This is a genomic window from Pseudomonas sp. 11/12A, from assembly GCF_000800055.1.
In the GTDB taxonomy this organism is placed as follows: domain Bacteria; phylum Pseudomonadota; class Gammaproteobacteria; order Pseudomonadales; family Pseudomonadaceae; genus Aquipseudomonas; species Aquipseudomonas mohnii.
This window is the reverse complement of record NZ_JUGV01000001.1, coordinates 4127512-4358197: the sequence shown is the minus strand read 5'-3', so window position 1 is coordinate 4358197 and position 230686 is coordinate 4127512. Positions and strand designations below refer to the sequence as shown.

The window sequence follows — 230686 nt, the reverse complement described above, 5'->3', positions numbered from 1 at the left end:
CCTCAGTTATGGCGGCAGTTCGTTGGTGATCTGCTGTGCCTGTCTCGGCTTGTTGCTGCGCATCGAGTGGGAGAGTCGAACCCACCTGGGCAGCGAGGAGATGGAGTTCCATGAGAGCGACTTCGCCGAGGAGCCGAACCATGGGCGCTAACGTCTTGATCATGGCCGGCGGCACCGGTGGCCACGTGTTCCCGGCGCTGGCCTGTGCGCGTGAGTTTCAGTCTCGCGGTTACACCGTGCACTGGCTCGGTACGCCGCGTGGCATTGAAAACGATCTGGTCCCGGCGGCCGGCATCGAGCTGCATCGGATCAATGCCAGCGGCCTGCGCGGCAAGGGCAAGTTGTCGCTGCTCAAGGCGCCGTTCATGTTGCTCAAGTCGGTCTGGCAGGCACGAGCGATCATTCGCCGGTTGCGGCCGGTCTGTGTCGTCGGTTTTGGCGGCTTTGTGACCGGTCCCGGGGGCGTTGCCGCCAAGTTGGCCGGTGTTCCGGTGATCGTTCACGAGCAGAACGCCGTGGCAGGTACCGCCAATCGGTTGCTGGTGCCGTTGGCCGCCCGGGTCTGTGAAGCCTTCCCCGACACCTTTACCCTGTCGGGCAGCCGTCGGACCACCGGTAACCCGGTGCGCCCCGAGCTGTTCCTCGAAACACCGCGACCAGCCCTGGCCGGTCGCAAGGCGCGTTTGCTGATCCTGGGCGGAAGCCTGGGCGCAGAACCGTTGAACAAGTTGCTGCCTGAAGCCCTGTCGCAAGTCGCCATCGACTTGCGACCGGAAGTGTTCCATCAGGCTGGCAAAAACCACGATGAAGTGACTGCAGAGCGCTATCGCGCGGCTGGCGTCGAGGCGCAAGTGCAGCCCTTTATCAAAGACATGGCCCAAGCCTATGGCTGGGCCGACCTGGTGGTGTGCCGCGCAGGTGCGCTGACCATCAGTGAACTGGCCGCCGCCGGTCTGCCCTCGATGCTGGTGCCTTTGCCCCACGCGATCGACGATCACCAGACCCGCAACGCCGATTATTTGGCCCGTGAAGGTGCAGCCTTCCTGATGCCGCAAAGAACGACTGGCGCAGCGGATCTTGCCGCGCGCCTGACAGAGGTCCTGATGCAACCACAACGACTCAACGATATGGCTACTGCGGCCCGCCGCCTGGCCAAACCCGATGCCACCCGTAACGTGGTCGATACCTGTCTGGAGGTGGCCCATGGTTGAGAATCAGAAAGCCATGCCACAACCGGAAATGCGCCGCATCCGTCGCATCCACTTCGTCGGGATCGGCGGCGTGGGCATGTGCGGGATCGCCGAAGTGTTGTTGAACCTGGGCTATGAAGTGTCCGGTTCCGACCTGAAGGCATCGCCAGTCACTGAGCGTCTGGAATCGTTTGGCGCGCATATTTTCATCGGCCATCGCGCCGAAAACGCGGCCACCGCCGATGTGCTGGTGGTGTCGAGTGCCGTGAACACGTCCAACCCGGAAGTCGCCACCGCGCTGGAGCGCCGCATTCCAGTGGTGCCTCGTGCAGAAATGCTGGCTGAACTGATGCGCTATCGCCACGGCATCGCCGTCGCCGGTACTCACGGCAAAACCACCACCACCAGCCTGATCGCTTCGGTGTTCGCGGCCGGTGGCCTGGACCCGACGTTCGTGATCGGTGGCCGTCTGAATGCCGCGGGCACCAATGCCCAGCTCGGCACCAGCCGTTACCTGATCGCCGAAGCCGACGAGAGCGACGCGAGTTTCCTGCACTTGCAGCCGCTGGTGGCCGTGGTCACCAACATCGACGCCGACCACATGGCGACCTACGACGGTGACTTCAACAAACTGAAGAAAACCTTCGTCGAGTTCCTTCACAACCTGCCGTTCTACGGTTTGGCGGTGGTGTGCCTGGACGATCCGGTGGTGCGTGAAATCCTGCCGCTGGTCAAACGTCCTACCGTCACCTACGGCTTCGGCGATGACTGCGATGTACGCGCTATCAACGTGCGCCAGCAAGGCATGCAGACTTTCTTCACCGTGCTGCGCCCCGATCGCGAGCCGCTGGATGTCTCGGTCAACATGCCGGGCAACCACAACGTGCTGAACGCGCTGGCCACCATCTGCATCGCCACCGACGAAGGTGTCAGCGATGAAGCCATCGTCCAGGGGCTGTCCGGGTTCCAGGGCGTTGGCCGGCGCTTCCAGGTCTACGGCGAACTGCCGGTAGAGGGCGGCAACGTGATGCTGGTGGACGACTACGGTCACCACCCGACCGAAGTCGCGGCGGTCATCAAGGCGGTACGCGGTGGCTGGCCGGAGCGTCGTCTGGTGATGGTTTACCAGCCGCACCGCTACAGCCGCACACGCGACCTGTACGACGATTTCGTCAATGTACTGGCCGACGCCAATGTGCTGCTGCTGATGGAAGTCTATCCGGCGGGCGAAGAGCCAATCCCGGGTGCCGACAGCCGCAAGCTGTGCAACAGCATCCGCCAGCGCGGCCAGCTCGACCCGATCTACATCGATCGCGGCGTGGACCTCGCGCCAATCGTCAAGCCGCTGCTGCGCGCCGGCGACATTCTGTTGTGCCAGGGTGCCGGTGACATCGGTGGCCTTGCACCAAAACTGTTGAAGAGTGAGTTGTTCGCTGGCGCCGTCGCGGCGTCGGTCGAGGGGAAGTTGAAATGACTGCTGCTTACGCCAACCTCGTCTCCACCGTCGAGCCGAAAGATTTCGGCCGGGTCGCCGTGCTGTTCGGTGGCAAGAGTGCCGAGCGCGAAGTGTCCCTGAAGTCGGGCAACGCCGTTCTCGATGCGCTGCAAAGTGCGGGTGTGGACGCGTTCGGTCTCGACGTGGGCGATGACCTTCTGCAGCGACTGATGAGCGAAAAAATCGATCGCGCCTTCATCATCCTCCACGGTCGTGGCGGTGAAGACGGCAGCATGCAAGGCCTGCTCGAATGCCTGGGCATTCCGTACACCGGCAGTGGCATCCTTGCTTCGGCACTGGCCATGGACAAGCTGCGCACCAAGCAGGTCTGGCACAGCCTGGGCATTCCGACGCCACGTCACGCGGTACTGAGCAGCGAGGCCGATTGTATTTCGGCGGCGACGGAACTGGGCTTCCCTTTGATCGTCAAACCGGCCCATGAAGGTTCAAGTATCGGGATGGCCAAAGTGACTTCCACGTCCGAGTTGATCGACGCCTGGAAAGCGGCCAGTACCTACGATTCGCAAGTGTTGGTCGAGCAATGGATTCAAGGTCCCGAGTTCACCATCGCCACCCTGCGTGACCAGGTGTTGCCACCGATTGCCCTGGGCACGACGCACAGTTTCTACGACTACGACGCCAAGTACATCGCCAACGATACCCAGTACCGCATTCCGTGCGGTCTGGACAGCGCCAAGGAAAAGGAACTCATGGACCTCACGGCGAAAGCCTGTGAGGCCCTGGGTATCGCCGGTTGGGGCAGGGCGGACGTGATGCAGGACGCCGAAGGGCAGTTCTGGTTCCTGGAGGTCAACACTGCACCGGGCATGACCGATCACAGTCTGGTTCCGATGGCGGCCCGTGCCGCCGGTCTGGATTTCCAGCAACTGGTTCTGGCCATCCTGGCTGCGAGCGTTGCCGGCAACACGGCTGGCAACCAAGAGTCGACGCGAGGTTAAGACCATGCAAGGCGCACAGCTAAGACATCAGCCACCCGCTCCCGGCCGCAAGCCGGTGCCGCGGGGTGCCAGCCGAATGGTGGCCAAAGAGCCGATGTCCGCGCGCCTGCCGAAAGCCAATTTTGGTTTTCTCAAAGCCTTGTTCTGGCCGGTGCTGCTGGTCGCATTGGGTTTCGGGACTTACGAAGGCGCGCAGCGTTTGTTGCCGTACGCCGACCGGCCGATCACCAAGATCAACGTGCAGGGCGACTTGAGCTACATCAGCCAGCAAGCCGTGCAGCAGCGGATCGCCCCGTACGTGGCGTCGAGCTTCTTCACCATCGACCTGGCGAGCATGCGCACCGAGCTGGAACAAATGCCATGGATTGCCCACGCCGAAGTGCGTCGGGTGTGGCCGGATCAAGTGGTGATCCGCCTGGAAGAGCAACTGCCGGTGGCCCGCTGGGGCGACGAATCGCTGTTGAACAACCAGGGTCAGGCGTTCACTCCGCGCGAGTTGGCGAACTACGAACACTTGCCTCAGCTGTTTGGTCCACAACGGGCTCAACAGCAAGTGATGCAGCAATACCAGGTGTTGAGCCAGATGCTCAGGCCGCTGGGTTTTTCGATTGCACGCCTGGAGCTGCGTGAACGTGGCAGCTGGTTCCTGACCACCGGCCCCGGCAGTTCGGGCCCCGGTATCGAACTGTTGCTGGGACGCGGCAACCTGGTGGAAAAGATGCGCCGCTTCATTGCCATCTATGACAAGACGCTCAAAGAACAGATTACGAACATTGCGCGCATCGATCTGCGCTATGCCAACGGCCTCGCTGTTGGCTGGCGGGAACCTGTAGCGCCCACGACAGCCCAACCCGCTGTCGCGAAGAATTAAGAAGAGGCAGGACCCATGGCAAACGTGCAAAGCGGCAAAATGATCGTCGGTCTCGATATCGGCACCTCCAAGGTGGTGGCGCTGGTAGGCGAGGTTGCGGACGACGGCACGCTGGAAATCGTCGGGATCGGTACCCATCCGTCCCGTGGCCTGAAGAAAGGCGTGGTGGTGAACATCGAGTCCACCGTGCAGTCGATCCAGCGCGCGATCGAAGAAGCACAGCTGATGGCGGGCTGCCGCATTCATTCGGCCTTCGTCGGTGTGGCGGGCAATCATATCCGCAGCCTGAACTCCCACGGCATCGTGGCGATTCGTGATCGCGAAGTCAGCTCCGCCGACCTCGAGCGCGTACTCGACGCTGCCCAGGCCGTGGCGATCCCGGCTGACCAGCGTGTGCTGCACACCCTGCCGCAGGATTACGTGATCGACAACCAGGAAGGCGTCCGCGAGCCGTTGGGCATGTCCGGCGTGCGTCTGGAAGCCAAGGTTCATGTGGTCACCTGCGCCGTCAACGCCGCACAGAACATTGAAAAGTGCGTGCGCCGCTGCGGTCTGGAAATCGACGACATCATTCTCGAGCAACTGGCTTCCGCCTATTCGGTACTGACCGACGACGAGAAAGAACTGGGCGTGTGCCTGGTCGACATCGGCGGCGGCACCACCGACATCGCCATTTTTACCGAAGGCGCGATCCGCCATACCGCCGTGATCCCGATTGCGGGCGATCAGGTGACCAACGACATCGCCATGGCGTTGCGCACTCCGACCCAGTACGCCGAAGAAATCAAGATCCGCTACGCCTGCGCCCTGGCCAAACTGGCTGGCGCCGGTGAAACCATCAAGGTGCCAAGCGTTGGCGACCGTCCACCTCGCGAGCTGTCCCGTCAGGCCCTAGCCGAAGTGGTCGAGCCGCGTTACGACGAACTGTTCACGCTGATCCAGGCCGAACTGCGTCGCAGTGGCTACGAAGACCTTATCCCGGCCGGCATCGTGCTGACCGGTGGTACGTCGAAAATGGAAGGCGCCACCGAACTGGCCGAGGAAATCTTCCACATGCCGGTGCGCCTGGGCGTGCCCCATGGCGTGAAAGGCCTGGATGACGTGGTTCGCAACCCGATCTATTCCACCGGCGTTGGCCTGTTGATGTACGGCCTGCAGAAGCAATCCGACGGCATTTCGTTCTCGGGCATTGGCAGTCGCGACAGCTACAGCAACGAAGAACCGAAAGGCGCCTTGCTCGATCGCATCAAGAGCTGGGTCCAGGGCAATTTCTAAAAGCAGCTTCAAGCCACAAGCTTCAAGCGGCAAGAGCAGAGCAAAGTGGTAAAGCGGCAGGCAGCAAAAGCAGTAGGCGAAAAAACTAGAGAACGTAAAGGAGAGGGAAAATGTTCGAACTCGTAGACAACATCCCCGCAAGCCCGGTTATTAAAGTTATCGGTGTTGGCGGTGGCGGCGGCAACGCCGTGAATCACATGGTCAAGAGCAACATTGAAGGCGTTGAGTTCATCTGCGCCAACACTGATGCCCAGGCGCTGAAAAGCATTGGCGCGCGGACCATCCTTCAACTGGGTACCGGCGTGACCAAGGGTCTGGGCGCTGGCGCCAACCCAGAAGTAGGTCGTCAGGCCGCTCTCGAAGATCGTGAGCGCATTGCCGAAGTCCTGCAGGGCACCAACATGGTGTTCATCACCACTGGCATGGGCGGCGGTACCGGTACCGGTGCTGCGCCGATCATTGCTGAAGTGGCCAAGGAAATGGGGATCCTCACCGTTGCGGTGGTGACCCGTCCGTTCCCGTTCGAAGGTCGCAAGCGCATGCAGATCGCCGATGAAGGCATCCGTCTGCTTTCCGAAAGCGTCGACTCGTTGATCACCATTCCCAACGAGAAGCTGCTGACCATCCTCGGTAAAGACGCCAGCCTGCTGTCGGCTTTCGCCAAGGCTGACGATGTACTGGCCGGTGCCGTTCGCGGTATCTCCGACATCATCAAGCGTCCGGGCATGATCAACGTCGACTTCGCCGACGTACGTACCGTAATGAGCGAAATGGGCATGGCGATGATGGGCACTGGCTGCGCCAGCGGTCCGAACCGTGCGCGTGAGGCGACTGAAGCCGCCATTCGCAACCCGTTGCTCGAAGACGTGAACCTGCAAGGTGCACGCGGCATCCTGGTGAACATCACCGCCGGTCCTGACCTGTCCCTGGGTGAGTACTCCGACGTGGGTAGCATCATCGAAGCCTTCGCTTCCGAGCACGCAATGGTCAAGGTCGGTACCGTTATCGATCCGGACATGCGCGACGAGTTGCACGTGACTGTGGTTGCCACTGGTCTGGGCGCAAAAATCGAGAAGCCTGTGAAGGTTATCGACAATACCGTTCACACCTCGATGGCTTCGCAGCCACAACAGCAAGCTCCTGCTCGTCAGGAAGCTCCAGCGGTGAACTACCGTGACCTGGACCGTCCGACCGTCATGCGCAACCAGGCTCAGGCCGGTGCTGCGACTGCCGCGAAGATGAATCCGCAAGATGATCTGGACTACCTGGATATCCCGGCATTCCTGCGTCGTCAGGCCGATTGATGAAATGTATCAGGGCTATGAAGGTGATTGGTGTTCAGCAAAGGCGCGGTCTGCTATCATCGCCAGCCTTTGTTGATACCAGTTCGCAATTTGCGCTGAAGCGGCCCAAGCCATGATTAAACAACGCACACTGAAAAATATTATCCGTGCCACAGGTGTAGGTCTGCACTCCGGGGAGAAGGTCTATCTGACCCTCAAGCCTGCGCCTGTCGACACCGGCATCGTGTTTGTTCGTGCCGACCTGGACCCTGCGGTGCAGATCCCTGCCCGCGCGGAAAACGTTGGTGAAACCACGATGTCGACCACCTTGGTCAACGGTGACACCAAAGTGGATACGGTGGAGCACTTGCTCTCGGCCATGGCTGGCCTGGGCATCGATAACGCCTACGTCGAGCTCTCCGCGTCCGAAGTCCCGATCATGGATGGTAGCGCTGGACCCTTCGTATTTCTGATTCAGTCGGCTGGCCTGGAAGAACAGGACGCCGCCAAGAAGTTCATCCGTATCCTGCGGGAAGTGACAGTGGAAGACGGCGACAAGCGCGCCACTTTCGTCCCTTTCGAAGGCTTCAAGGTGAGCTTCGAGATCGATTTTGATCACCCGGTTTTCCGTGACCGCACACAAAGTGCAAGCGTGGATTTTTCCAGCACTTCGTTCGTAAAAGAAGTCAGCCGCGCCCGTACCTTTGGTTTCATGAGTGACATCGAGTACCTGCGCAAGCACAACCTCGCACTCGGCGGCAGCGTTGAAAACGCTATTGTGGTCGACGCGGATGGTGTACTGAACGAAGACGGCCTTCGCTATGAAGACGAATTCGTGAAGCACAAGATCCTCGATGCAATTGGTGACCTCTACCTGTTGGGCAATAGCCTGATTGGTGAGTTCAAGGGCTTCAAGTCCGGGCATGCATTGAACAACCAGCTTCTGCGCAAGTTGATTGAGCAGACAGATGCTTGGGAAGTCGTGACTTTCGAAGACGCCAGCACTGCACCGATCTCTTACATGCGTCCTGTTGCGGCCGTGTAAGTAAAAAATCTCTCTAGTTTTTTGAAGGCCACCTTTGGGTGGCCTTTTTTTATGCCCACAGGTTTTGCATGGCCTGGAAGAGCAAAGCCACCATCAGTCAGTCGCCACCACCCGGTTGCGCCCACCTTCCTTGGCCTGATACAACGCTTTGTCCGCCGCAAACAACAGCTGCTCCAGCGTCATCTCGCTCGCAGCCGTCCAGGTGCTGATGCCGATGCTCACGGTCATCGTCACCTCTGCGCCCTCGACCTTGGGCATCTGCTCTACCGCCGCACGAATATGCTCGGCAATCTGCCGCGCACCGGCAACGTTAGTGTCGGCGAGGATCACCGAGAACTCTTCGCCACCATAACGCGCCACCAGATCCGCCGGGCGCCGCACGTTCGAAACGACGACCTTGGCCAGCTCGCGCAATGCCTGATCCCCGGCCTGATGCCCATGCCGATCATTGAATGCCTTGAAGTGATCCGCGTCGATCATCATCACCGACAACGGTTCGCCCGAACGTTGGGCGCGGAACCACTCGTGGCGCAGGGTTTGATCGAGCATCCGCCGATTGGCCACGCCGGTCAGGCCATCGGTGGTGGCCAGTTGCGCCAGTTCTTTCTCGGCCTGTCGGCGCAGACGCAGTTCCCGGCAGAGCAACCAGGTCAGCCAGAGCAGGCTGATGCACAGTGCAAGGGTCGCCAGGCTGACCACGATTGCAGTGCGTCTCCATGACGCAAACACCTCATTGCTGGACTGCGCGACGATGACGATCAATGGCAAGTCGCCAACCTTGGAGAATGTGTACAAGCGTTCATCATGGGTGAGGCTTGAGATGCCGGTGAAACTGCCATCGCCTTCTCTGACAATGCGCTGGAAGTTGGGGCGATTACTGAAATCCTTGCCGACCAGTTCGTCCATCAGACGTGGCTCCTGGGCCAGAAGAATCCCGTCCTTGCTGATCAGATTCACCGAACTGTTACGCCCGATGTTCAGGCTGCTGAACAATTGGTCGAAGTAGCTCAGGCGCATTGCCGCTTCAGCGACGCCGAGGAATTCGCCCTGTTCGCCGCTGAGCCGGCGGCTGAAACTGATGCGCCACTCATGCCCGGCATGTCGGGAGCGGAAGGGGCGGCTGATGAACATCCCCAGGTCCGGGTTGTTGACGTGGGATTGAAAGTATTCGCGGTCGGCATAATTGCCATTGCGTGGCTGCACTGATGCGGAGTCCGCGATCACATTTGCCTGCGCATCAAGCAACAGAATGTCGCCCTTGTAGGGCACGGCAGTGGAGCGGTCGAACAAGGCCAAATGACGTATGGTTGGAGAAACCGCCTTGAGGTCGTCGCGGCGGGATGCAGCGATCAGGCCTTGCAATGTCAGATCATAGAGTTCGACGTTGCGCAGTACATCTGCATCGATCAACTGCACGATATTGGAGGCAGCACGCGTGGCGGATTCTTGTGCATTGCCGCGTTCACGGATCAGCAAGAAGGCGACAATGCTCAATATCGCCGTTACCAGCAACAAACTGCTGATCACCAAAAACCACTCAGACTGTATTGACCGGGTCGGTGATTGAGATGGCGTACTGCTCACACTCATGGTTCTGACTTCTGCTAAGGGGCCATTTTGAAGTTTTTCGAGAGTAAGGCAGAGTCTCAGAAACCGGTGACATTCAGAGCGACTATATAAATCCCAGACAAAAAAAAGGCCAGCAAAACGTGCTGGCCTTTTGCTCGTTGACGCTTAAAAGACAATGACGAACATTGAAATTCAAACTCGAACCTTCGATGGCCGGCGCATCGTCCTGTAGGCAATAGTCGCCATCGTTGCAGTGACTGTAATGAATGACGGATTGAAACCGAATGGGAAATGCACGCGCAGCCAAGCGCCCTGGTCCAGGTTGAACGTTAGTGTTTTTGCGGTGGGAGACGTCGCTTACAGAAGAAATCGAGCGTGTCGTTTAAACAACGCGACGAAAAAAAGCCGCTGATAGCAGCGGCTTTGAAGACAACTTTTCAAAGGGAAGAGCCGATGAAAAGCGTCGAGGGAAAGAGGTGTGGCGCGCAGCAATCAGCTGTCTTTCCGGGCTTCAGGCTGGGTCTTGGAACTCGCTGCTTGAGGGGCCTGGTTGGCTTTCTGGGCTTTCGCGGTCATTTCGCCCTGATGCTCTTCAAACGCTGCGGCGCGTGCGGAATTCTGTGCGACGAAGGCGTGCGACTCTTCAGCCATGGCGAACGGAGACACGAACAAAGAGGACAAAACGAAAGCGCTGGCAATACCCATACTGTTGGACATCTTTAAAACCTTCTTGCTTGGCAAGTGCTATTTAGTGCGGGCAAAGATAAGGATCTTGAGCGCCGAGAAACAGACCTGATTCAAGAAAGGACTATTGCGTATTAAGCAATAGTTCGTGTTCCTGAAGGCAACAGGACTTTGTGGCGAAGGAGCTTGTCGGAACGCCGCCCGGAGCAAGCTCGCTCGCCACAGGGATAGGGTCAGACAGGCAGGTGAATCCCGAAGGTATTCATCCCATGGTCGCTGCGCACGAACACATCGCCGCCATGCATCAGGGCAATCGCCTTGACGATCGCCAACCCCAACCCATGGTTATTGCCGCTGTTGCTGCGCGAAGCATCGACGCGGTAGAAGCGCTCGAACAAACGCGGCAAGTGCTCGCTGGCGATGGGCGAGCCGGGGTTGGCCACGCCAATGCTGACCAGATGCTCTTCGGCCTCGATCATTACCTGAATGACCTGCCCGGGCGCGGTGTGCTGCACGGCGTTGCTCAACAGGTTGATCAACGCCCGGCGCAGATGCGCGATCTCGATTCGCACCTGCGCATCGCCGCTGACCTGCACCTGAACCTGGGCATCCTCGAGAATGAAATCCAGGTATTCCAGGGTCGTCGCCACTTCGTCCGCCAATGAGGTGGAGGTCAATTTGGTCGCCTTGCTGCCTTGGTCGGCGCTGGCGAGGAACAGCATGTCGTTGATGATCGAACGCAGTCGCTCCAGCTCTTCGAGATTCGATTGCAGCACCTCGAAATAATGCTCGGCCGAACGTCCGCGGGTCAGGGCGACCTGGGTCTGGCCGATCAGGTTGGTCAGGGGCGAGCGCAGTTCGTGGGCGACGTCGGCATTGAATGACTCAAGGCGCGAGTAGGCCTGCTCGACCCGTTCCAGCGTGGAATTGAACGAGTTGACGAACTGATTCAACTCCGGTGGCAATGACGACATCTGCAGACGCCCCGAGCGCAATGGCGGAGCCAGACGCTGGGCCTCCTGGGACAGCTTGATCAAGGGTTTGAGACCGATCCGCGCCACCCAATAACCCAGCGCCGACGCCAGCAGCACCCCGATAATCGCCAGGCTGACCAAGGCGATCAGCAAGTGGTGTTGGGTCTGGAGAAAGGTTTCGGTGTCGATGCCGATCATGAAGCGCAGTGGCGGGCGTTGGTCCTTGGCCGGGAACTCACTGACCAGCACTTTCAGTGGATAAGGCTGATCCGGCAGTTGCAGGTCGCGCATGCCCAGCGGCCCTTCGGCGAAAGCGCGGATTTGCGGAGTGAGGTTGCCGTATTCGTAGTGCGGATCGCCACTGGTGATCCAGAAGCTGATGCGTTTGTCCTCTTCGCCGAGCAGCTTGAGCTTGTTGTTGATCTTTACCCAGTGCTCGGGCGTGCCATAGCGGCCGACGGTGGATTCGAGCACGCTGTAGCGCGCATCCAGTTCGGCCTCGGGCAACAGTCCCAAGCCTTTATCCACCTGCTGGTACAGCGCCCAGCCGATCAGCAGGAACACCAATAGCGCCACCAGCGTGAACATGCCGCTCAGGCGCAGGGCAATCGAATTACTGGACACCCCGGCTCTCCAGCACATAACCCATGCCACGAATGGTGTGCAGCAGTTTCTCTTCGAACGGCCCGTCGAGCTTGGCCCGCAGGCGTTTGATCGCGACTTCGACGACGTTGGCGTCGCTGTCGAAATTGATGTCCCAGACCATCTCGGCAATCGCCGTTTTCGAGAGGATTTCCCCTTGCCGGCGGGCCAGCACGCTGAGCAGCGAGAACTCCTTGGCGGTCAGGTCCAGGCGTGTACCGGCGCGGGTGGCTTTGCGGCTGATCAAATCTATCCACAGGTCGGCGATGCTCACTTGCACCGGTTCATGGCCACCGCTGCGCCGGGTGAGCGCTTGCAGGCGCGCCACCAGTTCAAGGAAGGAAAACGGCTTGCCGAGGTAATCATCGGCACCGTCGCGCAGGCCTTTGATCCGGTCTTCGACACGCTCCCGGGCGGTGAGCATGATCACCGGGGTTTGCTTGCGCGCACGCAGGGCGCGCAGTACGCCGAAGCCATCGAGGCCCGGCAGCATCACGTCGAGGACGATCACCGCGTAGTCGCTTTCCAGCGCCAGGTGCAGGCCTTCCACGCCATCGCGCGCCAGGTCCACGGTGTAACCCTGTTCCGTCAGGCCGCGGTGCAGATAATCTGCGGTTTTTTCCTCGTCTTCGATAATCAGAACGCGCATGACCCCGCCTCAGTCTGTGGTTGCCAGCGCCGGTGTGGGCGGAGGCGCTGGTGAGAGAGAGTGCCTATGAAATAAACGCTCCAGCCATAAGTATATGACCGGCGTGGTGAACAGCGTCAGCGCCTGGCTCACCAGCAAACCGCCAACCACCGCGATCCCCAGGGGTTGGCGCAGTTCGGCGCCGGTGCCGTAGCCGAGCATCAGCGGCAAGGCGCCGAGCAGGGCCGCGAGGGTGGTCATGATGATCGGCCGGAACCGCGTGATGCAGGCCTGGAAGATCGCTTCTTCCGGTGGCAAGCCACCTTTGCGCTGCGCGTCGAGGGCGAAGTCGATCATCAGGATGCCATTCTTCTTCACGATACCGATCAGCAGCACCAGGCCGATCAGCGCCATGATCGAAAAGTCCTGGCCGCAAATCCACAGCATGATCACCGCGCCAAGACCTGCCGATGGCAGGGTCGAGATGATCGTCAGCGGATGCACGAAGCTTTCATAGAGCACACCGAGAATGATGTACACCGCCACCAGCGCCGCCAGGATCAGCCACGGCTGGCTGGCCAGCGAACTCTGGAATGCCTGGGCCGCGCCCTGGAAATTGCCGCTGATGGCCACCGGCATGCCGATGTCGAGCTTGGCCTGGTTGAGCATGATCACCGCATCGCCCAACGCCACTCCGGGCGCCAGGTTGAACGACAGGTTGGCCGCCGGGAACATCCCGTCATGGGCGATGGACAGCGGGCCGATGGTCGGCGCATCGAATTTCGCCAGGGCCGACAACGGCACCATCTCGCCGCTCAGCGGGGAGCGCAGGTAGAAGTAGTTGAGGCTTTCCGCCTTGCCACGTTGCTGGGTGTCCAGTTCCAGGATTACGTTGTACTGGTTGATCTGGGTCTGGAATTCGTTGATCTGGCGCTGGCCGAAGGCGTCGTACAGTGCCTCGTCGACATCGCTGGCGGTCAGGCCGAAACGTGCCGCCGCGCTGCGGTCGATCGTGATATGGGTGATGCTGCCGCCCAGTTGCAGGTCGTTGGACACATCGCGGAATGCCGGGTTGCCACGCAGTTTTTCCGTCAGGCGCTGGGTCCAGGTGCTCAGGACCGCGCCATCGTTGCTCTTGAGCACGTATTGGTACTGGGCGCGGCTCGGGCCGGAACTGAGGTTGATGTCCTGGCCGGCGCGCAGGTACAGCACGATGCCCGGCACTTTCATCAGTTGCGGGCGAATCCGGTCGATGAACTGACTGGCCGAAACATCGCGATCACTGCGTTTTTTCAGGGAAATCCAGAAACGGCCGTTGGCGATGGTCTGGTTGCTGCCCGACACCCCGACCGAGTGGGAAAAGGCCGCGACCGCTGGGTCTGCCGCGACGATTTCAGCCATCGCCAAGTGTTTTTTCACCATGTCGCTGTAGGAGATATCCGCAGCCGCCTCGGTGGTGCCGAGGACGAAGCCGGTGTCCTGCACCGGGAAGAAACCTTTGGGTATAAAAATGTACCCGGCAATCGCCAGTCCGAGGGACAGGCCGAACACCCCGATCATCAATTTCTGATGCGCCAGGGCGCGGCGCAGGCCTTTTTCATAGAGGGCCAGCAAACGATCACCGAAGGTCGGTGTGCTGTGGGCATGATGCACGGGGGCACGCATGAACAGCGCGGCCAGGGTCGGGGCCAATGTCAGTGACACCACCACCGAAATCATGATGGTCGAGGTGGCGGTCAACGCGAACTCCTTGAACAGTCGCCCGACCACGCCGCCCATGAACAACAGGGGAATGAACGCCGCCACCAGCGAGAAACTGATCGACACCACGGTGAAACCGATCTCGCCGGCGCCTTTGATCGCCGCTTCGCGCATGCCGTCGCCAGCCTCCAGGTGGCGGTGAATGTTCTCCACCACCACGATCGCATCGTCGACCACAAATCCCACGGCCACTACGATGGCCACCAGCGTCAGGTTGTTCAGGCTGAAGCCCATGACGTACATCAGGGCAAAACTGGCCGTCAGCGAAACCCCGAGCACCGCCGACACAATCATCGTCGCCGACCATTGGCGCAGGAACAGCGCCATCACGGCGACCACCAGCAGGATGGCGATCAGCAGGGTGACCTCCACTTCATGCAACGAGGCGCGAATGGTCTGGGTGCGGTCGACCAGCACTTTGACCTGCACCGACGCCGGCAACATGGCTTCGAGGGCGGGCAATGCGGCCTGGATGCGATCCACGGTCTCGACGATGTTGGCGCCCGGTTGCCGGGAAATCACCAGGTTCACGCCGGGTTTGTCCCCGGCCCAGGCCTGTACGTAAGCATCTTCCGAACCGTTGACGACGTTGGCGACATCCTTCAGGTGAACCGGGGCACCGTCCTTGTAGGAAACGATGAGCTGGCTGTATTCCTCGGGGTGAAACAACTGGTCGTTGGTGGACAGTGTCGAAATGCTCGACTCGCCGTACAGGGCGCCTTTGGCCAGGTTGAGGCTGGTTTGCTGGATCGCCAGGCGAATGTCCGCCAGCGTCAGACCGATGGCGGCGAGCTTGTCGGCCGATGCCTGGACGCGAATCGCCGGGCGTTGCTGACCGGTGATGTTGATTTGGCCTACGCCGTCGATCTGGCTGATCTGACGCGAGAGCAGGGTTTCCACCAGGTCGCTGAGTTCAGTGCCGGGCATCTGGGTCGAATTGACGCTGAGGATCAGTACCGGGCTGTCGGCCGGGTTGACCTTGCGCCAGGTCGGCAGGGTCGGCATGTCCTTGGGCAGTTTGCCGGCGGCGGTGTTGATCGCGGCCTGGACCTCTTGAGCGGCGGTATCGATGCTTTTATCGAGGGTGAATTGCAGGGTCAGGTTGGTCGAGCCCAGGGCACTGCTCGAGGTCATCTGGGTCACGCCGGGGATGGCGCTGAATTGCACTTCAAGTGGCGTGGCCACCGACGACGCCATGGTTTCCGGACTGGCGCCCGGCAATTGCGCCGCCACCTGGATGGTCGGGAACTCTGCTTCCGGCAGTGGCGCGATGGGCAGTCGAGGGAAGGCGATCACGCCGAGCAGGATCAGAGCAAACGTCAGCAGGATGGTCGCGACGGGATGATCGATGCACCAGGCCGAAACCGAACCGTGGCCCTTCATGGTTTCGACTCCGATTGGACCACTTGCGGCGGCTCAGTCAGGACCTGCACGGTCGAGCCGGGCTTGAGTCGCGACTGACCGTCGCTGACCAGCAGATCGCCCGGCTTGACGCCTTTGATGATGTCCTGGCCGCTGCCTTGGGACACCATCTGCACGTTAACGGTTTCGACCTTGTCGCCGTTCACCCGGTAAACGAAATGCTGGTCAAGGCCACGCTGTACGACGGTGGGTGGAACCACCAGGGCATCTTTATCCAGCGCTGTCTGAATCTTTACCGTCACCAGCAGGCCCGGCCAGAGCTTCTGCGCGGGGTTGCTGAATTCAGCCTTGGCGCGAATGGTCCCAGTGTTGGCATTGATCTGGTTGTCGATCAGGGTCAGATGGCCTTCACCCAGCAGGTTGCCGGTTTCACCCTCGGTGTCGGCACCGATGTAGGCCTTCACCTGGGCGCGCTCCGGATCGCCGATCAAGCCTTGCAGGGTCGGCAGCATTTGTTGCGGCAGGGAGAACTCCACGGCGATCGGGTCGATCTGGGTCACCGTAAACAGCCCTTGAGCGTCGGCCATGCGCAGGAAGTTGCCTTCGTCCACCGTGCGAATCCCGACGCGGCCGGTGACCGGGGAGCGAATCTGCGTGTAGGACAGTTGCACTTGCGCCGCATCGATCGAGGCCTGGTTGCCCTGGGCAGTGGCCTTGAGCTGGTTGACCAGCGCCTGTTGCTGGTCGTAGGTCTGTTTGGAGACGCCGTCGTCGACGCTCAGCAGTTTGTAGCGCTTGAGGTTGACCTGCGCCACTTGCAGTTGCGCCTGGCTCTCACCCAGTTGCGCCCTGGCCTGATCGAGGCTGGCGCGGATCGAGCGGTCGTCGATGGTGGCCAGCAGGTCGCCCTTGTTCACCAGTTGGCCTTCCTTGACCAGCAGTTTGGTGAGAATACCGTCGATTTGAGGGCGCACCACTACGCTGTGCAGGGACAGGACCGAGCCGATACCGGTGACGTAGCGGGGAACGTCTTTTTGGATGACGCTGACGACGCGTACGGGGATGGCGGTGGGGGCGGCGAGTCTGGTCTTGGCGGGTTGGTTGGCATACCACAGGCCCAGCGCTGCCAGGACGATCAGGAGGGCGACGATCAGGGCGGGTTTTTGCTGGATTCGCATGCGAGTGGTGCACCAGGGCTGGTGGTCGGTAGGTCGTTACTTCCTTTATAAACCTGTTTGACGGTCAGGAAGGTGACTGCTAACTGACGGCGCTGTCAGTTTGGTGTGACCTCGGCGGCCCTGCTCGCGATGAAAGCCCGGGCAACGCGGGCCTTCAGACAGCCCGTGTCATCGTTGACGTCCATCGCGAGCAGGCTCGCTCCTACAGGAGCTCTAGCTGCCGGTATCGTCGTTGCACCCCAGCCTGCCGCAGTTCGATGTAGCGCGAAGGCGGCCTGACAGCCGACCATTCACTTGCGCTGTACTCAATCCACTGTAGGAGCGAGCCTGCTCGCGATGAAAGCCCGGGCAACGCGGGCCTTCAGACAGCCCGCGTCATCGTTGACGTCCATCGCGAGCAGGCTCGCTCCTACAGGAGCTCTAGCTGCCGGTATCGTCGTTGCACCCCAGCCTGCCGCAGTTCGATGTAGCGCGAAGGTGGCCTGACAGCCGACCATTCACTTGCGCTGTACTCAATCCACTGTAGGAGCGAGCCTGCTCGCGATGAAAGCCCGGGCAACGCGGGCCTTCAGACAGCCCGTGTCATCGTTGACGTCCATCGCGAGCAGGCTCGCTCCTACAGGAGCTCTAGCTGCCGGTATCGTCGTTGCACCCCAGCCTGCCGCAGTTCGATGTAGCGCGAAGGCGGCCTGACAGCCGACCATTCACTTGCGCTGTACTCAATCCACTGTAGGAGCGAGCCTGCTCGCGATGAAAGTCCGGGCAACACGGGCATTCAGACAGCCTGCGTCATCGTTGACATCCATCGTCGGAACGCCGCCCGGAGCGAGCGAGTTCCTACACGTGGTCTTGGTCGAACGCGGAATAGGGTTACGCAGCCCATTCCCCCGTGGCGGCATTGTGTGTCCCTGGCAGGCTCAGTTCGCCATTCGCGCCCCGGCCATGCTCCCGCTCATTTCATAAGCCGCCAGTTCGACTTGGTGTGCCGCCAACAACTCCGGCAGCGATCCGCGCAAATACTCGACCCAGGTCTTGATCTTTGCATCCAGGTATTGCCGCGACGGGTAGATGGCGTACAGGTTCAGCTCCTGGGAGCGGTATTTGGGCATCACGCGTACCAGAGTGCCGTTGCGCAGGCCGTCGATCGCTGCGTACAGCGGCAGCACGCCGACGCCCATGCCGCTGGTAATCGCGCTTTTCATGGCGTCGGCGGAGTTCACCAGAAACGGAGAGCTATTGATGGTGACCATTTCCTGGCCGTCCGGGCCGTCGAAGGCCCATTTTTCCAGGGGGATCACCGGGCTCACCAGGCGCAGGCAGGCGTGGTTGAGCAGGTCACTGGGTTTTTGCGCGCAACCGTTGGCTTTGACGTAGGCCGGGGAGGCGCAAACGATACTGAAGGTGATGCCCAGGCGTTGGGAGACGAAACCCGAGTCCGGCAGTTCGCTGGCCAGGACGATGGACACGTCGTAGCCTTCGTCGAGCAGGTCCGGTACGCGGTTGGCCATGGTCAGGTCGAAGGTCACGTCCGGGTGGGTCTTGCGGTAGCGGGCAATGGCGTCGATCACGAAGTGCTGACCGATGCCGGTCATGGTGTGCACCTTCAGTTGCCCGGCCGGGCGCGCGTGGGCGTCGCTGGCCTCTGCTTCGGCTTCTTCGACGTAGGCCAGGATCTGTTCGCAGCGCAGCAGGTAACGCTTGCCGGCTTCGGTGAGGGCGATGCGGCGGGTCGTGCGGTTGAGAAGACGGGTTTGCAGGTGGGCTTCCAGGTTGGAGACCGCGCGCGAGACGTTAGCCGTGGTGGTGTCCAGTTGTACCGCGGCGGCGGTGAAGCTTCCCGCTTCGGCCACGTAACTGAAGGCGCGCATGTTTTGCAATGTGTCCATGGGGTGCTCTCGGGTTCGATGGCAAATTGTGACATGAAGTTTCAGGATTTGAGACCCCGACCAAGGGATTATCGCGTTAACGGTAACAAAGATTCACAGGAATTCCGGCTTATCGCGACCAATGCTCATCCATAGAATTGTATGGACCGTAGGAGCTGGCTTGCTGGCGCATGCGTCGCTGCTGTCATCCCGATGTTCCAGGGTGTCTGCATCGCCAGCAGCCGGCTCCTGTCAGATCTCGTTACCTCCTCTATTTCAGGAAATCGCAGCAGTGCCGCGTCGCATTAGCAGAGCGCTTCAACCGCTCAGTGTTTTGGCTTTAACCCTGGCAATCAGCGGCTGCATCGGAACCGGAGGTATTGCCCCGCAGGGCAAGGCGCTGGAGGCCGACTCACTGGTCACCGACGAAGCCATCCAAAGCGCCGCTCAGGATGCGCATTGGCCCACCGCACAGTGGTGGCAGGCGTATGGCGACCCGCAACTGAATCGCTGGATCGACCTCGCCGTGCAAGGCAGTCCGACCATGGCCATGGCCGCCGCGAGGGTGCGTCAGGCCAAATCCATGGCCGGCCTCGCCGAGTCTGCCGAATCGCTGCAGATCAATGGCGAATCGACCCTCAAGCGCCACAATTGGCCGACCGATCAGTTCTATGGCCCCGGCAACCTGGCCAACACCACCACCTGGGACAACAACGCCGCATTGGGTTTCAGCTACGCACTCGACCTCTGGGGCCGTGAAAGCAATGCCACCGAGCGCGCCGTGGACATGGCCCACATGACCGTCGCCGAAGCGCGCCAGGCCCAGCTCGAACTGCAGAACAACATCGTGCGCGTCTATATCGAACTCTCGCTGCATTACGCGCAGCGGGACATTGTCGAAGCCACATTGAAGCAGCAAGAGCAGATCCTCGAGCTGGCGCAAAAGCGCTTGAACGGCGGAATCGGCACCCATTTCGAAGTCAGCCAGGCCGAAACGCCACTGCCGGAAACCCATCGTCAGATCGATGCGCTGGACGAAGAAATCGCCCTGAGCCGCAATCAATTGGCCGCGCTCGCCGGTAAAGGTCCTGGCGAGGGCGCGCAGTTACAGCGACCGACGCTGTCGTTGGGCGCAGCGCTGAAGTTGCCGTCATCGTTGCCGGCGCAGTTGCTCGGTCAACGCCCGGACGTGGTCGCCAGTCGTTGGCAGGTGGCGGCGCAGGCGCGCGGTATCGATGTTGCCCATGCCGGTTTCTATCCCAACGTCGATCTGGTCGGCAGCCTCGGCTACATGGCGACTGGCGGTGGCGCGCTGGAGTTTTTGACCGGCAAGAAACTCAACTACAGCGTCGGCCCGGCGATTTCCTTGCCGATCTTTGACGGCGGGCGATTGCGCGCGGAGCTGGGTGAAGCCTCGGCCGGTTATGATATCGCCGTGGCGAAGTACAACCAGACCCTGGTCAATGCGCTGAAGAACATCTCCGACCAGTTGATCCGCCGGGAGTCCATGGACAAGCAGCAAATGTTTGCCGCCGAGTCGGTGGCGACCGCGCAGAAGACTTACGACATCGCAATGGTCGCTTATCAACGCGGGCTCACCGATTACCTCAACGTGCTCAATGCCCAGACCCTGTTGTTCAAACAGCAGCAAGTGCAGCAACAGGTTCAGGCGGCGCGACTGAGTGCTCATGCCGAGTTGGTGACGGCGTTGGGCGGTGGGCTGGGGGCCGGTAACGATGTGCCCAAGGACAGTCAGACAGCCGCGCCGAAAACGCCGAGACTGCTGAGATGACCCGGATGCATCAGGCAAGGCCATCTTTGTGGCGAGGGAGCTTGCTCCCGCTTGAGTGCGCAGCACTCACAAAATCAGCAAAGACTGCCAGCGTTTTGGGGCTGCTTTGCAGCCCGGCGCAAGCAAGCTCGCTCGCCACAGGGTTTCAATTGTTTCCAGACTTTCCTAAGTGAGCAGGACTCCATGACTCCCTTGCCCGCACCTCTGCGCTGGCTGTATTCCCTGGAATGGCGCCGGGGGTTCTTCGACTGGGCACGCAGCGACGGCGTGACCTGGGTCTATATTTTCAAGGTGTTGATCGCCGCATTCCTGACCCTGTGGCTGGCCATGCGACTGGAGTTGCCGCAGCCGCGCACCGCGATGATCACGGTGTTCATCGTCATGCAGCCGCAGAGCGGTCATGTGTTCGCCAAGAGTTTTTATCGGTTCCTTGGCACCCTGGCCGGGTCGTCGGTGATGGTCGCGTTGATCGCCCTGTTTGCGCAGAACACCGAACTGTTCCTCGGTTCGTTGGCGATCTGGGTCGGTATCTGCACGGCCGGCGCGGCCCGTTATCGTAATTTTCGCGCCTACGGTTTCGTATTGGCCGGTTACACCGCGGCGATGGTCGGTTTGCCCGCGCTGGCCCATCCGGACGGTGCCTTCATGGCGGCGGTCTGGCGGGTGCTGGAGATCTCCCTGGGGATCCTCTGTTCGACCCTGGTCAGCGCCGCGATCCTGCCGCAATCGTCCGGTGCCGCCATGCGCAACGCCCTTTACCAGCGTTTCGGCGTGTTCGCCTTGTTCGTCACCGACGGTTTGCGTGGGCGCAGTCAGCGCGAAGCGTTCGAGGCCGGCAACGTGCGTTTCATCGCCGAGGCCGTGGGCCTGGAGGGGCTGCGTAGCGTCACCATGTTCGAAGACCCGCACATGCGCCGCCGCAACGGCCGGCTCAGTCGCTTGAACAGCGAGTTCATGGGCATCACCACCCGCTTCAACGCCTTGCACCAGTTGTTGGAACGCCTGCGCAGCAGTGCAGCGGATCAAGTGGTGGCCGCGATCAAGCCGGGGTTGATTGATCTGGCCGAATTGCTCGACGGCTTTAGCGGCCGCGCCCTGACCAACGCCGATGCGGCGCGTCTGGTGAAGGCTCTGAGCGCTTATAAGGAAGGGCTTCCGGCGCGGGTACGCAGCCTTCGGGCGCTTTTCCAGGAGAGTCAGCCAAGCGACGCCGAGCAACTGGATTTCCACACGGCGTATGAACTGCTCTATCGCTTCGTCGATGACCTGCACAGTTATGCACAGACCCACGCGTCGCTGGCCGATCACAGCCACGAACGGGAGCGCTGGGACGAGCCGTTCATGCCGCAGACCAGTTGGCTGGTATCGGCAGCCTCAGGGATTCGTGCTGCCTTCATTCTGGTGGTGCTGGGCAGCTATTGGGTCGCCACGGCGTGGCCGAGCGGGGCGACCATGACCTTGATCGCCGCCGCCACCGTCGGCCTTTCCGCCGCCACACCGAACCCCAAGCGCATGTCATTCCAAATGGCTTGCGGCACCTTCCTCGGGGCGCTGATCGGCTTCGTCGAGATGTTTTTCATTTTTCCGCGGATCGACGGGTTTCCGTTGCTCTGTGTGATGCTCGCCCCGGTGATCGTGCTGGGGTCGTTCCTCACCTCGCGGCCGCAGTACGTCGGGGTAGGGCTGGGATTGCTGATCTTCTTCAGTACCGGTTCGGTGCCGGACAATCTCACGGTCTACAACCCGTACACCTTCATCAACGACTACATCGCCATGGTGCTGGGCATGCTGGTGTGCGCGGCGGCGGGGGCGATCATTCTGCCGCCCAACAGCCGTTGGTTGTGGCGTCGACTGGAGCAGGATCTGCGGGGTCAGGTGGTGTATGCCATCAGCGGCAAACTCAAGGGCCTGGCCTCGCGTTTCGAAAGCCGCACCCGCGACCTGGTGCACCAGGCCTATGGCTTCGCGGCGGGGCAGCCGCAGGTCCAGCGAAACCTGTTGCGCTGGATGTTCGTGGTGCTGGAGGTGGGGCACGCGATCATCGAACTGCGCAAGGAACAAGCCGTCCTGCCGGTGCATCCCGCCTATGCCGAATCCCAGCCGTGGCGCCAGTCGATCCGTGTGATGGGGCGTTCGCTGGTGCGGCTGTTTCTGCAACCCGGCCAGAGCAATCTGGAGCGTGCGTTGATCGCGGTCGACCATGCGATCAGTCGCGTGCAAGCCACCGACGAACCCTTCGCTCCGCACTTCGACACCTCGGCGTTGCGCCGGGTCAAGAGCTACCTGCACTTCATCCGCACCTCGCTGCTGGACCCGCAATCACCGCTCGCCGGCTACAACCATGCCACCGCCAAGCCCCAAGGACTTGAACATGCCTCGTGAAATCGCCTTCCACGGCGTGTACATGCCGACCATGACCCTGATGTTTTTGATCGCGGCGGCGCTGGCCTGGGCGCTGGACCGCTTCTTGTCCGGGTTCGACCTGTACCGTTTTTTCTGGCACCCGGCGTTGCTGCGCCTGAGTCTGTTTACCTGTCTGTTCGGCGCCCTGGCGCTGACTGTCTACCGTTGAGAACACCTTGATGAAAAAGCTATTCAGCCTGCTTGCAACCCTGCTGGTACTGGCCCTGGCGATATGGATCGGCCGGACCCTCTGGGTGCATTACATGGAGACGCCATGGACCCGCGACGGTCGGGTGCGCGCCGACATCATCAACGTCGCCGCCGACGTCACCGGCGAGGTGGTGGACGTGCCGGTGCGTGACAACCAGTTGGTGAAGAAGGGTGACCTGCTGATGCTGATCGACCCCGAGCACTACCGCCTCGCGGTCAAGCAGGCGCAGTCGCTGGTGGCTTCGCGCAAGGCCACGTGGGAGATGCGCAAGGTCAACGCCCATCGCCGGGCCGATATGGACAACCTGGTGATCTCCAGGGAAAACCGCGACGACGCCAGCAACCTCGCCGACTCGGCCCTGGCCGATTACCAGCAGGCCCAGGCGCAACTGGAAGCCGCGGAACTGAACCTCAAACGCACCGAAGTCCGCGCCGCCGTTGACGGTTATGTGACCAACCTCAACGTGCATCGCGGCGACTACGCGCGCATCGGCGAGGCGAAAATGGCCGTGGTCGACATGAACTCGTTCTGGGTCTATGGCTTCTTCGAAGAAACCAAACTGCCCCATGTGCGCGTGGGCGATAAGGCCGACATGCAACTGATGAGCGGCGAAGTGCTCAAGGGCCATGTGGAAAGCATCTCGCGCGGTATCTACGACCGCGACAACCCGGAAAGCCGTGAGTTGATCGCCGACGTGAACCCGACCTTCAACTGGGTGCGCCTGGCGCAACGGGTGCCGGTGCGGATTCACATCGACGAAGTACCGGAAGGCGTGCTGTTGGCGGCGGGGATTACTTGTACGGTGGTGGTGAAGCCATTGTAGGAGCGAGCTTGCTCGCGATGGAATCAAGGGCGCCGCGTTTATCCAGAAAGAACGCGTTATCGTTGACCTTCATCGCGAGCAAGCTCGCTCCTACAGTTGATTGTCGTCGAGTCCGGGATCAGCCCTGGCTAAACGTCTCGTGCAAATGCCGCCACAGCACCTTGCCGTCCGCCTGTTTCTCGAACACCACGGTCGAGCGGCGATCCGAATGCAGCCCCGTCGCATCGGTCTGCTGCTCGCGGTAACTGACGGTGGCGCCACCGTCATGCAGCGCAATGCCGCGAAATTCGCTCAACTCGATACGAAAACCCAGCTTCTTGCCGCCGGCCAGCATGAACAACTCGTTCAGCGCGGCAAAGTCCAGCACTCGTCCCAATGGCGAAACCATGGAGAATTGCGGCGAAAAGCGGGTCAGCAGCTGTTCAAGTTCGCGCCCATCGCGTTCTTCGGCCAACCATTGTTCGATGGCGACGTGGGCCTGGATAACTTCTTCGAAGTATTCGGTGTAGTCGGTCATGGTGTTTCCTCAAAATCTGCTTGGCCTGTTCTGACGCCATCGCGGGCAAGCCTCGCTCCCACAGGTCCTGCGCAAATCCTGCAGGAGCGAGGCTTGCCCGCGAAGAACGATAACCCGGTCTCAGAGCTGCCCGCGCAATCCGAACCGCTTCATCAAGCCTGATTCCAGCAGGCCCTTGGGTAACAGTCCGGCCATCAACGGCAATGCCCGGCTGCCATTGCCCAGGCGTAACAGTCGTGGCGGCTTGCCTTGCTGCACAGCCTTGAGCACTCCGGCGGCAAATTCGCTGGCGGGTGTCGGATTGTCCTGGGAGGCCCTGGCCCGGGCGCGGATACCTTCGCGCAATGGAAACCACGGCGATTGCTCACTGATCAGTTGTTCGGCTTCGTGGCCCGCATTCTTGGCGAAACTCGACGCGATGGCGCCCGGCTGAACCTCCATGACCCGCACGCCAAACGGCGCCAGTTCCATGCGCAAGGCATCGCTCAAGGCATGCACCGCCGCTTTCGAAGCACAGTAGGCGCCGGCGAATGGCGTCACCAACACGCCGGAGACGCTGCCGATGTTCAGCACCAGGCCTTTGGCCCGGCGCAACACCGGGAACAGTGCGCGGGTCACGCCGACAATGGCGAACACATTGGTTTCGAACTGACGCTGCATCGCCGGCACACCGCCGTCGAGCAGCGGCCCCATGGCGCCATAACCGGCGTTGTTGATCAGCACGTCGAGGCCACCGTGTTGCTGGTTGATGCGCTCGCTCAACTGTTCGAGCGCCTGGCCATCGTTGACGTCCAGTTGCACGGCGGTGAAACCGGCGGCGGTCAGGGCTGCCACGTCTTCAGGCTTGCGGGCGCTGGCCCAGACTGTGTAGCCGGCAGCCTTGAACACATCGGCCAGGGCGCGGCCGATGCCGCTGGAACATCCGGTAATCAACGCAACGGGCATGGCGCGGTCCTTGTGCAAAAAAGTGGGGGGAAGGCTCAGTCGGAGAAACTACCCTGCAAGCGCTCGGCGCGAAATTCCAGGGTTTCCGGGCGGTAGCCGGGGCGCAACGGCGGCAGCGGCAGACAGTCTTCCCAGTTGCCACCGGCCTGCAATTCGCCCGGGCCACGGTAGCGTGGGGCGGTGTACTGGTTGTCAGCAAGGTTGACCGTGTCGCCCGGCGCGTAGGCCGCGACGCGCCAGCGCAGTTCGGTCAGCGGCACGTCGTTGCCATTGTTCAGGGTCAATTGCAGCGGCCGGTCGGCGGGGCAGTGTTGCGGTGCGTAGCTGATGCGCAATTCAAGACGCTCCAGTTGCTTGAGTTCGCGATGGTCCATCCAGATCACCCACGTGGCGACAATACCCAGGCCCACGGCGGCGGCCATGGAAACGGGCAGCGCTTTGGCCGGATAGCGCAGTAGCAGGATCAGCCAGGTGATGACGAGCAGGACACCGATGAACATGACGCGCAAACCTCGGAAGCAGAGATGAGCATCCTACCTAAGCGTAGGTGAGGTTGGCGATGGGCAGGATTTTGGCGGTGGGTGTCATAGCCTCATCGTCGGAACGCCGCCCGGAGCCGGCTCGCTCCTACAGGTCTTGCGTTAGCTTTGTATCCCGGGGTTGCGTGAAGAACCAAAAAAGCCCCAGCCCAACCCGCTGCGGATGGGGAACGCAGCGGACGGGGCGGGGGCTTTCAGTTTTTCCGAGGGTTACTGCGCGATGGTCTTCACCGACACGCCACGCTCGATCGGGGTGGAGCGACCGTAGATATCTTCAAACCGCTCGATATCGTCTTCGCCCAGATAACTGCCCGATTGCACTTCGATGATCTCCAGTGGAATCTTGCCCGGGTTGCGCAAACGGTGAACCGAGGCAATCGGAATGTAGGTCGACTGGTTCTCGGTGAGCAGGAACACGTTCTCGTCGCAGGTCACTTCAGCGGTGCCACTGACCACGATCCAGTGCTCGGCGCGGTGGTGGTGCATTTGCAGTGACAGGCACGCACCCGGCTTGACCGAGATGTGCTTGACCTGGAAGCGACCGCCCATGTCCACCGAGTCGTAGGAGCCCCACGGACGATAGACCTCGCAGTGGTTCTGGGTTTCGCTGCGACCCTGTTCGTTGAGGGTGTTGACCATCTGCTTCACGCCTTGGACCTTGTCCTTGTGGGCGATCATCATGGCGTCCTTGGTTTCGACGACCACGATGTTTTCCAGGCCGATCACCGACACCAGTTTGCCGTTGCCGTGGATCATGCAGTTGCGGCTGTCCTGGATGACTACATCGCCTTTGGTGACGTTGCCGTTGGCGTCTTTTTCGTTCACTTCCCACAACGACGACCAGCAGCCGACATCGCTCCAGCCTGCGGTCAACGGTACGACGCAGGCGCGCTGGGTTTTTTCCATCACCGAGTAGTCGATGGAGTTGTCCGGGCAGCAGGCGAAGGTAGCGGCGTCGATGTCGACAGTGTCGGCATCCTGCTCGCTGCGTTCCAGGGTCAGCAGGCAGGTGTCGTAGATGTCCGGATCGTGCTTTTTCAGTTCTTCGAGGAAACGGCTGGCGCGGAACAGGAACATGCCGCTGTTCCAGAAATAACCGCCGGACTGGACAAACTCGGTGGCGCGTTTCACGTCGGGTTTTTCGACGAAGTGCGAGACGCGGCTGACACCTTCGGGCAGCAGCGAGTCGTTGGTCGACTTGATGTAGCCGTAACCGGTTTCCGGTTTGGTGGCCGGCACGCCGAACAGCACCATTTCGCCGTTTTCGGCGGCGACCGTGGCCAGCGCCAGGGCGCGTTGCAGGGCTTTCTGGTCTTCCAGCACGTGGTCGGCGGGCAGCACCAGCATCAACTCGTCGCGGCCTTCATTGACCAGCATCATCGCGGTCAGGGCCACGGCCGGTGCAGTGTTGCGACCGAACGGTTCCATCAGGATGCGCTGGGTTTCCAGTTTGCGCGCGGTCAGTTGCTCGTTGACGATGAAACGGTGGTCCTTGTTGCAGACCACGATCGGCGTGTCCATGCCTTCGAACACCAGGCGCTCCAGGGTTTGCTGGAACAGCGTGTGCTCCCCGGTCAGGGCCAGGAACTGTTTCGGGAATTGCTTACGGGAAAGCGGCCAAAGACGTGAGCCGCTACCACCTGACAAGATCACCGGAATCATGTTGTTACTCCTTTTAAATGCAGTTGGGAGCTGCAAGCTGCAAGCGGCAAGTTAGATGCACTTCTCTTGCAGCTTGTGGCTTGTAGCTGATAGCTCGCGCGTTAGCGCGTCGAAACCGGGCGTTTCACCCAGACTGGCGACAGGCTGCTGCCGTTGCCGGTGACGTACAGCACCGCAGCCTCACCGCGTTCCAGGGCGACCGGTTTCACGTCGCCGACTTTGGTGGCGCCGTCATACAGCGCCAGGCTGACTTTCACCGGGTTGATTTCACGTTCGCCACGACCTTTGGGCGCAACGTTGGGCACCACATCGGTCTTGCCGTCGGCGGTCTTCAGGGTCAGTGCCTTGTCGCTGAGGTTCTGCACCCGTACCAGGGATTTCTGCTTGTTCTTGAACGGCGGCTCTTCGATCAGTTGCGGTGCGCCACTGGCGTTGTTGACCAGGGTGTAATAGTGATCGCCGGCCAGTTTCACCGGCAGTGTCTGGCTACCGACCTTGGCGCTGTAGTCACCGCCCGGCATGAAGCTGAAGTCACTGCTGGACAGTGGTGCGACATCGCTCAGGCTGGTGCTGCCGACGGTGGAGCTGACTTCGGCGTTGCTGGCGTTGTAGATCCGTACGAAGGTCGAGCCTTTCGGTGCGGTCGGGCCGTAGAGTGCGGCGTCGCCACCGGCGAAGGCGTGCATCGACAGAACGCTCATGCCAGCAACCAGTGCGAAGGTCTTGGCGAGACGGCGAGGAGTAGTCGTGAAAGTCATGGAAGTACCTCTCTCTTTCAGTTTTGCGCCCGGTCGGGCGTCTCGGATTTAGTGTTGATTGCTACGTTTTGTTGGCGCGCGCCGGCTTGTTTAAGCTCTGCGACCCACTGCGGGTCGGCGTCACCGATTTCGTTATTCACAGGCAGATATCGTTCGGGAAATTCCCAGATCAGCACTTGTGGCGGGCTGTTCTTGAAAGCGTCGCTTTTGAGGTAGCTGAGCATCGGCAGGATCGGGCCGTGGCCGTCCTCGGCGTAATTGACCACGTCGCTGCGCAATGCTTGTTTCAGCGCGCCCACGAAGTTCCAGTTGGGGTTGGCGCTGTAGCTGGTACCGATCAGTGCCACCGGCACTTCGGTGTTGGCGAACAGGGCATCGTCACTGGCCGGCGGGTCGCCGGCCGCCACGGTGTTGCGTTTCTGCAAAGGCTCTTGCGCCGGCATCAGGTTTTCGAACAGCGGGTCCAGCGGCAGGAACAGACGCAGGTCGCCCTTGTGCGTGACTTTCTCCGCAGGCTCGGTGACGAAGTTCTGCGGTTCGCCGCTCAGCGGGAACTTGTCGGCAATGGTCCTGGCCAGCTTGTTCGCCGCGATTTCGGCGCCTTCCGGGGTCCAGTGGGTGTCGGTGCGCAGGAACACTTGCTTGCCGTCACGTTTGGCCGCTAGCAGCGGGCCCAACAAGTCAGGTGCCGGAATCCGGTCGGCCGCCAGGCGCTGGTGGAAGTCCTTGTAGAGGTTGCTATGGATGCTCGCCGGTTTCACCTCACCGAGGTGTTCCGGGTAGAGGCGCACCTTGGCTGGCACCACTGCCATTACCAGTTGCACGCCTTTGGCTTTCAGGGTCTGGCGCACACCTTCGACCAGCGCGTAGTTGCCTTGCAGGTTCAGCTCTTCGTTGACGATCGGGTGGAATTCTTCATCGCTGTACAGCCACTGGTCGCGACCGAGCACCACGCCCGGACGACCTTCGTTGAACAGCTTGAAGTCCAGCGCCGCCCAGAGGTTGGTGCCCAGGCGCTTGATCGGAAACTCGTCGTCGTAGTGCGTCTCTACCGCCTTGGTCCAGCGACCGTTCAGCACGGTGGCGTCGGCGTTGGTGCTGAAGCCGAAGAAGCTGCGCGTGGACCACAGGCCCAGGGCCAACAGGGTCACCAGGAACAGGGCGATGTAGAAGATGCGTAATGAGCGGGTCATGGTCAGATCCCTCAGAACTGGAAGTAAAGGAACGGCGAGAAGCTTTGTGCCGAGAGTTTGAGAATCGAGGCGATGAACAGCAGCAGCACCAGGGCGCGCATCACGTAGCGCGACCAGTCGGCGGTCCAGTAGGCCGGTTGCACCTGGGCTTCAACCCCGACGGTGTAGCCAGGCTGATGGATGCTCGCCGGGTTATCCCCAGGCGCGGCCTTGATCAGGCCCGGTTCGGCGGCGGCCGGACCGTCGCTGTCGACGTTCACCACAGGCTTGGTCTTCACAGGCGGCTGGTTGGTGTAGAAGTCGCGCAGGCCGAAGAACGCCAGGGTCACATACGCCACGATCAGCGTTGCCACTTGCAGGCCGGTGAGGCTGGCCTGGTTGAGTTCCGACAGCGACCAGTCGCCGAAGCTGAACATCGCGCCGTACATCCGGCCGGCGACGTGCAGGTTTTCCGCGCGGAAAATCACCCAGCCCATCACCACCAGCAGGAAAGTCAGTGCCCAGCGGATCGGGTTGAAACGGCGTGGCGAAGTGTTCAGGCCAATGGCTTTTTCAATCGCCAGCCACATGCCGTGCCACGCGCCCCAGACGATGTAGGTGATGTTCGCGCCGTGCCACAGACCACCGAGCAGCATGGTCAGGAACAGGTTGCGATAGGTCATCAAAGTGCCTTTTCGGTTGCCGCCCAGGGTGATGTACAGGTAGTCGCGCAGCCAGGTCGACAGGCTGATGTGCCAGCGCCGCCAGAACTCGGTGATCGACTGGCTGACGTAAGGCTGCTTGAAGTTTTCCATGAAGCGGAAACCCATCATCAAGCCCAGGCCGATGGCCATGTCGCTGTAGCCGGAGAAGTCGAAATACAGTTGCGCGGTGTAGGCCAGCGCGCCGAGCCAGGCATCACCCGTGGTCGGGTTTTGCAAGGCGAAGCAATGGTCGGCCACCACCGCGAGGGTGTCGGCGATAAACACCTTCTTGATGAAACCCTGCATGAACCGCGTGCAGCCCTCGGAGAACTTGTCGAGGGTGTGGGTGCGGTTGTTGAACTGGTCGGCCAGGTCACGGAAGCGCAACACGGGGCCGGCGATCAGGTGCGGGAAGATCGCCACGAATGCCGCGAAGTCGATCAGATTGCGGGTCGCCGGCGTGTCGCCACGGTAGACGTCGATGATGTAGCTGATGGACTCGAAGATGTAGAACGAAATCCCGATCGGCAACAGCACGTGGGTCAGGATGAACGGCTCCAGGCCCACCGACGACATCATCGCGTTGATGCTGTCGACGCCGAAGTTGGCGTATTTGAAGTAGCCGAGGATGCACAGGTCAACGGCCACGCCGAGCAGCAGCCAGCGCTGCGCCGGTTGGGTCCGCACGCCGGCGGCGCCGACTTTCAGGCCGATCCAGTAGTTCCACAGGGTGACCGCGGCGAACAGTGCCAGGAAGTCCACCCGCCACCAGGCGTAGAACACGTAGCTGGCGATCAGCAGCAGCAAGTTGCGATAGCGTTGCCCGCTCAGGTAGTACAAGCCGAGAAAGATCGGCAAGAACAAAAACAGGAACACGTTGGACGAAAAAACCATCCCGATCTCTCCTTGTTTAACCACAGTCAAGGGCCGCAGCCCCCCCAAACCCCCCCACCAAAAACCGGGGGGCGTAACACACAAAAACTCAAACTCGACACCGACCCTGTGGGAGCGGGCTTGCCCGCGATTGCAATCTGACATTCAACATTGATGTCGACTGACCCACCGCTATCGCGGGCAAGCCCGCTCCCACAGGGTTATATGTTTGCCTAAGAACCTTTGCCTTTCTCATTGGCCGGGTCATAGACCCTGGTCAGGTCGCCGCCGAGGCGGAAGGTCTTGAACGGCTGCATCCCGTGCTTTTTCTCCAGCACGTCCGGCGCACAGGTGTAGAGGGTGCAGAACGGTTCGAGCCAGGCGAATTTCATGTCCTCTTTCAAGTCGGTCATGTCCTGTTCCTTGCCGTTCTTTTTCTCGAACGCGTCCGGGTCTTTCACACCGGCGAGTACGCGATCAGCCAGGCGTTTGAGCGCGCCGTTGTTTTCCTGGCGCAAATCCACACCGTTGACCTGGGCGAAACTGGCGATCATCGCCAGCGGTGGCAGGGCGTAGTTGTGGTAAGCCAGCGCCCGTTGCTGGCGCTTGAGTTCGTTGGGCAGGAAGCCGTCGGCGTCGACCTGGTTGGCGCCGACCTTGTATTCCTTGACCGCCCAATCGAACAGGTCGCGGCGGTTGGTGGCGATGGAGGTGGCCATCACCGACCAGGCGGCCCAGTACGAGTGGTTGTTGGTTTTGTCCAGCGGCAGGTTGTCCCAGTCGCTGACCACCTGATCGGCCATCTTGCTGAACCAGGCTTCGATCAGCTGCGACTCCTGCTGATGGCTGGCCAGCGGATGGGAGTCGGAAAACTTCAGGCGAATGTACGCGGACGCCATGCTGCCCAGCGCCCATTTGCGCATCGACTTGCCGGTATGGTTGAAGTCCTTGGACATCAACGCATCGGCCTTGGCCCAGGCCGTCAGCCAGTTGAGTGTGCATTCCAGTTGTTCCGGACGACCGTCACGCATGAACTGCATCACCCGTTTGCTGGTGCCGCGCTCCAGTTTGGTGATGTCGGCGGTGCTGTCGCGGAACGCTTTTTCCGATTGCACGTTCAACGTGGCGCGGGCCTTGTCCGAACCTTCGTACTTGCTGCGAAATTGCAGCGAACCGGTGTACGGCGTCGGCATCGCTTCGCAGCCTTCGCCCTTGTCGCCGGTCTTGAGTTTTTCGATCGGTGCGAAATAGCCCTGGGGCGGGCGCAATGGCGCCGCAGCCTGAGTAGCACCGGCGAACATCGCCAGGCTCAAAAGCGTGGGTGCCAACAGGCTTTTCAGTTTCGGATTTCGCATGGCAGACCTCATTGCCCGGCCTGAGCGGTACGTTGCTCAGCGCTCGGGAATACGTTGCGTTTGCAGATTTTCGCTTCGACTTTTTGTGGCGCGGCATCCGTTTTTTCAGGACCCTGGATTTCGACGGCCAGCAGATTCTGCGAGGCCCAGTCTTCGTCCGTGCGCAACTCGAAGGCGAAGCGCCCGTCAGTGTCGGAGGTTTCCGGTTTGTCGATCTTGATGTCCTCGTGGCGCCCGTTCATGTACCAGAGGGTGGCTTGCAAGGTTTTCACCGAGGTGTCGGCGAAGCGGATGTCGACCTGGTGACTGCTGTTTTGCAGGTTCAGGTTTTTGCTGTTGACCATCAATTCGTTCTTGCCCGGCTTCAGGGTGGTGCTGCCGGACATCTGTGCTTCCTTGCCTTCGCAACCGTTGTCCAGCAGCGCCATCATCTGGCGGTAGATGGTTTCCTGGTCGAGGCGATAGAGCGGCGAGAATTCCCAGATGAGAATTTTCGGCGGGTTCTTCTGGAATTCTTCGCTGCCCAGGTACTGCAGCATCGAACCTTCCAGGCCGCCGCCGGGGAACGCCACGTTGAGAATGTCGGCGCCGATGGCCTCTTCGAGGAAACCGGCGAAGTTGTAGTTCTTGCCGCTGTGGCTGGTGCCGACCAGGGTGATCTCCGGGTTGCCGGAGTCGCCGAACAGATCGCCATCGCCTGCTTCGCCCTTCGGCTCGGTGGTGAATTGATCCATGTACTGGATCGCGTAGCTGGTGCCACAGAGTTGACCCGCCATGTTGTGCAATGTTCCGGTCTTGCCCATGCGACCCGACTTGTGGGTCTCGAACTCACGCTTGGGAATGTCCGCGTACTCGGGCAATTGCTTGATTTTCTCGGCGACGATTTTTGCCGTGCGCTGGGCACCGTACGGCGTCCAGTGCTGGTCGCCACGGAAGTAGAAGTCGTGGGCGGGCAGGGTGTCTGGCAACGACTCGTTGGTCAGCGGCGACAGGTCCGGCACTACGTAACCCATGGCGGCGAAACGGCCGAGCATGGTCTTGTAGTTTTTCAGTGCCTTGTCGAAGTCGAAGCTGGCTTTTTCCGCCGGGTTCAACTTGTTGCGGTTCACCAGGCCACGGGTCGGCTGGTAGACGACCACCAGTTCCACGCCTTTGCTCTTGAACGCGTCGTGCAGTTGCTTCATGCGTTTGTAGCCGGCAGGCGTGGTGTCGAATTCGGTGCGCAGGTCTTCCTGGGTACGGAACAACCAGTCGCCCTGGGCCTGGACCAGCGTGGTGAAGTTCTGCTGATAGCGTGTGGTGTAGTTCTTCGCGTCGTGGGCCGCCGGGCACAGGCTGCAGCACGGCTCGGCGGTGAAAACGGGCGCCTTGACGTCGTCGGCACGGGCACCGCTGGCGGCCGCCATCATCCCGAGTGTCAGGCCCGACAGGCTGAGTAATTTGATCAAGTGTGGGTGCATAAAATTATCCTCAGTCCTGCATTTCGGTCTGGCGTTCGACAGGGTCGATCAGCACGGCTTTCTGCTGGCGCACCAGCAGGTCGAGAATTTCATCCTGGCGCTCGCCGAGAATCCCCGAGAAGCTGATGCCGCTGGATTTGGTCGGTGCGAGCATGGACACGCGGTACAGCTCGACGCTCAGCGGCGAGTCGATGGACAGCGGCCCGCTGCCATTGGCCGCCAGTTCACCGCCGACCACGATCAGCGACACCTGGGCGTCGAACGGGTCGAGCTTGATGTCGCGGTCGGTGTTGGTCAGGTCCTTGATGTGGCCGTAGACACCGGTCAGGCCGTTGGCCATGGCGATGTTTTCGTAGAGGCGGATGTTCACGCTGTTACGAATGCGGATGCCGTGGCGCCGGTTGCTGATCACCTTGTTGCCCCACAACAGGTTGTCGGCACTCTCGTAGAGGGTGATGCCGTCGGTGTGGTTCTGGTAGATCTCGTTGTGGGCGATCAGGTTGTTCACGCTGTTGCGGTCGATCACCAGCCCCGAGAGGTGGTTGTCGTAGCTGCGGTTATTGAAGATGAAGCTGTCGTTGACCTCACGGGAAATAATGATCCCGTGCTTCTTCTTGGTCCCGTACACCGTGTTGTCGGCGATGATCAGGCCGTGTGAACGGTCGTGCGGGTCGATGCCGTAGACGATGTTGTCTTTGTAGGTGTTGCCCTTGACCACGAAGTCGCGGGTTTCGTAGCAGTAGAAGCCGTACCACATGTCCGAGAACTCGGAGCCGACGATCCAGCCGGTCGGTTCAGGGCGCTTGAGCACCTTGGCCATGTTCGGCGTGTACTGGGAAATACTCACGCCGTAGGACTTACTGTTGGCATAACCGAAACTGGCGATCTTGCTGTTGGCGATGTAGGTCTCGGTGCCGCCCCAGGACAGCAGGAACGGACGGAATTCCTTCGGCGAAGCGAACGTCGCCGGGCCGTTGTCCTTCTCGCGCCAGCCGGTGATTTTGGTATCACGCACGAACAACTGGCCGTCGTTGACCAGGAACGAGCCGGCCTCCTGGGACAGGCGCAGTTCCCGGGTCTGCTTGTCGATTTCCAGAATGCCGTGGCGACCGACCACGATCGGCAGCTTGGCGAGGAACACGCCCGGCGCGGTTTCGATGACGTACTTGGGCAGCTTTTTCGCCACGTCCTTGAGGTTCATGTAGCCGTCGTCGACGAAGATCGCCTGGGGGATGCCGTGCTGACGCACCACCCATTCGGCCATCTTGTTGTCGCCGCCGATGAAGTCCTTCAGGGCGTCTTCCTGCATCATCCGGCGCACGCTGATCTTGCCGGCCTTGCTGCGCACGATTTTCGCGGCGATGGCTTCGGCGGTGTAGCCGGAGATGTCCGGCAATTTCGGTGTGGCCAGTTCCAGCGGCGCGGTCGGTGCGCTGCTGACGGTGTAGGTCTTGGCTTGTTGCAGTTCCTTGGCCATGGTGACCGGTTTGGCTGCCGGCTCCACACTGGCCGACTCTGCATTGGCGAACCCAGTCGCACTGGCCAGCAGCAAAGCGCCGGCCAACAAGCTGATCGAGCCTTTTCGGGCTTGATGATTCATCTGGGGAACTCCCTTCGCGGTGTGCATCAGAAGCGCCAGATCACGTCGATGAACGCGCGGTGCATGTAGGAGTCCACCTGGCTGCCGTAGGCATCGCCGGGCTTGAACACGCCGCCACGGAAACGCACCAGGGCCGATGGCTCGTCGATCTTCTGGCTCAGCGCTGCTGGTAACAGGCCTTGCTTGAAGTACTTGGTGACCACCAGGTCCATTTCCTGACCCATGTCTTTCTCGCCATCGTTCAGCGGCAGGGAGGTGGTGGAGAGCACGGCGCCGGTGACGTCGTCGGTGTTGTCCTGCACCGCATCAATGCCGTTGCTGCCGACCGGCTTGTTGCCGTCGACACGCCAGAACTTGTGGTAGATCAGGCTGGCGTCGTACTCGTCGTTGAGCATCCACGAACCGAACAGTGTGGCGGTTTGCAGGTTGTTCATTTCGCCACGGAAGGCCTCGCCGAAACGGTGGACCCGCGAGCGTGTGCCGGTGTAGTTCGAGCGGTTGCTTTCCAGGCCGTTCTGTTCGTAATCGGCGCTGGCCCGGGCATAGGCCGCACCGACTTGCCATTGCGGATCGAGGCGCAGACGCACACCCAGATCGGTGGCCCAGCCGCTGACATCGCCGCTTTGCTTGGCTTGCGCGGGCGCGGTGCCATCGGCGTTCAGCGGGTTGACCGTATCGCGGTCGCCGCTCATGCCGGTGACGCTGCCCCAGTAATTGACCGTGTTGGTGTTGCGCCAGTTGTAAGCGTCGCTGTTGGCCTGCAGGCCGATCCAGCTGATGTCGCCGTTCTGTTTTTTGTCCAGCGAATCGCTGGGAACACCCGGTTGCGCATAGTCGAGCTTGCCGTCGTCGTGGGTGTGATGACCGCGAATGCCGACCCATTGACCCGGTGTCCACTGGTACTCGGCCTCGGCGTAAGCGTGCAGGCGATCCTTGTCCTTGGGCGCCAGCTCTTTCAAGTCGGTGCGGTACTCGCTGAAGCGTTCGGCGACACCGGCGTTGGCGCGCAGCAGGGTGGTGTCGAAGGTCCAGTTCACGGCTTCGATGTTGGTGTCGCGCCACTGTCCGTCGTCATTGTGCAGGCGCTGGCGCCCGACTTTCAGGATCTCGCCGGGGTAGGGCGTGAAGCCGCTGTAGCCGACCCAGAACTCGCGCATCGCCAGGTAGTTTTTCTTGGTCACGCGATCATTGTTGCTCGTGTTTTCGGTGCCTTCGGACTGTTGCAGGGTGTCGGTTTCGATGATGTCGGTGGACGTCACGGCCTGACCCATGGCGTAGGCGCTCCAGGCGCCGCTTTCGCCATAGACCCATGGACGCAGGTCGAGACCGACACCGTTGACGTCGCCGCCGGGCTGGGTGCCGAGGTCACGGTCGTCTTCGGACTGGCCGGTGATTTTCACGTCGAGGCCGAAGTTCTTGGTTTCGGTGATCGCCGCCAGTGTCGGGCAGGACCAGATCAACGCGAATGTCAGGCCAATACCGGCCTTGACGAATGGATTCAACTTCATAGGGATTCCTCGCCGTCTTCTTGCAGGGCGTGCAGTTGCAGCGTGTTCTGGCTCAAGGCACCGCGAGTCGCCTGTTCCTGTTTCAACAGACGCTGGGCCTCTTTGATCTGCGCAGGCGGCAGTTGGGCTTCGAGTGTTTGCGCAAGCTCGGTGGCTTGCGGGGTGTTCTGGACCTTGGCCAATTGGCTGAAGACATAGGCATTGAGCGGGTCAGGCTTGGTGCCCTTGCCCTGGGAAAACAATTGGGCGATGGCGAAGTCGGCGCTGTTCTGGCCGTTGCGGGCCGCGGTCAGCAGATGGTCGAGGGCCTTTTGCGGATAGACCTTGCCCAGGTAGCCACGGCGATAGATCTGGCCGAGGTAATAATCGGCGGCGACTTCGCGGCCGACGGCTTTCTGGAAGTGTTCTTCGGCGACCTTGGCGTCGACCGGAACCATCTTGCCTTCGTAGTAGAGCTTGCCCAGCAACAGTTCGGCGCGCGGCTGGTCGGCGGCGCGGCCGTTGTCCAGGTACTTCATCATCTGGTCGACGTCGCCCAGTTCCGGGAAGTCGTAGAGCAGTTGCGCCAGGGTGACCCACGATGCCGGGTAACCCGGAGCGATGGGCTCGAGCAGCGACTGCGCGGTTTTTTCATCGGGCGTGCCGAGGGTCGAATCCGCCAGCACACGGGCAACGCTGTCGACCCGTTGCGCGGAAACCGTGCCGCGAGCGTGAGCGGCTTGCAGCTGCTTGATCAGTTCGGCCTGTTGCTCGGGCTTGGCCTGTTTCTGATAGACCGTGGCCAGCTCGACGTAGCAGATGTCGGTGGTGTTCAACGCGGCTTTGCAGATCGTTGCCACTTCGTCCAGGTGCTGGTCGTAAGTGCCCTGTGTGCGATAGAGCAGCACCTGCGCCAGACCCGCTTCCGGTTTGCCTTCGGCGCGCCATTGGCTGATCTGCTGCTGGGCATTGATGTTCGGGAAGCTGTGCGGGTATTGCAGGTACAGCATGGCCAACGGGATCAGGGTATTGCCTTCGCCATTGGCGGCGGCTTTTTTCAACAGGCCTTCGGCTTCGTGTTGCTCGGCTTCGGTGGACCCTGGCTTGGCCACCAGCAAACGGCCCAGGCGTGCTTGCGCTCGCGGCGAAACGCTGGCCGCCGCGCGGTAGGTCGCTTCGGCCTGTTTCATCTGCGCCGGGTCACGGCTGTCGACCTGAATGTCAGCCAGGCCGACTTGAGCCTCGCTGTAGCCCAGGTCGGCCAGTTGCTGGTAGTTCGCCGCCGCGGTGGCGGTATCGCCACGCTTGAGCGCTTCGTTGGCCAGGCGCTGGTCGGGCAGGCCGGCGCAACCGGCGAGGCTGACGGCCAGTGCCAGCGAGCACACCATCAATCCCGTGTGGGAGCTGGCTTGCCAGCGATCAGCCGGGGTCGCGCTCGACCGACTCGGTGTTTCAGGAAAACCGGGTTGATCCCATCGCTGGCAAGCCAGCTCCCACAGGCTTCGTGGTGTTTTCAGGAGACTGATAATGGTCACAGGCATGTCCTCGGCTTAAAGACCAGCGGCCATGGCTTTGTCGATCAGCCAGTTCAGGTTCGGGCCACGGTCGCTGCTCACTTCCACCGGGCGGCCGGCGAGGGTGGTGTCCAGGGCTTCGTCCGGCTGGATCAGGACGCGAATGTCGGACGACAGGTCGGCGCTTTTCAGGCTGGTGCTGCTGACGATCTTGCCTGTGCGGGATTTGTCTTCGCCGGCGATCTGGAAGCGCACCGCAGTGCCTGGCAGCACGTCGCTGAACTGGCGATAGGAGAAGCGCGCTTCAACGTTGGCTTCGCTGTTGCGCGGCACCAGTTGGAAGATCACATCGCCTTTGCTGGCGTACTGACCGTTGGCGACCATTTGCTGGGCCACGGTGCAATCGCACGGCGAAGTGAGGGTGCCGGTCATTTGCTTGCCGAACAGCTCTTCGACCTTGGCCGGTGTCAGTTGATCGTCTTCCAGATGACCCTTGAGCACGTCGAGCATGCTGGTGCTGAAGGTCGCCAGCGGCGCGCCTTTGGCGGCCACGCCATCGGGTTTCAACAGGCTCTGCACGGTGCCGTCGCGGGGCATGGTGATGCTCACGCCCGGCACGCTGACCAGGCCGGCCTGGGCGTGGCTGACGAAATACATGCCGTACACCGACTTGAAGATGAAGCCGAACGCAGCCAGGCCGACGACGAAAATCCCCAGGCTGAAGGTCACGGCTTTCATGCGTCCGAACGCGGTCATGCCATGGCCGCCGTCCTTGACTTTGCGGGCCTTGGTGAAGTTGTCACGCTGCAGCGTCGCCAGCACTTCGCCGATGCTGACGATGTCGCCGGCCAGGTGCGAGGTGATCAGGTGACGCAGGGTCGAGATGTCTTGTTGTTCCAGGTTCTGGAACTGGCAACCGGCGCGACCGCTCTGGCGATCGAAGGAGCGAACCTGCAACTCGACGTCCATGGCCAGGCCGAGGTTGTCGATCACGAATTGCAGGCGCGCCTTGTACACGTCGCCGATCTTCAGCGGCAACTGGCCGGCATTGAAGGCCAGGCCACCGGCGGAGAGGTCGAGCACGCGTGCTTCGACCGGCGTGCGGTCGGGCCCGAAGAAGCGCAGCTTGGCCGGGATTTTCACTCGGGCGTGTTGGCGCTGGGCTTCGGATTCATGCACTACGTTGGCGTTGACGGCGGTATTCATAGGGGCGGTTTCCTGGTTAATTCAATAAGGGGGCGGTCAGACCATCATCAGCAGCACGGCGACGAAAATGCTGCCGGCGGAGAAGGTCATGGTCCGAGACGACCAGGTGTTGAACCAACGTTGAAAGCTGGCGAGATCACGGGTCAGAGAAGTGGGCTGGCGAGTCCAGGACTGTTGGTCGAGGCGGAAGAACACGTAGATCTTCACCAGCGCGCCGACGATCTGGTTGTAATAGAGAATCGCCGGGTACGCCGGGCCGATCCGGTGACCGGAGCAGGACAGCAACAGGGTCAGGATCAGGCGGGTGATACCGATCCACAGCAGGTAAACCAGGATGAACGCGGTGCCGTACTTGAAGCTGGCGATGATCGCCACGGTCAAGCCCAGCAGGGAGGTCCACATCGACACGCGCTGATCGAACAGCACCACCGACGTGAAGAGACCGAGGCGCTTGACCCCCAGGCCCAGGGCACGCGAGTTCTGCCGCAGGTTGTTGCCGTACCAGCGGAACATCAGCTTGCGGCTGGCCTTGATGAAGCTCTTCTCGGGCGGGTGCTCCACGGTGTGGATCGCGGCGTCCGGCACGTAGAAGGTGTCGTAGCCCAGGCGCATCAGGCTGAACCAGCTCGACTTGTCGTCCCCGGTGAGGAACTTGAAACGACCCAGGCGCCAGTGTTGCAGCGAGTCGCTTTCCACGTCGGCGATGAAGTCCGGGTTGGTCACGACGCTGGCGCGGAACACCGACATGCGGCCGGTCATGGTCAGCACGCGCTTGGACAGGGCCATCGAGCACATGTTGATGTGGCGCTGGGCGAAACGCAGCTTGTGCCATTCGCTCATGATGTAGCCGCCGCGCACTTCGCAGAACTCATTGGTGGTCAGGCCGCCAACGTTGCCGAACAGCTGGAACCACGGCACGGTCTTGAGCACCACGCCCTCGGCGAGCACGGTGTCGCCATCGATCACGGCGACCACGGCGCGGTCATCCGGAAGGTGACGGGAGATGGCGCGGAAGCCGTAGGCCAGGCCGTCACGCTTGCCGGTGCCGGGAATGCGCACGAAATCGAGCTTGACCCGGGCCGGTGGATTCATCCGGTTCCACAGGCTTTTCACCAGCAGCTCATCGGACATTTCCACGATGGAGCAGACCACGGTGGTCGGCAGGCCGCAGTCGATGGCTTCACGAATCACCGAGCTGTAGACCTGCGCGGTGGTCAGGGCGTCGATGCGGAAACTGGTGACCATCAGAAATACATGGGACGGGTCTGCCGCTTTACCCAGCTTGCGCACTTTGCGCCGCAGGTGCGGGTAGACCACGTACAGAAACAGCATGCCGCGCAGAAAGTGCGTGGCCCCCATCGAGTAGCGCCAGATGCCGACGATACCGATCAGGAAAATGAAGTCCTTCGACTCGGAGTCGAACGTGGACACAGGCAACGCCATGGCGATGCCCATCAATAAACTCAGATAAAACAGCCAACCGGCGGCCTGGAGTAGGCCGTGCTTTAGCCTGTGCATAATCGGAATCCTAAAGTCAGTTGAAAGCTTCAAGCCTCAAGCAGCAAGTGAGGAGCGCTTAACTTGCCGCTAGAAGCTTGTCGCTTATTGCTGCTTTACCAGCAGATCCCTTCGGTGCGGCCGCTGACGCTGGTGGCCTTGGACATGAAGCCGACCAGGTCGATCACCTGCTTGCCGTGAGGAACGTTCTGCACCAGGGCGCGGAATTTCTCGTCGCGGTTGCCGAGGATGATCACGTCGGAGTTGTTGATCACGTCGTCGAAGTCGGCGTTGAGCAAGGACGAGACGTGAGGGATCTTCGACTCGATGTAGTCCTTGTTCGCGCCATGGACACGGGCGTATTCGACGTTGCTGTCGTAGATCTTCAGGTCGAAACCTTTGCCGATCAGCATTTCCGCCAGGTCCACCAGCGGACTCTCGCGCAGGTCGTCGGTACCGGCCTTGAAGCTCAGTCCCAGCAGGGCGACTTTGCGTTTGTCGTGGCTTTCAACGATGTCGAAGGCGTTTTGCACCTGGGACTCGTTACTGCGCATCAACGAGTTGAGCAGCGGCGCTTCCACATCCAGCGAGCTGGCGCGGTAGGTCAGGGCGCGAACGTCCTTGGGCAGGCAGGAGCCGCCGAACGCAAAGCCCGGGCGCATGTAGTACTGGGACAGGTTCAGGGTCTTGTCCTGGCAGACCACGTCCATCACTTCGCGGCCGTCGACGCCGACGGCCTTGGCGATGTTGCCGATCTCGTTGGCGAAGGTCACCTTGGTGGCGTGCCAGACGTTGCAGGTGTACTTGATCATCTCGGCGACGGCGATGTCCTTGCGGATGATCGGCGCGTCGAGCTCTTCGTACAGCGATTGCAGAACGTCGCCCGAGGCCTTGTCGAATTCGCCGATGACGGTCATTGGCGGCTGGTCGTAGTCGGCGATGGCGGTGCTTTCGCGCAGGAACTCAGGGTTAACGGCGACACCGAAATCGACACCGGCCTTCTTGCCGGAGCAATCTTCGAGAATCGGGATGACCACGTTGGCCACGGTGCCTGGCAGCACGGTGCTGCGGACCACGATGGTGTGGCGGGTGCTCTTGTCGCGCAGGACAAAACCGATTTCGCGGCACACCGCTTCGATGTAGTTCAGTTCCAGATCGCCGTTCTTCTTGCTCGGCGTGCCGACGCAGATCATCGACAGGTCGGTGTCACGAATCGCCTCGGCGAAGTTGGTCGTGCCACGCAGACGACCCGTCTGGATACCTTGCGCCAGAAGTTCGCCCAGGCCCGGTTCAACGATCGGCGATTTACCGGCATTGATCATATCGATCTTGTCCTTGGCAACATCGACGCCGACAACGTCATGGCCCCGTGCAGACAGGCATCCGGCACAGACTGCGCCGACATAACCCAAACCAAATATGCTGATGCGCATCGCAATTACCTCTCTATTATCAAGCCTGTATTCATCAAGCCATTAGATGGCTGGAGTTAAGGGTGTTTCAGCGGTCATAGTGCATTCGCAAGTGCGGCTTACAGGCGCAACAATGCCGTGTTCTGGCATATGAATGACGAGTGTCTAAATAAGTGCACTCAAGATGTGCGCAATCGGGCCTTATTGTTATGACGTGCCCTGTTATGCAGCCAATCCACTATTCAGAGGATGTCCGTGCAATCGTCTTGCGCGCTCGATACCAGGCCATGAGCCCGTAAATCAAGCGCTTGGGTGCTCCATTGAGCACGCTTATAGGGGCGCTGCCATGGCCTTGTAGGGGATAGTCATAAAACGTTATCTCCTGTCCGTTGTGTATTGCCCAAATCAGGGATTATTCAGCACAAGTTGATGTGGCAACTTTGCTACATGGATCTCTGTTCTGCGTAAGTTATCTCGTACAAGCATTGTGAGAATCGTTACCGGTGGTATGAGCGGTGCATTCGGACATAGTTCCGACCCGCTGATCATGAATTCTGAAATTTCTTGAAATATTGAGAAAGATGGCACTGCTTTCATATTGATAGCACTTGCCGTTTGGCCCTTTATATATAGGCGATTTATTGGGGGGGATAGTTTTTTGCCACTACCGATAAAAAATTTCAGTGCCACTACTGAAAAAAATCATCAAAGTCGAGTGAAACTAAAGTTATAAATCGGCGTGATGTATTTTTGGCGCCATGAAAATGGCGAATGTGGCGGGAGAATTGTGGGGGCTCAATGGGGGCGCATGACGGATCTGAGCGTCATGCGCCACCCCGGCGTTTCAGTCTGGAGCGTGATCGCGCAGGAACACCAGATTGTCCGGTTTAGACTGCTCGGCGCTGTAGCGATAGCCCTGCACGTCGAACTGTTTGAGGGCGGCCGGGTCGTTGATGCGTTCTTCGATCACGAAGCGACTCATCATGCCGCGGGCCTTTTTCGCATAGAAGCTGATGATTTTGTACTGACCGTTCTTCAGGTCCTTGAACTCGGTGTTGATAATGCGCGCCTTCAGGGCGTTGCGCTTGACCGCCGAGAAGTACTCGTTGGAGGCCAGGTTCAGCAGCACGTCATCACCCTGGTCGGCCAGGGCTTCGTTCAACCATTCGCTGATCCGCGTGCCCCAGAACGCATACAGATCCTTGCCACGGGCATTGGCCAGCTTGGTACCCATTTCCAGGCGGTACGGTTGCATCAGGTCCAGCGGGCGCAGCAAGCCATACAGGCCGGAAAGCATGCGCAAGTGTTGCTGGGCGTAATCGAAATCGGCTTCGCTGAAGGTTTGTGCATTGAGGCCGGTATAAACGTCGCCCTTGAACGCCAGCAAGGCCTGTTTGGCGTTTTCAGGGGTGAACGCGGGCGTCCAGCTGCCGAAACGCGCGGCGTTGAGCCCGCCGATCTTGTCGGAGACATGCATCAACTCGCTGATCTGCGCCGGTGTCAGTTCGCGCAATTGCAGGATCAGTTCCTGGGAATGGTCCAGGTATTGCGGCTGGGTAAAGCGCTGGGTCGCCGGCGGTGTTTCGTAATCGAGGGTCTTGGCGGGTGAAATCACCATCAGCATGAAGTCGTCTCCTTTAATCGTGGGGGCGATTCTAGGGGGTTGTCCTGGTTGACTCCAGCTATCAAGGCCATAGGTGATGATCGGTGGCGTTGCACAAGGCCCTGTGTGCGAGCCTGCTGCGGGAGTTGTGACTGGATCGGCTATAGTGCCGCGCGGGTTTTGTTATGGAGACATCCCATTGCGCATCGTTTTTCTTTTTTCGGCCTGGCTCTTGAGCTTCGGGGCCATGGCGGCGCCGGGTGATGTGGCGACCCTTGATCGCAGCATCTGGCCTGAACAACTCGGCAACCCGACGCTGTTCGACGTCGCGTCACGCGCGGAAATCCTGATGTTTGGCCGGGTGCTACTGGCCAGCGAAGCCCTGGACGAACCTGCACTGGCGCAGCGCCTGGGCTTGCGCACGGTCAACCTGGCGTCGATCAATCATGTTCGCCAGCGCCTATGGCTGCGTCTGTTGAGCAGCTACAACTTCGCCCAGCAGAGCTGCGACCAGGATGCGTCTTTCTGTTTCCTGGTCGAGGACATGCCCACCCTGCGCGAGCAAGCCGCCAAGTTCCAGATCAGCGAGGACAGCTACTACATCAAGTGGGCCGAACCGAGTCGCCTGTTTCATTCCCAGTACCTGGACGAGCAATTGCGCAAGGCCGCGCTGTTTCCGCAAACCAGTAGCGAAGTCGATCGTTTCGGCGACTTTGAGCGCAATGGCGACGAGATGCACGACCGGCTGTTTCTGCTCACCTTCGACAGTGCCGCCAATGCCATGCCGGACAACACGGACTGGGTCACCGAGTACCTGCGCAAGTCGAACATGAGCGGCACGTTCTTCGTCCTTGGCAAGGATATCCAGACGCGTCTGGCCGAGCGTTCGGTGGCGAGCCTGCAATCGACCTACTCGATGCAGTGTGTCGGCGTACAGGGTTGGGAGTTCCGCTCCCACAGCCATTGGCAGGACTGGCAGGATTCGGTGCGGCGCAGCGCCGAGCTGGTCAAAAGCAAACTGCCGGAGAATTACGTGCCGCTGTTTCGCCCGCCCGATGGCCAGCGCCGTTCCGACGCGCAAGGTTTCTTCAAGTCTCAGGGGTTGCGGGTGGCGTTATGGGACATCGATGCCCAGGACGGCGCCGGCAAGCTCAAGGCCAGCCAGAGCGCGCAACGGGTGCTGACCCTGATGCTGCTGTGGCGTCATGGCGTGATCAATTTCAATGTGAAACAGGATGGGGTGAAAACGGCGATGCCCTGGCTGATTACGCAAACGGCGCAAAGCGGGATCGGTTGGGAAGACTGCCAGAACGGGTTCCAGTGAAAAGCCGGAGCGCGTTTCGCCGGGAAGGGCGAAAGCCCGTAAACATTGGGCGAAGGGCGATTTTGGGAAGGATTTCGATGCAGGCGGACTTCCGACTTTAACGGGGTGATGGCAGTCCGCCAAGTGCTATTGGTCATTCTGAAAAATAAACTTCAAAAAAACGTCAAAGTGCTTTTTTCTGTCATGTGTTTTGGAGTATTACGAAGACAGACCGCCGAAACCTGCAACACAGGTGGCGTCTTCCAAGACCCGTTTGTTTGCAGTCACTTGGATCTCCGCAGGTGAGATTCGGCGGCCACTTCGAGGCGCGGCACCGCCAAGGTATTGCGTCGACTGGCTCCCACAAAGGTGACCGAGTATGGATGATCACGGACGTAGCTCTTCTTCCAACCAGCCAATCCTTTATGTACTCGATACCAATGTATTGATTCACGATCCAAACGCGCTCCTCAATTTCGAAGAACACCACGTCGCCATCCCGATGACCGTGCTGGAAGAGCTCGACAAGCTCAAGAGCGGGCATCACAGCGTCGCGGCCGAATGCCGCCAGGCCATTCGCCTGATCGACAAGACCCTGGGCGATGCCTCCCCCGAGGACGTTGAACAGGGTGTGCCAATCCAGCGGGGCAAGAGCGGGCCGAAGGGCTTGCTGTCAATTCTGATGAGCAAGCGTGCCGAGCCGAACCTGATTCTGCCCGAGCATCTGAACGACAACAAAATCATCAACCAACTGATCGACCTGCACGCGCGCGATCCGAAACTGCCCGTGGTGCTGGTCACCAAAGACATCAACATGCGCCTCAAGGCCCGCGCGTGCGGGATCGCGGCCGAGGACTACAGCACCGACCAACTGGTTGACGACGTATCGCTGCTGCCCAATGGTTATCACAACATGACCGGTTCCTTCTGGGACCGTGTGAGCAAGGTCGAAACCCGTCAGGACCATGGCCGCACCTGGCATCAGGTGCAACTGATCGACAACTTGCCGGCCGTGCACATCAACGAGTTCATCATCGATGAGCAGGGCTTTGTCGGCTGGATCAAGGAGATCGAAGAAGACAAGCTACTGATTCTGGACCTGCACCAGGAACCCCTGCTGCACCAGGAAGCCTGGGGCCTGAAGCCACGGGACATCTATCAGAGCCTGGCGCTCTACGCCTTGCTGGATCCGGACATCCACCTGGTCAACCTGTCCGGTGCGGCCGGCTCCGGTAAAACCATCCTGGCACTGGCGGCGGCGATCGAGCAGACCATGGTCAGCAAGCGCTACCGGCGGATCATTGCCACTCGTAGCGTGCAGGGCCTGGACCAGGAGATCGGCTTCCTGCCCGGTACCGAAGCGGAAAAAATGGAGCCATGGCTGGGCGCCATCACCGACAACCTCGAAGCCTTGCACATGGATGACGAAAGCACCCATGGCAGCGTCGATTACATCCTCAGCAAAGTGCCGTTGCAGTTCAAATCCCTCAACTACATCCGGGGCCGCAGCTTCCAGCAGAGTCTGATCCTGATCGACGAGTGCCAGAACCTCACGCCGCACCAGATGAAAACCATCATCACCCGTGCCGGCGCCGGTTCCAAAGTGGTGTGCCTGGGTAACCTGGCGCAGATCGACACCCCCTACCTGTCCGCGACCAGCTCCGGGCTGACCTACCTGACGGAACGCTTCAAGGACTTCCCGAACGGGGTGCACATCACCCTGCAAGGAGTGCCACGTTCGATCCTGGCTGAATACGCAGAGTCTCACCTCTAGCTGCAAGCTTTAAGCTGCAAGCCGCAAGTTTCAAGCGAACCAAGTGAACTTCACTTGCCGCTTGTAGCTTGCGGCGTTCCGCTGCTTAAATACTCCCTTCCCGAACCTACAACCGGACTGCGCTTTTCACTTGCCGCTTGTAGCTTGCCGCTTGCAGCTGCCTCAAGGAGGCCTCGTGCTGACTCATCTCGATTCCCAAGGTCGCGCCAACATGGTCGACGTCACCGAAAAAGCCGTGACGTTCCGTGAGGCGACGGCCCAAGCGCTGGTGCGCATGCTGCCCGAAACCCTGCAGATGATCGTCAGCGGCGGTCACCCCAAGGGTGATGTCTTCGCTGTGGCGCGCATTGCCGGCATTCAAGCAGCGAAGAAAACCAGCGACCTGATTCCTCTGTGCCACCCGCTGATGCTGACTGGCGTGAAAGTCGAGCTCAGTGCCGAGGGCGAGGACAGTGTGCGTATCGTGGCGCGTTGCAAACTGTCCGGGCAGACCGGTGTCGAGATGGAAGCCCTGACCGCCGCCAGTGTGGCAGCGCTGACCATCTACGACATGTGCAAGGCCGTCGATCGCGGCATGACCATCGAAAGCGTGCGTCTGCTGGAAAAAGTCGGCGGCAAGAGCGGGCATTTCCAGGCGGATCAGCCATGAACATCACGGTGAAATTTTTTGCCCGTTATCGCGAAGCGATTGGCGTGGACTCGGTACAGGTTAAGGGTGATTTCGCCACTGTCGACGACGTGCGGGCATGGCTGGCGCAGCGCGACGGCGCCGAGGTGCTGAGCGAGCAGAACCTGATGTGCGCGCGCAACGAAGACCTCTGCCAGCTCGACGAGCCGGTGAGCGAGGGCGACGAAGTGGCGTTTTTTCCGACCGTGACCGGGGGCTGATCCATGGCGATTCGCGTGCAGTCCACGGCGTTCGATCCGGGAGCCGAAGTCAACGCCATGCACGATGCCAATGTCGGCGTCGGCGCGGTGGTGAGTTTTGTCGGCTACGTGCGCGACTTCAATGACGGGCTCGACGTGGCCGGAATGTTCCTCGAGCACTATCCGGGCATGACCGAAAAAGCCCTCGCCAAGATTGCCAGCGAGGCCGAGCAGCGCTGGCCGCTGCTCAAGCTGGACGTGCTGCATCGCATTGGCGCGCTGGAGCCGGGCGAGCCCATCGTTTTTGTCGGCGCCGCCAGTGCGCACCGTCAGGCCGCGTTCGACGCCTGTGCCTTTGTCATGGACTACCTGAAAACCCGCGCACCGTTCTGGAAGAAAGAAAACACCAGCGACGGCCCGCGTTGGGTCGAAGGGCGCGACAGCGATCATGCGGCAGCGGATCGCTGGAAGCAGTAAGTTCTGCGGCGTTTCCAAGTAAGCCATCGCGAGCAGGCTCGCTCCGACATTGCAACTGCAAACACAGACCCACTGTGGGGGCGAGCCTGCTCGCGATGAAGTCATCCGCACCACCAACACGTTTACTGACTCCCCTCCCGACCACCGGCCGATACGGGCTGCATTTGTCTGATTGACGGATAATACGTAAAAGTCCAGTATGGAATTATAAGTACAAAAAAGGCATTCCCCGTTTCAGCTCTTTCTTCTGTCTTGCCAAACCAACAACAACCCGCGAGAGAACGAACATGAAGAAGTTTCCCCTCATCACCGGTCTGGCCCTGAGCCTGTTGGCGTGCAGTAGCGTGTTTGCCGCCGAGAAAACCTTGCGCATCGGTATCGAGGCCGCTTACCCGCCGTTCGCTTCCAAAACCGATCAAGGCGAAATCGTCGGTTTCGACTACGACATCGGGAATGCTCTGTGCGCCCAGATGAAGGTCAAGTGTGTGTGGGTTGAAGGTGAGTTCGATGGTCTGATTCCTTCCCTGAAAGTGAAGAAGATCGACATGGCGCTGTCGTCCATGACCATCAACGACGACCGCAAGAAGTCGGTGGATTTCACCCACAAGTACTACTTCACTTCATCGCGCCTGGTGATGAAGGAAGGCGCGGTGGTGGATGACCAGTACGCCAGCCTCAAAGGCAAGACGGTCGGCGTGCAGCGTGCCACCACCACGGACCGTTATGCCACCGAGGTGTTCGAGCCCAAAGGCATCACCGTCAAGCGTTACGGCAACAACGAAGAAATCTACATGGACCTGGCGGCCGGTCGCCTCGACGCCATTTTTGCCGACACCATTCCGCTCAATGACTTCCTGTCGATGCCGCGCGGTAAGGGCTACGCATTTGTCGGACCTGAGTTGAAGGACCCTAAATACGTCGGCGAGGGCGCCGGGATTGCCGTGCGCAAGGGTAATGCCGAGTTGGTCAGCGAACTGAACACCGCCATCGACGGCATTCGCGCCAATGGCGAATACCAGAAGATTTCCGATAAGTACTTCAAGTCCGACATTTACGGCGACTGATCTACCGCCATCGCCAGCAGGCTAGCTCCCACAGGTTTTGTGTACGCCGCAAATCCCCTGTAGGAGCCAGCCTGCTGGCGATGGGGCCAGACCAATCAACACAGCCGCTAGGCTTTCAATTCCTTCAAATGCTTGTACACCGTCGCCCGTCCCATGTTCAGCACATTGGCCACATAGTTCGAAGCGCTTTTGCCTTTGAACGCCCCTTCGGCGTGCAGTGCCAGCACCAGCTCGCGTTTGTGGTCGCGGGTCAGCAGGTTCAGGCTCAGTTGCCGCTCGCGCAGCCAATTGTGCAGGAAGGTGTTGATGCGCTCCTGCCAGTCATCGCGAAACAGTGAGTCCGGTTGCGGAATCAGTTTGTTCGGCGACAGAAACAGGTCCAGCGCCGCCTTGGCGTTTTCAAACAGCGAAATATTCAGATTGATGCACAGCACCGCCATAGGATGTCCGTCGCGGTCGCGCAGGACGGTGCTCAAACTGCGAATTTTCTGACCATCCCAGTTGAGCTTTTCATACGGTCCGATATTTCGTTCGCTGACATCGTCGCTGAGCATGTCTTCGAGCGCCGAGTCGTCGCCTATCTCCCTTTTCGACAGGTTGTTGGCGATGTAGTCGACCTTCTGCGTGCGCAAGTCGTGCAGCACCACTTCGGCGTGGGGAAAGAACAACGTGGCGATGGCGTCGGCAATCGCCCGGAAGTTATCCAGGGCGGCGTCGTTCAGGGCCGGGTCTTTTTCGGGGGCGTTCATCACATGGGGCTCCGGGCAGCTTCAGCGCCCCGAAAAACGGGGCTCTGAAAGTGTGCCGCAATCGTGTCGGCGCGTCACCTGAGGGTGAGGATCAGCCCAGGCGGGCAGGGGAGAGCATGGCGGCGTTCAGGCCGAAGCGCGTGAGTGGCTCGGGCAGGGCCTCACCGCGCACCAGGGCGGCGCTGGCCTGGCCCATGGCGGGCGAGGTCTGGATGCCATAGCCGCCTTGTGCCGCCACCCAGAACAGGCCTGGCACCTGAGGGTCGAAACCGGACAACAGGTCGCCGTCACTGACGAAGCTGCGCAGGCCGGCCCAGGTGCGGGTCGGACGGCGGATGGTCAGGGTCGTGGCTTCTTCGATCTGATAAATACCCATGGCGATGTCCAGCTCTTCAGGCTGCACATCGTGCGGTTCTACCGGATCGGCGTTGGCCGGTGAGCCGAGGAACATCCCGGCATCGGGTTTCATGTAGAAGGATTCGTCGAGGCTGACCAGCATGGGCCAGTGATGAATGTCCACGCCCTCGGGGCCGGCGAAAATGAAGGCCGCACGCCGCTTGGGTTGCAGGCCCAGGGGTTTGGCGCCGGCCAGTTCACCGATCTTGTCGGCCCAGGCGCCAGCGGCGTTGATGATGACCGGCGCGCTGAAGGTGCCGGCGTGGGTCTGCACCTGCCACACGCCTTCGGCATCTCGGCTCAGGCCCAGTACTTCGCAGTCTGTATGGACTTCGCCGCTGTGGCGGCGGATGCCGCGCAGATAGCCCTGGTGCAGCGCGTCGGTGTCGATGTCGCTGGCGGTCGGGTCGTAGATCGCACCGTGGACTTTTTCCTGGCGCAGGATCGGCAGCCGGGCGCAGGCCTCTTCCGCGCTGAGCAATTGCATCTCGGGCACCGTGGCCTTGGCGCTCAGGTATTGATTGTTCAGTTCGACCGGGTCACCGGTGAAGTCCACGGTCATTTCGCCGCGCGGGGTGAGCAGCGGGTGCTCGCAGAAGCCGGTCGGTGGCGTGTCGAAAAACGCGCGGCTGGCCTGGGTCAACGCGCGAACCTGCGGTGTGCCATAAGCGGCGCTGTACAGCGCCGCCGAGCGACCGGTGGAGTGATAGGCCGGATGGGATTCGCGTTCGAGCACGACCACGCGCCCGTGCTGCGACAGCCAGAAACCGGTGGAAGCGCCGGCAATCCCGCCGCCGATGATGATGAAATCTGCGTGGCTCATGAACGTCTCCTGTTATCGGTCATCCCTGTAGGAGCCGGCTTGCTGGCGATCGCATCGCCGCGGTGTATTGATGGACCGTGGCGTCTGCATCGCTGGCAAGCCAGCTCCCACAGGGTGGGGTGTTAGGGTTGTAGGCGGTAGATGGCATTGGCCAGCGCGATGTCTTCCAGGCCCAGGCCGATCGAGCGGAAGAACACATGGCGATGGTAGTCAGGGCGCTGCACCTTCTCGCTCAGCAGATCCGCCAGGTCGCCGACAATCGCATCGTTATTCCAGCCATGTTGTTCGCCGGCAATCAGCATCTCACCGGCCGAGCCGGGGGTGGTCAGACGATAGTCACAGAATACCTGCATGTCATTGAGGCTTTGCGGCGGCACTTCGTGGGCGCGTGGGGCGTTGGTGCTGATGGAGGTGATCAACGCCGGTTTGCGCAGGCTGGACGGGTCGATCACCGGGCCGGCGGATGAGGTGCAGAGCATGATCACCTCCGCGTCGACAATAGCGGCTTCGCGGTTGTCAACGATGGTCAGGCGTGGCTCGATGCTTTTCAGCAGGGCCACGGTTTCAACGTCGTCGCTCAGGTTTGGCGAGTACAGGCTGATGCTCTGCCAGTCGCGCAGGCTCTTCACGTAGCGCAAATGCGCCTGGGCGACCTTGCCGCTGCCGATGATTGCCAGGCGAGTCGCTTTGAGTGGTGCAAGTGCATCGACCGCCACGGCGGTCGTCGCGGCGGTGCGCGCCGTGGTCAGTTCGCCCGCATCGCACAACAACAGCGGCTGACCGGTCTGCATCGACATCAGCAAGGTCCAGGCGGTCACCAGCGGACCTTGTTCGCGCACGATGTACGGCGACGTCTTGACCCCGTAAACGCCTTCTTTGGCCAGCACACCCAGATAGTTGATGAAGTCGCCGGCGCCATGGGGAAACTCCACCAGTTGCTGCGCCGGTTGCACCGCCTGGCCGGTGGCGAGGTCGCGGAACAGGTTGCGCATGATCTGCGGTACGTCGACCTGGGCCAGCCACTCACGGGCCTGCGGTTGGGTGATCACATGGGGGCTGTTGGTCATGGTGGCTCCGGGTATCGGGATAAACTAATTTGTCCATTATGGACATTTAAATATCGTGAGCAAGCACCTGTTGAAAAAAGCCGGGCGAAAAAAAGGCGCAGTCCGTTTCCGGCTGCGCCTCTTTCTACGCGTCGTCCGTTACGGACGCTTGCGCTCAACCGCACGCAGCAGGTGCGTCGGTGGCGTTTCACAGCTGATCTTGCGACCCAGCTTCTCTTCGATGGACGGTAGCTGGTAGGAGTCGTCTTCACCGGCAAAACTGATGGAGACGCCGTCGGCACCAGCACGACCGGTACGCCCGATGCGGTGCACGTAGTCGTCCGGGACTTCCGGCAGGGTGAAGTTGATCACGTGGCTGATGCCGTCAATGTGGATGCCGCGCCCGGCCACGTCCGTGGCGACCAAGACACGGATCTTGCCTTCGCGGAAACCTTCCAGGGTCTTGATGCGCTTGAGCTGCGGCACGTCGCCGGACAGCTGCGCCGCATTGATGCCATCACGCACCAGGCGTTCTTCGATGCGCCGCACTTCATCCTTGCGGTTGGCGAACACGATCACCCGCTCCCAGCCGTTATCGTTGACCAGGTTGTAGAGCAGTTTGTACTTGTCGGCAGCGGCGACCGCGTAGATGTGCTGCTCGACGTTTTCGTTGGCGACGTTGGTGATTTCGATTTCGACAATGGCCGGGTCGGTGGTCCACTGCTTGGCGAGGTTCATCACGTCTTCGGTGAAGGTCGCGGAGAACAGCAACGTCTGACGCTCGCTCTTGGGCGGGGTCTGGCGAATGATCTGGCGCACTTGCGGGATGAAACCCATGTCGAGCATGCGGTCGGCTTCGTCCAGCACCATGACTTCGACCATGTCCAGGTGCACGTCGCCGCGCTGGTTGAAGTCCAGCAGGCGGCCCGGCGTGGCGACGAGGATGTCGCAGTGACGGGCCTCGAGGTGCTTGAGCTGCTTGTCGAAGTCCATGCCTCCGACGAAGGTCATGACGTTGAGGCCGGTGTATTTGGTCAGGTCGGCGGCGTCCTTGGCGATCTGCACCACCAGCTCGCGGGTCGGCGCGATGATCAGTGCCCGTGGCTCACCCATGTAGCGCTCTTTCGGCGGCGGGGTTTGCAGCAGCTGGGTGATGATCGAGATCAGGAACGCAGCGGTTTTGCCGGTGCCGGTCTGGGCGCGGCCGATGGCGTCTTTGCCCGCGAGGGTGAAGCCCAGCACCTGTGCCTGGATTGGCGTGCAATACGGGAAGCCCAGGTCCTGGATGGCGTGCATCAGTTCCGGGGCAAGTTTGAAATCGTGGAAGCGGGTTTTGCCTTCCTGCGGCTCGACGACGAAATCTTCGAGTTTCCACGGGATCACCGGGGCCTTTGGCTTCGGTTCGCGGCGTGGTTTGGCGGGTTTCGGTGTTTCGTTGCGAGGTTGTTCGGACGTGATTGGCGCCGCAGGTTCGACGGCCGGAGCGGGCTTGGGCTCGTGTTTCGGTGCCGCTACGGTAGCGGCCCGACCAGACGGATGACCGTCGGCGCGGTGGCTGGGCGTTTGAGACGGAGCGCTGGGGACTGGCGCGAGTTGCTCAGTCTCGCTTTTACCGAACATTTTCTTGAGTGCTTTGAGCACGGTCATCTCATCAATTGGTTAAGGAATGTACGCCGGCCAGTGTAATGCAAGAATCGGGCGCGGCGTAGTGGGATGGATCAAAGGGTGTTTTTAAACATTCGGTTTAACGCAAGCGCTCGGCGAGCCAGGCGCCTATGTCGCGAATTTCCTCGGGTAACACTTCGTGACCCATTGGGTATTCCTGCCATGTCACGGTGACACCACGCTGTTTCAGATGCTCGTAGGCGGTCCGGCCCATCGAGTTTTGCACGACATCGTCGTACTGACCGTGCAGCGACAGCACCGGAATGCGCTGCTGGCTGGCGGACAGTTCCAGGGCGTCGCTGAACGTCGGTGCATAGGTCGAGAGGGCAAGTACGCCGCCCAATGCTCCCTGCCATTTCAGGAACGCGGTGTGCAGTACCACGGCACCGCCCTGGGAAAAACCGGCCAGAAAAATCCGCGAGGCGTCTATTCCGGCTGCTCGTTGCACATCGATCAGCTGGATGACCCGTTGTGCCGACTCCTCCAGTTGTTCACGGTTGATCGCGCGCGCCGGACTCATGGCCAATATGTCGTACCAGCTCGGCATCTTGTAACCACCATTGATAGTGACAGCACAGGTGGGCGCCTGGGGGAGTACGAAGCGGGTGGTCAGCAAGGTTTCTTGCAGCGCTTCGGCGACCGGCAGGAAGTCGTAGCGATCGGCGCCAAGGCCGTGCAGCCAGATGACGCAGGCGTCTGCGGGCTTGACGGGTTCTAGAATCAAGGGCTCGGTCATGGCTGCTCCAATGTTGTGCATGCGCGCTCATTAAGTGCGAGGTCTGAGTGCGCGTCCGGTTGATCAGTTAAGTAGATGTCGCAAGGTTACAAGTTTTGCTCTTGACCTGCGCCTGAAACGATTTTGCAAGCGGTGTGGTACGGGGTTTGCTATGCACATGCTCGTACGAAAGATCCTACGCCTGTCGGTAACACTATCAGTGTACCGCTGACCGTGGGAGAGCAAAAAAATCCGGTGATGGATGTTCGCCAGTGGCCGCTACGGGCTTCGCGAACGTGAAGGGCTACAGCCCGTTCGGCCGATTGGTGAGAAGTGAGTTGTCCCTGATGTGGATTTTCTCCTACTAGACTCATAGCTACGGTCCTACGTCGCTTGACCCTAAAAAAAGCCAACAAGGGTCAACAATGCCTCAAAAGGGTGCGATTGGACCACGCTCCGACACAACAAGAGCAAAACTGGAGGTTTGAATGAAGATGTTGAAATCCACCCTGGCAGTCGTGACTGCAGCCGCAGTACTCGGTGTCAGTGGGTTCGCTCAGGCGGGCGCGACCCTGGATGCAGTGCAGAAGAAAGGTTTCGTACAGTGCGGCGTCAGCGATGGCCTGCCTGGTTTCTCGGTTCCAGACTCCACCGGCAAGATCGTGGGTATCGATGCGGACTACTGCCGCGCGGTGGCTGCTGCTGTCTTCGGCGACGCGACCAAGGTCAAGTTCAGTCAGTTGAACGCCAAGGAGCGCTTCACCGCGCTGCAGTCCGGCGAAATCGACATCCTGTCGCGCAACACCACCATGACCAGTTCCCGTGACGCAGGCATGGGTCTGAAATTCCCCGGCTTCATCACTTACTACGACGGCATCGGTTTCCTGGTTAACAACAAGCTGGGCGTCAAGAGCGCCAAAGAGCTGGACGGCGCGACCATCTGCATCCAGGCAGGTACCACCACCGAGCTGAACGTTTCCGACTACTTCCGTGGCAACAACCTGAAGTACACCCCGATCACGTTCGACACCTCCGACGAAAGCGCCAAGTCGCTGGAATCCGGTCGTTGCGACGTACTGACGTCCGACAAGTCCCAGCTGTTTGCCCAGCGCAGCAAGCTGGCCTCGTCGAAGGACTACGTGGTTCTGCCGGAAACCATCTCCAAGGAGCCATTGGGCCCTGTCGTGCGTAACGGCGACGACGAGTGGCTGGCCATCGTGCGCTGGACTGGCTACGCCATGCTCAACGCTGAAGAAGCCGGCATCACTTCGAAGAACGTCGAAGCTGAAGCCAAGTCCACCAAGAACCCGGACGTTGCCCGTCTGCTGGGTACCGACGGTGAATACGGCAAAGACCTGAAAGTGAAAAAGGACTGGGTCGTCCAGATCGTCAAGCAAGTCGGCAACTACGGCGAAGTGTTCGAGAAAAACCTCGGCAAGAGCACTCCGCTGGAAATCGACCGCGGGCTGAACGCCTTGTGGAACGCTGGCGGCATTCAATACGCACCACCAGTGCGCTGATGGTTCTATCACCCGGTGGGCCAACCACCGGGTGATGTTCTGTTCCATTATTTGCGGGGCACTTCATGCAAAATTCAATCGGCGCACCAAAGCAGAGGCTCAGCCTCAGCGATCCGAAAGTGCGTGCGTGGCTATTCCAGATCATCACCATTGTCGCGGTGGTCTCGATGGGCTGGTATCTGTTCGATAACACACAGACCAACCTTCAGCACCGGGGCATTACCTCGGGCTTCAGCTTTCTGGAGCGCAGTGCCGGGTTCGGCATCGCTCAACACCTGATCGACTACACCGAATCGGACTCATACGCCCGGGTGTTTGTCATCGGCCTGCTCAACACCCTGTTGGTGACCTTCATTGGCGTGATCCTGGCGACGATCCTCGGTTTCATCGTCGGTGTGGCGCGGTTGTCGAAGAACTGGATCATCGCCAAGCTGGCGACGGTGTATGTGGAAGTCTTCCGTAACATTCCGCCGCTGCTGCAGATCCTGTTCTGGTACTTCGCGGTGTTCCTGACCATGCCGGGGCCGCGTAACAGTCATAACTTCGGCGACACCTTCTTCGTCAGCAGCCGTGGCCTGAACATGCCGGCCGCGCTGATGGCCGATGGTTTCTGGGCGTTTGTCGCCAGCGTCGTGGTGGCCATCGTCGCCATCGTGCTGATGTGCCGCTGGGCCAACAAACGCTTCGAAGCCACTGGTGTGCCATTCCACAAGTTCTGGACCGGCCTGGCGCTGTTACTGGTGATTCCGGCGCTGTGTGCGCTGATCTTTGGCGCGCCGCTGCATTGGGAAATGCCGAAGCTGCAAGGCTTCAACTTCGTCGGTGGCTGGGTGCTGATCCCGGAACTGCTGGCCTTGACCCTGGCCCTGACGGTGTACACCGCGGCGTTCATCGCCGAGATCGTGCGCTCGGGCATCAAGTCGGTCAGCCACGGCCAGACCGAAGCGGCGCATTCGCTCGGCCTGCGCAACGGCCCGACCCTGCGCAAGGTGATCATCCCGCAAGCCCTGCGCGTGATCATTCCGCCGTTGACCAGCCAATACCTGAACCTGGCGAAGAACTCATCGCTGGCGGCCGGTATCGGTTACCCGGAAATGGTCTCGCTGTTTGCCGGTACGGTGCTGAACCAGACCGGGCAGGCGATCGAAGTGATTGCGATCACCATGAGCGTGTACCTGGCGATCAGTATCAGCATTTCCCTGCTGATGAACTGGTACAACAAGCGCATTGCGCTGATCGAGCGGTAAGGAAAAGCGCATGAGTACTCATACTTTCAAACCCGACATGCCACCTCCGAGCAGCAGCATCGGTGTGGTGGCGTGGATGCGCGCGAACATGTTCTCCAGCTGGCTCAACACCCTGCTGACCCTGTTTGCGTTCTACCTGATCTACCTGGTGGTGCCGCCGATCCTGCATTGGGCGATCCTCGACGCCAACTGGGTCGGCACCACTCGCGCCGACTGCACGAAGGAGGGCGCCTGCTGGGTGTTCATCCAGCAGCGCTTCGGCCAGTTCATGTACGGCTACTACCCGCCGGAACTGCGCTGGCGCGTGGACCTGACGGTGTGGCTGGCCGTCATCGGTGTGGCACCGCTGTTCATCTCGCGCTTTCACCGTAAAGCAGTGTATGGCCTGAGCTTCCTGGTGCTGTACCCGATCACTGCCTACTTCCTGTTGCATGGTGGTCTCTTCGGCCTGACCAACGTGGCGACCAGCCAATGGGGCGGCTTGATGCTGACCCTGGTGATCGCCACTGTCGGTATTGCCGGTGCGTTGCCGCTGGGGATTGTCCTGGCTCTGGGCCGTCGTTCGAACATGCCGGCGATTCGTGTGGTCTGCGTGACCTTCATTGAATTCTGGCGCGGCGTGCCGTTGATCACGGTGCTGTTCATGTCCTCGGTGATGCTGCCGTTGTTCCTGCCCGAGGGCATGAACTTCGACAAACTGCTGCGGGCCCTGATCGGTGTGATCCTGTTCCAGTCGGCCTACGTGGCTGAAGTGGTGCGCGGTGGTCTGCAAGCGATTCCCAAGGGGCAGTACGAAGCCGCCGCGGCGATGGGCCTGGGATACTGGCGCAGCATGGGCCTGGTGATTCTGCCGCAAGCCCTGAAGCTGGTGATTCCCGGCATCGTCAACACGTTCATTGCCCTGTTCAAGGACACCAGCCTGGTGATCATCATCGGCCTGTTCGACTTGCTCAACAGCGTCAAACAAGCCGCCGCCGACCCGAAATGGCTGGGCATGGCCACCGAAGGCTACGTGTTCGCAGCCCTGGTGTTCTGGATTTTCTGTTTTGGTATGTCCCGCTACTCCATGCATTTGGAACGTAAGCTCGACACTGGCCACAAGCGTTAGGAGTTCTTTTATGAGCGAAGCAATCAAACAGCCTGTGAGCCCTGAAGGCATTATTCAGATGCAGGGCGTGAACAAGTGGTACGGCCAGTTTCACGTACTCAAGGACATCAACCTCAACGTCAAGCAGGGCGAGCGTATTGTCCTGTGCGGTCCGTCGGGTTCCGGCAAGTCCACCACCATCCGCTGCCTCAACCGTCTGGAAGAACACCAGCAGGGCCGCATCGTGGTCGATGGCGTGGAGTTGACCAACGACCTCAAGCAGATCGAAGCGATCCGTCGTGAAGTCGGCATGGTGTTCCAGCACTTCAACCTGTTTCCGCACCTGACCATCCTGCAAAACTGCACCCTGGCACCGATGTGGGTGCGCAAGATGCCGAAACGCAAGGCCGAGGAAATTGCCATGCACTACCTGGAGCGCGTACGCATTCCGGAGCAGGCGCATAAATTCCCGGGGCAACTGTCCGGCGGCCAGCAGCAGCGTGTGGCGATTGCCCGTGCGCTGTGCATGAAACCGAAAATCATGTTGTTCGACGAACCGACTTCGGCACTCGATCCCGAGATGGTGAAAGAGGTGCTGGACACCATGATCGGCCTGGCCGAAGACGGCATGACCATGCTCTGCGTAACCCACGAAATGGGCTTCGCCCGCACCGTGGCCAACCGCGTGATCTTCATGGACAAGGGCGAAATCGTCGAACAGGCTGCGCCGAACGACTTTTTCGACAACCCACAGAACGACCGCACCAAGCTGTTCCTGAGCCAGATCCTGCATTGATTGGTCAGTGACTGTCGCAAAGAGCCCCGCCGATTGATCGGTGGGGCTTTTTTATGGGTGCGGGTCAGTCTGCGGTTTTGCCGCGTTCCAGTGCCAATTGCACTGCTCGGAGGGCATTGAGGCGACCATGACCGTAGTAATGACTGTGGCCGTTTTGATCGTATTGACCTAGGGGGCCGTCGTCGGCGTGGCTGATTTTGTCGCAGCAATCGGCGAGGAGGTGTCTAACCTGCTCGCGGTCCAGTGCCGGGTTGACCCCTAGTACCAGAGCTGCGACGCCCGCGGCTCCAGGACAGGCACTGGAAGTGCCGCTGAACAATTCGGTATAGGCAGCATTGATCGGGTCGGCAAACCTGCCGCTCAGATCCGTGGTTCGAATGCCTCGGGTCTGGGGGATTGAGGTGGCGGGTTTGAACTTTGGATCCGGGTGTGGCTGGTCCCCGCTGGGAAAACAGCACCACAGTGCTTGACCGTAGTCACTGTAGGCACTGCGACGATTTTGATCATTGCAGGCACCTACAGCAATAACCATGGGATGGCTGGCATAGCCATCGTTGTCCACACTCTCGTTGCCGTTGCCGGCGCCAAAAAAGATGACGCAGCCTTTACCTTGGCGGCCTTTGGTCGCGGCGTACTCTATGGCCAGGCGGGTGCTCGCGGCCAGCGGAAACGCCTGAGAGTGCCTCGCGTCGGTAGGGTCAGCCCAATGTCCTTCCGGCGGCCCCCAACTGCAGGAAATGATATCGGCCCCTTGGTCCGCGGCCCAGAAAAACGCGTCTGCTTCGGCCCTGGCGCCTAGTGGCTTGGTCAGTTTCAACGGCATGAGACTGGCTCGAGGGGCCACGCCGCTGGCGCCGGCTTCACCATTGGCGCATGCAACACCGGCGGCTGCAGTACCGTGGCGCTCAAGAGGGTTTTTCGGCCGAGGGCCTTGACGGGCGTTAAGGCGGTCAAAGTTTTTTGCTCCGATGATTTTTCCGGTACCGGCGAACTCAGGGTGGTCGATATCAAAGGCATCGTCGATGATCGCTATCACGATGCCTTCACCCTGGGCCAAGACATGGGCTGCCTCGACATTGGCGCTGGCATCGACCTGCGCTTGATAGGTGACGGTGGTTTTCTTCAGGTGCCATTGGTTGTCATGAATCGCTCGGCGTTGCCCCGGACGCAGTATTTCCGGGTGGCAGTAGTCGACTTCCTGACGTTCGAGCAATTGAAGTGTGAATGAGCAGACTTCAGTGCCGCGACAATGCGCGTGATGGACGAAGAAGGCATTGGTGGCGTAGGGAACCTGCTGTTTGATGGTCAGACCCAACTCATCGAGGATAACCAGGCACTCTGTCGGAGCGAGCCGATCGACGAATTTCAGGAAGATGTTTTCGGTGTAGAAAACAGGTTCTTGGGTATGAGGATCGACCAGGGCGCTGCCGGCGAAGCGCACGTCTGGTAACTCGCGTAGTAACGCCTTGCATTGGGGGATATCTGAATTGTCCGGCAGTTTGAATAGCTGAACGTCGGCGTCCTCTATGTGAAGTACCAACTCACTGTTGGCCAATGCCTGTCGAGCTTTTTCGCAGCGTAACGTCTCATCAAGCTTCCTCCCGGCCTGACTGCGTACAACGAGCAGTTGCCGATTCTTTTCCAGTAAATAACGGCGGCTGTTCTTTTTGCCAAAAATGACTTCTTCCATCGGCTGCTCCCATTCCCTTTAGACATTCGAGCGAAAGTGCCCGCGTTCAAAGTCCGAAAGTCTGATGGTCTGTCTCATTTTTGGATGTCAGCTCTTTCGTGTGGCATCGGTGGGAAATCACTATCAGTCACTAGGAATCGACTGCCTTAAAGTGGCTTCAGGCCTCAGGGTGGGACGCGATAGTAGTGGCTTGCCCGATTGGGCGAGGCTGACTAACATGTCGGTAAATTCATCCTATGATTGGATGAAAGGGCGAATCCAATGTCTGAAATTTCTCCATTAGTTAAACGATCCCTGGTCGATCAGGCCCTCGATCAGTTGCGCCTGCGCATCAACGAGGGTGCTTGGGTGGTGGGCCAGCGCTTGCCTACCGAGCCCGAGTTGTCCGCCGAGCTGGGCATCAGCCGCAACACCGTACGTGAAGCCATGCGTGTGCTGGCGTTTTCCGGGCTGATCGAGATCCGCCAGGGCGACGGCAGTTATTTGCGGGCGGTGGCCGATCCACTGGACACGCTCAAGGCGTTGTCCCGTTGCTCCCTTGAGCAGGCCCGGGAAACCCGGCACATCCTCGAAGTCGAGGCCATCGGCCTGGCGGCCTTGCGTCGTACCGATGAAGACCTGTTGGCGTTACGCGAGGCGCTGGGGGTGAGCGGCCGTCACTATCACGGCGATCTCGATACCTACATCGCCTGCGATCTGGTGTTCCACCGCCGTCTGGTCGACGCCGCGCACAACCCGACCCTCAGCGAGTTGTATCGCTATTTCTCCAGCGTGGTCGGCGCTCAGCTACGGCATTGCCTGAACATCACACCGCGCCGACAGGAAGTGTTCGACCTGCACATCGCGTTGCTCGATGCGGTCGAGCAACGCGATCCGGAGCGAGCCAAAGCCCTGTCGAGGCAGTTGATCAATGAACCTTGAAACCGAGAACACCATGACCAGCGATCCAGGCAACACCGCTCAACCCAAACGCATGGCGGAGCTGGAAGAGCTGCTGATCGATGCCGAAGCCGATGATGAGCAAGTCCAGCAGACTCACCCGGTATTGCGCCGGCCATGGCTGTTGCTGCTGGGCCTGATTCTGGTCGCGTTGAACCTGCGTCCGGCACTGTCGAGCATGGCGCCGATGCTCAGCGACGTGTCGAAAAGTCTCGGGTTGTCGGCGGCCCAGGCCGGTTTGCTGACCACCTTGCCGGTCCTGTGCCTGGGTCTGTTCGCGCCGCTGGCTCCGCTGCTGGCGCGACGTTTTGGCGCCGAGCGGGTGGTGCTGGGCATCCTCCTGACCCTGGCCGGGGGGATCATTCTGCGCAGCTCCTTTGGCGAGATCGGCCTCTTTGCCGGCAGCGTGCTGGCCGGTGCCAGCATCGGTGTGATTGGCGTGCTGCTGCCGGGTATCGTCAAGCGTGACTTCGCCAAACAGGCCGGGACCATGACCGGCGTCTACACCATGGCCCTGTGTCTGGGCGCAGCCATGGCCGCAGGTTCCACGGTGCCGCTGAGCGAGCATTTCGACAAGAGCTGGGCACTGGGCCTCGGTTTCTGGGTGATCCCGGCACTGGTTGCCGCCGTGTTCTGGTTACCGCAAGTCGGCCAGAAACACGGTGCGCACAACGTCGCCTATCGCGTTCGCGGACTGCTGCGTGACCCGTTGGCCTGGCAAGTGACCTTGTACATGGGCCTGCAATCGTCCCTGGCCTACATCGTGTTCGGCTGGTTGCCGTCGATCCTGATCGGGCGCGGCCTGACACCGACCCAGGCCGGTCTGGTGCTGTCGGGTTCGGTGATCGTGCAGCTGGTCAGCTCGCTGGCCGCACCGTGGCTGGCCACGCGCGGCAAGGATCAGCGCATGGCGATCGTGATCGTCATGGCCTTGACCCTCGGCGGTTTGTTCGGTTGCCTGTACGCGCCGATCGAAGGCTTGTGGGGCTGGGCGATCGTGTTGGGGCTGGGGCAGGGCGCCACGTTCAGCCTGGCATTGACCTTGATCGTGCTGCGCTCGCGGGACTCCCATGTGGCGGCGAACCTGTCGAGCATGGCCCAGGGATTCGGCTACACCCTGGCCTCCATGGGACCGTTCGCGGTGGGCATCGTGCATGACTGGACCGGCGGCTGGTCTGCCGTGGGCTGGATCTTCGGGGTCATCGGCCTGGGTGCGATCTTTGCCGGCCTGGGGGCCGGTCGTGCGCTGTATGTGCAGGTGGAAAGCGAAAAAGTCTGAATCGGGCACTGAATCACGCCCTTTGACGCCGGGAGTGATTCAGTGTCAGGGGCTTAGAGGTAGGTCAATTCAAATGTCGCGGAACCGTCTATTTTGATTTCGTCGGTCAAGGTCAGGCTGTTGGCTGGAGCGATGTAAGTATCGACGTCCAGATCCATCGTGAGGTTTTGTACGGGGCTCGGGATGTGTCTGCCGCCCGGTACACCGGTACCTACCGATGTGTACTCCCCTTTGCCCATAAGGTGCGCGGGTTCCCACCATGGACGGGGCGCGGAGATATCAGTTGAGCGTATAGGCTTTATGGTTGAGCCGTCTGCCGTGGCGCTTATGATTCTGGCCCCGAAGATTCCAATCTTTTCACCCGTGTCGGTAAATCCCAGGCCGAAGTAGTTGTCGGCCAAAGATGAGCTGGCATTGTTATCGATGCCATACAGGGCTACCGCGATGGGAGCGCTGCAGGTCACGCTTAATTGCAACGGATGGCTTCCCACCAGGGTGTTGCTGTCCGGGTTGAGATCTTTCGCGGAAATCTTGCCGTTATCGATGACGCCGCCATTGGACAGGCTCGGTGTGCACGCCTGTGGCGTGATGAGGCCAGTGACCGTCAGGTCGGTACTCGAAGCCGCGAGGGCGGCGGGCGCTACGCTGATCAGTGCGCTGGCGGAAAGTGCCGCGAGATACTTCTTCATATTGGCTGATGCTTCTTTTCAGTGGTTGTTTGCCATTCCCTTTGCCAAAGGCGCGAGGATGGCGGTGTGAGCTGAACCACTCGCCCAGACGCCGCGAGTGGTTCAGCGTCGGGGGTGTTAGAGGTAAGTCATTTCAAAGGTCACGGCACCGTCCATGACCACTTCGTCGGTCAGGGTCAGGCTGTCGGCGCGGGCGATGTTGGTGTTGACCTCGAAATCCATGGTCAGGTCTTTCACAAACAGCGGGATGCTTACGTCAGTGGTGGAACCGACTGACAGGAGGTATCCGGGGCTTGTTACCCAGGTTGCCTTCCAGGTGTTACCCACGTCGTCGGAATCGATGGCCTGTGCCGCCACGCCGTCTGCCACGGCGTTTTTGACATTGACTCGAACCCAGCCCAGCTTCTCGCCCGCGCTGGTCAAGCCCAGGCCGAACCAGCTTGTCAAAGCGGCCGTACCGGCCTGGTGATCCACGGGTTTCAATGCAAACTGAGTCGGTCCATCACATGACACCGACAATTGCAGTGGATGGGTGCCGACCAACGTCTCGCGCACTTGATCGAGATCCTTCGCCGAGATCTTGCCGTTATCCACGACACCGCCGTTGGACAGGGTCGGTGTGCAGGCAGCCGGGGTGATGACACCGGTGACCGTCAGGTCGGTTGACGACGCGAGGGCATAAGGTGCAACGCTGACCAGAGCGGCAGTCGACAGGGCGATGAAATACTGTTTCATTTTTTTCCTTTTCGCTGGTTGATTCCTCGATTCGCCCAAGGCGCTCCATTGCGCCCCGGGGTCAACAAGGTGGGTTGGGTGTTACAGGTAAATAATTTCGATCGTTCCCGAGCCGTCGAGCTGGACGGCGGTGCTCAGGTCCAGGCTTGAGGCGGGCGCAATGACGGCCTCGACGGTGACGCCGGTTGTCAGGTTCTGAATTGCAACCGGGCCTGCGGTGCTGCCAGCGATGTCGGTAAAGCCCAGGTAGCTTTTCTGGCCGATGGGTATCGGGCGTGAACTGGCCGTGCTCCAGGCTGTGCCTGTGGTGGTCGAGTCGGTTCGGTACAGGCGAGCGAAGCTGTCGGCGCTGGCGTCGGCCGGATCGACGTTCAACGAATACAGGCCGATCTTGTTGCCACGGTTATCGAAGGCCAGACCGTAGTAGATTTCGCTGTTGACCGTCGCCGAGCCTGCGCGGTTGTCGTGCATCACCAGGGCAAAGTGGGTCGGAGCATCACAGCCGACCCGCAGCGTCAGGGTCTTGGGGGGCAGGCGAGTGTCCAGGTCGGTATTCAGATCGCTCATGGACAACCTGCCAAAGTCGACCAGGCCGGCATTGGACAGCACCGGTTCGCAAGCCCCCGGCGCGAAGCGGGCGCGCAGGATGGCTTCCCGGGATCGGCCTGCCGCGACTGCGTCGAATACACCCGTGGTTTCCCAGTTGACGGCGTCACGCACCCGCATCGCTTGTTCCTGAGCCCGGGCGGTCACCTCGATCTGCGCGGAGAAACTCCGACCCTGGACCGCTGTACCGGCGCGTACTGGCGCGATGCCGTGTTCCGGGCGCCAGGTCAGGGTCGATGCAGTTTCCACCGGTGACTGGCCGACAGTGGAAATCAGTCCCAAATCGACCGATTGCCCATCGAGTACGCCATCGCGTACACGCATTTCATAGCTGCCGTGCTCCGCGAAGTGATAGCGCTCGGCGGACGTCGCCATGGCGCGGTAGAACAGGCTCATGTCGGTGGGTTGCGCACAACTCAGGTTCAGGCTCAGACGTCGTTCACCCAAGGTGAGTACCGGTGTTGTATCGACGCGTATCGCACGGTTCATCAAGCCGTAGTCGAGCACGGGCTGGCTGAGGCTGAGCTGACAGTCATCCGGCAGCGCCCAGGCGTGGGATGAGAAGGCACCCAGCGTCAGGGGGGCGAGGACTGGCAGCAAGTAACGGGACAGGCTCATCAAATGATCCTCAGAGGGCTCGGCACTGGGCCGCGGCGGTTTCGTAGTACGCCTCGGCGTCGGCTTTGGCCGGCAGCTCGAAATCGAGTCGGCAGCGCTCAAGCCCCGGCGCGGTTATCCACAGCGGGCGTGAGTCGAGCACATTGGGTAAAAACACTTGGCCGACGTCCTGGACCAGCGTCACGAACTCGCCGTCCTCGGTACTCACCGTCGCGCCTCGGGGCAGTGGTGCGCCATGGCTCGTGGTGACCTTGAGCAAGGCGCGGCGGGTCATCGTGACCCCGAACTCGACGCGGTCGACCGCACCACGACCGGCCGATATCACGGCCATGCCGTTGTTGATATCGATGTTGCGCGGTAGCGAACGGGTATCGATTTCCACCGCACTGCGGCCATAGGCAGCGACCTGCGGGACCACCGCCTGACCTTGACTGTCGGTCCAGACCGGACCGCTGGGGGTGCTGACCTTGATGGCGTCCATCTCACCGACCGACAGCAGGGCGAAGGTGTCGCGCACCGGATAAGGCGACAGCGTCAAGCCACCGCCATGCAATACGGCACCGCCACGGGCGCCGGCCTGATAGCTCGAGCGCTCGGCATCGGAACGGGTGTAACTCAGGTCCAGTTGGCTGTATCGCGGCAGCAGCGAGGCGCCGACAGTGGACTGCACCTGCTTGTCGCGGGTGTCGTGTTCGATGCCGATCCGATAGCCAAATCGGTCGTTGAGCCGTTCGTTCAGGCCGACACCGCTGCGGTACTCGCCAGCGGCACTGCGCACCCAGGTTCGCGCCCGGCGATTTTCGCCCAAGGGAATACTGAGATTCAGGTAAACACTGTCACCACCGCGTCCCGCCCCGCTGAGTTGCCATTCAGCATTTGCCGAAACGGATACCCCGCCGATGCTGGTGCCCCATGACGCCAGGGCACGATGGCTGCTTTGACCATCGAATGAAGACGAGCGACTCATGCCGCCGCCGAAGGCACCAAGGGTCGGGTGTGACCAGGCCAGCGCGACGCTTTGCCGATCGCGGTAACGGGACTTTCCGTTGTCTGACGAGAGGCTGAAGACAGCATCCTCCAGTTCGCGGTAACCGAACGTGCGGTAGGTGCTGCCGGCATTGATCGACCATTGGTCATCGAATCGATGGGATGCGCTCAGGTCGCCCTGCCATCCGCGGGAGGGCGCGCGTCCACCGGCGTCTGTCCGCAAAAGGCTGGCTTGAATCTGTGTCGCGGTCGAGGGCAACAGGCCGAGACTGAAACCTGTCGCCCGATAATCAGCGGCGGTTGTCATGCCCGCGCTGAACTGCAATTGAGGATCCAGCGCACCGCTCCAGCCACCGCTGATCACCCATGGATTGTCATCCTGCGTATCACTTGTACTGCGTACCTGGCCGGCTGCCAGCGAGAAGCCGGGCGCGGGCAGGCCGATGCCGAGCATGGCGGCCGGCACGGTAAAGCTGCGCTCACTGCCGTCCGCCTCTTTGACCGTGACTTCCACGTCGGAGCGATGGTTGAGCCGACGCACGTCATTCAATGAAAACGGACCGGCGGGCACCACCGTCGAATGAATCAGCGAACCGTTCTGCCTGACTTCGATCTGCGCCTGGCTGTGCGCAATGCCTTCGATCGCCGCGTTCTGGCCTTCGACCCTCAGTGCCTGCTCGGTCATGACTTGCACACCGGTGATCTGCGTACCGGCGAGCACCGGGTTATAGAGACTGATCTGTCCGGCCTGCAGCACCGCTTGCTGACTGGCGAAGGTGCGCTGGGCATAGGCCGCCAAATGGCTGGTGCGCGACACGTCATCCTGCCGGGTCTGTAACTGGCGACTGCGCACGATCCAGTCGCCGGCGTTGAAGCCCAGTTCGGTATTGGCCGACATGTAACGGCTCGATTGATCACCGGAGTGGCTGTGCAGGCTGCTGACGTCGTAATTGAGCAGACCGGCGAAGCCACCGGTCTGGTAGCCGGTAACGTCCCGAGTTGTCGGGCGGATCGAGTCAGTGGGCACGATCAATGACAGGCCCAGGCTGGCGGGGTCCGGGTCGATCACGGTTTGCGGCCAGGCACCGAGAAAATCGTGACAAGCCTGATCGTCCTGCGTACGGGCAGGAACCCTGAGGTTTGCTGTGTCGAGCAGGGTCTGGTCAAAGCACACGTCACCCTGGCGATTGAACGCGGCATCCACCCGCCCACGGCGCTGACCGTTGACCGTGAGCGTGACCGGATGCCGGCCCGCGGTGAAGCGAGGCGCTTGTAGCAGCAGCGTCGCGAGTGCCGGGTCGATGCCGCGTTGCTCCAACGTTCTCGTGTCGAACGAGGTCAGCAGCGACGAGTCGGCCATGACGTCGGCGCCGACGTCGGTCAGCACCAGTGCATTGGCCAACCCCAGCGCCACACAGGCTCGGGATCGCGGAAGGCGAGCGTTCGCCACCCGAATCGCGGGCATGGCTTCGCCATCACGGTAGGTCGATACAGTGTTCATGGGGGTCACTTGTCTTATGCCAGCGTGCTGGTCGATACGCTGTGGTTCAGGCTCTGTCTCTCGTCAGCGCCCACGTTTCTTCGGGGCGCTGGGGGGATGCGTTTCAGGATTCGACGGGTGCGTCGTAGTGCGCCACCGCAAAACCGTAGACGGTGGCGGGCAGGAAGCGCACCTGCGTCGCGGTTGTGGCCATTGCCGGCACACTGATGCTCTCGCCGGGCAGCACATAGGTTCGCGGTAACAAAGCACCGCTCCTGGATGGCAACAATTGCAGCTCTTGCGCCAGGCGCACCACATAAGGCGTTTCGTTGCGCACGGTCAGTTGGCCGTCCCGTAGCGACCATTGCAGGTCGGTCCACGGCGTGCGATTGGGCGCCAGGCCCTTGGGGTGCAGAATCAATGGCAGGTTCTGGCGCACGGTCACCCCGACGCGGGCATGCCCGGCGTCGGCGGCAGGTCTGCCCTGGGGGATGCCTTCAAAGATCACGCGCTTCAAGCGTTGAGTGAGCAAGGGCTTTTCCGATTGCAGGATGAAGCGCACCAATTGGGTTTTCGACGCCTCGACGCGGGACAGCGGTGGGGTCACGAACACCAGGGATTCCTTGTCCTGCTCGATGTCTTCAATGGTGACGTGCAGCAACGCCAGGCTGGCGTCGGTATTGGTCACGGAAACCGAAGCCTCGCCATCGGCCTCGTTGACGATCACCACCGAGGTGTTCGGGACCATGCCATCGGCTTGCGCCTGGGTGGCCAGCAACAGAACGAGCGCGCCGATACCGCTGTGAATCAAGGGGCGCGCGAAGGTAAAAAACATCGTCATGACGTGTCTCGTTGATAGGTTCGAGAAAAAGCCGATGGCACCGCTCGGATGGCAGCTTGCAGATGACAACAGGGCCAAGGGTGCAAGGGGCATCAGGGCATTTCGGAAATGGGGGGGCTCACCGATTGAGGTGCCATTTAAGCGGCTGGTATCAGTTTCTTGAATGCAACAAGTACGAAAGCTTCTGTCCTGTGTGTAGATAAGTGTTGCGAGCAGCGCCGTGCCATTGGCCGCAACGGTCGTTGGCGTGCAGGCACATAGTCAAAAGAGCAGGGACGTATCAATGGGTTCTTCAGGAGGAACGGGCAACGGTGTGGATCAACCGTTGCCCGGACGATTCGACGTTACAGGTATTTGAGTTCCAAGGTGGCTGAGCCGTCGATCAGCACTTCGTCAGTCAGGGTCAGATCACTGCCCCTGGCAATTTGAGTGGTTACCTGAAGATCCAGGGTCAGGTCTTTCACCTGGAGCGGCGTACTGGTGTCACCCATGGCACCGACAGCCCAAAGGTTGTAGACCTCCCAGTGATCCTTGACCCAGGTTTTTCCGCCGTCCTCCGACACAATAGCCTGTGCGTCGACTCCGTCCGCGTTCACATTCAACGCATCAACGAAGAACGAGCCCAGCTTCTCGCCTGCATTGGTCAAGCCCAGTCCAAACCTACTGCTCGTGTTCCAGGCGGTACCGGCCCGATGATCGATTGGAGAAAAGTAGAACTGAACCGGTGCATCGCAGTTCACGGTCATTTGCAGCGTTTGCTTGGGCAAACTAGTGGGGTTGTCCGGTCGGAGGTCTTTCGCGGAAATTTTGCCATGATCAACAATGCCGCCTCCGGACAGGTTTGGTGTGCACGCGCTTGGGGTGATGACGCCAGTGACGGTCAAGTCGGTGCTGGCGGCAAAGGCGGGCGAAGCTGCCGTCAGGAGTAATGCAGTACAGAGTGCGCTTAATGTCTTGTTCATGTGATAGCTCTTGGTTTTACCGGCAAATGGGGGGCAGCGATTGAGGTGCAATTTAGGCGGGTGTGGTCAGCGATTTGAATGCAACAAATACGAAAAGCGATTGCTCTGTGTATGAGAAATTTTATTGGGCGATGACGATGCACCGATCGCTGGTAGCTCACTGCTGTAGGTTTTTGCGTTGTGCGATGTGTGAATAATCTGAATGTTCGTAGGGTAAAAAACACTGGCCCTTGAAACGTTGACTAAGCCAGTTTTCGGCTTTTGGCGAGGCATTGTGGGAGGGAGAAAACGGCGTTAATTTCCGCGCCCTTTAATCACAAGCAGGAGACCTCCCACAATGCGAGTCGTAATTGCTGACGACCACTGCGTCGTCCGCATCGGGTTGCGGATGTTGATCAATGCCACCAGGCGATGCGTAGTCGTTGCAGAGGCTGAGGGTACCGATAGCCTGATGCGCATTCTTTCGAGCACACCGTGCGATCTGTTGATCACCGACTTCTCCATGCCGGGAGGGCGGCAGGCCGATGGTTTGAAAATGTTGAGTACGATTCGGCGCGACTATCCGGCATTGCCGGTCATTGTGCTGACGATGTTTACCAGCGTCGCCACGGCGAGGGCGGCGCTGGCTCAGGGGGTACGGGCCATCGTTGCCAAATCCGCCGCGGAGACCGAACTGCCCCTGGGGATCAACGCGGTGGGTGGGGGGCGACGCTACATCAGCGAGTCGTTGCGAATACTGCTGGCTGACACGGGCAGTCAGATGAGCGAGTTGCCGTTGTCGGCCAAAGAGCACGAGGTGGTGCGGATGCTGGCCAGTGGCATGACCGTCAGCGAAATCGCCAATCACTTCCAGCGCAGTGTGTCGACCATCAGTAAACAAAAAAACATGGCCATGCACCGCTTGGGTATTTCCACGGATGTCGAACTTTTTTCCTACGCCCGCGACAGCGGAATGTCGACCTAGGCGCTCAGCGTACGAGCTGTCCCGGTATTCTCGTGGCGAATGCCCATAGTGTTCGGCACATTTGCAGATTATTGTGCAGGCCATCTTTCGATCATATTTCGCAACAACAGGGAGCCTGCCCATGAGTGATATCCACAGCGCATTGATCACCCGGTTCTACCAGGCCTTCCAGCGTCTGGATGCCGAGGCCATGGCTGCCTGCTATACCGATGACGTGGTGTTCAGTGATCCGGCGTTTGGTGAGCTTCACGGCCGCGATGCCAGCGATATGTGGCGCATGCTGACGACCCGGGCCAAGGATTTCTCCCTGAGTTTCGATAACGTCCGCGCCGATGAGCGCACGGGCGCTGCTCATTGGGTGGCGACCTATCTGTTCAGTCAGACCGGCAACATCGTGGTTAATGACATCCAGGCGCGATTCGTTTTCCGTGACGGCAAGATTTGCGAGCATCACGACAGCTTCGATCTGTGGAAGTGGTCGCGTCAGGCGCTGGGTTTCAAAGGCCTGCTGCTCGGTTGGACGCCGTTGGTGAGCAACGCTGTTCGTGCTCAGGCCTTGAAGGGTTTGAAGGCATTCCAGGCCAGCCGCTGATAAGATCGCGGCTTGTCCCCTTCAAGCACTGATCGTTAAGTGAACGCCCCCAGCGAAAGCCCTGTCGACGCCGCCACTGCGGTGAGCAAACCCTGGTTCGTCTATCTCGTGCGCGCGGCCAATGGTTCGCTCTACTGCGGGATCAGCGACGATCCCGTGCGCCGATTTGCCAAGCATCAAAGCGGCAAAGGGGCACGCTTCTTTCTTTCCAGCCCGGCCATGGCACTGGTCTACACCGAAGCCTGTCGTGATAAAAGCGAAGCGCTGCGGCAGGAGCGCCTGATCAAGAAGCTCAAGAAAAGCGCCAAGGAATGCCTGGTGGCCAGCGCGAACGCCGGCTTATCACTCTGACTGATCAGTTCCCATCAGGCAGATCTGTAGGCCGCTAACCGATTGCGCGCTAAGCTGCGAATTCCTATTCGTGCGGCGGAGCCGAGCATGTCCGAGTTGATCCTGCATCATTACCCGACGTCCCCATTTGCCGAAAAGGCGCGTTTGCTGCTGGGCTTCAAGGGATTGTCCTGGCGCTCGGTGAAGATCTCACCGGTGATGCCCAAACCCGACCTGACCGCGTTGACCGGTGGCTATCGCAAGACCCCGGTGCTGCAAATCGGCGCGGATATTTATTGCGACACTTCGTTGATCGCCCGTCGTCTGGAGCAGGAAAAAGCCCTGCCGGCGTTCTTCCCGGAAGGCCAGGAAATGATCACCGCCAGCTTCGCCAGCTGGGCCGATTCGGTGGTGTTCCAGCATGCGGTCAGCCTGGTGTTCCAGCCGGAATCGATGGCGGTGCGCTTCGGCAATTTGTCGCCAGAAGCGATCAAGGCCTTTATCGCCGACCGCGCCGGGCTGTTCAGCGGCGGCAGCGCCACGCGCCTGTCGGCGGAGCAGGCCAGGCATCAGTGGCCGACGATCATGTCGCGGCTGGAACAACAGCTGCAGCGCGAGGAGGGGGATTACCTGTTCGGCGAACCGTCGATTGCCGACTTCGCCCTGGCGCATTCGTTATGGTTTCTCAAGGCGACGCCCGTGACGTCTCCGCTTGTGGATAACTATCCGGCGGTGGCCGCATGGCATGCCCGTGTGTTGGGGTTCGGCCATGGCGCCTCGAACGAGATGACCGCCGAAGAGGCGTTGCAAGTGGCGCGGGCTTCCACGCCGGCCGCATTGCCGGACGAGCAGTTCGATGAACCGAATGGTTTCAAGGCGGGCCAGCCGGTGGTGATCGCAGCAACCGACTATGGCGTCGATCCGGTGGCGGGTGAGTTGTTGTTTGCCGGCCGAGAGGAATTGATTCTTCGTCGCGAAGACGAGCGTGGCGGTCTGGTGCATGTGCACTTTCCGCGGTTCGGTTTCCGGATCGAAGCGGCCTGACAGTCCCTGCAGGAGCGCGCTTGCTCGCTCCTGCAGGGTTACTTCAATGCGGCCAGAATGGCATCCGGGTCATATTTGCGAATCAGCGTTCCGTTCACATCGATGATCGGAATCCCGCCGCCGCCCAGCGCTTCATAGTCCTTGCGCGCCACAGCATCCTTTTCGATATCGAATTCCTTGTACGGAATGTTCCTTTGATCGAGAAAGCGCCGGGTCTGTTTGCAGTAGCCGCACCAGTCAGTGCTGTAGATCACGACATTGGCTTTGAGCTGCATCTGCTCGGACACCAACCGGGTCGGATCCATCAGGCGCTCGATCTTGCCCCAGTTCTGGTAGACCACGACCACCAGCAGGATCAGCAGGCATTTCTTCAACACCCTGCCCAGCATCAGTTGCGTCGCTTGAGCTGGTCGGTGAGCGAAGTGGGCAGGCCCTTGATGATCAGCGTACCGGCCTCTTCGTCATACTCGATCTTCGAGCCCAGCAAGTGCGCCTCGAAACTGATCGAAAGGCCTTCGGCGCGACCGGTGAAGCGGCGGAACTGGTTCAGGGTGCGTTTATCGGCCGGGATTTCCGGCGACAGGCCGTAATCCTTGTTGCGAATGTGGTCGTAGAAAGCTTTAGGGCGTTCTTCGTCGATCAGCTCCGACAACTCTTCCAGGCCCATGGGCTCGCCCAGTTTGGCCTGGCTGCTGGCGTAATCCACCAGGGTCTTGGTTTTTTCGCGGGCGGAGTCTTCTGGCAGGTCTTCGCTTTCGACGAAGTCACTGAACGCCTTGAGCAGCGTGCGGGTTTCGCCCGGCCCGTCGACGCCTTCCTGGCAGCCGATGAAGTCGCGGAAATACTCCGAAACCTTTTTGCCGTTCTTGCCTTTGATGAACGAAATGTACTGCTTGGACTGCTTGTTGTTCTGCCACTCGGAAACGTTGATCCGCGCCGCCAGATGCAATTGGCCCAGGTCCAGGTGACGGGACGGGGTCACGTCCAGTTGATCGGTCACTGCGACGCCTTCGCTGTGGTGCAGCAGGGCAATGGCCAGATAGTCGGTCATGCCTTGCTGGTAGTGCGCGAACAATACGTGGCCGCCGACCGAGAGGTTGGATTCCTCCATCAGTTTTTGCAGGTGTTCCACCGCCACGCGGCTGAACGCCGTGAAGTCCCTGCCGCCATCGAGGTATTCCTTCAGCCAGCCGCTGAAAGGAAAGGCCCCGGACTCCGGATGAAACAGCCCCCAGGCTTTGCCCTGTTTGGCGTTATAGCTTTCATTGAGGTCGGCGAGCATGTTCTCGATGGCTGCGGACTCGGCCAGTTCCGATTCGCGAGCGTGGAGAACTGCAGGTGTGCCGTCGGGTTTTTTGTCGATCAGGTGGACGATGCAATGACGGATCGGCATGGGTTTCTCGGCTGATTGAAGAGAGGAGGGCGTGCTCCCCCGAAAAAGCGCTCAGTGTACCGCAACCACTGGTTTTGGCGCGGTGCGAAGGTCAATTCCAGGGTGGCTGGCGGCACATATGCGATTTTTTCCCGTTTTAGAGCAATAAAGCTGACCAAATGGGTAGCTGGAGGCGGATATTTCCCCGTCTCTGTGCTAGTTTTGCCCCGTCTTACGCGACGTCACTGCGTTAAGCGTGCATTCAGCATTTGTCAGGTCGAACCAAACCCTGATTTCGGTATCTATAACCCCGATCCCGTGGTTATTTGGCCGAGGGTGCCAGATCCAGAAGATCGGGCTCGATGGCTGACACTGCACTCTGCAATCCATATGAATTTGATAGGGAAGGAACACTAAATGGCTCTTACTAAAGACCAACTGATCGCCGACATCGCTGAAGCTATCGACGCGCCAAAAACCACCGCGCGTAACGCTCTGGACCAACTGGGCCAAATCGTTGCCGATCAGCTGGAAAACGGCGGCGAAATCACTCTGCCAGGTATCGGCAAGCTGAAAGTGACTGAGCGTCCTGCCCGTACTGGCCGTAACCCTTCGACTGGCGCTGCCATCGAAATCGCTGCCAAGAAAGTGATCAAGCTGGTTGTGGCCAAAGGCCTGACCGACGCTGTCAACAAGTAAGACTTGTTAAAAGAACCGTGCGCCGGAGCAATCCGGGCACGGTTTTTTTGTGCCCGCCAGAATGATCTGCGCAAGGTAGATCTATGTAACACTTTGTTTATTTCTCTGAAGTACGTTTTATCCCCGGACATTTAATGTTTCTGGTAATGAATTTATGGACTTGTTGGTTAAGCGTCGCTTCAGTTTTTTCAGTGTGAGTTAAATAAGTCAGTTTTCTTGGTCTATGAAGTGAACTTTCCTACGGAACTGATAGTTGAGTGTGTGCCGTAGATCGGTAGTATCGATCGGGTTTCGCGCTTGGCTTTGCGTAAAAGCTAAAAACTAAATTCTGGTTGTTAGTTACAGGGACGTTCTATGAAACTTAAACAGTTGGTGATGTGCATTTCGATTCTGTTGTCTGGCCATGCCTGGGCAGATGTCACGGAATACTGCCCAAGCCCTTCAGACATCAGGGAATTGGCCCCGGGTATTTACAAAGCGCCCACGGCCAGCGGCGATGGCGAATGGTACGGTGTGTCTCAAGGCGGCCAGGGGCCGGTGGGTGAATTCGAATTGGCGATATTCATGCCTCACAAGGATGTCGAGGAGGGGACCGTCATCGGTGAGGTCCAGCGCTGTGGTTATAGGCTGCAGAAAGGCGGCGCGGTGGACATGAAGTTCAAAAGGGAAGGGACCGTCGCGAGTATTGATACCGGCGGATCGTGGGAAGAGTGGAATTCACGGTATTACTGCGATAACAAAGAAGTGCGCGGCTGTACATTCAAAGAGATCGTCAGGCCAGCGAAGCGCTGATGCTGTAAGCAAGTAAGGCTTGTTAAAAAGACCGTGCGCCGGAGTCGTTCGGGCACGGTTTTTTTTGTCCTCGACAACGACTTGCGCCAAGGCAAGTCGCAGCGATGTTCGGTTACTCCGTTGAAGCCTTGGCCCAGCGTGCCTGACGCCAGGCCTGTTGCTGCGCCTTGGTCTGGAACGTCCAGGCGACGAAGCGGCTCTGCTTCTGCCCCTGGGACATTTCCACCACCTGGCTTTCCAGCACGCCAGCCTTTTTCAGGGTTGTCTGGATCGCCGGCAGGTTCGAGGCTTTCGACACCAATGTGCTGAACCACAACACCTGTTGCCCCACCTGCGCGCTTTCGCTGATCAATTGCGTGACAAATCGTGCTTCGCCACCCTCACACCACAACTCTGCCGCCTGACCGCCAAAATTCAGCACCGGCAGTTTGCGCTTCGGATCGGCCTTGCCCAGCGCACGCCATTTACGCGTGCTGCCTCGGGTCGCTTCCTCCAGAGACGCGTGGAACGGCGGGTTGCACATAGTCAGGTCAAAACGCTCGGCGCTTTCGAGCAGGCCCAGCAGGATCTGTTTCGGGTTGCTCTGCTGACGGATCTGAATGGCTTTGTTCAAGCCGTTGGACTGAATGATGGCTTTGGCGGCGGCGATGGCGGTGGCGTCGATCTCCGAGCCGAGGAACTGCCAGCGGTAATCGCTGTGACCAATCAGCGGATACACGCAGTTGGCGCCCATGCCGATATCCAGCACCTTCACTGCCGCGCCACGCGGGATCACGCCATCATTGCCACTGGCCAGCAGATCGGCCAGAAAGTGCACGTAATCCGCACGTCCCGGCACTGGCGGGCACAGATAGTCGGCTGGAATGTCCCAATGGGCGATGCCGTAGAACGACTTGAGCAGTGCCCGATTGAACACGCGCACCGCATCCGGGCTGGCGAAGTCGATGCTTTCCTTGCCGTATGGGTTGGTGATCACGAACTGCTTCAATTCCGGCGTGGTTTTGATCAGCGCCGGGAAGTCATAGCGACCCTGGTGGCGATTGCGCGGATGCAGGCTGGCCTTCTCGCGTGGCTCGACGGCTTTGGCTGCCTTGGTCGGATCAGGCTTTTGGCGCGCAGGTTTGGGGGTGCGGGGGGTGGTCATGGGGGTGGTCGATTCGGGCGTGGCTATAAGTGGCGGGTATTGTCCCACATCCGGCCGTTGTGAGCTCAACTGTGCGGGTCACCGCAAGCCCGCTGTGGGAGCGAGCTTGCTCGCGATAGCGGTCTGTCAGCGATATCAAAGGTGAATGTGATGCACTCATCGCGAGCAAGCTTGCCCACAGCGATTTTTTGGGTGTTTGGGAGAAAGGGGCGGCATAAAAAAGGGAGGCCACCCGGGCCTCCCTGTTTTATTGCGATTTGCCGTTACAGACTGGCAATCCGCGCGTGTTGCTCCGCCAGCTTGCCCAGAGCCTGTTCGGCTTCTGCCAGTTTGGCGCGTTCTTTCTCGATGACTTCAGCCGGTGCCTTGTCGACGAAGCCGGCGTTGGACAGCTTGCCGCCAACCCGTTGCACTTCGCCTTGCAGGCGCTGGATTTCCTTGTCCAGACGCGCCAGTTCCGCACCTTTGTCGATCAGGCCGGCCATCGGTACCAGCACTTCCATCTCGCCGACCAGCGCGGTCGCCGACAGTGGCGCTTCTTCGCCGGCAGCCAGAACGGTGATCGATTCGAGACGTGCCAGTTTCTTCAGCAACGCTTCGTTTTCAGTGAGACGACGCTGATCCTCGGCGCTGACGTTCTTCAGGAACAGCGGCAGCGGTTTGCCCGGGCCGATGTTCATTTCGCCACGGATGTTACGCGTGCCGAGCATCAGGCCCTTGAGCCATTCGATGTCATCTTCGGCGGCCTGATCGATGCGTGTTTCATTGGCCACCGGCCAAGGTTGCAGCATGATCGTCTTGCCTTCGATGCCGGCCAGCGGCGCAATGCGCTGCCAGATTTCCTCGGTGATGAACGGCATGAACGGATGGGCCAGGCGCAGGGCCACTTCCAGTACGCGAACCAGGGTGCGACGGGTGCCGCGCTGACGTTCAACCGGGGCGTTCTCGTCCCACAGCACAGGCTTGGACAGTTCCAGGTACCAGTCGCAGTACTGGTTCCAGATGAACTCGTATAGCGCTTGCGCCGCGAGGTCGAAGCGGAACTGATCCAGTTGGCGGGTCACTTCGGCTTCGGTGCGTTGCAGCTGCGAAATGATCCAGCGATCGGCCAGGGACAGTTCGTAGGCTTCGCCGTTCTGGCCGCAGTCTTCGCCCTTGTCCAGCACGTAGCGCGCGGCGTTCCAGATCTTGTTGCAGAAGTTGCGGTAGCCTTCGACGCGGCCCATGTCGAACTTGATGTCGCGACCGGTGGACGCCAGCGAGCAGAAGGTGAAACGCAGGGCGTCGGTGCCATAGCTGGCGATGCCCTCGGCAAACTCTTCGCGGGTTTGCTTCTCGATCTTCTTCGCCAGTTTTGGCTGCATCATGCCGGAGGTGCGCTTGCTGACCAGCTCTTCCAGCTCGATACCGTCGATGATGTCCAGCGGGTCAAGGACGTTGCCCTTGGACTTGGACATCTTCTGGCCCTGGCCATCACGCACCAGACCGTGCACATAAACAGTCTTGAACGGAACCTGTGGCGTGCCGTCCTCGTTCTTGATCAGGTGCATCGTCAGCATGATCATCCGGGCAACCCAGAAGAAAATGATGTCGAAGCCGGTGACCAGCACGTCGGTGGAGTGGAACTTCTTCAGGAATTCGGTTTGCTCAGGCCAGCCGAGTGTCGAGAACGTCCACAGGCCGGAACTGAACCAGGTGTCGAGAACGTCGTTGTCCTGTTGCAGTGCAACATCCGGACCGAGGTGGTGCTTGGCGCGCACTTCGGCTTCGTCGCGGCCAACGTAAACCTTGCCCGACTCGTCGTACCAGGCCGGAATCCGGTGGCCCCACCACAGCTGACGGCTGATGCACCAATCCTGAATGTCACGCATCCAGGAGAAGTACATGTTTTCGTACTGCTTGGGCACGAACTGGATGCGGCCGTCTTCGACGGCGGCAATGGCAGGCTCGGCCAAAGGCTTGGTGGATACGTACCACTGGTCGGTCAGCCACGGCTCGATGATGGTGCCGGAGCGGTCGCCTTTCGGGACTTTCAGGGCGTGATCGTCAACGCTGACCAGCAGGCCCGCGGCTTCGAACGCGGCCACGATCTGCTTGCGGGCTTCGAAACGGTCGAGACCGGCGTATTCGGCCGGGATCTTGCCGTCGATGCTTTCGTTCAGCGTGCCGTCGAGGTTGAACACCTGGGCGGCTGGCAGGACGCTGGCATTTTTGTCGAAGATGTTCAGCAGCGGCAGGTTGTGACGCTTGCCGACTTCGTAGTCGTTGAAATCGTGGGCCGGGGTGATTTTCACGCAGCCGGTGCCGAATTCAGGGTCGCAGTAATCGTCGGCGATGATCGGGATGCGGCGGCCAACCAGCGGCAGCTCGACGTATTTGCCGATCAAGGCTTTGTAGCGTTCGTCGTTCGGGTTAACGGCCACGGCGGCGTCGCCGAGCATGGTTTCCGGACGAGTCGTCGCGACGATCAGGTAGTCGTTGCCTTCAGCGGTCTTGGCGCCGTCGGCCAGCGGGTATTTCAGGTTCCACAGGAAACCCTTCTCGTCGTGGTTTTCCACTTCAAGGTCGGAAATCGCCGTGTGCAGCTTTGTGTCCCAGTTGACCAGGCGCTTGCCGCGATAGATCAGGCCGTCTTCATGCAGGCGTACGAAGGCTTCTTTGACCGCTTCCGACAGGCCATCGTCCATGGTGAAGCGTTCGCGGCTCCAGTCGACGGATGAGCCGAGGCGGCGGATCTGGCGGCTGATGTTGCCGCCGGACTGATCCTTCCATTCCCAGACTTTCTCAAGGAATTTGTCACGGCCCAAATCGTGACGATTCTGGCCCTGGGCTTCGAGTTGACGCTCCACCAGCATCTGCGTGGCGATACCGGCGTGGTCGGTGCCCGGCTGCCACAGGGTGTTGCGACCCTGCATGCGGCGGAAACGGATCAGGGCGTCCATGATCGCGTTGTTGAAGCCGTGACCCATGTGCAGGCTGCCGGTGACGTTCGGCGGCGGGATCATGATGGTGTAGGACTCGCCCGCGCCTTGCGGGGCGAAGTAATTCTCTGACTCCCAGGTGTTGTACCAGGAAGTTTCAATGGCGTGCGGCTGGTAGGTCTTATCCATGCGCGGCGGGACCCTATTGGCATTTATTCAGGAAAAGCCGAAGAGTATAGCGGGGATATACTGTTACGCGTAGAGCGAGGTGCCAGCGGAAGGGGGAAAATTGGGGGATGTGTATTGCCAGAGTGGGCGCCATCGCTGGCCAGCCAGCTCCCACAAGGGCCGGTGTCGATCACAATAGAGTGGTACGACACTGAGCCTGTGGGCGCTGGCTGGCCGGCGATAGCGGTTTGTCAGTCGATACGATTCAAATCGTTATTGCGCGTTTCTTTCAGGCACAGCACTGCAATCAAGCTCAACACCGCAGCCCCGGACACGTATCCACCGACATAGCTCAAACCGCCCATCGCCACCAGTTTCTGCGCGAAGAACGGCGCGGCCGAAGCCCCGACAATGCCGCCCAGGTTGTAGGCCGCGGAGGCGCCGGTATAGCGCACGTGGGTTGGAAACAGTTCCGGCAGCAGCGCGCCCATCGGCGCAAAGGTCACGCCCATCAGAAACAGTTCGATGCACAGGAACAGCGCTACGCCCCAGGTCGAACCCTGGGTGAGCAGAGGCTCCATCAAGAACCCGGACAGAATGGCCAGCACGCCACCGATGATCAGCACCGGTTTGCGCCCGAAGCGGTCACTGGCCCAGGCCGAGAGCGGTGTGGCGGCGGCCATGAACAGTACGGCGAAGCACAGCAGGCCGAGGAAGGTTTCGCGGCTGTAGCCGAGTGTCGCCACACCATAACTGAGCGAAAACACGGTCGAGATATAAAACAGCGCGTAGCACACCACCATCGAGCCGGCGCCCAACAAAACCGGCACCCAGTATTGGCTGAACAGCTCGATCAGCGGGATCTTCACCCGTTCCTGGCGCGCCACGGCGTTGGCGAACACCGGTGTTTCATGGAGCTTGAGGCGCACATACAGCCCGACCATCACCAGCACGGCGCTGAGCAGAAACGGAATTCGCCAGCCCCAGGAGCGGAACTGTTCGTCGTCCAGGCCCATGGCCAGCGTCAGAAACAGGCCGTTCGCCGCCAGAAACCCGATGGAAGGGCCGAGTTGCGGAAACATGCCGAACCACGCGCGTTTGCCTTTGGGCGCGTTTTCCGTGGCCAGCAAGGCCGCGCCGCCCCATTCGCCGCCCAGCCCCAAGCCTTGGCCGAAGCGCAACACGCAGAGCAGGATCGGCGCCCAGGCCCCGATGCTGTCGTAACCTGGCAGCACGCCGATCAGCGTGGTGCACACCCCCATCAAGAGCAGGGAAGCCACCAGAGTGGACTTTCGGCCGATACGGTCGCCGAAGTGACCAAACAGCGCCGAACCCAGGGGGCGGGCAAGGAATGCGATGCCGAATGTGAGGAAGGCCGAAAGCATCTGCGCCGTGCCGGATGTTTGCGGAAAGAATACCGGGCCGATCACCAGCGCGGCTGCGGTGGCATAGACGTAGAAATCGTAGAACTCGATGGCGGTGCCGATGAAACTCGCCGTGGCCACGCGGGTGGCGGAGTTCGTCGGTTGCGCGGGTGTGGAATCGCTGTAAGTCGTGCTGGTCGTCATGCGGTTATCCCTGACAGTCATGTGCCCCAGTGGAGCGAATTATTATGGTTGATACCCAGGGATGTGGGTTTGGAGCAGGGTGCGGGTAGCACGGGTGTAGCGAGGCTTGGGTAAGCGGCTCGATTATAGGAAGGTGGCTAACGATCTAACAAGTGGCCTGGTTTTCGCAGTTTTTTGTGGGGAAGTTGCGCTGAATCCTAGATAACCACCGGCATCGGGGTAGTCTGCCAGATCAGTACCCGAGTCACCCGATTGTCCTCGGTTTCGAGAATTTCCAGTCGGTACCGACCGATCTTCAGGCATACCGCGCTCTCGGGAATCGTTTCCAGCGCTTCGGTCACCAGGCCGTTCAAGGTCTTCGGGCCATCGCTTGGCAGGTGCCAGCCAAGGCTCTTGTTCAGTTCGCGAATTGACGCTGCGCCGTCGATCACCAAGCGGCCATCGGCCTGGGGGTGGATGTGCGGGTTGTTCAGGCTTTGCTGGCTTTCGAACTCGCCGACGATTTCTTCGAGAATATCTTCCAGGGTCACGATGCCGAGCACTTCGCCGTACTCGTCGACCACCATGCCCAGACGGCGTTGCTGTTTGTGGAAATTCAGCAGTTGCAGTTGCAAGGGAGTGCTTTCAGGCACGAAGTACGGTTCGCGACTGGCAGCCAGCAGCGCTTCCAGGGTCAGGCTCGCGTCGGGTAGCAGGTGGCCGATTTGCCGGGTGTTGAGTACGGCTTCGACCTGATTGATATCACTGTGGAACACCGGCAGGCGGGTGCGCTTGTTGTGGCGCAGTTGCTCGATGATTTCTTCGATCGGATCGTCGAGGTTGATCCCGTCGACTTCACTGCGCGGCACCAGAATGTCGTTGACCGTGATGTTGTCCAGCGCATGGATGCCAGGCAGCGAGTGCGGGCGGCAGATGGCGGGTTCGCGATCGTCGTACTGGGCTTTCGGTGGTTCGTCTTCGCTTTGTTGCACCACTTTGGCTTTGCGCTCGAGCGGTCTCAGCAGCAATTGGCTGGTGGCGTTGAGCAGCCAGGCTGCCGGGTAGATGATCTTCAGCGGAATGCGCAGCAGGTTGTTGCCCAGGGCCAGAATTGCATCCGGATGGCGGGTGGCGAGGGCGCGTGGCAGGTAGTCGGCGAACACCAGCAAGATGGCGCTCGCGCCGAGGCACGCGACCCACGGCCCCTTTTCGGCCCAGGTGAAAAGGGCCAGCAATGTACAGATGACCACCACCAGCGTGCGACACAGGGTGTTGCACAAGATCAGGCTGTTGAGCGGAAAGCTCAGCCTGGTCAGCGGTTTGTCGCTTGAACGTGAGGCGATGCGCTTGGCCAGTACGTGCTGGTGAGCGGCTTCAATGGCGGTGAACAGCCCCGACCATAAAATCAACAGGGCCACTACTGCGAGCATCGGCCCTATGGGCAAGTCGTCCATTTATGCCGCCCGTCAGATGTGCAGGATGTATTCACGAACCAGCTTGCTGCCGAAATACGCCAGCATCAGCAGGCAGAAACCGGCAAGGGTCCAGCGAATGGCCTTGTGTCCGCGCCAGCCGAGGCGATTACGGCCCCAGAGCAGTACGCTGAAGACGATCCAGGCCAGGCAGGCCAGCAAGGTTTTGTGCACCAGATGCTGGGCGAACAGGTTTTCGACGAACAGCCAGCCCGAGATCAGCGACAGGGACAGCAGGGTCCAGCCGGCCCAGAGAAAGCCGAACAGCAGGCTTTCCATGGTTTGCAGCGGCGGGAAGTTCTTGATCAGCCCCGACGGGTGTTTGTGCTTGAGTTGATGGTCCTGAATCAGCAACAGCAAGGCCTGGAACACCGCAATGGTAAACATGCCGTAGGCGAGGATCGACAGCAGGATGTGAGCGAGGATGCCCGGTGCTTCGTCAATGATCTGCACGGTACCGGCGGGCGCAAACTGTGCCAGAAGCGCCGTCGCGGCCCCCAGTGGGAACAACAGCACCAGCAGGTTTTCCACCGGTATGCGTGAGCAGGCGAGCAGGGTCAGGGCTATGACGGCCGCGGCAATCAGGCTGGCGGCGCTGAAAAAGTCCAGCCCCAGGCCGATTGGCGTCAGCAGGTGAGTGACCAGGCTGGCGCCATGGGCCAGTACCGCCAGCACGCCGAGCGTGACGAGCAGCCGTTTGTTCGCCTTGGCGCCGTTGGCCAGGCGAGTGCCCTGATAGAAAGTCGCAGCGGCATACAAGCAGGCGGCGGCGAGAGTGGTTAGCAAGCTGGGTGACAAAGGGAGCATAAGTCCTGTTAGGCAAGCCCGAAAGCCGATGAGTTTGGCATAGAACCCACACAGCACGAAAGTGCGAGGTGTCCGCCAGACGCAGTCTTCGCTATAATCCGCGACCTGCCCACGCCGCAGGCTCGCCGAGTACACGTTTTAGTCCGGTACGGGCCGCCACTATCCCGGTCTACACAGGGCCTGAAAGGATCGCGCAATGTTTGAAAACTTAACCGACCGTCTCTCGCAGACGCTGCGCCATGTCACCGGCAAGGCCAAGCTGACCGAGGACAACATCAAAGACACCCTGCGTGAAGTGCGCATGGCGTTGCTCGAAGCCGACGTCGCCTTGCCGGTGGTCAAAGACTTCGTCAACTCGGTCAAGGAACGCGCTGTCGGTACCGAGGTGTCGCGCAGCCTGACGCCGGGCCAGGCCTTCGTGAAAATCGTCCAGGCCGAACTCGAAAGCTTGATGGGCGCAGCCAACGAAGACCTGAACCTGAGCGCCGTTCCGCCTGCCGTGATCCTGATGGCCGGTTTGCAGGGCGCTGGTAAAACCACCACCGCCGGCAAGCTCGCGCGCTTCCTTAAAGAGCGCAAGAAGAAGTCGGTCATGGTCGTGTCCGCTGACGTATACCGTCCAGCGGCGATCAAACAGCTGGAAATGCTCGCGGGCGAAGTCGGCGTTACCTTCTTTCCTTCCGACCTGAGCCAGAAGCCGGTCGCGATCGCGCAAGCAGCTATTAAAGAAGCGAAACTCAAATTCATCGATGTGGTGATCGTCGATACCGCCGGTCGCCTGCACATCGATGAAGAGATGATGGGCGAGATCAAGGCGCTGCATGCTGCGATCAACCCGGTCGAGACCCTGTTCGTGGTCGACGCCATGACCGGCCAGGATGCCGCCAACACGGCCAAGGCCTTCGGTGATGCGTTGCCGTTGACCGGTGTGATCCTGACCAAGGTCGACGGTGACGCCCGTGGCGGTGCAGCCCTTTCGGTGCGCGCCATCACCGGCAAGCCGATCAAGTTCATCGGTATGGGCGAGAAGAGCGAAGCGCTCGATCCGTTCCACCCTGAGCGTATCGCCTCGCGGATCCTCGGCATGGGTGACGTGCTCAGCCTGATCGAACAGGCAGAGGCGACCCTCGACAAGGACAAGGCCGACAAGCTGGCCAAGAAGCTGAAGAAGGGCAAGGGTTTCGACCTCGAAGACTTCCGTGATCAGCTGCAACAGATGAAAAACATGGGCGGCCTCGGCGGCCTCATGGACAAGCTGCCGAACATGGGCGGCGTGAACCTGGCGCAGATGGGCAACGCCCAGAGCGCGGCAGAGAAGCAATTCAAACAGATGGAAGCCATCATCAACTCCATGACCCCGGCCGAGCGCCGTGACCCTGAGCTGATCAGCGGTTCGCGCAAGCGTCGTATCGCCATGGGTTCCGGCACGCAAGTGCAGGACATCGGTCGCTTGATCAAGCAGCACAAGCAGATGCAGAAGATGATGAAGAAATTCTCGGCGAAAGGCGGGATGGCCAAAATGATGCGCGGCATGGGCGGTATGTTGCCCGGCGGCGGCATGCCGAAAATGTAAAGAATCCGCGCCGGTCGTCGCACCGGCGCAGACCCCGCAAGGACGCGGGATCTCCAGCAAACCCGCATTTGGCGGGAGCTGACCGGCCGTTTTTAACGACGGCTCTATGGCAGATCTGAATGGCACTTTGATAGGTGCCGGAAAAAGGCATTTGCAAAAGTCCGGATATTCCTTAGAATATGCGGCCTTTCGGGCACCCATGCCCGCTGTGCATTTAGATTTGCAGCACCGACTACAGGAACGATGTTCACATGCTAACAATCCGTCTTGCCCTTGGCGGCTCCAAAAAGCGCCCGTTTTACCACTTGACCGTAACCGACAGCCGCAACCCGCGCGACGGTTCGCACAAGGAACAGGTTGGTTTCTTCAACCCGGTTGCTCGTGGTCAAGAAGTCCGTCTGTCCGTGAACCAAGAGCGCGTAGCCTACTGGCTGAGCGTTGGTGCACAACCTTCTGAGCGCGTTGCTCAGTTGTTGAAGGAATCTGCTAAGGCTGCGGCCTGAGCAATATGAACGCGACGCCAGCTGTTGCTGATGATTTGATCGTTATCGGCAAGATTTACTCGGTTCACGGCGTTCGCGGCGAAGTGAAGGTGTACTCCTTTACTGATCCGATTAAGAACCTGCTGGATTACAAAACCTGGACGCTCAAGCGTGACGGCAATGTAAAGCAGGTAGAGCTGGTCAGCGGACGCGGGAACGACAAGTTCCTGGTCGCAAAGCTCAAGGGTCTCGATGATCGTGAAGAAGCTCGTCTTCTGGCCGGTTATGAGATCTGCGTGCCGCGCAACCTGTTCCCTGAACTGACCGACGGCGAGTACTACTGGTACCAGCTGGAAGGTCTCAAGGTTATCGACACCCTCGGACAACTGTTCGGGAAGATCGATCACCTGCTCGAGACCGGCTCGAATGATGTAATGGTGGTCAAGCCTTGCGCTGGCAGCCTGGATGATCGCGAACGCCTGTTGCCCTATACCGAGCAATGCGTGTTGGCCGTCGACCTGGCCGCGGGCGAGATGAAGGTGGATTGGGACGCGGATTTCTAAGCGTGGCTAACTTGCGCGTAGAAGTGATCAGTTTGTTTCCCGAGATGTTCTCCGCCATCAGCGAGTACGGCATCACCAGTCGTGCGGTGAAACAGGGGCTCTTGCAGCTCACCTGTTGGAATCCGCGAGACTACACGACGGATCGACATCACACTGTGGATGATCGCCCATTTGGCGGTGGTCCGGGCATGGTGATGAAGATCAAGCCCCTGGAAGACGCTCTGGTTCAAGCCAAAGCCGCCGCCGGGGAGGGCGCGAAGGTGATTTACCTGTCGCCCCAAGGCCGTCAACTGACTCAGTCGGCGGTACGCGAGTTGGCGAATCTGGATGCATTGATCCTGATTGCCGGCCGCTATGAAGGCATTGACGAGCGGTTTATTGAAGCTCATGTCGATGAAGAGTGGTCGATTGGCGACTATGTACTGTCTGGCGGTGAGCTGCCGGCGATGGTCCTGATCGATGCGGTTACACGACTGCTGCCTGGAGCTTTAGGGCATGCGGACTCCGCCGAGGAAGATTCCTTTACGGATGGTTTGCTGGATTGCCCGCACTACACCCGACCGGAGGTGTATGCGGATCAGCGTGTTCCCGACGTATTGCTAAGTGGCAATCACGCGCACATCCGGCGTTGGCGTTTACAGCAGTCCCTTGGTCGGACCTATGAACGACGCGCCGATCTTCTGGAAAGCCGCTCGCTTTCTGGAGAAGAGAAGAAGCTGCTCGAGGAATATATCCGCGAGCGGGACGATAGTTAACAACGTATCGATGGTAGATCCGACGATTTACCTTAGGAGCACAGCATGACTAACAAAATCATCCTTGCACTCGAAGCAGAGCAGATGACCAAAGAGATCCCTACCTTTGCCCCGGGCGACACCATTGTCGTTCAGGTGAAAGTGAAGGAAGGCGACCGTTCGCGTCTGCAAGCGTTCGAAGGCGTTGTTATCGCCAAGCGTAACCGCGGCGTAAACAGTGCATTCACCGTTCGTAAAATCTCCAACGGTGTTGGCGTAGAGCGTACTTTCCAGACCTACAGCCCGCAAATCGACAGCATGGCCGTTAAGCGTCGCGGTGACGTACGTAAAGCCAAGCTGTACTACCTGCGTGACCTGTCCGGTAAAGCAGCTCGCATCAAGGAAAAACTGGCTTAAGTCCAGCTTCCGATGCAGAAAAAAAGCAGCCTACGGGCTGCTTTTTTGTTGCCTGTGATTTAGCGACGCTTGAGCAAATCCCCGTGCTGTCGAGCCTGCCCTGCCTCGGGCTGAATCAACGTCAGCAGAGTCCATTCGACTGTCCGGTTGCAACAGAACCTTGCGCGATGCGCGCGCAGGCGCAGTGGTGCAAAACGGGACCGGCCAGAATGCCAACACAATCTGCTGCCCACTCATTCAAGCTCCCTGTTTCGTGCAGTGGCTGGCTATGAAAGACTAGCGACCGTTTCTACCGTCCTCCTGAATTTTTACGCGCCGTTTCAAGGCCGTGTGTTTTGAGTGCCCATGCCTGCCATCGAACATCCATTGATTGACCAGTTCCTCGACGCACTATGGTTGGAGAAGGGGCTTTCCGATAACACCCGCGATGCCTATCGCAGTGATCTGGCCCTGTTCAACGGCTGGTTGCAGGAAAAGGGGCTGGAGTTGGTCAGCGCCGGACGCGAGTTGATCCTCGATCATTTGGCCTGGCGTGTGGAGCAAAACTACAAACCCCGTTCAACCGCACGATTTCTCTCCGGAGTGCGTGGCTTCTATCGCTATTTGCTGCGGGAAAAGCTGATCGCTGTTGACCCGACACTCCGCATCGATATGCCGCAGCTCGGCAGGCCGCTGCCCAAATCCTTGTCGGAGGCCGATGTAGAAGCACTGTTGAAGGCGCCTGATTTGAGCGAAGCCATCGGACAGCGCGACCGCGCCATGCTGGAAGTGCTTTATGCCTGCGGCCTTCGGGTAACGGAACTGATCAGCCTGACGCTGGAGCAGGTCAATCTGCGCCAGGGCGTCTTGCGAGTGATGGGCAAAGGCAGCAAGGAGCGACTGGTACCGATGGGAGAGGAGGCGATTGTCTGGGTCGAGCGCTACATGCGCGATGGGCGTGGCGAGCTGCTTGGCGGGCGTCCCAGCGATGTCTTGTTCCCCAGTCAGCGCGGCGAGCAGATGACCCGCCAGACGTTCTGGCATCGGATCAAGCATCAGGCGAAAGTCGCGGGAATCGGCAAGTCGCTGTCGCCGCACACATTGCGACATGCTTTCGCCACGCACTTGCTCAACCACGGTGCCGACCTTCGGGTGGTGCAGATGCTGCTGGGGCACAGCGATTTGTCGACCACCCAGATCTATACCCATGTTGCCCGGGCGCGGTTGCAGGACTTGCACGCCAAGCACCACCCTAGAGGCTAATGAAAGTCCTGTGGGAGCGAGCTGGCTCGCGATGAGGCCTGAACTCCAACATTAATGGCGCCTGACTGACCGCTATCGCGAGCCAGCTCGCTCCCACATAAAGCAGTCGTCAAAGCCTTGCATCACCGGGAGTCGGACACCGTTGCCTTATGTGGTAGGCTTTGTCGGTTTGCACGATGGGCGGTTATGACCCGGTGTTTCGGCACGGGCGTTCTGATCGTCCCATTTGTCCGCCTTCAGGAGTTCTCATGCGTCTGACCCAGATTTTCGCTGCCGCCGCCATTGCGTTGGTCAGCACCTTTGCCGTCGCCGATGACGCGGCCGACAAAGCCATCCGTAAAAGCCTGGAAAACCTCCAGCTCGAAGTGCCGGTAGAAAGCATCACCGCCAGCCCGCTGCCGGGCCTGTACGAAGTCAAATTGAAGGGCAGCCGCGTGCTGTATGCCAGTGCCGATGGCCAGTACGTGGTTCAGGGCTACCTGTTCCAGCTCAAGGATGGCAAACCGGTCAACCTGACCGAGAAGACCGAGCGCCTGGGCATCTCCAAGTTGATTAATGAGATTCCGGTCGCTGAAACCGTGGTTTACCCGGCCATTGGCGAAACCAAGTCGCACATCACCGTGTTCACCGACACGACCTGCCCGTACTGTCACAAACTGCACGCAGAAGTGCCTGAGCTGAACAAGCGCGGCATCGAGGTGCGTTATGTTGCGTTCCCGCGCCAGGGCCTGGGCTCGCCGGGTGACGAACAGTTGCAAGCGGTTTGGTGCTCGAAAGACAAGAAAGCGGCCATGGACAAGATGGTCGACGGCAAGGAAATCAAGGCCGCCAAGTGCGATAACCCGGTTTCCAAACAGTTCGCCCTCGGCCAGTCGATTGGTGTGAACGGCACGCCGGCCATCGTTTTGGCCGACGGTCAGGTCATTCCGGGCTACCAGCCTGCGCCACAAGTCGCCAAACTGGCGTTGGGCGCGAAGTAAATTCGCATCGTCACGGTCAGCCATTGACGATCATGGTCCGGCAGCAGCATTGGCCGGGCCATCAATAGAGAGCCGCGAGCATGCGGTTGTTTTCACGGCCGGCCTTGAGTCGGCCGTTTTATGGGGAGTTCACAGTGAAACCGGTCAAAGTAGGCATCTGTGGGTTAGGAACCGTCGGTGGCGGTACCTTCAACGTACTTCAGCGCAACGCCGAGGAAATTGCTCGTCGTGCCGGGCGTGGAATCGAAGTGGCACAAATTGCCATGCGCACGCCAAAGCCTCAGTTCCAAACGACCGGTATTGCGATTACCAACGATGTCTTCGAAGTGGCCACGAACCCTGAGATCGACATCGTTATAGAGCTGATGGGCGGCTACACCGTTGCCCGTGAGCTGGTACTCAAGGCCATCGAGAATGGCAAGCATGTGGTCACCGCGAACAAGGCGCTTATCGCCGTTCACGGTAACGAAATTTTCGCCAAGGCTCGCGAAAAGGGCGTGATCGTTGCGTTCGAAGCGGCCGTGGCGGGTGGCATCCCGGTGATCAAGGCGATTCGCGAAGGCCTGTCGGCCAACCGTATCAACTGGGTGGCCGGGATCATCAACGGCACCGGTAACTTTATCCTGACCGAGATGCGCGAAAAGGGTCGCACCTTCGAAGACGTGCTGGCCGAGGCGCAAGCTCTGGGTTATGCCGAAGCGGATCCGACCTTCGACGTTGAAGGCATCGACGCGGCGCACAAGCTGACGATCCTGGCGTCCATCGCCTTCGGTATCCCGCTGCAATTCGACAAGGCCTACACCGAAGGCATCACCAAGCTGACCACCGCTGACGTGAACTATGCCGAAGCGCTGGGCTATCGCATCAAGCACCTGGGCGTGGCGCGCAGCACCGCGGCCGGTATTGAGCTGCGCGTACACCCGACGCTGATCCCGGCCGATCGGTTGATCGCCAACGTCAACGGCGTGATGAACGCGGTCATGGTCAACGGTGATGCTGCCGGCTCGACCCTGTTCTACGGTGCCGGCGCCGGCATGGAACCGACGGCTTCGTCGGTCATTGCCGACCTGGTGGATGTCGTTCGCGCCATGACTTCCGATCCGGAAAACCGCGTGCCGCACCTGGCCTTCCAGCCGGATTCGCTGTCGGCGCACCCGATCCTGCCGATCGAAGCCTGCGAAAGCGCCTACTACCTGCGCATTCAGGCCAAGGACCATCCGGGCGTGCTGGCGCAAGTCGCGAGCATCCTGTCGGAACGCGGTATCAACATCGAATCGATCATGCAGAAGGAAGTCGAAGAACACGACGGCCTGGTGCCGATGATCCTGCTGACCCACCGTGTGCTGGAGCAGCACATCAACGACGCGATCACCGCCCTGGAAGCCTTGGCTGGCGTTGTGGGTCCTGTCGTACGGATCCGCGTCGAACATCTGAACTAACAGCAGCTGCAAGCCACAAGCCGCAAGCTGCAAGCAAGAGCCAATCCGCTTTTGACTTGCAGCTCGAAGCTTGAAGCTGAAGCTCCAAACCAAAGGTTTGCCCTTATGCGCTACATCAGTACCCGCGGCCAGGCACCGGCCCTGAATTTCGAAGACGTCCTGCTGGCCGGTCTGGCCACCGATGGCGGTCTGTACGTCCCGGAAAACCTGCCACGTTTCACCCAGGAAGAGATCGCTTCCTGGGCCGGCCTGCCCTATCACGAGCTGGCGTTCCGGGTCATGCGCCCGTTCGTCACCGGCAGCATTCCGGACGCCGATTTCAAAAAGATTCTTGAAGAGACCTACGGCGTATTTGCCCACAGCGCCGTTGCACCGCTGCGTCAGTTGAATGGCAATGAGTGGGTGCTGGAGCTGTTCCACGGCCCTACCCTGGCGTTCAAGGACTTCGCCCTGCAACTGCTCGGCCGCCTGCTCGACTACGTGCTGGAAAAGCGTGGCGAGCGCGTGGTGATCGTCGGTGCGACTTCCGGTGATACCGGTTCGGCCGCCATCGAAGGCTGCAAGCACTGCGAAAACGTCGATATCTTCATCCTGCACCCGCACAATCGCGTATCGGAAGTGCAGCGTCGGCAGATGACCACCATCTTCGGCGAGAACATCCACAACATCGCGATCGAAGGCAACTTCGATGACTGCCAGGAAATGGTCAAGGCGAGCTTCGCCGACCAGGGCTTCCTCAAGGGCACTCGCCTGGTGGCCGTGAACTCGATCAACTGGGCGCGGATCATGGCCCAGATCGTTTACTACTTCTACGCGGCGCTTCAATTGGGTGGCCCGGCGCGTTCGGTGTCGTTCTCGGTCCCGACCGGCAACTTCGGCGACATTTTTGCCGGCTACCTGGCGCGCAACATGGGCCTGCCGATCAACCAGTTGATCGTCGCCACCAACCGCAACGACATCCTGCACCGCTTCATGAGCGGCAATCAGTACGTCAAGGAAACCCTGCACGCCACCCTGTCGCCTTCCATGGACATCATGGTGTCCTCGAACTTCGAGCGACTGCTGTTCGACCTGCACGGTCGCAACGGCGCGGCGATCGCCGGGTTGATGGACAGCTTCAAGCAAGGTGGCGGTTTCAGCGTCGAGCAGGAGCGCTGGACCGAAGCACGCAAACTGTTCGATTCGCTGGCAGTGGATGATGCACAAACCTGCGAAACCATCGCCGAAGTCTATGAGCAGACCGGTGAAGTGCTGGATCCGCACACCGCCATCGGCGTGAAGGCCGCGCGGGAATGCCGTCGTAGCCTGGATATTCCAATGGTGATCCTGGGCACCGCCCACCCGGTCAAATTCCCGGACGCCGTGGAAAAAGCCGGTGTAGGAAAAGCACTCGAACTCCCCGCACATCTTTCTGATTTGTTTGAGCGAGATGAGCGGTGCACCGTGTTGCCGAATGACTTGAAAGCCGTACAGGCCTTTGTCAGTCAGCATGGCAACCGTGGCAAGCCTTTGTAACGGCAAAAGCTGTCACAAATTGAAGCCCGTCTCCTGACGGGCTTTCTTGTTTCTGCATGCCACACTTGCCGGGAAGAGTCGCCCATGAAGGACGGGCGAGCTGATCATCAAGGAAGTGGCAATGCTGTTTTTCAGAAGGTCAAGGTCAGTCCCATGCTGGCTGTTGTTGCTCGGCGCCCTGGTTTTCTCCCAATGGGGGCTGGCCTCACATTCGGTGGCTCCTGAGCCCGTGAAGACGATCAGGCTGGACGCTCAAGAGCTGAAATGGATTACCGAGCATCCGCGCGTCATCGTCGCATCACTGGAGTACCCGCTGTACCTGTTCAAGGATGAGCATGGCCATTGGAGTGGCTTGAACAGGGATTTGCTTGATCGCATCAGTGCCATGACCGGTTTGCAGTTTGTTCATGCCGAGTCCTTTTCGATCGATCAGATGCTGGGAAGTCTGGAGAGGGGGGCTGCGGACATGAGCACCACGCTCTCGATGAATGATGAGCGCAAAGCGTTTCTGGACTTCAGCTATGCGTTTGGTGGTGCTGGCTGGGTGTTCGTCGGTCGGGCCGGGGAGCCACCAGTGCAATCGCTGCACCAGTTGGCAAAAAGAGTGTTGGTGTTGCCGACCCGCCACGCCCTGGAGGCATTGATTCGGCGCGAATATCCAGCCATTGAGCTGCGCTCTGTCAAGACCAGCGCCGAGGCCCGCGCCTGGGTCGAAAGCGGGCTGGCCCATGCAACTATCGAAAACGAGATCGGCGCTCAGCTTTTTCCCTCGGGATTGCTTCAGGCGGGCCATATCGTCGAGGGCAAGTGGGACCCGGACTACCTGGCAGTGCGTCAAGGTCAGCCGCAGTTGCTGAGCATCCTCAACAAGGCGCTTGAGGCGTTTCCTCCCGCCGAATTACGTGCCATTCGCCAGAAATGGTTCAATGGGATAACACCAACGCCAGTACGCACCGTCGGTCAACGGATTGCCGAGTGGGGCTGCTGGGGAGTCGTTATCGCCGGCCTCTTCGGGCTGCTGTCCTTACTCTGGAATCGCCGGTTGGCAGCGTTGGTCCAGCAACGGGCACAGGCTGAGAAAAGCCTCAGTGATCAGCTCGCGTTCCAGCACGCGTTGATTGACGCCATGCCTGATCCGATTTTCGTCCGGGATCTGCAAGGGCGTTTGATCATGTGCAATAAAAGCTATGAGGAGAGGTTGTCGACCCGTTTCGATCAAATGCAGGGCCGCCAACTGATTGAACTCGATGTGTTGCCCAAAGCGACCGCTGAACTGCTGCATACCGAGTTCATGGCTCAACTGGCGACTCGCAAGTCGCACTTCAGTGAGCGGCAATTGCTGTTCATGAATGGCCTCAGGGACATCTATCAATGGACGGTGCCGTTTTACAGTTCGGACGGCCAACTGCGAGGTTTGCTCGGGGGCTGGACTGATATCGACCAGCGCATCCGACGGGCGTGATGCGCTTGTTTTTTCTCTGTCATCTTTGGCATGCATGCTCTATCGACGGGAGGCGCAGCGTCCCGCCAACCGGTTTTCAGAACTTTCTTCTCGGGCCAGCGGTCATTTACTGTAGAGATGCCCCAGGCACTTTGTTTCGGACTATTGAGTGGTGATCGAGATGGAAAGTATCAGTCTCTTGCTCGGTGAGGCTCTGAGCCCGTACCAGGTGACACTGACCCCGTCGGGTATTCATGGTGAATGCCGGGTGTCATTGACGAATACGATGGGGGCGGTTGTGGTCGAACGCGAGTTCAACCAGGCCCAATTGAGTGATAGGCGTCTGCTCACGGATGTGGTCGACGGTTTGCATCGCGATGTGCTGATTGCGGAAGGACGGCTGGAGCCCTGTGTCATTGCGGCATTGCGCCATGCAGCTCAAGACAAGTTGCTGGCCCGCCGGAATTGAAAGTGTTTTTTGTGGGAACCTTCCTGCGCCCGGATCAGTCAGATCTTTTAACAGCAGGATCAAGCATTGTGCTCCGGTGCTTGTAGCTTGCTGCCACTGGTCTATAGGTAGGCCACGTTTAACCCCGAGTCGTCTCCCCACTTCTCGGGGTTTCTTTTTGCCGGGTGGTTTTCAGTGCCCGGCCTGCTGCTCAAAAAATACCTTGGACGCCTGCAGATACTCGCTGCGACTTTCCGGGTCGAGCCAGGCGGCGTAGGCCTCGCTCAGGTCATCGCGAGGCAGGTTATGCAGTAGTTGATTGATCTCGATGATCGCCTGTCGGCCTTGGGGCGTGTCGGTACAGCCGATGTAGCCGGACAGGTACTTGCCGGTGCCGCGAATCGGATAGAACTGCAATTCATCCTCGTCGATCCCTTGTCGCTGAGCCTGGTAGCGAATCTCCGGTCGGTAGCCCAGCAACAGGTGCAGGCGCCCCAGGCGTTGCATCTGAAGCAGGCTACCCAGCGCGTCATTACCGTAGTGCAGTGTCAGTGCTTGAGGGGGGGCTTGTTTGAGCAGTGCATCGATAAACTCGCCGTAGTTGCGTTCGGCAATAATCCCCAGCGTTACGCTGCCCTTGGCCAGCAGGGCCGCCAGATCCACCTCTCCATCCTTGATGAAAGGCGTCAACACCTCCCGATCGCCACGGCGCACGGCCAAGCCATTGCTCATGGCGCGGAAGACCGGAACGGAAAACGCGATCCAGTTATCGCGCTCCTTGCTCCAATTCAGCGCTGCATCGCACGTGAGCGCCGATTCACGGAGCATTTGCAGTCCGCGGGCACGATTGACTTTCTTTACGCTGTGCTGGTACTGGGGCATGCCGGCGATTAGCTGCCGCAACAGCTGATCGATGACTCCCTGATTCTTGTCCGGTCCTTCGAAAATAAACAGTGGCGGTAGGTCCCGCTTCAGCCAGACCAGGGATTCCCCGGCTTGTGCCAGCATCGGCAACAAGGTCAGTCCGCTGATCAGCCACATGCTCACCAACGCAAACAACACCCGCCTGTTGAGTGGCAGGCAGTGCTTGATTGACCGCGCCAGCAGACGCTTCAGCTCAGATGGCTCCGTCTTTGCGCAGTTGTGCGATCTGCGACGCGTCATAGCCAAGTTCCTGGAGTACCTGTGCGTTATGCTCACCCAGTTGCGGCCCGACCCATTCACATTCACCGGGTGTCTCTGAGAGTTTCGGCACAATCCCCGGCATCTTGAAGCCTTTGCCATCAGGAAGTTTGGCCTGCAGGAACATTTCCCGCGCAAGGTATTGCGGGTCGCTGAACATGTCTTCGGCGCTGAAGATGCGGCTGGCCGGCACATCGGCCTGTTTCAAGCGCTCAATGACTGTGTCCAGCGGCAACGAGTTGACCCAGCGATCAATCACCCCGTAGATCTCGTCGCGGCGGCTGTCGCGTCCGTCGTTGCTGGCCAGGGCCGGGTCATTGGCCAAGTCTTCGCGACCGATGATCATCATGAAGCGTTTGAAGATCGCATCGCCATTGGCGCCGATCTGCACATGTTTGCCGTCGGCGCTGGTGTGGATCGAGGAGGGGGTAATACCGGGCATGATGTTGCCGGTGCGTTCGCGAATAAAGCCGAAAACATCAAATTCCGGGACCATGCTTTCCATCATGGCGAAAATCGCTTCATACAGCGCCACATCCACCACTTGCCCCTGGCCGCCATTGACCTCGCGGTGACGCAGGGCCATCAGCGCGCCGATCACGCCCCAGAGCGCGGCGATCGAATCACCGATGGAGATCCCGGTACGCACCGGTGGCCGGTCTTCGAACCCGGTGATGTAACGCAGGCCCCCCATGGATTCGCCCACCGCTCCAAACCCCGGCTGATCCTTCATCGGGCCGGTCTGGCCAAAGCCCGAGAGTCGCACCATGACCAGTTTCGGGTTCAGCGCGTGCAAGACGTCCCAGCCCAGCCCCAGTTTTTCCAGCACGCCGGGGCGGAAGTTTTCGATCAGGATGTCCGCTTCACTGAGCAGCTTTTTCAGAATCGCCAGGCCATCCGGATGCTTGAGGTTCAGCGTCAGGGATTTTTTGTTGCGCGCCTGAACGAACCACCACAGCGAAGTCCCTTCGTACAACTTGCGCCACTTGCGCAGCGGATCGCCACCGTCCGGGGACTCGATCTTGACCACGTCGGCACCGAATTCAGCGCAGATGCGCGAGGCAAACGGACCGGCAATCAGAGTGCCCAATTCGATGACTTTCAGACCTGAGAGCGGTTTGGCGGTGAGCGGCATACTAAATCCTGTAGGACAAAAGACTGAGCGAATACAGACTTTTAACATAGCCGACTGTCAGGCGCTCAAGGTAGATCGCCTTCTATTCGTTGATTGCCTGCCGCATCGGTTAGACTTGCCGACTTTCCTCGTATCAAGAAGCCCGTTCATGGCCCAGCCGTCCACGACTTACAAGTTTGAACTGAACCTCACCGACCTTGACCGCAGCGTTTACGAGAGCGTCAAGCAGACCATCGCCCGTCACCCTTCGGAAACCGAAGAGCGTATGACCGTGCGCCTGCTGGCCTATGCCCTCTGGTACAACGAGCAGCTGTCCTTTGGCCGTGGTCTTTCAGAAGTGGATGAACCGGCCTTGTGGGAAAAAAGCCTGGATGACCGTGTCCTGCACTGGATCGAAGTCGGCCAACCGGATGCCGAGCGCCTGACCTGGTGCTCGCGTCGTACCGAACGCACCAGCCTGCTGGCCTACGGCAGCCTGCGCGTCTGGGAAGGCAAGGTGATCCCGGCGATCAAAAACCTGAAAAACGTCAACATCGCCGCAGTGCCCCAGGAAGTGCTGGAAACCCTGGCCAAGGACATGCCTCGCGTTATCAAGTGGGACGTGATGATCAGTGAAGGGACGATTTTCGTCACTGACGACCGTGGTCAGCATGAAGTCCAGTTGCAGTGGCTGGCCGGCGAACGCGGCTGATCGTTCGCCGCTGGACCGCGTCATGCGCCTTTATCCCACGTACTGAAGAGAAGCTCCTGTCACCCCATGCGCATTGAATCTCGCCTGTTGCCCGACCCCTTGCCATTGCTGGGTGATATTCCACCTCTGCTGACCCGACTCTACGCCGCGCGGGGCGTGCAATCCGCAGTCGAACTGGACAAGAGTCTGGCGCGGCTGATTCCGTTCCAGCAGCTCAAGGGCATTGATGCTGCCGTGGACCTGCTGGTGACCGCGCTCGAACAGCGGCAACGGATTCTGATCGTCGGCGATTTCGACGCCGATGGCGCGACGGCCAGTACCGTGGGCACGCTGGGCCTGCGTTTGCTGGGCGCGGCCCATGTCGATTACCTGGTGCCCAACCGTTTTGACTACGGTTACGGCCTGACGCCGGAGATCGTTGCCGTGGCGCTGGAGCGTCAGCCACAGCTGTTGATCACCGTGGACAATGGCATCTCCAGCGTCGAAGGCGTGGCGGCGGCGAAAAAGGCCGGCCTCAAGGTGCTGGTCACCGACCACCACTTGCCCGGTGATGAATTGCCCCAGGCCGATGCCATCGTCAATCCGAACCAGCCAGGTTGTGAGTTCCCGAGCAAGGCGCTGGCCGGCGTTGGTGTGATTTTCTATGTGCTGATGGCCTTGCGCGCGCGCTTGCGCAGCCTGGGCTGGTACGAGAACAAGCCACAGCCGAACATCGGCGAATTGCTCGACCTCGTGGCGTTGGGCAGCGTGGCTGACGTGGTGCCGCTGGATGCCAACAACCGGATTCTGGTGCACCAGGGCCTCGAGCGGATTCGCGCCGGACGTGCGCGGCCGGGCATCAAGGCGATTCTCGAAGTGGCCAAGCGTGAGCCGGCGCGCATCACCTCCACCGATCTGGGATTCATTGTCGGCCCGCGCCTGAACGCAGCGGGGCGCCTGGATGACATGAGCCTGGGCATCGAATGCCTGCTGACCGAAGATGCGGCGCTGGCCCGCGAGATGGCCGCTCAGCTGGACGGCATGAACCAGGACCGCAAATCCATCGAGCAGGGCATGCAGCGTGAAGCGCTGGCCCAGCTCAAGGATTTGCCGGTGGATTCCATGCCGTTTGGTCTGTGTCTGTTCGATCCCGAGTGGCATCAGGGGGTCATCGGCATCCTCGCATCGCGCATGAAGGAGCGCTATTTCCGTCCGACCATTGCCTTTGCCGATGCGGGAGACGGTCTGCTCAAGGGCTCGGGGCGTTCGGTCCAGGGCTTCCATATCCGCGATGCCCTGAGCGTGGTGGCGGCGCAGCATCCGGACCTGATCAGCAAATATGGTGGCCATGCCATGGCCGCCGGTCTGACGCTGCCGGAAGCGAATTTTCCGCTGTTCGCCGAAGCCTTTGACGCCGAGGTACGCAGGCAATTGCGCGAAGAAGACCTGACCGGGCGTCTGCTGTCGGACGGCACCCTGGCGGTCGAGGAGTTTCACCTGGAACTGGCCCGCGCGCTGCGCCATGCCGGTCCCTGGGGGCAGCACTTTCCGGAGCCGCTGTTTCATGGGGTTTTCCAGTTGGTCGAGCAGCGCGTCGTCGGCGAACGGCACCTCAAAGTGGTACTGAGGAGCGAATGTGGCTCGGTGAAACTGGATGGCATTGCCTTTGGTATCGACCGCGATATCTGGCCGAATCCGACCATCAAGTGGGTGGAGCTGGCCTACAAGCTCGACGTCAACGAGTTCCGCGGCAACGAGACCGTTCAACTGATGATTGCCCACATCGAACCGCGATAGCTTTTGTGGCGAGGGAGCAAGCTCCCTCGCTACATGGACTGTGCTGTGTGCGGATTGTCTGTTTCATTCCTGAACCTCCCCCATCCCCCATTGTCGACTAGGCTCTAAGCACTGCTTGATAATCCTTGTGACGTCTTGTCGAATTTTTTGCCCGCGGGGGCGGGTGCTGCACTTGTTTCCTGTCACTCGTCGACTTTTCAAACAGAACCCTGGAGCCTGACCACTGATTCGAGAGGTGCCCCATGAGTCTGCTGCTTGAACCCTATACCCTTCGTCAACTGACCCTGCTCAACCGCATTGCGGTATCACCGATGTGCCAGTATTCCAGTGTGGATGGCCTGGCCAATGACTGGCACTTGGTCCACCTCGGCAGCCGCGCCATCGGCGGGGCCGGACTGATATTCACCGAAGCCACGGCGGTCACGGCCGACGGGCGCATCACCGCGCAAGACCTTGGTTTGTGGAACGATGAGCAAATCGAGCCGCTGCAACGCATCACCCGCTTCATTGCTGCCCAAGGCGCCGTTGCGGGTATCCAGTTGGCGCACGCAGGGCGAAAGGCCAGCACCTATCGGCCGTGGCTGGGCAAGCATGGCAGCGTCAAGATCGAAGAGGGCGGCTGGCTTCCGGTCGGCCCGTCACCGATCGCGTTCGACCCCCAGCACACTCAGCCCAGGCAGCTTGATGACGGCGAAATCGCCAACGTCATTCAGGCCTTCGTCGATTCGGCCAAGCGCGCGCTGATCGCCGGTTTCAAAGTGGTCGAGGTGCATGCGGCCCATGGTTATCTGTTGCACCAGTTTCTTTCGCCTTTGAGTAATCAACGGCGCGATCAGTACGGCGGCTCATTCGAAAATCGCATCCGCCTGGTGCTGCAAGTCACCGAAGCGGTGCGCGCGGTGTGGCCCGAAGAGTTGCCGCTGTTTGTCCGGGTTTCGGCCACTGACTGGGTGGAAGACGGCTGGAATCCCGATGAAACCGTCGAGCTGGCGCGGCGGCTCAAGGCGCTGGGTGTGGACCTGATCGATGTTTCGTCCGGCGGCACGGCGGCGAATGCGGAAATTCCCACTGGGCCTGGTTATCAGACCCGCTTCGCCGAGCGGGTTCGCAAGGAATCGGAAATCGCGACTGGCACCGTAGGAATGATCACCGAGCCGGCTCAGGCCGAACACATTCTGCGCACCTGTCAGGCGGATATCATTTTCCTGGCCCGCGAGTTGTTGCGTGATCCTTACTGGCCGCTGCACGCGGATGACGATCTCGGCGGACGCAAAGCCATCTGGCCGGCGCAATACCAGCGGGCGACGCACCGTGATCAGCCCATCCATGAATCAGATTTGCGGGATATATGAGACAGCGCCTCTTGTAGGAGCGAGCCTGCTCGCGATGGACGTCAACGATAACGCGCTCTGCCGGATACCCCGCGTTGCCCTGGCGTTTTTCGCGAGCATGCTCGCTCCTACAGTATCAAGCGGTGCAATCAGGCTGCTTCGATCTTGCTGCGGTGCTGCTCGACCTTGTTCAGGTAATCCTTGAGCTTGTCCTGTTCCGCGGCCGTGGTGAACAACCCGAGCTTGCTGCGGCGCCACAGGATGTCGTGTGCGGTGGTGGCCCACTCTTCACTGCACAGGTAATCGACTTCGCGGGTGTAGAGGCCGCCACCGATGTGTTCGCCCATGTCGTTGAGGTTCTGTACGCCTTCGAGCAGGCGCCAGGTACGGCTGCCGTAGGTGGTCGCCCAGCGGCGCGAAATTTCTGTCGGGACCCAGTCGAACTTGTCGCGAATCAACGCGCTCAGCGCTTGCGGGGTGGTCATGTCTTCGCCGCCCGGCAAGGTCGCGTTGGCGGTCCAGCTCGGCTTCATCTGCGCAAAGTGCGGCGCCAGTAGCGCCAGCGCCGATTCGGCCAGTTTGCGGTAGGTGGTCAGCTTGCCACCGAATACCGACAACAACGGTGCTTCTTCGCCACTGCCCGACAACGCCAGGGTGTAATCGCGGGTGACGGCCGACGGGTTGTCGGATTCGTCGTTGCACAGCGGACGCACGCCGGAATAGCTGTGCAGGATGTCATCGCGGCTGATTTGCTTTTTGAAGTGAGCATTGACCACTTTGAGCAGGTAATCGGTTTCGCCTTCAGTGATCGCCACCTTTGCCGGATCACCCGTGTATTCGCGGTCGGTGGTGCCGATCAGGGTGAAATGGTTCAGGTAAGGAATGGTGAACACGATGCGCTGATCTTCGTTTTGCAGAATGTGCGCGTGCTCGCCTTCGTACAGCTTCGGCACGATCAGGTGGCTGCCCTGGATCAGGCGGATGCCGTAGGGCGATTCCATCTTCAGGTCGTCGCGGATGAACTTGGCGACCCATGGGCCAGCGGCATTCACCAGCGCCTTGGCACGGATCGAAAACAGACTGCCATCGGCGCGCTCCAGATGCAGGTGCCACAGGCCTTTGGTGCGACGAGCGCTGACGCAACGGGTCTGGGTATGGACATGGGCACCTTGCTCCCGGGCGGCCATGGCATTGAGCACCACCAGCCGGGCATCGTCGACCCAGCAGTCGGAGTATTCGAAGCCCTTGGTGATTTCACTTTTCAGTGCGCTATTGGGACCGAACTTCAGGCTTTTCGAACCGGCGAGTTTTTCCCGTTTGCCAAGATGGTCGTACAGGAACAGGCCGGCACGAATCATCCAGGCGGGTCGCAGGTGCGGGCGATGCGGCAGCACGAAGCGCATTGGCTTGACGATGTGCGGAGCCTTGGCCAGCAGCACCTCGCGCTCGGCCAGGGCTTCGCGCACCAGACGGAATTCGTAGTGTTCGAGATAACGCAGGCCGCCATGGATCAGCTTGCTGCTGGCCGACGAGGTATGGCTGGCCAAATCATCCTTTTCGCAAAGGAACACCGACAGACCGCGACCGGCGGCATCCGCTGCGATCCCCACGCCATTGATCCCGCCACCAATGACGGCAATATCGTAGACCTCGGCAAGAGGGGGCGTGGGCAAGATAGAAGTGGGCATCGGCTCGGGCCTCGGGATTCTTTGATGTTCTGTATTTGAAATCGAACATAAATGTTCATTTGCGAAAATACTAGCCCATAAAGACGCACGCAGCCAGTCAGATTTGATTGAAAAAACTCATCGAATGGCGATGAAAGGAAAATTTACGAACATTGAGAGTGTAAGCGGACGGCTTTGGTGGCGAGGGAGCTTGCTCCCGTCGCTTTTGTGGCGAGTTCAGTGGGTCTAAATGAACTCAATTGGAGAGGGGCCGCTTCGCAGCCCAGCGGGAGCAAGCTCCCTCGCCACGGGGGATGTGCTTAAACGACTTCCAGTCTGACTTTGTGCTGGCTCAAAAGCTGCGCCAGCGCAGGGGAAGGCTGCTGATCCGTGACCAGACAATCAACCAGGCTGATCGGCCCCAGGCGAATCATGGCGTTGCGCCCGAACTTACTGGAGTCAGCGGCCAGAATCACTTGTCGGGCATTGGCGATGATCGCCTGGGAAACCCGCACTTCCTGATAATCGAAATCCAGCAGGCTGCCGTCTTCATCGATGCCGCTGATGCCAACCAGGGCGAAATCGACCTTGAACTGGTTGATGAAATCGACACTGGCCTGACCGACCACGCCACCGTCACGTCGCACATTGCCCCCGGTCAGCAGGACATCGAAGTCGTCCTTGGCGCTGAGCATCGATGCCACATGCAGGTTGTTGGTGATGATTTTGAGATGGCTGTGGTTGAGCAGCGCCCGGGCAATCGATTCGGTGGTCGTGCCGATATTGATGAACAGCGAGGCGTGATCGGGGATCTGTGCGGCGATGGCTTCGCCGATACGCTGTTTCTCGTCGCGCATCTGATCGGCGCGCATGGCGTAGGCGGTGTTTTCGACGCTGGAGTCGTAGGCTGCGCCGCCGTGGTAGCGGCGCAACAAATTGGCTTCCGCCAGCTGATTGATATCGCGGCGAATGGTCTGCGGTGTAACAACGAACAGCGTGGCCATTTCCTCGATACTGACGTACCCGCGTTCGCGGACCAGTTCGAGAATTTGCTGCTGACGGGGAGGCAGATTCATGGGGCGTCCTTTGGGCTGCCGAGCAAAATTTGCCCATGATGCCGCAGGAATCTCCTCCCGACCAGTTACTCGCGGATACAGTCCTCAGCCTGGCTTATTCAGCCCCTTCGTGCGGCTCCCAATCGCGGGTGCGGCTGACGGCTTTTTTCCAGCCGGCGTAGAGTTTTTCCTTCGCCGCTTCGTCCAGCGCCGGTTCGAACTTGCGTTCAATAACCGCCTTGCCGCGCAGTTCTTCCAGGCTGCCCCAGAAGCCGCAGGCCAAGCCTGCCAGGTACGCGGCACCCAGTGCGGTGGTCTCGCGCATTTGCGGGCGCTCTACCTGCGTGCCGAGGATGTCGGCCTGGAACTGCATGAGGAAGTTGTTCGCCACGGCGCCGCCGTCCACGCGCAGGGCCTTGAGGCGTTCGCCGGCGTCTTGCTGCATGGCGTCGAGTACGTCGCGGGTCTGGTAGGCAATCGACTCCAGTGCTGCACGAATGATGTGATCCACACGGACGCCGCGGGTCAGGCCGAACAATGCGCCACGGGCGTAGGGGTCCCAGTACGGCGCGCCCAGTCCGGTGAACGCCGGTACCAGGTACACGCCGTTACTGTCCTTGACCTTGTTGGCGAAGTATTCGGTGTCGTGGGCGTCGTTGATGATTTTCAGCTCATCGCGCAACCACTGGACGGTGGAGCCGCCATTGAACACGGCGCCTTCCAGGGCGTAGGCCACTTCACCGCGCGGACCGCACGCGATGGTGGTGAGCATGCCGTGTCTGGACTTCACGGCTTTGTCGCCGGTGTTCATCAGCAGGAAGCAGCCGGTGCCGTAGGTGTTCTTGGCCTGACCTGCTTCAACGCACATCTGGCCGAACAGCGCCGCTTGCTGGTCGCCGGCGATCCCGCCGATGGCGATGCCGCTTTTGGTATGGCCGTAGATCTGCGACGACGATTTCACCTGGGGCAGCATTTCCCGCGGGATGTCCAGCACCTCCAGCATCTTCGCGTCCCACTCCAGGGTGTGGATGTTGAAGAGCATGGTGCGCGAGGCATTGGTGTAGTCGGTGACGTGGACCTTGCCGCCGGTAAATTTCCAGATCAGCCAGCTGTCGACGGTGCCGAACAACAACTCGCCGTTGCGCGCGCGTTCACGGCTGCCTTCGACGTGATCAAGGATCCACTTGAGCTTGGTGCCGGAGAAATAGGGGTCGGTCACCAGACCCGTGGTCTCGCTGATGTATTGCTCGTGGCCATCACGCTTGAGCTGCTGGCAGATCTCGGTGCTGCGGCGGCACTGCCAGACGATTGCGTTATAAATCGGTCGACCGGTGTTCTTGTCCCAGACCACGGTGGTTTCACGTTGGTTGGTGATGCCGATGGCTGCGACCTGATCGTGATGCAGGCCGGCCTGAGCCAGGGCCTCGACCATCACGGCGCTTTGGGTGGCGAAGATTTCCATCGGGTCGTGTTCGACCCAGCCCGCTTGCGGGTAATGCTGGGCGAATTCGCGCTGTGCGGTGCAGACCACGTTGGCGTCACGGTCGAAGATGATCGCGCGGGAGCTGGTCGTACCCTGATCGAGGGCAATGATGTAGTTCTTATTCTGTGTGTCGGTCATGTCGATTGCCTTGGACGAAATAAGGGAATGAGGTCTGGCGCGCGATTGAATGGGCAGAATCACGTGCCAACGGTATCAAGAAATTCTTGGTTTGCCGTCAATGGCCGGTGCTGTGTCCTTTGTAGCAGGTGCGACGCTGGGCAGATGGCGGGCAATAACGCCGCGATAGGCTGCGGCGCCGAGGCAGGCCCCGATAATCGGTGCGAAAACCGGAACCAGGAAGTACGGGATATCACGCCCGCCGGTGAAAGAAATGTCACCCCAGCCAGCGAAGAACGTCATCAATTTAGGGCCGAAATCACGGGCGGGGTTCATGGCGAAACCGGTCAGCGGTCCCATCGAACTGCCGATCACCGCGATCAGCAAACCAATCAGGATTGGCGCCAGCGGTCCGTTCGGCAGGCCATTGTTGTCGTCCGTCAGGGACATGATCACGCCCATCAAAATGGCGGTGATGATCACCTCGACCAGAAAGGCCTGTGAGGTGGACAGGCTCGGATTGGGAAAGGTGGAGAACACCGACGCCAATTCAAGGCTGGCTTTAGTGCCGCGAACCATATGATGAGTTTGTTCGAAATCGAAGAATAGATTGCTGTATAGCGTGTAAACCAACAAGGCGCCACAAAAGGCACCCGCCACTTGGGCCAGGATGTAAAACGGCAGTTTGCGCTTTTCGAAGTCGGCGAAAATGCTCAGTGCGATGCTGACGGCAGGGTTGAGATGAGCGCCGGAAACTCCGGCGGTCAAGTAAATCGCCATGCTTACACCGATCCCCCAGATGATGCTGATTTCCCACAGACCAAAGCTGGCGCCCGCGACTTTGAGGGCGGCGACGCAACCCGTACCAAAAAAGATCAGCAGCGCAGTGCCCAGGAATTCGGCCATGCACTGGCTCGAGAGTGATGGTTGTTGTAAAGCGGTTGTCATCGAAACCTCATTTTTTATTGTCTGGCGCTTTTTTTTCATCATGATCAAAGCGCGTTTTTCACCGGGTCAGGATCCCCATCCAGTGCCCGGTTTGTGGCTAGGTGCTGCGGTAGGACATTTTGTGCAGTTTCAAAAACGAAAAAATATAGACAAGAAACACTGCTGTCAAAGGTCGAAAGTGAACCATCAGTCAGAATGCAACTATTCGTCGCATGAATGACCTATTGATTGAATGGACGGAAGGGCACGCCATAGAGCCTTTTGTTAACCAATGTCCTAGAATCCCGCCCAATATTTTCTACTGCCGCCAAGTCTGGAGCTGTCATGACCCCCGCATTGGATTTGTTGAAAAAAGTTCGGGCCGAACACCGAGTACACAGCTATGAGCATGACCCGAAGGCCGCTTCCTATGGGCTGGAGGCGGCGGAGAAACTCGGGCTCGACCCTGCGCAGGTGTTCAAGACCTTGCTGGCAGCCAGTGAGAAAGGAGAGTTGCTGGTCGCGGTAGTGCCGGTTGCGGGCACCTTGGACTTGAAGGCCCTGGCTCACGCGGCCGGGGTGAAAAAGGTCGAAATGGCCGACCCGGCGGCGGCGCAGCGTTCAACCGGTTATCTGTTGGGTGGGATCAGCCCGTTGGGGCAGAAGAAGCGCTTGCGCACGTTTATCGATAATTCGGCTCAGCCTTTTGCGAGCATTTTTGTCAGCGCAGGTCGACGCGGTCTGGAAGTTGAATTGGCCCCTGCCGTGCTCGCCGAACACACCCAGGCGACGTTCGCTGACATCGGGCGTGCCTGAGCCGCTGTATGGCGAAAATTAGCCTGCACTGTCACTGGTGCAGCGTTTTCGGCCGCTGCATGCTCAAGGGCAAAACACAAGGAGACGGTTATGCAGCTTGAGTTTCACCAGGTCGATGCGTTCAGTGATCGGCCATTTGGCGGCAACCCGGCAATGGTTTACCGGCTCGATGCCTGGCTCGCCGATGAATTGATGCAGAAAATCGCCGCGGAGCACAATCTCGCTGAAACGGCTTTCGTGGTGCGTGAAGGGCAGGGTTGGCACATCCGCTGGTTCACTCCGACCACCGAGGTTCCATTGTGCGGTCATGCAACGCTGGCCAGCGCTTATGTATTGTTTGAAATCTATAAAGAGCCGGTCGAGCGTCTGGACTTCACCTGTCAATCCGGTCCGCTGAGTGTGAGCCGCGACGGTGGGCGCCTGTGGCTGGACTTTCCGGCGATCGTTCCTTCGGAAATAGGTGTGAGCCTGGATGTCGAGCGCGCCCTGGGCGTGGAAGCCATCGATGTGCTGGGTTCGAATGAGCTGTTCGTGGTGCTGGGGTCCGAGCAGGCGGTGCTCGACTGCAAGCCTGACATGGTTGCCCTGGCGAAGCTGCCCTGGCTGGGGGCGATCGTGACCGCCCGGGGCACTCAGCACGATTTCGTGTCGCGCTATTTCGCTCCGGCCATTGGCATCAATGAAGATCCTGTGACCGGGTCGACCCATTGCTGCCTGATTCCGTACTGGTCGGCGCGGTTGGGCAAGTCGAACCTGACGGCTTATCAATGTTCGGCGCGGGGCGGAGAGTTGTTCTGCCGATTGGAGGGGGAGCGGGTGAAGATCGGTGGGAATGCGACGCTGGTGGCGAGCGGAACGTTGAGGCTGGGTTAAACCGATTCCTTTGTGGGAACGAGCTTGCTCGCTCCCACAGGGATTGTGTTTCTCAGTGAGTAGCGCTGTACCGCCGGACACCGGATTCGACGACCGGAATCTGTGCCGCCGTGCTGCCGTAAGCCTGGAACAGCACCAGGTGTTCCGCCGCAACCCGAATGCCCACCTCCACACCCGCCTGATGATCGACATGGCTGGGGAAGATCGACTCCAGTTGCGCGCCCGTCGCCAGTTGCAGGCGATACAAGGTCGATGCGCCAAGGAACGTCTTGCCAACGATCCGCGCCTTCAGCGCGCTGTCCGGGGCATAGACGATATCGTCCGGACGCAACAACACATCCACTGCACCACCGACTGGCAAAGTGTAGGCACGGTTGCCGCGCAACACGCCCAATTCGGTCTGCACCGACTCAGGACTGCTCAGTTGGCCACGAATGAAGTAACCCTGGCCGATGAAGCTGGCCACAAAGGGTGTCAGCGGTTCGTGATAGAGGTTGTAGGGCGTATCCCACTGCTCCAGCCGACCTTCCTTGAACACGCCAACGTGATCACTGACGGCGAATGCTTCTTCCTGATCGTGGGTCACCAGAATCGCACTGGTGCCGCGGGCCTTGAGGATGTCACGAACCTCATGGCTGAGCTTGCGGCGCAATTCACCATCGAGATTGGAAAACGGTTCGTCGAGCAGTAGCAGCTGCGGCTCCGGCGCCAGGGCGCGGGCCAGGGCGACACGTTGCTGTTGGCCACCGGAAAGCTCATGGGGGAAGCGCTTGCCGAGGTTTTTCAGGTTGACCAGTTCCAGCAGCTCTTCGGTGACGCGATCCTTTTGCGGGTGCTTGCGGATCCCGAAGGCAATGTTGTCGGCCACGCTCAAATGGGGAAACAGCGCGTAGTCCTGAAACACCATTCCGATGCGGCGCTTCTCCGGTGCAAGGGTGAAGCCTGCACTGGAAATCGTTTCGCCCGCGAGCTGGATGTCACCTTCGTGCACCGGTTCGAAACCGGCAATCGCACGCAGGGTGGTGGTCTTGCCGCAGCCCGAAGAGCCGAGCAGGCAACCGATGTCGCCCGCATTCAAATGCAGGTTGAGGTTCTGCACGACCCGCTGGTCTTGATAGCCGCAGGCGAGGTTGCGCAGGTTAAGCAGGAGTGGCTGACTCATGCGTGGTGGTACGAAGGCGGAACGAGAAATTCGAGCAGGGCCTTTTGCGCGTGAAGACGGTTTTCAGCCTGGTCCCACGCGACCGAGCGCGGGTCGTCGAGCAGATCCACACTGATTTCTTCGCCCCGGTGCGCGGGCAGGCAGTGCATGAACAGAACGTCGGGGGCAGCCAGGTCAAGCAGGGCACGATTGACCTGGTATGGCGCGAACAGCTCTAGACGCTTGGCGGTTTCCTCTTCCTGGCCCATGGAGGTCCAGACATCGGTGCTCACCAGATGCGCGCCGCGTACGGCATCTTTCGGATCACGCACGATGGTTACCCGATCGCCGGCCTGGGCCAGAAACTCCGGGTTCGGCTCGTAGCCTTCCGGGCAGGCGACGCGCAACTGGAAGTCGAACTGGATCGCCGCTTCTATATAGCTGTTGCACATGTTGTTGCCGTCACCGATCCAGGCCACGGTCTTGCCCTGGATGGCGCCGCGGTGTTCGAGGAAGGTCTGCATGTCGGCCAGCAACTGGCACGGGTGCAAATCGTCGGACAGGCCGTTGATCAGCGGCACGCGCGAATTGGCGGCGAATTGGGTCAGGGTGCTGTGGGAAAACGTGCGGATCATCACCGCATCGAGCATGCTCGACATGACGATGGCAGCATCACTGATCGGCTCGCCACGGCCCAGTTGGGTGTCGCGTGGCGACAGGAAGATCGCCTGGCCACCGAGCTGGATCATGCCGGCTTCGAAGGAAATGCGGGTGCGGGTCGAGGATTTTTCGAAAATCATCCCGAGCACGCGATTTTTCAGGGGCTCGAACAGTACGCCGCGGTTACGCAGGTCCTTGAGCTCAACGCCTCGACGGATCACGCTGACCAGCTCTTCGGGCGTGCAATCCATCAGGGAGAGAAAGTGCCTTGCGCTCATCATTGACTACCTTTTTGCTACAAACCGCAGATGCTCAAAGCCTTGTTTAACGGAACAACGGGCGAGACCTGCGGCGTAAGCCGCACGGGGCGACGAAATAAGGGAAGGCGCGATCTTATAATTAAATGTCGCGTCTTACCAATAGGGCTACGGTTTTTAGGGGATTTCAGAGGGGCTACGGGTTCACCGCAGTAGCGCTTTTGAAGCCTGTTTCCTGACAGTAGCCGGGTCTTTGTACACCGGCCCCGCTCAGCTTGGCAATCGAGCGAGGCGTTGGCGGTGTTTTGTGGTCGGTTTTCTGACCTGTTGTTTGCAGGCTTCGTGCACAGCGCTGCCAATTTGAAACATTTGCTAACGCAAGGTGCTGGGGTATAAATAAATCACGAGTGATGCAGGAAGCCTTGGGATGGAATCAAAAGAACAGCAGTTGATGGAATTGCTCGGCCTGACGGCCCGCTCCCTGACTCACCTGACCGCCTCGATGACCTCGATGTCCTTCGAACTCTTGCGAAGTGACGACAAAGTGACCCGGGAAGCCGCGCGACGCATGATCGACCGCATGGTTACCATCAGCGCCGGGCTGGACGAGCATTGGCGCCTGATCGGCGAACTGACCGGAGTGCAGGCAGCCCACGAACCGATCGAAACCCTCCAGCAGCTTCAGTCGCAGGTGCCGCCCGGGCTGCCATCGAGCTGATCGGCAGCCGCCATCGGTTGGCCTGATGGCCACCAATTCACAAGACGAACGTCGCTGGCGCGCTGGCGGGGCAGGCGCCATAGTTTTGTTCCCGCGGCCGACATTGCCCGCCCAGAACAAGACAGAGACTGGCCATGACCAAGACTCTCCATCACCGTGCGTGCCACCTGTGTGAAGCCATCTGCGGCCTGACCATCGAAACCACCGAGCTCGAAGGCCGTGTGCAGATCACCTCGATCAAGGGCGATCCGCTGGATACGTTCAGCCGTGGGCATATCTGCCCCAAGGCTGTCGCCCTGCAGGACATTCAGAACGACCCGGACCGCCTGCATCAACCCATGTTACGCGTGGGCAGCGAATGGCAGCCCATCGAGTGGCAGGACGCTTTCAACCTTGTGGCCGAACGCCTGGCGGCGATTCAGGAGCGTCATGGGCAAAACGCGGTGGCGGTCTATCAAGGCAACCCCAGCGTGCACAACTATGGACTGATGACCCACAGCAATTACTTCCTCGGTCTGTTGAAAACCCGCAACCGGTTTTCCGCGACGTCGGTCGATCAATTGCCCCATCACCTGACCAGTCATTTGATGTATGGCCACGGTCTGTTGCTGCCGATCCCGGACATCGATCACACCGACTTCATGCTGATCCTCGGCGGCAATCCGCTGGCGTCCAACGGCAGCATCATGACCGTACCGGATGTGGAAAAACGCCTGAAGGCGATCCAGGCCCGGGGCGGCAAAGTGGTGGTGGTCGACCCGCGCCGCAGCGAAACGGCGGCGATCGCCGACCAGCATCTGTTCGTGCGCCCAGGTGGCGATGCAGCCTTGCTGTTCGGCTTGCTCAATACCTTGTTTGCCGAGGGCTTGACCCGCGACAGTCATCTGCCCGTGGAGGGGCTGGAGGATGTGCGCGAGGCTGTCGCCGCTTTCACCGCCGAGGCCATGAGCCCGTTGTGCGCGGTGCCGGCCGAGCAGATCCGCCAGTTGGCGCGGGACTTCGCCGCAGCGCCAAGCGCGGTTTGCTACGGCCGCATGGGCGTCTCGACCCAAGCGTTCGGCACGCTGTGCCACTGGGTTGTGCAGTTGATCAATCTGGTCACCGGTAACCTCGATCGCGTCGGGGGCGCGATGTGCACTGAGCCGGCGGTGGACCTGGTGGCCTCCACATCGGGTGGACACTTCAATCTGTGGCAGAGCCGTGTGTCGGGGCGCCCAGAATATGCTGGCGAGTTGCCCGTGTCGGCGCTGGCCGAGGAGATGCTGACCGAGGGAGAAGGGCAGGTCCGTGCGCTGATCACCGTGGCGGGCAATCCGGTATTGTCCACGCCCAATGGCCGACAACTGGAACAGGCGCTGGACGGGCTGGAGTTCATGGTCAGCGTCGATTTGTACATCAATGAAACCACTCGATATGCCGACCTGATCCTGCCATCCACCTCGGCGCTGGAAAATGACCACTACGACACCACGTTCAATATGTTTGCGGTGCGTAACGTCAGTCGTTTCAATCGCGCAATCCTGGCCAAGCCCGAAGGCGCGCTGCATGACTGGGAGATTTTCGTCGGGCTGGCCAAGGCCTTCGCCGCGAAAACCGGCAAGGAGTTGAAACCGACCATGGCGCCGGCGCAGATGATCGATCGCGGTTTGCGCATGGGGTCGTATGGCGATGCCTCGGAACACAAACTGTCTTTGGCAACGCTGTTCGATCATCCCCATGGGGTCGATCTTGGGGCGCTGAAACCCAATCTGGCGCCACGTCTGAAAACCGCCAACCAGAGTGTACAGGCCGCTCCCGCAGTGATCCTCGCCGACCTGGCGCGCTTTGCGGCACTGCAGGCACCGGCCGCCGATGAATTGTTGATGATTGGTCGTCGGCATGTGCGCAGCAACAATTCGTGGATGCACAACTATCACCGTCTGGTGAAGGGCAAGCCGCGTCATCAGTTGCTGATGCATCCGGATGACCTGGCCAGTCGCGGCTTGAACGACGGGCAGCGGGTGCGGGTCAGCTCCCGGGTCGGCACGATCGAAGTTGAAGTGCTTGGCAGCCTGGATATGATGAAAGGTGTGGTCAGCCTTCCGCACGGTTGGGGCCATGCGCGACCCGGTGTGCAAATGACCATTGCCAGCGGCCAGCCAGGCTCCAGCGCCAACGACCTGACGGATGAGTGTCAACTCGATGAGTTGTCGGGCAATGCGGCGTTGAACGGTGTTCCGGTGACCGTGGCGGCGGCCTGATCGTATCTGACGGAGAGACCGAGCAGGGTGCTCGGCTTTCCGTTACAATGCGCCACCGTGCCGACCCATGAGTCGGAAAGTTCAGCCGAGGTGCTCCATGGATATCATCGAAACGATTAAAGAGCAGATTGCCAACAACACCATTCTGCTTTACATGAAAGGCTCGCCGAATGCCCCGCAGTGTGGCTTCTCCGCGAAAGCCGCGCAGGCCGTGATGGCGTGTGGTGAAAAGTTTGCGTACGTGGACATCCTGCAAAACCCGGAAATCCGCGCCAACCTGCCAAAATACGCCAACTGGCCAACCTTCCCGCAACTGTGGGTGGCGGGTGAGCTGGTTGGCGGTAGCGACATCATGACCGAGATGTCCGCTGATGGTTCGCTGCAGGCGCTGATCAAGGACGCTGCTGCCAAGGCTGCTGCTCAGAAGACCGAAGCCTGATTCGCTTCCTGTAGGAGCGAGCCCGCTCGCGATGGGCTAAAGAGCGCTGTGGGGAACCAGGTTCCCCGCGTTATCGTTAACGACCATCGCAAGCAAGCTCAGCTCCTGCAAGAGCAAGTACAAAAAAGCCCCGCCTCCTTGAAAGAGAGCGGGGCTTTTTATTGCATCGAGATCAATGGCGTAGAACTTACTCGTCGTCGCCCATCTGCGATTGCAGGTAGTTCTCGATACCAATCTTGTCGATCAGGCCAAGTTGAGTTTCCAGCCAGTCGATATGTTCTTCTTCCGACTCAAGGATATCTTCAAGCAGTTCACGGCTGCCGAAGTCACCCACTGTTTCGCAATGAGCAATGGCCACCTTGAGGTCGGCATGACCGGTGCGTTCGATGCGCAGGTCGCACTCAAGCATTTCCTTGGTGTGTTCGCCGATGTGCAGCTTGCCCAGGTCCTGAACGTTCGGCAGGCCCTCCAGGAACAGGATGCGCTTGATCAGCTTGTCCGCGTGCTTCATCTCGTCAATGGATTCGTCGTACTCGTGCTTGCCGAGTTTGTTCAGGCCCCAATCCTCATACATGCGTGCATGCAGAAAGTACTGATTGATCGCGACCAGCTCATTGCCAAGGATTTTGTTGAGATGCTGGATGACTGTTACGTCGCCTTTCATGATGGGGTCCTGCCCTTTATTAGCTATCAATAAGTCGGAGTTTGAGCTGCACACTTAATAGTGTCAAACCTAAGTTATTGAAACTTATATGAAAATTAATAGGAATAAGAATGTTTGTGTTCCGCGTCTGGAACATAAGCGATTGATTTGCGGGCATAAAAAAACCGGACAGGCGTCCGGTTTTTTGAAATACGGTAATTATGCTGCTGTAAATTCTGCTGGAAAAGGAATCGCTGCCTGGGCCGTTTGCAGTTTCGTCAGGGTCTCACGTACCACTTCCTTGGCGAGGCAGGCACATTTGCCGCATTGACCGGCAACGCCGGTAGCCTGGCGGACTTCCTTGTAGCTGCAGCATCCTTCATAGATCGCATCGCGGATTTGGCCGTCGGTGACGCCAGTGCAGAGGCAAACATACATAAGTGAAGACCGTCGCTTGTTTATGCTCGAATGCCGTGGATCTTAATGTTAACGAGAATGATTGTCAAAGTGCTTTATGAGCGCTTTTCCCGGTACTGACGAACGGTTGCTTCCACGACGGGTGAAACGAAATCCGGCCTGGCGTTTTCAGGCATCGAGGGAAAAACCGTTGAGGACAGGTCAAACACGCAGTGTATGATGGTCGGTCTTTCCGAAACGGGTTTGTGTCACAGGGCTGTCGCCTGAGGGTGGCAGGCTGGCACCAACCTTGTTTTTACGTTTCTACACCAGGAGATATCCAATGAGCGTACTCGTAGGCAAACAAGCCCCTGACTTCACCGTACCGGCCGTACTCGGCAATGGCGAAATCGTTGACAGCTTCACCCTGTCTTCGGCCATCAAAGGCAAATACGGCCTGGTGTTCTTCTACCCGCTGGACTTCACCTTCGTTTGCCCGTCCGAGCTGATCGCTCTGGACCACCGCCTGGCTGACTTCAAGGCGCGCAACGTGGAAGTGGTTGCTGTGTCGATCGACTCGCACTTCACCCACAACGCATGGCGCAACACCCCGGTGAACAACGGCGGTATTGGCCAGGTGGGTTACACCATGGCTGCCGACATCAAGCAGGAAATCATGAAGGCCTACGACGTTCAGTCCGCTGACGGCGTTGCTTTCCGTGGCGCGTTCCTGATCGACGACAAAGGCGTTGTTCGCTCGCAGATCGTCAACGACCTGCCACTGGGCCGTAACATGGAAGAGCTGATCCGTCTGGTCGACGCTCTGCAATTCCACGAAGAGCACGGCGAAGTTTGCCCTGCCAACTGGAAAAAAGGCGACAAAGGCATGAACGCTTCGCCAGAAGGCGTTGCGGCTTACCTGACTGAGCACGCTGCTGCGCTGTAAGGCACGTTCCAGGTACAAAAAAACCGGCCTTCGAGGCCGGTTTTTTTATGGGTGTTTTTTATGCTCTCTGTTGGAGCGAGCCTGCTAGCGATGAACGCTGGATACCGCAGAGAGCCAGATCCCCCGCGTTATCGTTGACCACTATCGCGAGCAGGCTCGCTCCTACAGGTCAATCGTCGAAATCTTCCCAGCCGCCCATCTGTTTCCAGCGGTTGACGATGCCGCAGAACAGCTCGGCCGTCTTCTCGGTGTCGTAGCGAGCCGAGTGAGCCTCGCGACCATCGAAGTCGATATCGGCTGCCTGACAGGCCTTGGCCAGCACGGTTTGGCCGTAAGCCAGACCGGCCAGGGTCGCGGTATCGAAACTGGAGAACGGGTGAAACGGATTGCGCTTCATGTCCAGGCGCGCAACCGCGGCGTTGAGGAAGCCCAAGTCGAAGCTGCTGTTGTGCCCGACCAGGATCGCCCGTTTGCATCCATTGGCCTTGAGGGCCTTGCGTACGCCACGGAAGATGTCGTTCAGGGCTGTTTCTTCACTCACGGCCATGCGCAACGGGTGATCGAGCTTGATCCCGGTGAATTCCAGGGCGGCGGCTTCGATGTTCGCGCCTTCGAACGGCTCGACACGGAAGAAGTAGGTGTGATCCGGGTACACAAACCCCTTTTCATCCATGGCGATGGTGGTCGCGGCAATTTCCAGCAGGGCGTCGGTGGCCGAGTTGAAACCACCGGTTTCTACGTCGACGACAACGGGCAGGTAACCACGAAACCTGGCAGCCATTGGATGACGGGGACCGCCTCCGCCGCCATGACCTTCCTGTTCGTCGTCGAAATGCTCTTCACTCACGCGTGTTCCTCCAGCAGGCGCCAGCGCAGTTTTTCACCGGCGCGCAGCGGGATAACGGTCAGCTCGCCAAACGGCAGGCTGGTGGGGGCGGTCCATTCTTCGCGGACCAGGGTGATGCGATCGGTGTTCGCCGGCAGGCCATAGAAACGCGGGCCGTTGAGGCTGGCGAAGGCTTCCAGCTTGTCCAGCGCATTGCGCTGTTCGAAGGCTTCGGCATACAACTCGATCGCGGCATAGGCGGTGTAGCAGCCAGCGCAGCCACAAGCGGCTTCTTTGGCATGCTGGGCGTGGGGCGCCGAGTCTGTGCCGAGGAAGAACTTCTCGCTGCCGCTGGTGGCGGCGTCGAGCAGGGCTTCCTGGTGCGTATTGCGCTTGAGGATCGGCAGGCAGTAGAAGTGCGGACGAATCCCGCCCACCAGCATGTGGTTGCGGTTGTATAGCAGGTGATGCGCTGTGATGGTCGCGCCCACGTTGGCCGAAGCCGAGTTGACGAACTGCACGGCGTCGGTGGTCGTGATGTGTTCGAACACCACTTTCAGGGTCGGGAAACGCTCGACCACACGGCGCATGTGCTCATCGATGAAGATTTTTTCGCGGTCGAATACATCGACATCGCCACGGGTGACTTCGCCGTGGATCAACAAGGGCATTCCGACTTCGGCCATGGCCTCCAGTGCGGGAAAGATCTTGTCGATGCTGGTGACGCCAGAGTCCGAGTTGGTGGTCGCGCCGGCCGGGTACAGCTTGGCGGCGTGGACGAAACCGCAGGCCTTGGCCTCGCGAATTTCTTCAGGCTGGGTGCGGTCGGTCAGGTACAGGACCATCAGCGGTTCGAAATGGCTGCCGGCCGGGCGAGCAGCGAGAATCCGCTGGCGATAGCCGTCGGCCTCAGCCGCATTACGGACCGGCGGAACCAGGTTGGGCATGATGATGGCGCGACCAAAGGTGCGCGCAACATCCGCAACGGTATTGGTCAACACGGCACCATCGCGAAGATGAATGTGCCAGTCGTCGGGACGCAGCAGGGTCAGGCGGTCGGACATGAGGGGATTCCAGGCGGGTCAAACTGAGGGGAATGCTACCGGAAAAGACTCTTGCAGGCACTCGCTATCAAGTTTTACGGGAAGCTTCCGATATCCAACAGGTATGCCGTAAACATATGTGTGTCGGTCTTTTTGTTGTAGAAGCCAGTGGAGCCTCCCGTGCGCCAGCGTTATTTAGCCTTGCTCAGTGTGTTTGCCAGCCTTCCTGCGATGGCGCTCACTTTCCAGACCCGACTGGAGAGCATCGAGTGGACGGTCGAAGGTGACAAGTTCGAATGCAGACTGACCCAGCCGATCACTGATTTTGGCTCGGGACAATTCGTGCGCCGTGCTGGCGAGCAGGCGACGTTTCGTCTGAATGCCTACAACGCCATGATGGGGGGCGGGTCGGCCACCTTGCTGGCGGCGGCGGCGCCGTGGCAACCGGGGCGGGGCGATATCAACCTGGGTTCGGTGAGAATCGGCAGCGGCAATGTGCTGTTCAACAGTTCGCAGGTGCAGGCGGGGCGATTGATCAGTGGCCTGATGGACGGACGCAGCCCTGTGATCCGGCATTCTTCGGGGGATGGGCGTGTGTCGGAAGTGCGGTTGCTTCCGGTCAAGTTCAGCAAGGCGTTTGCCGACTATCAGGGTTGCGTGGCGAAGTTGTTGCCGCAGAACTTCGAGCAGGTGAAACAATCCGAAGTCGGTTTCCCTGGTGGCGGTATCGACCTGGATGCGGCGGCGAAAGCCAAGCTGCAGGTGATGCTGGAGTACATGAAGGCCGATCCGACGGTCAATCACATCGAGCTCGACGGTCATTCCGACAACAGCGGCAACCGCCTGACCAACCGTGACCTGTCACGGCGCCGGGCCCTGGCGGTCATGGAATTCTTCAAGGCCAATGGCATTCAGGAATCGCAGGTCACCATGCGCTTCCACGGTGAGCGTTACCCACTGGCACCCAATACAAACAATGCCAATCGGGCCAAGAACCGTCGGGTCGCCGTTCGCCTGGAACGCGGAGCTCCGCCAGAGCAGGTGGCCCCGCAAGCCACGAAGCCATCCACATCGGCGACCTCCTGACTCGCCGGTCATCGTCGCGCTCTCAACATAATCTGTCGCTTCGTCGTCATAAGCTGTCGCGCCTCTGTAAATTATCCTGCATGAGCGGTAGACTTCCCGGCTTTCCGTAGAACCCCGTGGAGTGATGGCATGGCGGACGTAAACAAGGTCGTTCTGGCGTATTCCGGCGGCCTGGACACTTCGGTGATCCTCAAGTGGCTGCAGGATACTTATAACTGTGAAGTGGTGACCTTCACCGCTGACCTGGGTCAGGGCGAAGAGGTCGAACCGGCACGCGCCAAGGCTCAGGCCATGGGCGTGAAAGAGATCTACATCGACGACTTGCGCGAAGAGTTCGTGCGCGATTTCGTTTTCCCGATGTTCCGCGCCAACACCGTTTACGAAGGCGAGTACCTGCTGGGTACTTCCATCGCTCGTCCGTTGATCGCCAAACGCCTGATCGAAATCGCCAACGAAACCGGCGCAGACGCCATTTCCCACGGCGCTACCGGCAAGGGCAACGACCAGGTTCGTTTCGAACTGGGCGCCTATGCCTTGAAACCAGGTGTGAAAGTGATTGCCCCTTGGCGCGAGTGGGACCTGCTGTCCCGCGAGAAGCTGATGGACTACGCCGAGAAGCATGCAATCCCGATCGAGCGTCACGGCAAGAAGAAATCCCCGTACTCGATGGATGCCAACCTGCTGCACATCTCCTATGAAGGCGGCGTGCTGGAAGACACCTGGACCGAGCACGAAGAAGACATGTGGCGTTGGACCGTCTCCCCGGAGAAGGCGCCTGACAAGCCGCAGTATCTGGAATTGACCTACCGCAACGGCGACATCGTCGCACTGGACGGCGTCGAAATGACCCCGGCTACCGTGCTGGCGACGTTGAACCGTATCGGTGGCGAACACGGCATCGGCCGTCTGGACATCGTCGAGAACCGTTACGTGGGCATGAAGTCCCGTGGCTGCTACGAGACACCTGGCGGCACCATCATGCTGCGCGCCCACCGTGCGATCGAATCGATCACCCTGGACCGCGAAGTGGCTCACCTCAAGGACGAGTTGATGCCGAAGTACGCCAGCCTGATCTACACCGGCTACTGGTGGAGCCCAGAGCGTCTGATGCTGCAGCAGATGATCGACGCTTCCCAGGCTCACGTGAATGGCGTTGTGCGCCTGAAGCTGTACAAGGGCAATGTGATCGTGACCGGTCGCAAGTCCGACGAGTCGTTGTTCGACGCCAACATCGCGACCTTCGAGGAAGATGGCGGCGCCTACAATCAGGCCGACGCGGCAGGTTTCATCAAGCTCAACGCATTGCGCATGCGCATTGCTGCGAACAAGGGCCGGAAGCTTTTCTGAGACCTTTGAGCGGGTAAGGAACTTGTGGCCTCGTCATCGACGAGGCCACAAGCCCGAAATAGTGTTTATCTGGTCCTTCGACATCGCGATTTTCTTGTCACCCTCTTTATCTACAATCTGTCTCCCTCTGATATTTCCCGCACGTCTCTGATATCGATTGGCCGCTATGGTCAATGACCGTCACCTCATGTGTGTTCAAATTGTAAGCAGCGCAACATGTGGCGCTATGGCGCTTGCGCGTCAGCTTGGAATGTTTGATTGCACAGTTTTTCAGTATGGCCTCCGATTCTGCGCAGGTGAGAAACAAAATCACGTGTGCCTGCCTGTCCCGTGGCCTCTCGATATTCTCCAATAAAGCGCTGAACTCGATTTTTTTGCTCAGGCAGCGTGCATCAATGATGCATAACTCCTTGAGCAGCGCGGTCATTCGGATGTGATGTTCAACCGAGGGCAGATCCTGCAAGCCTGGGTCTACGAGCGAGGCCTGAGCGGCGCAGGGGGGCGAAGCGGATCGCCCGGCATCCACTGGCTTATGCCGTTCAGTATGTTCGCTTGACGTCGTTGAGTGGCTGTTTTCCGGATGCTTGGGCTTGTCCAGCACTTTTATGAAGTGCTTTCCCTTGTCAAAATCCGAAGGCGCATACAGCGAGCGATAATTAAAGTTGAGTGTGACGAAGAATAGAAGCAGTAAATAAAAGGGGAAGCTGATCAGGAACCATATGTATATTTCTCTTTCCTTATTGTCCAGAAAGGGTAGAGAAATCGCTGCGGATGTTTCAGAAAGTGTTGCGAATATCGCGATAACGGTCATGGGGTTGGTGATTCTTTTTTTGAGTTTTGTCATGTCTTTCACTCATATTTAATTTGTCTTTTCTCGGTGGGTTAATAGATATTTTAGTTTGGTGTTGTTAATGATTTGGATTTGTATAGGAAGTATATCCATTTTAATGTGTGTGAGCGTTGTGTTGATTTAATTTGGCTTGGCTGGAAGTGGGTTTTAAATTGTGTCTTTGTAATGATTGTTTGTCAGGTTTTCTTCGCTGTAAGAGTAAGTGGATACGTGGTGTGTGATATTTCTGGTATGAATATAAGTGCGGAAAATATCGGTTACTTTTTGGCCGTGGTTGAGTGGGCTGTATCAGCCAGACTGCGATGGCTCCGATTTTTTGCTCAACTTTTTTGTCGTAAATTGATACGAAAAACCGTTGAGAATTGAATTGTCTTCCCGTGGGTTTCGTTTTCGATGCCTTGCTGAGACGGTTTTTTTGTAAGACTAATCCGCGATATTTGTAGGGAATGTCTCTCGGTGTAGGTGGCTGGGGGGGGCGGCATGCCATGGGTGAAACGACTAGGCTATTGTGCGGGCTCTAAAAATTCGAACAGCGAAATTGGACTGCCCATGAATAAAGTGCTGATCGTGGATGATCACCCCGTCATTCGTCTTGCGGTACGTATGCTGATGGAACGTCATGGCTACGAAGTCATTGCAGAAACAGATAATGGCGTGGATGCATTGCAACTTGCGCGTGAACATATGCCGGACATTGTCATTCTGGATATTGGAATACCGAAACTGGACGGGTTGGAAGTCATTGCCCGCCTGTCATCCACTGCGATGCCAATGAAAGTGTTGATATTGACGTCCCAGGCGCCTGGTCATTTTTCCATGCGTTGCATGCAGTCCGGGGCCGCCGGGTATGTCTGCAAGCAGCAGGACCTCACTGAGTTGCTCAGTGCAATAAAGGCCGTTTTGTCCGGTTACAGCTACTTTCCCAATCAGGCCTTGCATACCGTACGCGCTAGTTTGGGTAACGCCAGTGAAGCCGATATGGTGGATCGTCTGTCAGGGCGGGAAATGATGGTCTTGCAACAGTTGGCCAAGGGCAAGACTAACAAGGAGATTGCCGATGGGATGTTCCTTAGCAACAAAACCGTTAGTACTTACAAGACTCGCCTGCTGTTGAAACTCAATGCGCGCTCTCTGGTGGACCTGATTGAATTGGCCCAGCGCAACGGGCTGGTGTGATTGCATCAGCATTTGACGCGCAGCGATGGGCGGCATTTACCGGGCAGCCAAAGTAAAAAGCCTCCGTTTCGGGAGGCTTTTAGGTGTCATAAGTCAAAGTCGTAATCGGCCAATTGCTTTTGCAGTCGGCGCTCCTCCAGCAGATTGTCGATGGTACGGCGTTTGCTCAGGTTGGTTTTCGCCACTTCAACCACAGGTTCAGCGTCATCGGCCTCAATGGGGGTAAAGTCGTCTTCTACGTCCAATTGCTCTTTGCCAGTGCTCATTTAGTTACTCCAGGCTAAGACTGCCTTTGGGGCTCCTTATATCGACAATCTCCCGGCGGGTAAAAAAGATTTTTTCAATCGATATATCAATAAATCCAATAGTGCCTCAATCGTCGGAGGTCTTGTGCTTGTATTCGCACAGGTCTTCGATGCGACAACTGCCGCAGCGGGGCTTGCGAGCCAGGCAAACATAGCGCCCGTGAAGGATCAGCCAGTGATGGGAATCGAGCAGGTATTGCTTGGGCACGAATTTCATCAGTTTTTTCTCGACCTCGACCACATTCTTGCCCGGCGCAATGCCGGTGCGGTTGCTGACTCGGAAAATATGGGTGTCCACAGCCATGGTCAGTTGGCGGAATGCTGTGTTGAGCACCACGTTGGCGGTCTTGCGGCCAACACCGGGCAGCGCTTCCAGTTCCTCTCGGGTCTGCGGCACTTCGCCAGCATGGCGCTCCACCAGCAGGCGACAGGTTTCGATCACGTTCTTTGCTTTGCTGTTGTACAGGCCGATGGTCTTGATGTATTCCGACAGTCCGTCGACGCCCAGGGCATATATCGCCGCCGGCGTATTGGCGACCGGGAACAGTTTCGCCGTGGCCTTGTTGACGCCGACATCGGTCGATTGCGCCGAGAGAATCACAGCGATCAGTAATTCAAACGGTGAGGAATAGGCCAGTTCGGTCTTCGGTTCCGGGTTGTCTTCATGCAGCCTGCGGAAAATTTCCAGACGTTTTGCGGCATTCATGGGCAGTGAGTTTCCTCGAAGACGTTCAATTTAAGGTGTGGGGCGGTGCCAGATTTGCCAGAGGGCAATCAGCAATCCCAGCAGAATGAATCCGCCAGGGGCCAGCGTGGTCAGGCGCAAGCCACCATCGGTGGTTAAGATCCAGCCTTCCCAATGCGCTGGCGAGGCATTCGTCAGCCATGACAGGTGGCTGCCGAAGGTCCCGCGGCCAATGAGTTCCCGGAGCAGCCCCAGGCCCACCATCAATGCGCCGAACAAGCCATACAACCGCAGGCGAGCCGGCCAGGTTCTCTGGAAAAATCCAGTGCAGTCCAACACCACGCATTGCAAGGCAACCAGCCCGGCATAAATGCCCAAGTCCTGATGCCATTGCAGCGACCAGAGTTGGGCGCCGAGTTCCGCGCAACTGGTCAATGTGGCGGCGAGCAGCACGTTTGCCAGCAAGTGCGTCGCCGGGAGCAGTCGAGGCCGCAATGCATTCATGCACAGAGCGAAAACGCTGGTCACCATGATGAACGTCAGCGTGAAGCCCGCAGCGGTCATCAGCGAGCCGGTAGCGCCGATCAACGGTGCAAGCATCAGCGAGTTTTGCACAAGGAATGATTTATTCATGGGAAGGACTCCCGAACAGTGCTTGCCGGTGCTCATCGCAATAGCGCAGAGCGTCATGGGTGGCGTTGATCACCGCTCTTGATGTGATGGTCGCGCCCGCGATCTGATCGAATTGCCCCTGATCCTTTTTCAGCGCCCAGCCATTGTCGCCAGGATCGGTCCGAGACTTGCCGGAAAACATCTGAAGCCAGACATTCGGCCAATCGGCGATCCGTGCTCCAAGCCCCGGGGTTTCGGATTGCTTCAGGGTTTTGACCCCCACCAACCGGCCATTGGCATCGACGGCGATCAGCAAGTCGATGGCGCCGGCATAACCCAGGGTCTGACTGCGCAGCAACACGGCATAGGGCTGGCCGGACTTGCTTGCCAGGTAACCACCCAGCAGAGTGCTGTTGGTCAAGGCTGTGACGTCGAGTGCGAGCGGCTGTTCCAGTGGCTGATTGTCGTAGCTGTCCGGCGGCAACAGGTCAAGCAGGTTACGACTGTCGATCAGGTGCTGTTGGGCGGCAATGCGGGAGGCGCTGGTGTGTTGCACGAAGTACGTCGAGCCAATGCCAAGACCTGCCATGACCACAAGGATCGCAACGCTCGATGCTCGGCTCATGGCGAAATCCGTTCCTGCCTGGACGCGACAAACCGCTCCAGCGCCGGTACACACAGGTTCATTAACAGGACGGCGAACGCCACGCCGTCGGGATAGCCACCCCAGGTGCGAATCAGATAGGTCAACAGTCCGACACCCGCGCCGAACAGCAATCGTGCGCCGGGGCTTTTCGCACCGGACACCGGTTCCGTCACGATGAAAAATGCCCCCAGCATGCTGGCGCCGCTGAGCAGATGAAACAGCGGCGAACCATGGGAGTCGGAGCCCGAACCGTTCCAGCACAACAAGCTGATCAGGAACAGGCTGGCGAGCATGCCGACTGGCGCGTGCCAACTGAACAGGCGCTGTTGCAGCAGAAATGCGCCGCCCGCCAGAAACGCCAGATTCACCCATTCCACACCTCGACCACCGAATTGGCCAAAGGCAGGATGAGTGGCGAACAGTTCATCCATGGTCAGGCTTTTGTTGATCCTTAAGCCATCCAGCGCCGTGGCCTGGACCCAGGCATCCGGCAACTGACCAAAACCGAAAACTTGCTGGAGTCCGCCCATCAGGTCCATGCCGTGGGAGGATGGCCAGTGCGTCATTTGTTGCGGAAACGTCACCAGCACCAGGGCAAAGCCAAGCATCGCCGGATTGAACGGATTTTTGCCCACGCCCCCATACAAGTGCTTGCCCAACAGCATGGCAGACGCGGCGGCACTGACCGTCAACCACCAAGGGCAGTAAGGCGGCAGGGCCAGGGCCAGCAATGTCGCGCTGACCAGTGCACTGCCGTCGCTCAGGGTCGGCTGGAGTGACCGCTTGCGCAACTTCAACACCGCCGCTTCAGCGGCCAAAGCGCTCACCGCCGCCAGAACCAGGTTGATCAAGACCCCCCAGCCGTACAGCCAGAACAACGTGAGCATGCCCGGCAACGTAGCCAGGAGTACCCGCTGCATGGCCTGCTGAAGGCGCTCGTCGACCGCGTCAAGGGGTGACATGGGCATCCACCTGACGCTCGGCTTCCTGCAGGCGAGCAAGGGCCTTTTTCATCTGTTCGGCGGGGGTGTCGGCGCGACGTTCGAGTTTGCTGACGTCAGCGCGGGCATAGGCCAGTTCGGTCTTCAGTTGCCGAAGCTGGCTGTCGATCGGACGCTTTTCCACGCGCGTCAGGTCTGGCAAGGGTTGTTCACTGAGCGCTTCGGCGGCATGCAAGGCTTGCTCGGCCTCTCTGAGCGCGCGTTCCAGGGTTTCGATCTGTTCAGCGGGCGCATGATGGGTCTGAGCCTTCTTGAGTTCGGCGCGGCGCATGGCCAACTGGATCTTGGCCCGTTTCAGATCGGCATCTTTTACTGGCGCAACGGCGGGCGCGGGCGCAGCCGTGCTTTCCAGCAGCGCCAAGGCCTGCTCGGCCGCTTCGAACTGCTGCTGCAGGACCACCAACTGCGATTGCTGCTCGAAGGTCGGCGGATGGCCGAAGGCCTTGAGCGATTTGTTCAATTGCGCCCGACTCATCGCCAGATCGATCTTGGCTTTCTTCAGTGCTGCATCGGCAGTGGCGGCCTTTTGCGCGCGGACGCGTTCAAGGGCGGCCTGCACCGGGTCGAGCGTCGTTGCGCTGGGTTGGGCGGCACGTTGCGCCCGGGCCTGTCGTTCGGCCGCCTTCAGTTCTTCTTCACGTTGCAAGCGGGCGTTGCGTTGCTCGAAACGGCGCCGCGCCCGATTGCGTTTGGCCGTGCGGGCGCGTTGCTCTTCAAGGCTAAATGCCAGGCCGCCGACAATCGGCAGCACTGTGGAGATCGGCAACGGATGCATTTCAATGCAGTCGACCGGGCAGGGGGCCACGCAGAGGTCGCAGCCGGTGCACTCATCGATGATGACCGTGTGCATCAGTTTGGCCGCGCCGACGATGGCGTCTACCGGGCAGGCCTGGATGCATTTGGTGCAACCAATACATTCGGCCTCGCGGATATAGGCGATCTGCGCCGGAGCCGAGCCACGGCTGGTGTCCAGTTCCAGCACCGGTACGAGCAGCAGTTCGGCCAGGGCATTGATGGTTTCGCTGCCGCCCGGCGGGCACTTGTTGATGGGCTCGCCGCTGGCGATACCTTCGGCGTAGGGCTTGCATCCGGGATGGCCGCACTTGCCGCATTGAGTCTGTGGCAAGAGGGCGTCGATGCGTTGAATCAGACTCATGTTTTGATCAGTCCGCTGAATCCGAGAAAAGCCACTGCGATCAGTCCGGCGCTGATCAGGTCGATCGGCAGGCCGCGGAAGGGCAGCGGAATATCGTTATCGAGTGTGCGTTGGCGCAGGTCTTGAAACAGGCTCAGCACCAGCCAGAAACCCAGCCCGGCACCCAGGCTCAGGGCGATGGCGTGAAAGAGCCCTTGGTCATCCTCGGCGTTGAGCAGCGCTACGCCAAGTACGCCCGCGTTGCCCAGCAGCAACAACCAGAGCCCCTCGAAGGAGAGTGTCGGGAATATCCGCTCCAGCAACGTCAGCAACGGAGCGATCAACAACACGCTCAATGGCAGAAACACAAACAGCCGCAGTGATGCCATGTCCAACGGCACCAGCAACCCGTGGTAAAGCGCATGACCAAGGGTGCCGACAATCAACATCAGGCACGTGGTCGCGAGGCCAAGTGCATGGACCTGCTGGCGCTTGCTGCCTAGCAGCGGATCGACACCCAGCGGCCAGTGCAACACGAGGTTGTTGATCAGGGCTGCACTGATAAGCGTAAGAAGCGTTTCGGTCATGATCGTGCCGGCTAGAACGGGGCTTTTTAACGGGAGCGGTCTAAAAAGCTTAGGCATTATCCGGCAAGGGCGGAGGGTGGGCCAGACATGAAAATCCCACAGACGCGCCAGGCACGACTGTGGGATCGGTTTGCCGCAGTAACCTTACTTGATCCGCTGACCAGGCTTGGCGCCGCTGTCAGGGCTGAGCAGGTAGATTTCTTCGCCACCAGGGCCGGCCGCCATCACCATGCCTTCGGAGATGCCAAACTTCATTTTGCGGGGCTTGAGGTTGGCGATCATCATGGTCAGCCGTCCATCGAGCTTGGACGGGTCCGGGTAAGCGCTCTTGATGCCGGAGAACACGTTGCGTTGCTCGTCACCGATGTCGAGGGTCAGGCGCAACAGCTTGTCGGCCCCTTCCACGTGTTCTGCCTTGACGATCAGGGCAACGCGCAGGTCGACCGCCGCAAAGGTGTCGAACTCGATTTCCGGTGACAGCGGATCCTTGGCCAACTCGCCGTTACCGGTCGTGGCGGCTGCGCCGGTGTCGGTCTGGCTGGCTGTCAGGTCTTCTTTCGATGCATCGGTCATGGCTTGTACTTTGACCGGGTCGATCCGAGTCATCAGCGGCTTGAACTCGTTCAGCTGATGGTTGGCGAGCAAGGTCGCATGGTCGTTCCAGGTCAACGGGGCCACGTTGAGGAACGCCTCGGCATCGGCGGCCAGCAGTGGCAACACCGGTTTGAGGAAGATCACCAGTTGGCGGAACAGGTTGACGCCGGTGGCGCAGATAGCTTGCACCTCGTCTTGCTTGCCTTCCTGTTTGTTCAGCGACCACGGTGCCTTGTCAGCGATCCAGGCGTTGGCGCGGTCGGCCAGGCCCATGATTTCGCGCATGGCGCGGGCGAAGTCGCGGGCTTCATAGGCGTCGGCGATGCCTGGCGCGGCGGCCAGGAACGCTTCGGTCAGTTCCGGCGCGGCGTTGGTGTCGACCATCACGCCGGCGTTGCCTTTGTGGATGAAACCGGCGCAACGGCTGGCGATGTTGACGACTTTGCCCACCAGGTCGGAGTTGACCTTTTGCACGAAGTCTTCGAGGTTCAGGTCCAGGTCATCGACGCCACGGCTCAGTTTGGCCGCGTAGTAGTAACGCAGGTATTCCGGCGACAGGTGATCCAGGTAGGTCCGGGCCTTGATGAAGGTGCCGCGGGACTTGGACATTTTCTGGCCGTTGACGGTCAGGTAGCCGTGCACATTGATGCCGGTCGGCTTGCGGTAGCCCGCACCTTCAAGCATCGCGGGCCAGAACAGGGCGTGGAAGTTGACGATGTCCTTGCCGATGAAGTGGTACAGCTCGGCGGTGGAGTCCTTGCCCCAGAACGCGTCGAAGTCCAGCTCCGGCGTACGGCTGCACAGGTTCTTGAAGCTCGCCATGTAGCCGATCGGCGCGTCCAGCCAGACGTAGAAGTATTTGCCCGGCTCGTCGGGGATCTCGAAACCGAAGTACGGCGCATCGCGGGAGATGTCCCACTGTTGCAGGCCCGCGTCCAGCCATTCGGCGATCTTGTTGGCGACGGCGTCTTGAAGGGGCCCGCTGCGGGTCCAGGTTTGCAGCATTTCCTGGAAGTCCGGCAGCTTGAAGAAGAAGTGCTGGGAATCCTTGAGCACCGGAGTGGCGCCGGAAATTGCCGACTTCGGATCTTTCAGGTCGGTCGGTGCGTAGGTCGCGCCGCATTTTTCGCAATTATCGCCGTACTGGTCTTCGGTGCCGCATTTTGGGCAGGTGCCCTTGATGAAGCGGTCGGCCAGGAACATTTTCTTTTCCGGGTCGAAATACTGGGTGATCGAGCGAGTGGCGATGTGCCCGGCATCACGCAGCTTCAGATAGATCTGGCTCGACAGCTCACGGTTTTCTTCGGCGTGAGTGGAGTGGAAATTATCGAAGTTGACCAGGAAGTCGGCAAAGTCGGCGCTGTGTTCAGCCTGGACGTTGGCGATCAGTTGTTCCGGGGTGATGCCTTCCTTTTCCGCGCGCAGCATGATCGCCGAACCGTGGGCGTCGTCGGCGCAGACATAAATGCATTGGTTGCCGCGGTGCTTCTGGAAGCGCACCCACATATCGGTCTGGATGTACTCCAGCATATGGCCAAGGTGAATCGAACCATTGGCATAGGGCAGGGCGCTGGTGACGAGAATCTTGCGTGGCTCGGACATGGGGCTCGGCTACTTGATGAAACGGAGGTCGGCCACTATAAAGCGCCGGCGCATATTTTTCACCCCATGGCTCAGGGGAGTTGTTTTGCAAGCCCCTCGCCGCAGGAAATTTTCCAGCCTCGCCACAAATCTGTGTCCGGCGTAGGATACCCGCCTGATTTTCCAAGTCTCGTTATCGGAGTTGCCCATGAGCGCCGTCAATCGCGCAGCGGTGGAAGCCGTCCTTCGCCAGTACACCGACCCTTATCTGAACCAGGACCCGGTCAGCGCCGGATGCGTGCGCAGCGTCGATATTGCGGGCGACCGCGTCAACGTCCAGCTTGAGCTGGGCTACGCCGCCGGTCTGTTCAAGAGTGGCTGGGCGCAACTGTTGCAGATGGCTATCGAAGGCCTGGACGGCGTGACGACCGCGCGTGTCGAGATCACCAGCGTCATAGCCGCGCACAAGGCTCAGGCTCAGATTCCGGGCCTGGCCAACGTCAAGAATGTGGTGGCCGTGGCCTCCGGCAAGGGGGGCGTGGGCAAATCCACCACCGCCGCCAACCTGGCATTGGCCCTGGCTCGCGAAGGGGCCAAGGTGGGCATTCTGGATGCGGACATTTACGGCCCAAGCCAGGGCATCATGTTCGGCATCGCTGAAGGCACCCGGCCGCAGATCAAGGATCAGAAGTGGTTCGTGCCGATCCAGTCCCATGGCGTCGAAGTGATGTCCATGGCGTTCCTGACCGATGACAACACGCCGATGGTCTGGCGCGGGCCGATGGTCTCCGGTGCCTTGTTGCAACTGGTGACACAGACCGCGTGGGGCGACCTGGATTACCTGGTCATCGACATGCCGCCAGGCACCGGTGACATCCAGCTGACCCTCGCGCAGAAAGTCCCTGTGGCCGGTGCGGTGATCGTCACCACGCCACAAGACCTGGCCTTGCTCGACGCGCGCAAGGGCGTGGAAATGTTCCGCAAAGTGAACATTCCGGTGCTCGGCGTGGTGGAAAACATGGCCGTGCACATCTGCTCCAACTGCGGACATGCCGAGCATCTGTTCGGTGAGGGCGGTGGTGTGAAGCTGGCCAACCAGTATGGGGTGGAGCTACTGGCCTCGCTGCCGCTGGCAATGGCCATCCGCGAACAGGCCGACGGTGGAAAGCCAACGGTGATCGCCGAGCCGGACAGCCCGATTGCGCTGGTCTACCAGGAGCTCGCCCGTCATGTCGGCGCGAGGATCGTGTTGCAGGAAGCCGCGACCCCGGCGATGCCGAACATCACTGTCAGCGACGATTGATGATTTGAAGCACGATCCCCTGTAGGAGCGAGCCTGCTCGCGATGGTGTGTCATTCGACACAGTGGTGTCTGACCCACCATCGCGAGCAGGCTCGCTCCTACCGTTGTTTTGCGGTGGCGTTAAATGCGCAACCCGCCATCCATTTCCAGAATCCGGCCGGTGTAATAGTCATTTTCGAAGATGTACGCCGCCGAATGGGCGATCTCTTCCGGTTTGCCCATGCGCTTGAGCGGAATCCCGGAGGTCATTTTCTCCAGTGCTTCAGGTTTCATGCCCAGGGTCATTTCGGTTTCGATGAAACCCGGTGCAATGCCGGCCACACGAATGCCGTAGCGCGCCAGTTCCTTGGCCCAGGTCACGGTCGCCGCCGCAACGCCGGCCTTGGCGGCGGAGTAGTTGGTCTGACCGACGTTGCCGGCGCGGGAAATCGACGAGATATTGATGATCGCGCCGCTGTTCTTCAGCTCGACCATTTTCGCCGCGACTTCACGGGTGCACAGGAACACGCCGGTCAGGTTGACGTCGATGACCGACTGCCATTGGGCCAGGCTCATCTTGGTCATTTCACCGTCCTTGACCTTGAGCAGCAGGCCGTCACGCAGGATCCCGGCGTTATTGATCAGGCCATGGATCGCGCCGAAGTCTTCGGCGACCTGGGCCACCATGTGGGTCACTTGCTCTTCGTTGGCGACGTTGCACAGGTAGGCACGGGCCTCGACACCCTTGGCCTTGCAGGCCGCAACGGCGTCGTCGAGCTTTTCCTGGTTCAGATCGACCAGCGCCAGTTTCGCACCCTTGCCGGCGAAATACTCGGCCATGGAACGGCCTAAACCCTGGCAACCGCCAGTGATAATGATTACTTTGTCAGTGAGTTGCATTCGCATGCCCCGGTAGCAGGTCTAGAGTGGTTTCGTTGGCGAGAGCCTCTCGATCGGCGCCTGGCGTGGCCCGGCTGCACATGAGAGCTGCCCTGTTGGCGATCTGGTACTTTCGCTAGGCGCCCGTCCGTTTTTATGACGGATTCTATATAAGGAGTCATAAATTGAGCGTTGAAGCTGCCAAGCATGCCCGAGAATTGCTGCTCAAGGAATACCGCGGGGTACTCTCCACGCATTCCAAGGCAATGCCCGGTTTTCCGTTCGGCTCCGTGGTTCCGTACTGTCTGGACGCCCAGGGCTGGCCGCTGATCCTGATCAGCCGTATCGCCCAACACACCCATAACCTGCAAAAAGATCCGAAATGTTCGCTCTTTGTCGGAGAACGCGGGGCCGAAGACGTGCAAGCAGTGGGGCGCCTGACTTACCTGGCCGAGGCGCAACAGCTCGAGGACGAGGCAGATATCGAAGCAGCCGCTGAGCGTTACTATCGCTACTTCCCGGAATCGCAGAACTATCATCAGGCCCATGATTTCGATTTCTGGGTGCTCAAGCCTGTGCGCCATCGTTATATCGGCGGTTTTGGCGCCATTCACTGGGTCAACGAACTGACCCTGGCCAATCCTTTTGCCGGCAGGGCCGAAGTGAGCATGGTCGAACACATGAATGCCGATCACGCCAAGGCCATCGCCCATTACGTCGATCTGGCGGGATTACCGAAAACCTCACCGGCGCAGATGGTCGGTATCGATAGCGAAGGCATGCACCTGCGCATTGGCCAGGGGCTTCACTGGTTGCCGTTCCAAGTGCCATGTAATACTCCGACACAAGTTCGCGAAGCCTTGGTTTTCCTGGCTCATGCAGAACAATGGCCGAAAAATGAAGTGGCTGACGCTTGAATTCACGAAACGGCGACGTCATCTAGGGATTACTGGCAAGGCATTCTTGCGTTGAGGAACCATTTGATGCGCCCTTTTTTGTTGCTCTTTGTACTGCTCCCAGTGTTGGAGTTGTTCGTATTCGTCAAGGTGGCCGGGGCAATCGGTTTTTTCCCGGCCCTGCTACTGATCATTCTCGGCTCGATGCTCGGCGTGTTCGTGCTGCGGATCGCCGGTCTGGCAACCGCATTGCGTGCCCGTGAAAGCCTGAATCGTGGGGAGCTGCCCGCCCAGACCATGCTCGAAGGCCTGATGTTGGCCCTGGCGGGCGGTCTGTTGATCCTGCCGGGTTTCGTCACCGACGTACTGGGCCTGATCATGCTGCTGCCCGTCTCCCGTCGTCTGCTCGCCAATCAAATGCGCCAGCGCGCCGAGGAGCAAGCGATCCGCCAACGTGCGTTCGCCGATGACCTTCAGTCCCGCGGCGGTCCTGCACCTCGCGAACCGCTGGGCCGGGAGCCCAATGTGATCGAGGGCGAGTTCGAGCATCGCGATACCAAGTAACGCCCATATCGACACGGCACCTTCGGGTGCCGTGTTCGTTTGCGGCGCATCGAGATGAATTTTTTTCGATCCCCGCTCTTGTAATAAGCTTATGCGCCCTTATGTAACGGTCACCGCAAGGTTTCTGGCGAACATGCCAGACAGACTTCCGCGGTTCGCTCGACGAACCGCACCCGGCACCGCCGGACTTTGTTAAACCCGCCGGGACTACACCGGCCGATGAAAACCACAATTAGGAGAGATCGACAATGAAGCTTCGTCCTCTGCATGACCGCGTCGTCATCCGTCGCAGCGAAGAAGAAAAGAAAACCGCTGGCGGTATCGTCCTGCCAGGCTCGGCTGCTGAAAAAGCCAACAGCGGCGAAATCCTCGCTGTAGGCACCGGCCGCGTACTGGACAACGGTGAAGTGCGTGCACTGGCCGTGAAAGTGGGCGACAAGGTTGTGTTCGGTCCGTACTCCGGCAGCAACACCGTGAAAGTCGACGGCGAAGACCTGCTGGTAATGAGCGAGAACGAGATCCTCGCTGTTATCGAAGGCTGATTCCCCGCTCATTTTCCCGCTACTACAAAGTATTTAAGGAATATCGATCATGGCTGCTAAAGAAGTTAAATTCGGCGATTCCGCCCGCAAGAAAATGCTGACCGGTGTCAACGTCCTGGCTGACGCGGTAAAAGCGACCCTGGGCCCGAAAGGCCGTAACGTGATCATCGAGAAGAGCTTCGGCGCTCCGACCATCACCAAGGATGGCGTTTCCGTAGCCAAAGAAATCGAACTGAAAGACCGTTTCGAAAACATGGGCGCGCAGCTGGTCAAAGACGTTGCCTCCCGTGCCAACGATGACGCGGGCGACGGCACCACCACCGCTACCGTTCTGGCTCAATCGATCGTCAACGAAGGCCTGAAAGCCGTCGCTGCCGGCATGAACCCGATGGACCTGAAACGCGGTATCGACAAAGCGACCATCGCGATCGTCAAAGAACTGAAAGGCCTGTCCAAGCCATGCGCTGACACCAAGGCAATCGCTCAGGTCGGCACCATCTCCGCCAACTCCGACAGCTCCATCGGCGACATCATTGCCGAAGCCATGGAAAAAGTCGGTAAAGAAGGCGTGATCACCGTTGAAGAAGGCTCGGGCCTGGAAAACGAACTGTCGGTTGTAGAAGGCATGCAGTTCGACCGTGGCTACCTGTCCCCGTACTTCGTCAACAAGCCGGAAACCATGACTGCCGAACTCGACGGTCCGCTGATCCTGCTGGTCGACAAGAAAATCTCGAACATCCGCGAAATGCTGCCAGTGCTGGAAGCCGTTGCCAAAGCCGGCCGCCCACTGCTGATCGTGGCCGAAGACGTTGAAGGCGAAGCCCTGGCGACTCTGGTTGTGAACAACATGCGTGGCATCGTTAAAGTCGCAGCCGTCAAGGCTCCAGGCTTCGGCGACCGTCGCAAGGCCATGCTGCAGGACATCGCTGTTCTGACCGGCGGTACCGTGATCTCCGAAGAGATCGGTCTGAGCCTGGAAAGCACTACCCTGGAGCACCTGGGCAACGCCAAGCGCGTCACCCTGTCCAAGGAAAACACCATCATCGTTGACGGTGCTGGCGTACAAGGCGACATCGAAGCACGCATCACCCAGATCCGTGCCCAGGTTGCTGAAACTTCCTCGGACTACGACCGTGAAAAACTGCAAGAGCGTCTGGCCAAGCTGTCCGGCGGCGTAGCAGTGATCAAGGTTGGCGCTGGCTCCGAAGTCGAAATGAAAGAGAAGAAAGCCCGCGTTGAAGACGCCCTGCACGCTACCCGCGCAGCCGTTGAAGAAGGCGTGGTACCTGGCGGCGGCGTGGCACTGGTTCGTGCCCTGCAAGCCATCAGCGAGCTGAAAGGCGACAACGATGACCAGAACGTTGGCATCCAGTTGCTGCGTCGCGCTGTAGAAGCGCCACTGCGTCAGATCGTTGCCAACTCCGGTGACGAGCCAAGCGTTGTGGTCGACAAGGTCAAGCAAGGCTCGGGTAACTTCGGTTACAACGCTGCGACCGGCGAATACGGCGACATGATCGAAATGGGCATCCTGGACCCGGCCAAAGTGACCCGTTCGGCTCTGCAAGCGGCTTCGTCGATTGCCAGCCTGATGATCACTACCGAAGCCATGATCGCCGAGATCAAGGACGACGCACCAGCTGGCGGCGGCATGCCAGACATGGGCGGCATGGGTGGCATGGGCGGCATGATGTAAGCCAGCCTTACCCCGTACGAAAAAACCCCGCCTGCGAAAGCAGGCGGGGTTTTTTATTGGCTTCACGTTGGCGACTCGATAGACCGCGTCGCTACCACCGCGGGCTGGCCGCGCTTGTACAGGTGCAGAGTAATCCGGCGTGGGCGCGCGGCGTGTCTGCGATGGCGTCGTTTCAGGCGCCGACAGGTTCTGTGTTTGCCTCGCGTTGCGCCTTCATCGCCGGCCGATAAAGAATGCAGTAATACGACCCCAAACTGATCAGCCAGCAGAAAACCGCCGTCCATACGTTGTGCGAGAAAAAGTGCGCACCCTGCATCATCCGGCCAAGGGAAAACACCGTGCCCAGGGTGAAGGCGAAGACAAACGCGGCACGCGCCATGCGCGGCCGACGGTCGCGCAGTACGAAGAACAGGGCAAACAGTGTGAACCCGGTCGCGGCATGACCGCCGGGCCAGCATCGACCCGGTTTATTGGTGTGCGGGCGAGGGCTCAACAATTCGCTGTAGGTTTCGTGGCCGCCGAACTGCTCAAGACTCCACGGACATTGCACCGCCGTCACCGCTTTCATCGGGGTGACAAACGAGGTCGCCAAACCAAGGGACAGCACCAGGCAACCCAGCTCCCGTTTGAACGGCTTGAGTTTGGCCATGAAGAACGAGCCAATGAAACCGAGGATGGCGAAAACCGAAAACGCGATGACCACTTGCTTGGCGCGGTCATGCAGGATGTTTTCCAGGAAGTAACTGTGCTTGCCGATGAATTCACCGGCTACCGGGTCGTAGAACAGCCTGGCGAGATCCATGTCCAGGGACGTCAGTTCCAGCAATACAAGAGTGATCGCCGCAATGGCGGGAACGCCCAGGCACACCCAGAAATTAAGCGGGCGAGAGGCAGGTCGGACAACGGTTGATGACATGATGGATCCTGAGCAATTGAAAAAGCCCCGGGGCATCAGCCCGGGGCTTTTTGGTTAACGTTCGCCGACTTGACCGGTGCCCTCCATGGGCGCTTTCCAGTCAAGCAGCTGGTGCTTGTAGCCATAACTGGCGGTTTGGTAATAGGTGATTGCCCGGGTGATCAGCGGGTCGGTGGCAGTGGCCCTGGACTCGCGACTCTCGGTCAATGCTTCATCGTGACGCCGCAGGCCCTGACGGGGACTCAGAATGGCCAGGTCCTTGCCGTCGAACAGGCCCAAATGCTGATAATTGCCAACCACTACGCGCGGCGGCAGAGGATTGTCCTGCAGCAGGTTGCGACCAAAGAACGTCGACACATAATCCAGATTCAGCAGCCCCATCAGCGTGGGGGCCAGGTCGATCTGGCTGGCCAGCTGTGCTGTCTCACGGGCTTCAATCAGCTTGGGCGCATAGATGAACAACGGAATCTGATAGTTGCTGATCGGCAAGTCCTCCTTGCCTGCGCTGCCGGCGGTATGGTCGGCGACGAAGATAAAGATTGTATTGTCGAACCAGGGTTTTTTGCGAGCCTGATCGAGGAACTCGCCAATGGCGTAGTCGGTGTATTTAACCGCGCCATCGCGCCCGTTACCGGATTTGATATCGATCCGATCGTCTGGATAGGTATAAGGGCGATGGTTGGACGTCGTCATCAATTGCAGCAGGAACGGCTGTTGCTTTGCGTGATCCGCGTCCGCCAGCTTGAGCGTTTGTCTGTAGAGATCTTCGTCGGCCATGCCCCAGGCGTTCTTGAAGTGGATCTCCGATTCATCGACGCTGCTCTGGTCCACGATCCGGTAGCCATTGCCACCGAAGAAGGCGTTCATGTTGTCGAAGTAACCGCGTCCGCCGTATACAAATACGCTGTCATAGCCCACGGCTTTGAGTTGCTGACCGAGGCTGGCAAAACCGCTTTCGCGACCCACACGCTTGACGATCGAACGTCCCGGTGTTGGCGGGATCGCCAGGGTGATGGCCTCCAGGCCGCGATCGGTGCGGGTGCCGGTGGCGTAGAAATTGTTGAAGTACAGGCTCTGTTTACGCAAGGCATCGAGGTTCGGGGTCAGATGACGCTCGTCACCGTTGCTGCCCATGTACTTGGCACTGAAGCTTTCGATGGTGACCAATATGATGTTGGGCTTGCGCGGCGTGCCAGGATTGTCGATGACCCGACGAATGTCTTGTGGATCCTCACCGATGAAGCGGGCGCCGGGTTCGCTCAACTCGGCGCGAATCTGTTGCGCGACAATGGCAGGAGGGCGGGTGGCGTAGAACTGTTGGTAATCCAGTTCATTATTGCGAAAGGCTGCGAAGAACTGATAAGGGCCATTGCTCGCCAGTTCGTTTTGATAGGCGTTGCCACCCTGGGCACGCGGCGCATCCTGGTTGAGCAGTTGTGCGCTCAGACCAGCGACGATCAACAAGCCCAGCGCATTGGCCAGGCGGGTGCGCAGCGGCGGCAACGGTGCGTTCATCGCAGCATTGAAGGGCTTGCGCAATGCGAAGCTCAAGGCAATGGCCAGTACGGCGAGGATGCTCAGCAATGTGCCAATCGGATAGGACTCGAGCAGGTTGTTAAGCACCTCGTCGGAGTACACCAGGTAGTCGACGGCAATGAAGTTGAAGCGCACGCCGAACTCATCCCAGAACAGCCATTCGGCCACCGAGGTAAACAACATGGCGAACAGACTGACGGTCAACAGTCCCTGAAGAAACCAGCGATGGCCACGGCGGCGCCACAATGCTGGCGGGCAGAGCAGTAAATACAACCCCATCGGCAGCACGGCATAGGCAATGAAACCAAGGTCGTAAAGCAGTCCGACACCGAAAACCGAAAGGAAACCACTACCGGCCTCATCAAGGTGAGTCAGCAGCAAAACCATTCGGGTCAGGAAAAAAATGGCCAGCCAAGTGCCGGCAATCAGCTGTAGAAAACGCATGGGCGCCGTCTTTAAAACATCCATTGGCATCATTCCTTATAAGCAATCAGGACCATGCTACTTCAAGAGCGGTCGCGGGCTTGTGAACGGAGGGTGAAAAACTCGTTAATTGGCTGCTTTGGTCGCCTAAGCCGACTCTGCACCCCGCGGCCCTAGCCGTGAGCAGCACTTGGCCTTAAGCTGCGCGGGCCAAGACGGCCGTTACTGTATACGGAGGAGATGCCGATGCGAATTTTATTGGTTGAAGACAACCGCGATATCCTCGCCAATCTGGCTGATTACCTGGGACTCAAGGGTTACACCGTGGATTGTGCGCAGGACGGTTTGTCGGGCCTGCACCTGGCGGCCACCGAACATTACGACTTGATCGTGCTCGACATCATGCTGCCCGGTATTGACGGCTATACCTTGTGCAAACGCCTTCGCGAAGACGCCCGACGCGATACGCCGGTGATCATGCTCACCGCCCGCGATCAACTGGATGACCGGCTGCAAGGCTTCAAGTCCGGTGCCGATGATTACCTGATCAAGCCCTTTGCCCTGTCGGAACTGGCCGCGCGGATCGAGGCGGTCATGCGCCGTACCCAGGGTGGCGGTCGCCGCACCTTGCAGGTCGGCGACTTGAGCTACGACCTCGATACCCTGGAAGTCACCCGCGCAGGTCGCTTGCTCAAGCTCAACCCGGTGGGCCTGAAGTTGCTGGCCGTGCTGATGCAGAAAAGCCCTCATGTGCTGCGTCGGGAAATTCTCGAAGAAGCGCTGTGGGGCGATGACTGCCCAGACAGTGACAGCCTGCGCAGCCACGTTCATCAATTGCGTCAAGTGATCGACAAGCCTTTCGCGAAACCGTTACTGCAGACTGTGCACGGCGTGGGTTACCGCTTGGCCGAGGGCCGTGATGGAGTTTAAGCAGAGCCTTTCCCAGCGCATCATCATTGCCTTCGCGTTGATGAGCGCATTGGTGGCGGGCGCCTTCGCCATGGGCATTATCGCCACCGTGCACCTGGTGGAAGAAAAGCTTATTTCGGCAGGTCTGGGTGGCGACCTGCAACGCCTGTTACTGATGGACAACGTCGAGGAGTGGAGCCATCGCCCTGAACCGGACCAGTTGTTCTATTTCAGTGGCGGGCATGGAGACTTCGAGCTGCCCAAGGATTTGCGACACCTGGACGCGGGATTTCATGAAGTGTTCCGCGAGAATCTGTCCTACCACGCGATGGTCGAAATAGTTGACGGACGGCGCTATGTGCTGTTGCAGGACCAGAGCGACTTCGAAGAGCGCGAGCGGGTCCTGTTTGCCGTGGTGCTGGTGGGCTTCGTGCTCAGCCTGGCGCTGGCGGTTTTTCTCGGCTGGGTGCTGGCGCGCAAGGTAATGGCTCCGGTGGTTCGGTTGGCCCGCCAGGTGCGTCATCGTGACCAGTTGCTCGGGCTGGCGCCACCTCTGGCGCCTGATTATGCCGCCGATGAAGTGGGCGAGCTGGCCGTGGCTTTCGACGCCACCCTCGGACGCTTGCGTCAGGCATTGTCCCGGGAGCGACTGTTTACCAGTGACGTCAGCCACGAACTGCGCACGCCTTTGATGGTGCTGGCCAGTTCCTGCGAATTGCTGTTGGAAAACCCGGGGATCGATCAGCGCGGCCGCGCTCAGGTCGAGCGAATCGCTCGTGCCTGTGAGGAGATGCGCGAGCTGGTTCAGACCTTCTTGATGCTGGCCCGCGCTCAACGCGAAGACGCCAGTATGGCGCCGCAGCAATCCGTTCGTCAGGTGGCCGATGGGCTACTGAATCTTTGGCGAGAGCCGATCGAGGCGAAAGGACTGAGGTTGATCTTCGAACCCGGTAGCTCGCAATCCACCTCTTATAACGCGACCCTGCTGCACGCGGTGATGGGCAACCTGCTGCGTAACGCGCTTCATTACACTGAGCATGGATTCATCCGCTTGACCCTCACGGGCAATGGGTTCCTGGTCGAAGACAGTGGAGTGGGCATCCCCGAAGAAAAGCGCGAAGCGATGTTCGAACCTTTCGTCCGTGGTACCGAAAAACGCGGTGAGGGGTTGGGCCTTGGGCTGTCATTGGTACAACGAATTTGTGAAAACCAGGGCTGGAGCGTCAGCCTGACAACCATGGAACCCAACGGTTGTCGTTTTGAAGTGCAGCTGTATACATCCAATGTGAACTGATTAGCCTGAAGTCGGGCAATTCTTGCCCCTGTCACAGCTTTGTAAAATCTTGAAAAAGTTTTGGCTTGTACATAACTTTTTTTTCACAAAGGCGTAACCTGACACTGACAATTCGCTGCCTAAGGTGGTCGGTATCAGAAGCTCAGGAGACTTTGATGATGGCAGATGGCCCGATCAAACTGGATTTTTCCGAAAAGTACGACGACCAACACGCCCAACGGTACCTGCGCAAGCACAAGGACGGACTTGGCCGCCGGCTGTCCCACTGGCGGGATGAACAATTGGCGCGTAAAGCACTGGCGCTGGTTGGTGAGCCGGGGCTGGTCCTTGATTTACCGTGCGGCGCGGGGCGTTTCTGGCCGTTGCTGGCAGAAAAGCCCAATCGCGTGATCATCGGCGCCGATAACTCCGAGTCCATGTTGAAGATTGCGACGCAGGCGCAACCGGCCGATGTGGTGAAGCGGGTGCAAACCCTGCATACATCTGCATTCGACATCGCTTTGCCTGATAACGCCGTCGACAGCATTTTCTGCATGCGGTTGCTCCATCACATCGGTGAAGCCGAGCATCGACTGACCATCTTGCGTGAATTCGAACGCGTCACCCGTGACAGTGTGATTCTTTCATTGTGGGTGGACGGCAATTTCAAAGCCTGGAAACGCAAGCGCGCGGAGAAAAGCCGCGGGCAGGAAGGTTACCAAAACCGATTTGTATTACCGTCAGCTACAGTAGAAAAAGAATTTGAACAGGCGGGTTTCCGCATTCAGGAACAACTGGACTTTTTACCGCTCTATGCGATGTGGCGGGTCTACGTATTACGCAAGAGGTAATTGAATGGCAGTGCAATGTGCAGCAGAAACGGAAGTCGCTCCCCAGGACCGCTTCGACTATTTCTGGAACCAGCGTGGTGAATGGGTAGAAGAACCCAACGTCCGTCGCGGTGGTGAAAGCGGTGTGCAACGGGTCGTGGGCAGCGATGGTCAGTTGCTGTACGTCAAACGGCAGACCGGGCATATCCATCGCACTTGGTTGCACCCTTTTGGTCGGCCGACAGTGTTGCGCGAGCGCGATGCGCTCATCGGTGTTCGTGAACTCGGCGTTCGTGTTCCTGAAATCATTTTCTGCGGCGCACAGCGCGATCCTGTGCACAAATGGCGCGCGCTGCTGGTTACCAAATCACTGGACGGTTTTGAAGAAATCGAACAATGGTACGCAGGCGGTGGCCGTGAGCGTTACGGCGAGGCGGTGCATGATCGCGTGCTCAAGGATCTGGCCGAGAACCTGGCCCGTATGCACAAAGGCCGCTGGCAGCACAGCTGTATCTATATCAAGCATGTGTTCGTACGCGTGACAGGCGAGGGGGATGCAGCCAAGGTCGAGGTCGCCCTCATTGACCTGGAGAAATGCCGCCAACGCCTCAGCGCCCAGCGCGCGGCGATCCATGACATGAAGCAGTTGCGCCGCCATTCGTCGTTCAACGCGACGGACTGGAGCAAACTCGTCTACTTTTACAACACGGCGTTTGGCAGCGCTATCAAAGGTTTATAGCAATGAAACTCGAAGTCGCGCGAGGTTTGTTTCTGGCAGGGGCCTTGGCGGTTGCTTCACTGGCGGTGGCGGCCTGGGAGGAGCCCCGCACGCAAGTTCTCAGTTCAGCGCACGGTGACGCGCACTGCCCATTGCCACGGGTCGCCAAGGCGTCCGTAGCAACCCAGCCCGATCATGATTTGTTGTTGTTTATGTTCGGGCTCACTCAAGGATTGAAACCGCAAAGTTGAACAGAATGAAGCCCAAATAAAAGGCCTCGCTAATGCGAGGCCTTTTTTTGTGCCTGATTGCTCAACGCTCACTGACACTGAGCGATCGGTATTATTCAAGGTTTGTCGGGTTTAGCCAGCAGTGTGTATACGCAGGGCAATACAAACAATGTGAACAGCGTCCCGATCGACATTCCCGTTGCGATGACGGTACCGATATCAAAGCGGCTAACGGCACCGGCCCCCGTGGCGATGATCAATGGCACCATGCCGAAGACCATGGCAGCGGTCGTCATCAACACCGGGCGCAGACGAATGGCTGCGGCTTCCTCTACGGCCTCGCGTGGCGTCAGGCCTTTTTCCTTGCGCAACTGGTTGGCGAACTCGACGATCAGGATCCCGTGCTTGCTGATCAGACCGATCAATGTCACCAGGCCGACCTGGGTGTAGATGTTCATGCTCGACCAGCCAAGGAACAGCGGAAGCAACGCGCCACAGATCGACAGCGGCACGGTGACCAGAATCACCAGCGGGTCGCGGAAGCTTTCGAACTGAGCGGCCAGCACCAGGAAAATGATGGCCAGTGCCAAGGCAAAGGTGACCCACAGCGCACTGCCTTCCTGCACGTATTGCCGCGATGCGCCGGCATAGTCGACGGCAAATCCCGCCGGGGCTTCTTCCCGGGCGATCTGGCGTACGGCATCGATGGCCTCGCCCATGCTGACCAGCGGCACCCCGGAAAGAATGGCCGAATTGAGTTGCTGGAACTGGTTCAATTGCCGAGGCCGCGCCCGGTCAGACACAGAGATCAGTGTCGACAGGGCCAGCAGCTCGCCCTTACTGTTCTTGACGTAGTAATGGTTCAGCCAGTCAGGGTTATCACGGAAGGGGCGTTCGACCTGGGCAATGACTTTGTAACTACGACCCTCGATGGTGAACCGGTTGATTTCCGCCTCACCCAGCAAGGTGGCCAGTGTGCCGCCGAGGTCCTGCATCGATACGCCCATCTGGGCCGCCTTGGCACGATCGATATCCACGACGACCTCCGGCTTGTCGAAGGCCAGGTCGACATCGACGAAAGCGAACTTGCCGGACTCCATCGCTCGCTTTTTCACCCGGTCCATCACTTGCAGCAGCAACTCGTAATCGCTGGCGGTGTTGATGACAAACTGGAAGGGCAGGCCCTCGCCAGTGCCTGGGAGGGACGGCAGGTTGAATCCGAAAACCTGCAGTCCGGCAATGCCCGCCAGTTTCGCCTGAACCTCGGGCAAAATTTGCATCTGGGTACGGCTACGCTCGTTCCATGGTTTGAGCAGGAAGCCGCCGACTCCCGATTGCACACCGTTGAAACCGTTGATCTGGAACGAAGAGTAGTACTCGGGAAACGCCTTGAAGATCGTGATGAACTCGTCGGTATAAGCGCTCAGGTAATCAAGGTTGGTCGGTTGCGGGGCGTTGGCCAGCATGAAAATGATGCCCTGGTCTTCATCCGGAGCCAGTTCCGATTTGGTGAACTTGATCAGCACCGGAATCAGGCACAGCACGATCACGGCGAACACCAGCACTACGGGGCGGGTGTTGAGCGTGCCATGCAGCATTTTTTGATAGCGGCGCTTCAGGCCTTCGAAAATCAGATCCAGACGATGGGCCAGGCCACTGGGGTTTTCGTCGTGGCGCAGCAGGAAGGCGCACATCATCGGTGACAGCGTCAGGGCGACGATGCCGGAAATGACCACCGCGCCGGCCAGGGTCAGGGCGAACTCCTTGAACAATGCTCCGGTGAGACCGGTCAGGAAGCCGATCGGCGCATACACCGCCGCCAGGGTAATGGTCATCGAGACCACCGGCATGGCGATCTCCCGGGCGCCCTCGATGGCCGCGTCGAGCGGCGTCTTGCCTTCCTCGATATGACGGTGAATGTTTTCCACCACAACGATGGCGTCGTCCACCACCAGGCCGATGGCCAATACCATGGCCAGCAAGGTCAGCAAGTTGATCGAGTACCCCATCATCTGCATGAAGAACATGACGCCGATCATCGACAGCGGGATGGTGACGACCGGGATCACCACGGTACGCAGCGCGCCGAGGAACAGGAACACGACCACGATCACGATGAGCACGGCTTCGAACAGGGTTTTGATCACCTCATTGATTGAGGCCTGAATGAACAGTGTGGCGTCGTAGGCAATTTCACCCTTGAGGTTGGGGGGCAGTTGGGCTTCCAGGTCCGGCATGATCTTGCGCACTTCCTTGATCACGTCGAGCGGGTTGGCGCCGGGTGTCGCCTTGATGCCGATGTACACCGAGGGCGTACCACCGAAAGAGCTGATGCTGTCGTAGTTTTCCGCGCCCATCTCGACCCGCGCCACATCCCGCAACAGCACACGGCTGTCGCCTTCGACCTTGAGCGGGATCGCGGCGAATGCCTCGGCGGATTTGAGTTCGGTGTTGGCGTTGATGCTGGTGACCACGTACTCGCCTTTCACTTCACCGGCGGCGGAGAGAAAGTTGTACTTGCGCACGGCTTCGGTCACGTCGCTGGCGCTCAGACCGTAACCGGCGAGCTTCAGCGGGTCCAGCCACAGGCGCATGGCGAATACCTGGTTGCCGAGTATCTCCGCTTCGGCCATGCCCGGCAGGGTCGCCAGCTTCGGCTGGATGACCCGCGACAGATAGTCGGTAATCTGCGGGTTGCTCAGCTCCTTGCTATAGAAACTGATGTACATCAAGGCCGAGGCGTCAGCCGCCTCCTTGCTCAGGACCGGGTCTTCGGCATCCTGGGGCAAGCGGTTCTTGACCTCATTGGCCTTGGCCAGCAGTTCGGTGAACAGGCGATCGCTGTTCGAGCCGATGCGCGCGTAAATCGAGACCACCGAGAAGTTCTGGCGACTGACCGACGTCATGTAGTCGATGCCCTCGGCGCTGGCCAGGCTCTGTTGCATCGGTTGGGTGATGTAGCCCTGGATTGTCTCGGCGTTAGCCCCTGGATAGGCCGTGGTGACGGTAATCAGGGCATTTTCCATTTGTGGGTACTGGCGCAGCGGCAGCTTGCTCCAGGCCTGAAAGCCCAGCAGTACGATCAACAGGCTGACCACGGTGGCGAGCACCGGGCGGCGGATGAACGGATCGGTAAAAGCCATGGGGGTTCCTTGATCAGTCAGCGCGCGGCTGACTGTTCTTCTCGGCTAGGGTCTTGTCGTCGCTGATAGCGATGTGCGCACCGTTGTCCAGTTTGATCTGGCCGGCCGTTACCACTTTTTCGCCGTTCTGCACGCCTTTGGTAATCATCACCAGCCCGTCGCGGCGCTCACCGGTTTCGATGAAACGCCGTTCGGCGATCAGGATCGGCTGGCCCTTGTCGTCTTTTTCCAGGCTGCCGTCTTCGGCCTTTTTCTCTGCCACGACATAAAGCGAATTGCCATAGAGCGTGTAGGTAATCGCACTTTCCGGTACGACGATGCGCGACTGCGGGTCAGGCAGCATCACCTGCAGACTGGCGAACATCCCGGGCAGCAACTTGCCGTTCGGGTTGGCCAGGGTCGCGCGGACTTGCATGTTGCGCGTGCTGTTCTCCAGTTTAGGGTTGATCGCACTGATCGTGCCGGGGAAGGTCTGGCCCGGGTAGGCCGCGACAATGACTTCAACCGGCTGGCCGATGGCGATTTTCGGCACGGACTGCTCGGGCACGAAAAAATCGACATACAGGCTGCTGAGGTCCTGCAAGGTGGCGATCATGGTGCCGCTGGCCAGATAGTCGCCGACGTCGACCTGACGAATGCCGATGGTTCCGCTGAACGGTGCCACGATGCTTTTCTTGCCGAGCGCAGCCTTGAGCTGATTGACCGACGCCTTGCTCTTTTTCAGGACTGCCGAGAGTCGATCGAACTCGCCTTTGGAAATGGCCTGGCTGCCCACCAGTTGGCTGCCGCGACCATAATCGAGTTGGGCCAGCCCGAGGTCAGCCTGGGCGGTTTCGAGCAGGGCGCTTTCCACCGCGCTGTCGAGTCGCAGCAGGGGTTGGCCGGCCTTGACCTTCTGCCCTGACTCGAACTGCAAATCGACGACAGTGCCGTCGGTCTCGAGGCTCAGGTCCACGCCCTGTAATGCCTTGAGTGTGCCGACGGTCGGCAGCCGGGCCTGCCATGGCTGTTCGGTGGCCGTGGCCACGGCGACACTGATCGGCGGTTTTGGCGCAGCAAAGCCTTGGATCATCGTGTAGATGGAGAAGGCTTTGTAACCGGCCAGGGCCAGCACGACCAACAGAACAACACCCAACATGATCAGCATGCGGCGACGCAGCATATTTCCAGTTCCTTGGAGAAAATCAGGTGAGACAGTGGCGCACATTACCGCGAGTGGGAGCGTGAATCCAACTGCCACTTTTTCCAGGCGAGCGCAAAACCGGTGGGAGTCGAGCTTGCTCGCGATAGCGGTGCGTCAGTCACTGCAATGGGGAATGCGCAGCCGCCATTGCGAACATGCTCGGCTCCTGCAAAGGCAGGGCGTGTTCAAATCAGATGCAGATGGTTGTCCCAGAGCCCGGCAGGCAGATCCAGCGGTTTTGCAACCAGGTCTGTCTGGCGGCAATCGTAGTACCGGCATCGACCCTGGCCCGAGGTCACGACAAAACCATCGGCCACCGCACCGACCCCTGCGCAATCGGGCAGAGGTGCGTCCAGGCGCACTTCGCCGCTGTCCAGGTCCCAGATGAAAAAGCGGTTGCCCCTTGGCGCAGTCAAGGCCACCAGCCGCAAATCACTGTGCACCGCAACGCTGGCGGTGTAATGCCCCATGGCCTGCAGTTGATGCTCAGGCACCGGGAACGCCACGAACGGCTGGCCCGGACGCTTGATCGCCAGCAGCTCCGAGGACTCGTGGGCAGGCCCCATGAATTGCTGGCCGGCAACGATGGTGCCGTCGCTGGCAATCCCCAGGTGACGCACACTGTTCATTGGCTGGGCCAGGGTTTCCTTGCTCAGCAGGGTGCCGTCGCGTTGCATCAGGACCAGGCTGGGCTCCATGGCGTCGAGGTTCATGTCGACGCGACTTTCGGCCTCGGTACGAATTCCGCCGTTGGCCACCACCAGGGTTTCACCGTCGGGCATCCACGACACCTGATGCGGGCCCAGGCCATGGGTGGATATCTCGCCGGTATGCACCAGCCGCTCGCCTTCGAACTGATACACACCGAGCAAACCGCGACCGGGATCGGTCGTGTCGTTTTCGGTGGCGTAGAGCCAGTCGCCACTCTTGTGAATCACGGCGTGACCGTAGAAGTGCCGGTTCGGCTGCGATGCCACCGTTTGCAGCAGCGTGCCATCACGCAAGTCGATCAGGTAGCTCTCGGTGCCCGGACGCCGGGCGACGAACAGCGCCATCGGCAGCGTCGGGTGATTGATGATGTCGTGGCAGCGCTGGCCAACCTGGGTGGCAAACACCCGGGTGCCATCGAGCCGATAACCGACGGCGTAGTGCTTGCCATCGGTATCGTCCCGTGCCGACAGCAGCAGCGGGCTTTTGTCCTTTTGCTTGAACAGCGTCCAGCCGCCCAGTGTCACTGCTCCCAGCAGCAAACTACCCAAAGTCAGAGCCTGACGTCGCAGCATGGCACTCACCCTCATCAGTCACCGTCGTTGGCGTTGAAGCCCAGTTGGATGCCCAGCGCCTTGGCCAGCTCGCCTTCGTGCAGGCGGTGGACGGTGTTGAGGCTGTCATAGAGATCGTTGAGTTGCTGGCGACCGGTATCGTCAGCGAGCATTTCGGTCAGCGAACGCTGGGTGCTGGCGAACAGTTTCAGCGACGCGGCGTAGGCAGCGTCGATCTTGTCGGCCAACGGCTTTTGCTCGCCCGGCAGCAGGCTACGCAGACCTTTGTTATCGACACCTTCCCAAACGGTCTTGGCGGCGGCAAGGCTGGCTTCGAGGCCGGTCAGGGAAGACTGGCTACGCCATGCATCCGCCTGGAAGGGTTGCGGAACGCCTTTGCTCTGGCGGCCCATCGGCGTGCCGAGCTTTTTCTTCAAGGTGTCGATGGCGGTGACTTGTACTCGCAGCAGGTCGGCAATGGCTTCGTGGGAGTCTGCATAGCGCTGGTTCGGGAATTTGCTCATCTGCGCGAGCATGCCGTCGGTGTTGTTCCAGCTCTTGAGAATTTCTTCGGCCAGTTGCTTCTGACGCTCGCCAATCGCGATCAGCAGCGGGCAGTACCTGGCTTTCTGTGCCGGGTCGGCCACGTCCGGTTTGCTGTCGAACAGAATGTATTCGTAGGCCGACAAACCTTGCACCACGACGCTGGACTTGGCCAGGTCGGCGGCGTCGATCTGTGGCTGTGCAGTGACCAGTTGCTCGACCTGACGGCCGACCAGGTTTTTCTTGTCCGGCCAGAATTGCACTTGCCACGAACGGTTGCCCTCGGCCAAAGGGCCGATCAACAGCGGTTGCAGTTCGGCCCAGGCTTTTTGTGCGTGCAGGAAGTCGGCGCGGGCGGTGTCCAGGGACTCCTTGCCTTCGCAGTAGGCGAGGGCGCTGACGGCCAGTTGCCGGTCCGCTTCGACCCAGCGGGTATAGGTCGGCAGGATCACCGATTTGGCGATGGCTGCCGAGGTGACGGCCTGCGGGTCCTGTGGCGAACAAGCGCCGAGGGCTAGCGCGGCAAGGCTGGTGAACAACAATTTGGGACGGAACATGTCGGGCTCCCGCTGGAAGAATGCGTATTAAAGAGAATTCAGAAACGCCAGCAACGCCGCGCGCTGCTCGGCATTGAACGTCAAAACCTGTTGCTGCGCCGCCTTGGCTTCGCCGCCATGCCAGAGCACGGCTTCAAGCAGATTGCGGGCACGGCCGTCGTGCAGGAACTGGGTGTGGCCACTGACCGCTTGCGTCAGGCCGATGCCCCATAACGGCGGCGTGCGCCAGTCGCGGCCACCGGCCTGGAACTCACTGCGGTTGTCGGCCAGGCCGTCGCCCATGTCATGCAGCAAAAGATCGCTGTAGGGGCGAATCACCTGATTGGCCAGCTCAGGTTCTGCGGCGTTTGCGGCGGTGGTGTATTTCGGTGTGTGGCACGACTGGCAACCGGCCTGGAAAAACAGGTTCTTGCCCGCCAGCACTTCTGGCGCGCTGACATCGCGGCGGGCCGGTACGGCAAGGTTGCGGGTGTAGAACAGCACCAGGCGCAGGATGTTGTCGCTGACTTCCGGCTCGCCATCGGGGCCATTGCCACTGGGCGCCTGTTTGCAGGCCGTTTGCGTGTCGGTGCAGTCATCAAAGGGCCTAAGGCTGGTCGTGAGGCCCATGTCCCCGGAAAACGCGTGAACGTTCTGCTGGTTGAGATTCGGCTGCCCGGCCTTCCAGCCGAACCGCCCGAGGACGGTTTTCTGTTGCGCGTCATCCCATACCCGGTTCGGGCGTCCGGCGATGCCCTTGTTGTCCCTGGCCTGAGCGGCGGCGTTGGCCAGGATGGCGTCTTCGGGAATCGCTTCCAGCAAGCCCAGGCCAATCATCGGCGGCGCGACGCGGGCCGAGAATCGGGTGTCAGGGTGCATTGGGCCGTAACCCAGTTGAGTGATGCTCAGGCTCGGTTTTCGCAACTCGATTTCGGTACCGTCCTTGAAGCGAACCGGCACTGGCGTGTAATCGACACGCACCTTGCCTTCCGGGGTAACGCCGGGAACGGCCATGTCCTGGAACTGCCCGCCATAGACCGGTTCCGGCACGACACCCTGCTGTTCGATGACTTTGGCGTAGGCCGGGGCATCGGGAATCGACAGGCGTACCAGCATCGACACGGCATTCGGCGCCTCGGGCCCCGGCGGGTGGCCGCGGCCGTCCTTGATGTGGCAACCCTGGCAGGCATTGGTGTTGAACAACGGGCCAAGGCCATCGCGGGCGGTGGTGGTGGACGGGGCAATCACCCAGGGGCTGCGGAAGAAACTGTTGCCGACACTGAAGTCCACGCGCCGCGAGGGTGGCAGGTTGGCGGAGGGCAAGGAGAAGGCGTTCTGATCGGTCTTGCGTACGGTTGCGCTGCCCCCCGAGCGGGCTTCACCGGGTTCGGCCTTGGTAAAACGCGGGGCGTCATCGCAGGCACTCAGGCCCAGGGCCAGAAACAGTGCGAACAAGCGAAGAGGCAACGGGGGCATCAGACATCCTGCGAGACGAGCAAAACAAGGGCGCAAAGTCTAACAGGGGATGGGAATTTGAATAAGAGGAATTATCGTTTACTTGATTTGGAGCAGAAATTATCCGGTAAACACAATCCCCTGTCGCAGTGGTGGTCTGGCGGGCATGAAAAAGGCGACCCGCAGGTCGCCTTCCTGTGCAGCCAGCGTTGATCAGAACTCGTGATCAGCGTTGTCCGGGTTCAGGTCGTTGATACCCAGTTTGCCAGCGGCGGTCTCGATCGAACCGGTCTGTTTGACCAGGGATGCAATGGCGTCACGGACGATCTGGTTGCCTGCGGTGTTGCCGGCTGCGATCAACTGGTCGTAGTGCTCGCCCTTGTTGGCGTGATCAACCATGATCTGGATCTTGGCTTCGGTCGCGGCCAGGTCGGCTTTCAGCGCGGCGTCGGCGGCCGGGTCGGCCTTGGCCACCAGGGACGACAGGCTGGCACCGGTCATTTTGCTGCCGTCGGCGCGGGTGTACTCGCCCAGGTACACGTTACGAATACCTTTGGCATCGTAGAAGTGCGAGTTGTGGGTGTTGTCGCTGAAGCAGTCCTGCTCGTCTTCAGGGGAGTTGGCTTCCAGGGAAACCTTCATGCGCTCGCCCGCCAGTTCGCCCAGGGACAGGCTGCCCATGCCGAACAGCATTTTGCGCAGGCCGGTTTCAGCCGGTTCCGCTTCCAGGGTGGCGCGGTAGTTGTCGGCCACGTTCGGCTTCCAGTTACCGACCATTTCTTCCAGGTCGCTGACCAGCAGTTGGGTCACGGCTTTCAGGTAAGCGCGACGACGATCGTTGTGGCCGCCAGTGGCGCCGGCACCTTCCAGGTAGTCCGAGGCAGGACGATTGCCGGCGCCAGGGCCGGTACCGTTCAGATCCTGGCCCCAGAGCAGGAATTCGATGGCGTGGTAGCCAGTGGCGACGTTCGCCTCGGAACCGCCCAGCTCGTTCAGGCTGGCGAGTTTTTCCGGGGTGATGTCTTTCACGTCGACCTTGTCTTCACCGATCTGAACTTCAGCGTTGGCGATGATGTTGGCGGTGGCGCCAGGGTTACCCAGTGCGTGCTCGTAGGATTTGTCGACGTAGTCGATCAGGCCTTCGTCCAGTGGCCAGGCGTTCACCTGACCTTCCCAGTCGTCGATGATGGTATTGCCGAAGCGGAACACTTCGCTCTGCAGATAAGGAACGCGGGCAGCGACCCAGGCGGCCTTGGCCGCTTTCAGGGTGTCGGCGTTCGGCTTGGCGAGGAAGGCGTCGATGGCGGTTTGCAGGGTTTTCGCGGTGGATTCGGCATCGCTGTAAACAGCGAAAACCATGTCGGCGTAGTGCGCGACAACGGCTTTGGCGGCGGCTTCATCGACTTTGCCGGCAGCAGTCGGGGCAGCGGCAGTGCTGGCGGTCGGCGCAGGGGCGGCCGTCTTTTCCTTGTCTTTGCCCTCACCGCAACCGGCGAGGGAAATTGCGATGGCCAACAGACTGGCGGTAGCCAGAGGCATACGAATCATGGCGAACATCCTGCTTCGAAAGGGAGGTGGTATGGCGCGGCGGGCGCGCAAAACTGCGACATAATGCAAATCTTTCGCATTATGTGTAAAGACTGTTCTTGAAAATATTTCTTATTCGCACAAGGGCGCAATCCACCCTGCAGGAGCGAGGCGCGACGGATACCCGATCACAAAATAGCGGCGTTGCTGCGCTGGGCTTGCTTCAAGTAAGCGCCCAACTCGCGCGCCGGCAGTGGCTTGCTGTAGAAGTAGCCCTGACCTTCGTGGCAGCCTTCGGAGATGATGTACGTTTCCTGTTCGGCAGTTTCCACGCCTTCGGCGATCACCTGCATGCCCAGGCTCTTGCCCAATTGGATGATGGCGCGAACGATGGTTGCATCGTCGTCGTCATCGAGCAGGTCCTGAACGAAGCTCTTGTCGATCTTGATCTTGTCCAGAGGCAGGCTTTTCAGGTAGCTCAGCGATGAATAACCGGTTCCGAAGTCATCGATGGCAATCAGCGCGCCGGAACGACGCAGGCTGAGCAGGTGCTGGGCGGCGGTGCTGATGTCTTCCATCAGGCCGGTTTCGGTGACTTCCAGTTCCAGACTGCGCGGTGGCAGGCGGTACATCTGCAGCAGGTTGTTGACCACCCGCGGCAGCTCGGCGTGGTGCAATTGCACCGTGGACAGGTTCACCGCCATGCGTAAGTCGCTGAAGCCCTGGTCATGCCACTCGCGCAGCTGCTTGCAGGCCTGATCCAGCACCCACTCGCCGATGGCGATGATGGTGCCGTTCTGCTCGGCCAGTGGGATGAACAAGTCTGGCGGAACCAGTCCGTGCTCGGGATGTTGCCAGCGGATCAACGCCTCGACGCCCACCACGCGATGATCGCGGTAGCTGATTTGCGGTTGATAGACGAGGTAGAACTGGTCGCGGACCAAGGCGTCGCGCAGGTCTTTCTCCAGTTCGCGACGGCGACGCATTTCAGTGTCGACGCTGGCGATATAGAACTGATAGCGGTTACGCGATCGAGTCTTGGCCAGGGTCATGGTCTGCTCGGCTTTTTGCAGCAGCTTCTCGGTACTGTCTCCGTCCTCCGGGAACAGGGTGATACCGATAGTGGCCCGCAGGCGAATTTCCTGATGATCGAGGGCAAACGTCGCTTCCAGGTCATCGAGAATGCTTTGCGCCAGTTCAGCGGCTTCGTAGGGTTGTTCGATATCGGCCTGAACCAGGGCGAACTGGTCACCACCCAGACGGGCCAGGGCGCCCAGGCGACCACTGTGCCCGCGCAGGCGATCGGCCAGGGCCAGCAGCAACTGGTCGCCGGTCTGGTAGCTGAACTGCTCGTTGATACCCTTGAAGTCATCGAGACCGACGCAAAGCACGGCGACCCGGCGCTGCAATTTACCGGCGTCGACGAGGATCTTGTCCAGCTGTGTTTGCAATTGCTGGCGATTCGGCAGGCCAGTGAGGAAATCATATTGAGCCATGCGCAGCAGGCTGTTTTCCGCTTCGTGGCGCAGATGGGTGTTGCGCTCGATGGACTCCAGCAACTGGTTGGCGGTGTTGATCCAGATACCCAGCTCGTTTTTCTCGTGGCCCTTGAGTTGAGGAATCTTGTGTTCGCTGGGACGGTCCGGATTGATTTCGGTCAGGTGCTCGATAATCCGCGACAGGGGTTTGGTCAGCAGCCAGTGATAAACCAGGTAGAGCACCAATCCCATCGCCAGGGCGCGCAACACACCCGAAATGAAAATGATCACCGAACTGACGATAAAGCCTTGCCCATAGGTGGCGGTGTCGAGGGTGATGCTCAGGTCGCCGTAATACTCGCTGTAAGGGCCGCGACCCACCAGTTGGGTGGTGAAGGTGCGTTCCTTGCCCAGGATCAGATCAGTCAGCCAACGACTTTTGGAATGCTGCAACTCACGGGATTTTTGCGCGAGCATGGCTTCATTGGGATGACCAATGGAGGCTTGGCGCACAGCGTCGTCCTGAAACAGGCCTTCGATGACCTGCATGCCCATTTCCCGGTCCAGGCTGTAGACGGCCTGGGTCGAAGGGTCGCGGAACATATCGAGGATGCGTTCGGCATCATTGGCGACGGCCTGGCGTGTTTTATAGGCATCGAAAACGATCTGTGCGCAGCTCAAGACTACGCCGACGACCAATGCCGACAGGAGCACGACCCGGAGCAACTTCACCGACAAGCTGTTCTTGAGTTCCAGCTTCAAAGGGCTATTCCTTGTTCCGTGCGGGTAGCATCAAGTTGCCATGAGTATTGGCAATCCCGTGATCGCAGTCAAAGGGACAATCATCTGTAGGGGCTTTTTCCTGCAGTTTGGCCAATAGGTTGTTGACTGGATTAATTGTGCGATTAGTACTGTGTCGGTTGTCGAGTCCTTCAACTTGAGGGGATGTATAGATATTTTCCTTCTTAATTGATGTTAGCCGGCTGTAGCGTGGGGGCAAGAGGCTGAAGGAGGGTTCGTCGAGGGGACAGGGTCTGGTTTGATTGGATTGCGCGATGCGTCTGCAGGCGTCAGGTTTGCCCGCGAAGGCGGCCAGCCAGCTGACGATGACTGATCGACTCAACCCATCACGTAAAAAAAACCCGGCTGGAAGGCCGGGTTTTTTTGACGGGTATCGAGCTTAAGCGGTGAAGGTTTTGCCTTCGAACTGCTCAGCTACGAATTTCCAGTTGACCAGGTTCCAGAACGCTTCGACGTACTTCGGACGCAGGTTGCGGTAGTCGATGTAGTAAGCGTGCTCCCAGACGTCGCAGGTCAGCAGCGGGGTGTCGCCGTTGGTCAGCGGGTTGCCGGCGCCGATGGTGCTGGCCAGGGCCAGGGAACCGTCAGCCTTTTTCACCAGCCAGCCCCAACCGGAACCGAAGGTGCCGATGGACGTCTTGCTGAACTCTTCCTTGAACTTGTCGAACGAACCGAAAGCAGCGTTGATGGCTTCAGCCAGGGCGCCGGTTGGTTGACCGCCGGCGTTTGGTGCCAGGCAGTTCCAGTAGAAAGTGTGGTTCCAGACCTGAGCGGCGTTGTTGAAGATACCGCCCGAGGAAGACTTGACGATTTCTTCCAGGGTCTTGCCTTCGAACTCGGTGCCTGGCACCAGGTTGTTCAGGTTCACGACGTAGGTGTTGTGGTGCTTGTCGTGGTGATATTCCAGAGTTTCCTTGGAAATGTGCGGCTGCAGTGCATCGTGTGCGTAAGGCAGTGGCGGCAATTCGAAAGCCATGGTGGATCTCCTAATCAGGTCAGGTGCGGTGAGCGCAAGGCCGATCACGGGCGGCCAGACTAGCGCCGGGGAGTTTGTACTCTTTGCGGCGCAGGTCTCGGATCATAGCACCGGGGGTGCGGCATAACCACGCAACAACTGTGTGGAATAGAGGTTCCAGAGCCTTTTGGAATAAATCAGCCGGCGGTGATCAATTGCAACGCTACCGCAAACATCATGACGGCCACCAACAGGTCGAGGATGCGCCAGGTACTGGGGCGAGCCAGCCAGGGCGCCAGCCATGCCGCGCCGAGCGCCAGGGTGAAAAACCACAGCAACGAAGCACTGGCCGCGCCCACCACATAAGCGCCGGGCTCTGTCTGCTGGGCTCCGAGGGAGCCGATCAGCAACACGGTATCCAGGTAGACGTGCGGGTTGAGCAGGGTCACCGCCAGCGCGCTGAGCATGACTGCCCGCAATGAGCGCACGGTCTGGTTTTCACCCTGTTGCAGGCTTTGTTTCGAGCACGCCCGGCGCAACGCCTGGGTGCCGTACCACAACAGAAACGCGGCACCACCCCAACGGGCGATGGCCAGCAAGGTCGGGTTTTGCGCCAGTACGGTCGCCAGGCCGAAAACGCCGGCGGCCACCAATAATGCATCGCAGGCCACGCAGAACGCCGCCACCGGGAGGTGGTGTTCACGACGCAGGCTCTGGGCCAGCACAAACGCATTCTGGGTACCGATCGCCATGATCAGTCCGAAGGCCACCAGCAGGCCGTTCACATAGCTTTGCCACATAATGATTACTCCGCGTTGGCTGCCAGATCGCGCAGCACTTGCATGGCGCGTTCGGCATCGGCCTGGCCGACAAACAAATGATCGTGGTAATAGCCGGCGATCACGTTGCAACTGATGCCGGACTGGCCCAGTGCCGTGGCGAACGCGGCGGTCAGACCGACAGCTTCGAGGGCCGAGTGCACGTTCAAGGTGATCCAGGCCGCGACGTAGTCGAAACTGAAGCCCGCCTGTTCGGCGTGGCGGCGTTCGAGAATCACGGTCAGGCCTTCCTGCTCGCGGAAGCTGCCGATGATGTCCAGGCCCGCCGGCCATTGGCCGTCACGCAAGGTGCAGAACACGTACTCGCCGGCATTGAGTTGTGGGCTCATGCTGCGCAGCAGTGTTGCCAATGAAGTTTCGCCAGCCATGTGGGTGTTCCTTGTTCAAGCGTTCTTGCTGGCCATTCTCCCGTGTCAGGCTGTATAAGAAAAACCAATCTTGCTGATCGCTCATTAGGAAAACTGATGTTCGACTATAAATTGCTGTCTGCCCTCGCCGCTGTGGTCGAGCAAGCCGGGTTCGAGCGTGCCGCCCAGGTCTTGGGTTTGTCGCAGTCGGCGATCTCTCAACGCATCAAATTGCTTGAAGCGCGGGTCGGCCAACCGGTGTTGGTCCGGGGCACACCGCCGACGCCCACGGAAATTGGCCGGCGTTTGCTCAACCATGTGCAGCAGGTGCGTTTGCTTGAGCGGGATTTGCAGACGCTGGTGCCGGCGCTGGACGAAGAAGGCCTGCCCGAACGCCTGCGTATCGCTTTGAATGCTGACAGCCTGGCCACCTGGTGGGCGCAGGCCGTGGGGGATTTTTGCGCGGAACAACATCTGTTGATGGATCTGGTGGTCGAAGACCAGACCGTGGGCCTTAAACGCATGCGTGCAGGTGAAGTGGCTGCATGCCTCTGTGCCAGCGAGCGGCCGGTGGCGGGCGCCCGCAGTGTGTTGCTGGGGGCGATGCGCTACCGCGCGTTGGCCAGTCCGGTCTTCATTGCCCGGCATTTCCCCCAGGGCGTGCGCGCCGATCAGTTGGCCCGGACGCCGGCGCTGGTGTTTGGCCCGGATGATTTCCTGCAGCATCGATACCTGGCGTCTCTCGGCGTCGATGGTGGGTTCGAACACCATTTATGCCCGTCCTCTGAAGGTTTTATTCGCCTCACCGAAGCGGGCCTCGGCTGGGGACTGGTGCCCGAATTGCAGGTTCGCGAACAACTGGAACGCGGTGCGTTGCTGGAGCTTTTGCCAGATAAACCGATCGACGTGCCGCTGTACTGGCATCATTGGCGCAATGGCGGTCAATTGCTGGGGCTTCTTACCGATCAATTGGTGCGCGCGTCGAAGCAATGGCTGGTGCCGTTGGAGCAGCAATAAGCGTCAAGCTGCAAGCTGCAAGTGAAGTGCTTGCGCATCGTTTTTAACTTGCGGCTTGAGGCTTGAAGCTCGCAACTGCATTTTGTTGGAGCAATACATGAAGATTCTGGTCACCGGCGCAAGCGGTTTCATCGGCGGACGCTTTGCGCGTTTTGCCCTGGAGCAGGGCCTGGATGTGCGGGTCAACGGTCGCCGGGCCGAAGGTGTGGAGCATCTGGTGCGGCGCGGCGCCGAGTTCATCCAGGGCGATTTGAGTGATCCTGAACTGACGCGTGACCTGTGTTCCGACGTCGAGGCCGTGGTGCATTGCGCCGGCGCCGTCGGTTTGTGGGGACGTTATCAGGACTTTCACCAAGGTAACGTCCAGGTCACCGAAAACGTCGTCGAAGCCTGCCTGAAACAGCGGGTCCGGCGCCTGGTGCATTTGTCGTCGCCATCGATTTATTTCGATGGTCGCGATCACCTGGGGTTGACCGAAGAGCAGGTGCCCAAACGCTTCAAGCATCCTTACGCCGCGACCAAATACCTGGCCGAGCAAAAAGTCTTCGGTGCCCAGGAATTCGGCCTCGAGACCCTGGCCCTGCGTCCGCGCTTCGTTACCGGTGCTGGTGACATGAGCATTTTCCCGCGCCTGCTGAACATGCAGCGCAAGGGGCGCCTGGCAATTATCGGCAACGGCCTGAACAAGGTCGATTTCACCAGCATGCAGAACCTCAACGAAGCGTTGCTCAGCAGTTTGCTGACCAGCGGGTCCGCCCTGGGCAAGGCCTACAACATCAGCAACGGGACGCCGATTCCATTGTGGGATGTGGTTAATTACGTCATGCGTAAAATGGAAGTCCCACAAGTAACGCGCTACCGTTCCTACGGTCTGGCCTACACCGTCGCAGCGCTCAATGAGGGTGTGTGCAAGTTGTGGCCGGGGCGTCCCGAACCGACCCTGTCGCGGTTGGGCATGCAGGTCATGAACAAAAATTTCACCCTGGACATCAGCCGCGCCCGGCATTATCTGGATTACGACCCCAAGGTCAGTCTGTGGACGGCGCTGGATGAGTTCTGCGGCTGGTGGAAGGCTCAGGATATTCGCTGAGCAGCGAGGCACTGAACCGGGCCGTGGGGTGAAGGTCAATCGGTGCGGCGTGAAGGTTATACTCGCCGCATCCAGCTATCACCGCGTTTCACAAAGGTTGACTCAATGTCCATGCGTAACGATGCCAATGATGACTTCGACGATGTACCGAGCCTGCGCGCCGACAGCCTCGACGACGATGATTTTCCGGTCACCACTCGCACCTCCGTGCACTCTCGACCCGCGCCGGCTGTAAAGGTCAAGGGTCCGAGCACCGGGCCGTTGTGGGCATTGGTCGGGGCTTTGCTCTTTGCGTTCGCGGGCTTGGCCTGGTGGAGCTTTCAGCAGATTTCGCTGATGGAGCAGCAATTGGTGGCCACCCAGGAAAGCTTCGCCCGGATCAGTGAGGAAGCGGCGGGGCGCCTGCAGGATATTTCCGGCAAGGTGGTGGCCAGTCAGACCAACGTCACCAGCGACAGCGAAGCCCTGAAGCTGCAAATCAAACAGCTGGAAAGCAAGCTGCAGGATCAGAGTCAGCAACAACAAGGCGTCGCGGGCCAGACCTCGGATCTCGACAAGCGCCTGGCGCAGATGACGGCACAAACCACCGATCTGGATAAGCGTCTGGCGCAAATCAGCGCGCAGAGCAATGAGCACCAAACCGCCAATACGCAATTGCAGGCTCAGGTCAAAGTCTTGATCAGCGACGTGGCCGCGTTGAAGAGTGCCCCGGCAGACACGGAAAAATTCGATGCACAGCTGAAAAGCCTCGGCGCCGACATCACCGCATTGAAGAAACAAGGCAATCCGAGCGCCGCCATCGAGCGATTGGAGCAGGAGATCGTGGTGCTCAAAAGCGAACAGGACAATCGCCCGACGCCTGTCCAAGGCTCGACCAACACTGCCGAATTCGATGCGTTCCGCAGCCAGGTCACTCGCAATATCAATACCCTTCAGGCACAGATCCAGAACCTGCAGCAGCAACTGCGCGCCCGCCAGTAATAGACCTGCACATGAACACTTGTGGCCGGGTGGCAAAGCCGCCCCAAGCCGTTCACTACGGATCCTGAATATTCGTACATGGCCCCAACCCGTCTACGCTCTTGAAACACGATCAAGAACGAGGGATGCGCAATGGGGTTTCTGCACAAATTGGCCTTGCTGGGCAGCATGCTTTTGCTGTGCCTGGGCCAGGCTCAAGCCGCCGACACCGAAAAAGCTGACAGTCAGGCCGCCATCGCCTTACTGGAAAAAGCCCTGGCCTATTACCACGAGAATGGCGACAAGGCCTTCGCGGCGTTCAGCCGACAGGGCGAGTTTGTCGACAAGGACCGTTATGTCTTTGTACTGGATACCAAGGGTGTGATGCTCGCCAGCGGCGGGCCATCCTCGGCGCTGATCGGCCGGGACGTATCGGAAACCCTCGGGCCGGATTTGCAGAAAACCTTCAAGGACGCCCTGAAAGTGCCGGAGGGCAATGGCATCCAGCAGGCGGAATACCGCTGGCAGAACTGGGCCGACGGCAAAATCGAACGCAAGCACGTCTACTACCAGCGTGTCGGCCAGCGGATTCTGGCGGTCGGGTATTACCTGCCACGGGCGTCAGCGGAACAGGCCATGGCACTGCTGAACAAAGCCGCGGCCGATCTGGCCAAGGACGAGAAGGGCACCCTGAGCGCCATCAATTCCCTCAAGGGCGGTTATTTGCAGGATGACCTGTATGTGTTTGTCGTCGACCTGAATACCCGGCGTTACATCGCCCACGGCACCAACCTGCGCTTGATCAACACCGATTTCAGCAAAATCAGCGACCCTGAAGGCAAGCCGGTGGGCGAGCCAATGCTGGCGCTCATGGCCGGGCAGGATTACGGCGAATACGACTATCGCTGGAAAAACCCGGTCACCGGCAAGGTCGAGGACAAGCATGCCTACCTGAAGAAAGTCGGGCATTTTCTGGTGGCTGTGGGGTATTACAGCCCTTGAAGATATTGTGACTGTCATGGCGCCATCGTCGGAACGCCGCCCGGAGCTTGCTCGCGATAGCGGGCGACTCGGTCCATCTACCGAACCTTGTCTTCCCGCCCACGCAACACCATGTTCGGCATGGCAATCGCCGCCGCCAGCCCCAGCAGCGACACCGCAGCGCTGACCATCAATAGATGCCGGAAAGTGAGCAGCAGTTCGGCCCGCAGAGCGTTTTGTGTATCCCCCGCTGCAGCATTCAAGCCGTCCAGCAGCACATTCCCCGAATGACCTTCGGCGATCAGCGACGAGCCGGCCAGGTGCGCGAAACTCGAATCCTGCAGCAACGCCAGCAGCAACGCCGACATCACAGAAACGCCCACCGCGCCACCCAGCGACCGGAACAGGTTGGTGGTGCTGGTGGCGACGCCTATGTCGCGTTGTTCCACTGAGTTCTGTGTGCCCACCAGTGACGTCGGGAACTGCATCCCCCCGGCGATGCCACTGAGTAACATGAACAGGCTGCTGAGCAAAAACGCCTGGGGCGGGCTGAATGCCATGCCGAGAATCGAGATCGGCATCAGCACGGCGCCGGTCAGGATCATCGGTTTGTAGCGTCCGGTCACAGACGTACGGCGGCCGGCGAAATAGGCACCGATCGGCATACCCATGGCCAGCGGCAGCAGATGCAGGGCCGCGCTGTCGGCCCCGGCCCCGGTCACGCTCTGAAAGCGCAGCGGCATCAGCACGATCAACGAGATCGCCTGGAAACTGGTGAAGAAAATCGTGCACCAGCACAGAACCGCATTGCGATTGGCGAACAGATGCATGGGCAGCAACGGTTCCTGTGCCCGTCGTTCACAGGCCACGAACAAGCCCAGCACGAACACGGCGCAACCGAGCAGGGCCAGCACCTCCACGCTGCGCCATGAATGTCCCTGGCCAACCAGGGTAATGCCCAGCAGCAACGCCGTCAGCCCGATGATCATCAGCAGGGTGCCGAGGTAATCGATGACTGGCTTGCGTTGCGGTATCGGCAAGCCCACCAGGGTGCGATTGGCCACCAGCCAGGCACCCAGGCCCAGCGGCAAGTTGATCAAGAACACCCAGCGCCAGGACAGGTATTCAGTCATGTAGCCACCCAGCACCGGACCGGCCACGCTGGCCACGGCGTACATGCTGCTGAAATAACCCTGATAGCGACCGCGCTCCCGTGGCGGCACGATGTCGCCGATGATCGCCTGGCTGACCGAGATCATGCCGCCGGCACCGACGCCTTGAAAAATCCGCGCCAGCACCAGTTGTTCCATGCTCTGGGCCATGCCGCAGAACAACGACGCCAGGGTGAACAGGCCCATACCGAACAGCATCAACTTGCGACGCCCGTACAAGTCGCCGAGTTTGCCGTAGATCGGCACCGCGACCGTCATCGCCACCATGTACCCGGAAATCACCCAGGCCAGCAGACTGACGTCCTTGAATTGCGCGGAAATGGCCGGCATCGACACGGCGACGATGGTTTGGTCCAGGGCGCCGAGGAAAATTGCCAGCATCAGGGCGATCAATACGCTGCGGATAGCCGGCTTGGGCGTTTCAGGCTGTTTGAGATTGGTCACGAAGAAAACCTGCGGGCAGTGATAACCCGCCAGTGGCAAGGCGAGCGGGGGGTGCTCGCCAGTTTAAATCGATAGCAGGCTATTCGATAGCCCTCGACTGCCGCGCCACGCCATGGAAGCCATCGCCCCCCGGCGACCTGACGAGCGGCCATCAGGTCGTGGATGACCTCGGTCTGGCCTTGGATCATCAGTTTTTCCGCCAGTCAGGGCGTGCAGATCGATACGCACCTGGCGTCCATCGAGGGCCTGTTCGAAGCCACCGTGGACCCATCCGTCGGCGTCCATGCGCTGACCCACGCCGGCCTGGCGCAACAGCTCTACCATGCCTTTTTCAAGGACCCGGCGCGGATTCGGCCAAGCACATAGTCCGGGCTCTGACGTTCGAGAACGAGGGGATTGATGCCGGCGTTGTGCAGCCATTGACCGAGCAGCAGACCGGAAAGACCGGTGCCAATGATGGCAACTTGGGTTTCAGGGCTTCATTGTTTTTATGGCTCCCACGCAGCACACGACCAGGGTCGCTGAGCGAGTTTTATGGATCGAGTGCTTGCATTTTTCACTTGCGAGTCTGTCAATTGAGGGTGAAAACTGAGCCGATATGTGTGCATTCTGCCAATCGGTGCGATTATCGTCCGTCATCTATTTCGAGGCCTGGATTGAAGTGATGAACAAGCCTGACCTGCCTTCGATTCCGGTGTTCAAGCTCTACGGTGAAAGCCTGAACTGGCCAACCCCGGACTTGCTGCACTGTGAAACCATTTCCAAACGCAGTCGCGAACATCAATGGGAAATCAAACCCCATCGCCACCCGGATCTATGCCAGTTGCTCTTCGTGTTCAAAGGTCAGGCAGAGCTTGAAATCGAAGGCAAACGTACGCAACTGAGCGAGCCGGCGATCCTGGTCCTGCCGCCGTTATCCGTGCATGGCTATCGTTTTTCCGAAGATGTCGAAGGGTTCGTCGTCACCCTCGCCGCGCCGTTGATCGCCCACCTGCAGGCGCAATTGGGGCATTCGGGGAATGCGCTGGCCCAGGCCGAGAGCTACCCGGCGGGTGAAAACAGCGAGTACCTCAACAGCTTGTTTTCGGCGTTGCAAGCCGAATACACGGGGCACCAACCGGCGCGGGAAATGCTGATGCATTCGCTGGTCAGCGTGATCATGGTATGGGTCAGCCGTCAGGTGATTCAGCGTCGTTCAGCCTCGCAGCGGCCGCAACGTGCGCGGGAGTACCTCAACGGGTTCATCCAACTGGTGGAAGAGACTTATCGCCAGCATGTCAAAGTCGAGGATCTGGCCCATCGGCTGGGGATTTCCGTGTCCCACCTCAATGGCACCTGTCGGGAGCTGGCCGGTCAGCCGGCGTTGCAGATCATGCACGAACGCCAATTGCTGGAGGCCAAGCGCTTGCTGACCTACACAAGCATGACCATTTACGAAATGTCCGACGTGTTGGGGTTCTCGGATCCGACCAACTTCACACGCCTGTTCCGACGCAGGGTAGGGATCTCGCCCAAGGCCTTCCGCGACCGCTTGAAGGCCGATCAGGGCAATGAGGCCTGATCCCCTTTGTCAACGGAGGGCATTGAGGGTCGCGTTGTGTGGAATGCACTGCTCGAAGTTGCAACTGGCGTATTCACGGGGCAGGTTGCGTAACTGCTCGACCCGCCAGGCCGCAACGCCATAGAGCCCGAGCGTGACCGCGCAGGTAATGAAAATGGCGAGGTATCTTCTTGTTCTGATGTTCATGGCATTGACCTCTGAACGAATACCTTCCGGTATTACTTTGAGCATAGGTCAGTGCCAGTGAGTTGCCAGTGATGCCACGAACGTTGATGGCCCCTGTGGGAGCTGGCTTGCCAGCGATTGCGGATTGTCAGCCAGCATCAATGTCGACGGTGACGACGCCTTCGCGGGCAAGCCAACTCCCATAGGGAACGGAGGCTACAGGCCGATATCCCACACCGGTTCTTCGGGGAACCTCACCACCAGAAAATCCAGCAGGCTGCGCAATGCCGCCGGCATGTGCTTGCGCGAGGCGTACACCGCATACACGTTCATCTGTCGTGGTTCGGCCCTTGGCAACAGGCGGACCAGCTCACCGCTGTGAATGTGCACGCCCGCCTGATAAGTCGGCAGCATCGCCACTCCGGCACCGGCCATCGCCGCCCGCATGAGCGTGCTGGCTTCGTTGGCGCTGATGTTGCCCTGCACGGGCACCGAGACGTCTTCGCCCTCCTGTTCGAAATGCCACAGGCTTTTGCCGAAGTAGGAATGGGTCAGGCAATTGTGCTGGCTCAAATCCTCGACCCGCTGCGGCGACGGGTGCTCGCGCAGGTAAGCAGGAGAGGCGCAGATCACCGAGCGGCAGACGGTCAGTCGGCGGGCGATCAGGTTGGGGTCCAGGTCATTGCTGGTGCGAATCGCCAGATCGATGCGCTCATCGACCAGGTTCACCGTGCGATCAAGCATCTGCATGTCGATGCTCACGCCGGGGTAGCGCTTGACGTACGCCGCCATGGCATCGGCCAGTTGCGCCTGACCGAATGAAGTACTGACGCTGACTCGCAGCAGGCCGCGCGGTGCCTCGTCCGGTTCGCTGACGGCGGCTTGCATGTCGCTGGACAAGTCGAGCATTTGTCGGCAGCGCGGCAGGATTTCGCTGCCGGCCGCGGTCAGGCTCAACTTGCGTGTGGTGCGGTGCATCAAGCGCGCGCCGACCCAGTCTTCCAGCTCGGCCAGATACCGGGAAACCACCGGCCGGGAAAGCTCCAGATGATCGGCGGCGGCCGACTGGCTACCGAGGTCGACCACCGTAACGAACACCCGCATTGCTTGTAGACGATCCATGATTTGCCCGATTTCAGAAACAAACTATGTTCCAGCATCGCATTTTTTGTACTGAACCAGGCAACTAAGCTCTGTTCCCTGTAGGAGCGAGCTTGCTCGCCCCTGCAAGGGACCACCACAGCCATTGGATACGGAGCAACAGATGATCGGTTTCACCACTCTCAAACGCGTTTTGCTGGCGACCACCGCTCTCGGATTCGCCGCTCACGCCGCTGCGTCGACATTGACCCTGGATGTCTACAACCCCGGCGAAAAGGCCATTTTTCCGGTGACATCGGTACTGGTCAGCGGTGAGAAAGAGGCCATTCTGGTGGACGCCCAATTCGGCAAGTCCCAGGCCGAACAGGTGGTGGAAAAAATCCGCGCCAGCGGCAAGCAACTGACCACCATCTACATCAGTCACGGCGACCCGGACTATTACTTCGGCCTCGACACCCTGACCGCTGCATTCCCCAACGCCAAGGTGCTCGCTTCCCGGCCGACCGTTGATCACATCAAGCACACCGTCGACGGCAAGCTGGCGTTCTGGGGTCCGAAAATGGGCGCCGACGTACCGGCTAAAACCATCGTGCCGGATGTGCTGAAGGGCGACAGCCTGATGCTCGAAGGGCAGAAACTGCAGGTGGTCGGTCTTGAGGGCAAGCAACCGGATCGCAGCTTCGTGTGGATTCCATCGATCAAGGCCGTGGTCGGTGGCGTGGTCGTGGCAGAAAACATTCACCTGTGGATGGCTGACACCCAAACCCCGCAGTCCCATGTCGATTGGTTGACTACGCTGCACTCGATCGAAACCCTGAAACCGAAAACCGTCATCCCGGGTCATTACCTCGGTGACAGCGCCCGCTCACTGGCGGCGGTGCAATTCACCGCCGATTACATCAAGGCCTTCGACGAGGAAACCGCCAGGGCCAAGGATGCGGCCGCACTGATCGCCGCGATGAAAAAACGCTTCCCGACACTGGGTGACGAAAGCTCCCTGGAGTTGAGCGCCAAGGTCGCCAAGGGCGAAATGAAGTGGGGTGAATGAGTTTTTGTGTCCACCGCATGACCTGTGGCGAGGGAACAAGCTCCCTCGCCACAAAAGCATCGTTGTCGCTACAGATACACCTCAAGCCAACTGGAGAACGTCATGAGCAAAATCGCAATCATCGGTGCCACCGGTCGTGCCGGTAGCCAGCTATTGGAAGAAGCCCTGCGCCGTGGTCACAGTGTCACCGCCATCGCCCGCGATACCTCGAAGATCGGCCAGCGTACCGGCGTGGTCAGCCAGAATGTCGATGCCCTCGACAGTGCTGCGTTGCAAGCCGCAGTGGCGGGTCATGACCTGGTGATCAGCGCCGCGCATTTCGCCACGCTGCCGGCCAGTGCCGTCATCGGACCGGTGAAAAAGGCCGGGGTCAATCGCCTGTTGGTGGTGGGCGGTGCCGGGTCTTTGTTGTTGCCGGATGGCACCCGGGTGATCGATAGCCCAGGCTTCCCGGCCGAGTACAAGGCAGAAGCCGGGGCGGGTGCCGAGTTTCTGGAAAACCTGCGTCAGGAACGGGATCTGGACTGGACCTTTTTGTCGCCGTCGGCAGAGTTTGTCGAAGGTCAACGCACGGGAAAATTCCGGATCGGCAAGGATGATTTGCTGGTGAGCAGCGAAGGGCGCAGCTGGATCACGTTCGCTGACTTTGCCATCGCAATGCTGGATGAAGTGGAAGCGCCGAAGCACATTCGCCAGCGGTTTACCGTCGGGTATTGAACTGACTGTCTCTGTGGGAGCGAGCAAGCTCACTCCCACAGGGGTATCACGCAAGGACTCCTGGCTTTCAGCGACTCTGCGCTTGCTCCACCAACCACCCCGTCAGCTCGCGTAATTTCGCCGAAGGTCCGGGTTTTTCGGGGGAAACCAGGTAATACGCCAAGCCTGTCTTTACGATCAGATCGAAAGGCATGACCAGCCGCCCGGCGCTCAGGTCATCACCAATCAGCGACCAGTCGCCGATCGCTACACCGGTGCCCTGTGACGCCATCGACATCGCCAGGTCCAGCGTTTCGAAATGCTGACCCTTGCTCACATTACTCAAGCGAACATCCGCCGAGGCCAGCCAGGCCTTCCAGTCCCGTTCATCCCGGGTCGGGTGCAGCAGCATGTGCTGTTCCAGATCCTTCGGCGTGTGCAACGGCACCGGGCCTTCGAGCAATGGCTTGGAGCACACCGGTGTCAGTCGTTCTTCGAACAGGCGTTGCGACACCAGCGAAGCCTCCGGCGGCGCGCCATACATCACGGCCGCGTCGAATTGCTCGCGATGGAAATCCACGCCGTGCTTGACCGTGGTGGTCAGTTCGACCGGCACGTCCGGGCGTTCTTTCTGCCACTGCAACAGCCGTGGCAACAGCCAGCGCATGACGCAGGTCGGGGCCTTGAGTCGCAGGGTTTCGCGCTTCTCGCCGATCTGCTCCACCGCTTCATCGATCAGGCCGAAAATCTGCCGGACACGTGGCAGCCATTCCCGTCCTTCGGCGGTGAGGTCGAGGCCGCGGGCCTGGCGGATGAACAGTTCATAACCCAGGTGATCCTCCAGCCCGGCAATCTGCCGGCTCACTGCGCCCTGAGTGATGTGCAGTTGCTCGGCGGCCCGGGTGAAGTTGCAGCACTGCGCGGTAATCAAAAATGTGTACAGCGCCGGCAGGGGAGGCAGTCGTTTCATTCGGATCCAAGGTATGACGTGAGGACATGGCTAGTATGATTTTTTATCCATTGTTGCGGCTATGTGTCGCCCGTTCCAATGAGGCCATCCCTGGACCTGCGAATCCATCATAAACACTGCGCAGGCCCGGCGTCTCAATCGAATAAAAAGGGCAATGACATGGCGACGTGTGGCGAAGTACTGGTCAAGTTACTCGAAGGTTATGGGGTGGAGCAGGTGTTCGGCATCCCCGGGGTTCATACCGTGGAGCTGTATCGCGGGCTGGCCCGTTCGAGCATCAACCACGTCACGCCGCGTCACGAACAGGGCGCCGGTTTCATGGCCGACGGCTATGCCCGCACCCGCGGCAAACCGGGCGTGTGCTTCATCATCACCGGCCCCGGCATGACCAACATCACCACCGCGATGGGCCAGGCCTATGCCGACTCGATCCCGATGCTGGTGATCTCCAGTGTGCAATCGCGCAACCAGTTGGGCGGCGGTCGCGGCAAGCTGCATGAGCTGCCGAACCAGAGCGCATTGTGCGCCGGTGTCGCGGCGTTCTCCCACACCCTGATGTCGGCCTCGGAATTGCCAGGTGTTCTGGCCCGGGCGTTTGCGCTGTTCCAGGCCGGCCGTCCGCGCCCGGTGCACATTGAAATTCCGCTGGATGTTCTGGTGGAAGAAGCCGACGACCTGCTCACCAGCGTCCCGGTGAACATCGACCGCGCCGGGGCCTCGCCGACTGCGGTGTCGCGCATGACCGAACTGCTGGCGGGCGCCAAGCGTCCGCTGATTCTCGCCGGTGGCGGCGCCATCGACGCCGCCGCCGAGCTGACTGAACTGGCTGAGCTGCTGGACGCGCCCGTCGCCCTGACCATTAATGCCAAGGGCATGCTGGAATCCGGTCACCCGCTGCTGATCGGTTCGACCCAAAGCCTGGTCGCCACTCGCGCGCTGGTTGCCGAGGCCGATGTCGTACTGGCCATCGGAACTGAATTGGCCGAGACCGACTACGACGTTACCTTCGCCGGTGGCTTCGACATTCCCGGCAAGCTGCTGCGTGTTGACATCGACCCGGACCAGACCGTGCGCAACTACCCGCCGCACATGGCCCTTGTGTCCGACTCGCGCAACGCCGCGCAAGCCCTGTTGAGCGCGCTGTCGTACAAGTCCCTGGCCGAGCGCCGCAACGACTGGGGCCAGGTGCGTGCCGCCCGCCTGCGCGAAGAACTGGCGGCCTCTTGGGATGCGCCGACCCTGGCCCAGACCCGTTTCCTCGAAACCGTTTTGCACGAATTGCCGAACGCGGTGTTCGTCGGCGATTCGACCCAACCGGTGTACACCGGCAACCTGACGTTCAACCCGCAGCGCCCGCGTCGCTGGTTCAACTCGTCCACCGGCTACGGCACCCTCGGTTACGCCTTGCCGGCGGCGATTGGCGCCTGGTTGGGCGGCAGTATCGAAGGTGGCGCACGTCCGCCGGTGGTGTGCCTGATCGGTGACGGTGGCCTGCAATTCACCCTGCCGGAACTGGCCAGCGCCGTTGAAGCGCGCACGCCGGTGATCGTGCTGCTGTGGAATAACCAGGGCTACGAAGAGATCAAGAAATACATGGTCAACCGCGCCATCGAGCCGGTCGGCGTGGACATCTACACCCCGGACTTTATCGCGGTGGCCAAGGCCCTGGGCTGTGCCGCCGAAGCAGTCAGCGGCGTCGAGCAACTGCGTGGCGCCTTGCGCGCAGCCTCGGACCGCCAAGGCCCGACCCTGATCGAAATCGATCAGACTGCCTGGACCAAGGCGGTGTCGAAATGAGCGTTGCCTTGACGTTACCCACCACGCTGGACGGCCTGTTCATCAACGGCCAATGGTCCGCCAGCAGCGAACACCTGCGGGTGATCAACCCGGCAACCGAAGCCCTGTTGACCACGGTGAAGGGCGGTGACGAGCGCGCTGTCGAACAAGCCGTCAGCGCCGCGACCAGGGCTTTCGCCGATTGGTCGAAAACCACCGGTGCCGAGCGCGGCGCGATCCTGCGCAAAATCGCCGCCGGCGTGCAGGCCGGTCGTGAGCACTTGATGCATTTGCAGTCCCTCAACAACGGCAAGCCACAGTTCGAAGCGGCCATCGACGTCGATGACGTGATCGCCACGTTCGAGTATTACGCCGGTCTGGCCGAGGGCCTCGACGCAAAACAGGACAGCGCCGTTGAACTGCCGAGCGAAGATTTCCGCGCTCGTCTGCGCCGCGAACCTTGCGGCGTGGTCGGCCTGATCGTGCCGTGGAATTTCCCGATGGTCACCACGGCCTGGAAACTGGCCCCGGCCCTGGCTGCCGGTTGCTGCGTGGTGCTCAAGCCTTCGGAAGTGACGCCTTTGCCGGAGCTGGAACTGGCGGCAATCATTGCCGAAGCCGGCTTGCCCGCCGGTGTGTTCAACCTGGTGTGCGGCACGGGGCTGGCGGTTGGCGCGCCGCTGTCGGCGGACCCGCGCATCGCCAAGGTGTCGTTTACTGGCAGTAACGCGGTAGGCGTACAGGTCATGCAACGCGCGGCAGAAACCGTCAAAGGCGTGAGCCTGGAACTGGGCGGCAAATCCTCGTTGCTGGTGCTGGCCGATGCCGATCTCGACCTGGCCGTGGAAGTCGCCTGTGGCGGCGGTTTCTTCAACGCCGGGCAAATGTGCTCGGCCACCAGCCGCGTGCTGGTCGCCGACGAACTGGCCGATGAATTCCTGATTCGATTGAAGAACCGTGCCGAAGCGATTCGCGTGGCAGACCCGTTCGATCCGAACGTGGAAATGGGCGCGCTGGTCAATCAAGCGCAATACCAGCGCGTGCTCGGCCACATCGACCGCGGTTTGAGTACCGGTGCCAAGCTGATTTGCGGCGGCAATCGCCCGGCGGATCTGCCGCGCGGATATTTTTTGCAGCCGACAATCTTCACCGAAGTGCCCCTCGACAGTGCGCTGTGGTGTGAAGAGATATTCGGCCCGGTGATTTGCGTGCGCAGCTTTGCCAGCGAAGCCGAAGCGATTGCCCTGGCCAATGACAGTCAGTTCGGTCTTGTCGCCAGTGTGGTGACGCGCAATGCCGAGACGGCGGATCGCGTCGCCAACGCTTTGCAAGCGGGGCTTGTGTGGATCAACGCGCCACAGGTGATCTTCCCGCAGACCGCCTGGGGTGGCTACAAACAGAGCAGCATCGGTCGTGAATTGGGCCCGTGGGGCTTGCAGGCTTTCCAGGAAATCAAGCACGTGATTCGAGCCGTCTGACGACGATTATTGTGGGAGCGAGCCTGCTCGCGATGGACGTCAAGGATGACGCGGAGCGCCTGAGTTTACGCGCCGCCCGCGCACCTATCGCGAGCAAGCTCGCTCCTGCATGAGGCATGTGCTGGCGTCATGGCTTCAATGAGTTTTTATCGATAGTCAGCGGTTTTACACAACCTCAGGATGAACTCACTGGTTCAACCAACCCCCCGAAAATAGAGGGGAAAACGCTGATCCAGTCGCGCGGATGCAATAGCTTCGACCTGCCTTATACCTAAAAAAACAAAGGGAGTCCGTAATGGGCGAGCATGATCTGAACAGACGTCAATTCATCAAGACCGTGGGCGTAGCCTCGGTTGCTGCGGCGGCCATGAGCCTGCCGTTCGTCAAGGCCAATGCCAGTGATACCCGTTTCCAGGGCAAGACCCTGCGTCTGTTGACCTGGTCCGACGACACAGGCCTGGCCGCACTGCGCAACATCGCCGCGACGTTCGAGGACAAATACGGCGTCAATGTCATCGCTGACCGCACCGGCAGTACCTCGGAAATGGTCGCCAAACTCAAGGCCGGCGGTGATCGTCCGCAATACGACATCATCACCCTGGCAGGCGTCGGCGCCGAAGGTCTGGCCGCTGCCAACCTGCTGGAAAAACCCGACCTCAACCGCATTCCCAACATTGTCGATGTACCGGAAAAGTATCGCACCGGCGCCAATGGCCACGGTATCGGTTACCTGCTCTGGTGCAATAGCCTGGTCTACAGCACTCGCACGCAGAAGGAAGCTCCGGACAGCTACGCCGCCCTGTGGGATGCCGAGCTGGCACCGAACATCTTCCTGCCGCCGCCGAACTGGACCGAGGCCATGGACCTGATCATCATCGCCGCCAAACTGGCCGGTGGTGACGAACACAACATCGAGCCGGGCTTCAAGAAACTCGCCGAGCTCAAGGACCGTGTGGTGACCCTGGGTGAAAACCCGAACCAGATCGCCGAACTGTTCCGCACCGGTTCGCTGGACATGGGGGGCCTGTACGCGCCGGCGTTTTTCCCGAAACAGATCCGCGATCCGAACTACGGCCTGGGCGCCACCTTCGGCATGAAGGAAGGTTTCTACACCGACCTGATGCTTTCGGTGATGCCAAAGAATCGTCCGGGCGACACCGACCTGGCCTACGCCTTCATCAACCATTCTCTGGACCCGCTGGTACAGGGCAAGATGGCCGAAGACATCTACAACGGCCCGGTCAACGCCAAGGCGATCATCTCCGCCGAAGCGCGCAAGAGCCCGTACATCCTTACGCCGGAGCAGATTGCCGAGAAGGCGATCATGCACGACAACGCCTTCCTGGCCACCGTGCATGACCAATGGATTCGTCGTTACACGGAAATCTTTTCTTCCTGATCTGTAGGAGCGAGCTTGCTCCGGGCGGCGTTCCGACGAAGGACGCATGGTCGACACGGGCTGTCTGATGCTCCGCGTTATCGTTAACGTCCATCGCGAGCTCGCTCCTACAGGGGATCGGGGTTGATACCCCGCTTCCGTGTGCCACTGATCTTCCATTGACGAGACCTTTGCTATGGAACACCAACCTCTGACCCATCCGGTGAGTGCCGCTCCCGCGCGCACTGATCGGGGTGTTTCGCCGACGACGCGTGCCTGGCTGTTTCTTTCGCCGTCGATGCTGTTTCTGGGCGTACTGATTGCCGCCAGCCTGTTGGTCCTGCGCATGAGCGTGGGCACCAAGGGCGCGGAATGGAGCGGGTTCAGCCTGGCCAGCTACGCGCAATTGCTGGAACCCTACTACCTCAAATCCCTGCTGCTGACCCTGCGCCTGGCGCTGATCAGTGCGGTGATCGCGGTCGTGCTGGCGATCCCGGTGGCTTACACCATGTCGCGCCTGACCTCGCCGTTCGTGCGCCGGATTTTCCTCGCGGCGGTGCTGCTGCCCTTGCTGGTCAACCTGCTGCTGCAAAGCTACGGCTGGCTGGTCATTCTCGGCCCGGGCGGGATGCTCAACCAGACGTTGATGGGCCTGGGCCTGATCAAGCGTCCGATCATGCTGCTCTACAACCAGAACGGCGTGTTGATGGGCCTGGTGCAAACCGCCTTCCCGCTGGCCGTGCTGCCGATCGCCAGCGCCATGCGCGGCGTTGCCCGCAGTTACGAAGAGGCCGCCGCCACCCTTGGCGCCAGTCGTTTTCAAGTGTTCCGCCAAGTGGTGTTGCCGATGAGCCTGCCGGGGATCATCACCGGTGCGACCCTGGTGTTTGCCTATAACGCCAGCAGCTTCGTGGTGCCGCTGCTGCTCGGTGGCCGTCGCGTGCCGATGCTGGCGGTGATGGTGCATGACCAGATCGCGCCGCTGATGAACTGGCCCGCCGCGTCCGCTGCCGGTGTGGTGCTGATCGTCACCACGCTCGCGATCATGACGCTGTCCGAATACATCACTGGCCGTCGTCGGCGCATGCTGGAGGCTTCGCAATGAGTACCCTGATCAAAAAGCGCCAGTCGCTGTTGCCGGGAGAGACCGGCAAGTTCGCAGGCATACTGTCCGGCTTCATCCTGTTGCTGGCGGTGTTGCCGATCCTGACCATGATCGTCATGTCCTTCAGTGGCGCGTCGAACCTCGACTTCCCGCCGAGCAGCTACAGCCTGCAATGGTACAAGGCCGCCTGGCACACCTTCGTTTCGCCGGACGCCAGCGACGTGCTGAGCCTGGGCAAAGCCATGACCACCAGCCTGATGGTGGCGTGTCTGACCATGGTCTTCGCGACGCTGATCGCGGTGCCGGCGGCGTACGCACTGACCCGTTGCGAATTCCGCGGCAAAGCCGTGGCGCTGCAATTGATGTCGCTGCCGCTGGTGTTCCCGATGGTGGTGTTGGGCCTGGCGTTGCTGCTGGTGTTCGACAGCCTGCCGTTCCAGATGACCACCTCGCGCCTGGTGATTGCCCACGTGATCCTGGCGTTGCCGTTCGTGGTGAAGAACTGCACCGCCGCCATGCTCTCCATCGGCAGCGAAGTCGAAGAGGCTGCGCAAATGCTTGGCGCTTCTCCGCTGCGGGCGATCGTCGATGTGGTGGTGCCGTTGATGAAGTCGGGGATTCTGGCGGGCATGCTGCTGGCGTTCATCGTCTCGTTCAACGAATTCACCGTGACCTATTTCCTCTACACCATCGACGTCATGACCGTGCCGATCTGGATGTACAGCCGCACCGTGTCTTCGCTCGACCCAACCGTATTTTCGTTTGCCGTGCTGATCGTGCTGATCGACTTCGTCCTCATCTGGGCGCTGGAGAAGCTGGTTGGCGAGGGTGGCGTTTCGTTCTAGCTCCTGCCTGGAGGTGCCTGCGCTCGATCATGCTGCGTTAAAAGTCAGCTCAGAATGCTCATTGACTAAAGTCAACTCCGCTTCTTCGCAGACTTTTGCCTTGCCTGATCATCGCTCGGCGACCTCCAGCCAGAACCCCTGATTTCTTGAGGTGATTTATGTCTGGTCTGATTCTGGAAAACGTCGAGAAACATTACGGCTCGGCCTGCGCGGTAAAAGATGTAAACCTGCATTTGCCCGAGGGCAAGCTGGTGTGTTTCCTCGGCCCGTCGGGTTGCGGCAAAACCACGTTGCTGCGGATGATCGCCGGTCTTGAAACCCTGACCGGCGGTGAGATTCGCCTGGACGGCGAAGACATCGGCCAAACCCCGGCGCACTTGCGCAATTTCGGCATGGTGTTCCAGTCCCTGGCCCTGTTCCCGCACATGACGGTGGGGGAGAACATTGCTTACCCGCTGAAACTGCGTGGGGTCAGCAAGGCTGACCAGCAGGCGCGGGTGGTGGAGTTGCTGGAATTGATCCAGCTGCAACAGATGATTGATCGCCCGGTGGCCAAACTCTCCGGCGGGCAGCGTCAGCGCGTGGCGATTGCCCGGGCGATTGCCAGTCACCCGAAAATCCTTTTGCTCGACGAACCGCTGTCGGCACTGGATGCCAAGCTGCGCGAGTCGATGCAGGTGGAGATCCGTCAGCTGCAACAACGCCTGAACATCACCACCATCATGGTGACTCATGACCAGCGTGAGGCCATGACCATGGCGGATATTGTCGTCGTGCTGGGTGAGCATCGGGTGCAGCAGGTCGGTACGCCGATCGAAATCTACCGGCACCCGGCCAACGAATTCGTCGCGGACTTTATCGGTTCGGGCAACATCTTCCCGGCCACGGCGCTGGGCAACGGCAAGATCAGTCTGCCGGGCGGCGATGCGCTGCAAGTGCCGATCTGCAGCAGCATTGTGGTCGGTGAAAAAGTGAAGATGCTGATTCGCCCTGAAGACCTGCAACTGTCGGCGCCGCAGGCGACGGCGGGCAATCGGTTGTTGGGCAAGGTGACGTTCGTACGGGATATCGGCGCGACCATCGAAACCACGGTCGAGTGTTCCGGGGTGACGTTCACGGCGCTGAGCACGCCGTGTCAGGGCTTTGGCTTGAGCGTCGGGCATCCGGTGTCGGTGACCCTTCCTGCCGAGGCGTGCAGGGTATTGGGAGCCTGATCCGGATTGGATCTTGGCCTCTCTGGCCCCATCGCGAGCAAGCTGGCTCGCGATGGGGCCGGTACTCACTGCACAAATCCTGGCTAAACGCTCAACCGCAACCGCGCCAGATCCCGCAACGGCGGCGCGCCGAACAAACGGCTGTACTCGCGGCTAAACTGCGAAGGGCTTTCATACCCGACCCGATATCCCGCCGCCGAAGCTTCCAGTCCTTCGGCCAGCATCAAGCGTCGCGCCTCCTGCAACCGCAGTTGTTTCTGGTACTGCAGCGGGCTCATCGCCGTCATCGCCTTGAAACGATGATGCAGCGTCGACACGCTCAGGTTCACTTCCTTCGCCAGATCATCGATGCGCAGCGGCTGTTCATAGTTGCTGTTGAGCCATTTGATCGCCTGGCTGATGCGATGGCTCTGGCTGTTGGCGATGGCGATTTCGTACAACCGGTGGCCCTGTTTGCTGCGCAGCAACCGATAGAGAATTTCCCGGCGAATCAGTGGCGCGAGCATGGCGATGTCTTTCGGCGTGTCGAGCAACCGTGCCAGTCGCAGCACTGCATCGAGCATCGCGCTGTCGAGCCGTTCGACATACAGCCCGCGCCCGGTCGGCCGGGTGGGCACGCCAAGCGGACCCGCGTCGGCGATCAAGGCGGTGATTTCCGCCGGGTCGATGTCCAGCCGCAATGCCAGGATCGGTTCCTGCGACGTGACATTCACAACCCGGCCGCTCAGTGGCATCGAGACGGAGACGACCAGGTAATTGAGCGGGTCGTAATTGAAGAACTCATCGGCGAGCCGAACTTCCTTGCGCCCCTGGGCCATGATGCACAGTGCCGGTTGCGCCAGCACCGGGGCGAAGTCATGGTTTTGACTGTGGCGCGACATGAGCAGCGAGTCGACAGCGGTGGCATAACTGCCATCTTCGGCGGTGTTGCGACGAATGATCGCCGCCAGTTCCGCGCGCTGTTTCTCCATGTCGGCGTCCAGCGGGGCTTGAAAGTGATCGAGCGACGACATGCGAGGCATCCTCGGCAAGGTTGGGTTGACGGGCAGAGCATAAGTTTGTGCAAGTCACGGCGGTAGACACATCCTGCCGGATGCTTGCCTGATTCTGCATGGGAGTTGCTTTTTACCCCGACAAGACCGGACAGAGACGGCAAAACTTGCTTGAAACTCGCAGGGCAGAACCGTGACAGTGTTTTACACATTGTTACAGCCAGTCCATGCACTCTCGCAGGATTGTGCAACGTCCCGGCAGAAATCGACTAACGAGCCACGCGCGCCAACCCTTAACCTTTGATCCTGTCGCAGCCCGTCCCTGGCTGCCACACGACTCCCTGGGAGGGTTGAACATGTCTAAGCAGATCCCCGTCAGTCATATGGCCTTTGTTCGAGCCCGCGCCGGACGTTCGCAGGAGCTGGGTGTGCGCTTGAGCGCATTGATCGAGCCGTCTCGCGCCGCGCCAGGCTGCCTGAGCTTTGCCTTGCAGCATTCGCAATGTGACCCCGAGTTGTGGCTGGTCTCCGGTTTCTGGACTAACCAGCAGGCGATGACCGCGTACTTCAGCACCCCGGCCATGGAGATTTTCGCCGAGCTGATCCAGGAACTGGTGGTCAATAGCCTGGATTTTCACACCTTCAGGGATGTGTCGGCGGCGCAGGCCCTCCGCCAGTCCGGGGCTGCGGTACACAAACTGGCTGGTTGAGGGTTTAATGGCACTATTCTCAACCAGACAGGATGCGCGACATGGCACGCAAAGCCTTTGAAACCTTCGAAGCAGTATCGGCGGTCGTTCCCCGTGAAGGCGGGTATTACGCCGCAATCGCCACTAAAACCATCGGTGGCTCGGGGGCGCCTCGCTTCAATAAGCTGCTGGAAGAGCAGACGTTCAAGACCGCCAAAGAAGCGGACGAAGCGGCCGCTCTGCAGTTGACCCACCTCAAGGGTGTCAGCGAAGACGGCGCCCTGATCTGGTAACTACCTGACCGCCCCCGGGCGATACATCTTGAACAAGGCCTCAGGCCCCAACTGGAAGTAGTCCGCCGGTCCGCCGCCGCGCAGAATCGGCTCTGCCGCGGCGGTGTCGTATACACCGTCCTTCAAGAGTTTCCTGGCGATATGCACGGCGACCACTTCGCCCAGAATCAGCCAGCTCGGCACCACATTCCCGTCTGCCCGCTGCAACTGAATGATCTGCGTGACCTTGCACTCGAAGGACACCGGGCTTTCGGCCACCCGTGGCACTGAAATGACTTTCGAGGCAACGGTGGTCAGCCCGGACAGTTCGAATTCATTCACCTCTGGGCCAACCATGGCGCAGCTCTGGTTCATCTGTTCGGCCAATGGCCGGGTCGCCAGGTTCCACGCGAACTCACCGGTCTGTTCGATATTATTCAGGCTGTCTTTGCGCCCGATGCTGGAAAAACCAATGATCGGCGGAATGTAATTGAAGGCCGTGAAAAAGCTGTAAGGCGCCAGATTCAAATGGCCATCGGCATCCTGGGAGGAAATCCAGCCAATAGGGCGTGGGCCGACGATTGCGTTGAACGGATCGTGGGGCAGGCCATGGCCGTTGGCAGGTTCGTAATAGTGGATATCGTCGGGCATCGGGTAAACCTGGGTTTTTCGAGAGAGGGTCATATTGCTGGCGACGATGACTAATTTCCAGTCAATCGCAAGGGTAGGGGGCTTCTATGGGGACCCACAGGTTTTGTGCGGTTGTCATTTTTACTGTTCTCCAGAAATGACTAAGCCCGGCCGAAGCCGGGCTGTGGTGCCGCGATTGCGGATCAGCTGATGGAAGCGCCGCCCGTGCGGTCGTAGCCGTCTTCGGCGACGGTGGCGCCGCCTGTGCGGTCGTAGCCGTCTTCGGCAACGGTGGCGCCGCCTGTGCGGTCGTAGCCGTCTTCGGCAACGGTGGCGCCGCCCGTGCGGTCGTAGCCGTCTTCGGCAACGGTGGCAGAACCGGTGCGGTCATAGCCATCAGCGGCAACGGTGGCCGAGCCAGTGCGGTCATAGCCGTCTGCTGCAACGGCGGAGCCGGTACGGTCAAAACCGTCGGCGGCGAAGGTGTTGGCGGTCAGTACGGTGAGGGCCAGGGCGAGGAACAGTTTGGTTTTCATCTTCATTTCTCCAGATTCGTTGGCGGTTGTGTCTTGGGCATGGGTTTCATGCTACGCCAATTAAACTGATTAAAAAGCGCAAATAAATGCTAAAAACAATCGATTAAATAGATGTTAAGGCTCGCAGATATTTTTGCTTTCAACGTCTGAGTGAGCGCATCAGCGTTTATCGATCAGGCAGGTTCAGGGTGGTGGCTGAGCATTAACTCGTGATTAATCCGGCTCTCACGGGGGTGAAGGTTTTTTCATGCCATGCCAAACAAAAAAAGGGGCAGACCCATGACGGTCTGCCCCTTTTGATGGTGACGCGGCTGGAGTTAGTCCGTGACGATCCGCGAATGTTTGCGGGTGTCTTTCATGGTGATGTACACCAGCAGCGATACGGCAATACAGGCAGTGACATACCAGTAGTATCCGGTCTCCATGCCGATGCTCTTGAACCACAGTGCGATGTATTCAGCGGTGCCACCGAAAATCGACACGGTCAGCGCGTAGGGCAGGCCAACACCCAGGGCGCGGATTTCGGTCGGGAACAGTTCGGCTTTGACCACCGCGTTGATCGAGGTGTAGCCGCTGACAATGATCAGCGCCGCCATGATCAGGAAGAACGCGCCCCACCAGGTCTGGATGGTGTGCAGGGTGGTGAGGATCGGCACGGTGAACAGGGTGCCCAGGATGCCGAAGGCGATCAGGATCGGCCGACGACCGATTTTATCCGACAGGCCGCCGATGATCGGTTGCAGGCACATGAACAGGAACAGCGTGGCGGCGGAAATGGTGGTGGAGTCGGAAATGCTCATGCCGACGGTGTTCACCAGGTATTTCTGCATGTACGTGGTGTAGGTGTAGAACGCCAGGGTGCCACCCATGGTCAGGCCGACCACGGTCATCAGTTCCTTTGGATGACGCAGCAAGGTGCGCATCGCGCTTTCCTTGGCCTTTTCCTTCTTGGTGAACGATTCGGTTTCTTCCATGCCGCGACGCAGGTACAGCGCGACGATGGCGCAGAGTGCGCCGATGGCGAACGGAATGCGCCAGCCCCAGGCGTACAGCTCCTCGGTGGTCAGCAATTGTTGCAATACGATCAACACGGCCAACGCGATGAGCTGGCCGGAGATCAGGGTCACGTACTGGAAACTGGAGTAGAAACCGCGGCGTTCCTTGGTCGCCATCTCACTCAGGTAAGTGGCCGAGGTGCCGTACTCGCCACCGACCGACAGGCCCTGTAGCAAGCGGGCGAACACCAGCAGGATCGGCGCGCCGATGCCAATGATTTCATAGCCCGGGCTCAGGGCGATCAGCAGCGAGCCAAAGCACATCAGGTACACCGAGGCCATCAGGGCCTTTTTGCGCCCGACCTTGTCGGCATACAGGCCCATCAGCCAGCCACCGATCGGGCGCATCAGGAAGCCCACGGCGAAGATTGCAGCGGTGTTCAGCAGTTGTGCGGTGGTGTCGCCTTTCGGGAAAAAGGTCTTGGCGAAGTACAGGGAGAAAGCGGCGTAGACGTACCAGTCATACCACTCGACCATGTTGCCGACCGAGCCGCTGAAGATCGACTTGATACGGCTGGAGGTGGTGCGTTCTCTTGTCGGCACGGCAGCCGACCCACGGGGCAGGGTATTGGAGTTATCCATTGAAGGATCCTTCGTCTAATTATTGTTTGTGGAGCGCGCGTTAACGCAGCCTGCGGGGGCTATAGCAGGAGGTGTGCCAACGGGGAGAGGGCCGGTTTAGAGGGGTTTTGCCGAGCTGATGAGCGGAAAACCGCTCATGAAAAACTGGGCGTGAGCGAAATATTGCTCATGGAGTCATGGTTGATGTTGCCTGGACCAGCCCCTTCGCGGGCAAGCCCGCTCCTACAATGACCGAGCTGACACCGGCCCCCTGTGGGAGCGGGCTTGCCCGCGAAGAGGCCATGAAAGGCGCTGGAGCATTCAGTTTTCTTGCAGGAACATCTCTCGATTCAGGCCATGACGCTGCATCTTTTCGTTGAACGTACGGCGTGGCAGTTGCAGCTCTTCAAGCACGGCCTTGACGTCACCCTTGTGTCGGGTCAGCGCCGCGCGCAAGCACTGCGCCTCAAAGGCTTCCTGCTGGGCCGCCAGTGACTGCCCAGGGTCGATGCCCGCAGGCACAGGCTCGCCAAGCCCCAGCACCTGACGCTCGGCGACATTCGCCAGTTCACGCACATTGCCTGGCCAGTCGTGGCTCAGCAGGTGGCTCAACTGCGGGCCGCTCAGCGGCGCGAAGGTGCGCCCGAGGCGTTCGGCGGCATGGCGGGCGAACGATTCGTACAACAACGGAATGTCTTCGCGGCGATCGCGTAACGGCGGCAGACGCAGTTCGGCGACGTTCAAACGATAAGCCAGGTCCTCGCGAAAACGCCCGGCCCGTGCTTCGTCGAGCAAGTCCGGCTTGGTCGCGGCAATGATCCGTAGATCCACGCGGATACTCTGGTTCGAGCCCAGGCGTTCCAGTTTCTGTTCCTGCAACACGCGCAGCAGCTTCACCTGCTGTGCCAAGGGCATGCTTTCAATCTCATCGAGAAACAGCGTGCCGCCGTCGGCGTATTCGAGTTTGCCGATGCGTTTGCCCTGGGCGCCGGTAAACGCACCGCTCTCATGACCGAACAGTTCGGCTTCAAACAGTTGCTCGGGGATGGCTGCGCAGTTCAACGCCACAAAAGGTTTATCCGCCCGCGGGCCGAAGTCGTGCAGGCAGCGGGCAACCAGTTCCTTGCCGCTGCCGGTTTCGCCACGGATCAGCACATTGACCGGCAATGCAGCCAGCTCCAGCACCTGACGGCGCAAGGTCTGCAAGCCACGGGATACGCCCAGCAGCGTGGCATCGAGTTTGGCGCGGTTGTCCGCCTGTTCATGCAGGGCACGGTTCTCCAGCACCAGCCGGCGCTTGTCCAGCGCGCGGCGCAGGCTGCCGAGCAGGGCTTCGGGGCTGAAGGGTTTCTCCAGAAAGTCGTAGGCCCCGTCGCGCATCGCATCCACGGCCATCGGCACGTCGCCGTGACCGGTCAGCAGGATCACCGGCAGTTCGGCATCACGCTGCTGCACTTCGGCCAACAGTTCCAGGCCGCTCATGCCGGGCATGCGCACATCGCTGAGAATCACCCCGGCAAAGTGTTTCGGCAACTGCGCCAGGCACTCGTCCGCACGGCTGAACAACTGCACATCGAAACCGGACAGGCTCAACCATTGTTCGACGGCGCTGCGGATGCTGCTTTCGTCGTCGACCACCATCACGGAATTCAGCATGAGCCATGGGCCTCCAGGTCGATGGGCAGGGTGAGGGAGAACACGGCGCCGTTGTCGCGATTGCCGGCCGTCAGGCGCCCGCCCGACTCGTGAGCGATTGCAAAGGAAACCGCCAGTCCGATGCCCAGTCCATCGCCGACCGGTTTGGTGGTGAAGAACGGGTCGAACACTTTGGCCAGGTTCTCTTCGGCAATGCCGCCACCGTTATCAATGACGCTCAGGCGCCACAATTGTTCATCGGCTTCGAGACGGATTTCCAGGCGCTTGCAGGGTTTGTCCTGCATTGCGTCCAGGGCATTGCGCAGCAGGTTGATCAGCACTTGTTCCAGACGAATCGCATCGCCGCGCACCCAGGCCGGACGCGTCAGATGCAACACCGTGCTGACTTGCTCATCGCGCAATCGGGTGTCGAGCAGTTGCATTGACTGATCCACCACGGTGGCCAGATCCAGGCGTTCGCGCAAGCCACCGGGACTTTTGCGGGCGAAGGTTTTCAGGTGTCCGGTGAGCGCCGCCATGCGCGTGAGCATCTCGTCCAGCGGTTTGAGCGCTTTGTAGGCGTCGTCGACGCGGCCGTGGTCGAGCAGCAACCGCAGCGTGGCCAGCTGCATGCGCTGGGCAGTCAACGGCTGATTGATCTCATGGGCGAGGGCGGCGGACATCTGCCCGAGGGCCGCGAGTTTGGCCGATTGCACCAGGCCTTCCTGGGCGGTGCGCAAGTCGCGGGTGCGCTCTTCCACCAACTGTTCAAGCTCCTCGCGGCTGCGCTGGCGCATTTTCGCCAGACGCCAGCGCTGGTTGAGGAACAGCAGCAGAAACACCAGGGTCAGCCAAAGGCCGGCAGCGGCGAGTGCGGCGTTGCGACTATCTTCGAACGCGACCTGCGGGCGACGTAGCAGGTGCAGCGTCCAGCCTTCGGCGGGAAGCGGAAGGGACTCCCATAGGTAATCAGACTTACCGTCCGGGCCATCGACCCGTGCCAGCTCGCTGTTTTCGTCAAAACGGCGCAGCGATTGATAATCAAGCGGTGTCAGTGGCTGCTTGTCGTATTGGCGGGTGGCCTTGAGTTCGGTGTGATCCCTGTCATTGAGCGGTTTCAAAAGCCGATAGCGCCAGCCCGGCTGGTTGGCGATGAAGATGATCCCACGGGCATCGCTGACCAGCAGTGTGTCGCTGCCCTGACGCCACTCCCGTTCCAGTTCCGGAAATTCCAGTTTGACCACCATCGCGCCGAGAAACTGCCCGTCGTCATCGCTGACGGCGCTGGACAGGAAGTAACCCGGTATCCCACTGGTCACGCCCACGGCATAAAAACGCCCGGTGCCCTGGGTACGGGTCTGACTGAAGTAAGGGCGGAAGCCGTAGTTGTGGCCGACGTAGCTGCTGGGCAGGCGCCAGTTACTCGCCGCCACGGCCAAGCCGGTGCGATCAAGCAATTCCAGGGTCGAGGACTCGGCGGCGCCGTTGATTTTTTCCAGCTTGCGGTTCAGCACGTCCTGTTGCTCGGGGCTTACCGGGCCATTGAGTGCTCCGCGTAATTGCGGGTCCAATGCCAGCACGGAGGGCAGGGCACGGTAACGCTCGATCAGGGTATGCAGCGACGTGGCGTACAGCGCCAATTGCTGATTGGCCCGGGCCGCGTCTTCGACCATGGACTGGCGTACGGTGTGGCGCATCGCCAGGGTGGCGGCGATGGCGGCACCGGCGATGATCACCAGGGTGTAGAGCGCCAGGCGCAAGGGGCGAGATAACTCGAACATGCTGGGTATGACACACAGGTACAGAGGGCGCGCACCATAACATGCGGCGCTTGACCCTTGTAGGAGCGAGCTTGCTCGCGATGGTCGTCAACGATAACGCGGGGCAACAGACAAACCGTGTTGTCCATGCGTCCATCGCGAGCAGGCTCGCTCGTAAAGGGGGACGCATCTGGCAATAAAAAAGGCGACAGGGTTAGCCCTGTCGCCTTTTTCAGTGGTCAGTCGAAATACTTACTGCACTTCCACCGCCAGGCTGTCACTGATCTTTTTCTGCCAGATGGCAGGACCGGTGATGTGTACCGACTCGCCGTTGCTGTCGACTGCAACAGTGACCGGCATGTCTTTCACGTCGAACTCGTAGATCGCTTCCATGCCCAGTTCGGCGAAAGCCACCACGCGGGATTTCTTGATGGCTTGCGCCACCAGGTAAGCCGCGCCGCCGACAGCCATCAGGTAAACGGCCTTGTAGTCCTTGATCGCCTCGATGGCGGTCGGGCCGCGCTCGGATTTGCCGATCATGCCCAGCAGGCCGGTTTGCTCGAGGATCTGACGGGTGAACTTGTCCATCCGCGTCGCGGTGGTCGGGCCAGCCGGGCCAACCACTTCTTCACGGACCGGATCGACCGGGCCGACGTAGTAGATGAAGCGGCCCTTGAGGTCGACCGGCAGGGTTTCACCCTTGTTCAGCATCTCGACCATGCGCTTGTGCGCGGCGTCGCGACCGGTGAGCATCTTGCCGTTGAGCAGGATGGTTTCGCCCGGCTTCCAGCTCTGCACTTCTTCCGGGGTCAGGGTGTCGAGGTTCACGCGGCGGGCCGAAGGACCTGCTTCCCAGACGATTTCCGGGTAGGCGTCCAGCGGTGGCGCTTCCAGGGACGCCGGGCCGGAGCCGTCGAGCACGAAGTGTGCGTGGCGGGTGGCGGCGCAGTTCGGGATCATGCACACCGGCAACGAAGCGGCGTGAGTCGGGTAATCCATGATCTTCACGTCGAGCACGGTGGTCAGGCCGCCCAGGCCCTGGGCGCCGATGCCCAACTGGTTGACCTTCTCGAACAGTTCCAGACGCATTTCTTCGATGCGGTTCTGTGGGCCACGGGCCTTCAGTTCGTGGATGTCGATGGATTCCATCAACACTTCCTTGGCCATCACCGCGGCTTTCTCGGCGGTGCCGCCGATGCCGATGCCGAGCATACCCGGTGGGCACCAGCCGGCGCCCATGGTCGGAACGGTCTTGAGCACCCAGTCGACGATCGAGTCGGACGGGTTGAGCATGGCCATTTTCGATTTGTTCTCGGAACCGCCGCCCTTGGCCGCCACGTCCACTTCCACGGTGTTACCCGGAACGATGGAGTAGTGGATAACGGCCGGGGTGTTGTCCTTGGTGTTCTTGCGAGCGCCTGCCGGGTCGGCAAGGATCGAGGCACGCAGGACGTTTTCCGGCAGGTTGTAGGCGCGACGCACGCCTTCGTTGATCATGTCGTCCAGGCCCATGGTGGCGCCATCCCAACGCACGTCCATGCCCACGCGGACAAACACGGTCACGATGCCGGTGTCCTGGCAGATCGGACGATGGCCGGTGGCGCACATGCGCGAGTTGATCAGGATTTGAGCGATGGAGTCACGGGCTGCCGGCGATTCTTCACGCAGGTAGGCCTCGTGCATCGCCTGGATGAAATCCACGGGGTGGTAGTAGGAAATGAACTGCAGGGCGTCGGCAACGCTCTGAATCAGGTCGTCTTGCTTGATCACGGTCATGAGTCGCGCTCCTCTAAAAGACGGGAACATTCAATAAGGTGCTTGCAGCTTGGGTGCATCGGTCGGTTGCAAGCACCTTTCAAGGCACGCCGGGCATGCTGGCGCGACGCTAAAAAGGCGCGGCAGTATAACGCGCCTCGGTTCCGTAAACACCCGCCGGTAATCAATCGTTGGTCGCATACAGGCTGCAGCAAGTTTGAAACGGGCAGATAAAGGCATATTGCTTTTGTGGCGAGGGAGCCTGCTCCCGTAGAGCCGCGTGTATTCCTGTTATCCACCCTTGAAAATAGGATGGTCATTTATTGGCCACGCCACTAAAGTGACATACGGTCTGTAGAGTAGGACGCTCTGTCAGTCTCCTTTCATTCGGTGAGTCAACGATTGACCCATAACGCCATCCAGCGACTGTTGCTCAAGCGTTTCGCCCTTGCGGCCGGCACCTATGCCCTGGCATTGGTATTGCTGTGGCTGGCGTTTTTTACCGGGCACTATGAAGAGTCGCTCTCCGGCGTTGCCATTGGCAGCGCACTGGTGGTCATCAGTCAGGCGACGCTGTTTGCACTGTTCTATTCGGGCCTCAACCTGCGCTTTGCCGACCCCAGCCTGACCGAGGCCCAAGTCTTGCTGGGGCTGGGGTGGCAGACCTGGCTGATCGCACACCTGGGGGATGCCCGTGGGGCGTTTCTGGTTTTTTACGTACTGATTCTGCTGTTCGGGCTGTTCCATCTGTCCCGTCGCTCATTTGTGCGTTGTGCCTCGCTGGTGTTTTTCAGTTTCAGCGCGATCACGCTGTGGGAGGGTTACCACTTCCAGTTGCCTGACCCGGCATTGGCGGCGTTGCAGGTGTGCGTGCTGTTGATCGTGCTGGTGTGGCTGGTGCTCTATGCCGGTTATGTCCAGGCTTCGCGACACCGCATGCGTCAGCGGCGATTTGCCTTGCAGGCGCACCAGGACACGCTGCGCGGGATGATGCGTCAGCTCGAGGACCTGGTGGCCACTGATGAGTTGACCGGGTTGTTCAATCGTCGGCATTTCCTGCGCCTGGCCTCCCGCGAGTTGAACGCCATGGAGGTGGGTGTCGTGCATGGCCTGGCACTGATCGACCTCGACCATTTCAAACGCATCAACGATCTGCACGGCCACGCCGCAGGCGACCAGGTGTTGCAAGCCTTTGCCGGCGTGGCCTCGGCCTGTCTGCGCGAGGGTGATGTCCTGGCCCGTTATGGCGGCGAGGAGTTCGTGGTGCTGCTGCCCGATTGCGATCCCGAGAGCTTGACCTCCTGTTGCGAGCGGCTGCGCATCGCCTTTACCGATGTCGAGTTGATTGGATTGAATGTGCGCAACCTCAGCCTGTCCGCCGGCATGACCCTGCTGGAACTCGGTGATGATCTCGACGATGCCTTGCAGCGCGCCGACCAGGCGCTTTATCGCGCCAAGCGCGACGGCCGCAACCGTTGCGCGGCGGCCTGGGAAAACGTCGATGCCTGAATTACGTGTTGGCGACCGTCTATGGTCGGTGGCGGCGGGCAGTAATCTGCTGGATGCCCTGAATCAGAACGGCGTGCCGGTGCCCTATAGCTGTCGCGCCGGCAGTTGCCATGCCTGTCTGGTGCAATGTGTGCAAGGCCTGCCGAGCGACAGCCGTCCCGATGCATTGAGCGCCGAGCAGCGTCAGCAAGGCTGGCGCCTGGCCTGTCAGTGCCAGGTGATCGAGGACCTGCAGGTGCACACCTTCGACCCGCAGCGGGATGGCCAGCCGGCCGAGGTCGCCGCCGTCGATTGGCTGAGCGCCAGCGTGTTGCGTTTGCGCCTGACCCCGCAGCGGCCATTGCGCTACAGCGCCGGCCAGCATCTGGTGTTGTGGGCGGGCAATGTGGCGCGGCCTTACTCCCTCGCCAGCCTGCCGCAAGATGACCGTTTTCTGGAGTTTCACCTCGATTGTCGACAGCCCGGGCAATTCAGCGATGCGGCGCGTCAACTGAAGATCGGCGACGGGATCCGTCTCGGCGAGTTGCGTGGCGGGGCCTTGCATTACGACCCGGACTGGCACGAGCGCCCGCTGTGGCTGATGGCTGCGGGCACCGGATTGGGGCCGCTGTTCGGTGTGTTGCGCGAAGCGTTGCGCCAGGATCACCAGGGTGCGATTCGTGTCATTCACCTGGCCCATGATGCCAATGAGCATTATCTGGCCAAACCCCTGCAAGCCCTGGCGGCGAACCGGTCGAACCTGAGTATCGAGCTGTGGACCGCGGCCGAGTTGCCGGCGGCTTTGGCGCAACTGCGGCTTGTTTCCCGGCAAACCCAGGCCTTACTCTGCGGAGCCCCCGACAGCATCGACGCCTTTGCCCGACGCCTGTACCTGGCGGGATTGCCGCGCAATCAACTGCTGGCCGACGTCTTCCTGCCCCGTGGTTGAGCGCTGATCTTTCAGACGCGAGACCTGCCATGACCGATGCCATCCAAGTTGAACGCGAACGGGGCCTGCTGACCCTGCGGCTGAATCGTCCCGACAAGAAAAACGCCCTGACCCGCGCCATGTACAGCCACTTGGCCGAAGCGCTGAAACTGGCCGACCACGACCCTGAAATCCATGCCGTACTGATCACGGGTTCCAGTGAGTGCTTCACCGCCGGCAACGACATCGCCGATTTCATCCAGCAACCGCCGAGCGGCCTCGACAGCCCGGTGTTCCAGTTCATGCTCAACCTGCTTGAATGCCGCAAGCCGGTGATCGCAGCGGTGGCGGGTGCGGCGGTGGGCATTGGTACGACCCTGTTGCTGCATTGTGATCTGGTGTACGTCAGCCGCGATGCGCGTTTGCGCATGCCATTCGTCAACCTTGGGTTGTGCCCGGAATTCGGTTCCAGCCTGATCCTGCCGCGCTTGCTCGGGCAGGCCAGGGCGGCGGAGTTGCTGTTGCTCGGTGAGGGTTTCAGCGGTGAACAAGCTGCCGTATGGGGCATTGCCTGCGAAGCCTTGGGCAGTGGCGAAGAGACGTTGGCCAAGGCACGGGAAATGGCGCTGCGTTTTGAGTCGCTGCCGCCGGAAGCGGTGCGTATCAGCAAGCAATTGATGAGGGCGCCGGATCGGGAGATGTTGCGCAAGGTCATAGAAGAAGAGGGTGCGTTGTTTACCCAGCGGCTGCGTTCGCCGGAAGCGATGGCGGCTTTGGCAGGGTTTATCAACCGGCATTGAACTTGCGGTGTCAGGGCCGGCCCCATCGCGGGCAAGCCCGCTCCCACAGGATTTTGTGTTCGGCACAGGTTATGTGAACGACACCGGCTACTGTGGGAGCGGGCTTGCCCGCGAAGAGGCCGGATCAGACAACACACCTGTCGAATCAGAAAAAAAAAGCCCCGCCATTCACATGGCGGGGCTTTCGTTTTTCAGCGCTCGGTCACTCAGACCATCGGGTCGCCAACGTGCAGGATTTTCATGCCGTTGGTGCCACCGGTGGTGTGGTAGCTGTCGCCTTTGGTCAGGATGACCCAGTCGCCTTTCACCACGATGCCGCGCTTGACCAGCTCGTCGATCGCCTTCTGGCTGACTTCGTTCGGCGCCAGCGAAGCCGGATCGAACGGAATGGTGTACACGCCACGGAACAGCGCCGCGCGAGCCTGGGCTTCACGGTGCGGGGTGAACGCGTAGATCGGCACCGAGGAACGGATGCGCGACATGATCAGCGGGGTGTAGCCACTTTCGGTCAGGGCGATGATCGCCTTCACGCCCGGGAAGTGGTTGGCGGTGTACATGGTCGCCAGGGCAATGCTCTCGTCGCAACGCGTGAATTCCTTGCCGATGCGGTGGCTGGACGTCTTGCTGGTCGGGTGCTTTTCGGCGCCGACACAGATGCGTGCCATGGCCTGCACGGCCTCCAGCGGATACAGACCGGCGGCACTTTCCGCAGAAAGCATCACGGCGTCGGTGTAGTCGAGCACGGCGTTCGCCACGTCGGACACTTCAGCACGGGTCGGCATCGGGTTCTGGATCATCGACTCCATCATCTGGGTCGCCACGATCACGGCCTTGTTGTGGCGGCGTGCATGCAGAATGATTTTCTTCTGGATGCCCACCAGCTCGGCGTCGCCGATTTCCACGCCCAGGTCACCACGGGCCACCATCACGGCGTCGGATGCCTTGATCAGGCCATCGAGGGTTTCGTCGTCGGCCACGGCTTCGGCGCGTTCGATCTTCGCCACCAGCCAGGCGGTGCCGCCAGCTTCGTCGCGCAGTTGACGGGCGTATTCCATGTCGGCAGCGTCACGCGGGAACGATACGGCGAGGTAGTCGACCTGCATTTCGGCGGCGAGCTTGATGTCAGCCTTGTCTTTTTCGGTCAGGGCCGGTGCGGTCAGGCCACCACCGCGACGGTTGATGCCTTTGTGGTCCGACAGCGGACCGCCGATGGTCACGGTGCAGTGCAGTTCGGTGGCGGTGGCGGTATCGACACGCATCACGACGCGACCGTCGTCGAGCAGCAGCTCGTCGCCCACGCCGCAGTCCTTGACCAGATCCGGGTAATCGATGCCGACCACTTGCTGGTTGCCTTCGGTCAGCGGATGGCTGGTGGAGAAGGTGAATTGATCACCGATCTTCAGCTCGATGCGCTTGTTGGCGAATTTGGCGATACGGATTTTCGGGCCTTGCAGGTCACCCAGCAGGGCCACGAAGCGGCCATGCTTGGCAGCGAGATCACGCACCAGCTTGGCGCGAGCCTTATGCTCGTCGGGGGTGCCGTGGGAGAAGTTCAGACGGGCGACGTCCAGGCCAGCCAGAATCAGCTGTTCGAGAACTTCCGGCGAGTTACTGGCCGGGCCAAGGGTGGCAACGATTTTGGTACGACGGACGGACATGCAAAGACTCCTGAGTTCAAGCGCTGAGTGAGGCTACTATGGTCCGAAGTTGTAGTCATTGTTCGTAAGCACTACTTATTGCTTTCTTTATTGAACCTGGCAACTTTGCGCCCGGCGGCCTGAAGATTTCCGCTCGCGGGTCGATACAGCGTTCAAGACAGGAGATCCCCCATGCGATTCATGCTCATTGCCGCCCTTGCCCTCAGCGCCACGGGTTGCGTTCGTTTTGCGATGAACCATCATTTGAACAATGCCTATAGCGCCTATGACCGGGGTAATTGCGAGCAGGTGATGCTTGAGTTGTCCAAGGTCGAGCGTGATAGTCGGGCGCGACCTTACGTGTGGCCGGAAGTCTCGATGATGCGCGGTCAGTGCCTGGAACGGCAGAAGATGTTTATCGATGCGGCTCAGACTTACCAATTCATTATCGCGACCTATCCGCAGAGCGAGTACGCCTACCGCGCCCGCGCTCGCCTGGAAACCCTGCAGAGCCTGGGCCACTACCCGACTCGCAGTGCGGCGGTGGTGCGCCCGACCCGGTTCTGATGTCAGTGGTCATCTGATGGCTGGCCTACCGGCGGTGGTGAGCTATAGTCGATTAGACCGGTTTTAGAGCCTGGCCTCTAAACCGAGGTAACACCTGTGATCGGCAGAGGTAAGCGGCAGCGGTTTTCGGCGACTGTCGCACCGGGATCGGGGAGAGCGGGCCGACCGTGGCTGTCAAACCACACCAGGCAGGTCTGTTCCGAAGCATTAGTGCGGCCCTGCTTAAGGGCCTTGCATAGCGAATTCAGCATGTTCACTGACCGCCGGATCGAGCGGCATCAACTGCCGTATTTTCTGAGAGTGTTCAACAGCATCACCGACAAACCCATTGGCTTTCTGGGCAATGTGTCCGAGGACGGGCTGATGCTGATCAGTCAGTTGCCCCTGATGATCGGCGCGGACTTCGATTTGCGCCTGAAGATCCCCGCCAGCGATGGTTGCCAGCAGGTCATCGACCTGCGGGCGTGTTGCCTGTGGTGCCACGAAGACGCAACCCCTCAGCACTATGACGCCGGGTTCAGCTTGCAACGGCCGCCGCCGGAGTATGGGCAACTGGTAGAGGCGTTGAAGCAGTACTTCAGTTTTCATACGTTGCCGGCTTCGGCGTGAGAGGCAAATGATCACAGGCTGACTACCCTCAGCGTGTGTGCTTCCGTTGAAGCATCCCTGGCTTGTCAAATGCACGCTATTGAGCGGCACCGCTTACAAGAGCCCAGCGTGTTTGGTCATGGGCGTGAGATTGTTGCGAGGAAGGTCGTTGCTCTCCAGGGCACAGTCTAACGTCAATGAACCTGGCATTAATATTTCTGGTTTGGAAATAAAAAGTCATATTGATTATTCCATTTGTGTCTTCATAACTGTCAGTTCTGACAGTAGTAAATGAATAGGCGATTGAGTTATTTTTTCTGGGCAGTCTATTAGTGTCTTTGTGGAGGTGGCAGATGAATGGTAAAGCTGATAAAGAAAATCTTGTGGTGAAATACGTGCTGGCTGATGACTTTAAAGATGGTTCATTTGTAGAGCGCGGTGAAGGTGAAGAGCTTTTCGATAGTTTTTGGGAAGGTGTGGAGGTTTTAACTTATCATCATCGGCATTTAAGAGTTCCGGAGTTGACGGGTCAGGTGGAGTATCAATATAAATTTGATAGTGGCCGAGTGTATGTGCGGACATTGAGGTACTTTTTGACCAGTCGGCCGAGTAATAGGTATTGGTATCGCGCCAATATTGATGTGCAACTTGAAAGTTACGGCTCACAGCGTGTGAACTCACCCGACACGATGAGCCAAAACGCGCAGTGGCATACCTATAACGTGGGCCTGAACGTCGTTCATGACCCCGTGTTCAGAGCGGGTTTTAAAATTCGAATCGAGTATGACGGAACTGATAATGGCGTGGGTGAGCGCGATAGTTGGGGGAATGTAGTTGATTTGATTCCGCGATAAGTAAAACACCTTTAACTTCTTCGTGCTGAGTCGTCGTGCTGTCTGTTTTGTTAGTGGTCGTGCTAAACCTCTAAACGCGTCAGTGTGAAATGGCTTCTGGTCGAGGGGCGGCAGTACTTCAAAGTGTTTGATGGATTTCTTCTTGTTATTGATTTTGAAAATGCTGCCGTCAGTTTTTATTGGGGGGAGGGTTGGTGTTGTCGTTTTGTATGGGGTTGTCTTTTTTAGGTGGGTGTTGCAAATGGGCGGTTGAATTTTACATTGCGCAATTAGATGTTTTTTTTTTTTGGGGGGGCGTTCGTTGTTGGTAAGGCGATTTATGTTTTTTGGAACGGGAATGTTTGATTGCGCCTGATGCCACCCCCCCCTACAACGTACCGTTTTTTTTCCAGTTCAGATAACGCGTTAACAAGTCCACACCCAATTCCCGGGGCAAGACATTTATTGCTGATATCCCATGAGCGTCCAGTTTCTCGTGGAGTTTGGTCCGTGCATTGAGGTAATCCATCGCTCCGCAGTAGGCCAGTGCCTCGGACAAGGTTTGCACGGGGGTTTGGCGAATGCGGTCGAGTACGTCTTCCCTCATGCTGGCGACGATCACTTGATGCTGTTTGCCCATTCGCTTGACGGCCGTGAGCAGTTCCTCATCATCTTCATCGCGCAGATTGGTCATCAACACCACCAGCGCTCGACGTTTTTGTCGGGCCAAAAGTTGGGTGATGGCGGTTTGATAGTCAGCGCTATGTTGACTGCTGTGCAGGTCGTAGACCGTATTGAGCAAAACGTTGAGTTGCCCGGTGCCTTTGACTGGGGCGAGGTAGCGAGCTTGCTCGCTCGCAAAGGTGCTGAATCCCACCGCGTCGCCCTGGCGTAGTGCGACGTAACTCAGCAGCAGGCAGGCATTGAGCGCATGGTCGAAATGCGACAGCTCGCCGTCCTGACTGCGCATGCGGCGTCCGCAATCGAGCAGGAAGATTATCTGCTGGTCACGCTCGTCCTGATACTCCCGGGCAATCGGCGTGCGTTGGCGGGCGGTGGCCTTCCAGTCGATTTGCCGCAGGCTGTCGCCCTCGCGAAATTCGCGCAATTGATGAAACTCCTGCCCCTGGCCACGCCGTTGGTGTTGGCGTACGCCGAGCTGGCTGAGCCAGTTATCCACAGCCAGTAACCGGCCGCCGTAGAGGCGGGCGAAATCCGGATAGACACGGGTCTGGTCCGCAACGGTCAGCAGGCGTTTGTCGGACCACAAGCCCAATGGGCCAGGCAGGCTGACTTCGCAGTGTTCGAAGCTGAAGTGACCACGTTTGAGCGGGCGCAGACGATAGCCGATCAGGCTGCGTTGGCCGGGCTGAAGCTCCACCGTCAGGGGCAGGTTTTCAACGTTCAGCCCATCCGGTACGTGGTCGAAGAGCTGGACGTTCAGTGATTGGGAAAAATCATGCTCGACCTCCAGGTTGGCTTCGCTCCATCGACCCAGCGCCAGACTGCCGGACAGGCGTCGGGTAACCCTCGGGGATGGCAGGCGTTTGATCAGCACGATGTCCAGAGCAGCCAATACCAGCAACGCCAGCAGCAACGCCCAGTTGATTCGTAGCAGGCTCGGTGCAACGTCGATTCCCAATGCCCGCGCAGTGCCCAGCACGATGCCGACGGCCAGCAGCAAGGCGAGCCAGAGCAGCAGCAGGCGGGTCGGTTTCACAGGCGTGGCGCCGGTACTTGATCGAGCAATTGCCGTAGCACGTGATCGACCTCCAGCCCTTCGATGTCCAGCTCTGGCGAGATGCGCACCCGATGGCGCAGCACGGCCAGCGCGCAGCCCTTGATGTCGTCCGGAATCACGAACTCGCCACCGCGCAACAGGGCCCGCGCCCTGGCGCAACGCACCAGGGCTATGGAGGCTCTGGGCCCGGCGCCGAGTGTCAGTCCCGGCCAGCCGCGGGTGGTACGGGCCAGACGCACGGCGTAGTCGAGCACCTGATCGTCCAGGGGCAGTTCGCTGGCGATACGTTGCAGGACCAGCACGTCTTTGGCCTGCAGGAGGGTGCGCAATGGTTGCACGTCGAGCATGTCGGCGCGGGTAGAGCGGCAGACTTGACGCACCATGTCCAGCTCCTGCCCGGCGTCCGGGTAGTCCATGCGCACCTTGAGCATGAAGCGATCCAGCTCGGCTTCCGGCAGTGGATAAGTGCCTTCCTGTTCGATGGGGTTCTGTGTGGCGAGCACCATGAAGGGCTGCGCGATCGGCAGGGCGCGACCTTCCAGGGTGACTTGCCGCTCCTGCATGGCTTCGAGCAAGGCGGCCTGGGTTTTCGCCGGGGCACGGTTGATCTCGTCGGCCAGTAACAGGTGGGTGAACAGCGGGCCTTTGCGCAGTTTGAATTGCTCGGTTTGCAGGTCGTACACCGCATGCCCGGTGACATCGCTGGGCATCAGGTCCGGGGTGAACTGAATACGGGCGAATTCACCGCCGAAGCAACGCGCCAGCGCGCGTACCAGCAAAGTCTTGCCCAGCCCCGGCACGCCTTCGAGCAATACGTGGCCGCCGGCAATCAGTGCGGTGAGAACGTCGTCGATCACGCTGCCCTGGCCGATCACGACTTTTTGCAGCTCGTTGCGTATCGCTTGGGCCAGTTGGCTGGCGCGCAGGCGTTGCTGCTCGGCATGGCCAGGTGCGCCGGGCTCGATCTGTTCACTCGTCACGACTTGCGCAGCGCTGGTGACTGTCACCTGTGGTTTATCTTCCATAAATCAGTCACTTACCTAATCTGGTTTTTTCATTTTTTGACGTGCATAACCTGTGATTGGCTGCCAATCTGCAAGATTGCAAGTCCAGAGTGACCTCTCGTTTTGAGTTGTCTGAAGTGGAGGTTAGGCCATCACGGGCGCTACATCGCGAATCCGCTCAGGAAGTTATATACGCGCTTGGTCGCTCTTGTCGGGATCGAGGGGCGGGTGCGGAATGTTTCAAGGCATTTGCGCCCCTGCCACCGCCACATGAATCATGTACAGCGAAGTGTTCGCGGTAATGAATAACCGATTGCGCCGTGGCCCGCCAAACGTCAGGTTGGCGACTTTCTCCGGCAGCAGGATCTTGCCCAGCAATGTGCCACACGGCGCCAAACACTGAATTCCGTCCCCGGCGCTGGTCCAGATATTGCCCTGCACGTCGACCCGTAGCCCATCGGGAATCCCCGGCTCAATCTGCGCCAGCACCCGCGAAGCGCCAAGCCGGCAATTGTCCAGCACCGTCAGGGCGCGAATGTGGTGCGGCGCATCAGGGTCGTGGGTGCGCGCCGAATCGGCGACGTAGAGGGTGCTGCCGTCCGGCGAAAAAGCCAGGCCATTGGGCTGCACAAAGTCGTCGGCGACACAGCTCAACTCGCCGCTACGCGGGTCAATGCGGTAGACATTGCGACTCGCCTGCTCAGGGTCAGCCTTAAAGCCCTCGTAGTCGCTGAGGATTCCGTAGGTCGGGTCGGTGAACCAGATGCCGCCATCGCGATGCACCACTACATCGTTCGGCGAATTAAGGCGTCGTCCTTCAAAGCGCTCGGCCAGCACAGTGATCGAGCCATCCGGCTCGGTGCGGGTCACGCGGCGGGTGCCGTGCTCACAGGTGATCAAGCGCCCCTGCACATCTCGGGTGTTGCCGTTGGCGAAGTTCGAGGCGTGGCGATAGACCGAGACGCCCTGCTCCGGGGTCCAGCGCAAGATGCGCTGGTTCGGAATGTCGCTCCAGAGCAGGTAGCCGCCATCGTTGAACCACACCGGACCTTCGGCCCAGCGGCATTGGTCGTACAGCCGCTCCAACTGGGTGTTGGGCAACGTCAGCGCGCGAAAGCGCGGGTCGAGGTATTCGTAAACAGGTTCGGACATGTCAGTACCCAAGATTCAAGCGGAGCGAGCCGATCTGCGGCCGCTGACGGCGGTAATCACCGCGATGATGATTAACCCTGTGAGGATCATCCGTACCCCGGCGCTGGTGCCGAAGGTGTTGAGCATGCTCACCAGCAAATACAGAAACAGCGATGCGCCCCAGATCCCTGGCACGTTGGAAAAGCCCCCTGCCACCGAGGTGCCGCCGATCACCACCACGGCAATCGAGGCCAACAGGTATTCATCGCCCATGCTCAAGGACGCGCCGCCGGAGAAGCCCGCCAGCAGCAATCCGCACAAGGAGGCCAGCAACGCGCTGAGCACATAGGTGGCAAATCGCACACGCCCGATACGGCCACCCGCCAGTTCGGCGGCTCGCGGGTTCTGGCCGATGGCGATGACCCAACGCCCGTAAAGCGTGCGGTTGAGCACCACCGCCATCAGCACCGCGAGCACGACAACGCTGATCGCCAGGTACGGCACGCCCCACAGGTTGCCGGTGCAGAACTGATAGAAAATTTCCGGCGGTTGCACCCGCACGCTACGGCCGTAAGCGATGGCCATCGACTGCAACAGGAAACTGGCGGACAGGGTGGCGATGATCGGCGGAATGCGCAGCAAGCGAATCAACGCGTAATTGCTACAGCCCACCAACAGACCGCTGCAGAACACGCCCAGCACACCGAGCCAAATCAGCCCCGGATCGCCGTTCATCAACTTCATGCCGATGGCGCCGCTCAAGGCGATATTGGCCGGGATCGACAGGTCGATATTGCCGGGACCGGTTGTGATGACGAACATCTGGCCGATGCCGACGATGACGAAAAACGCCGAGAAACTCAGGGCGCCCGACAGCAGCGAACCAGCGCCCGCTCCACCGGTAAAGGCGATGGTCGCCAGCCAGATCAGCAATGCCGCCAAAAACGACCATAACCAGGGTTTGCGCGTCAGCGTGGACAACGAAGCACGAGGGTTCATAGGGGCCGGGTCTCCAGGCGATTGACGGCGGCACGCAGGGCCAGCACCAGAATCAGGATTGCGCCCTGGGCACCGATCTGCCAGTCAGGGGAAATGCGCATGAATGACAACAACGAGCCGGCCAGCACCAGGGTCAAGGCGCCCAGTACCGCGCCAATCGGTGACACCCGACCGCCGACAAATTCGCCGCCACCGAGGATCACCCCGGCAATCGACAGCAAGGTGTAGCGCAGGGCGATGGTGGCGTCCGCCGAGGTGGTCAGGCCCACCAGGAACAATCCGGCCAACACGCCGAAACTGCCGGCCAGGGCATAGAGCGAGACCTTGATGCGCAGCAGCGACCAACCGGCCTTGGCCACCGCCAGCGGGTTGCCGCCCGCCCCGCGCAACACCACGCCGAGGGGCGAACGCATGAGGAAGGCATGCACCAGCAATGCCAGTACGATGCAGACGATGATTGCGAACGGCAGCCAGGGTGTCTTGATCCGCACCAGGCTTTGCAGCCAGTGTGGCGCGCTGCCGCCGGGCGCGGGTAGCAGCAACACGGCACCGCCCATCCAGATAAACGACATGCCCAACGTCACTACGATCGACGGCAAATTGCGGGTATGGATCAACGCCCCAATCAGCGCGTACACCGCGATACAGGCTAGCAATGCGAGGCAGCCGAGCAGCGGATGCTCGTTGAGCAACGTGGCCGCGACGCAGGCAACGAAACTGATGAAACTGCCCAGGGACAGGTCCAGGTCATTGACCGTGATGATCAGCATCTGCGCGATGGTTGCCAAGGCAATCGGCACCGCGAGGTTGAGCATCAGGTTCATGCCCATGTAGCTTATGGCCCGTGGCTGAATGATGAAAATCGCCACCAGCAGCAACGCCAGCGACAAGCCAGGCAAGGCGCTGCGTAGTAGCCGCGCACGATTGATCTGCGGTTTTTTCAGCGCTTGCGCGCTCAAGGAAAGGGATGGGTTCATGCCAGTTGTTCCTCGAAGGAGCAACGCAAGATCTGCTCCTCGCTCAATTCGTTGCGGGGTAGATCCAACACCACCTGACCGTCGCGAAACACATAGATGTGATCGCAGTAGTCGAGCTCTTCCAGTTCGGTGGTGTACCAGATAAAGGTCCGGCCTTTGGCGGCCTCTTGGGCGATGATCGAATACACCTCGCGTTTGGTGCCCACATCGACGCCGCGCATGGGGTCATCCATCAGGATCAGGTCATTACGCGAGGCCAAGGCTCGGGCGAACAGGGCCTTTTGCTGGTTTCCGCCGGACAATGAAAGAATCGGGTTGTCCATGTCCGGCGTACGAATGCCCATGCGGGCCTGCCATTGCCCGGCCATGGCGCGCTCGGCTTGTGGATCGATCAAGGCGCCGCGCTTGAGGTCCGCCAGGGAACTGATGGTGATGTTTTCGGCAATCGACCACAGCGGGAAAACGCCGTCGGTCTGCCGATCACCGGCCACCAGCGCCGCCCCCTGGCCGCGGGTGATGCGTTGGCGCAACACTTGAATCAGCAGTTGGCTCTGACCATGCCCGGCCAGGCCCGCCAGACCGACGATTTCACCGGTATGGGCCTTGACCGTCTGGCCATCGACCTGGCGCGCCGGCCGCTGTTCGACCACTGCGGCCTTGCCTTCACGACGGGAGACAAACGCCTGCTGCTGTACTGCCTCCTTGGCCGCGCTGCCCATGCATTCCACCAGCGAGACGTGACTGAAATCCCCCGCTGGGCGAATCTCCACGATGCGGCCATCGCGCATCACCGCAATGCGGTCGCAGGTGGCGAGCATCTCACCGAGGATATGGCTGATCAGCACCACGCTGCCACCACCCGCCACGAAGCGCCGGACGAACCCCAGCAACTGCTCGGCCACCCGGGCGTCCAGCGAAGAGGTGGGCTCGTCGAGAATCACCAGTTCCAGGCGCTCATCCACTTGGACAAAAGCACGGGCAATCTCAACCATCTGCCGCTTGCCAATCGGCAGCTCGGCGACGATGTCGTCGGCGGCAATACCATGGCCGGGAAAAATCTCATCAAGGCTGGCGTCGATCAGCGCCTTGGCTTGTCGGCGCCAACCCCAGCCACGAATCGCTGGCGACATCAGCCGCAGGTTCTCGGCAACGCTCAGGTTCGGGCACAAAGACAGTTCCTGAAACACGCAGCGAATGCCGTGCTGGCGGGCCATCTGCACGTTGTAACTGCTGCGCACTTCATGCCTGGCCAGGTGCAACACGCCGCAATCGGCACTCAGGGTACCGGCCAGCACCTGCATCAGGGTGGATTTACCGGCGCCGTTGTGACCGATCAGGCCCAGGCATTCACCCTGGTGAATACTCAGATTGACCTCGCTCAGCGCACGCACCGCGCCGAACGACTTGCCAGTGCCCGTAAAGGTCACCAACGCAGGGTAGGGGAAAGTCATAACAGCCTCCTCGACAATGCCACGCCGCTCAGCCAAACACCGCGACGCGATGTGCGTTGGTTATTGGGCGGATGAGGTTTTCAGGCCCGCGACGTCTTCGATGCTGTAGACCTGACTGACAATCCCGCCCTTCTCAACGCCCTTGAGGGAGGATTCCAGGGTGTCCTGGGTCACGCTGAGCGCTGGCGAGAGCAAGTCGTGGGGCAGTTCTTTGCCATCCAGCAGTTGTTGGGCGACGTAGAACGCCAGGCTGGAAATGCTCGGTGCGCTGGAGATGGAGAAGGACTGGTAACCATTGGCGTCTTTCTGTTTCTTCCACCACGACAGCTCTTCTTCGCGGTTGCCGAACATGATGGTCGGGATCGGTCGCCCCGCCGCGGTAAACGCCTGGGCCACGCCGTAACCATCATCACCCTGGGCCACCACCGCGTCGATTTTCGGCAAGCTGGGCAGCACCCCGGCCACCGCTTTTTGCGCGGCGGTCTGGGACCAGTTGCCATTCACCGAGCCGACCAGTTTGAGCTTGGGATGCTTCTGCGCGCCGGCCACAATTCCGGAGTGAATCAGTTCATCCACAGAGACCCCGGCCAGGCCGCGCACCTCCAGCACGTTGGCACCGTCGGGGTAACGCTCGGCCAGATAGTCCATCTGGGCGATGCCGCTTTGCTTGAAGTCCATGGAGATGCGGTAGGCGCAAGGCTCGGTGACCACGCCGTCAAAGGAAACGACGATGATGCCTGCGTCACACGCCTGCTTCACCGCGCCGTTGAGGGCGGTGGGCGATGCAGCATCAATGACGATGGCGTTGTAACCCTGCAGGATCAGGTTCTGGATTTGCGCCGCTTGTTCCGTGGCTTGGTTCTCACCCGTGGTGAACGAATCGGCACCGGCGATCAACCCGTCCTTGACGGCTTTTTCCGTGGTTTGTTGCCAACTGGCAAGCATGCCCTGACGCCAGGAGTTACCCGCATAGTTGTTGGACAAGGCAATCGTTTTATCGGAGGTATCGGCCAGAGCGGCAAAGCTTGGCAGCAGAATCAGTGCACTGGACAGCAGCGCACAGCGCAATGGTTGGAATTTCATAGTGTGACCCTTGTTATTGTTGTGGGCTTTCGGCAGCAGGAGAACAACTGACCGGTGTTACTACGCATTCGGGGCCAGTCTGCACCCCCTGAGCAGGCGGTGTCTGTGGCTATAGGTGCAGACTTTCGGCGGATACACGCATGATGGGTGCGGGATCCCGCACAAAACCCGCGCGACACCGCAAACCTTCACTCGCCCGCCTGCTTGGCGTGGTGGACACACCGCACACGGCGTATGGTGAGCCGGACAAAATCAGAGCCGAAACCATCGTGCTACGACCACACATTCAGGCCGAAGAAGTGCTCAAACACTTTCTCGGCATCTCCAGGGCCCTGGCTGGCTTGCTGGACTTCCAGTCGATGATCAATGCGGTCTCCGAGCAGATCCGCTTCATCCTGCCCCACGATCACCTCGACGTGAGCCTGTTGCTGCTCAATGCCGAAAACCATCTGCATACTGCCTACGAGGCCGGTGTTCATACCTCATGGAGCGGTTTTGCCAAGCAGCCGTTGCCAGTGTCGCAAAGCCCATTGCGCATTTTGTTGCTGGGGGAAGCGCCATTCATCCTCAGTGATGACGCGATGAATGACCCGCGTTTTCAGTTTCCCGGTGCGTTCAACCGGCCGATTTTCGATGCCCAACTGCGCAGTCGATTGCATGTGCCGTTGCGGGTGCGAAACGAAGTGATCGGCGCCTTGAGCTGCTCCATGCACTCGGCCAATTACTACACCCTGGACGATGTGTACCATGCCCAACACGTCGCCGACCTGCTCGCCTCTTATCTATACGCCCTGCGCCAGACCGACCAGGCCAAGGAACTGGCCATCGCCCAGGCCCAGACCCGCGCCCGGGAAGAAGGCTTGCGCCTCGGGGCCTTGCGCCTGACCGAAGAGCTGGAAAACGAACGCCAGCGCATCGGCATGGACTTGCACGACCAGACCCTGGCCGACATGACCCGCCTGCATCGACGCCTCGCCCGCCTGCAACTGCAAGATAGCCTGAGCGGCGAGACATTGCGTCCCATCAGCCAGGCCTTGCAGGAGAGCATGCAAGAGCTGCGCTCTATCATTGATGCGGTCAAACCCACGGTGCTGCAGCTGTTCGGTTTCGAAGAAGGCCTGGAGGACTTGCTCCTGCGCAGCGTGCGCAATAGCGGGCTGGAAATTGCCACGCACCTGCGCGACAACACCTTCGGCCAAGCCAATCGCCTGGCCGAGCCGCAAAAAATCGCTTTGTTCCGCATCATTCAGGAAGCGGTCAACAATGCGATCAAACACGCTTCGCCGGACTCGATTGCCATCGACATCAGCCGCTCGCGGCGCCATCTGAACCTGACGATCATCGACGATGGCCTGGGCCTTGATTGCAGCAATCGCCTGGATACCGGCGGCATCAAAAACATGCAGATCCGCGCCCAGTTGCTGGGTGCCAAGGTGCAAATCGACCGTGGCGAACAGGGCAAGGGCACACGGGTGTGCATAAGGTTGCCCCTGGACGAATACCACCTGACTAGCGATCCGGAGATTTGATGGACGTTCTGTTAATAGAAGACGATCCGGTGCACCGCGCCTTCCTCAAAGAAGTCATAGAAGCCGCCATGCCCGAATGCTCGCGCCTGCTGGAGGCCGACGACGGCCAGATCGGCGAGCGTCTGGCCCACGAGCATCAAGTGGCGTGTGTGGTGATGGACCTGCAAATGCCCAGGCGAACGGGCGTCGAGGCGGCCAAGACGATCTGGAAGGAGCGTCCCGAGACCTCGATTCTGTTCTGGTCCAACTATGCCGATGAAGCCTATGTACGCGGCATTGCGCGCATCGTTCCGCAAGGGGCGGCCTACGGCTACATCCTCAAGACCGCGTCCGAAGAACGCCTGCGCCTGGCGCTGCGCAGCCTGTTCATCGAGCAGCAATGCGTGATCGACCGCGAGATTCGCGGCGTCCAGCAAAAGGCCCAGGACCAGTCGCTGGGCCTTACCGATGCGGAATACGAAGTGCTGCAAGACATCGCCTTGGGGCTGACCGACCGCACCATCGCCAACCGCCGCAGCCTGTCGTTGCGCAGCGTGCAGAACCGCTTGCAGCAGCTGTACGAAAAGCTTGGTATCTATCAACCGCCCCAAACCGGCGAACGCAGTTCGGCCTTCAACCTCCGGGCCCGCGCGGTGAACATTGCCCTATTGCGCAAACTGCTCAATCGCACCGCTCTGGAACAGGCCGAAGCAGAACTGCAGGAATGGCTAAAGGATCCGTTGCATGACTATTTCAATGTGTAAGTGAGGTGAGGGGAGCACCACACTTCATGATCGTTGCAATGATCCATAGTCGCTGCTCCAGGTACTTCTTCTGCTGCCCTCTGCGCTAATCAGAAACCCAATCACTTTGTCTGCTCTGGCCAGTTAAAGCATTGAATAGACCCTAAAGCACCTGAGCTTCCACGTGTCTGTTTCTATTTGCACGGGAGTCCAGCGCTTTTCAGGTGGCAGATCATAAGGCGTTCCTCAGGGTTTGCAGCTGAGCGACCAGGCGGCTGAATTCGCCACTGGAAAGCCGTTGCTTCGGTCGCGGGCTCATGGCCTGGCTAATAGCGTGTGTGGGTTGGCCGGTCAGGCGTGCGAGCACCTGCCATTGTTCGGTGACGCCGAGTTGTTCATAACCCGGGTGGCGCCGTCGCATACGACGCAGGATGTCCTGCTGCAAGGCTTCCAAAAGACGGCCCTGACCGCTGCGGCGCAGCATGAAATCGGCACTGGCGTGCAAGTGCTCCTGCCATTGGCGACGAGCCTTCGCCGCCGGCTTCAGTAGCGGGCCGTGGCGCACGCCGACGTGCCAGAAACCCAGGCCGATCAGGGCGATCAGGGCAACCAGCGCCTGGGGGAAATAACGCAACAACAAGGTCCACAGGCTGTCGTGATCGGTGTTGAACAGCAGGGTCACGTCCGTGTCCGCAGTCAGGTACCAGAGCAGCCAGGCGTTGTCGTATTGCTCGATAGCGGGGGTTTTCCACAGGTCGGCGTCGGTCACCACAACGATCGAGCCCAGCCCATGGTTGAGCTGCATCATGTGCGTGGCCCTGGCGCTGTTGGCCCAGGACTGGGCGAGATTGTTCGGGTCTTCGAGATGGAACGCGGTGTCGAAGCTGGCGTAGGCCGGCGCGTGTTCGTTTTCCAGATAGAGCTTGGTGAGTGTGGGATAGGGGTCATCGCTGATGACGGGCGGTGGGTCCTTGAGGTCTTTGCTCAAGGATTGGTGCAACTGGACCCGGTCCAGCAACAGATCGTTGCTTTGCCCGGTTTTCTCATCCCACAGCGACTGAGCGACGAACAACAGGCGCCCGCCGGCCCGGGTCCAGCTCATCAGCTGGTCAATTTGCCGGGGTGTCATGTTGTAGCGGTCGCCGAGCAACAGCAGGCTATGGTGACGTGGCTCCAGGCTGGGCAGGACATCGAAGCGGTTGGCATGGCTGACGTTCAGGCCCTGTTTGCGCAGGAAATGTTCGGCGGCCAGGTAGGGATTGGCCTGGGCTTCGGGCGAGGGTCCGTGGTCGATTTCCGCCGGATAGGGTATTGCCTTGAGGTACAGATAAATACTCAGTGCGCCCAGCAACATGGCAATGACTAAGCCAACCATTAGCCAGGCACGCCGGATCAATGGACTGCCTCCGGGCCGAACAAGCTGCGCCAGCCATCGCACAATTGCTGTCGCACATGTGCCGGTGGCGGTCGATGACCGTAGGCCATGTTCTGCCAGTGTCCGGTGAGGTTTCTGCTGTAAGCCGACAGGGCCGGTTGTTGTAATTGTTCGACACGCTCCAGAACTTGACCTTCGGTGTCGGCAGCTTTCAGCGCGATGTTGAAGTCGTGCAGCAAGTGGCTGAGCAGCGCGCGATAGAGCAATCCCAGCGCTTCCCGGGGGTGGGTCTGCCAGAGGTTTTCGGCGCTGGCGGCGATGTCGTGGGGGAGCGTGTCAGGACTCAGGTCCAGGCCGAAAGCCTGCTGCGGTAACGGTCGCGCGGCTTTTTCGCGCGGCCTCGGGCGACGGCTGAAGAAAGCCTGCAACCCGTCACGATAACGCCAGATCAACCCGCCGATGGCCGCCATCACCGTCCCCCACAACACGACTTCGATCAGCGTGGCCAATGCACTGAAGCGCTGGCTGTCAAACAGCTTCAACAGCGCTTTGAGCCACTCGGGAGTGCGGTCGTCGCTCTGGCTTTCGCGGGTCGCTTGCGCCTCGCCAAAGCGATAACGGGTCACGGTTTCTCTGTTCTTGAAGGGCGGCTGCTCGAGGATTGCCTTGATGCTGTCGCGGGACGCCTGGCTGGTCAGTGGTTGTTCCAGCAAACGCGGGCTGTCAGGTGTCATGGCCGACTCGGCTGCCCAGGCGTGCTGCGCGTTCGGCATCGACAGCATTATCGTCAGGAGCAACGCAGCCGATGCACCGTTCAAACGCTTGCGGAGCTGGCGGAATACCCGTTCGATGTCCCAGGCTTCCAGCACGGTGCGCCGGTTCAGGTACAGGCTGAAACCGCAGGCAACGTAGATGGGCTCCCAAACGATCAGCACCAGGACATAGAAGGCATTGGTCAGGTGTTCCAGCCATTGCCAATCCTGAGTGCCGGCAGCAATCAGCGACTGCCAGTTCCAGTCGAGTGCAACCTGTTGTGGCAAGAGCAGGTAGAACAGCACCATCATGCCGATCCACAGCGCTGTTTCCAGATGCGCACCTATTACCGTCAGCCACCGCGCCGCGGCGGCGTCGCGCTGTAACAACACCTGTATGCGCTGCTGTCGCGCCTCTGCGCCCAGGCCTTCGAGCTGCACCACTGGCAATAGAAAACTGCGGCTCAGGCTCAGTCTTCGCCAGGTCAGGCTGGCCAGCAATTGGGGCTGGAGCAGTCGCGGCCATTGGAAAAGTGCCTGTTTCAGTGTGGGCGTTTCACCGAACATGGCTTTGGACAGAATGAACAGCGGCAGGCGTTCGAAGGCCGGTTTCAGCCACCAGAAAAGGAATATCGCGAGAGACGGCGATGTCCAGAAGACAGCGCTGAACAGCACGAAAACCGGCAAGGTGACGATGGCCCAACTGGTCATCAGCAGGCGCCGGTGGCGTTGGCTCAACAACACGCCGAGGTCCATGGCTTCCCAGGTCGGACGCGGACGGATCACCACGCTGGCGTCACTCAGGCGCATGGCGGCTCCGTCCGGCAAACAGCAAATACACCGCCATCAACATCCATAGCGCCGCACCGACCAGGTATTTGATCAGGGGCGAGGGCGCCGTCATCGACGACCAGTAGGCTTCGATAAAAGCCGCAACCAGCAGAAACAGCATGACCCCGCAAATCAGTAACACGCTCTTGCGCGCCGCTACCAGCAAGGCCTCCCCACGGGGCTGGCGCCCAGGTGCAATCAATGCCCAGCCCAGTTGCAGGCCGGCGGCTCCGGCCAGGGCGATGGCCGTCAGTTCGAAGGCACCATGGCCGATCACGAATGACCAGAAGGTTTGCCCAAAGCCAATCCGGGTCAGATGCCCGGCTACCGCACCGATCATCAGGCCGTTGAAAATCAGGAAGAATGCGCTGCCCAGGCCAAACAGCAAACCGCTGGCGAAGGTCTGAAAGGCGATCCCGATGTTGTGCATGATGTAGTAACCGAACATCGCCCAGTCATCACTGGCCGCGCGTTCCGCCAAGCGCCCCAGGTGACCGGCGTCAGGATCGTACATGCTCTGTATCTCACTCACCTGTTCGGCTGGAATCAGGCTGTAGATCAGTTCCGGGTACAGGTACACCAATAGCGCGAAGCCGATCAGACTGCCAAAAAACATCAGGCAGGCAGCCAGCACGAAACGCCATTGCTCGCGCACCAGCCGAGGGAAGTCCGCCAGGATGAAACTCAACACACGGGGGCCGAGTCGGCTGCGGTGGCGATAAAGCTGTTGATGCCCGCGCAGTGCTTGTTGCTGCAACGAGTCGATGAGAAAACTGCTGTAGCCACGCTCCCGTGCCAATGCCAGGTGCTGGCAGAGTCGGCGATAATCGCTTGGGAAGTTTTCGACGCCGACGGCGTTCTTGTCCCCCTCCAGTCTGTCCAGCGTATGGGAAAACTGCTCCCATTCGGCCATGTGCCGATGTTCGAAAAGACTTTGCTTCATGCCGACCCCAACAAACCACGGGCGATGCCGTTGAGCTCGGCCACCGCCTGTGGCGGCCGAATCTGCAGTGGTTGGGCGAGGATGGACGCGAGTTCGTTGACCCTGGCGGCAGAGAGTTCACTCTGGCGCTCGGCGAAGCCGATGATGGCCCTTTGCTCGGTCAGTGTCAGGGGAAATGCAGGGCGGCGGGGTTCGGCGGGCGGCAGCTGCGGCCGGCTCAGTGGTTGTTCGCGGTAGATGACCAGGGTGCCGGCGGCAATGTCACCGAGGCGTTTGAATCCGGGATGTTGCAAGCAACTGATGGCACCGAGGAAGTAACCGAACGGCAACAGGTCGACAAATCGCAACAGGTTACGCAGCAACGATGCCGACCAGCCAATGGGGGTGCCGTCGTCCTGCACCACGCGCAGGCCCATCCACTGTTTGCCCGGTGAACGTCCCTGGTTGAGGACTTCGAACAGCACCATATACCACCAGCTCACCGCGAAGATCAGCAGTGAGCCCAGTCCGGCGCCCAGTTTTCCGAGCATCGCCAAAACAATCAACAGCGAGCCGAGGATCAACCCGCGCAGCATCAGGTCGATGGTGAACGCCAGCGCACGGACCATCAGCCCGGCCGGGCGCAATGGCAAATCGATGCCTTCCGGCGTTTCGACTTGATACCGCGTATCCAGTGGCAGGGACAGCGTTGCTTTCCTTGGCAGTGCTGTAGTCTCGAGCATGGGCTACCTGATGATGTGGCCTGATCGGGATGGACTGTCCTACGGATGCTAGCAGCCTCGCCGGGGAATACGACACAACATGTACTGCACGTTAAACAAACAGAGATGATTCAATGACAAGTTTGCTGGCCGGGGCGGGATATGAACGCCTAGACTTCGCCGATCTTCAGTTCAGGAATAGCCCGTGACCTCCATCTTCTGGTACGACTATGAAACGACGGGCATCAACCCCCGTTGCGATCGCCCACTGCAAATGGCGGGACTGCGTACCGACTTCGATCTCAATGAAATAGACGAGCCGGTCAATCTCTATTGTCAGCCCAGTGACGACATCCTGCCGCATCCGGCGGCCTGCGCGATCACCGGCATAACCCCGGGTCAATTGGCCGAGCACGGCCTGAGTGAAGCTGACTTCATGACCCGGGTGCATGCCCAACTCGCGGCGCCCGGTACTTGCGGTGCGGGTTACAACACCTTGCGTTTCGACGACGAAATGACTCGATACAGCCTCTATCGCAACTTTTTCGACCCGTACGCGCGGGAGTGGCAGGGGGGTAACAGTCGCTGGGATCTGATCGATGTGGTGCGCGCGGCCTATGCCTTGCGCCCCGATGGCATCGTCTGGCCGATGGATGAAGAAGGCCGGGTGACGCTCAAGCTCGAACGTTTGACCGCCGCCAATGGCATCGACCATGGCAACGCCCACGAAGCGCTGTCGGACGTTCGCGCCACCATCGCGCTGGCGCGGCTGATCCGGGAAAAGCAACCGAAGCTGTATGACTGGCTGTTTAATCTGCGCAGTAAGCAAAAGGTGTTGGATCAGATTCGATTGCTGCAGCCGATGGTGCATGTCTCCGGGCGCTTTTCCGCGGCGCGCAATTACGTCGGTGTGGTGTTGCCGCTGGCCTGGCACCCGCGTAACAAGAACGCCTTGATCGTCTGCGATCTGCAGCTGGATCCTCAGGGTCTGCTCGACCTGGACGCCGAGACATTGCGACAGCGGTTGTATACCCGTCGCGAAGATCTGGCCGAAGGTGAGTTGCCGGTTCCACTCAAGCTCATTCACATCAATAAATGCCCGGTGGTGGCGCCGATGTCGGTACTTCGCCCGGAAGATCAGCAGCGGCTGGGGCTGGATATGGCGCTTTATCAGCAGCGTGCACTGCGGCTAAACGATGCGCAAAAAGTTTGGCAGGATAAAGTTTCGGCGATATACGCCCGCGAGGATTTCTCCGCGAGTCAGGACCCGGAACAACAGTTATACGACGGTTTTATCGGTGATCGCGATCGACGCCTGTGCGAACAAGTGCGAATGGCCGATCCGGCACAATTAGCGCAAGCGCAATGGCCGTTCGATGATGAGCGTTTGCCGGAATTATTGTTTCGATATCGCGCACGTAACTTTCCCGATACGTTGAATTTCGACGAGCAAGAACGCTGGCGATTATTCTGTCAGAAACGTTTGTCAGTGCCTGAGTGGGGCGCGCCCAATACCCTGGAAAGTTTCGTACAGACCGCAGCCCAACTGAATGTTACTGCGACACCGTTTCAAAAATCGGTGCTGAATGAATGGCAAGAATATGTCCAGGGGTTGCGTAAACGTTTGAGTCTTTGAAAACGAAAATCCCCGAAGCCTGAACTCCGGGCATAAAAAAACGCCAGCGTATGCTGGCGTTCTTTTTTCGCAGTTCATTTCGCGACAAGCACCGCGGCTTAGCCCAGCAGGGTAGCCCAGCCTTCGACCACGTCACCGCCCCACTTGGCTTTCCACTCTTTCAGAGTCTTGTGGTTGCCACCTTTGGTTTCGATGACTTCGCCGTTGTGCGGGTTTTTGTATTGTTTAACTTTGCGAGCACGCTTGGTGCCGGTAGTTTTTACTGCACCGCCGCGTGGCGCTTTGGTTTTGGATTCTGGATCCAGCAACGCGATGATGTCGCGCAGGGACTTGGAGTATTCGCCCATCAGGGTGCGCAGTTTGCCTTCGAATTCCAGCTCGGTTTGCAGTTTGTCGTCTTGGGACAGGTTCTTCAAACGGGCTTGCAGCTCTTTGATAGCTTCTTCGGTGGCACGATATTCGTTGATCAGGGACATGATGACTACCTTATGCAGGTCATAGGATGGCAGGGAACAGTGCCGCAATAATAGTCAGGGTGTTTCATCAAGTAAACATTAAAGGGAGTTTTATTTAATTTAGTAGCGATGAAATTCGCCGCACAATGGAGGTGCGGTTAAATAGTGCGATACACCGGCGCGGATATTCACAATTGTATGCTTGTAGATGTTTAACTACGTTGCTGTTACCGCCGGCTGCCGACGGCGGCAACGGTCCTGTCGCTGACGCTCGGGCAAGGTGCTGCGTCATCAATACTGCAGTTTTGCTGCGCAATCGTTAGAATGCCCGCCTTTGCGAAGTTCTGGAGTTTCCCCTCATGCGCACTTTTCGGCTGGTGATTTCTTGCCCGGACCGCGTCGGCATCGTTGCCAAAGTCAGTAATTTTCTGGCGTCCCATAATGGCTGGATCACTGAAGCGAGTCATCACTCGGACAATCTCAGTGGCTGGTTCTTCATGCGTCACGAAATTCGTGCCGACTCGCTGCCTTTCGGTATCGAAGCCTTGCGCGAAGCCTTTGCGCCGATTGCCGAAGAATTCTCGATGGACTGGCGCATCACCGATACCGAGCAGAAGAAGCGCGTGGTCCTGATGGCCAGCCGCGAGTCCCATTGCCTGGCCGATTTGCTGCATCGCTGGCACAGCGACGAACTGGACTGTGAAATCGCCTGTGTGATTTCCAACCACGACGACCTGCGCAGCATGGTCGAATGGCACGGCATTCCTTACTACCACGTGCCGGTCAATCCACAGGACAAGGAGCCGGCGTTCGCCGAAGTCTCGCGCCTGGTCAAACAGCACGATGCCGAAGTGGTCGTACTGGCCCGCTACATGCAGATCCTGCCGCCGGAACTGTGCCGCGAATATGCGCACAAGGTCATCAACATTCACCACAGCTTCCTGCCATCGTTCGTCGGTGCCAAGCCTTACCACCAGGCTTCCCTGCGTGGTGTGAAACTGATCGGTGCGACCTGCCACTATGTGACCGAAGAGCTGGACGCCGGGCCGATCATCGAGCAGGACGTGGTGCGCGTCAGCCACAGCGACAGCATCGAAGACATGGTGCGTTTCGGTCGTGACGTCGAGAAAATGGTGCTGGCCCGCGGTCTGCGTTATCACCTGGAAGACCGGGTGCTGGTGCACGGCAATAAAACCGTGGTGTTCTGACCGTCGCCACACGACACGGTTGAAATTCGGAGGGCCTGGGCGTTCAATCGCTTCAGGCCCTTCGCCGTTTCTACACTGAGGATATGTCTATGGCCGATCCACTGGATAAAGCCACTTCCAGGGCACCCGCCACGCTGGGGGAAGGCTGTTTGAGTCGTTATGACCCGGATGACATGAGCCCGGAGGACGGCACGGAGTTTCCCGGCGCGGCCCAATTGTGGGAGCAATTGCAGGAGCCGCCCGAAAAACCGCCTAAGCCTGCTTGAAGTTCATCAGCTTCTTGAGCAAGGGTCGGCCAAGCATCAATAGAAATACCGGGCCACCCACCACCAGATAGAAGTAGTAAGTCACCGCCCGCCAGATCAGGATCGCCGCTGCTGCCGTGGATTTCCCCACCATGGGCGCCAACAGCGCCGCCGACGTCAATTCCGCCGCCCCCGCGCCCCCCGGCAACAGACTGAATTGCCCTGCACTCAATGACAGCATCTGGATCAGAAAACTCCAGGCCCACTGCAAGTCCGCGCCGAGCCCGCGCAGTGCCAGGTACAACACGCTGTAACGCAAGACCCAATGCAGGCAGGTCAGGGCAAACACCGTGATCAATGTCTGAAAGGGCAGCTTCAGGGTGTCGGTAAAGGCTGCAAGGAAATGCAGGAGCTTGCGGGCCCAGCGAACCCGGGTGCTGGCTTTGACATTGAGACGAGCCAGCAATCGGCCGGTCAGGCGAATCAGCCCGCGATGATAGCGAGCCACGACGATGCAACTGATCAATCCGCCGAACATCGAGATCGCGCTGACGGTCAGCAACCATTCCATGCGCTGGCTCAAGTGCTGGAACAAGGCATAAATCAGAATCCCGCTCAGCGCGCAGAGAAAGAATAGCAAGTCACTGAGCTGGTCCATGGCGAACACCGCGCTGCCTCTCGCTGGCCGCACGCCGTTGCGAGCCAGCAGCGCCATGATCGTCAGTGGCCCGCCGCTGCCGCCCGGCGTGGCGCAGTAGGCAAATTCGGCGGCCATCACCACCCCGAGGCTTTTGACCGGGCTCACCTTATCGCGTTGATCTCCCAGCAACAGGCGCAAACGCAGCGTATTGATCAGCCAGCACAACAGGATCATGCCGAACATGATCAACAATTCGCTCAACGGAAAACTCTGCAATCGCGACCAGGTCTCGCTTCCGCCCAATAGCCAAGGGATCAGCACCGCCGCGAGCAGGCCGAGGAACAGCAGAAAGCCGCGACTCATGCGGCACGACCCATGCGCTCGCAGTGTCGTGCCAGCCAGGCTGCCTTGGTCATCGGTACTCGACCCTCGGCGATCAGGCGCTTGAGGGTTTGCAGCCAGTAGCTTCGCGAGAACTCATGGCGCATGTCCACCGGGTGCAGGCCGAGTCGAATAACCGGTGCTTGTCGCCAGCGTTGTTCGCGTTGATCACTGACCAGCTTCGATATTCCCCGGCGCCAGGCACTGCGCGCACTCCAGACCAGTCCCGGGGCATCGATGACGGCAAAATCCGGCAGTCGATAGAGGTGTTGCGGGTCGCTGGTGTAACTCAGCGGCAATTGACCCAGTGCCTGGCGCGTCCCTTCGCTCATCAGCCACGCGGGAGCGACGAAGCCATGCAGTGGCCAACGGTAACGCTGAAACATTTCGATGCCGGCGTGCAGACGGGTGAGGGCCGCTTCCCGGGTCAGGCTGTAGAACTCGCCTTCGTGGGTGTAGACGCGGCGCATGAACCAGTCTCGGGGATTGCTCATCACAGGTCCGTCGTCGCAATGGAAATAACCGTGCAACGCCAGCTCATCACCGCGAGCGAGTCTTCCGCTGAGCAGGCGACGGAATCCCTGATGTGCCTCCAGCTCATAGTGTTTGTGGAAGTTCGGCACCACCAGCCAGGTCATCGGCACGTTGCCCAATGCATCGACGGCTTCGACAAAGGGCTGATAATCGGCCCAGGTGTGTGGTGCGACGTCGTGCAGCACCAACAACAGGCTGGGCGGTGCGATGGGCTCAGCCATTGGCCACCTGCGGCCATTGGCTGCCGAGCACGGCGTGATAGTGACCGAGCAGGCTATTGACCACGGTGTCCCAAGAGTAATGTCGTTCGACATGGCGCCGCGCTTGTTGGCCAAGGGCGGCGCAGCCCTGATTGAACAGTTCGTGCACCGCATTGGCCATCGCTTGCGGATCGTTGGGCGTACAGAGCAAGCCGCATTGACGGGTGACAATTTCCTCAAAGGCCCCGGCCGCCGCGGCCACCACCGGAATTCCGCTGGCCATGGCTTCGAGGATCACCAGGCCAAAGGTCTCCTGATCACCGGCATGCAGCAGCGCATCGGCACTGGCCATCAGGCGGGCGACTTGCGCGGGGGGGCAGAATTCGTCGACGACAGTGACATTATCCGGCACCGCAGCCGGCATCGAAGAGCCCACCAGCAGCAAGTGAAAGCGCCGGCCCAGGCGCTTCATGCACTCAAGCAGCACAGGCAGGTTTTTTTCTTTGGAACCGCGCCCGGCAAAGATCAGCAGATGGGTGTTTTCATCAATGCCCAGTTCGGCTCGCACCCCCGGATCACGGGCGTCGGGGTGGAAGGTCTGCAAGTCGACGCCCAAAGGCTGCACGAAAACGTTCTTCACCCCCAGGCCTGTCAGTTTGTCAGCCATGACCCGACTGGGCGCCAGCACTCGGTCGAAATTGCCGTAGAGCTTCCTGACATAAGCCTCGATGTTGGGGGTGACCCAATTGCCCATCCGGTTGCTGATCAGCAGCGGCAGGTCCGAGTGGTAAAAACCAATGACCGGCACGTCCAGTTGCCGTCGGGCATCCAGGGCGGCCCAGGCGGTGAGGTAAGGGTCGCCAACCTCGATCAGGTCCGGTTGCAAATCGTGCAGGACATTGCGCCAGGGCGCGAGACGGAGAGGGAAACGATAACCCTTGCCGAAGGGCAGGGCGGGCGCTGGAACGGTGTAAATGCCATCACGCTCGCTAAAAGAGGCGCCAGGGATCAACAAACTGTGGCGGATACCCGGCCGGTTGCACAGGCGACGGTGTTTGGCATCCAGATAAGTGCGCACGCCACCGCTGGCGGGGGCGTAGAACATGGTTATGTCAGCGATGTGCACGATCAACATCCCTCCGGTCCGTTGCTCTCCCTTGGTTGACCTTAATGAAGAATAGTTGTTCGGTTGCGGATTTGTGGGCGAGGGCAGAGGTTACGGCGATGTTGTGGCGAGGGAGGTTGCTCCCTCGCCACAGGGGGGGATCAGACGCTAGATTCGGAAACTGCCAACCAGGTGCTGCAGTCGCGCCGCCTGCTGTTCCAGATCGGCACAGGCACGCAAGGTCGCTTGCAGGTTTTCCACACCTTCTTGATTGAGGGTGTTGATTTCGGTGATGTCGACGTTGATCGACTCGACCACGGCCGTTTGCTCTTCGGTCGCCGTGGCCACCGACTGGTTCATGCCGTCGATTTCGCCGATGCGCTGGGTCACGCTGCTCAGGCGTTCGCCCGCCAGGTTGGCGATTTCCACGCTGTCCTGGCTGTGGCGCTGGCTGTCGCTCATGGTACTGACGGATTCGCGCGCGCCGACTTGCAGCTCCTCGATCATGGTCTGTACCTGTTGCGCCGACTCCTGGGTACGGTGCGCCAGGTTGCGAACTTCGTCGGCGACCACGGCAAACCCGCGTCCGGCTTCACCCGCTCGTGCGGCTTCGATGGCGGCGTTGAGGGCCAGCAGGTTGGTTTGCTGGGAGATGCTGGTGATCACTTCGAGAATCTGCCCGATGTTCACGGTTTTGCTGTTGAGCGACTCGATGTTACTGCTGGAGGCGCTGAGCATGCTCGATAGCTGATTCATCGCGGCAATGCTGCGATCGACCACGTGCTGGCCGTCTTCGGCCAGGCTGCGGGCATCGCTCGCCTGGGTCGATGCTTGCGCGGCGTTGCGGGCGATCTCCTGGGCGGCGGCGCCGAGCTGATTGATGGCTGCCGCCACACTGTTGGTGCGTGAAGCCTGCTGGTCGGAGTTGTACATCGAGGAGTTCGAGGCCGCGACGACCCGCAACGCGACTTCGTTGACCTGCCCGCTGGCCGAACACACTTCGCGGATCGAACCGTGAATGCGCTCCACAAAACGGTTGAAAGCGGTGCCAAGGATGCCGAACTCATCGTGGCTCACAATGGTCAGGCGTTTGGTCAGGTCACCTTCGCCGTCGGCAATATCGGCCATGGCGCGAGTCATGACGTGCAACGGCTGGATCAGGATGCGGATCAGCATGCCCAACAGGGCGATGATGATCACCACGGCAATGACGGTGGCAACGACTGCCGAGGCGCGGAACTCGCTGAGCGTGGAAAAGGCTTTGTCCTTGTCCACGGATAAACCGATGTACCAGTTCACCGACGATAACCCTTTGATCGGGGTGAAGGTCATGATGCGGGTTTTGCCATCGACCTGGATTTCGCTCAGGTCGCTGCTGATGGCAGGCGTGTCCTGCGGGTAAACATCCTTGAGCGATTTCATCACCATCGATTTGTCGGGGTGGACCAGGATCTTGCCGTCCGAGCTGACCAGAAAGGCGTAGCCCATGCCGCCGAAGTCCAGCGCGTTAAGCGTGTCGGCGATCACTTGCAAACTCAAGTCGCCGCCGACGACACCGATGTTTTGTCCGTCCCTGATCACACTGTCGACGATGGAAATCACCAGTTGGCCAGAGGCCAGATCAATATACGGTTCAGTCAATGCAGGGCCGTTCGCGCTTTGCGCACTCTTGTACCAGGGGCGAGCGCGCGGGTCATAGCCATCGGGCATCTTGCTGTCCGGACGGATCATGAAAGAACCATCCTTGTTGCCCAGATAGGCGCCCATGAACGTCGACGTCACGGCTTTTTGCACAAGCAGATTGGAAACGTTGGCGGTATCAGGGTTCAGTGCGGCGGTTTGCGACAGGTTTTCGATCAACAAGCTGCGACCGGCCAGCCAGGTCTGGATGTTGTTGGCAGTGACTCTGCCCATCTCCTGCAGATTATTGCCCAGATCCCTTCGAATGGCGTTGCGCTGTAAGTAGTCGTTGTACAGCGTGAATGAGGCGAAGGCAGTAATGACGACGAGCGCGGCGGCAAGCAGGATTTTATGGCTGAAACGCAGATTTTTGTTCATGACTTAGAGGTCCGCTAAGGTCTTAATGTACAGCGCGTGCTTTTATAAAGAGACGCAAAATGTGCAAGGTTCAAAGCAAGTGATATTTCCGCCGCTCCTTAGAGAAATGTCCTAACAGATTGTGTCTGTGTGCTTTGTAGTTATTTCTATCGGCCGTGTAGGACCAAAGATTAACCATGGGTGACCAAATGTCTGAGTCATTGCAAATCGTTATCGGCGCCGATCCCGCGGGGCAGCCGATCACCCAGGCCATGCGCCTGGCCAATCGCCACGGTTTGATCGCGGGTGCCACCGGGACAGGCAAGACCGTTACCTTGCAACGCATGGCCGAAGCCTTCAGTGACGCCGGTGTAGCGGTATTCGCCGCCGATATCAAAGGCGACCTGTGCGGTCTGGGCGCCGCCGGCAATCCCCAGGGCAAAATCGCCGAGCGGATCGCCGGCATGCCCTGGCTGAACCACAAGCCTCAGGCTTATCCGGTAACGCTGTGGGATGTTCACGGTCAGTCCGGTCATCCATTGCGCACGACCTTGAGCGAAATGGGGCCGCTGTTGTTGGGAAGTTTGCTCGAATTGACGGATAGCCAGCAGTCGGCGCTGTACGCCGCCTTCAAGGTCGCGGACCGCGAAGGCCTGTTGCTGCTGGACCTGAAAGACTTGAAGGCGCTGCTCAATCACCTCAAGGACAATCCGGCGTTGCTCGGCGACGACGCGGCGTTGATGACCACCGGGTCCAGTCAGGCGCTGTTGCGGCGCCTGGCGATCCTGGAACAGCAGGGCGCCGAAGCGCTGTTCGGCGAACCGGCGCTGCAACTCGAAGATATTCTGCAACCGGGTGCCGATGGGCGCGGACGTATTCATTTGCTCGATGCCAGTCGTCTGGTTCATGAAGCGCCGAAGGTTTATGCGACATTCCTGTTGTGGCTGTTGGCTGAATTGTTCGAGCAGTTGCCGGAGCGCGGCGATGCGGATAAACCGCTGCTGGCGCTGTTCTTCGACGAGGCACACCTGTTGTTCGCCGGTACGCCCAAGGCATTGCAGGATCGTCTGGAACAAGTGGTGCGGCTGATTCGCTCGAAAGGTGTCGGCGTGTATTTCGTCACCCAATCGCCGGGTGACCTGCCGGATGACGTACTGGCGCAGTTGGGTTTGCGCATCCAGCACGGCTTGCGCGCATTCACCGCCAAGGAGCAGAAATCCTTGCGGGCGGTGGCCGAGGGCTTCCGGCCGAACCCGGCGTTCGATGCCCTGTCGGTGCTGACCGAGCTCGGGATCGGCGAGGCGCTGGTCGGCACCTTGCAGGACAAGGGCACGCCGGAAATGGTCCAGCGGGTGCTGGTGGCACCACCGCAATCGCGGATCGGGCCGCTGAGTGAAGCCGAGCGTGCGGCATTGATTGCCAGCTCGCCATTGCAGGGGCGATATGACAAACCCATCGATCGCGAATCGGCTTATGAAGTGTTGATGGGGCGCAAAGGCCTGGCGCCTGAAGCTGTACCCGGCAAGCCGGCTCCGCAGGAGCCAAGCTTCACCGAACAGGCCGGCGAATTCCTCGGCACGGCGGCAGGGCAGGCGCTGAAGTCGGCGATGCGCCAGGCGGCGAACCAGTTGGGACGGCAACTGGTGCGCGGGTTGATGGGATCATTATTAGGCGGCAGCAAACGCCGCTGATTTGAGTCAGCGCGTAAAAACGGTGGGAGCGGGCTCGCTCCCACATTGGTTTTTTATCAACCCTTGGGCCTGGCGTGCGCCGCCAATCGTTCCAGCGCGGCCCGCAGGTTCGGGTCGCTGATGCCGTCGGCTGTCGCCTGAATGGTGGCGGCGGCATCGTTGGACAAATCCATGGTATGCCCGGCGGCACCTTGCTGAACGGTAGGCGGCTGCACCTTGAACAGGATTCGCGTGAGGTTGGTGAACTCGTCGAACATCTGCAATTGCCGCTGCAGGCGCTTTTGTTGATAACGCAGTCGAGTGGCCCAATGACCGTCGGTGACAATCAGCAACAAACTGCCTTCGCGCCACGACGCTACATGACAATGCTCGCGGGCGGCCGGTTGCAGTTGGCTTTCCAGCAGCCGCTGCAGATGTCCAAGGCGTTGAGCGTGGCCGAGAATGGCCTTGAGCGGTTTGGCTTCGCGAAGCAGGACGGCGGGTGCTCTGGCCGTAAGAGGGCGAAATGCCATGATCAGACACCTGAAGTAACAGAGCCGCCATGGTAGCAGAAAGCACCGGATGCACCTGCCCCATTGCTTTTATGCGGGGTTTGCCCATTAAATCAACAAGTAACTTCTGTCGCCTATGGCTTGAAGTTCAGCCATTTGCCCCTATTTTAAGTGAGCCCCGTCACAGCGCTGTGCCAGCATCGTGGAATAACGCCACTTTCCTCACCATCGTTTCCGGGTAGAATGCTCGTTCGCATGCGGCCATGAGGGCTGCACGGGCGACTCACGGGGCCGCCCTCCATCCCTTTAGTGTGGAAGATCCTGCCGATATGTTTGCGCCTTTGTTAAAGAAACTTTTTGGAAGCAAGAACGAGCGTGAAGTCAAACGCATGCTCAAGACGGTGCAACTCGTCAATGCCTTCGAAGAGCAAATGGTGGCCCTTTCGGACGATCAATTGCGTGCCAAGACAGATGAGTTCAAGGCCCGCATCGCCAAAGGGGAAACCCTCGACAAGCTGCTGCCAGAAGCCTTTGCGGTCGCCCGCGAAGCCGGTAAGCGCGTCATGGGTATGCGCCACTTCGATGTCCAGCTGATCGGCGGCATGACCTTGCATGAAGGCAAGATCGCCGAGATGCGTACCGGTGAAGGCAAGACCCTGGTGGCGACACTGGGCGTTTACCTCAACGCATTGTCCGGCAAGGGCGTGCACGTTGTGACGGTGAACGACTACCTGGCTCGCCGCGACGCCAACTGGATGCGCCCGCTTTATGAATTCCTCGGCCTGACGGTCGGCGTGGTCACGCCGTTCCAGCCGCCGGAAGAGAAGCGCGCCGCCTACGCCGCCGACATTACCTACGGCACCAACAACGAATTCGGTTTCGATTACCTGCGCGACAACATGGCGTTCAGCATGGAAGAAAAATTCCAGCGCGAACTCAACTTTGCCGTGATCGACGAAGTCGACTCCATCCTCATCGACGAAGCCCGTACGCCGCTGATCATTTCCGGTCAGGCCGAGGACAGCTCCAGGCTGTACATCGAAATCAACAAGTTGATCCCGCAGCTGGAGTTGCATGTCGAGGAAGTCGAAGGCGAAGTCACCAAGGCCGGTCACTACACCGTTGACGAGAAGACCCGCCAGGTAGAGCTCAACGAAGCCGGTCACCAGTACGTCGAAGAAACCCTCACCCGCATCGGCCTTCTGGCTGAAGGCGAGAGCCTGTACTCGGCGCACAACCTGAGCCTGTTGACTCACGTGTATGCCGGTCTGCGTGCGCACAAACTGTTCCATCGCAACATCGAATACATCGTGCAGGATGGCCAGGTTGTCCTGGTCGACGAACACACCGGTCGTACCATGCCGGGCCGTCGTTTGTCCGAGGGCCTGCACCAGGCCATCGAAGCCAAGGAAAACCTCAACATTCAGGCCGAAAGCCAGACCCTGGCATCGACCACGTTCCAGAACTACTTCCGTCTGTACAGCAAACTGTCCGGCATGACCGGTACGGCCGACACCGAAGCGTTCGAATTCCACCAGATCTATGGCCTCCAGGTCATGGTCATTCCACCGAACAAGCCGTTGGCCCGTAAGGATTACAACGACCTGGTGTTCCTGACCGCCGACGAGAAATACGCGGCAATCGTCGCCGATATCAAGGAAAGCATGGCTGCCGGTCGTCCGGTGCTGGTGGGTACCGCGACCATCGAAACGTCCGAGCACATGTCTAGCCTGCTCGTGAAGGAAGGCATCGAACACAAGGTTCTGAACGCCAAGTTCCACGAAAAAGAAGCCGAGATCATCGCCCAGGCCGGTCGCCCAGGCGCATTGACCATCGCCACCAACATGGCCGGTCGTGGTACCGACATCCTGTTGGGCGGCAACTGGGAAGTGGAAGTGGCTTCGCTGGAAGACCCGACCCCTGAGCAGATTGCCCAGATCAAGGCCGACTGGCAGAAGCGTCACCAGCAAGTGCTCGAGTCGGGCGGTTTGCAGGTGATCGCGTCCGAGCGCCACGAATCGCGCCGTATCGACAACCAGTTGCGTGGTCGTGCCGGTCGTCAGGGTGATGCCGGTTCCAGCCGTTTCTACCTGTCTCTGGAAGACAGCCTGATGCGCATCTTCGCCTCTGACCGGGTGAAAAACTTCATGAAAGCCCTGGGCATGCAGCCTGGCGAAGCGATCGAGCACCGCATGGTGACCAACGCCATCGAAAAGGCGCAGCGTAAGGTTGAAGGTCGCAACTTCGATATTCGCAAGCAACTGCTCGAGTTCGACGACGTCAACAACGAACAGCGTAAAGTGATCTATCACATGCGTAACACGTTGCTGGCCGCCGACAACATCGGTGAAACCATCGCCGACTTCCGCCAGGACGTGCTCAACGCCACCGTCAGCGCACACATTCCACCGCAATCGCTGCCGGAGCAGTGGGACGTGGCCGGTCTGGAAGCCGCCTTGCAGAGCGACTTCGGCGTGGCGCTGCCGATCCAGCAATGGCTCGACGAAGACGATCACCTGTACGAAGAAACCCTGCGCGAGAAGCTGATGCAGGAACTCGTGGCGGCGTATAACGAGAAAGAAGACCAGGCGGGCGCCGAGGCGCTGCGTACTTTCGAGAAGCAAATCGTTCTGCGCGTGCTGGACGACCTGTGGAAAGACCACCTGTCGACCATGGATCACCTGCGTCACGGCATCCACCTGCGTGGCTATGCCCAGAAGAACCCGAAACAGGAGTACAAGCGCGAGTCGTTCACGCTGTTCTCCGAACTGCTCGATTCGATCAAGCGCGATTCGATCCGTGTGCTGTCCCACGTTCAGGTTCGTCGCGAAGATCCGGCCGAAGAAGAAGCCCGTTTGCGTCAGGAGGCCGAAGCACTGGCGGCGCGCATGCAGTTCCTGCATGAAGAAGCACCAGGTCTGGAGCAGCCGGAAGCGTTGGGTGAAGAGGTCGATGTGGCCCTGGCCACCGCACCGGTACGCAGTGAGCAGAAGCTGGGCCGTAACGAGCTGTGCTACTGCGGTTCGGGCAAGAAATTCAAGCATTGCCACGGGCAGATTCAGTAACCCCGTTTCAAACGCTGAAATACCCGCGCCGCGACCGGCTCCTGCCGTCGCGGCGTTTTGCCATTTAAACCACCGCTCTTCCTGAAGCGGTGCACACATCATCTATAAGGAGCGCATTCATGGCTGTTGGTCTTGGTCCTTTGCCAACGTTGCACCCGGTTGCCGGTTTTGAACTCGGTATTGCCTCGGCCGGTATCAAGCGTCCGGGGCGCAAGGATGTTGTGGTCATGCGCTGTGCCGAAGGTTCGACCGTCGCCGGCGTGTTCACCCTCAACGCCTTTTGCGCGGCGCCGGTGATCCTGGCCAAGCAGCGCGTGCAAGGCCCGGTACGCTACCTGTTGACCAACACCGGCAATGCCAACGCCGGTACCGGCGAACCCGGCCTTGCCGCCGCCGAGCGCACGTGCGCCAAACTGGCCGAGCTGGCGGGTGTGGATGCCAGCCTGGTGCTGCCGTACTCCACCGGTGTGATCGGCGAGCCACTGCCGGTCGAGAAAATCGAAGGCGCGCTGCAAGCCGCCCTCGACGACCTGTCGGTCAATAACTGGGAAGCCGCTGCCACCGGCATCATGACCACCGATACCCTGCCCAAGGGTGCCAGCCGTCAGTTCCAGCATGACGGCGTGACCATCACCGTCACCGGCATCAGCAAAGGCGCGGGCATGATCCGCCCGAACATGGCGACCATGCTGGGCTACATCGCCACCGACGCCAAAGTCTCCCGCGATGTGTTGCAAAACCTGTTGCTGGACGGCGCCAACAAGTCGTTCAACCGTATCACCATCGATGGCGACACTTCGACCAACGACTGCTGCATGCTGATCGCCACTGGTCAGGCCGCGCTGCCGGAAATCACACGCGCTGAAGGCGAGTTGTTCGCCAAGTTGAAACAAGCCGTGTTCGAAGTGTGCATGGAAGTGGCCCAGGCGATCGTGCGCGACGGTGAAGGCGCGACCAAGTTCGTCACCGTTGAAGTCAACGGCGGCGCTAATCACCAGGAGTGCCTGGACGTTGGTTACACCGTGGCCCACTCGCCGCTGATCAAGACTGCATTGTTTGCTTCCGATCCGAACTGGGGTCGTATCCTCGCCGCCGTTGGCCGCGCAGGTGTACCGAATCTGGACGTGAGCAAGATCGACGTGTTCCTCGGCGACGTGTGCATCGCCAGCCGTGGCGCGCGCGCCGCGACGTACACCGAAGCCCAGGGCGCGGCGTTGATGCAGCAGGAAGAGATCACCATCCGTATCGAACTGGGACGTGGCGATTGCAGCGAAACCATCTGGACCACCGACCTGTCGCATGAGTACGTGAAGATCAACGCCGAGTACCGTACTTAAGACCGAGTCGCCCCCATCGTTAGCAGGCTAGCTTCCACATCGGAGTTGTGTAAACCCGAACAACTGTGGGCGCTAGCCTGCTAGCGATGGCGGCCTGCCAGTCACCGGCTAGACTGGCCTGTCCCCTTCATCAAAAGGTCCCGAACATGAGCCTTCACCTGATCATTGGCGACAAACTGCTTTCCTCCTGGTCCCTGCGCGGCGCCCTGGCTCTCGACCTGACCGGTGCCCCCTATACCGAGGAGCTGATCAAGCTCAACCAGCCGGACACCCGCGATCGGCTGCTCAAGCATTCGCCGACCGGCAAAGTCCCCCTGCTCAAAACCGAACACGGCACCGTCGCCGATTCCCTGGCGATTGCCGAGTACCTGGCAGAGCAATTCCCCGATGCTGGCCTCTGGCCCAAAGACACTGCGGCCCGTGCCCAGGCGCGTTCGGCGTGCGCACAGATGCATGCCGGGTTCTTCGCCATGCGCGGCAACATGCCATTCGACCTGAGCCATGATGCACCTCTGTCGCCGGTTCCGGCCGACGTGCAGGCGGACATTGAACGCATGTCCGCGTTGTGGGCCGAGTGCCGCGCCGTCGCGACGGAAAGCGGGCCGTACCTGTTTGGCCGGGCCACCCTGGCCGACGCGTTTTTTGCGCCCATCGCCGTGCGCCTGCGCACCTATCAGGTGAAGCTGTCCGCAGCTGACGAAGCCTATGTTCAAACCATCTACCAATGGCCAGCCTTCAAGGCCTGGCAGAAGGCCGGACTGGAGGAAATCAAGCGGTGAAACGAGTACACGTAGCCGCCGCCGTTATCCGTGATAGCAGCGGCAAGATCCTCATCGCTCGCCGTGCCGACACCCAGCATCAGGGTGGGCTGTGGGAATTCCCTGGTGGCAAGGTCGAAGCTGACGAGTCCGTTGAAACGGCGCTTGGTCGCGAGCTTTACGAAGAACTGGGCATTGTCGTCGACGTCGCGCGACCGCTGATCAAGGTTCAACACGACTACCCGGACAAGCAAGTATTGCTGGATGTCTGGGAGGTCTCGGCGTTCACCGGCGAACCTCATGGTGCCGAAGGTCAGCCTTTGGCCTGGGTGACCGCCCGTGAGCTCTCGAATTATGAGTTTCCTGAGGCCAATCGGCCTATCGTCGCCGCTGCCCGTTTGCCCGAGCAATACCTGATCACCCCGGAGGATCTGGAAACCCCGGCCCTGCTGAAGGGCATCCAGAAAGCCATCGCGGGCGGCATCAAGCTGATCCAGCTGCGCGCACCGAACGGTTACGACCCCAAGTATCGTGATCTGGCTGTGGACGCGGTGGGACTGTGCGCCGGCAAGGCGCAGTTGATGATCAAGGGGCCGTTCGAATGGCTGGGAGATTTCCCTTCCGCCGGTTGGCACATTACCTCGGCACAGCTGCGCAAATACGCAGCGGCCGGTCGTCCATTGCCTGCGTCGCGCTGGTTGGCGGCTTCCTGCCATAACGCCGAAGAACTGGCGCTGGCCGAAGAGATGGGCGTGGACTTCGTGACCCTGTCACCTGTGCAGCCGACCCTCACTCATCCGGGCGCTCAACCGCTGGGTTGGGAACAGGCCTCGACTTTGATCGAGGGCTTCAGCAAGCCAGTGTTTTTGCTGGGCGGCGTTGGGCCTGCGGAGGTTCAGAAGGCTTGGGCGGCAGGTGCCCAGGGTGTGGCGGGGATTCGGGCTTTTTGGCCTGAGGCTTGATTATGCAGTGATGCTGCCGGCCTCTTTGCGGGCAAGCCCGCTCCCACAGGTTTAGCGGTGTACACAGATTTTGTGTTCGACGCGATACTGTGGGAGCGGGCTTGCCCGCGAAGAGGGCCTGATAGGCGACGACTAAACTTCAGGTTTCGCCGCGGGCTGCCAAAGAATCTCCGCAACCCCCTGACGCCGAGCAATCACCCGCGCCATCACAAACAGCAAATCCGACAATCGATTGATGTATGCGAGCCCCACTCCGGCCAGCGGTTCAAGCGCGTTCAAATGCTGGCAGCGACGCTCGGCACTGCGAGCCAGGCTGCGGCAGACGTGAGCCTGGGCAATCAGCATCGAACCACCCGGCAGAATGAAATTCTCCAGCGGCCCCAGCTCCTCGTTCCACACATCGATCGCCGCTTCCAGGCGTTCGATTTCTGCGGCGTTCAACGCTTGATACTCCGGCATTGCCAGTTCGCCGCCAAGGTCAAACAGTCGGTGCTGACAGGGCGCCAATACCTCGACCACTTCTTTCAACCCCGGATGCTCGGCGCTTTGCGCGGTCAACCCGGCTAGCAACACTCCCACCTGACTGTTAAGCGTATCGACCTCGCCAATGGCCTCTATCCGCGGATGGTCCTTGGGCACGCGGCGGCCGTCGCCCAGACCGGTTTCGCCTTTGTCGCCGGTGCGGGTGTAAATCTTCGACAAGCGAAAGCCCATGGTTACCTCGATAGCTGATTGAGTTCTTGAGAGACGAGCGGGGTGCCCGCCAATGGCAGGCGCAGGGTGAAGCAGGTGCCTTGGCCCAGGGTCGATTGCACTTCCATCTGACCCTTATGGTTGTTGGTGATGATGAAGTACGAGACGGACAAGCCGAGACCGGTGCCCTGACCAATTTCCTTGGTGGTGAAGAAGGGTTCGAACGTACGTTTGCGCACGCTTTCGCTCATGCCGACGCCGTTGTCTTCGACCTGGATTTCGGCCCAGGGCGGATTCAGCCTGGTACGCAGAATGATCCGTCCCGGTTCGCTGTCGTCTTCGCGCTGGTGAATGGCTTGGGCGGCGTTTTTCAGCAGGTTGAGCAGCACCTGCTCCAGCTCGTTGGCAGTGCCGGGCACCGGGCCCAGCGCCGGGTCGAACTGGCGAATGATTGCCTGGCCCTTGAAATCGAAACCGATCGCCAGGTCGAAGTCGTTACCAGCGATTTCAACGGCTTGATCGATCAGCGCCGGTAGATCGCAAGGGGCCATTTGTCGGGTGCTGCGGCGACTGAAACTGAGCATGTGGGTCACGATTTTTGCCGCTCGGGCGCCGGCTTGCTGAATGCCGTCGAGCAGCTGCGGCACTTCGCGGGCTTGCAGGTAGTCATTGACCGTCGACAGTTCGACGCCGACCTGTTCGGCCTGCTCAAGGTTCTTCGGCAAATCGGGGGACAGGCGTCGACGAATGTTCTGCACGTTATGCAGGATCGCGCCCAAAGGGTTGTTGATCTCGTGGGCCATACCGGCGGCAAGGCCACCGACAGACAGCATTTTCTCCGACTGCACCATCATTTCTTCCAGGGACAGGCGCTGGGTGATGTCGTCGATCCGGATCACCACCCCACGCCCGGCGCCGCCCATCAGTGGGTAGAAGGTCAGGGCGTAGTGTTTGGGTTCATCGTCCTTGACCCAGGTCACGCGTTCGATCTTGGCCACGGTGTGTTGTTCGACGGTTTGCTTGAGTTGTGGGAGAAACGGCTTGAGCGGTTCGAAAGCGAGAAAAATTGGCTGGTTCAAGGCTTCATCGAGGCGCGTGCCGGAGAGGGCGCTGGCTTCCTGGTTCCACTGCGTGACGTAGAGCTGCTCGTCGAGGGCGATCAGGGCCGACGGCATGGAGTCGATGATGCTGTTGAGATAATTCTGAAAGCCGGTGAGTTTCTTCTCGATCTTGCTGCGCACCTGGACTTCGAGCTCCAGTTTGCGGTTGGTGTGCCGGGTTTCTTCGGCCAGTCCCTGAGCCTGGTCATAAGCGGCCTGAGAATCATCCCGCGCCCGCTTGAGTTGCTGCTCCCGGGCCTCGATGCGCGAAAGCATGGTGTTGAACGCTTCAGCGAGACTGCCGATTTCATCGTGATTACCGCGCGAGGCGCGCAAGGCGTAGTTCTCTTCCCGCGTCACTTGCCGGGAGAGTTCTTCGAGTTCGTGGATCGGCCGGGTAATCAGGCGTTTGATTTGCCGGGCGATCACCATCCACAGCAGCACGCTGAAGATCAGAATCCCGAGACTGGCGGTCAGGGTGCCGGTATAGAACGCCATCGGCAGTTCGCTGCTGGCCACCAGCAGCAAGTGGCCGGGGTCAGTTCCGGGGCGGGGCAGGGTGATCACTTGATTGCTGCGAAACTCGGTGGCTTGCCAGGCTTCGATGTGTCGGTAACGCTCGGGCAGGTTCAGGTGGTCGCCATGTTGTAGCTGTGCCAGACGTACACCCTTGCCGTCATAGAGAGCGGCTGCCCGCAGCGGGGAATAGCTGTTGAGTTCATTGAGCAGGCGCTCGGCGTTTTGTGGCGATTGCAAGGCATCGGCCACCAGGCTCGGGTTGGACACCAGTCGACCAATGGTCTGCAGGGCCTGCGGGGCCATGCTTTCCTGGGAAATGTAATACGCGGCGCTGATAAAGGTCAGGTTGGCGACCAGCAGGACGGTGGTCAACAGCACCAACAGGGCGGCCAGTAGTTTCTGGCCGACAGGAAGGTTTTCAAGGCGCTGGCGCAATGGCATCAGGTTTATCGCTGCAAAGGAACAAGTGGCCAGCGTAGCCGCTGCTCAGTCGCTGGGCAATCCAAGGCGTTTCAGATGGGTGACCAGGCGCTGTTGCAGTTGATTGAGGTGCGGCAGGTTGAGCTTGTGCCTGTCCGACGCCTTGCAGGCGTAACCCAGCAAGTAACCGATTTCGGTTCGACGTCGGTTGTTCACGTCCTGATGCATCGAAGAGTAGTTGGCAGCGGTGGCGTGGATCACCCGTTCCACCTCTTGCTGCAGGTTCTCGGCCGCCGCCGGCTGGCCACAGCGCTCAAGCAATTCGGTCAGTTCGCCGCAAAGGGTAGCGACTTCACAGTGATGCTCCTGCAGACCGCCATTTCGGCAATCGTGCAGCACCGTCAGCGGATTGATCGCGCAGTTGAGCGCCAGTTTGCGCCACAGTCTGGTCAGAATATCGGTGCTCCACTCATGGGGAATACCGGCGGCGCTCAAGTCCTCGAGCCAGATCGGCGCGACTGGATGGCCAACATCGCCAAGCCAGGTGAATCCATGACCGGCGAACACCACACGCCAGTCGCCGTCGCGGAAGGCGCCTTCGGTGCTTGATGCATAAATGCAGCGTGCCTGTGGTACTTGTGCTGCGACGGCGTCCTGACTGCCCAGGCCGTTCTGCAGGAGAATCAGCTCTGCACCGGGGGCCAGGCGTGATGCGACTTGCGCCACGGCTTTTTCAGCGTCGTAGGCTTTACAGGCGATCAACAGGCGATTGATCGGCTCGATACTGTCAGGAGTTTCGGCGGGCACCGGGTAGTGCTGTGCCTCTCCATGTTCGACCAGTGTCAGCCCGCCTGCCGTCTCGTAAGCCTGCAAGCGCGCGGTATCCCGCAAGATCAGCCGCACCGGCACTGCGGCCCGAGCCAGGCGCGTCGCCCACAACGTGCCAAGGCTTCCGGCACCCAGGACATGCCAGGTTGTGGACATCAGCTTTTTGCTCTGTTTAAGGCGCGCATGGAAGGCTCACAGTGAATGATGGGAAAGACCCGTTATAATCAGCGCGGATTTTTACCGCAAGCCAGGTGTGCTTCATCGGCGCGCCCATTTATTGGAGAAATTACATGCCGTCGTTCGACGTGGTATCCGAACTGGACAAACACGAAGTCACCAACGCGGTCGAAAACGCCGTCAAGGAACTCGATCGTCGTTATGACCTGAAAGGCAAAGGCAGCTTCGAGTTCAAGGAAAAGGACCTGACCGTCAACCTGACCGCCGAAGCGGATTTCCAGCTGGAAGCGATGATTGAGATCCTCAAGCTGTCGCTAGTCAAGCGCAAGATCGACGTGCAATGCCTTGAAGTCAAGGATGCCTTTGCATCGGGCAAGTTGATGAAGCAGGAAGCCGTCCTCAAGGAAGGTATCGACAAAGAGCTGGCGAAGAAAATCGTCGCTCACGTCAAAGATGCCAAACTCAAGGTCCAGGCCGCCATTCAGGGCGAGCAAGTGCGCATCACCGGCAAGAAGCGCGATGACCTGCAGGAGGCCATTGCAGTGCTGCGGGCCAAGGAATTCGGCATGCCGCTGCAGTTCAACAACTTCCGCGACTGACGTAGCAAGCGGGAACCTCTCGGCGTTTTCGGCGTCCGAGGCCCAAGCAACGGTAGAAACGATTGCCCCTGAGGGGGGCGGTCATTTCTACCGTTTATTTTTCGTGTGCCGGATGGCCGGAAATCAGGAGAAAATAGATGGATTTGAATGCTGAAGTAGACAACCTGGTCAAGGTATCCCAGGCCTGGATCCCGATGATCATGGAATACGGCAGTCGTGTGCTGCTGGCAGTGATCACCCTGGCCATTGGCTGGTGGCTGATCAACAAGGTCACGCAAAAGCTCGGCGGTCTTTTGGCCCTGCGCAATGCGGATCTGGCCCTGCAAGGGTTCATCAGTAGCCTGGCGAATATCATTCTCAAAATACTGCTGATCGTCAGTGTGGCGTCGATGATCGGTGTGGAAACCACTTCGTTCGTGGCTGCGATCGGTGCCGCAGGTCTGGCCATTGGTCTGGCACTGCAGGGCAGTCTGGCGAACTTTGCCGGTGGCGTGCTGATTCTGCTGTTCCGGCCTTTCCGAATCGGTGACTGGATTGAAGCTCAAGGTGTCGCCGGTACTGTCGACAGCATCCAGATCTTCCACACCGTGTTACGAACAGGTGACAACAAGACGATTATCGTGCCAAACGGCAATCTGTCGAACGGCATCATCACCAACACCAATCGCCAACCGACCCGCAAAGTAGTGTTCGACGTTGGCGTAGATTACGAAGCAGACTTGCAAAAGGCCCGTCAAGTCTTGCTGGACCTGGCCAAGGATCCGCGTGTTTTGACGGACCCCGCGCCTCAGGCAGTCATTTCGACCTTGGGTGACAGTTCGATCACTGTTTCCCTGCGAGTGTGGGTCAAAACGGCAGATTATTGGGACGTAATGTTCATGTTTAATGAACAGTCCCGAGATCGATTGAAAAAGGCTGGCATCGATATTCCATTTCCACAACGGGTTGTTCGTGTGGTTCAGGAAGCGGCAGTGCAGTAACCCATACCAACTTAGTTGGTTATTTGCTCCGTTAGTGGCACTGGGCCCAAGAGGATAATTGCCTCTTGGGCTTTTTTGTGAGTTTTGATCAGTTCATTGAAAAAAAGACTGATGTTATGAAATGAAGTTGTTTGCTGGTTTTTCATGAATATGGCAGGCATAAAAAAGCCGCCCACCTGGAGAGGTGGGCGGCTTTTACAGTACTTGCTGTGTTACACCCGGATTAGAGGATGTTCAGCGGGTACTCTACGATCAGACGAGTGTCGTACAGGTCAGGCGAGTAGCCGCTGTACGCTTGGTTCGAACGATAGTTGGCGTAACGTACGCGGAACGACAGATCTTTAGCCGGACCTTCCTGGACTACGTATTTGGACTCCAGGTTCCATTCGTATTCCTTACCTTCGCCCGCATTGGCAACGTTAATGTTGTCACCCTTCACGTAACGGGTCATGAAGCTCAGACCAGGTACGCCGTAGGTAGCCATGTTCAGGTCGTAGCGAGCCTGCCAGGACTTCTCTTCACGACCCACGAAGTCGGAGATCTGGATGGAGTTGGATACGAAGATGGTGCTGTTACCGTCAACGCCGTAGTAGTAAGCGTTGTCACCGCTGGATTGCTGGTAAGCGACGGTGAACTTGTGAGCGCCGAGGCTATAGGCAGCAGCCAGGGACCACAGGTTGTTGTCCACACCCAGGGTGCCGTCACCGATTGCGTCAACCAGGTCACCACGGCTTTCGCCTTTGGTTTTGTAACCGTTGAGGTCGAAGTTCAGGGACTGGTTTTCAGCGATTGGCAGGGTGTAGTTCAGGTTGATGTAGTACTTTTTGAAGTAGTCATCAGCATCCGACGCAGCCACGGCACCGGTGAAATTATCAGTGAAAGCGTAGCTTGCACCGAAGATATTGATGTTGGTCAGGCCTTTGCCGCCGTTGCCATTTTCATCTGGCAGACCGCCGATGCTGTCACGACCCATGCCAGTTTGTTTGCTCAGGGAAGTGAAACGACCAGCGTTCAGTTCCAGGCCCTTGATTTCTTTGGAAGTGATCAGGGTACCGGTAGCAACTTCTGGCAGCAGACGGCTGTCATCGGTAGCAAACACTGGGCTGGCAACGAACTGCTGACCGTATTTCAGTACGGTATCGGAGAGGCGGAATTTAACTGCGCCACCGAGTTTGCCTTGGGATTTTTCCGGGTTGCCATCGCTGTCGTTGGCGAACAGACCGTTACCGCGGCGACCCGAGCCACCGTCAAGTTTAACCGAGCCCATTGCCATGGCATCAAGGCCGAAACCTACAGTACCTTGAGTGAAGCCCGACTCGTAGGTGAGCAGTTGGCTAACACCGGTATCCTGACGGTAGCCGGAGGTACCAGAGGACGGGTTGCTAACACCGTTTTTGTAATCGCGGTTCATGTATTCCATACGGGTTTTCAGTTTCAGGCTTTCATCGCCGAAGAAACCCTTGGAATCGTCCTGGGAGGACGCTACTGCGAACTGCGAGGTACCAGCTGCAACAGCCAGTGCGATCATGCTCCACTTCATCACGCGCATCGTGATTTGCTCCTTTGGTTTTTAGAAG

At 59.7% G+C, this 230686-nt stretch carries 205 protein-coding genes and 2 pseudogenes (1 of these 207 cut by a window edge); 96 read left to right on the top strand and 111 right to left on the bottom strand.

Annotated elements, in window-relative coordinates:
* The 8 genes from ftsW to lpxC form a co-directional block, all read left to right on the top strand.
* Positions 1-151: the end of a putative lipid II flippase FtsW gene (gene ftsW / locus GQ39_RS20000; protein ID WP_047532961.1), read on the top strand. 1067 nt of this gene lie to the left of the window's left edge; only the last 151 of its 1218 coding nucleotides appear in the window; the start codon falls outside the window, past its left edge; it ends in the stop codon at positions 149-151.
* A complete protein-coding gene (gene murG, locus GQ39_RS19995) occupies positions 141-1211 on the top strand; it encodes an undecaprenyldiphospho-muramoylpentapeptide beta-N-acetylglucosaminyltransferase (RefSeq protein WP_047532958.1) in 1071 nt (356 codons plus the stop codon). Before ftsW ends, murG begins: the two co-directional genes overlap by 11 nt.
* Positions 1204-2664, top strand: a complete 1461-nt coding sequence (gene murC / locus GQ39_RS19990; RefSeq protein ID WP_047532955.1) for a UDP-N-acetylmuramate--L-alanine ligase — start codon at positions 1204-1206, stop codon at positions 2662-2664. The genes murG and murC overlap by 8 nt, the downstream gene beginning before the upstream one ends.
* A complete protein-coding gene (locus tag GQ39_RS19985; protein ID WP_047532952.1) occupies positions 2661-3644 on the top strand; it encodes a D-alanine--D-alanine ligase in 984 nt (327 codons plus the stop codon). The genes murC and GQ39_RS19985 overlap by 4 nt, the downstream gene beginning before the upstream one ends.
* Before the next feature lie 4 nt (positions 3645-3648).
* Positions 3649-4515, top strand: a complete 867-nt coding sequence (locus tag GQ39_RS19980) for a cell division protein FtsQ/DivIB (protein WP_047532949.1) — start codon at positions 3649-3651, stop codon at positions 4513-4515.
* Positions 4516-4530: 15 nt separating this feature from the next.
* Complete coding sequence (gene ftsA / locus GQ39_RS19975) at positions 4531-5790, top strand: cell division protein FtsA (RefSeq protein ID WP_047532946.1); 1260 nt, start codon at positions 4531-4533, stop codon at positions 5788-5790.
* Between the two features lie 110 nt (positions 5791-5900).
* Positions 5901-7094 (top strand): cell division protein FtsZ, encoded by a 1194-nt coding sequence (ftsZ, locus tag GQ39_RS19970; RefSeq protein ID WP_047532942.1) that lies wholly within the window; start codon positions 5901-5903, stop codon positions 7092-7094.
* Positions 7095-7206: 112 nt separating this feature from the next.
* Positions 7207-8118: a UDP-3-O-acyl-N-acetylglucosamine deacetylase gene (gene lpxC, locus GQ39_RS19965; protein WP_034149517.1), complete on the top strand. Its 912-nt coding sequence runs from the start codon at positions 7207-7209 to the stop codon at positions 8116-8118.
* Between the two features lie 93 nt (positions 8119-8211).
* Here lpxC and GQ39_RS19960 read toward each other — a convergent pair whose 3' ends face one another.
* From GQ39_RS19960 to GQ39_RS19930, 7 genes are all read right to left on the bottom strand, one after another.
* Entirely contained in the window at positions 8212-9708 is a 1497-nt protein-coding gene (locus tag GQ39_RS19960; RefSeq protein ID WP_047532936.1) for a sensor domain-containing diguanylate cyclase, read from the bottom strand.
* 471 nt (positions 9709-10179) lie between these two features.
* Positions 10180-10404 carry a hypothetical protein gene (locus GQ39_RS19955; RefSeq protein WP_047532933.1) on the bottom strand — a complete coding sequence of 75 codons (225 nt, stop codon included), beginning with the start codon at positions 10402-10404 and terminating at the stop codon, positions 10180-10182.
* Between the two features lie 200 nt (positions 10405-10604).
* Entirely contained in the window at positions 10605-11969 is a 1365-nt protein-coding gene (locus GQ39_RS19950) for a heavy metal sensor histidine kinase (RefSeq protein ID WP_047532930.1), read from the bottom strand.
* The gene (locus tag GQ39_RS19945; RefSeq protein ID WP_033056445.1) at positions 11959-12636 is read right to left on the bottom strand and encodes a heavy metal response regulator transcription factor; all 678 of its coding nucleotides are present in this window, start codon (positions 12634-12636) and stop codon (positions 11959-11961) included. The genes GQ39_RS19950 and GQ39_RS19945 overlap by 11 nt, the downstream gene beginning before the upstream one ends.
* A 9-nt stretch (positions 12637-12645) precedes the next feature.
* Positions 12646-15759 (bottom strand): multidrug efflux RND transporter permease subunit, encoded by a 3114-nt coding sequence (locus GQ39_RS19940; protein ID WP_047532926.1) that lies wholly within the window; start codon positions 15757-15759, stop codon positions 12646-12648.
* Positions 15756-16916, bottom strand: coding sequence for an efflux RND transporter periplasmic adaptor subunit (locus GQ39_RS19935; RefSeq protein ID WP_047532923.1), 1161 nt, complete (start codon positions 16914-16916; stop codon positions 15756-15758). Before GQ39_RS19935 ends, GQ39_RS19940 begins: the two co-directional genes overlap by 4 nt.
* A 917-nt stretch (positions 16917-17833) precedes the next feature.
* Positions 17834-18802, bottom strand: coding sequence for a LysR family transcriptional regulator (locus tag GQ39_RS19930; RefSeq protein ID WP_047532920.1), 969 nt, complete (start codon positions 18800-18802; stop codon positions 17834-17836).
* A 271-nt stretch (positions 18803-19073) separates the two neighbouring features.
* On the opposite strand from GQ39_RS19930, the gene GQ39_RS19925 reads away from it, so the two are divergent.
* The 4 genes from GQ39_RS19925 (at position 19074) to GQ39_RS19910 (ending at position 24010) form a co-directional block, all read left to right on the top strand.
* Positions 19074-20573, top strand: a complete 1500-nt coding sequence (locus GQ39_RS19925) for an efflux transporter outer membrane subunit (protein ID WP_047532917.1) — start codon at positions 19074-19076, stop codon at positions 20571-20573.
* A 183-nt stretch (positions 20574-20756) separates the two neighbouring features.
* On the top strand, positions 20757-22955 hold the full coding sequence (locus GQ39_RS19920; RefSeq protein WP_047532916.1) for an FUSC family protein: 2199 nt from the start codon (positions 20757-20759) through the stop codon (positions 22953-22955).
* Positions 22945-23145 carry a DUF1656 domain-containing protein gene (locus GQ39_RS19915; RefSeq protein WP_047532914.1) on the top strand — a complete coding sequence of 67 codons (201 nt, stop codon included), beginning with the start codon at positions 22945-22947 and terminating at the stop codon, positions 23143-23145. Before GQ39_RS19920 ends, GQ39_RS19915 begins: the two co-directional genes overlap by 11 nt.
* 10 nt (positions 23146-23155) lie before the next feature.
* Positions 23156-24010, top strand: a complete 855-nt coding sequence (locus GQ39_RS19910) for an efflux RND transporter periplasmic adaptor subunit (protein WP_047532912.1) — start codon at positions 23156-23158, stop codon at positions 24008-24010.
* A 118-nt stretch (positions 24011-24128) separates the two neighbouring features.
* On the opposite strand, the gene GQ39_RS19905 is transcribed toward GQ39_RS19910, so the two are convergent.
* From GQ39_RS19905 to yaaA, 16 genes are all read right to left on the bottom strand, one after another.
* Positions 24129-24527 carry a hypothetical protein gene (locus GQ39_RS19905; RefSeq protein ID WP_047532908.1) on the bottom strand — a complete coding sequence of 133 codons (399 nt, stop codon included), beginning with the start codon at positions 24525-24527 and terminating at the stop codon, positions 24129-24131.
* 120 nt (positions 24528-24647) lie between these two features.
* Entirely contained in the window at positions 24648-25472 is an 825-nt protein-coding gene (locus tag GQ39_RS19900) for an SDR family oxidoreductase (RefSeq protein ID WP_047532902.1), read from the bottom strand.
* Positions 25473-25507: 35 nt separating this feature from the next.
* A complete protein-coding gene (locus GQ39_RS19895; RefSeq protein ID WP_047532900.1) occupies positions 25508-25972 on the bottom strand; it encodes a hypothetical protein in 465 nt (154 codons plus the stop codon).
* A gap of 249 nt (positions 25973-26221) precedes the next feature.
* On the bottom strand, positions 26222-27673 hold the full coding sequence (locus GQ39_RS19890; protein WP_047532898.1) for a mannose-1-phosphate guanylyltransferase/mannose-6-phosphate isomerase: 1452 nt from the start codon (positions 27671-27673) through the stop codon (positions 26222-26224).
* Between the two features lie 101 nt (positions 27674-27774).
* Positions 27775-28431 carry an alginate O-acetyltransferase AlgF gene (locus GQ39_RS19885; RefSeq protein WP_047532897.1) on the bottom strand — a complete coding sequence of 219 codons (657 nt, stop codon included), beginning with the start codon at positions 28429-28431 and terminating at the stop codon, positions 27775-27777.
* A 17-nt stretch (positions 28432-28448) separates the two neighbouring features.
* Positions 28449-29624 (bottom strand): alginate O-acetyltransferase, encoded by a 1176-nt coding sequence (locus GQ39_RS19880; protein ID WP_047532894.1) that lies wholly within the window; start codon positions 29622-29624, stop codon positions 28449-28451.
* 11 nt (positions 29625-29635) lie between these two features.
* Complete coding sequence (locus GQ39_RS19875; RefSeq protein WP_047532891.1) at positions 29636-31201, bottom strand: MBOAT family O-acyltransferase; 1566 nt, start codon at positions 31199-31201, stop codon at positions 29636-29638.
* A gap of 212 nt (positions 31202-31413) precedes the next feature.
* Positions 31414-32535, bottom strand: coding sequence for a mannuronate-specific alginate lyase (locus tag GQ39_RS19870; RefSeq protein WP_047532887.1), 1122 nt, complete (start codon positions 32533-32535; stop codon positions 31414-31416).
* An 8-nt stretch (positions 32536-32543) separates the two neighbouring features.
* Entirely contained in the window at positions 32544-33995 is a 1452-nt protein-coding gene (locus tag GQ39_RS19865; protein ID WP_047532884.1) for an alginate O-acetyltransferase, read from the bottom strand.
* Positions 33996-34005: 10 nt separating this feature from the next.
* Positions 34006-35595 carry a mannuronan 5-epimerase AlgG gene (gene algG / locus GQ39_RS19860; RefSeq protein ID WP_047532882.1) on the bottom strand — a complete coding sequence of 530 codons (1590 nt, stop codon included), beginning with the start codon at positions 35593-35595 and terminating at the stop codon, positions 34006-34008.
* Positions 35596-35621: 26 nt separating this feature from the next.
* On the bottom strand, positions 35622-37103 hold the full coding sequence (locus tag GQ39_RS19855; protein WP_047532880.1) for an alginate export family protein: 1482 nt from the start codon (positions 37101-37103) through the stop codon (positions 35622-35624).
* On the bottom strand, positions 37100-38623 hold the full coding sequence (gene algK, locus GQ39_RS19850; RefSeq protein ID WP_177329332.1) for an alginate biosynthesis TPR repeat lipoprotein AlgK: 1524 nt from the start codon (positions 38621-38623) through the stop codon (positions 37100-37102). The genes GQ39_RS19855 and algK overlap by 4 nt, the downstream gene beginning before the upstream one ends.
* 9 nt (positions 38624-38632) lie before the next feature.
* Positions 38633-39802, bottom strand: a complete 1170-nt coding sequence (locus GQ39_RS19845) for an alginate biosynthesis protein Alg44 (protein WP_047532876.1) — start codon at positions 39800-39802, stop codon at positions 38633-38635.
* Positions 39803-39838: 36 nt separating this feature from the next.
* Positions 39839-41320 carry a mannuronan synthase gene (gene alg8, locus GQ39_RS19840; RefSeq protein ID WP_047532874.1) on the bottom strand — a complete coding sequence of 494 codons (1482 nt, stop codon included), beginning with the start codon at positions 41318-41320 and terminating at the stop codon, positions 39839-39841.
* A 95-nt stretch (positions 41321-41415) separates the two neighbouring features.
* Entirely contained in the window at positions 41416-42732 is a 1317-nt protein-coding gene (locus tag GQ39_RS19835; RefSeq protein ID WP_047532871.1) for a nucleotide sugar dehydrogenase, read from the bottom strand.
* Positions 42733-43555: 823 nt separating this feature from the next.
* Positions 43556-44335 (bottom strand): peroxide stress protein YaaA, encoded by a 780-nt coding sequence (yaaA, locus tag GQ39_RS19830; RefSeq protein ID WP_047532869.1) that lies wholly within the window; start codon positions 44333-44335, stop codon positions 43556-43558.
* A 178-nt stretch (positions 44336-44513) separates the two neighbouring features.
* Between yaaA and GQ39_RS19825 the strand changes: the two genes are divergently transcribed.
* From GQ39_RS19825 to GQ39_RS19800, 6 genes are all read left to right on the top strand, one after another.
* Positions 44514-45638 carry a polysaccharide deacetylase family protein gene (locus GQ39_RS19825; RefSeq protein ID WP_047532867.1) on the top strand — a complete coding sequence of 375 codons (1125 nt, stop codon included), beginning with the start codon at positions 44514-44516 and terminating at the stop codon, positions 45636-45638.
* A gap of 358 nt (positions 45639-45996) precedes the next feature.
* On the top strand, positions 45997-47391 hold the full coding sequence (locus GQ39_RS19820) for a PhoH family protein (RefSeq protein ID WP_047532864.1): 1395 nt from the start codon (positions 45997-45999) through the stop codon (positions 47389-47391).
* A gap of 175 nt (positions 47392-47566) precedes the next feature.
* Positions 47567-48040 carry a cyclic pyranopterin monophosphate synthase MoaC gene (gene moaC, locus GQ39_RS19815; RefSeq protein ID WP_046820460.1) on the top strand — a complete coding sequence of 158 codons (474 nt, stop codon included), beginning with the start codon at positions 47567-47569 and terminating at the stop codon, positions 48038-48040.
* Positions 48037-48279, top strand: a complete 243-nt coding sequence (gene moaD / locus GQ39_RS19810; RefSeq protein WP_047532859.1) for a molybdopterin converting factor subunit 1 — start codon at positions 48037-48039, stop codon at positions 48277-48279. The genes moaC and moaD overlap by 4 nt, the downstream gene beginning before the upstream one ends.
* A 3-nt stretch (positions 48280-48282) precedes the next feature.
* A complete protein-coding gene (gene moaE / locus GQ39_RS19805) occupies positions 48283-48735 on the top strand; it encodes a molybdopterin synthase catalytic subunit MoaE (RefSeq protein WP_047532856.1) in 453 nt (150 codons plus the stop codon).
* A 287-nt stretch (positions 48736-49022) separates the two neighbouring features.
* Complete coding sequence (locus GQ39_RS19800; RefSeq protein ID WP_047532850.1) at positions 49023-49799, top strand: ABC transporter substrate-binding protein; 777 nt, start codon at positions 49023-49025, stop codon at positions 49797-49799.
* 107 nt (positions 49800-49906) lie between these two features.
* On the opposite strand, the gene GQ39_RS19795 is transcribed toward GQ39_RS19800, so the two are convergent.
* The 5 genes from GQ39_RS19795 to GQ39_RS19775 form a co-directional block, all read right to left on the bottom strand.
* Positions 49907-50548, bottom strand: a complete 642-nt coding sequence (locus GQ39_RS19795; protein WP_047532847.1) for a helix-turn-helix transcriptional regulator — start codon at positions 50546-50548, stop codon at positions 49907-49909.
* 91 nt (positions 50549-50639) lie between these two features.
* Positions 50640-51767 carry an NAD(P)/FAD-dependent oxidoreductase gene (locus GQ39_RS19790; protein WP_047532845.1) on the bottom strand — a complete coding sequence of 376 codons (1128 nt, stop codon included), beginning with the start codon at positions 51765-51767 and terminating at the stop codon, positions 50640-50642.
* A 122-nt stretch (positions 51768-51889) separates the two neighbouring features.
* Positions 51890-52834, bottom strand: coding sequence for an ornithine cyclodeaminase family protein (locus GQ39_RS19785; protein WP_047532842.1), 945 nt, complete (start codon positions 52832-52834; stop codon positions 51890-51892).
* Positions 52835-52972: 138 nt separating this feature from the next.
* Positions 52973-54460, bottom strand: coding sequence for an ATP-dependent RNA helicase RhlB (rhlB, locus tag GQ39_RS19780; RefSeq protein ID WP_047532839.1), 1488 nt, complete (start codon positions 54458-54460; stop codon positions 52973-52975).
* Between the two features lie 97 nt (positions 54461-54557).
* Entirely contained in the window at positions 54558-55214 is a 657-nt protein-coding gene (locus GQ39_RS19775; protein ID WP_047539056.1) for an alpha/beta hydrolase, read from the bottom strand.
* Positions 55215-55681: 467 nt separating this feature from the next.
* Between GQ39_RS19775 and GQ39_RS19770 the strand changes: the two genes are divergently transcribed.
* The 4 genes from GQ39_RS19770 to GQ39_RS19755 all read left to right on the top strand — a co-directional run bounded on the left by GQ39_RS19770 (position 55682) and on the right by GQ39_RS19755 (position 59843).
* On the top strand, positions 55682-56713 hold the full coding sequence (locus tag GQ39_RS19770) for an amino acid ABC transporter substrate-binding protein (protein WP_047532836.1): 1032 nt from the start codon (positions 55682-55684) through the stop codon (positions 56711-56713).
* A gap of 65 nt (positions 56714-56778) precedes the next feature.
* Complete coding sequence (locus GQ39_RS19765; protein WP_047532833.1) at positions 56779-57960, top strand: amino acid ABC transporter permease; 1182 nt, start codon at positions 56779-56781, stop codon at positions 57958-57960.
* A 10-nt stretch (positions 57961-57970) separates the two neighbouring features.
* Positions 57971-59068: an amino acid ABC transporter permease gene (locus GQ39_RS19760; RefSeq protein ID WP_047532831.1), complete on the top strand. Its 1098-nt coding sequence runs from the start codon at positions 57971-57973 to the stop codon at positions 59066-59068.
* A 10-nt stretch (positions 59069-59078) separates the two neighbouring features.
* The gene (locus GQ39_RS19755) at positions 59079-59843 is read left to right on the top strand and encodes an amino acid ABC transporter ATP-binding protein (RefSeq protein ID WP_003171943.1); all 765 of its coding nucleotides are present in this window, start codon (positions 59079-59081) and stop codon (positions 59841-59843) included.
* Between the two features lie 64 nt (positions 59844-59907).
* Here the strand turns inward: GQ39_RS19755 and GQ39_RS19750 are convergent, their stop codons facing one another.
* The gene (locus tag GQ39_RS19750) at positions 59908-61533 is read right to left on the bottom strand and encodes a S8 family peptidase (protein ID WP_047532815.1); all 1626 of its coding nucleotides are present in this window, start codon (positions 61531-61533) and stop codon (positions 59908-59910) included.
* 261 nt (positions 61534-61794) lie between these two features.
* Here GQ39_RS19750 and GQ39_RS19745 point away from each other — a divergent pair, with 261 nt between their 5' ends.
* Together GQ39_RS19745 and GQ39_RS19740 are read left to right on the top strand one after the other, a co-directional pair.
* On the top strand, positions 61795-62454 hold the full coding sequence (locus GQ39_RS19745) for a FadR/GntR family transcriptional regulator (RefSeq protein WP_047532811.1): 660 nt from the start codon (positions 61795-61797) through the stop codon (positions 62452-62454).
* Positions 62444-63751, top strand: coding sequence for a CynX/NimT family MFS transporter (locus GQ39_RS19740; protein ID WP_047532808.1), 1308 nt, complete (start codon positions 62444-62446; stop codon positions 63749-63751). The genes GQ39_RS19745 and GQ39_RS19740 overlap by 11 nt, the downstream gene beginning before the upstream one ends.
* A 53-nt stretch (positions 63752-63804) precedes the next feature.
* Here GQ39_RS19740 and GQ39_RS19735 read toward each other — a convergent pair whose 3' ends face one another.
* The 6 genes from GQ39_RS19735 to GQ39_RS19710 all read right to left on the bottom strand — a co-directional run bounded on the left by GQ39_RS19735 (position 63805) and on the right by GQ39_RS19710 (position 70669).
* Positions 63805-64440 carry a DUF1120 domain-containing protein gene (locus GQ39_RS19735; protein ID WP_047532805.1) on the bottom strand — a complete coding sequence of 212 codons (636 nt, stop codon included), beginning with the start codon at positions 64438-64440 and terminating at the stop codon, positions 63805-63807.
* A gap of 117 nt (positions 64441-64557) precedes the next feature.
* A complete protein-coding gene (locus GQ39_RS19730; RefSeq protein ID WP_047532801.1) occupies positions 64558-65175 on the bottom strand; it encodes a DUF1120 domain-containing protein in 618 nt (205 codons plus the stop codon).
* A gap of 81 nt (positions 65176-65256) precedes the next feature.
* Positions 65257-66399 carry a DUF1120 domain-containing protein gene (locus GQ39_RS19725; protein WP_047532798.1) on the bottom strand — a complete coding sequence of 381 codons (1143 nt, stop codon included), beginning with the start codon at positions 66397-66399 and terminating at the stop codon, positions 65257-65259.
* A gap of 10 nt (positions 66400-66409) precedes the next feature.
* A complete protein-coding gene (locus GQ39_RS19720) occupies positions 66410-68887 on the bottom strand; it encodes a fimbria/pilus outer membrane usher protein (protein WP_047532795.1) in 2478 nt (825 codons plus the stop codon).
* Positions 68888-68990: 103 nt separating this feature from the next.
* On the bottom strand, positions 68991-69707 hold the full coding sequence (locus GQ39_RS19715; protein WP_047532793.1) for a fimbria/pilus chaperone family protein: 717 nt from the start codon (positions 69705-69707) through the stop codon (positions 68991-68993).
* 344 nt (positions 69708-70051) lie between these two features.
* Positions 70052-70669, bottom strand: a complete 618-nt coding sequence (locus GQ39_RS19710) for a DUF1120 domain-containing protein (protein ID WP_047532791.1) — start codon at positions 70667-70669, stop codon at positions 70052-70054.
* Between the two features lie 337 nt (positions 70670-71006).
* Between GQ39_RS19710 and GQ39_RS19705 the strand changes: the two genes are divergently transcribed.
* The 4 genes from GQ39_RS19705 (at position 71007) to GQ39_RS19690 (ending at position 73599) form a co-directional block, all read left to right on the top strand.
* A complete protein-coding gene (locus GQ39_RS19705; protein ID WP_047532789.1) occupies positions 71007-71633 on the top strand; it encodes a response regulator in 627 nt (208 codons plus the stop codon).
* Positions 71634-71754: 121 nt separating this feature from the next.
* A complete protein-coding gene (locus GQ39_RS19700) occupies positions 71755-72225 on the top strand; it encodes a nuclear transport factor 2 family protein (protein WP_047532787.1) in 471 nt (156 codons plus the stop codon).
* Positions 72226-72264: 39 nt separating this feature from the next.
* On the top strand, positions 72265-72576 hold the full coding sequence (locus tag GQ39_RS19695; RefSeq protein WP_047532785.1) for a GIY-YIG nuclease family protein: 312 nt from the start codon (positions 72265-72267) through the stop codon (positions 72574-72576).
* Between the two features lie 87 nt (positions 72577-72663).
* Positions 72664-73599 carry a glutathione S-transferase family protein gene (locus tag GQ39_RS19690; protein WP_047532783.1) on the top strand — a complete coding sequence of 312 codons (936 nt, stop codon included), beginning with the start codon at positions 72664-72666 and terminating at the stop codon, positions 73597-73599.
* A 38-nt stretch (positions 73600-73637) separates the two neighbouring features.
* On the opposite strand, the gene GQ39_RS19685 is transcribed toward GQ39_RS19690, so the two are convergent.
* Both GQ39_RS19685 and yejK read right to left on the bottom strand, forming a co-directional pair.
* Positions 73638-73988: a glutaredoxin family protein gene (locus GQ39_RS19685; protein WP_047532781.1), complete on the bottom strand. Its 351-nt coding sequence runs from the start codon at positions 73986-73988 to the stop codon at positions 73638-73640.
* Positions 73988-74992 (bottom strand): nucleoid-associated protein YejK, encoded by a 1005-nt coding sequence (gene yejK / locus GQ39_RS19680; RefSeq protein WP_047532779.1) that lies wholly within the window; start codon positions 74990-74992, stop codon positions 73988-73990. Before yejK ends, GQ39_RS19685 begins: the two co-directional genes overlap by 1 nt.
* A gap of 396 nt (positions 74993-75388) precedes the next feature.
* On the opposite strand from yejK, the gene GQ39_RS19675 reads away from it, so the two are divergent.
* Both GQ39_RS19675 and GQ39_RS19670 read left to right on the top strand, forming a co-directional pair.
* A complete protein-coding gene (locus tag GQ39_RS19675; protein ID WP_007905514.1) occupies positions 75389-75670 on the top strand; it encodes an HU family DNA-binding protein in 282 nt (93 codons plus the stop codon).
* Positions 75671-76024: 354 nt separating this feature from the next.
* Positions 76025-76462, top strand: a complete 438-nt coding sequence (locus tag GQ39_RS19670) for a DUF3757 domain-containing protein (protein ID WP_047532776.1) — start codon at positions 76025-76027, stop codon at positions 76460-76462.
* Between the two features lie 112 nt (positions 76463-76574).
* Here GQ39_RS19670 and rlmF read toward each other — a convergent pair whose 3' ends face one another.
* The 5 genes from rlmF to GQ39_RS19645 all read right to left on the bottom strand — a co-directional run bounded on the left by rlmF (position 76575) and on the right by GQ39_RS19645 (position 84521).
* Positions 76575-77606 carry a 23S rRNA (adenine(1618)-N(6))-methyltransferase RlmF gene (rlmF, locus tag GQ39_RS19665; protein WP_047532774.1) on the bottom strand — a complete coding sequence of 344 codons (1032 nt, stop codon included), beginning with the start codon at positions 77604-77606 and terminating at the stop codon, positions 76575-76577.
* Positions 77607-77869: 263 nt separating this feature from the next.
* Positions 77870-80716 (bottom strand): valine--tRNA ligase, encoded by a 2847-nt coding sequence (locus GQ39_RS19660; RefSeq protein ID WP_047532772.1) that lies wholly within the window; start codon positions 80714-80716, stop codon positions 77870-77872.
* A 230-nt stretch (positions 80717-80946) separates the two neighbouring features.
* The gene (locus GQ39_RS19655) at positions 80947-82263 is read right to left on the bottom strand and encodes an MFS transporter (protein ID WP_047532771.1); all 1317 of its coding nucleotides are present in this window, start codon (positions 82261-82263) and stop codon (positions 80947-80949) included.
* Positions 82264-82460: 197 nt separating this feature from the next.
* The gene (locus tag GQ39_RS19650) at positions 82461-83696 is read right to left on the bottom strand and encodes a transporter associated domain-containing protein (protein WP_047532768.1); all 1236 of its coding nucleotides are present in this window, start codon (positions 83694-83696) and stop codon (positions 82461-82463) included.
* A gap of 12 nt (positions 83697-83708) precedes the next feature.
* Positions 83709-84521, bottom strand: a complete 813-nt coding sequence (locus GQ39_RS19645) for a cytochrome C assembly family protein (protein WP_047532765.1) — start codon at positions 84519-84521, stop codon at positions 83709-83711.
* Positions 84522-84717: 196 nt separating this feature from the next.
* On the opposite strand from GQ39_RS19645, the gene ffh reads away from it, so the two are divergent.
* From ffh to GQ39_RS19590, 11 genes are all read left to right on the top strand, one after another.
* Positions 84718-86094, top strand: a complete 1377-nt coding sequence (gene ffh, locus GQ39_RS19640) for a signal recognition particle protein (RefSeq protein ID WP_008057801.1) — start codon at positions 84718-84720, stop codon at positions 86092-86094.
* A 251-nt stretch (positions 86095-86345) separates the two neighbouring features.
* Positions 86346-86597: a 30S ribosomal protein S16 gene (gene rpsP, locus GQ39_RS19635; protein ID WP_003198088.1), complete on the top strand. Its 252-nt coding sequence runs from the start codon at positions 86346-86348 to the stop codon at positions 86595-86597.
* A gap of 5 nt (positions 86598-86602) precedes the next feature.
* On the top strand, positions 86603-87139 hold the full coding sequence (rimM, locus tag GQ39_RS19630; protein WP_007972729.1) for a ribosome maturation factor RimM: 537 nt from the start codon (positions 86603-86605) through the stop codon (positions 87137-87139).
* Between the two features lie 2 nt (positions 87140-87141).
* The gene (trmD, locus tag GQ39_RS19625; RefSeq protein WP_047532757.1) at positions 87142-87894 is read left to right on the top strand and encodes a tRNA (guanosine(37)-N1)-methyltransferase TrmD; all 753 of its coding nucleotides are present in this window, start codon (positions 87142-87144) and stop codon (positions 87892-87894) included.
* Between the two features lie 45 nt (positions 87895-87939).
* Complete coding sequence (gene rplS, locus GQ39_RS19620) at positions 87940-88290, top strand: 50S ribosomal protein L19 (protein WP_003175895.1); 351 nt, start codon at positions 87940-87942, stop codon at positions 88288-88290.
* Positions 88291-88635: 345 nt separating this feature from the next.
* Positions 88636-89532, top strand: coding sequence for a site-specific tyrosine recombinase XerD (gene xerD / locus GQ39_RS19615; protein ID WP_047532738.1), 897 nt, complete (start codon positions 88636-88638; stop codon positions 89530-89532).
* 248 nt (positions 89533-89780) lie between these two features.
* Positions 89781-90512, top strand: coding sequence for a bifunctional protein-disulfide isomerase/oxidoreductase DsbC (gene dsbC, locus GQ39_RS19610; protein WP_047532736.1), 732 nt, complete (start codon positions 89781-89783; stop codon positions 90510-90512).
* 134 nt (positions 90513-90646) lie between these two features.
* Positions 90647-91951 (top strand): homoserine dehydrogenase, encoded by a 1305-nt coding sequence (locus GQ39_RS19605; protein ID WP_047539052.1) that lies wholly within the window; start codon positions 90647-90649, stop codon positions 91949-91951.
* Between the two features lie 105 nt (positions 91952-92056).
* Positions 92057-93466, top strand: a complete 1410-nt coding sequence (gene thrC / locus GQ39_RS19600) for a threonine synthase (protein WP_047532735.1) — start codon at positions 92057-92059, stop codon at positions 93464-93466.
* A 121-nt stretch (positions 93467-93587) separates the two neighbouring features.
* Positions 93588-94928, top strand: a complete 1341-nt coding sequence (locus GQ39_RS19595) for a transporter substrate-binding domain-containing protein (protein ID WP_047532732.1) — start codon at positions 93588-93590, stop codon at positions 94926-94928.
* Between the two features lie 160 nt (positions 94929-95088).
* On the top strand, positions 95089-95376 hold the full coding sequence (locus GQ39_RS19590) for a DUF3509 domain-containing protein (protein WP_047532730.1): 288 nt from the start codon (positions 95089-95091) through the stop codon (positions 95374-95376).
* A gap of 171 nt (positions 95377-95547) precedes the next feature.
* On the opposite strand, the gene GQ39_RS19585 is transcribed toward GQ39_RS19590, so the two are convergent.
* A complete protein-coding gene (locus tag GQ39_RS19585) occupies positions 95548-96519 on the bottom strand; it encodes a TIGR02285 family protein (RefSeq protein WP_047532728.1) in 972 nt (323 codons plus the stop codon).
* Positions 96473-97672, bottom strand: coding sequence for a CaiB/BaiF CoA transferase family protein (locus GQ39_RS19580; protein WP_047532726.1), 1200 nt, complete (start codon positions 97670-97672; stop codon positions 96473-96475). Before GQ39_RS19580 ends, GQ39_RS19585 begins: the two co-directional genes overlap by 47 nt.
* A 148-nt stretch (positions 97673-97820) precedes the next feature.
* Between GQ39_RS19580 and GQ39_RS19575 the strand changes: the two genes are divergently transcribed.
* From GQ39_RS19575 to GQ39_RS19565, 3 genes are all read left to right on the top strand, one after another.
* On the top strand, positions 97821-98363 hold the full coding sequence (locus GQ39_RS19575; RefSeq protein WP_047532723.1) for a YaeQ family protein: 543 nt from the start codon (positions 97821-97823) through the stop codon (positions 98361-98363).
* 66 nt (positions 98364-98429) lie between these two features.
* On the top strand, positions 98430-100139 hold the full coding sequence (gene recJ / locus GQ39_RS19570; RefSeq protein ID WP_047532721.1) for a single-stranded-DNA-specific exonuclease RecJ: 1710 nt from the start codon (positions 98430-98432) through the stop codon (positions 100137-100139).
* A gap of 242 nt (positions 100140-100381) precedes the next feature.
* The gene (locus GQ39_RS19565; RefSeq protein WP_047532719.1) at positions 100382-101491 is read left to right on the top strand and encodes an NADH:flavin oxidoreductase/NADH oxidase; all 1110 of its coding nucleotides are present in this window, start codon (positions 100382-100384) and stop codon (positions 101489-101491) included.
* A gap of 128 nt (positions 101492-101619) precedes the next feature.
* Here GQ39_RS19565 and glpD read toward each other — a convergent pair whose 3' ends face one another.
* The 4 genes from glpD to GQ39_RS19545 all read right to left on the bottom strand — a co-directional run bounded on the left by glpD (position 101620) and on the right by GQ39_RS19545 (position 106740).
* Positions 101620-103158, bottom strand: coding sequence for a glycerol-3-phosphate dehydrogenase (gene glpD / locus GQ39_RS19560; protein WP_047532716.1), 1539 nt, complete (start codon positions 103156-103158; stop codon positions 101620-101622).
* Positions 103159-103457: 299 nt separating this feature from the next.
* Positions 103458-104213 (bottom strand): DeoR/GlpR family transcriptional regulator, encoded by a 756-nt coding sequence (locus GQ39_RS19555; RefSeq protein ID WP_047532714.1) that lies wholly within the window; start codon positions 104211-104213, stop codon positions 103458-103460.
* A gap of 94 nt (positions 104214-104307) precedes the next feature.
* Entirely contained in the window at positions 104308-105813 is a 1506-nt protein-coding gene (glpK, locus tag GQ39_RS19550) for a glycerol kinase GlpK (protein ID WP_047532711.1), read from the bottom strand.
* A 75-nt stretch (positions 105814-105888) separates the two neighbouring features.
* Complete coding sequence (locus GQ39_RS19545; RefSeq protein WP_047532709.1) at positions 105889-106740, bottom strand: MIP/aquaporin family protein; 852 nt, start codon at positions 106738-106740, stop codon at positions 105889-105891.
* 324 nt (positions 106741-107064) lie between these two features.
* Between GQ39_RS19545 and ybaK the strand changes: the two genes are divergently transcribed.
* Together ybaK and GQ39_RS19535 are read left to right on the top strand one after the other, a co-directional pair.
* Entirely contained in the window at positions 107065-107535 is a 471-nt protein-coding gene (ybaK, locus tag GQ39_RS19540) for a Cys-tRNA(Pro) deacylase (RefSeq protein ID WP_047532707.1), read from the top strand.
* A 90-nt stretch (positions 107536-107625) separates the two neighbouring features.
* On the top strand, positions 107626-108408 hold the full coding sequence (locus GQ39_RS19535) for a PhzF family phenazine biosynthesis protein (protein WP_047532705.1): 783 nt from the start codon (positions 107626-107628) through the stop codon (positions 108406-108408).
* Positions 108409-108460: 52 nt separating this feature from the next.
* On the opposite strand, the gene GQ39_RS19530 is transcribed toward GQ39_RS19535, so the two are convergent.
* Both GQ39_RS19530 and argF read right to left on the bottom strand, forming a co-directional pair.
* Complete coding sequence (locus GQ39_RS19530) at positions 108461-109570, bottom strand: ABC transporter ATP-binding protein (RefSeq protein WP_047532703.1); 1110 nt, start codon at positions 109568-109570, stop codon at positions 108461-108463.
* Positions 109567-110487 (bottom strand): ornithine carbamoyltransferase, encoded by a 921-nt coding sequence (argF, locus tag GQ39_RS19525; protein WP_047532701.1) that lies wholly within the window; start codon positions 110485-110487, stop codon positions 109567-109569. The genes GQ39_RS19530 and argF overlap by 4 nt, the downstream gene beginning before the upstream one ends.
* A gap of 406 nt (positions 110488-110893) precedes the next feature.
* On the opposite strand from argF, the gene GQ39_RS19520 reads away from it, so the two are divergent.
* From GQ39_RS19520 to grxD, 3 genes are all read left to right on the top strand, one after another.
* On the top strand, positions 110894-111184 hold the full coding sequence (locus tag GQ39_RS19520; protein ID WP_047532700.1) for a hypothetical protein: 291 nt from the start codon (positions 110894-110896) through the stop codon (positions 111182-111184).
* A 134-nt stretch (positions 111185-111318) separates the two neighbouring features.
* Complete coding sequence (locus tag GQ39_RS19515) at positions 111319-113424, top strand: molybdopterin oxidoreductase family protein (protein ID WP_047532698.1); 2106 nt, start codon at positions 111319-111321, stop codon at positions 113422-113424.
* A 97-nt stretch (positions 113425-113521) separates the two neighbouring features.
* Positions 113522-113863 (top strand): Grx4 family monothiol glutaredoxin, encoded by a 342-nt coding sequence (gene grxD / locus GQ39_RS19510; RefSeq protein ID WP_047532696.1) that lies wholly within the window; start codon positions 113522-113524, stop codon positions 113861-113863.
* Positions 113864-114050: 187 nt separating this feature from the next.
* On the opposite strand, the gene bfr is transcribed toward grxD, so the two are convergent.
* The gene (gene bfr, locus GQ39_RS19505) at positions 114051-114527 is read right to left on the bottom strand and encodes a bacterioferritin (protein ID WP_047532694.1); all 477 of its coding nucleotides are present in this window, start codon (positions 114525-114527) and stop codon (positions 114051-114053) included.
* A gap of 198 nt (positions 114528-114725) precedes the next feature.
* Positions 114726-114944 carry a bacterioferritin-associated ferredoxin gene (locus tag GQ39_RS31675; RefSeq protein WP_081997943.1) on the bottom strand — a complete coding sequence of 73 codons (219 nt, stop codon included), beginning with the start codon at positions 114942-114944 and terminating at the stop codon, positions 114726-114728.
* 301 nt (positions 114945-115245) lie between these two features.
* Between GQ39_RS31675 and GQ39_RS19500 the strand changes: the two genes are divergently transcribed.
* Complete coding sequence (locus tag GQ39_RS19500; RefSeq protein WP_047532691.1) at positions 115246-115848, top strand: peroxiredoxin; 603 nt, start codon at positions 115246-115248, stop codon at positions 115846-115848.
* 169 nt (positions 115849-116017) lie between these two features.
* On the opposite strand, the gene rnt is transcribed toward GQ39_RS19500, so the two are convergent.
* Both rnt and pyrC read right to left on the bottom strand, forming a co-directional pair.
* Positions 116018-116695, bottom strand: a complete 678-nt coding sequence (gene rnt / locus GQ39_RS19495; protein WP_047532689.1) for a ribonuclease T — start codon at positions 116693-116695, stop codon at positions 116018-116020.
* Positions 116692-117738 carry a dihydroorotase gene (gene pyrC, locus GQ39_RS19490; protein ID WP_047532687.1) on the bottom strand — a complete coding sequence of 349 codons (1047 nt, stop codon included), beginning with the start codon at positions 117736-117738 and terminating at the stop codon, positions 116692-116694. The genes rnt and pyrC overlap by 4 nt, the downstream gene beginning before the upstream one ends.
* 159 nt (positions 117739-117897) lie before the next feature.
* Between pyrC and GQ39_RS19485 the strand changes: the two genes are divergently transcribed.
* Together GQ39_RS19485 and GQ39_RS19480 are read left to right on the top strand one after the other, a co-directional pair.
* Positions 117898-118803: a flagellar protein MotY gene (locus tag GQ39_RS19485; RefSeq protein WP_047532686.1), complete on the top strand. Its 906-nt coding sequence runs from the start codon at positions 117898-117900 to the stop codon at positions 118801-118803.
* 129 nt (positions 118804-118932) lie between these two features.
* A complete protein-coding gene (locus GQ39_RS19480) occupies positions 118933-120150 on the top strand; it encodes an argininosuccinate synthase (protein ID WP_020799894.1) in 1218 nt (405 codons plus the stop codon).
* Positions 120151-120256: 106 nt separating this feature from the next.
* On the opposite strand, the gene GQ39_RS19475 is transcribed toward GQ39_RS19480, so the two are convergent.
* Positions 120257-120994 carry a hypothetical protein gene (locus tag GQ39_RS19475; RefSeq protein ID WP_052193625.1) on the bottom strand — a complete coding sequence of 246 codons (738 nt, stop codon included), beginning with the start codon at positions 120992-120994 and terminating at the stop codon, positions 120257-120259.
* Between the two features lie 555 nt (positions 120995-121549).
* Between GQ39_RS19475 and GQ39_RS19470 the strand changes: the two genes are divergently transcribed.
* Positions 121550-122176 carry a response regulator transcription factor gene (locus tag GQ39_RS19470; protein WP_047532683.1) on the top strand — a complete coding sequence of 209 codons (627 nt, stop codon included), beginning with the start codon at positions 121550-121552 and terminating at the stop codon, positions 122174-122176.
* 86 nt (positions 122177-122262) lie between these two features.
* Here the strand turns inward: GQ39_RS19470 and GQ39_RS19465 are convergent, their stop codons facing one another.
* From GQ39_RS19465 to metG, 8 genes are all read right to left on the bottom strand, one after another.
* Positions 122263-122442, bottom strand: coding sequence for a PA3496 family putative envelope integrity protein (locus GQ39_RS19465; protein ID WP_047532681.1), 180 nt, complete (start codon positions 122440-122442; stop codon positions 122263-122265).
* 106 nt (positions 122443-122548) lie between these two features.
* Entirely contained in the window at positions 122549-123187 is a 639-nt protein-coding gene (nth, locus tag GQ39_RS19460) for an endonuclease III (RefSeq protein WP_047532679.1), read from the bottom strand.
* Between the two features lie 30 nt (positions 123188-123217).
* Positions 123218-123799, bottom strand: a complete 582-nt coding sequence (locus GQ39_RS19455) for an Rnf-Nqr domain containing protein (RefSeq protein ID WP_047532677.1) — start codon at positions 123797-123799, stop codon at positions 123218-123220.
* On the bottom strand, positions 123792-124403 hold the full coding sequence (locus tag GQ39_RS19450) for an RnfABCDGE type electron transport complex subunit G (protein WP_047532675.1): 612 nt from the start codon (positions 124401-124403) through the stop codon (positions 123792-123794). Before GQ39_RS19450 ends, GQ39_RS19455 begins: the two co-directional genes overlap by 8 nt.
* Positions 124400-125386, bottom strand: coding sequence for an RnfABCDGE type electron transport complex subunit D (locus tag GQ39_RS19445; RefSeq protein ID WP_047532673.1), 987 nt, complete (start codon positions 125384-125386; stop codon positions 124400-124402). The genes GQ39_RS19450 and GQ39_RS19445 overlap by 4 nt, the downstream gene beginning before the upstream one ends.
* Positions 125373-126581: an electron transport complex subunit RsxB gene (rsxB, locus tag GQ39_RS19440; protein ID WP_047532671.1), complete on the bottom strand. Its 1209-nt coding sequence runs from the start codon at positions 126579-126581 to the stop codon at positions 125373-125375. Before rsxB ends, GQ39_RS19445 begins: the two co-directional genes overlap by 14 nt.
* Entirely contained in the window at positions 126578-127147 is a 570-nt protein-coding gene (locus GQ39_RS19435; RefSeq protein ID WP_047532669.1) for an Rnf-Nqr domain containing protein, read from the bottom strand. Before GQ39_RS19435 ends, rsxB begins: the two co-directional genes overlap by 4 nt.
* 144 nt (positions 127148-127291) lie before the next feature.
* Entirely contained in the window at positions 127292-129343 is a 2052-nt protein-coding gene (gene metG, locus GQ39_RS19430; RefSeq protein WP_047532667.1) for a methionine--tRNA ligase, read from the bottom strand.
* A gap of 187 nt (positions 129344-129530) precedes the next feature.
* On the opposite strand from metG, the gene apbC reads away from it, so the two are divergent.
* Positions 129531-130625, top strand: a complete 1095-nt coding sequence (gene apbC, locus GQ39_RS19425) for an iron-sulfur cluster carrier protein ApbC (protein ID WP_047532665.1) — start codon at positions 129531-129533, stop codon at positions 130623-130625.
* Between the two features lie 120 nt (positions 130626-130745).
* Here apbC and GQ39_RS19420 read toward each other — a convergent pair whose 3' ends face one another.
* Positions 130746-131504: an SDR family oxidoreductase gene (locus tag GQ39_RS19420; RefSeq protein ID WP_047532663.1), complete on the bottom strand. Its 759-nt coding sequence runs from the start codon at positions 131502-131504 to the stop codon at positions 130746-130748.
* Between the two features lie 164 nt (positions 131505-131668).
* Here GQ39_RS19420 and GQ39_RS19415 point away from each other — a divergent pair, with 164 nt between their 5' ends.
* The 4 genes from GQ39_RS19415 (at position 131669) to groL (ending at position 135178) form a co-directional block, all read left to right on the top strand.
* On the top strand, positions 131669-132400 hold the full coding sequence (locus GQ39_RS19415; protein WP_047532661.1) for a HugZ family pyridoxamine 5'-phosphate oxidase: 732 nt from the start codon (positions 131669-131671) through the stop codon (positions 132398-132400).
* Between the two features lie 66 nt (positions 132401-132466).
* Positions 132467-132943, top strand: coding sequence for an FxsA family protein (locus tag GQ39_RS19410; RefSeq protein WP_047532659.1), 477 nt, complete (start codon positions 132467-132469; stop codon positions 132941-132943).
* Between the two features lie 248 nt (positions 132944-133191).
* Entirely contained in the window at positions 133192-133485 is a 294-nt protein-coding gene (locus tag GQ39_RS19405; protein WP_047532658.1) for a co-chaperone GroES, read from the top strand.
* A gap of 49 nt (positions 133486-133534) precedes the next feature.
* Positions 133535-135178: a chaperonin GroEL gene (gene groL / locus GQ39_RS19400; RefSeq protein ID WP_047532656.1), complete on the top strand. Its 1644-nt coding sequence runs from the start codon at positions 133535-133537 to the stop codon at positions 135176-135178.
* Positions 135179-135350: 172 nt separating this feature from the next.
* Here the strand turns inward: groL and GQ39_RS19395 are convergent, their stop codons facing one another.
* Positions 135351-136094 carry a phosphatase PAP2 family protein gene (locus GQ39_RS19395; protein ID WP_047532654.1) on the bottom strand — a complete coding sequence of 248 codons (744 nt, stop codon included), beginning with the start codon at positions 136092-136094 and terminating at the stop codon, positions 135351-135353.
* A gap of 54 nt (positions 136095-136148) precedes the next feature.
* Positions 136149-138098, bottom strand: a complete 1950-nt coding sequence (locus GQ39_RS19390) for an LTA synthase family protein (RefSeq protein WP_047532653.1) — start codon at positions 138096-138098, stop codon at positions 136149-136151.
* A 201-nt stretch (positions 138099-138299) separates the two neighbouring features.
* On the opposite strand from GQ39_RS19390, the gene colR reads away from it, so the two are divergent.
* The 5 genes from colR to GQ39_RS19365 all read left to right on the top strand — a co-directional run bounded on the left by colR (position 138300) and on the right by GQ39_RS19365 (position 142034).
* Positions 138300-138983 (top strand): two-component system response regulator ColR, encoded by a 684-nt coding sequence (colR, locus tag GQ39_RS19385; RefSeq protein ID WP_047532651.1) that lies wholly within the window; start codon positions 138300-138302, stop codon positions 138981-138983.
* Positions 138973-140256 (top strand): sensor histidine kinase, encoded by a 1284-nt coding sequence (locus GQ39_RS19380; RefSeq protein ID WP_047532649.1) that lies wholly within the window; start codon positions 138973-138975, stop codon positions 140254-140256. The genes colR and GQ39_RS19380 overlap by 11 nt, the downstream gene beginning before the upstream one ends.
* Positions 140257-140414: 158 nt before the next feature.
* A complete protein-coding gene (locus GQ39_RS19375) occupies positions 140415-141086 on the top strand; it encodes a class I SAM-dependent methyltransferase (RefSeq protein ID WP_047539046.1) in 672 nt (223 codons plus the stop codon).
* 4 nt (positions 141087-141090) lie between these two features.
* Positions 141091-141804: a lipopolysaccharide kinase InaA family protein gene (locus GQ39_RS19370; RefSeq protein ID WP_047532647.1), complete on the top strand. Its 714-nt coding sequence runs from the start codon at positions 141091-141093 to the stop codon at positions 141802-141804.
* A 2-nt stretch (positions 141805-141806) separates the two neighbouring features.
* The gene (locus GQ39_RS19365; RefSeq protein WP_047532645.1) at positions 141807-142034 is read left to right on the top strand and encodes a hypothetical protein; all 228 of its coding nucleotides are present in this window, start codon (positions 141807-141809) and stop codon (positions 142032-142034) included.
* Between the two features lie 95 nt (positions 142035-142129).
* Here GQ39_RS19365 and GQ39_RS19360 read toward each other — a convergent pair whose 3' ends face one another.
* The 10 genes from GQ39_RS19360 to GQ39_RS19315 all read right to left on the bottom strand — a co-directional run bounded on the left by GQ39_RS19360 (position 142130) and on the right by GQ39_RS19315 (position 156103).
* Positions 142130-145156: a multidrug efflux RND transporter permease subunit gene (locus tag GQ39_RS19360; RefSeq protein ID WP_047532643.1), complete on the bottom strand. Its 3027-nt coding sequence runs from the start codon at positions 145154-145156 to the stop codon at positions 142130-142132.
* A gap of 13 nt (positions 145157-145169) precedes the next feature.
* Entirely contained in the window at positions 145170-146318 is a 1149-nt protein-coding gene (locus GQ39_RS19355; RefSeq protein ID WP_047532641.1) for an efflux RND transporter periplasmic adaptor subunit, read from the bottom strand.
* 206 nt (positions 146319-146524) lie between these two features.
* Entirely contained in the window at positions 146525-147622 is a 1098-nt protein-coding gene (locus GQ39_RS19350) for a DUF1513 domain-containing protein (RefSeq protein WP_047532639.1), read from the bottom strand.
* A gap of 14 nt (positions 147623-147636) precedes the next feature.
* Complete coding sequence (locus GQ39_RS19345) at positions 147637-148701, bottom strand: imelysin family protein (protein WP_047532637.1); 1065 nt, start codon at positions 148699-148701, stop codon at positions 147637-147639.
* Positions 148702-148728: 27 nt separating this feature from the next.
* The gene (locus tag GQ39_RS19340) at positions 148729-150156 is read right to left on the bottom strand and encodes a di-heme oxidoreductase family protein (protein ID WP_047532634.1); all 1428 of its coding nucleotides are present in this window, start codon (positions 150154-150156) and stop codon (positions 148729-148731) included.
* A gap of 192 nt (positions 150157-150348) precedes the next feature.
* On the bottom strand, positions 150349-151683 hold the full coding sequence (locus GQ39_RS19335) for an imelysin family protein (protein WP_047532632.1): 1335 nt from the start codon (positions 151681-151683) through the stop codon (positions 150349-150351).
* A gap of 167 nt (positions 151684-151850) precedes the next feature.
* A complete protein-coding gene (locus GQ39_RS19330; protein WP_047532630.1) occupies positions 151851-153902 on the bottom strand; it encodes a putative bifunctional diguanylate cyclase/phosphodiesterase in 2052 nt (683 codons plus the stop codon).
* A 418-nt stretch (positions 153903-154320) separates the two neighbouring features.
* On the bottom strand, positions 154321-154917 hold the full coding sequence (locus GQ39_RS19325; protein ID WP_008156084.1) for a superoxide dismutase: 597 nt from the start codon (positions 154915-154917) through the stop codon (positions 154321-154323).
* Between the two features lie 176 nt (positions 154918-155093).
* Entirely contained in the window at positions 155094-155696 is a 603-nt protein-coding gene (locus GQ39_RS19320) for a LysE/ArgO family amino acid transporter (protein WP_047532624.1), read from the bottom strand.
* 5 nt (positions 155697-155701) lie between these two features.
* Positions 155702-156103, bottom strand: a complete 402-nt coding sequence (locus GQ39_RS19315; RefSeq protein ID WP_047532622.1) for an ACT domain-containing protein — start codon at positions 156101-156103, stop codon at positions 155702-155704.
* A 96-nt stretch (positions 156104-156199) separates the two neighbouring features.
* Between GQ39_RS19315 and GQ39_RS19310 the strand changes: the two genes are divergently transcribed.
* From GQ39_RS19310 to GQ39_RS19295, 4 genes are all read left to right on the top strand, one after another.
* Complete coding sequence (locus GQ39_RS19310) at positions 156200-157099, top strand: LysR family transcriptional regulator ArgP (RefSeq protein ID WP_047532620.1); 900 nt, start codon at positions 156200-156202, stop codon at positions 157097-157099.
* Positions 157100-157196: 97 nt separating this feature from the next.
* Complete coding sequence (locus GQ39_RS19305) at positions 157197-158189, top strand: NAD-dependent epimerase/dehydratase family protein (protein ID WP_047532618.1); 993 nt, start codon at positions 157197-157199, stop codon at positions 158187-158189.
* A gap of 105 nt (positions 158190-158294) precedes the next feature.
* Positions 158295-159170: an ATPase gene (locus GQ39_RS19300; RefSeq protein WP_047532617.1), complete on the top strand. Its 876-nt coding sequence runs from the start codon at positions 158295-158297 to the stop codon at positions 159168-159170.
* A gap of 132 nt (positions 159171-159302) precedes the next feature.
* The gene (locus GQ39_RS19295; RefSeq protein ID WP_047532615.1) at positions 159303-160151 is read left to right on the top strand and encodes a cache domain-containing protein; all 849 of its coding nucleotides are present in this window, start codon (positions 159303-159305) and stop codon (positions 160149-160151) included.
* Between the two features lie 77 nt (positions 160152-160228).
* On the opposite strand, the gene GQ39_RS19290 is transcribed toward GQ39_RS19295, so the two are convergent.
* Together GQ39_RS19290 and GQ39_RS31670 are read right to left on the bottom strand one after the other, a co-directional pair.
* Positions 160229-161746: an MDR family MFS transporter gene (locus GQ39_RS19290; protein WP_047539043.1), complete on the bottom strand. Its 1518-nt coding sequence runs from the start codon at positions 161744-161746 to the stop codon at positions 160229-160231.
* Between the two features lie 95 nt (positions 161747-161841).
* Positions 161842-162204, bottom strand: a pseudogene (locus GQ39_RS31670) (FAD-dependent monooxygenase); the annotation flags it as partial.
* A gap of 206 nt (positions 162205-162410) precedes the next feature.
* Here GQ39_RS31670 and GQ39_RS19280 point away from each other — a divergent pair.
* Positions 162411-163307 (top strand): helix-turn-helix domain-containing protein, encoded by an 897-nt coding sequence (locus tag GQ39_RS19280; protein WP_047539038.1) that lies wholly within the window; start codon positions 162411-162413, stop codon positions 163305-163307.
* 9 nt (positions 163308-163316) lie between these two features.
* On the opposite strand, the gene GQ39_RS33060 is transcribed toward GQ39_RS19280, so the two are convergent.
* Positions 163317-163493 (bottom strand): hypothetical protein, encoded by a 177-nt coding sequence (locus tag GQ39_RS33060; protein WP_167361791.1) that lies wholly within the window; start codon positions 163491-163493, stop codon positions 163317-163319.
* 195 nt (positions 163494-163688) lie between these two features.
* The gene (locus tag GQ39_RS19270) at positions 163689-164594 is read right to left on the bottom strand and encodes a LysR family transcriptional regulator (protein WP_201774175.1); all 906 of its coding nucleotides are present in this window, start codon (positions 164592-164594) and stop codon (positions 163689-163691) included.
* A 142-nt stretch (positions 164595-164736) separates the two neighbouring features.
* Here GQ39_RS19270 and GQ39_RS19265 point away from each other — a divergent pair, with 142 nt between their 5' ends.
* Together GQ39_RS19265 and GQ39_RS19260 are read left to right on the top strand one after the other, a co-directional pair.
* A complete protein-coding gene (locus tag GQ39_RS19265; RefSeq protein ID WP_047532605.1) occupies positions 164737-165621 on the top strand; it encodes an MBL fold metallo-hydrolase in 885 nt (294 codons plus the stop codon).
* Between the two features lie 102 nt (positions 165622-165723).
* The gene (locus tag GQ39_RS19260) at positions 165724-166338 is read left to right on the top strand and encodes an NAD(P)-dependent oxidoreductase (protein WP_047532604.1); all 615 of its coding nucleotides are present in this window, start codon (positions 165724-165726) and stop codon (positions 166336-166338) included.
* A gap of 67 nt (positions 166339-166405) precedes the next feature.
* Here GQ39_RS19260 and GQ39_RS19255 read toward each other — a convergent pair whose 3' ends face one another.
* Positions 166406-167287, bottom strand: coding sequence for a LysR substrate-binding domain-containing protein (locus GQ39_RS19255; RefSeq protein ID WP_047532602.1), 882 nt, complete (start codon positions 167285-167287; stop codon positions 166406-166408).
* 159 nt (positions 167288-167446) lie between these two features.
* Here GQ39_RS19255 and GQ39_RS19250 point away from each other — a divergent pair, with 159 nt between their 5' ends.
* From GQ39_RS19250 to GQ39_RS19225, 6 genes are all read left to right on the top strand, one after another.
* Positions 167447-169084 carry a 5-guanidino-2-oxopentanoate decarboxylase gene (locus GQ39_RS19250; protein ID WP_047532600.1) on the top strand — a complete coding sequence of 546 codons (1638 nt, stop codon included), beginning with the start codon at positions 167447-167449 and terminating at the stop codon, positions 169082-169084.
* 8 nt (positions 169085-169092) lie between these two features.
* Positions 169093-170541, top strand: coding sequence for an aldehyde dehydrogenase family protein (locus GQ39_RS19245; RefSeq protein ID WP_047539035.1), 1449 nt, complete (start codon positions 169093-169095; stop codon positions 170539-170541).
* Positions 170542-170836: 295 nt separating this feature from the next.
* Positions 170837-171940, top strand: a complete 1104-nt coding sequence (locus GQ39_RS19240; protein ID WP_047532598.1) for an extracellular solute-binding protein — start codon at positions 170837-170839, stop codon at positions 171938-171940.
* Between the two features lie 175 nt (positions 171941-172115).
* Entirely contained in the window at positions 172116-173024 is a 909-nt protein-coding gene (locus tag GQ39_RS19235) for an ABC transporter permease (protein WP_047532595.1), read from the top strand.
* The gene (locus tag GQ39_RS19230) at positions 173021-173869 is read left to right on the top strand and encodes an ABC transporter permease (protein WP_047532593.1); all 849 of its coding nucleotides are present in this window, start codon (positions 173021-173023) and stop codon (positions 173867-173869) included. The genes GQ39_RS19235 and GQ39_RS19230 overlap by 4 nt, the downstream gene beginning before the upstream one ends.
* A gap of 158 nt (positions 173870-174027) precedes the next feature.
* Positions 174028-175083 carry an ABC transporter ATP-binding protein gene (locus tag GQ39_RS19225; RefSeq protein WP_047532591.1) on the top strand — a complete coding sequence of 352 codons (1056 nt, stop codon included), beginning with the start codon at positions 174028-174030 and terminating at the stop codon, positions 175081-175083.
* Positions 175084-175166: 83 nt separating this feature from the next.
* Here GQ39_RS19225 and GQ39_RS19220 read toward each other — a convergent pair whose 3' ends face one another.
* Entirely contained in the window at positions 175167-176096 is a 930-nt protein-coding gene (locus GQ39_RS19220) for an AraC family transcriptional regulator (protein WP_047532588.1), read from the bottom strand.
* Positions 176097-176431: 335 nt separating this feature from the next.
* On the opposite strand from GQ39_RS19220, the gene GQ39_RS19215 reads away from it, so the two are divergent.
* Positions 176432-176785 carry a putative quinol monooxygenase gene (locus GQ39_RS19215; RefSeq protein ID WP_047532587.1) on the top strand — a complete coding sequence of 118 codons (354 nt, stop codon included), beginning with the start codon at positions 176432-176434 and terminating at the stop codon, positions 176783-176785.
* A gap of 41 nt (positions 176786-176826) precedes the next feature.
* A complete protein-coding gene (locus GQ39_RS19210) occupies positions 176827-177057 on the top strand; it encodes a hypothetical protein (protein WP_047532586.1) in 231 nt (76 codons plus the stop codon).
* On the opposite strand, the gene GQ39_RS19205 is transcribed toward GQ39_RS19210, so the two are convergent.
* From GQ39_RS19205 to GQ39_RS19180, 6 genes are all read right to left on the bottom strand, one after another.
* Entirely contained in the window at positions 177058-177687 is a 630-nt protein-coding gene (locus tag GQ39_RS19205; RefSeq protein WP_047532585.1) for a flavin reductase family protein, read from the bottom strand.
* A gap of 182 nt (positions 177688-177869) precedes the next feature.
* The gene (locus GQ39_RS19200) at positions 177870-178202 is read right to left on the bottom strand and encodes a hypothetical protein (RefSeq protein ID WP_052193623.1); all 333 of its coding nucleotides are present in this window, start codon (positions 178200-178202) and stop codon (positions 177870-177872) included.
* A gap of 317 nt (positions 178203-178519) precedes the next feature.
* Positions 178520-179839, bottom strand: coding sequence for an MFS transporter (locus GQ39_RS19195; RefSeq protein ID WP_047532584.1), 1320 nt, complete (start codon positions 179837-179839; stop codon positions 178520-178522).
* 300 nt (positions 179840-180139) lie between these two features.
* Positions 180140-181474 carry a sigma-54-dependent transcriptional regulator gene (locus GQ39_RS19190; RefSeq protein ID WP_047532582.1) on the bottom strand — a complete coding sequence of 445 codons (1335 nt, stop codon included), beginning with the start codon at positions 181472-181474 and terminating at the stop codon, positions 180140-180142.
* On the bottom strand, positions 181468-183234 hold the full coding sequence (locus tag GQ39_RS19185; protein ID WP_047532579.1) for a sensor histidine kinase: 1767 nt from the start codon (positions 183232-183234) through the stop codon (positions 181468-181470). Before GQ39_RS19185 ends, GQ39_RS19190 begins: the two co-directional genes overlap by 7 nt.
* A gap of 231 nt (positions 183235-183465) precedes the next feature.
* A complete protein-coding gene (locus GQ39_RS19180) occupies positions 183466-184989 on the bottom strand; it encodes a fumarate hydratase (protein ID WP_047532577.1) in 1524 nt (507 codons plus the stop codon).
* 381 nt (positions 184990-185370) lie between these two features.
* Between GQ39_RS19180 and GQ39_RS19175 the strand changes: the two genes are divergently transcribed.
* Genes GQ39_RS19175 through GQ39_RS19165 form a run of 3 tightly spaced genes read left to right on the top strand, consistent with a single transcriptional unit; the run spans position 185371 to position 188184 of the window.
* Positions 185371-186477, top strand: a complete 1107-nt coding sequence (locus GQ39_RS19175; protein ID WP_047532575.1) for a GGDEF domain-containing protein — start codon at positions 185371-185373, stop codon at positions 186475-186477.
* The gene (locus GQ39_RS19170) at positions 186470-187405 is read left to right on the top strand and encodes an iron-sulfur-binding ferredoxin reductase (protein WP_047532572.1); all 936 of its coding nucleotides are present in this window, start codon (positions 186470-186472) and stop codon (positions 187403-187405) included. The genes GQ39_RS19175 and GQ39_RS19170 overlap by 8 nt, the downstream gene beginning before the upstream one ends.
* A gap of 29 nt (positions 187406-187434) precedes the next feature.
* Positions 187435-188184, top strand: coding sequence for an enoyl-CoA hydratase-related protein (locus tag GQ39_RS19165; protein WP_047532570.1), 750 nt, complete (start codon positions 187435-187437; stop codon positions 188182-188184).
* A gap of 206 nt (positions 188185-188390) precedes the next feature.
* Here the strand turns inward: GQ39_RS19165 and pyk are convergent, their stop codons facing one another.
* Positions 188391-189842, bottom strand: a complete 1452-nt coding sequence (pyk, locus tag GQ39_RS19160; protein ID WP_047532568.1) for a pyruvate kinase — start codon at positions 189840-189842, stop codon at positions 188391-188393.
* 171 nt (positions 189843-190013) lie between these two features.
* Between pyk and GQ39_RS19155 the strand changes: the two genes are divergently transcribed.
* The 3 genes from GQ39_RS19155 to GQ39_RS19145 all read left to right on the top strand — a co-directional run bounded on the left by GQ39_RS19155 (position 190014) and on the right by GQ39_RS19145 (position 191830).
* Complete coding sequence (locus GQ39_RS19155) at positions 190014-190388, top strand: tetratricopeptide repeat protein (protein WP_047532566.1); 375 nt, start codon at positions 190014-190016, stop codon at positions 190386-190388.
* A 249-nt stretch (positions 190389-190637) separates the two neighbouring features.
* Positions 190638-190997 (top strand): PilZ domain-containing protein, encoded by a 360-nt coding sequence (locus GQ39_RS19150; protein ID WP_047532564.1) that lies wholly within the window; start codon positions 190638-190640, stop codon positions 190995-190997.
* A 332-nt stretch (positions 190998-191329) separates the two neighbouring features.
* Positions 191330-191830, top strand: coding sequence for a hypothetical protein (locus tag GQ39_RS19145; protein ID WP_047532562.1), 501 nt, complete (start codon positions 191330-191332; stop codon positions 191828-191830).
* Positions 191831-192197: 367 nt separating this feature from the next.
* Here GQ39_RS19145 and GQ39_RS19140 read toward each other — a convergent pair whose 3' ends face one another.
* The 7 genes from GQ39_RS19140 to GQ39_RS19110 all read right to left on the bottom strand — a co-directional run bounded on the left by GQ39_RS19140 (position 192198) and on the right by GQ39_RS19110 (position 200195).
* The gene (locus tag GQ39_RS19140; protein WP_047532561.1) at positions 192198-193529 is read right to left on the bottom strand and encodes a DUF58 domain-containing protein; all 1332 of its coding nucleotides are present in this window, start codon (positions 193527-193529) and stop codon (positions 192198-192200) included.
* A complete protein-coding gene (locus tag GQ39_RS19135; protein WP_052193620.1) occupies positions 193526-194575 on the bottom strand; it encodes an AAA family ATPase in 1050 nt (349 codons plus the stop codon). The genes GQ39_RS19140 and GQ39_RS19135 overlap by 4 nt, the downstream gene beginning before the upstream one ends.
* 219 nt (positions 194576-194794) lie before the next feature.
* On the bottom strand, positions 194795-195706 hold the full coding sequence (locus GQ39_RS19130) for an SMP-30/gluconolactonase/LRE family protein (RefSeq protein WP_047532559.1): 912 nt from the start codon (positions 195704-195706) through the stop codon (positions 194795-194797).
* A gap of 15 nt (positions 195707-195721) precedes the next feature.
* On the bottom strand, positions 195722-196684 hold the full coding sequence (locus tag GQ39_RS19125) for an ABC transporter permease (protein WP_047532557.1): 963 nt from the start codon (positions 196682-196684) through the stop codon (positions 195722-195724).
* Positions 196681-197661: an ABC transporter permease gene (locus GQ39_RS19120; RefSeq protein ID WP_052193619.1), complete on the bottom strand. Its 981-nt coding sequence runs from the start codon at positions 197659-197661 to the stop codon at positions 196681-196683. The genes GQ39_RS19125 and GQ39_RS19120 overlap by 4 nt, the downstream gene beginning before the upstream one ends.
* Positions 197658-199112 carry a sugar ABC transporter ATP-binding protein gene (locus GQ39_RS19115; RefSeq protein WP_047532555.1) on the bottom strand — a complete coding sequence of 485 codons (1455 nt, stop codon included), beginning with the start codon at positions 199110-199112 and terminating at the stop codon, positions 197658-197660. Before GQ39_RS19115 ends, GQ39_RS19120 begins: the two co-directional genes overlap by 4 nt.
* A 60-nt stretch (positions 199113-199172) precedes the next feature.
* Entirely contained in the window at positions 199173-200195 is a 1023-nt protein-coding gene (locus GQ39_RS19110; RefSeq protein ID WP_047532554.1) for an ABC transporter substrate-binding protein, read from the bottom strand.
* Positions 200196-200335: 140 nt separating this feature from the next.
* Between GQ39_RS19110 and GQ39_RS19105 the strand changes: the two genes are divergently transcribed.
* Complete coding sequence (locus tag GQ39_RS19105; RefSeq protein ID WP_236693115.1) at positions 200336-201724, top strand: GAF domain-containing sensor histidine kinase; 1389 nt, start codon at positions 200336-200338, stop codon at positions 201722-201724.
* On the top strand, positions 201724-202467 hold the full coding sequence (locus tag GQ39_RS19100; RefSeq protein WP_047532553.1) for a response regulator transcription factor: 744 nt from the start codon (positions 201724-201726) through the stop codon (positions 202465-202467). The genes GQ39_RS19105 and GQ39_RS19100 overlap by 1 nt, the downstream gene beginning before the upstream one ends.
* Before the next feature lie 211 nt (positions 202468-202678).
* Here GQ39_RS19100 and GQ39_RS19095 read toward each other — a convergent pair whose 3' ends face one another.
* From GQ39_RS19095 to GQ39_RS19080, 4 genes are read right to left on the bottom strand one after another with little or no spacing between them, the layout of a single operon-like run.
* The gene (locus GQ39_RS19095) at positions 202679-203842 is read right to left on the bottom strand and encodes a DUF4350 domain-containing protein (protein ID WP_047532551.1); all 1164 of its coding nucleotides are present in this window, start codon (positions 203840-203842) and stop codon (positions 202679-202681) included.
* Positions 203839-205383 (bottom strand): DUF4129 domain-containing protein, encoded by a 1545-nt coding sequence (locus GQ39_RS19090; RefSeq protein ID WP_047532549.1) that lies wholly within the window; start codon positions 205381-205383, stop codon positions 203839-203841. Before GQ39_RS19090 ends, GQ39_RS19095 begins: the two co-directional genes overlap by 4 nt.
* A complete protein-coding gene (locus GQ39_RS19085; protein ID WP_047539021.1) occupies positions 205370-206347 on the bottom strand; it encodes a stage II sporulation protein M in 978 nt (325 codons plus the stop codon). Before GQ39_RS19085 ends, GQ39_RS19090 begins: the two co-directional genes overlap by 14 nt.
* Positions 206344-207069, bottom strand: coding sequence for an RDD family protein (locus GQ39_RS19080; protein ID WP_047532547.1), 726 nt, complete (start codon positions 207067-207069; stop codon positions 206344-206346). The genes GQ39_RS19085 and GQ39_RS19080 overlap by 4 nt, the downstream gene beginning before the upstream one ends.
* A 184-nt stretch (positions 207070-207253) precedes the next feature.
* Here GQ39_RS19080 and sbcB point away from each other — a divergent pair, with 184 nt between their 5' ends.
* Entirely contained in the window at positions 207254-208684 is a 1431-nt protein-coding gene (gene sbcB / locus GQ39_RS19075) for an exodeoxyribonuclease I (RefSeq protein WP_047532545.1), read from the top strand.
* Between the two features lie 98 nt (positions 208685-208782).
* Here sbcB and mvaT read toward each other — a convergent pair whose 3' ends face one another.
* On the bottom strand, positions 208783-209160 hold the full coding sequence (gene mvaT / locus GQ39_RS19070) for a histone-like nucleoid-structuring protein MvaT (protein ID WP_007933316.1): 378 nt from the start codon (positions 209158-209160) through the stop codon (positions 208783-208785).
* Positions 209161-209498: 338 nt separating this feature from the next.
* On the opposite strand from mvaT, the gene purU reads away from it, so the two are divergent.
* Positions 209499-210347, top strand: a complete 849-nt coding sequence (purU, locus tag GQ39_RS19065) for a formyltetrahydrofolate deformylase (RefSeq protein ID WP_020797876.1) — start codon at positions 209499-209501, stop codon at positions 210345-210347.
* Between the two features lie 89 nt (positions 210348-210436).
* Positions 210437-210613: a hypothetical protein gene (locus GQ39_RS33055; RefSeq protein ID WP_167361790.1), complete on the top strand. Its 177-nt coding sequence runs from the start codon at positions 210437-210439 to the stop codon at positions 210611-210613.
* Here the strand turns inward: GQ39_RS33055 and GQ39_RS19060 are convergent.
* From GQ39_RS19060 to GQ39_RS33810, 5 genes and pseudogenes are all read right to left on the bottom strand, one after another.
* Positions 210600-211595, bottom strand: a complete 996-nt coding sequence (locus GQ39_RS19060) for a lysylphosphatidylglycerol synthase transmembrane domain-containing protein (protein WP_047532538.1) — start codon at positions 211593-211595, stop codon at positions 210600-210602. The two genes, GQ39_RS33055 and GQ39_RS19060, sit on opposite strands and share 14 nt — an antisense overlap.
* Entirely contained in the window at positions 211592-212368 is a 777-nt protein-coding gene (locus GQ39_RS19055; RefSeq protein WP_047532537.1) for a DUF2334 domain-containing protein, read from the bottom strand. Before GQ39_RS19055 ends, GQ39_RS19060 begins: the two co-directional genes overlap by 4 nt.
* Complete coding sequence (locus tag GQ39_RS19050; RefSeq protein WP_047532536.1) at positions 212361-213482, bottom strand: glycosyltransferase family 4 protein; 1122 nt, start codon at positions 213480-213482, stop codon at positions 212361-212363. The genes GQ39_RS19055 and GQ39_RS19050 overlap by 8 nt, the downstream gene beginning before the upstream one ends.
* 138 nt (positions 213483-213620) lie before the next feature.
* Positions 213621-214385: a methyl-accepting chemotaxis protein gene (locus GQ39_RS33815; protein WP_425272118.1), complete on the bottom strand. Its 765-nt coding sequence runs from the start codon at positions 214383-214385 to the stop codon at positions 213621-213623.
* A 93-nt stretch (positions 214386-214478) separates the two neighbouring features.
* Positions 214479-215510, bottom strand: a pseudogene (locus tag GQ39_RS33810) (HAMP domain-containing protein); the annotation flags it as partial.
* Positions 215511-215698: 188 nt separating this feature from the next.
* Here GQ39_RS33810 and GQ39_RS19040 point away from each other — a divergent pair.
* Positions 215699-217180 (top strand): helicase HerA-like domain-containing protein, encoded by a 1482-nt coding sequence (locus tag GQ39_RS19040; RefSeq protein WP_047539018.1) that lies wholly within the window; start codon positions 215699-215701, stop codon positions 217178-217180.
* Positions 217181-217236: 56 nt separating this feature from the next.
* On the opposite strand, the gene GQ39_RS19035 is transcribed toward GQ39_RS19040, so the two are convergent.
* Positions 217237-217692 (bottom strand): DUF721 domain-containing protein, encoded by a 456-nt coding sequence (locus GQ39_RS19035; RefSeq protein ID WP_047532534.1) that lies wholly within the window; start codon positions 217690-217692, stop codon positions 217237-217239.
* A 308-nt stretch (positions 217693-218000) separates the two neighbouring features.
* Here GQ39_RS19035 and secA point away from each other — a divergent pair, with 308 nt between their 5' ends.
* From secA to GQ39_RS19015, 4 genes are all read left to right on the top strand, one after another.
* Positions 218001-220736 (top strand): preprotein translocase subunit SecA, encoded by a 2736-nt coding sequence (gene secA, locus GQ39_RS19030; protein ID WP_047532533.1) that lies wholly within the window; start codon positions 218001-218003, stop codon positions 220734-220736.
* A gap of 119 nt (positions 220737-220855) precedes the next feature.
* Entirely contained in the window at positions 220856-222073 is a 1218-nt protein-coding gene (argJ, locus tag GQ39_RS19025) for a bifunctional glutamate N-acetyltransferase/amino-acid acetyltransferase ArgJ (protein WP_047532531.1), read from the top strand.
* A 146-nt stretch (positions 222074-222219) separates the two neighbouring features.
* Positions 222220-222852 (top strand): glutathione S-transferase family protein, encoded by a 633-nt coding sequence (locus GQ39_RS19020; RefSeq protein WP_047532529.1) that lies wholly within the window; start codon positions 222220-222222, stop codon positions 222850-222852.
* The gene (locus GQ39_RS19015) at positions 222849-223793 is read left to right on the top strand and encodes a Nudix family hydrolase (protein WP_047532528.1); all 945 of its coding nucleotides are present in this window, start codon (positions 222849-222851) and stop codon (positions 223791-223793) included. The genes GQ39_RS19020 and GQ39_RS19015 overlap by 4 nt, the downstream gene beginning before the upstream one ends.
* 132 nt (positions 223794-223925) lie before the next feature.
* Here GQ39_RS19015 and GQ39_RS19010 read toward each other — a convergent pair whose 3' ends face one another.
* Genes GQ39_RS19010 through GQ39_RS19000 form a run of 3 tightly spaced genes read right to left on the bottom strand, consistent with a single transcriptional unit; the run spans position 223926 to position 227509 of the window.
* Positions 223926-224507, bottom strand: a complete 582-nt coding sequence (locus GQ39_RS19010) for a cob(I)yrinic acid a,c-diamide adenosyltransferase (protein ID WP_047532526.1) — start codon at positions 224505-224507, stop codon at positions 223926-223928.
* A 2-nt stretch (positions 224508-224509) separates the two neighbouring features.
* Positions 224510-226546 (bottom strand): sensor histidine kinase, encoded by a 2037-nt coding sequence (locus GQ39_RS19005; RefSeq protein ID WP_047532523.1) that lies wholly within the window; start codon positions 226544-226546, stop codon positions 224510-224512.
* 45 nt (positions 226547-226591) lie between these two features.
* Entirely contained in the window at positions 226592-227509 is a 918-nt protein-coding gene (locus tag GQ39_RS19000; RefSeq protein WP_047532522.1) for a putative 2-dehydropantoate 2-reductase, read from the bottom strand.
* A gap of 134 nt (positions 227510-227643) precedes the next feature.
* Between GQ39_RS19000 and GQ39_RS18995 the strand changes: the two genes are divergently transcribed.
* On the top strand, positions 227644-228129 hold the full coding sequence (locus GQ39_RS18995) for a YajQ family cyclic di-GMP-binding protein (RefSeq protein WP_047532521.1): 486 nt from the start codon (positions 227644-227646) through the stop codon (positions 228127-228129).
* A 137-nt stretch (positions 228130-228266) separates the two neighbouring features.
* Positions 228267-229109, top strand: coding sequence for a mechanosensitive ion channel family protein (locus GQ39_RS18990; protein ID WP_047532520.1), 843 nt, complete (start codon positions 228267-228269; stop codon positions 229107-229109).
* Positions 229110-229332: 223 nt separating this feature from the next.
* On the opposite strand, the gene GQ39_RS18985 is transcribed toward GQ39_RS18990, so the two are convergent.
* Positions 229333-230658 (bottom strand): OprD family porin, encoded by a 1326-nt coding sequence (locus tag GQ39_RS18985; protein WP_047532518.1) that lies wholly within the window; start codon positions 230656-230658, stop codon positions 229333-229335.
* Between the last annotated feature and the right edge of the window lie 28 nt (positions 230659-230686).

What these genes read in the sequence shown, in the direction of transcription:
- murG (WP_047532958.1), top strand. Translation starts at nt 141, where the DNA reads ATGGGCGCTAACGTCTTGATCATGGCCGGCGGCACCGGTGGCCACGTG.
- murC (WP_047532955.1), top strand. Translation starts at nt 1,204, where the DNA reads ATGGTTGAGAATCAGAAAGCCATGCCACAACCGGAAATGCGCCGCATC.
- GQ39_RS19985 (WP_047532952.1), top strand. Translation starts at nt 2,661, where the DNA reads ATGACTGCTGCTTACGCCAACCTCGTCTCCACCGTCGAGCCGAAAGAT.
- GQ39_RS19980 (WP_047532949.1), top strand. Translation starts at nt 3,649, where the DNA reads ATGCAAGGCGCACAGCTAAGACATCAGCCACCCGCTCCCGGCCGCAAG.
- ftsA (WP_047532946.1), top strand. Translation starts at nt 4,531, where the DNA reads ATGGCAAACGTGCAAAGCGGCAAAATGATCGTCGGTCTCGATATCGGC.
- ftsZ (WP_047532942.1), top strand. Translation starts at nt 5,901, where the DNA reads ATGTTCGAACTCGTAGACAACATCCCCGCAAGCCCGGTTATTAAAGTT.
- lpxC (WP_034149517.1), top strand. Translation starts at nt 7,207, where the DNA reads ATGATTAAACAACGCACACTGAAAAATATTATCCGTGCCACAGGTGTA.
- GQ39_RS19960 (WP_047532936.1), bottom strand. Translation starts at nt 9,708, where the DNA reads ATGAGTGTGAGCAGTACGCCATCTCAATCACCGACCCGGTCAATACAG.
- GQ39_RS19955 (WP_047532933.1), bottom strand. Translation starts at nt 10,404, where the DNA reads ATGTCCAACAGTATGGGTATTGCCAGCGCTTTCGTTTTGTCCTCTTTG.
- GQ39_RS19945 (WP_033056445.1), bottom strand. Translation starts at nt 12,636, where the DNA reads ATGCGCGTTCTGATTATCGAAGACGAGGAAAAAACCGCAGATTATCTG.
- GQ39_RS19940 (WP_047532926.1), bottom strand. Translation starts at nt 15,759, where the DNA reads ATGAAGGGCCACGGTTCGGTTTCGGCCTGGTGCATCGATCATCCCGTC.
- GQ39_RS19935 (WP_047532923.1), bottom strand. Translation starts at nt 16,916, where the DNA reads ATGCGAATCCAGCAAAAACCCGCCCTGATCGTCGCCCTCCTGATCGTC.
- GQ39_RS19930 (WP_047532920.1), bottom strand. Translation starts at nt 18,802, where the DNA reads ATGGACACATTGCAAAACATGCGCGCCTTCAGTTACGTGGCCGAAGCG.
- GQ39_RS19920 (WP_047532916.1), top strand. Translation starts at nt 20,757, where the DNA reads ATGACTCCCTTGCCCGCACCTCTGCGCTGGCTGTATTCCCTGGAATGG.
- GQ39_RS19915 (WP_047532914.1), top strand. Translation starts at nt 22,945, where the DNA reads ATGCCTCGTGAAATCGCCTTCCACGGCGTGTACATGCCGACCATGACC.
- GQ39_RS19910 (WP_047532912.1), top strand. Translation starts at nt 23,156, where the DNA reads ATGAAAAAGCTATTCAGCCTGCTTGCAACCCTGCTGGTACTGGCCCTG.
- GQ39_RS19905 (WP_047532908.1), bottom strand. Translation starts at nt 24,527, where the DNA reads ATGACCGACTACACCGAATACTTCGAAGAAGTTATCCAGGCCCACGTC.
- GQ39_RS19900 (WP_047532902.1), bottom strand. Translation starts at nt 25,472, where the DNA reads ATGCCCGTTGCGTTGATTACCGGATGTTCCAGCGGCATCGGCCGCGCC.
- GQ39_RS19895 (WP_047532900.1), bottom strand. Translation starts at nt 25,972, where the DNA reads ATGTTCATCGGTGTCCTGCTCGTCATCACCTGGCTGATCCTGCTACTG.
- GQ39_RS19890 (WP_047532898.1), bottom strand. Translation starts at nt 27,673, where the DNA reads ATGATTCCGGTGATCTTGTCAGGTGGTAGCGGCTCACGTCTTTGGCCG.
- GQ39_RS19885 (WP_047532897.1), bottom strand. Translation starts at nt 28,431, where the DNA reads ATGACTTTCACGACTACTCCTCGCCGTCTCGCCAAGACCTTCGCACTG.
- GQ39_RS19880 (WP_047532894.1), bottom strand. Translation starts at nt 29,624, where the DNA reads ATGACCCGCTCATTACGCATCTTCTACATCGCCCTGTTCCTGGTGACC.
- GQ39_RS19875 (WP_047532891.1), bottom strand. Translation starts at nt 31,201, where the DNA reads ATGGTTTTTTCGTCCAACGTGTTCCTGTTTTTGTTCTTGCCGATCTTT.
- GQ39_RS19870 (WP_047532887.1), bottom strand. Translation starts at nt 32,535, where the DNA reads ATGCGAAATCCGAAACTGAAAAGCCTGTTGGCACCCACGCTTTTGAGC.
- GQ39_RS19865 (WP_047532884.1), bottom strand. Translation starts at nt 33,995, where the DNA reads ATGCACCCACACTTGATCAAATTACTCAGCCTGTCGGGCCTGACACTC.
- algG (WP_047532882.1), bottom strand. Translation starts at nt 35,595, where the DNA reads ATGAATCATCAAGCCCGAAAAGGCTCGATCAGCTTGTTGGCCGGCGCT.
- GQ39_RS19855 (WP_047532880.1), bottom strand. Translation starts at nt 37,103, where the DNA reads ATGAAGTTGAATCCATTCGTCAAGGCCGGTATTGGCCTGACATTCGCG.
- algK (WP_177329332.1), bottom strand. Translation starts at nt 38,623, where the DNA reads ATGCCTGTGACCATTATCAGTCTCCTGAAAACACCACGAAGCCTGTGG.
- GQ39_RS19845 (WP_047532876.1), bottom strand. Translation starts at nt 39,802, where the DNA reads ATGAATACCGCCGTCAACGCCAACGTAGTGCATGAATCCGAAGCCCAG.
- alg8 (WP_047532874.1), bottom strand. Translation starts at nt 41,320, where the DNA reads ATGCACAGGCTAAAGCACGGCCTACTCCAGGCCGCCGGTTGGCTGTTT.
- GQ39_RS19835 (WP_047532871.1), bottom strand. Translation starts at nt 42,732, where the DNA reads ATGCGCATCAGCATATTTGGTTTGGGTTATGTCGGCGCAGTCTGTGCC.
- yaaA (WP_047532869.1), bottom strand. Translation starts at nt 44,335, where the DNA reads ATGCTGATGGTGATTTCACCCGCCAAGACCCTCGATTACGAAACACCG.
- GQ39_RS19820 (WP_047532864.1), top strand. Translation starts at nt 45,997, where the DNA reads ATGGATGATCACGGACGTAGCTCTTCTTCCAACCAGCCAATCCTTTAT.
- moaD (WP_047532859.1), top strand. Translation starts at nt 48,037, where the DNA reads ATGAACATCACGGTGAAATTTTTTGCCCGTTATCGCGAAGCGATTGGC.
- moaE (WP_047532856.1), top strand. Translation starts at nt 48,283, where the DNA reads ATGGCGATTCGCGTGCAGTCCACGGCGTTCGATCCGGGAGCCGAAGTC.
- GQ39_RS19800 (WP_047532850.1), top strand. Translation starts at nt 49,023, where the DNA reads ATGAAGAAGTTTCCCCTCATCACCGGTCTGGCCCTGAGCCTGTTGGCG.
- GQ39_RS19795 (WP_047532847.1), bottom strand. Translation starts at nt 50,548, where the DNA reads ATGAACGCCCCCGAAAAAGACCCGGCCCTGAACGACGCCGCCCTGGAT.
- GQ39_RS19790 (WP_047532845.1), bottom strand. Translation starts at nt 51,767, where the DNA reads ATGAGCCACGCAGATTTCATCATCATCGGCGGCGGGATTGCCGGCGCT.
- GQ39_RS19785 (WP_047532842.1), bottom strand. Translation starts at nt 52,834, where the DNA reads ATGACCAACAGCCCCCATGTGATCACCCAACCGCAGGCCCGTGAGTGG.
- rhlB (WP_047532839.1), bottom strand. Translation starts at nt 54,460, where the DNA reads ATGACCGTGCTCAAAGCACTCAAGAAAATGTTCGGTAAAAGCGAGACT.
- GQ39_RS19775 (WP_047539056.1), bottom strand. Translation starts at nt 55,214, where the DNA reads ATGACCGAGCCCTTGATTCTAGAACCCGTCAAGCCCGCAGACGCCTGC.
- GQ39_RS19770 (WP_047532836.1), top strand. Translation starts at nt 55,682, where the DNA reads ATGAAGATGTTGAAATCCACCCTGGCAGTCGTGACTGCAGCCGCAGTA.
- GQ39_RS19765 (WP_047532833.1), top strand. Translation starts at nt 56,779, where the DNA reads ATGCAAAATTCAATCGGCGCACCAAAGCAGAGGCTCAGCCTCAGCGAT.
- GQ39_RS19760 (WP_047532831.1), top strand. Translation starts at nt 57,971, where the DNA reads ATGAGTACTCATACTTTCAAACCCGACATGCCACCTCCGAGCAGCAGC.
- GQ39_RS19755 (WP_003171943.1), top strand. Translation starts at nt 59,079, where the DNA reads ATGAGCGAAGCAATCAAACAGCCTGTGAGCCCTGAAGGCATTATTCAG.
- GQ39_RS19750 (WP_047532815.1), bottom strand. Translation starts at nt 61,533, where the DNA reads ATGGAAGAAGTCATTTTTGGCAAAAAGAACAGCCGCCGTTATTTACTG.
- GQ39_RS19745 (WP_047532811.1), top strand. Translation starts at nt 61,795, where the DNA reads ATGTCTGAAATTTCTCCATTAGTTAAACGATCCCTGGTCGATCAGGCC.
- GQ39_RS19740 (WP_047532808.1), top strand. Translation starts at nt 62,444, where the DNA reads ATGAACCTTGAAACCGAGAACACCATGACCAGCGATCCAGGCAACACC.
- GQ39_RS19735 (WP_047532805.1), bottom strand. Translation starts at nt 64,440, where the DNA reads ATGAAGAAGTATCTCGCGGCACTTTCCGCCAGCGCACTGATCAGCGTA.
- GQ39_RS19730 (WP_047532801.1), bottom strand. Translation starts at nt 65,175, where the DNA reads ATGAAACAGTATTTCATCGCCCTGTCGACTGCCGCTCTGGTCAGCGTT.
- GQ39_RS19725 (WP_047532798.1), bottom strand. Translation starts at nt 66,399, where the DNA reads ATGAGCCTGTCCCGTTACTTGCTGCCAGTCCTCGCCCCCCTGACGCTG.
- GQ39_RS19720 (WP_047532795.1), bottom strand. Translation starts at nt 68,887, where the DNA reads ATGAACACTGTATCGACCTACCGTGATGGCGAAGCCATGCCCGCGATT.
- GQ39_RS19715 (WP_047532793.1), bottom strand. Translation starts at nt 69,707, where the DNA reads ATGACGATGTTTTTTACCTTCGCGCGCCCCTTGATTCACAGCGGTATC.
- GQ39_RS19710 (WP_047532791.1), bottom strand. Translation starts at nt 70,669, where the DNA reads ATGAACAAGACATTAAGCGCACTCTGTACTGCATTACTCCTGACGGCA.
- GQ39_RS19705 (WP_047532789.1), top strand. Translation starts at nt 71,007, where the DNA reads ATGCGAGTCGTAATTGCTGACGACCACTGCGTCGTCCGCATCGGGTTG.
- GQ39_RS19700 (WP_047532787.1), top strand. Translation starts at nt 71,755, where the DNA reads ATGAGTGATATCCACAGCGCATTGATCACCCGGTTCTACCAGGCCTTC.
- GQ39_RS19690 (WP_047532783.1), top strand. Translation starts at nt 72,664, where the DNA reads ATGTCCGAGTTGATCCTGCATCATTACCCGACGTCCCCATTTGCCGAA.
- GQ39_RS19685 (WP_047532781.1), bottom strand. Translation starts at nt 73,988, where the DNA reads ATGCTGGGCAGGGTGTTGAAGAAATGCCTGCTGATCCTGCTGGTGGTC.
- yejK (WP_047532779.1), bottom strand. Translation starts at nt 74,992, where the DNA reads ATGCCGATCCGTCATTGCATCGTCCACCTGATCGACAAAAAACCCGAC.
- GQ39_RS19675 (WP_007905514.1), top strand. Translation starts at nt 75,389, where the DNA reads ATGGCTCTTACTAAAGACCAACTGATCGCCGACATCGCTGAAGCTATC.
- GQ39_RS19670 (WP_047532776.1), top strand. Translation starts at nt 76,025, where the DNA reads ATGAAACTTAAACAGTTGGTGATGTGCATTTCGATTCTGTTGTCTGGC.
- rlmF (WP_047532774.1), bottom strand. Translation starts at nt 77,606, where the DNA reads ATGACCACCCCCCGCACCCCCAAACCTGCGCGCCAAAAGCCTGATCCG.
- GQ39_RS19660 (WP_047532772.1), bottom strand. Translation starts at nt 80,716, where the DNA reads ATGGATAAGACCTACCAGCCGCACGCCATTGAAACTTCCTGGTACAAC.
- GQ39_RS19655 (WP_047532771.1), bottom strand. Translation starts at nt 82,263, where the DNA reads ATGACGACCAGCACGACTTACAGCGATTCCACACCCGCGCAACCGACG.
- GQ39_RS19650 (WP_047532768.1), bottom strand. Translation starts at nt 83,696, where the DNA reads ATGGACGACTTGCCCATAGGGCCGATGCTCGCAGTAGTGGCCCTGTTG.
- GQ39_RS19645 (WP_047532765.1), bottom strand. Translation starts at nt 84,521, where the DNA reads ATGCTCCCTTTGTCACCCAGCTTGCTAACCACTCTCGCCGCCGCCTGC.
- ffh (WP_008057801.1), top strand. Translation starts at nt 84,718, where the DNA reads ATGTTTGAAAACTTAACCGACCGTCTCTCGCAGACGCTGCGCCATGTC.
- rpsP (WP_003198088.1), top strand. Translation starts at nt 86,346, where the DNA reads ATGCTAACAATCCGTCTTGCCCTTGGCGGCTCCAAAAAGCGCCCGTTT.
- rimM (WP_007972729.1), top strand. Translation starts at nt 86,603, where the DNA reads ATGAACGCGACGCCAGCTGTTGCTGATGATTTGATCGTTATCGGCAAG.
- rplS (WP_003175895.1), top strand. Translation starts at nt 87,940, where the DNA reads ATGACTAACAAAATCATCCTTGCACTCGAAGCAGAGCAGATGACCAAA.
- xerD (WP_047532738.1), top strand. Translation starts at nt 88,636, where the DNA reads ATGCCTGCCATCGAACATCCATTGATTGACCAGTTCCTCGACGCACTA.
- dsbC (WP_047532736.1), top strand. Translation starts at nt 89,781, where the DNA reads ATGCGTCTGACCCAGATTTTCGCTGCCGCCGCCATTGCGTTGGTCAGC.
- thrC (WP_047532735.1), top strand. Translation starts at nt 92,057, where the DNA reads ATGCGCTACATCAGTACCCGCGGCCAGGCACCGGCCCTGAATTTCGAA.
- GQ39_RS19595 (WP_047532732.1), top strand. Translation starts at nt 93,588, where the DNA reads ATGCTGTTTTTCAGAAGGTCAAGGTCAGTCCCATGCTGGCTGTTGTTG.
- GQ39_RS19590 (WP_047532730.1), top strand. Translation starts at nt 95,089, where the DNA reads ATGGAAAGTATCAGTCTCTTGCTCGGTGAGGCTCTGAGCCCGTACCAG.
- GQ39_RS19585 (WP_047532728.1), bottom strand. Translation starts at nt 96,519, where the DNA reads ATGACGCGTCGCAGATCGCACAACTGCGCAAAGACGGAGCCATCTGAG.
- GQ39_RS19580 (WP_047532726.1), bottom strand. Translation starts at nt 97,672, where the DNA reads ATGCCGCTCACCGCCAAACCGCTCTCAGGTCTGAAAGTCATCGAATTG.
- GQ39_RS19575 (WP_047532723.1), top strand. Translation starts at nt 97,821, where the DNA reads ATGGCCCAGCCGTCCACGACTTACAAGTTTGAACTGAACCTCACCGAC.
- recJ (WP_047532721.1), top strand. Translation starts at nt 98,430, where the DNA reads ATGCGCATTGAATCTCGCCTGTTGCCCGACCCCTTGCCATTGCTGGGT.
- GQ39_RS19565 (WP_047532719.1), top strand. Translation starts at nt 100,382, where the DNA reads ATGAGTCTGCTGCTTGAACCCTATACCCTTCGTCAACTGACCCTGCTC.
- glpD (WP_047532716.1), bottom strand. Translation starts at nt 103,158, where the DNA reads ATGCCCACTTCTATCTTGCCCACGCCCCCTCTTGCCGAGGTCTACGAT.
- GQ39_RS19555 (WP_047532714.1), bottom strand. Translation starts at nt 104,213, where the DNA reads ATGAATCTGCCTCCCCGTCAGCAGCAAATTCTCGAACTGGTCCGCGAA.
- glpK (WP_047532711.1), bottom strand. Translation starts at nt 105,813, where the DNA reads ATGACCGACACACAGAATAAGAACTACATCATTGCCCTCGATCAGGGT.
- GQ39_RS19545 (WP_047532709.1), bottom strand. Translation starts at nt 106,740, where the DNA reads ATGACAACCGCTTTACAACAACCATCACTCTCGAGCCAGTGCATGGCC.
- ybaK (WP_047532707.1), top strand. Translation starts at nt 107,065, where the DNA reads ATGACCCCCGCATTGGATTTGTTGAAAAAAGTTCGGGCCGAACACCGA.
- GQ39_RS19535 (WP_047532705.1), top strand. Translation starts at nt 107,626, where the DNA reads ATGCAGCTTGAGTTTCACCAGGTCGATGCGTTCAGTGATCGGCCATTT.
- GQ39_RS19530 (WP_047532703.1), bottom strand. Translation starts at nt 109,570, where the DNA reads ATGAGTCAGCCACTCCTGCTTAACCTGCGCAACCTCGCCTGCGGCTAT.
- argF (WP_047532701.1), bottom strand. Translation starts at nt 110,487, where the DNA reads ATGAGCGCAAGGCACTTTCTCTCCCTGATGGATTGCACGCCCGAAGAG.
- GQ39_RS19520 (WP_047532700.1), top strand. Translation starts at nt 110,894, where the DNA reads ATGGAATCAAAAGAACAGCAGTTGATGGAATTGCTCGGCCTGACGGCC.
- GQ39_RS19515 (WP_047532698.1), top strand. Translation starts at nt 111,319, where the DNA reads ATGACCAAGACTCTCCATCACCGTGCGTGCCACCTGTGTGAAGCCATC.
- grxD (WP_047532696.1), top strand. Translation starts at nt 113,522, where the DNA reads ATGGATATCATCGAAACGATTAAAGAGCAGATTGCCAACAACACCATT.
- bfr (WP_047532694.1), bottom strand. Translation starts at nt 114,527, where the DNA reads ATGAAAGGCGACGTAACAGTCATCCAGCATCTCAACAAAATCCTTGGC.
- GQ39_RS31675 (WP_081997943.1), bottom strand. Translation starts at nt 114,944, where the DNA reads ATGTATGTTTGCCTCTGCACTGGCGTCACCGACGGCCAAATCCGCGAT.
- GQ39_RS19500 (WP_047532691.1), top strand. Translation starts at nt 115,246, where the DNA reads ATGAGCGTACTCGTAGGCAAACAAGCCCCTGACTTCACCGTACCGGCC.
- pyrC (WP_047532687.1), bottom strand. Translation starts at nt 117,738, where the DNA reads ATGTCCGACCGCCTGACCCTGCTGCGTCCCGACGACTGGCACATTCAT.
- GQ39_RS19480 (WP_020799894.1), top strand. Translation starts at nt 118,933, where the DNA reads ATGGCGGACGTAAACAAGGTCGTTCTGGCGTATTCCGGCGGCCTGGAC.
- GQ39_RS19475 (WP_052193625.1), bottom strand. Translation starts at nt 120,994, where the DNA reads ATGACAAAACTCAAAAAAAGAATCACCAACCCCATGACCGTTATCGCG.
- GQ39_RS19470 (WP_047532683.1), top strand. Translation starts at nt 121,550, where the DNA reads ATGAATAAAGTGCTGATCGTGGATGATCACCCCGTCATTCGTCTTGCG.
- GQ39_RS19465 (WP_047532681.1), bottom strand. Translation starts at nt 122,442, where the DNA reads ATGAGCACTGGCAAAGAGCAATTGGACGTAGAAGACGACTTTACCCCC.
- nth (WP_047532679.1), bottom strand. Translation starts at nt 123,187, where the DNA reads ATGAATGCCGCAAAACGTCTGGAAATTTTCCGCAGGCTGCATGAAGAC.
- GQ39_RS19455 (WP_047532677.1), bottom strand. Translation starts at nt 123,799, where the DNA reads ATGAATAAATCATTCCTTGTGCAAAACTCGCTGATGCTTGCACCGTTG.
- GQ39_RS19450 (WP_047532675.1), bottom strand. Translation starts at nt 124,403, where the DNA reads ATGAGCCGAGCATCGAGCGTTGCGATCCTTGTGGTCATGGCAGGTCTT.
- GQ39_RS19445 (WP_047532673.1), bottom strand. Translation starts at nt 125,386, where the DNA reads ATGTCACCCCTTGACGCGGTCGACGAGCGCCTTCAGCAGGCCATGCAG.
- rsxB (WP_047532671.1), bottom strand. Translation starts at nt 126,581, where the DNA reads ATGAGTCTGATTCAACGCATCGACGCCCTCTTGCCACAGACTCAATGC.
- GQ39_RS19435 (WP_047532669.1), bottom strand. Translation starts at nt 127,147, where the DNA reads ATGACCGAAACGCTTCTTACGCTTATCAGTGCAGCCCTGATCAACAAC.
- metG (WP_047532667.1), bottom strand. Translation starts at nt 129,343, where the DNA reads ATGTCCGAGCCACGCAAGATTCTCGTCACCAGCGCCCTGCCCTATGCC.
- apbC (WP_047532665.1), top strand. Translation starts at nt 129,531, where the DNA reads ATGAGCGCCGTCAATCGCGCAGCGGTGGAAGCCGTCCTTCGCCAGTAC.
- GQ39_RS19420 (WP_047532663.1), bottom strand. Translation starts at nt 131,504, where the DNA reads ATGCAACTCACTGACAAAGTAATCATTATCACTGGCGGTTGCCAGGGT.
- GQ39_RS19410 (WP_047532659.1), top strand. Translation starts at nt 132,467, where the DNA reads ATGCGCCCTTTTTTGTTGCTCTTTGTACTGCTCCCAGTGTTGGAGTTG.
- GQ39_RS19405 (WP_047532658.1), top strand. Translation starts at nt 133,192, where the DNA reads ATGAAGCTTCGTCCTCTGCATGACCGCGTCGTCATCCGTCGCAGCGAA.
- groL (WP_047532656.1), top strand. Translation starts at nt 133,535, where the DNA reads ATGGCTGCTAAAGAAGTTAAATTCGGCGATTCCGCCCGCAAGAAAATG.
- GQ39_RS19395 (WP_047532654.1), bottom strand. Translation starts at nt 136,094, where the DNA reads ATGTCATCAACCGTTGTCCGACCTGCCTCTCGCCCGCTTAATTTCTGG.
- GQ39_RS19390 (WP_047532653.1), bottom strand. Translation starts at nt 138,098, where the DNA reads ATGGATGTTTTAAAGACGGCGCCCATGCGTTTTCTACAGCTGATTGCC.
- colR (WP_047532651.1), top strand. Translation starts at nt 138,300, where the DNA reads ATGCGAATTTTATTGGTTGAAGACAACCGCGATATCCTCGCCAATCTG.
- GQ39_RS19380 (WP_047532649.1), top strand. Translation starts at nt 138,973, where the DNA reads ATGGAGTTTAAGCAGAGCCTTTCCCAGCGCATCATCATTGCCTTCGCG.
- GQ39_RS19375 (WP_047539046.1), top strand. Translation starts at nt 140,415, where the DNA reads ATGGCAGATGGCCCGATCAAACTGGATTTTTCCGAAAAGTACGACGAC.
- GQ39_RS19370 (WP_047532647.1), top strand. Translation starts at nt 141,091, where the DNA reads ATGGCAGTGCAATGTGCAGCAGAAACGGAAGTCGCTCCCCAGGACCGC.
- GQ39_RS19365 (WP_047532645.1), top strand. Translation starts at nt 141,807, where the DNA reads ATGAAACTCGAAGTCGCGCGAGGTTTGTTTCTGGCAGGGGCCTTGGCG.
- GQ39_RS19360 (WP_047532643.1), bottom strand. Translation starts at nt 145,156, where the DNA reads ATGGCTTTTACCGATCCGTTCATCCGCCGCCCGGTGCTCGCCACCGTG.
- GQ39_RS19355 (WP_047532641.1), bottom strand. Translation starts at nt 146,318, where the DNA reads ATGCTGCGTCGCCGCATGCTGATCATGTTGGGTGTTGTTCTGTTGGTC.
- GQ39_RS19350 (WP_047532639.1), bottom strand. Translation starts at nt 147,622, where the DNA reads ATGCTGCGACGTCAGGCTCTGACTTTGGGTAGTTTGCTGCTGGGAGCA.
- GQ39_RS19345 (WP_047532637.1), bottom strand. Translation starts at nt 148,701, where the DNA reads ATGTTCCGTCCCAAATTGTTGTTCACCAGCCTTGCCGCGCTAGCCCTC.
- GQ39_RS19340 (WP_047532634.1), bottom strand. Translation starts at nt 150,156, where the DNA reads ATGCCCCCGTTGCCTCTTCGCTTGTTCGCACTGTTTCTGGCCCTGGGC.
- GQ39_RS19335 (WP_047532632.1), bottom strand. Translation starts at nt 151,683, where the DNA reads ATGATTCGTATGCCTCTGGCTACCGCCAGTCTGTTGGCCATCGCAATT.
- GQ39_RS19325 (WP_008156084.1), bottom strand. Translation starts at nt 154,917, where the DNA reads ATGGCTTTCGAATTGCCGCCACTGCCTTACGCACACGATGCACTGCAG.
- GQ39_RS19320 (WP_047532624.1), bottom strand. Translation starts at nt 155,696, where the DNA reads ATGTGGCAAAGCTATGTGAACGGCCTGCTGGTGGCCTTCGGACTGATC.
- GQ39_RS19315 (WP_047532622.1), bottom strand. Translation starts at nt 156,103, where the DNA reads ATGGCTGGCGAAACTTCATTGGCAACACTGCTGCGCAGCATGAGCCCA.
- GQ39_RS19310 (WP_047532620.1), top strand. Translation starts at nt 156,200, where the DNA reads ATGTTCGACTATAAATTGCTGTCTGCCCTCGCCGCTGTGGTCGAGCAA.
- GQ39_RS19305 (WP_047532618.1), top strand. Translation starts at nt 157,197, where the DNA reads ATGAAGATTCTGGTCACCGGCGCAAGCGGTTTCATCGGCGGACGCTTT.
- GQ39_RS19300 (WP_047532617.1), top strand. Translation starts at nt 158,295, where the DNA reads ATGTCCATGCGTAACGATGCCAATGATGACTTCGACGATGTACCGAGC.
- GQ39_RS19295 (WP_047532615.1), top strand. Translation starts at nt 159,303, where the DNA reads ATGGGGTTTCTGCACAAATTGGCCTTGCTGGGCAGCATGCTTTTGCTG.
- GQ39_RS19280 (WP_047539038.1), top strand. Translation starts at nt 162,411, where the DNA reads ATGAACAAGCCTGACCTGCCTTCGATTCCGGTGTTCAAGCTCTACGGT.
- GQ39_RS33060 (WP_167361791.1), bottom strand. Translation starts at nt 163,493, where the DNA reads ATGAACATCAGAACAAGAAGATACCTCGCCATTTTCATTACCTGCGCG.
- GQ39_RS19270 (WP_201774175.1), bottom strand. Translation starts at nt 164,594, where the DNA reads ATGGATCGTCTACAAGCAATGCGGGTGTTCGTTACGGTGGTCGACCTC.
- GQ39_RS19265 (WP_047532605.1), top strand. Translation starts at nt 164,737, where the DNA reads ATGATCGGTTTCACCACTCTCAAACGCGTTTTGCTGGCGACCACCGCT.
- GQ39_RS19260 (WP_047532604.1), top strand. Translation starts at nt 165,724, where the DNA reads ATGAGCAAAATCGCAATCATCGGTGCCACCGGTCGTGCCGGTAGCCAG.
- GQ39_RS19255 (WP_047532602.1), bottom strand. Translation starts at nt 167,287, where the DNA reads ATGAAACGACTGCCTCCCCTGCCGGCGCTGTACACATTTTTGATTACC.
- GQ39_RS19250 (WP_047532600.1), top strand. Translation starts at nt 167,447, where the DNA reads ATGGCGACGTGTGGCGAAGTACTGGTCAAGTTACTCGAAGGTTATGGG.
- GQ39_RS19240 (WP_047532598.1), top strand. Translation starts at nt 170,837, where the DNA reads ATGGGCGAGCATGATCTGAACAGACGTCAATTCATCAAGACCGTGGGC.
- GQ39_RS19235 (WP_047532595.1), top strand. Translation starts at nt 172,116, where the DNA reads ATGGAACACCAACCTCTGACCCATCCGGTGAGTGCCGCTCCCGCGCGC.
- GQ39_RS19230 (WP_047532593.1), top strand. Translation starts at nt 173,021, where the DNA reads ATGAGTACCCTGATCAAAAAGCGCCAGTCGCTGTTGCCGGGAGAGACC.
- GQ39_RS19225 (WP_047532591.1), top strand. Translation starts at nt 174,028, where the DNA reads ATGTCTGGTCTGATTCTGGAAAACGTCGAGAAACATTACGGCTCGGCC.
- GQ39_RS19220 (WP_047532588.1), bottom strand. Translation starts at nt 176,096, where the DNA reads ATGTCGTCGCTCGATCACTTTCAAGCCCCGCTGGACGCCGACATGGAG.
- GQ39_RS19215 (WP_047532587.1), top strand. Translation starts at nt 176,432, where the DNA reads ATGTCTAAGCAGATCCCCGTCAGTCATATGGCCTTTGTTCGAGCCCGC.
- GQ39_RS19210 (WP_047532586.1), top strand. Translation starts at nt 176,827, where the DNA reads ATGGCACGCAAAGCCTTTGAAACCTTCGAAGCAGTATCGGCGGTCGTT.
- GQ39_RS19205 (WP_047532585.1), bottom strand. Translation starts at nt 177,687, where the DNA reads ATGCCCGACGATATCCACTATTACGAACCTGCCAACGGCCATGGCCTG.
- GQ39_RS19200 (WP_052193623.1), bottom strand. Translation starts at nt 178,202, where the DNA reads ATGAAAACCAAACTGTTCCTCGCCCTGGCCCTCACCGTACTGACCGCC.
- GQ39_RS19195 (WP_047532584.1), bottom strand. Translation starts at nt 179,839, where the DNA reads ATGGATAACTCCAATACCCTGCCCCGTGGGTCGGCTGCCGTGCCGACA.
- GQ39_RS19190 (WP_047532582.1), bottom strand. Translation starts at nt 181,474, where the DNA reads ATGCTGAATTCCGTGATGGTGGTCGACGACGAAAGCAGCATCCGCAGC.
- GQ39_RS19185 (WP_047532579.1), bottom strand. Translation starts at nt 183,234, where the DNA reads ATGTTCGAGTTATCTCGCCCCTTGCGCCTGGCGCTCTACACCCTGGTG.
- GQ39_RS19180 (WP_047532577.1), bottom strand. Translation starts at nt 184,989, where the DNA reads ATGACCGTGATCAAGCAAGACGACCTGATTCAGAGCGTTGCCGACGCC.
- GQ39_RS19170 (WP_047532572.1), top strand. Translation starts at nt 186,470, where the DNA reads ATGCCTGAATTACGTGTTGGCGACCGTCTATGGTCGGTGGCGGCGGGC.
- GQ39_RS19165 (WP_047532570.1), top strand. Translation starts at nt 187,435, where the DNA reads ATGACCGATGCCATCCAAGTTGAACGCGAACGGGGCCTGCTGACCCTG.
- pyk (WP_047532568.1), bottom strand. Translation starts at nt 189,842, where the DNA reads ATGTCCGTCCGTCGTACCAAAATCGTTGCCACCCTTGGCCCGGCCAGT.
- GQ39_RS19155 (WP_047532566.1), top strand. Translation starts at nt 190,014, where the DNA reads ATGCGATTCATGCTCATTGCCGCCCTTGCCCTCAGCGCCACGGGTTGC.
- GQ39_RS19150 (WP_047532564.1), top strand. Translation starts at nt 190,638, where the DNA reads ATGTTCACTGACCGCCGGATCGAGCGGCATCAACTGCCGTATTTTCTG.
- GQ39_RS19145 (WP_047532562.1), top strand. Translation starts at nt 191,330, where the DNA reads ATGAATGGTAAAGCTGATAAAGAAAATCTTGTGGTGAAATACGTGCTG.
- GQ39_RS19135 (WP_052193620.1), bottom strand. Translation starts at nt 194,575, where the DNA reads ATGGAAGATAAACCACAGGTGACAGTCACCAGCGCTGCGCAAGTCGTG.
- GQ39_RS19130 (WP_047532559.1), bottom strand. Translation starts at nt 195,706, where the DNA reads ATGTCCGAACCTGTTTACGAATACCTCGACCCGCGCTTTCGCGCGCTG.
- GQ39_RS19125 (WP_047532557.1), bottom strand. Translation starts at nt 196,684, where the DNA reads ATGAACCCTCGTGCTTCGTTGTCCACGCTGACGCGCAAACCCTGGTTA.
- GQ39_RS19120 (WP_052193619.1), bottom strand. Translation starts at nt 197,661, where the DNA reads ATGAACCCATCCCTTTCCTTGAGCGCGCAAGCGCTGAAAAAACCGCAG.
- GQ39_RS19115 (WP_047532555.1), bottom strand. Translation starts at nt 199,112, where the DNA reads ATGACTTTCCCCTACCCTGCGTTGGTGACCTTTACGGGCACTGGCAAG.
- GQ39_RS19110 (WP_047532554.1), bottom strand. Translation starts at nt 200,195, where the DNA reads ATGAAATTCCAACCATTGCGCTGTGCGCTGCTGTCCAGTGCACTGATT.
- GQ39_RS19105 (WP_236693115.1), top strand. Translation starts at nt 200,336, where the DNA reads ATGATGGGTGCGGGATCCCGCACAAAACCCGCGCGACACCGCAAACCT.
- GQ39_RS19100 (WP_047532553.1), top strand. Translation starts at nt 201,724, where the DNA reads ATGGACGTTCTGTTAATAGAAGACGATCCGGTGCACCGCGCCTTCCTC.
- GQ39_RS19090 (WP_047532549.1), bottom strand. Translation starts at nt 205,383, where the DNA reads ATGCGCCTGAGTGACGCCAGCGTGGTGATCCGTCCGCGTCCGACCTGG.
- GQ39_RS19085 (WP_047539021.1), bottom strand. Translation starts at nt 206,347, where the DNA reads ATGAAGCAAAGTCTTTTCGAACATCGGCACATGGCCGAATGGGAGCAG.
- GQ39_RS19080 (WP_047532547.1), bottom strand. Translation starts at nt 207,069, where the DNA reads ATGCTCGAGACTACAGCACTGCCAAGGAAAGCAACGCTGTCCCTGCCA.
- mvaT (WP_007933316.1), bottom strand. Translation starts at nt 209,160, where the DNA reads ATGTCCCTGATCAACGAATATCGTGCCACCGAAGAAGCTATCAAAGAG.
- purU (WP_020797876.1), top strand. Translation starts at nt 209,499, where the DNA reads ATGCGCACTTTTCGGCTGGTGATTTCTTGCCCGGACCGCGTCGGCATC.
- GQ39_RS33055 (WP_167361790.1), top strand. Translation starts at nt 210,437, where the DNA reads ATGGCCGATCCACTGGATAAAGCCACTTCCAGGGCACCCGCCACGCTG.
- GQ39_RS19060 (WP_047532538.1), bottom strand. Translation starts at nt 211,595, where the DNA reads ATGAGTCGCGGCTTTCTGCTGTTCCTCGGCCTGCTCGCGGCGGTGCTG.
- GQ39_RS19055 (WP_047532537.1), bottom strand. Translation starts at nt 212,368, where the DNA reads ATGGCTGAGCCCATCGCACCGCCCAGCCTGTTGTTGGTGCTGCACGAC.
- GQ39_RS19050 (WP_047532536.1), bottom strand. Translation starts at nt 213,482, where the DNA reads ATGTTGATCGTGCACATCGCTGACATAACCATGTTCTACGCCCCCGCC.
- GQ39_RS33815 (WP_425272118.1), bottom strand. Translation starts at nt 214,385, where the DNA reads ATGTACAACTCCGACCAGCAGGCTTCACGCACCAACAGTGTGGCGGCA.
- GQ39_RS19040 (WP_047539018.1), top strand. Translation starts at nt 215,699, where the DNA reads ATGTCTGAGTCATTGCAAATCGTTATCGGCGCCGATCCCGCGGGGCAG.
- GQ39_RS19035 (WP_047532534.1), bottom strand. Translation starts at nt 217,692, where the DNA reads ATGGCATTTCGCCCTCTTACGGCCAGAGCACCCGCCGTCCTGCTTCGC.
- secA (WP_047532533.1), top strand. Translation starts at nt 218,001, where the DNA reads ATGTTTGCGCCTTTGTTAAAGAAACTTTTTGGAAGCAAGAACGAGCGT.
- argJ (WP_047532531.1), top strand. Translation starts at nt 220,856, where the DNA reads ATGGCTGTTGGTCTTGGTCCTTTGCCAACGTTGCACCCGGTTGCCGGT.
- GQ39_RS19020 (WP_047532529.1), top strand. Translation starts at nt 222,220, where the DNA reads ATGAGCCTTCACCTGATCATTGGCGACAAACTGCTTTCCTCCTGGTCC.
- GQ39_RS19010 (WP_047532526.1), bottom strand. Translation starts at nt 224,507, where the DNA reads ATGGGCTTTCGCTTGTCGAAGATTTACACCCGCACCGGCGACAAAGGC.
- GQ39_RS19005 (WP_047532523.1), bottom strand. Translation starts at nt 226,546, where the DNA reads ATGCCATTGCGCCAGCGCCTTGAAAACCTTCCTGTCGGCCAGAAACTA.
- GQ39_RS19000 (WP_047532522.1), bottom strand. Translation starts at nt 227,509, where the DNA reads ATGTCCACAACCTGGCATGTCCTGGGTGCCGGAAGCCTTGGCACGTTG.
- GQ39_RS18995 (WP_047532521.1), top strand. Translation starts at nt 227,644, where the DNA reads ATGCCGTCGTTCGACGTGGTATCCGAACTGGACAAACACGAAGTCACC.
- GQ39_RS18990 (WP_047532520.1), top strand. Translation starts at nt 228,267, where the DNA reads ATGGATTTGAATGCTGAAGTAGACAACCTGGTCAAGGTATCCCAGGCC.
- GQ39_RS18985 (WP_047532518.1), bottom strand. Translation starts at nt 230,658, where the DNA reads ATGCGCGTGATGAAGTGGAGCATGATCGCACTGGCTGTTGCAGCTGGT.